Here is a 230,686-nt window from a genome sequence, read left to right on the forward strand (position 1 = left end):
ATTCATCTTTCAGCAGATAGACAGATCAGCCAAAGTGCGGGCGATAGCATCAATATCAGCAGTCAAAAATCTTTAATTGCCCATGCACAAAGCAAGATCAGTCTATTTGCAGCACAAGAAGGTTTACGCGCGTATGCAGGCAAAGGCAAAGTTGAAATCCAAGCGCAAGGTGATGGGGCAGATCTGATTGCCCGAAAAGGTATTCAAATTATTTCCACGGAAGAAAAAGTTGAAATCAAAGCGAGCAAAAAAATCGTGCTAACTGCTGGTGGTAGTCAGATTGAAATTAGTAGTGCGGGTGTATTGCCTACTACTAGCGGTAAGTTTGAGGTGAAGGCGGGGCAGCATAAGTTTGTGGGAGGGAACAAGATTCCCACTTTGAATGTAAATTTACCTGCACTGAAAATCAAAGAAAATTCAGTGAGCGAATGTCCTATAAGGTTAAAACAATCAAATTCAAATACCGAATATATATCTAATGCTGAGTCATCCACGGCGTTGAATGATTCAGCATTACATGGAAATAGTTGTTCATCTTTATTAAAACCAATTAGTATAGTTGATTATCTACCAGAAGCTCTTTCTGGGAAAATTGTAGATACGGATGAAAACGGAAATTTAATATCAATAGGTATAGAAAAAAATGAAACTTTAGAAGATGGTTATGTTGACTATTATGAAAATTCAAAGAGGTATAAAGTCAAATTTTATGATTATTCAGAGATAAGCCAACCATTTGATATTAAGTTTGATCCACTTAAAAACCTCTTAACAGTAACAACAAAGATATCTTTTAAAGGAAAAAAGCGTGTCTTAGTTGATAATAATAACCAGATAGTTACTAATAAAAGTGGTATAGAAGTAGAATTACCATATGATTCTAGCTTAGATTTGCAAAATTCCATGTTTTCTTTTGAGGATATAGAAATTCCATATAAAGATTGGTTTGACTTTAATAAAGCTAAATCTGAAATTGAGAAAATTTTAAATAAAAATAATTTTTATTTATATCCGAAAAACTGTGGTCAATCAAAATGTACGTGTAAAGTTCCAGTTTGGTTGGAAGTTGTAGAAGCACAAGATGGTCATGAGGTTAATATATACAAATTAAGTACACGTGCGGATTCAAGTAATTGGTCTATAAATGCTACAGCAGAATACGAAGCATCGAAAAAACAGGTAACTGATTACTATCAAATTTATGAATTTATTGAAAACTCAACTTCATTAACTGATTTTCAACAATATGACTTCGGATGTTGGAAATTTGAGCCAAGTTGGATGTCGAATAATATACATGCGCATGAATCTGGTCATTTATTTAATTGGCCAGATGAGTATTTTGCTTATGGGGGAGCAGTAAATCAAAGATATACTTTAGCTACAAGTAATCCACCATATCAAATAGATCTTAAGATTGCAGAGCCTGCAGATTTTTGGAAAAGAAATTCAAAAAATAATTTAATGGGTGAAGGAACTTTAATTAAAAATCCACAAATGCATGAATATTATCTGCATCAAATTCGAGATTGGTTTGAAAAAGAAACAGGGATTAATTGGGATGTTAAATCTTAAATTTATAATGGTTTCAATTTTATTTATGAGTACTGTATCAATGGCGAAAAATAATCAAGAGTTTTACACGAGTACATATCCAAATTATTGGGGTAATCCTCTTATAGAAAAATTTTGGGCTAATAATGGTAAAGAATTTTATTTGAAAAATTCTACAGTAGATAGAATAGGTAGTAAAAATAATAAAATAAACGGAGTCGGTTTGATTGTTAAAAGCTTAACCGAAAAAGAGGCTGAAGATTATGACAAATATGGAAAAAAAATTTTCTTGCTTAATAAAAAATATGATGTCAAAAGTAGTAAAGATAAGAAGTTAAATTTTAGATTTTTTGAAATTTCAGGTGAGAATACTGTTTCTTCAATACTTTTTAATTCAAAAGACAGTAATGGGCAGGATATTTTAAAATGGTTTAATGAAAAAAAAATAAATTTTATTAATTCCAGTGAAAGTAAAATGGAAATAGGATTTAAAATTATTACTAAAATAAAAAAAAGTGAATCTGATTATGTTTTAGAATTGATATTTGAGAATTTATCTGGGCAAGATATATTAATCACTGGGGTTAATGATTGGGAGGTGAGTAATGAAAATAGAAGAAGTAAAATAATATCAAATTTAGTGATTAGGGATGGTTTGAATGCATCTTTTAAATTTAGTTTGAATAAATATAATTTGATAGAGAAAAATGAGGATTTATTAAACAATCTAATATTACCTGGGAAAATGAAAAAAAGTATCCATTTCAAGTTAGATAAAAATGAAATGGATAAGCTAGAAGAATATCAAAAAATTATAGATGATGCAGAGCTAAAATATTATGTTGTTATGGATCTTAGAGTGCTATCGCCAAGTATTATTGCAGGTGATTTTCATTATTTAACTAGTTTGAATGAATTTATTTATTCTAAATGAATTGCATGTCGTATATTTGTTTTTTTCACATTTTTTTGTGCAAGGGAATTGTATTTTTAATTTTTGAAGTAATAATTTTGTAGGCGGAATTTTATTCTGATTTTTTAGTTATTTAAACTTTCTTACAATGGTTTTTGTTGATATTGATTTTTTAATTTTATTTAGTGGGTTTGATTTTAAAAGATTATTTCTTTTATTTTTAATAAATAAATTGAGCTATGGTAAATTTTGTTGGTGTTTTTAGGTTGTTATTTATAGTGTTCATTAGCTCGCATGTATATGCTGATGACGAAAAAATAGCATATTTATACGAGAAAAATAAACAAGCGCTTTTTTTAGGTGGGTGTAATAGGGGAGTTTTTCCATTTAATAGTACTGATTTTTCTAACATAAAAGATCTAACCTTAAAATATAAGTTGGAAAAAATTCATCGAAATTATGAAGAGCCTACATCGTTTAATTTTCTGATCGAAAATAAGGAAATTACAATGTACGGTGGAGGAGATGAAGTTATAAATAAGCTTTGTAATATGGAAAGTTCTAGAGAAATTAAAATTAATTATTATAAAATTGAAGGATCTAAAAGAATATATTACTACATAGATGAAATTTAAATTTTTATTTTAGGCTTAGTGAAATTATTTCTTTTAATTATTTATAAAATATCTAAATCTAATGGATATAAAATGACACATTGATAATTATTTAAAATAAACTAATTATGAAATTAATTTTTTATAGGAATTAGTTTTTTTGTAATAATATTTATTTAAAGAGTGTGATTGTATATTAAAAAATAAACCCGCATTAAGCGGGTTTATTTCAATCTCAAAAGAGATTACATATTAGGATAATTAGGACCACCACCACCCTCAGGTGTTACCCAAGTAATGTTTTGAGATGGATCTTTAATGTCACACGTTTTACAGTGTACACAGTTCGCTGCATTGATTTGGAAACGCTTATCACCGTCATCATTTTCCATAATTTCATAAACACCAGCAGGGCAGTAGCGCTGAGCAGGCTCATCCCATTTTGGTAAGTTCACATTTACAGGAATAGACGCATCTGTCAGTTTTAAATGCGCAGGCTGGTTCTCTTCGTGAACGGTATTCGATACGAATACTGAAGACAAACGGTCAAAAGTCAGCTTGCCATCTGGCTTTGGATAATTCGGTTTGAAGTTCGCAGCATCGACAGTTTTTAAAGCACTGAAGTCTGGCTGTAAGTCATGCAGTGTGAATGGCACTTTAAAGATGTTTTGATCAACAAAGTTGAACGCACCACCCATCCATTGACCAAACTTATGCATAGCAGGGCCGAAGTTACGAGAGTTATATAACTCTTCTTTCAACCAGCTGTTGTTGAACTTGTCTGTGTACGCAGTTAACTCTTTAGCGAAGAAGTCTTCACCTTCAGTCACACGTGCAATGGCAAGGTCACCACCTTTTTCCACACCCGCAGCAATCGCTTCAAATACAGCTTCACCGCACAGCATGCCTGATTTCATTGCTGTATGAGAGCCTTTGATTTTCGCAAAGTTCAGGAAACCTGCGTCATCACCAATTAAGCTACCACCCGGGAAAGTGAATTTAGGTAGTGAGTTGAAACCACCTTTCACAACCGCACGTGCGCCATAAGAAATACGTTTACCACCTTCAAGATATTGCTTGATCAGTGGATGTGTTTTCCAACGCTGCATTTCCATAAATGGATACATGTGTGGATTGGTGTATGACAAGTCAACGATCATACCCAACGTCACTTGGTTGTTTTCAGCGTGGTATAACCACCAACCGCCTGAAGAACCTGTTTCACTTAAAGGCCAACCTGCACCGTGCATCACCAAACCTGGTTTGTGCTTAGCAGGATCGATTTCCCAAAGTTCTTTAATACCAATACCGTAATGTTGCGGATCAGCATCCTTATCTAAGTTGAACTGAGCAATCAGACGTTTACCTAAGTGACCACGACAGCCTTCAGCAAATAATGTGTATTTGGCATGAAGTTCATAGCCAGGAGTAAAGTTATGCGTTGGTTCGCCATCTTTACCAATGCCCATGTCACCAGTCTGAATACCTTTCACAGTACCATCTTCATGGTAAAGGATTTCAGATGCTGCAAAGCCTGGGAAAATAGACACTTCTAATTCTTCAGCTTTAGCGCCCAACCAACGAACCACATTACCTAACGAAATAACATAGTTGCCATCGTTATGCATGGTTTTTGGCACCATCCAATGCGGTGCTTCTTGTGATTTTTCATCAGACAATAAGAAGTAGGTTTTATCTTCAGTCACAGGCACATTTAACGGTGCGCCTTGTTCTTTCCAATCTGGGAACAATTCATTCATCGCGCGAGGTTCGAGCACAGCACCTGATAGAATATGCGCACCCACTTCGGAGCCCTTTTCCACGACACAAACGGACAGATCGTTTAGGTTATTTTCAATTGCAAGTTGACGAATTTTAATCGCAGCAGATAGGCCGGCAGGACCTGCACCGACGATAACTACGTCAAACTCCATCGATTCACGTTCGATGTGTTCCATGTAGGACTCCTCATATTTCGGAAGGTGGCATCCATTCAATTCATTTAAATGGTGCTGCCATGAGTGTTCTTAATGCCCAGACACAATTTTTCTATCGTGTCTTTGATATTGTGGGCTAGTATAGTTTTAAACCGAGTTCTAGCCAATTGGCTGAATCATATTATTTTTCCGTCACTAAGGTATTTATTAGGCGGATGAAGCAGCAATTGAACGAAAACCCGACGAAAAAATTCATTAATAGGGATGATAGAAATTTAATGAACATTGCACAATACTTAAAAGATGGACAGACCGGTCACAAAAGGTCAATCCCTCCATTAGATCAATGGCATCCAAAGCATTGTGGTGCAATGGATTTGAAGGTTTTAGCCAATGGAGAATGGTGGCACGATGGTCAATTGATCAAGCGGCAAGCACTCATTGATCTGTTCTCAACCGTGCTTTGGAAAGAAGATGGGAAATTCTATTTAAAAACTCCTGTGGAACAAATTGAAATACAGGTGGAAGATGAGCCTTTATTTGTTAATCGAGTCGATACGCTTGAGCTAGAAAACAAGCGCTATATCCAGTTTACGACTACAACACAAGACGTGATTGTTGTGGATGATGAACATCCTATTTTTATGCGTGAATATCAAGGTGAATTGCGCCCTTATGTACATGTGCGTTTTGGAATTAATGCACTGATCCAGCGTGCCGCATTCTTTCATTTAGTTGAGATGGGTGAACTGCTTGAAAATGAAAAAGGTGAATCCATTTTAGTGTTACAAAGTGGTGATTTGCGCTTGCAATTAGGCACCTGAGGTTTAAGCTTTCCACCTTGTCATTCTGAACAACATATAAGTGATCCTATGACCGCCATTCACCCCATTTACCCACTGGATGTACCCATGCCGAAAGCTGGCGCAGATGCACCGATCGGTTTATTTGATTCGGGGATTGGTGGCTTATCTGTGGCTTTAGAAATTGCGCGCTACTTGCCGAATGAACGCATTGTGTATTATGCCGATACTGCACATGTACCCTATGGGCCACGTGATGATCAAAATATACGTGAATTGACTGCACATGCCATAGAGTGGTTATACCGCCAAGGCTGTAAAGTCGCTGTCGTGGCATGTAACACGGCATCTGCTTTTAGTTTGGATTATTTGCGTGAACATTATGGGGAGAACTTCCCCATTATTGGTTTAGTTCCTGCGTTAAAGCCTGCCGTTCTGCAAACAAAAAGTAAAACAGTGGCTGTTCTTGCAACACCTGCGACATTTCGTGGAAAGTTGATTAAAGATGTGATGCATCGTTTTGCTGAGCCGGCAGGGGTCAATGTTCTGACTGTTACCAGTTTGGAATTAGTACCCTTTGTAGAAGCAGGTGCGCAGATGAGTGAGGCTTGTCTTAACACATTAACTGATGTTTTACAGCCAGTTGTAAATCAAGGTGCAGATTTTTTAGTGCTTGGATGTACACATTACCCCTTCCTAAAATCGGCAATTCAGTATATTTTTGGTCAGAAGCTGACATTAATTGACTCAGGTTTTGCAGTTGCACGACAAACAGCCCGAATTTTGATTAAAAATGAGTTATTATTTGATCAGAAACGAGAAAATTGTTTGCGTATAGAATGTTATGTCAGTGGCAATAATGCGAAAAATTTAAAACCGGTTGTGGCGCGCCTGATTCAAGATGATATTTCTTGGAACATTGCCAACATCGGACTTATAAGTTCAGAAGACTAAATCAGTCATTTTGGACAACGTTAAATGAAAAAATTAGTTTTTTATTGGGGTAGTCATGTCGCATTTTCCAGCTAAGATCAATTCGATGCTGAGTGCGTTATGCAGCGGGAGAGGATCACTAATGCTCGATAAGCGTTATCAAGTATTCATTTCCACATCTGGTAGCGAAATGCAGCCAGAACGGATTATTTTGGCTCAGACGCTTGTGGGAATGGGGTTTTTCTCATGGGGGCTAGAACAACGCACACCATTGAGCACTGCTTTTGCACGTCGTCAAATTGACGATTGTGACTATGTGATGATTTTATTGGGCAGTCAATACGGTGAGCAGTCTGTGTCTGGTGTGGGCTATATGCACCTTGAATACATCTATGCGGTGACCAAGCAAAAACCTGTCATTGTGTTTATGCATGATGATCCAAATTCACGTGATGATGCGTTACATGATGCTAAACCTGAACTTCGTGAAAAATTTAAAGAATTTAGAAAACTATTACAAAATGAAGTTGATCAAGTTTTTACATATCGTAGTTTGCGTGATTTAGAAATGGCAGTTCGATTGAACATGCCACAAATGCTAGAACGCTATCCTGTTACAGGTTGGGTGCGACCACAGAATACTCAAGCTTTACATGATGAAATTGATCGTTTAAAAGCCCAGTTAGTTCAACTCGAAACAGAGTCTGGAAAACGCGAAGTTGATCCGTTCTTATCTTTACCAAAAGTGTCGATGCATGAACTATTTTCATTTGAATACCGCATGCACGCTTATCAAGATGGTAATTTCAAAGAATTAAAAGTACAGAAGAAAATGACGTGGGCGCAGCTCTTGTCGATTTTAGGCGCAACCTTTGTTAATCCAACCCCTGAAGAATTCTTCTCTAAACGAATGAATGAGTTTTTGAATGAAACAGGTTTGGATGATGCACGTATTGAGATGCCACGTGCTCATGCGGTTGCGCGGGCACAAGTGAATATTCGTGCTTTACACAGCATTAAAAGCCAGATGCGGCAGAATGACTGGATTGTACCCAATGGCCGAGATGATCGTCAGCGGATGTTGTGGCAAGTGACCAGTAAAGGTCAAAAATTGTTAGAAAGTAATTTGCTTGATAATGATCGAGTTTTTCAATTTAAATCTGCATATTAATCTATTTTATTAAATGGATTAAAAGCTGCTACATTAGCGTCATTCAAATTGATGGAAAAAGCGTAATGTTGCCTGTCGAGAAAGCTAAAGTCACCATTATTCTGGCGAATCTAGGTACGCCTGATGCGCCAACTGTGCCCGCAGTGCGTCGGTTTCTGCAACAGTTTTTGTCAGATCAGCGGGTGATTGAAATCCCGAAACCGATTTGGCAAATCATTCTACGTTTGTTTATTTTGCCATTTCGCCCTAAACGTGTTGCACATGCTTATGACATGGTTTGGGGTAATGATTCGCCCATGCGTGAAATTTTATTTGAGCAAGTCGCCGCAGTAAAACAGCATCTCACAGCAAAATATCCAGAATTTGAACTGAATGTGATTCCTGCAATGACTTATGGTAATCCAGGGATTTCTGCCGCTTTAGCGCAATTGGCTGAGCAGCCTCAAGACCACATTCTATTATTTCCGTTGTTTCCACAGTATTCAGCAACATCTACGGCACCTTTATACGATGCGATTGCTAAATGGATTCCACAGCAGCGTAATTTACCGGGTCTGAGCATTATTCGTGACTATTACCAGCATCCTGTGTTTATACAGGCCTTGGCGCAAAGTGTGCGTGATTATCAAGCTAAACATGGTGTGCCAGATAAATTATTGATGTCATTCCACGGTATTCCACAGCCTTATGCCGATAAAGGTGATCCCTATGCAGATCGTTGCCGTGTGACTGGGCATTTGGTTGCAAAAGCCTTGGGTTTAACTGCTGAACAGTATGAAATTAGTTTCCAATCGCGTTTTGGTAAGCAAGAGTGGGTGAAGCCTTATACTGATGCCACCTTGGAAGCGTGGGGCAAACAAGGCGTGAAATCGGTACAGGTTATGAGCCCTGCATTTTCAGCGGATTGTTTGGAAACGCTAGAAGAGTTGGCGCTGCAAAATGCTGAAACTTTCCAAGCTGCAGGCGGTGGTGAATATGGCTATATTCCCGCATTAAACGCGCGGGATGATCATGTCGCATTGCTCAATTTATTACTTCAAGCTAATCTTGATGCCTTAAAGCAAACATTAGCCCATTCATCGCCTTGAGGTTTTCGCCCTATGTTGCAAGTTAAAATCGTGCCCGTTACGGCATTTCAACAAAACTGTTCCATTGTTTGGGACTCTGAGTCGAAAGAAGCGGTCTTGATTGATGCAGGGGGAGAGCCGGAAAAATTAAAAGCCGAAGTTGAAGCGCTCGGTTTAACGGTCAAAGCCTTGTGGTTAACGCATGGCCATTTAGATCATGCGGGTGCGGTTGGGGCATTAACCCAAGCATGGAATGTTCCGGTGATTGGCCCACACAAAGAAGATGCATTTTGGTTGGACATGATTCAGGAAGTTTCTGCGAAATATGGTTTCCCGATCCCTGAAAATGTCAATGTGACCCAATGGTTGGAAGGCGGCGAAACCTTGAAGCTGGGTGCAGAAGAGTTTGAAGTTCGTTTTGCACCGGGGCATACACCGGGTCATGTCATGTTCTATAACGCTAAATATGGGGTGTTATGGACGGGTGATGTGTTGTTTAAAGGCTCGATAGGCCGGACAGATTTCCCACGCGGTAACCATCAACAATTACTCGAATCTATTCAGCGTGAATGTTTTAGCTTGCCGGATGACACCCAGTTTATTTCAGGGCACGGTCCAATGAGTACCATTGGTTATGAAAAACAACATAACCCTTTCGTTGCTGGTAAAGCGGGTTAAGCAACAAGATTGAGAAAGCCAATAAAAAAAAGGAATCCACACGGATTCCTTTTTTATTTACCTAAATAACAGGTTTATGAACTTGAGTCCTTAGAATTGATCTTCTTCACGGCCACCATCAGCTTGAGGTGCATCTTGTGTCGGCAGACGATATTCATCATTGGCCCATGCACCGAGATCAATCAATTTACAACGATCTGAGCAAAACGGGCGATATTCATTATTTTCCCAAGTCGTCAATGCGCCGCAGCGTGGACAATTCATGGTGGTGGGCATGCTTAACTCCAGCAAAAACGGATGATTCAATTAGGCAAATACAGTCGCAGTTGTTAGACTTATGCCGTTCTGTTTAGTTTGATCTGTTTATGCCTATTCGTCAATTTCAAGCGCAGCGTATGCGAGCTCCCCGTGATTTTCAGCCGATTGATTCCACACCGATTTGTGTGGAAATTGGGGCTGGTAAAGGTAAACACGCATTATTATTTTCAGCCAATCACCCTGAATTTCAATTGATTGCTGTTGAGCGGACACGTGAAAAATTTGTGGCAATGCAAAAGCAGCATCAACTTGAAGGGCAAATCAATTTAACTCCAATTCATGCAGATGCGATTCCTTGGGTAGTACATGCCTTACATCCTGCGCAAGTACAGCAATTCTTTATTTTGTACCCAAACCCTGAACCGCATAATCCTGCACAGCGCTGGTTGAATATGCCGTTTTTTGAATTCCTATTGTCGCGCTTGCAGCCGGGTGGTCAGATTACCTTGGCCAGTAATATTCCTGAATATATTGAGGAAGCGCAGCAGCAGTTGATCAGTGTTTGGAAGCTACCTTTTGTCAAAGAACGCATTGCAGAGACTTCAGCACGTACACACTTTGAGATTAAATATCTAGAACGTGGTGAACTCTGTCAGCAGTTAATCATTACCAAGCCTGTAGATTACACCACACGTTTTGATGATTTTCAGCCTTTACAGGGACAAAATCCTGTCAAAGAACAGGCGGAATAATTGGGCATGACTCAGCGTATTGCAATCATTGGGGCAGGTCCTGCGGGATTGATGGCTGCGGAAGTGCTTAGCCAATTTGACTATGACATTCATGTTTATGAGCAAAAACCATCGGCAGCCCGTAAATTTTTAATGGCGGGCAAGACGGGGCTGAATATTTCGCATGCAGAACCCGTTGAACAATTTGTGCAGCGCTATGATCAAGTGGAATGGCTGAGTCCATGGGTTAAGCAGTGGGATGCAGCATGGATTCAACAATGGATGAAGGGGTTGGGCATTGAAACCTATATTGGTTCATCGGGTCGGGTCTTTCCTATTGAAATGAAAGCTGCGCCTTTGCTGCGTGCCTGGTTAAAACGTCTTAGTCTAGACGGGGTACAGTTTTATTATCGACATCAAGTTTTGGACTTACAGTCCAATCAGCTAAAGATTCAAAACCTTGTTGATGAATCAAGTCAAGTACTTGGTTTTGATGCAATTATTATGGCATGTGGCGCAGTGTCTTGGTCACGTTTAGGCAGTGATGGCGCATGGCAAAAATGGCTGCAGCCTGAGTGTATTGAAGCTTTTCAGGCCAGTAATGCCGGTGTGGAACGCGTTTGGTCGAAGTTCATGCAGCCCGTGTTTGGACAGCCTTTAAAGCGGGTCAATGCATGGGTCGAGCAAGCCGAGCCGACCCAAGGTGATATCATCATTTCACACTATGGACTGGAAAGTGGATTGATCTACAAACAAGGTCGAGCACTGCGTCAACAAGTGAACTCTGCTCAGCCCATGCAGCTGACTTTGGACTTATTGCCAGATCAAAGTGTTGAGCAATTGGCTAAGAAATTACAGCCTTCGAAAAAGCAATCTTTAACCAATGTTTGGCGTAAAGCCGGTTTAGATGTGGCGAAAGCTGCACTGGTCCGTGAACTGGTGGATAAATCTTTGTGGCATGAACCTGCCTTACTTGCTGCGAAAATTAAACACTTAGATATTCAACTTGATGGATTTCGCCCGATAGATGAGGCGATTAGCTGCGCGGGCGGTGTGAAGCGTTCAGTCCTAAATGATGGCTTACAATTGAAGAGCAATCCTGCAGTATTTGTCTGCGGAGAAATGTTGGATTGGGATGCGCCTACAGGAGGCTATTTGCTAACAGCATGCCTTGCAACCGGTCGAGCAGCGGGTGAAGGGGTTCAAAACTATCTGGTTTCTTTGCAGAGCTAAGCGCTTCAAATTGTCACAATCTTGCTGAGGAGTTATGATATTTTGAGATGAAATTCTTCTAAGAAAGACCACTATGCGCGTACAAGAACAATATACCGGAAGCTGCTTGTGTGGAGCGGTCTGCTATGAAATTAATGGTCCGATCGGTGAGATCGTGCAATGTCATTGTTCTCGGTGCAGAAAAGCCAATGGTACGGCATTTGCGACCAATGCTCCAATAGCCAAAGCAGATTTCAAAATTGTGTCGGGTGAACAGGTATTGAAAAAGTTTCAATCTTCACCAACCACACAGCGTTGTTTTTGTGGGGAATGTGGTTCACCAATTATGAGTATTAAAACCGATACCCCGGATTACTATCGCTTACGTATAGGAACACTGAATACACCTATACAGCAAGTACCAGTCTGCCATATATTCGTCAGCTCAAAAGCAGAATGGGAAAGCATTCATGATGATTTACCGCAATATGCAGAGCGTCCTTAATTTTTTGCGTTGTATTTCTAAATAAAAAAGGGTTCACGTGGAACCCTTTTTGTTTAAGTCATTTTTCGACTTTTAATTTATTGAGCTTGAGCAGGATGTTTAAGCTCGGGATATTGTTCCTGCCAATGACCTAATTGTTCTTGTGCATGAATAAACTGACCGAGACCTTTGACACTATCACTAGGATTTTTTAACTCACCATCGGCTGCTTGATTTTTCTCACGATAAATTTGTGATTGATTGTCCCAGTACTGGTACATCAAGCCTTGAATGTAACGGCCTTGTTCAGTTTTCATTTCGAGTTCTTTGAGCATATTTAATGCCGACTGGATGTTGTCACGCTTACGCTGTGTAGAAAATTCATCGGTGAGTTTGCCTTCCTCACGCAGTTTCATCAGCTCATCTTCCATCTCATCGCTAATTTGACTAAAGCTCTCGTCATATTGCGTCAGAAGCGTTAAGTCGTGTAGATCATCTGGGGTCTTGGCAAAGTTTTTAATAGGATCACTACTCAGCTCTTTCATGATTTGATCATCGGAACTGATTTCACTATTTTGTTCCACCGTTTTTGATGATTTTTCACATGCAGTGAGTCCTAAGACTGTACCCATGAGGAAGATGACACTAAGTTTTTTTAAAGAGATTGGCAAGAGCATAATCGTGTCCTAATGTGTTTTTCTAAAGATATAGACATGCGTGATATACGGAAAATCAATGAAATCCTGTGCAGTCTTTTGGGTTGATTCAGCCACGATATTTTCAAATTGTTGTTTCAGTTTTTGTTGTTCATCCGTGCTTAACGCTGCAATAAAACTGGTGGACAATAATCGTTTGGAAACCACGTGTTCCACTGTACCATGATGCAATTGTTGAAAGGTCGTTTCGGCAATTAATTTAAATGTTTGCTGCTGTTCAAACACTTTTTGCCATTGCCCACTATGATAACGTGGTGTGTCACCTTCGAGTTCACTCAAGACATCAGCGAGTTGTTTGACCCAATTGACTTGAATATCACGCTGGTTCCAAATCAAAACAAGATCACCATTCGGAACTAAGATACGACTGATTTCATTGAGGGTTTCAGGGGTGGCAAACCAATGAAATGATTGGGCACAAAATACCGCTGCTACAGAATGATCATGCAGTGGAATCTGATCACTTTGGGCGGCTAAAGTTGCAATATGCGGATGTTTTTTCTGCAATTGTTGCAGCATTTCATGCACAGGTTCGATCGCGGTGATATTTTCACTGAGTGGGCGAATATACTCGAGAAATTTGCCTGTACCTGAGCCTAAGTCCACCAGATGGGCTTGAGGGGCTAAAGCTAAATGTTGTTGTAGCCACGCACTGATTTCAATCGGGTAGTCAGGGCGGGCTTGTTGATAGAGTTCAGCTGCTGAGCTGAAGCCTTGTTGTGCGGCAGGATGTATTGAATGTGTCATATTCTGCACTTTTTAATCTGTATGGCCTCTATAAAATAGCATATTCGGAACAAGATAAACTTTGAATGCAACAAGGAAGGAAAAGTGTGACGCAACAAGGACTGGAGCAAAGTACAATGGAAAAGCACATCATTTTTGAAGATGATCAAATTCGTGTCATTTTTCAGCCTGGCAGTTCTCGTGAGCTTATTTTTTCCTTCGGTGATTTGATTACCCGTGCCAAGGGATTGAGCATCAATGCCGAGAAGTCTTTGCAAAAATATAATTTTAATGTGATCGGTGTGATGCCGAAACAAAAATCGTGGTTTCCAGCATCGTCAATGCAACCGATGTATCAAGCCATCAAGCCGATCCTAGAGCAATTTGAGCTGCGAATTGCCTATGGTGGTTCCATGGGTGGCTATGCAGCCATTAAGTATGCCAATTTATTAGGATTCCAGCGCGTGGTGAGTATGGTGCCACAGTTCTCCATAGACCCTGAAGACATTGTCGATACACGCTATGGCATGTTCTTTCAACCTAATCTGCATGCCAATATGCGAGTACTTGCTGAAGATGTATCGACTACACGCGAATATATCGTGGTGTATGATCCTTATTGTCCAGAAGATCGCGCTCACTTTGAAAAACTACAGGCTTTAATTCCGCATGTGCATGTGTTGCATCTGCCGTTTACAGGGCATGATGCCATTGCGGTATTGGCGAGTTCAGAACTGTTAAATGATTTCTTGAGACATCCATTTGATGCGCCGTATTTTTATCAAAAAATGCGTCGGGTTAAGAAAAACAGTAAATTCTACTATCGAAAAGTCATCGAAAATTTACTGACACGTCATCGTGATGCCTTGGGTGAAATTTTAAAAAGCAATTCGTTTCAGCTTGACCCTCAGTTTTTTGATGCCAAACAAAAACAAACCTTATTACGGGTATTGTTTAATAACAAACAAGTCAGTGAGCAAGATCTGCAAAAGTTGGGGATCACGACCTTTTTGCCACAGGAAAATCGTAGCCTACTACTCGACCAGTTTGAACATGGTTTAGTGTTTAATGTGATTAGCCAAAAAATTGAAAGCTATGCAGCCGGTGTGATTGCGCTGAACCATAAGTTTTTGATTCCTTTACAGCCAAAAGGCACAGGTCTAGTTTACGTCCAAGTCCAAGATGAGCGTTACATGGTGGTGATGAATGACCGTCAGGTAATGAAATTGGTCTTAGCTCAAGATGAACTGGCGGCAGGTATGCATCCGATTTTAATGCAAAAATATGTGGGCTATTACACACTGAACTATAAAGAATTGCGTTTGAGTAGCGATGAATTTGGTCAAGTCTTCTTTGTGGAAAATGCCGATGCATCTTGCCAGTTTGTGGTGCAACCCGAACAAATTTAAGCTCGACATTGGGTTGAAAATCCAAAGCTTGCTAATTTGTAGGAAGAGATTATGATGAGAGAAAGGTAGTATAAAAAACAATCATACTACCCAAAACATCATAAGGAATATGAGGGTTATCAGTATGCATTCAACACAGATGCTTGCTGTATTATTCATCTTAGTGCTGACCATGGGTTCAGCCTATGCACAGGGGGTTAGTTCAAGCATACTGATTTTTAGCAGCAGTATGTTGTTACTTACGATACTGACCATTTATGTCATACTCAAAATTCGAAATTCACTGCAACATCATCTCGATAAACCCGCGAAATAGCGGGTTTTTTTATATGCTGTTCGATTGCACTTTGGTGCATCACAGGTTTTAATCATTCACAATCAAATCTTTATAATCGGCCAGAAGGGAAGCAGCCATGAAAGCGGTATTTCTAGATTATCAGTCTCTAGATAAACAGGACTTAGATTTTAGCGGACTAGAAGCACAGTTTGATGAATTGACACTCTATCCCGCAACAACGGCTGCAGAGGTTGCTCAGCGCATACAAGGGGCTGATGTGATTATCAGCAATAAAGTACACATCAATGCTGAGCACATGCAGCTCAATCCGCAATTAAAACTGATCTTAATTTCTGCCACTGGCACCAATAATGTTGACCTTGTACACGCACAGCAACAAGGCATCGTGGTGTGTAATTGCCAAGCTTATGGCACCGCTGCAGTCGCACAGCATACCTTGATGTTAATGTTGAACTTGGCGACATCATTTCGACAGTATGATCGGGCAGTCCAACAGGGGGATTGGCAAAAAGCAGATCAGTTCTGCTTACTAGATTTTCCAATTATTGAGCTGGCTGGTAAGACTTTGGGTATTGTTGGCTATGGCGAATTGGGGCAAGCCGTGGCACATTTAGCTAAAGCTTTTGGCATGAAAATTATGATTGGTGCGCTACCGAATCGACCTATGTTGGCTGAGCGTGTGGCATTTTCTGAGATGCTAGCGCAGGTCGATTTTCTGAGTTTGCATTGTCCTTTAACTGATGAAACCCGTGATTTACTCAATCATGAAAGCTTGGCTCAAATGAAAGCATCGGCCTTTGTGATCAATTGCGCACGAGGTGGTGTTGTCAATGAATCGGCATTAGCCGAGGCATTAAAATTAGGGACGATCGCAGGCGCAGCAACCGATGTCTTGACGGTTGAGCCACCTAAGCAGGGTAATGTGCTGCTCGACCCGAGTATTCCAAATTTAATCATTACCCCACATAGTGCATGGGGAAGCGTCGATGCGCGACAACGCATTGTGCAGCAATTGGTGGAAAATGTAGAAGCCTTTAAAGCGGGGATAGTCATTCGACAGGTGAATTAAAATCGTGTTTAAGGAAAATTATTTATTCCAGAACCCTGATTTTGAAGTTGATAAATTCATGCCGACCTTACAAGTTGTGCTGGTTTCGGTATTTTTTATTGCGCATTTTATCTTAGCGCTTATTGATTTTTTAAATCGCTATTGGTATTGGGGACTATGGCTGGTTGTGGTACCTATTATTGTGGGACAGGTCTATTTTTCCGTCTTTGGAGAGGTTGCGCATATTGATCGTTTATCAGTCTGGGTTGACTATCCATTTTGCCTGTTGATGCTTATTCAAATCTGTACTGCATCGTTTGTACGTTGGCGATATCTCAAGCCTAATGCTTAATGCTTAATGCTTAATGCTTAATGCTTAATTTAATAGTTAAATTTCAGCATTTTTTCAAAAATTTAGCATTGAAATGATTTTTGATCCGCTCAAATTCAAGTTCAGTCTTGATACTGTTTGGCATCATGATTCGTAAATAACTTTTTTCGAGTTTAAAAGGCTCTTTGGTATTGGGTACAGGATTAAAGCCACCATTTGGGTAGATCAAATTTGTCTCATAAGCACGTAAAATCTGATCATTGTGAAAATAATAACTTGTTAGGGATTGATTGGATTCTCCAAAAACATAGAGGTTTATTTTGCATTGATCATCGAGTTGATACAGTGTCGCTTCATTGCCTTCAGTCGATTTGTATTCTTCGTCATCTAGCATCTCTAAGGTTTGTAATAATTTACCTTCGGCATCATGATTATATTGGTATGAATCGTACAATTGGGGAAAAATAGTTTGCAACTGTGGATAACTTTTCAACAATTGTGGAAAACGTTGTAAGCCAATCACAGAGCCAACACAGAGCAGAATGCCAAGCAAGATACCAAATAAAATTCGCATTTTTTTCTCATTAATTCATTGTTTTTATAGGCATAGGCCAAAGACCAAAAGTATTTAATTTTGGTTTTAAAAAAGCCCAACCAAAGTTGAGCTTTTAAATGTAGTGTTAAATTATAAATCAGTCACTGGATACGTCGTAGACGTTGAACTCGATGGATAACTACTTTGTGGATATTGATTGTTATTTTGCCCCGCATTATTGCTTGGAGCCGTATTGATTGTATTGCCTGAAGACGGTTCACTCAACGACTGTTGGCTAATGGGCGCAGGTTGGCTAGTTTTACCTGTAATATTTTCACGGGTTTGTTTCAATTTTTCATTGACGTTTTGAGTGGCTTGCTGTGCGCCCTGATCAACCTGTTGCACTGTATTTTGAGTAGCAGTTTTCGTATTGTCCCAAGCTTGGTCAACCGAAGGCTTAATTTTAGAAATTCCGCGTTCAGTCATTTCACCAATATTTTTAGCAGCACCGACCACGCCTTCTTGGGCTTTATAGGCCCACACATGCAATAAATTTGGATTATCACCATAAGGGCTCACAGGTTTTTTCGCTTGTTGCTCAGTACTTTGCGCTGCTGCGTTTTCTTGTGCCCAAAGCATGGGTGTCGTGAATATTAAGCTTAGGCATAACGTTGCTTTTAATGAAATCTTCACAGCTTCACCTCTGAATTTTATAGATTTTCTATCTGATGAATGGATTTAACGCATTATAGGAAAAATTGCAGCGAAAAAAACTTGCCGTAGCAAAATCAATACAGCAAATGACAGCTTTGTACACGTTTGTATTTGGCTTAAGGCAAAAAAAGGCCCACCGAAGGGTGAGCCAACTCTCTGGAGGAGAGGGTATAAAAGCCAGTTTATTTATTTGTGAGCACCTAAGCTGGCTTCATGTGAGCTATGGACTTCAGCTTGTGCGACAGGCGTTTGCAACTGTACATTGCTACTGCCACTCACATTGGCTTCTTGACCTTTTTGGAAATTCGCTTTGGTTTGTTGCCATTTTTCACTGGCAAATTGGCGACCTTCCTGAGCTTTTTCACCTAAATAGCTCTTGGTTTGATCAACTTTGTTGTCGACATTGCTTTTACGTTCATCGAGTTTTGCTTTGTCTTTTGCAGCTTTTTCGTCGAGCTGTGCTTTGCGCTCATCAAGCTTAGCTTTATTTTGCTCAGCCTTGGCATCGATCTTGGCTTTCGCTGCGTCTGACTTTTCATCTTTAGACTGTTTTAGGTCAGCCCATTTATTTTTAGCATCTTGCTTTTTGTCTGCACTGAATTCTTTGGTGTCTTGCCATTTTTCTTGGGTGAAGGTTTTGGTCTTATCGACGCCTTTCTCAATTTTGTCACCGGCTGCATGCGCAGACTGATTAATGTCTTGTTTTAGATTTTGCAGTACAGACGGTTGCTGTGTTTCAACTTTCGCATTGGCTTCTACTGCGGTGTTCGCAAATAGTGGGGTGGTTGTGAATAATGCTGCGGTGATCAGTGTTGTTTTAAATAAAGGTTTCATCTTTGCATTTGTCCTCTTTTATTGAACGCTGCTGTTGCACTCAGCATTTGCGCTTTTGGAGCAGAGGACATCTTAAGAGTAAAAAAAAGCAAAAAGTGATTTTGTGCGATAAGTCACACAATGCGATAACAGCTCAGATACGCGGAAGTTTGAAGTGTGGAAACTTGGTTAAGTTAATGTATTATTGTAATTTTATGAAAATACAGTGGCTTATATGTGTTTTGCGCGTTGCTGTGGTGTGGTGCTAGTTACGATTTTCATGATTAAAAATTATGGGTTTGAACGAATTATTGTGCAAGATTCAAGGAAAAATGAAACCATACCTCCATTTTGGAGATATGGTTTTTATTATTTATTCACATTGTGTAAGCGCATCTTTTGCAAAATGACCGCGTAATGCAAGGAAGTTTTTCTGTACATCCGCTGCATTTAAATCAAAATTGTGCGCTGAACTTGTACCATCTTTAGCAAAGGTTGCTGTACCACCTGAAATTAGGGTTAAGCCTTTAAATGACCATTGTTCAACCGATTTTGCTTCTTCTAAATTGCCTGTAAATTCAATCACGCATTTATCTACAAATTTAGTCAGTTTTGCTTTGTTATCCTTGGTATCTGGGTAGACATCAATGTTTTGAACTTCTTGTAATACACCTGTTTCAAGTTGTGGAATCGTTGGTGCAGATGTACATGCAGAAAGTGTTATACCCGCAAGACCAGTCAAAAGGAATGCTTTCAATTTCATAAGGTTCATTCTTGTTGAGTGTTGTTTAGTCGAGTATAGGGAAATGGAAGTGAGTTGGCTAGATGGGCTATCTATTCCAATCGTGTTTTCGAATACGGCCCGTTTGGTAATAAATTGAGACTAATTCGATAAAGTTTTTAAAATCTGAATTTTCACTTAATATGCGATTTATAGACTGCCAATCTACTTCTTGTCTTCGTCGAGCAGGAAGAAAAATTTCACTTTCAGTTGGATTTTCAGGAATTAAAATGATTACACCAATTCCGTGAAGTGCAGAAAGCATGCGAAGTTCCTCTTCGACTTCATTTGTAGAAATTGCAGTTGCTACCAAATAACCTTCATTTGCCCAACTAGAATTACTGACGGCTTGGAAAAAACTACTTCTAACATTTGAGCTATTTAGCTCTTTTTTAACTTCAAAAGACCATAATTTTACATTTTGCCCTGAGCTATTTTTTACGCAAGTCTTTATAAGATCATGCCAATGGTCATCTAGTGCTTGCATTGCAACAATATCAGGGTGTAACCATTGATTACCATTTTGCCCTCGAGAGTTCTTAGAGCGTTTTTCATCTATTCTAAGACAATATAAATCAAGTTCAGAATTTAAAAACTCTATTAAAATAGGGTAGAGATCATGTTCAGATAGTCGATCATCTTTAATTGGTAATTCTTTTTCAATATCTATAGCATGCGAATCCATCACATTATTAAGCTGGAGCTGTGATTCATAGACTTCAGAGGGGTTAAACCAAAAAACTCTAGGTCTTGGTTGATCCCGTATATGGATATTTGGTGAAATTTTTTGAATATTAGTTTTTGCTGTACTGCTAATTTCACGGACGATTTGTTGAATAAAATCAGCTTCTGAATAAAATCTATCATTAGATCGTTTTACTTCATAATCTTCTGGATATATTTTTATAATAGCTTCTGCTATTTCACGAGAATTAAATTTTTGATTTGGGTGTGCTTTTAAAAATTCTGCGACTTTTTGTGGTTGTGATAACTTCATTATATTTTCAAAAATAAATACCCCACTAATTTATAACGAGGTTTTATTTGTTTTACAAGCAATTAAGTCTTACATGCTGCAATATCGAAATATCATAAAAAAGTCATGACCTTGAACCACTCAATATTTTCATCAAATCTTCGGCAAAAAGAACAACAACACTAGTCCACCTAATACGCCACCCATAATCAGCCAATCTTTTTTACGAATATCTGCAACACGAATTATTGAAAAATACAGACTGCTAAAAAATAGAAAAACAAAGACAAATAGCACGAGGGGATTATTGAATATAAATTTAGTACTGCCAAATAAAACGAAAATGGTTGTGCTCGACAACCAATACACCAAACTTAAAACAAATTTTGAAAGCGTTAAGTAACGCACAGTGCGGTCTAATCTTGGTAAACTGACCGCAACGATGATGATTCCAATAAATCCACCCAAAACAGAAATAATCAAAAAGAATAAAGCACCCATATCTGGCTTGTTTGGAATGTATGGATGAAACTTCCAAAGGTAGAAGCTGCATGCCATCAATACTGCATGTAATATAAAAAGATAGAGATCTGGGCGGTAAGGATGATTGACTGTAATACTTTTCATATATTGTTCTTATCAAAAAATCCCGCTATTTCTAACAGGATTCTACCTAGATTTCAAACGGCATAAAAAAACCCGCTCTAAAGCGGGTTTTTAATGAATACTTAAACTTAGTGCTGTAACACTGAAATATCAGCCACTTTCGTAAACAAGTCACGAAGCTGTGCAAGCATACGTAAACGGTTTGCTTTTAGGTCAGCATCATCGGCCATCACCATCACACCGTCAAAGAACGCATCGACTGGCGCACGAAGTGCAGCAAGTGCAGAAAGGGCAGCGGTGTAGTCCTTCGCAGCAAATAATGGCTCAACTACAGGTGTGATTTTTGCAAGTTCAGCGAACAATGCTTTTTCAGCATCTTCAACCAAGTTCGCTTCAACCACAGCGCCTTCAGGTGCAGCTTCTTTCGCAAGAATGTTCGCAACACGCTTGTTGGCAGCAGCAAGTGCAGCAGCTTCAGGCAAGTCACGGAAATGATTTACCGCATTTACACGCTTATCAAAATCAAGTGGAGATTTTGGAGACAACGCTTGAACTGCTTGAATCACATCAACTGCTACGCCTTGGTCTTCATATTTCGCACGGTAACGACCTTCAAGGAATGCAACAGCATCCGCTAAAGTTTTATCGTGATCTTTCAATACATCGCCATAAGCAGCAAGTGCAAGTTTGATTAGATCTTCAATCGAAACATCTAAATCATTTTCAGTCACAAGACGCAAGATACCAATGGCAGAACGACGTAATGCAAACGGGTCTTTAGAACCTGTAGGCGCTTGACCAATACCAAAAATACCTGTCAATGTATCTAAACGGTCAGCAAGCGCAAGCGTTGTACCGGTCTTGGTTTTTGGTAAAACGTCACCTGCAAATTTAGGTAAGTATTGTTCACCTAAAGATTCAGCGACTTCATCATTTTCGCCTTCAATACGTGCGTAGTAAGTACCCGCAATACCTTGAAGCTCAGGGAATTCACCCACCAACTCAGAGGTTAAGTCGCATTTTGCAAGGAGTGCAGCTTTCTCAGCATCTGCTGGGTTTGCACCAGTGATTGCAGAAAGTGCAACAGCCAAAGTCGCGATACGTTCAGACTTGTTCCATAGGGTGCCAAGTTCAGCTTGGAACACCATGTTTGCAAGTTTCTCTTTACGAGATGCAAGCGGTTGCTTTTGGTCTTGTAAGAAGAAGAATTCAGCATCTGACAAACGTGGACGAACGACTTTTTCGTTACCTTCAATAATTTGAGACGGATCTTTCGACTCAATGTTTGACACGGTAATGAAGTAAGGTTGAAGCTTATTGTCGGCATTTACTAAGCAGAAGTACTTTTGGTTGTCCTGCATCGTTGTAATCAACGCTTCTTGCGGCACAGCAAGGAAACGTTCTTCAAAGCTTGCACGAAGCGCAACTGGCCATTCAACCAATGCTGTTACTTCGTCACGTAAGTCCGCAGGGACAATCGCAATGGCATTTACTTCATCAGCCAAAGCTTTGACTTGTTGGTCGATGATGGCTTGGCGCTCTTCAAAGTTTGCAATCACTTTTGCAGTACGCAGGGCATCAAGATAAGCATCGGCATTTGCAAGTGTAATTGCTTCAGGAGCATGGAAACGGTGACCATAAGTCACGTTACCTGCTTGGTGATCCTGAATGGTTGCTTCAATTACATCACTGTCTTTCAACAAAACAACCCATTTTACAGGACGTACAAACTCAGTACGGCTTGCAGCAGAACGCATGCGTTTTGCGATAGGTAGGTTATCTAAAGCGTGTTGTAAAATTTGAGGAAGTAAAACATCAAGGCTTTGACCTTTTACATCTTTTAAGTAGCACACTTTTTCAACTTTACCTGCTTGGAAAGTTGAAACTTGATCAACCGTAATGCCTTGACCGCGCATAAAGCCTTCAAGTGCTTTAGTCGGTTTGCCATCGGCATCAAACGCTGCTTGCTTCGCAGGGCCGTCGAAACGTTTTTGAGTGTCGGCTTGCGCAGCATCGACATTCACAATTTTAAGTGCAAGGCGGCGTGGTGCTGCATATGCTTCGATTGAATCGAATGCTAGACCTGCGTCTTTTAAGCCTTTTACCGTTTCTGCATGTAGCGCGTCACGTAATTTTTTTAAACTTTTTGGTGGAAGTTCTTCGCAGCCTAATTCGAACAATACTGTATGTTTAGACATTATTTGCTCTCCTTAGATTCTACTTTTGCTTCAGCTTCAACTTGTGCTTTTAACTGAGCTAATACTTCGTCACGTAAAGCAGGTTCTGCCATCGGGAAGCCAAGCTTCGCACGCGCAGCGACATAACTTTGGGCAATCGCACGAGCCAATGTACGTACACGTAAAATGTAACGTTGACGTTCAGTTACTGAAATTGCGCCACGTGCATCAAGCAAGTTAAAGCTATGCGATGCTTTAATTACTTGTTCATAGGCAGGCAGTGGAAGTTCAGCTTCCATTAAACGAGTCGCTTCAGCTTCATAGAAGTCGAATAATTCAAACATTTTTTCAACGTTGGCATATTCAAAGTTATAGGTCGATTGTTCAACTTCGTTTTGGTGGAACACGTCGCCATAAGTCACTGTACCAAACTGACCTTTAGTCCAAACCAAGTCGTAAACTGAGTCTACACCTTGGAGGTACATCGCTAGACGTTCTAGACCGTAAGTGATTTCGCCAGTTACAGGGTAGCATTCAACGCCACCGACTTGTTGGAAGTAAGTGAACTGAGTCACTTCCATACCGTTTAACCAAACTTCCCAACCTAAGCCCCATGCGCCAAGTGTTGGAGATTCCCAGTTGTCTTCCACGAAACGAATGTCGTGAACAAGGGTATCAATACCAATGGCTTTTAATGAATCTAAGTACAACTGTTGGATGTTGTCTGGGTTTGGCTTCAACACGACTTGGAACTGGTAGTAGTGTTGTAGACGATTCGGGTTCTCACCATAACGGCCATCTTTAGGACGACGAGAAGGCTGAACATAAGCCGCGTTCCAAGTTTCAGGGCCTAAAGCACGTAGGAAAGTTGCAGTGTGGAAAGTACCTGCACCCATTTCCATATCGTAAGGTTGTAACACTACACAACCTTGTTCAGCCCAGTAGTTTTGTAAGGCAAGAATTAAGCCTTGGAAGGTATCAATATGCGATATGGCGCGACTCATGGTCATCCACTTAAAATTAGATAAAAATTGTGCTCAATTATAAGGATTTTGGGGGTGTGTGGCAAAGGGTTAATCATTCTTGAATCAAGCTTTGATGTTTTAATGATGCGCAGAATTTTATATTTTCCTATTGTACAGAATAAAAACGAAGTTACTTGTGGCATAAAGTGGATGAATAAATTGAATGATGAGCGATAACAATGTTTAAGAAGTCTTTTATTGTGATAAGTATGGTGCTATCTGCCTGTAGTACGACGCCTGTAGCTTTGTATTCAGATTCATCACTTCACGCTTCAAAAATTGCGACTATTACAAATTCTTGCAACGCGGAATGTAAGAATTTGATTAAACAGCAGTTAGTGGTCAGCTCAAAGTATCAAATGAGCGAAGGTCTTTTGCTTGAGGTCAATGGTCAGCAGGGGACGCGAAAAGTCACACGAGGAATGGCTTTTGACTCACCTATTCACGGACGGTTTACCACCGCTGTAGAACAGGGAAAAACTGAGCTCGTCATTGATCATAATTCACAGCTAGTTATCGCTCGTCCAGCTCGATTCACTGTTGATTTATTGGGTGGGCATAATTATGTGATTGGACGTATTCGAGTTGAACGAATCCCTTCGGCTTATTATGAATGGTTTCCTATTGTGTATGATGAAACAGCTCAGAAAATTATTTATGGCAGTGAAGATTTAATTGATCAAGATGAATAAGCTGACCGCCTAAATGTTCCTTTGTTTTAGTGAGTACAGATGTGAGCGCTGATAGATTTTTTATTTTAATTATCAGTAACATATAATGAGAATTTTAGGCTCATTTCTTGGGATAAAACTACGCAAGTAAGCGGCGTATACATCATTCAAAAGAATCAAAAGTAAAATTTATAAGATAAAGATGTAAGTTGAATGCATCTTATTGCTTGCATGGCTTTATAATTGCCACATCTCGCAAAACAACAAACAAGGTATCTCGTGTTTCACGCAAAATCAGCTTGGCTCAATACGCTTAAACCCAACTTTAAAGTTCTGCCTTTAAAAGACCGCATCCTGTGTGGGGTAGGTGCTTTGCTGGGCCTGAGTATTTCTTCGCTGATCAGTTGGCTGGCGCTAGGTGACTTAAATGCATGGTACATCGCACCGATGGGTGCATCATCTGTGCTGCTCTTTGCGGTACCTGCCAGCCCTTTGGCACAGCCATGGAATATGGTGGTTGGTAATAGTCTTGCGGCCTTGATTGGCGTGACGTGTGCGATGTTTATTCCTAATTTAACCGAAGCATTTAGTATCGCGGTTGCATTAGCGATTATCTTAATGATGACCACAGACTCATTGCATCCACCAAGTGGAGCCGTGGCGATTACAGCGGTATTGGGCGGAGAGGCAGTCCATGATTTAGGCTATGCCTTTCTTTTTTATCCAGTCCTTTTAAATTCGGTCCTCTTGATGGTGGTTGCTATCATTTATAACCGATTACTAGGCAAGCAGTATCCACAAAAAGCACAAGTCAATACTCGGACGACAGATCCAACACCGACACAAAAAGTGTCGATTCAGCCAGCGGATATTCAGCAAGTCTTAGAACAGCAAAGTCAGTTGCTTGATATTAGTGAATATGACTTACAAAAAATTATTTTAGAAGCACAGCAATTAGCCAGTCGTCGTGGCCTAAGCCAGTTTCATTGTCGTGACATCATGAGTCAGCAAGTGATTACCCTGCGTGCAGAAGATGATATTCAGTCAGCATTGGAAAAGTTTAAACAAGTCAATTTGATGAGTTTGCCTGTGGTGAGTGATTTGGATCGCTTGGTGGGAAATTTGGCTTTATATGATGTAGTGGAATGGTTTAAACGTGCCGCAGACCCCAAAGCCAGTTGGGAAAATCACGTTTATCAAATTATGAATCCCAAAGTGGTGACCGTGCAGCCTGATCAACCGATTGAAGACTTGGTACCATATTTTGTGGAAAGATCTTTTAATTATATTCCAGTCGTCGAACAAAAACGGTTGGTGGGAATGATTAGCCGTGCCGATATGATTGCCGCCTTATATCAACAGCTAAATCAGCAAACAAAATCTTAAGCCTTAAACTTTGATTTAAATTCATCAGACTTAAATATGGCTTTGCCAATATATAGGCAAAAAAAAGCTACGGAATCTTGGGGGAGAAACCGTAGCGACCAAACTGGGTCAAAGGATTTTAACGTCTGTCATCATTCACAGTACGAATAGGGTCTGAATAGCCATTGGTACGGAAAAAGTTATCTTGTGCTTTAGGCATGACTAACCATAAAACCAAGTACACCAAAATACCGGGAAAGGCTGCGCTTAAGCATGATACAAAGATAAAAATAATACGCAGTAAATTTGCGTTCCAACCAAAACGTTCAGCAATACCCCCCATCACACCAGCAATCATGTTAGAGCGGTTTGAGCGGTATAAACCAACATTGGCCATTCAGGTCTCCTTAAAAAAATAGAATAAATTTGAATATTTCCAAATTCATATTATAGAAATGGTGACAAGCTTTACGATTTAAAGGGTGCAGAAAAAAAATTAAGTAAAGTTATGTAATTTGAAGAATTAGTTTGATTAGTTTGCCTTTAAAATAGCTTGAGTATTAATTAAATATGAACGATAACAATGAGATATGATTAACATATATCGTAAATATATGTATAAAGCGTTGATTATTTGATTACAATATTAAGTCAGCAAGAACTGAAAAAACCAATGAATGATTGGTCTTGGCACATTATATGAAAACATCGGCTTCACCTTTTTTGATGAAATTTGCATATCTTTCAGTGTTTGCAGGAGTGTTCAGCCTCTCTTTTATTGGTTGTAGTCCAACGCCTCAACCCGCAGCGGATAAGGGTGAAATTTCGGCATCAACTGTCGCATCGGAAGTTCAAGCGAAGCAAGATCATGGAAAAAAATTAACCCAAGTGGCAGGGCAGGCGACATTGCCGAATGACGATGAAATAAAGTCAGCTCCTGTTCCTGAGCATGCCAAAATTTTTATTGGACGTTTTCATGCCAAAGTAAAATGCGATGACAGTTTTATTCCATGCCCAGAAGGCGATGCGGAGTTCATTCTTAACTTATTGCCAGATGGCACGGTACACCGCAGTATTATTCAAATTGGTAAAGTGTTTGCTGAAAAAACCAATACGCCAGGCATTAATGTGAAATACCGTAAGGATACGTGGAGTGTTAATAAAGCACATACCGAGCTGGTGGTTCATCGAAAAGAAGGCGTGAATTTCTATTATCATGTGATTAATGAAAATAAAATCACCATGGATTTAGACAAAATTCGTCAAGGTGAAGTCGACCGAAATCAGGAATTATTTTCTAAAGGCTATCCTCAGCCTCAACATGCCTATACCTTGGTGAAAGACCCAAATTAAATACTGCGAATGAAGTAAATAAAATTATAAATTGCGTTTGAGTGTCGGCGTGAAATTCGCAGACATTGGCTAATCGAATGCAACTAGCTTATAAAAAATTGAATTATTAATACGATATAGTTAAGACAAAACAGAATTGGTGGGTTGTGTGGGGTTCGAACCCACGACCAATAGATTAAGAGTCTACTGCTCTACCAACTGAGCTAACAACCCTGAGAAAATTTTAAAAGAGCATTTTAAAATTTTAGCAAGATAAACGAAGCGCGTAGTTTTGAATACTAGGGAATATTTGTTATCTAAAATTTTTCAGGTCAAATACTTCATCTAGCAAGACAAGAATGATACTTCGCAACATCGCTATAGCAAAATTTCGAGAATGGCGAATCAAAACCAATAATGGTGATGGTTTGTCTTGGTCGGAACCTGCAGGTTTCTTTTTCTTCAACTGCCGGAAGAAAGAAGCCCTAAGAAAGAATGGTGGGTCGTCCGCGACTCGAACGCGGGACCAATAGATTAAAAGTCTACTGCTCTACCAACTGAGCTAACGACCCTTAGGGGGTATGCACAAGATTGTAATCTAAAACTGGCATTTTAGAAAGATGGTGGGTCGTCCGCGACTCGAACGCGGGACCAATAGATTAAAAGTCTACTGCTCTACCAACTGAGCTAACGACCCATCTTGTGGTATCGAAGGAAATGGTGGGTCGTCCGCGACTCGAACGCGGGACCAATAGATTAAAAGTCTACTGCTCTACCAACTGAGCTAACGACCCATTTCGCTTGATGGTGCGTATTGTAGCAAGATCTGCTTCAAGCGCAAGTAAAAATTCATAAACTTGCTTGTGTTTGATTATAAATACAACAAAGTAGCTCATTTTAGCGGATATCTGTCGCTAAAATGAGCGCTATTTGCTTAAAAACGGTATTTATATGCCTGAATATTGGCATAAATTTCAGGAGTTAAATCACAGTAAGCAGTTGCATTTGGCAGCAATACCAATAAACGTTCATCAGTTTGCTTAGGATCAAAAGCTTGTTCTTTCAGCTTGTTTTTTTGGTATTTAAATGTGCCTGTGGTTTCGACTTTTTTCTGTACACGTAAAAATACTGGCACGGCATAAGCTGGTAAGCATTTTTTAAATTGCAGAACCATTTCACTACAATCTTGTTCGTTGAGTTCGGCACCATCGGTGAGCGTGATGGCAGCCATACCTGCACGGCCATTGGTATCTGGAATTTCTACGCCATAAACCACAGCTTCAGCAATTTTATCGTACTCACTCACCATGTTTTCAACTTCAGTGGTTGAAACGTTTTCACCTTTCCAGCGGAAAGTATCACCTAGACGGTCGACAAATTGTGCATGGCGGAAGCCAATGTCACGAACCAAGTCACCAGTGTTGAAGTATGAATCACCATGCTTAAATACATCTTTCATAATAACGGATTTGTTTTTTTCCGTGTCGGTATAGCCATCAAAAGGTGAGCGACGGGTAATTTTACCGATGAGTAAGCCGACTTCACCTTTTTTGACTTTAATGCAGCGACCTTTAGCATCATGTACAGCTTCATTTTTTTCTTTATCAAACTGAATAATCGCATAAGGCGTTGGTGAAAAACCAACGGTATTGTCGAAGTTAAACACATTACTAAAGCCGACGTTGCCTTCACTTGAAGCATAGAGTTCAAGGACTTCTTCGACCCCAAAGCGTTCTTTAAACTTATCCCAAATGTTTGGTCGCATGCCATTACCAATCATTTTTTTCACACGATGGCCTTTTTCAAGGTCTGAATGTGGAGCATCCATCAAATAGCGGCAAAGCTCGCCCACATAGCCAATGGCTGATGCATCAAATTTTTGTACATCTTTCCAAAACGATGAGGTTGAAAACTTGCGACGCAGGGCAAGGGTGGCGCTACCTGCAATCACCCCACACCAACAAACTACAGTGCCTGTAGCGTGATAGAGCGGTAAAGTTACGTACATCACATCATCTTTATTCAGATTAAGGACGTGACCATATGTTCCATAAGCCAAAGTCCAACGGCTGTTGGTGAAAATCACCGCTTTAGGTAAGCCTGTTGTCCCAGAAGTGTAGATATAAAATAGGCCGTCTTTGCCTTTTACACTTGCAGTGGTGGGTGTGTTGAATTTTGGAAATTCATCAATCGCTTCTGCAAGGTTTAAGAAGCCTTTCGGTGCTTGACCGGCATCTACACGAGTGGCTTGATCTGCGAACCAATGTAAACGATCTGCAGCTACACTGAGATCACCACGAATCTCTTCTACGGCTTGGCGGCATTCTTCGCCCACAATTACCGCAATTGGGTTCACTAAGTTGATGCTGTGTGTCAGGACTTTGCCGACTTGTGAGGTGTTTACCAAGGCACTGGTGACGCCAATTTTGGCTAAAGCCACGATGGTTGCAACGAGTTCAGATCGGTTTTCGATCATCACCGCAATCACATCACCTTTTTTTGCACCGAGTGCAAGGTAATAGTGACCAATTTGATTGGCCCATTCATTGAGTTCGTTATAGGTATATTTTTGCTCTTCAAAATAAAGCGCATAACCTTTAGGATTACGCTTTACGGCTTTTTCAAATGCAATTCCCAAGCCTGCGGAAGTATTTGGGGTACGTAAATAGGCTTGCTTTAGACCACTCAACAGGTTGGGTACTTTGCTAATGAACGCGGGAATTTTTGCTGCAACATCAGCAATCCCAATAAGGTCGTGTTGTGTAGTTTGGCTCATGTGAATCCTATTTATTTTTCGTAATCCGATACGGTCTATTTCTTTGCAATGAAATTTGCAGCAAATTCTACAATTGTCTTTTAATCGTTTCGATCTAGTGCAATCAACCTAATTTGACAAAAGTATCAAAAAAAAACCAGTCACCGAAATGACTGGATTTTTTTATTCACCTGCAAAATAGCAAATTACTGCTCAGTTGCGGTGTTTGCTTTTTTCGGTGGACGACCGCGAGGACGACGAGGGCGTGCAGGTTTTTCACCTTCAGCGGCCGAGTTTTCGTCTACAGGAACCTCAACTTTCTTTTCCGCTTCAACGGCTTGAGCTTTTTCTTCTACTGGTTTAGTAGGAGCTTCAGACACTTCTTCCGTCTTTTCAGGCTGCGCACTCACATCCAGTTCAGCTTGAACGGGTGTCAGTACTTCAGCTTGAACGGGTTCAGGTGCTTCAGTTTGACCTGCAACGTCGGATACATTGGCTTCAACTGTAGCAGCTTTAGCTTCTGCAACTACAGGCGCCTCAATAGCAGTGTCTGCGACAGGCGTAGCTTCCACCTCAGCATGTGCTTTTTTCGCTTGTTCAGCGGCAAGTTTAGCAAGGCGACGACGCTCACGTGGGTCATTAGCAACACGTTTATCTGACACAGGCTTTGGTGGTGTCAAATCCAACATTGGCGCTGGTTCAGCTTCAGGTGCAGCTTTTGTAACTTGAACATCACGAGTGACAGGCTTTTTCTCTACAGCTGCTTCAGCTGCAGGTGCAGTCAAAGTCGCGGCATATTCTTCCGTGAATTTTTGCAATGCACGGTTGAATGTTGGAATTAAGCCAAATTGCTCAATCAGTACTGAGCAGTCTTCACCGTATACATGCTTAATCAAGCTGCTTACAGTGTATTGACCCAGTGTCGGCACTTGAGATGGCGAAATTTTCGGAGCCTGTGCTTGTTGAGCGCGAGCTGCACGTTGTTCGCGGCGGCGTTGACGTGGGTCATTGCTTGCACGAGACGGTTTTTGCTGAGCATGCTGTGGTTTATGTCCTACTTCTTTTGTTTCAGTCGCAGGTTTTTCCACTTTTTCTGCTTCAACGACAGCGGCTTTTTGGACTACTGGGGTTTCTACAGGTTTTTCAACTGCTGGGGCAGTATTTAGCGCTACGATTTCGCTTTGAGCTTGATCAACATTTACTACAAGTGCTGTTGGTATCACGTCTTGACGTGGTGCATCAACAACTTCAACTTTAGGTTGACGTTGATTGCGGTTTTCAGATTGTTGCTCAGTTGCAACTTCCTGAGCAATCACTTGCTCGTTCAATACGCTTTGATCGCGGTGGCGATTTGGGCGATTTGGACGTTGTTGGTTGTTGCGGTCACGACGTGGAACAGACTGCGGTTGCTCATTATTTTGAACATCTTGCTGTACTTGTTCGTTGTTGTGTTGACGGCGTGAGTTACGGCGGTTTTCACGTTGGTCTTGACGGTTGTCTTGGCGCGGTTCTTGACGTTCAGAACGTTGCTCTTGGCGTTCGTTTTGACGTGCTTCGTTATTGCGCTGCTCTTGACGATCTTGACGTGAAGGTTGTAACACTTCTTCATGAACTTGATGCGGTTGAGCTTCTTGTTCACGTGGTTCTTTATGCTTAGTACGCTTTTTGTTGTGACGTTTTTCTTCACGGTCAGCTTTTTCTGAATGGCTGTCACGTTCTTGTTTGTGCACAACAGAAGAAGGCGCAAGGTAAGCATTATTGTCTACGACAACAACAGGCGCTGCCGATGCAGGGGTAATTTGACCAAACTGGCCACGGCTTGCAGCACCGCTATTTACCATTTGTTCAATTGCAGCAGCGGCATTGTTTGCAGTACGCGACTGGTCAACGGTTGCAGCTTGTTTTTGAACAAATAAGTTTTCTAACCATGCACATGGACTAGATGATGCTGCAGGAGCGGCAACTTGTGCAGGTGCTTGTTGAGCAGCAACGGGTTGTTGCTTATTCTTTTTGTGGCCTTTTTCTTGTTGTTGCACAGGTGCTTGTTGCTGAGCAGCAGCGGCCTGTTCTTCACCTAAATGCCATTCAGATGCTTCGTAACCCAATTCTTTTTCGCTAGAACGTGTTGCTTCAGTACGTTCATAGCTTGTCGGTGCAAAGCCTTCAGGGTTATACGAAATTTCGTAATGTGGTGTTTCTAGGTGAGGGTGTGGAAGTACAGTCACACGTACATTTGAAGTTTGCTCAAGATATACAAGGCTGTGACGCTTTTCATTCAATAAGAATGCAGCAATTTCAACAGGCACTTCAACTTGAACTTCACCATGACGTTCGCGTAGCGCAATTTCTTCCACTTTACGCATAATTGAAAGTGATAAAGAACGTAGGTCACGTACCATACCTGTACCATGACAGCGTGGGCACACATAACCTGTGGCTTCTTCAAGCGATGGACGTAAGCGTTGACGGCTCATTTCCATCAAACCAAAGCGTGACAATTGACCGAATTGGATACGCGCACGGTCACTTTGTGTTGCTTCACGAAGTTTAGCTTCAACCATACGTTGGTTACGGTCTTTGGTCATGTCGATGAAATCGATCACAACTAAACCACCGATATCACGTAAACGTAATTGGCGAGCAATTTCTTCTGCAGCTTCAAGGTTGGTATTGAGCGCTGTATCTTCTACGTCGCTACCACGTGTTGATTTTGCAGAGTTAATATCAATTGAAACCAATGCTTCAGTTTGGTCAATCACAATTGAACCACCAGAAGGAAGTTTTACTTCACGTTCATAGGCAGTTTGGATTTGACTTTCAATACCAAAATGAGCGAATAACGGTTCATTTAAAGTATAGGTTTTTAATTTGTCGATTTGACGTGGCATCACTGCTTTAACAAAGTTATACGCTTCGTTATACGCTTGCTCAGAGTCAATTAAAATTTCAGCAACATCATCACGTAAATAGTCACGGATCGCACGTGTAACCACACCGGCTTCTTGGTGAACCAACATTGGTGATGGACCTGAACTTGATGTACTTTGGATTTGTGCCCAAAGGTCCAGCAAGTGTTGCAGGTCAAGTTGCAGTTCTTCTTGAGAACGACCAATACCTGCAGTACGTACAATCACGCTCATACCACGAGGGACATTTAAAGACGCCAACATTTCTTTCAATTCTTCACGAACTGAACCTGAAATTTGACGGCTAATACCGCCACCTTTCGGGTTGTTTGGCATCAAGACCAAATAACGACCAGCAAGAGAGATAAATGTAGAAAGGGCAGCACCTTTATTACCACGCTCTTCTTTTTCCACTTGAACCAAAAGCTCAGTGCCTTCAGTGATCAATTCGCGGATGTTTGAAGTTTGGCGAGGATCGGCTTTGTAATAAGAATTAGCTATTTCGCGCATCGACAAGAAACCTTGACGACCTGCACCGTATTCAACAAATACAGCTTCTAAAGACGGCTCTACGCGAGTCACATGACCTTTATAGATATTCGATTTTTTTTGTTCACGGGTACGATTCTCTAAGTCAAAATCGTAAAGACGCTGACCAGTGACAAGTGCAACGCGAATTTCTTCGGCATGTGTTGCATTAATCAACATACGTTTCATGGGTGTAACACCTAATAGTGATACACAGAAGAACATCGCCTGACTCGTAGCGAGCATCAGATAGCATGGATCAAGTTGCACAGATCGAAAAACATCATCTGTGCATGTGTACCGACCTTCTTTGGGTGGGCAACGGTTTTTGATTCACGTATTGATGATGGCAATACGGCTTCAATCTTTTAAACGATTAAAGTCACCTGAACGCGTTTCACTGGCGGACAAACGGTGCATTGGATGTGAGTAACTTTCACTGTCACATTGCTCGAAGAGCATCCATTCATATCTGATAGAGCGTCTTGATACGGAATTATCATCGTACCTTTACAAACTGTGCAGATCCAATGCATCAAACGTTGTGGCCTGAACACGATTTCCAGGGAGCGACTGGTCTGATGTGTATCAGTTTACGTTTAAAAACCAACCTTGGTTGGCACATATTTTTTTGGGGCAAACTGTTTTATGTACCTACGGCACAATTAAACGCAACAGTTTGCAGTTTTGCCGATATAATAAGCCTTCGGCGTCGGCATAATTCTTTTGGGACCTTTCCGAGCTAAATGAGTAATTGCTTGAAAGTTCAATGACAGTAAATACTGAAATGAATCAACTTTTACTCAGTTACGGTGGTTTCCGTGCGCTGACTATATCAAACCTTGCATCATCTGCCTATGGGCTAAGCTTATGTTTCTTGCGAAAAGTATAGCTTAAATGATCAATTTTTAATCAATTTTAGTATTTTTTTAGGTCACAGTAACTGTATGAATTCTACGCAAGAATGGCAAAGCGTCACCTGGTTTGAAGTGGACGAGCATCAGGCGGGTCAACGTATTGATAATTTCCTGTTTAGTCGTCTGAAAGGTGTGCCTAAAAGTCGCATTTATCGTCTGATTCGTGAAAGCCAAGTCCGCGTCAATAAAAAACGCGTCAAAGCGGAAACCAAACTCAATATTGGTGACCAAGTTCGAGTTGCTCCAATTCGTTATGAACAAAAAAATGAGTCTGCGGTTCCCGTATCGGACAAAGTGGCACAAAGTTTACTGAGCCGTGTGGTGTACGAAGATGAAGGCTTAATGGTGGTAAACAAACCTTCTGGTATTGCTGTTCACGGCGGTAGTGGTGTGGCGTATGGCTTGATCGAAGGCTTACGTGCCGCAACAGGGAAGAAATACCTTGAGCTGATTCACCGAATTGACCGCGACACTTCTGGGTTGGTAATGATTTCGAAAAAACGTAGTGTGTTAAAAAGCCTGCAAGACATGTTACGTGAGCACAAAATCCAAAAAACTTATGCTGCTGTGGTGAAAGGTGTGGTGAGTTTGGATAAGCAGCTCATTGATCAGCCTTTGCATCGTTACGAACTGGCAAATGGCGAGCGTCGTGTTCGTGTATCACCTAAAGAAGGTAAAGAGTCGAAGACGCTGTGGAACGTGAAAGAGCGTTTTATGCATGCCACATTGGTGTATGCGTCTCCACTTTCGGGCCGTACCCATCAGATCCGTGTACATGGTTTAAGTATTGGTCATCCATTGGTGGGCGATGAAAAATACGGTCATGAAACTGAATACCGTGGTCCAAAGCCACGTCGTTTATGTCTGCATGCTATGCGTTTAGAAATTCCGGGTTACCAAACCATTGAAGCGCCATTGCCAGAAGATATGCAAAGCCTTGTGGCGCAGCTACGCGCACAAAAAGCCGACAAAGTGGTGAAGTCTTCAGAAGATGACGAGTAAGTTTTAAATACGAGACTTCTCTCCCTGAGCAGTACTGCTTCGCATGTTTTCTTTCGCCCTCTCCTTTAAGGAGAGGGCCGGGGTGAGCTAAATAAATTGATGCACTCCAGAATCTGAATTACCAAACACTGAATCAAATCTAGGAAAACGTATGAACTCAGCTGTAAAACTAGTCATTTTCGATTGGGATGGCACTTTATTTGATTCTGTGGGTCAAATTGTAGCGAGTTTAAAATTTGCAGCAGATCAATATTCACAGCCGCTGACCGATGCTGATGCGAAAAGTATTATTGGTTTAGGTCTGCCGGAAGTCGCACAGCGGTTATTTCCGACGGTTCCTGAATTGCACAGCGACATTTTGCAAAGTTATGCCGATCACTATGTGGCCCATTCCAAAGGGGATATGTGGTTTGATGGTGTCGCGGATATGTTGCAGGAATTACGCGATGCCGGTCTACAATTGGCTGTTGCAACAGGAAAAAGTCGTAAAGGTCTAGACCGTGTCTTGGCTCAAACGCAAAGTCATGAGTTGTTTCGTGCGACACGTGCAGCCAGTGAAACCAAATCTAAGCCAGATCCGTTGATGTTGGCAGAAATTTTGGCGGAAACAGGACTACGTGCCGATCAAGCCATTATGGTTGGTGATACGTCGTATGATTTAGAAATGGCCCTCAATATTCAGATGCCACGTGTAGGCGTGAGCTATGGAGTGCATACTGTAGAAACACTCCAGTGTTTTCAACCCTTACATATTGCACATAGCGTAGGTGATTTGACTGAATTTCTACTAGAACACGTGAAATTACGTCTAGCTGTATAGTTTTAGATACAAACGAGTAAAAAGGGTGAAATTTGTTTTCACCTTTTTTGTTACCAAATGAATAGTAACGCAAGCTCTACTTGATGAAATGAGTAAATTCAATTATTTAAAAAAGTAATAACACTAGATTTTTCTACAATAACAAGCAGTCTTCTAGCAAATTTACCTTAAAAAGTTGAGCGCAACTATTTGGCCTTTTACCACAAGCTGGAATAGATTTTTTGTTTGAATTTTTGGTTTTATCTTATTGTTGTTTATTGATTTATTTTTAAATTTCCAATTTATTAAACTAAATCATATGAAATTGAACACCTATGTGTAAAAGCTGGCCTGACGCTAAAATAATCTTTTAATCTTATCTTTTAGTCGTATAAGCCAAGTTTTTTAGTAGAGATTCAGATTTAAGGGCGAAAAAAATAGTGAATTTTATTTAATTATTTTGACTTAAGTTTTTGAATATTAATAATAAATAATGATTAATTTATAGCTAATAGCTATAGTCATAAATAAAATAAGTATTGGTATTCACTTTCTAAAATCTCGATGCTAAATGCATCTAAACATAACGTGTAGTATGTCAAGTGAAATGCTTTAGGCGAATCCTGACATGACTTTCATCACTTTGATTTTGATGGTGATCGGGATGAAACACGTTGTGCATCCAATTTTTGCAGTTTAAGGAAACATTGATGTCGAATTCTGCTGTTGTTGAATCAGTTGCGCAAGCATTACGCGATGCGGAAGTAAATCAGGCTGCGATTGCACCGATCCGTCCACAACTTGGTGGTGAAAGTGCTGATGTAGATATTGCTTATGCCGTTCAAGAAGTGAATACCAAACGTGCGGTGGCAGAAGGTCGTCGCCTTGTAGGTCGTAAAATTGGCTTAACATCAAAAGTTGTACAAGCGCAGTTAGGCGTTGATCAACCTGACTTCGGTATGTTGTTTGCTGACATGGCGTATGGCGATGGTGAAGAAATCCCTGCTGGTTTATTGATTCAGCCAAAAGTTGAAGCAGAAATTGCTTTGGTGATTAACCAAGATTTGACCAAAGAAAAACACACCTATGCAGACATTATTAGTGCAACAGAATATGCACTGCCTGCCATTGAAGTGGTCGATAGCCGTATCGAAAACTGGAAAATCTCGTTGATTGATACTGTGGCAGATAACGCATCTTCAGCAGGTTTTGTACTGGGTTCTAAGCCGGTAAAACTTGCAGATCTTGACCTTGTAAATTGCAAAATGGTCATGACGCGTGGTGAAGAAGTGGTTTCACAAGGTGTGGGTAAAGCGTGTCTTTCTAACCCATTAAATGCAGCAGTGTGGTTGGCTGACGAAATGGTTCGTCGTGGTCGTCCATTGCTTGCAGGTGACATCGTATTGACCGGTGCCTTAGGCCCAATGGTTGTGGCAAATCCTGGTGATGAATTCAAAGTTGAAATTGAAGGCTTTGGTTCTGTGACTGCAGCATTTGCAGCGAAATAAGCTTGGGTTTTACGGAATTTTTAAGAGTACACATTCATGAAAAAGATTAAATGTGCATTGATCGGTCCAGGGAACATTGGTACTGACTTGCTTTACAAACTTCAACGCAGCGAATTTTTAGAACCAGTATGGATGGTTGGTATTGACCCGACGTCTGAAGGTTTGGCTCGCGCTGCTAAAATGGGTTTAAAAACCACTGCTGAAGGCGTAGATGGTTTACTTGCACACGTAATTGAAGACGACATTAAAATCGCATTTGATGCAACTTCTGCCTATGTTCATGCTGAAAACAGCCGTAAATTGAATGAACTTGGCGTGTTAATGATTGACTTAACACCTGCTGCAATCGGTCCATTCTGCGTACCACCAGTAAACTTAGAAGCGTTATTGGATGCCGGTGAAGTTCCGAACGTCAATATGGTGACATGTGGTGGTCAGGCAACGATTCCTATGGTTGCTGCGATTTCACGAGTTCAGCCTGTTGAATATGGCGAAATCATTGCAACAGTATCAACAAAATCTGTGGGTCCAGGTACACGTAAAAACATTGATGAATTTACTCGTACGACTGCTGGCGCTATTGAAAAAGTGGGCGGTGCGAAACAAGGTAAAGCGATCATCATCATTAACCCTGCTGAGCCACCACTGATGATGCGTGATACTGTTCACTGTCTTGTTGAAGGTGAACCAGATCAAGCAGCAATCACTGAATCTGTACATGCGATGATTCTTGAAGTTCAAAAATATGTACCAGGTTACAAACTTGTAAATGGTCCTGTATTTGACGGTAACCGTGTTTCAATCTTCTTAGAAGTTGAAGGTTTAGGTGATTATCTTCCTAAATATGCAGGTAACCTCGACATTATGACTGCGGCAGCTGCACGTACTGCAGAAATGTTTGCAGAACGCGTATTAAACACTGCTGAAGCTTAAGGAATACCAAAATGTCTAAGATTATTATTAATGATATGACTTTACGTGATGGTATGCATCCTATGCGCCATCAAACTACACCTGAACAAATGGTTGCCATTGCAACTGCTTTGGATGATGCAGGTGTACCTTTAATCGAAGTTACGCATGGTGACGGCTTAGGCGGTAACTCTGTGAACTATGGTTTTGCAGCAGCAACCGATGAAGAATACCTAAAAGCGGTGATTCCAAACCTAAAACAGGCGAAAGTATCTGCACTTTTACTTCCTGGTATTGGTACGGTTGACCATTTGAAAATGGCACATGATGTTGGTGTAGCAACCATTCGTGTTGCAACGCACTCAACTGAAGCTGACGTTTCTGAACAGCACATTACTGCTGCACGTAAACTTGGCATGGACACTGTGGGCTTCTTGATGATGGCGCACATGGCAACTCCTGAAAAACTTTTGGAAGAAGCCAGCAAAATGGTGTCATACGGTGCAAACTGTATTTATGTGACTGACTCTGCTGGTTATATGTTGCCTCAAGACGTGACTGACCGCGTGGGTATTTTACGTGCCAACCTGGCTTCAGAGATCGAAATCGGTTTCCACGGTCACCATAACTTAGGTATGGGTGTTGCGAACTCTGTTTCAGCGGTTCAAGCTGGTGCAACGCGTGTCGATTTAGCTTCTGCAGGTTTAGGTGCAGGTGCAGGTAATACTCCACTTGAATTGTTTGTTGCGGTTGCCAACCGTATGCAAATGGAGACAGGTGTGGACTTGTTTAAAGTTCAAGATGTTGCGGAAGATTTAATCATTCCAATGATGACACATCAGATCCGTGCTGACCGTGATGCAGCAACTTTAGGTTATGCCGGTGTTTACTCATCATTCTTGTTATTCGCGAAACGTGCTGAAGCGAAATATGGCGTTTCTGCGCGTGAAATTCTTCTTGAGCTTGGTCGTCGTGGTACTGTTGGTGGTCAAGAAGATATGATCGAAGATTTGGCATTGACCATGTCTAAAGCAAAAGAAGCCAATGCTTAATTTGCTTTAAATCAAAAAGCGCCCGAAATGGGCGCTTTTTTTATGTCTCAACTGACTATATGGGCTTGGTTTTTAGTTGAGATTGAATTGATGCATAGAAAGCGGATTGAAATAAGAAAAGTTCTGCGAACCAATGGCTGATTTCGAGCAGCCATAGTATTAAAATTTAACTTTAAGTTGTTGATGATTATATAAATTAAATATTATGTGATAGCTAAATTTTATAACTCAAATAAGGATAAATCTCAGTAAAAAACTTTCATTAAACTTAAAAGCAATTAATACAGCGTATGTAATTGCGAAAAATAAAAAACTTTCTATTTTACGTTAATAAAACATGGGGTTAATTTAATCAGTCGTTCTAAATGATAAAAAAGAGTTATTGTTTTAATCTCTAAGGAAAATAAGCAGAAATAGCTTCCAAAGTTCAAGTTGTACAAAAGCCTGATAAACCTTAATACTGTAGTCGGATTTTTTTCCAAGGTATTGTTGAGCATGATGGTGCCATAGCTTAATTTGATTACTGGGAAATAAGCCATGCGTCGTCAAAATTTATGGATAGCAATTCTTGCTGCGACAGCAACATTAGGAACATCTGCAACTTATGCGGACTTTGTTGACGACAGCCAAGTACAATTGAAATTTAAAAACTTCTACTTAGACCGTCAAATTAAAGAAAATCCGGCGGGTAACTGGGGTTCATGGTCACAGGGTGTGACTTTGGATGCCAAGTCAGGGTATCAAGATATTGGTGCAGGTATTCAAGTGGGTGCTGACCTTTTGGTTCAACATGCATTTAAACTTAATGCACGTGATAAAAACCCAGACTGGATCTTGCCGCACGATGGTAAAGAATCAAAAGATAACTTTGGTAAAGTGGGCGTGACCCTTAAAGCCAAAGTATCTGAAACTGAGTTGAAAGTGGGTGAGTTATTACCAGTGTCTCCAGTGTTGGTTTTCGATCCATCTCGTCAGCTAATGACGACTTATAGCGGTGCATGGTTAGAATCGAAAGAGATTAAAGATACCAAGTTAACTTTGGCATACATTGACGGGATCAATAACCGTTATGACAACCAATTCCGTGATTTAACTTTATTTTCACCAGGTAAAGAGCTGCCGAATGGAAAAATAGGTCATTTTGACAACGGTCCAGCATCTGACGGGATGTATATTGCGGGGATTGACCATCAATTTACACCTGAAATTGGTGGTAGCTATTGGTATGCCGATGTTCAAGACATTTACACACAGCAATATGTCGGCGCGAACTATAAAACTAAGTTAGGTGACAAAGCCAAACTGGATAGCCATATCCGTTATTTTGACAACTCAGATTCGGGTGACAAACTGTATGGCGAAATTGATAACCAAGCGTTATCGGTAGGTGCGAAAGTGAATTACGGTTCGCATACCTTTGGTTTGGGTTATCAACAAATGTTTGGTGATAATGCATTCCCAACACTGGGTGGATGGGTGCCGCAGCCGTACTTAGTCAACTGGGGTATAGCAACATTTACTGCAAAAAATGAAAAATCATGGGGCTTTACTTATGGCTATGATTTCTCAGAAATGGGTGTGAAAGGCTTAAATACAACTGCTGTGTATTTCACAGGTTCAGATGCAGAAATTGCTGGTCTTAAAGATCAGAAGTCAGATGAATTGAACTTAATTGTGAACTACACCGTGCCTGAAGGTAAGTTGAAGGGCTTAGGCTTCCAGGCAATGTATATCGATGCCGATTTCGATTACAAATCTGACTTGCAAGAGTACCGTGTCGCGACAACTTATACCTATAAGTTCTAATTTCTCAGGATAAAAAAGAGGGAAGTGGATTCATTGCTTCCCTTTTTATTTGCTGGGTTATTTAAAAAAGAAATACCTCAAAGATTTTATGGATATATTTTTGAGTTATATATTTAAAAAACAATAACTTAAATTATAGTCTATTTGTTGTTTATGATCGTAAATATGTATCAGTTAGCAGTGGCTGAACAGGTAATATGAGACTGTAAAAACCACAAAATCCAAAAGAGTCCCCCTTGTGTTTAAATCCGTTATGGATTGAAACATAAGCTCTACGCAATACGAGGAGCATGTATGAGCACTGTTCAGATTCCTGACTATACAACTGATTCATTCTTTGGTTTAGAAGATAAATGGATTGAAACTGCTGAAGGCGAATTAACGCATTACCACGAAGTGGGTGAAGGTACACCAATTCTATTTTTACACGGTTCAGGTACAGGTGTATCTGCTGCTGCAAACTGGTGGTTAAACCTTCCACAAATTGGTGAACAAGCACGTTGTATCGCTATCGATACGATTGGTTATGGTCAAACTGTTGTTGCACCGAATACTGCTTATGGTATCCGTGCTTGGGTTGATCACGCTGTACGTACGTTAGATGCCCTAGGTATTGAAAAAACTTGGTTAGTGGGTAACTCACTCGGTGGCTGGTTAGCATTCCAAATGGCTTTGGACTATCCAGAACGTGTATTGGGTATCGTGTCTATGGGTACAGGCGGCGCGAAACAAACTGCAGCACTTAAAGCACATGCGAACCCTGTATTAACCGAAGAAGGCATCAAGAAAACCTTGTCTATGTTTGTTGTAAACAAAGACTTGATCACAGACGAATTGGTAAAAGTACGTTTTGCATCTGCTGCAAATGACTATGCATCAAATCGTTTGATGGATGTTGTTGGCGCACGCGACCGTGACCGTTTCGAATTCCCACTCGACTTTGAAAAAATGAAAGACATTACTGTGCCAGTATTGCTTATTCATGGTGTACAAGACGTGGTGATTCCTGTATCTCGTACGTGGGATATTTTGAATACCGTTCCTCATGCTGATGCGCATATTTTCAGCCAATGTGGCCACTGGTCTCAAGTTGAAAAAGCAGAAGAATTCAACACCGTGATTAAAGATTATTTAAAAGCGCGTGGTGTGTAATTTCTTGTCACTGACATGAAATTCAAAAAAAGGATGGTTTTGCCATCCTTTTTTTTATATAAATCTTTTGACAGAAATACTTTAAATGAGTATTATTCTCATTAAAAGGTCGACAGTGTACGGCCTAAATCAGTAAAAAGGCATAAAATAAGCTCATCTAAATGGTTGGGGAAGGGGAATTATTTATTAGACTTAAGTTGTAAATCGGCTATTCTTAGCAATTTTTATCAATATCTAAACTAAAATTTATAAGTTATTTTCCATCAAGTCGATATGCATGATAGATAAAATGCGTCGATTAAAAAATTTAAACGATTAAAAAAGCGACTTTTTAGCCATAAAAAAAGCACCATTATTTATTTCAAAAATAATGGTGCTATATCTATAAATTATGACTTGGCGAAAATTAACGCTGTTCGCGATTGATATCGAGATAAAAAACTTTGGTTAGCAGTTCAAGGAATTTATCTACAGCCACAGAACTCGCCGTTTTTCGGTAACTTACGTACAGGTCTAGATACGGTAATTCGACATCTAAAGGACGAATGACAGTATTGTTCATGGTCAATGGCGCGATGTATCCCGGTAGGATCGTGCAGCCTAAACCCATGCCGATGGAGTTAATGTTAAACAGGATATTGTCGGCTTTTTGCACGATATTAAATTGAACGCCATGGTTAGAAGCAAAGTCTAAAATGGCTTCATGCAATGTGCCTGATTGTTCGCGTGCAGGAATGATAAAATCAATACCATTCAATGCTTTAACTGGAATACGTTCGTACTTCGCTAAAGGGTGATCTTTGGGTAAAATAAAGATCAATGGTTCACGTAGTACAAACTGACTTTCAATTTCGTCGCTATGAAAGTTATTGCGAGTAAAAGTGATATCTAGTTCACCTTTTTGCAGCAATTTCATCTGATCGCGATTATTTAAACTAAGTAATTCAATTTTGAGTTCTGGGTTTTGAACACGCAGATTTGGCAAGACGTATGGGAAGATTTTCATCTCTGCGACAGGCACAAAACCAATGCGCAGCATCTGTTGTTTGGCTTGTGAAACCTGACGTGCCATCGCTACGGCCTTGTCTGCTTGAGCTAGTGTCAAACGTGCTTGTTCTAGAAATACGGCACCTTCTTCTGTGAGCTCAACTTTGCGTTTAGTCCGGTGCAACAATTTTACGCCGACATCTTCTTCAAGATCTTTAATTTGTTGGCTTAAAGAAGGTTGAGCAGTATAAAGTTTTAACGCAGCTTTACTGAAATTGAGTTCTTCAGCAACAGTAATGAAGTAGCGTAAGTGTCGTAATTCCATATAATCAACCCGTGGAGTAATCCAAAAAATGTCTTACTTAGAAGTTCGTTCAGTATAATCTATAAACAACTATTGCGTGAGGATTATTTTGCCATTCACGAAATAAATGGTGTTCTCGGTAATTTAAAAAAAATACTATAAAAAAAATCTACCGTAATAATCCATAAAATCTCTTAATTAAAACAAAATAAATATTTCCCGAATATCGCTCTAAAATCCATCATCGTTGAAAAGTTGAGTCTATTACTTTGTGCCTTATGGTCACAGGAGAGCTTTTCATGAGTGGAAAAATTGATGTGCGCGAAATCGATGCTTTAGTCGATGCACAAAATGGACGTATCACGCCATCTATCTATACAGATCCAGACATCTACGAACTTGAATTAGAACGTGTGTTCGGTCGTACATGGTTATTCCTATGCCATGAGAGCCAAATTCCTAAAGCTGGCGATTTCTTCAATACTTATATGGGTGAAGATCCAATCATCGTGGCACGTCAAAAAGATGGCTCAATCAAAGCATTCTTAAACCAATGTCGTCACCGCTCTATGCGTGTGAGCTTCGCGGACTGTGGTAATACACGTGCGTTCACTTGCCCATACCACGGCTGGTCATACGGTATTGACGGTTCTCTAAAAGATATCCCGCTTGAAGATCGTGCTTACCCACATGGTGCATGTAAAGAGCAATGGGGTCTGGTAGAAGTTAACCGCGTTAAATCATACAAAGGCTTAGTATTCGGCTGCTGGGATGAAACAACTCCAGATCTAGAAGAATACATGGGCGATATCGCTTGGTACCTGGACGGCGTTGTAGACCGTCGTGAAGGTGGTACTGTGATCGTTGGTGGTGTACACAAATGGGAAATCGACTGTAACTGGAAATTTGCAGCTGAACAGTTCGCTTCTGACCAATACCACGCGTTGTTCTCTCATGCATCTGCGATTCAGGTGCTTGGTGCTAAACCAGATGATGAATCTTCTAAGAAATTAGGTGCTGCACAAACTGCCCGTCCAGTTTGGGAAACTGCGAAAGACGCGATCCAATACGGTTCACGTGGTCACGGTTCAGGCTTCTTCTTCACTGAGAAACCAGACGCAAACGTATGGGTGGATGGTGAAGTAGCAAACTACTTCCGTGAAACGTATGAAGAAGTGAAAGAACGCCTAGGGGAAACTCGTGCACTGCGTCTTGCTGGTCACAACACCATGTTCCCAACACTATCTTGGTTGAACGGTACTGCAACGCTTCGTGTATGGCACCCACGTGGTCCAAACAAGACTGAAGTATGGGCATTCTGTATCTGTGATGCGGACGCGCCAGAAGATGTACAAGCAGCATTTGAACGTTCTGCAACACGTGCCTTCGGTCCTGCTGGTTTTCTAGAGCAAGATGACTCTGAAAACTGGATCGAAATCCAAAAAGTATTACGTGGTTATAAAGCACGTCAAAACAAACTCATTATGGAAATGGGTAAAGGCAACGAGAAAGTACGTGAAGATGGTATCCCGGGTATCACTAACTATATTTTCTCTGAGACTGCAGCACGTGGTATGTACCGCCGTTGGGCAGATTTATTGATTCATGAAAAATGGGAAGACGTTGAAGCTGCGGCTGACGAATATGAGAAGGAGCTTATGAAATGAGTCAAATCAGTTTAGAACTTCATCACCAAATTAGTCAGTTCCTCTATCGTGAAGCAAAATTGCTTGACGACTGGAAATTCCGCGAATGGTTAGACGTATTGGCAGAAGATATTTCTTATACCTTGCGTACTACACCGAACGCTCAAACTCGTGACCGTCGCCGTTCGATCGAGCCACCTACAACTTGGGTATTTAACGATACCAAAGATTTGTTGGAACGCCGTGTTGCCCGTCTTGAGACAGGTATGGCATGGGCCGAAGAACCTCCTTCACGTACAACACACATGGTTTCAAATGTAATTGTTGAAGCGACTGAAGTTGAAGGCGAATACGACGTTTACGTAACGTACTTGTTGTACCGTACTCAGAAAGAGAAAGATGTAACAATCTACTGTGGTAAGCGTCACGACAAGATCCGCAAAGTCGACACTGAGCAAGGTTTCGAAATCTTCAACCGTAAGATTACCCTTGATCAGGTGACTTACAACTCACATAACCTGAGCGTGTTCTTCTAATGAATAAGATTTTTGTTTGCCAAGTTGACGAATTAGACGAAGGCGAAGCATTGAAAGTAGATTGCGGCGTTAACGGTATCGATGCGCTTGCAGTATTCAACAACAATGGCGAATTTTTCGCGATGAACGACCGTTGTTCACATGGTAATGCTTCAATGTCTGAAGGTTACCTAGAAGATGATGGCACTGTTGAATGTCCACTTCATTCGGCTCGATTCTGTTTGAAAACTGGTCAAGCATTATGCTTACCAGCAACAGATCCTATCAAAACATTCCCTGTGATTGTTGAAGATGGTGCTTTATACGTAGAGATGGCAGGAGAGTAATCATGGGTTGGCTACAAGGCGAAGTTGCACTTATTACCGGTGGTGGTTCAGGCTTAGGCTGGGCATTGGTTGAACGTTTCTTAGAAGAAGGTGCACAAGTTGCTGTTCTTCAACGTTCTCAATCGAAAGTTGATGCATTGAAAGAACATTTTGGTGACCGCGTGCTTGCGATCGCAGGAGATGTAGCCAGCTATGAGGATAATGTTCGTGCAGTTCAAGCAACTGTAGAACATTATGGCAAACTTGACTGTTTCGTTGGAAACGCAGGTATCTGGGATCATTACGCAGATATCGTCAATACATCGGGTGAACAGCTGGAAAAAGCTTTTGATGAGATTATGGGTATTAACACCAAATCTCTCATCTTAGGTGCCAAAGCTGCACTTGATGCATTGATAGCTTCGGAAGGTTCTATCATATTTACTTTGTCTAACTCAGCACTGTATTCGGCAGGCGGAGGCCCTGTATACACAGCGTCTAAGCATGCTGGCGTTGGGATTATGAAAGAATTAGCCTATGAGCTTGCGCCTAAAGTACGAGTGAACGCTGTTGCTCCGTCGGGTATGAATGTAAACATCAAAGGTGCTGCTTCTTTAGGCCAAGAAAACCTCGGTCTACTCGATGCACGTGATCCTGAGAAGATTGCACGCGGCATGCCGCTCAATTTCTTACCCGAACCTGAAGATATGACTGGTTCATACGTGTTATTGGCTTCTCGTCAAAACAACCGCCCATTAACTGGTGTTTTAATTAATGCTGAATGTGGTCTGGGTATCCGTGGTTTACGTCAACCACGTGCTGGCTTCTTTGACGAGATTTAATTCGCCAAATACGTAAAGGACTTACTCGGCAGCCGTCTTGGCTGCCTTCCGTTTAGGAGTCACCCATGGCCGTTAAACTTATTTGTGCATCGCACAGTCCCCTAATGGAATTCGCTTCTCCGCAAGAGAAATACAAAGAGGAAAAAGTTCGCGAAACTTTTGCCAAACTTGCTAAAGAAGTTGAAGACTATAATCCAACATTGATCATTACTTTTGGTCCAGACCATTTCAATGGTTTCTTCTATGACCTCATGCCATCTTTCTGCGTCGGTATTCGTGCCAAAGCAGCAGGTGATTGGGATTATGGTAAAGACAATGACCACATCAATGTGCCTGAAGAAACAGCAATCAGTCTGGTTCGTCGCGTATTGGATGAAGGTGTCGATGTTGCATACTCTTATCGTATGCAGGCAGACCACGGTGTGACTCAACCATTACATTTCCTTTGTGGTGGCAAGCTTGATCGTTATCCAACGATTCCAATTTTTATCAATGGTGCAGCTGCACCGATGCCAACAACCAAGCGTACAGTCGCTTTGGGTCGTGCAGTCGGTCAGTTCATTAAATCATTGAACTTAGAGAATGAACGTGTACTTGTTTTGGGTACAGGTGGTTTGTCTCATGATCCACCAACGCCGCAAATGGGTTCAGTTCCACCAGAAGTGGAAGAGTTCCTGATTGCAGGTCGTAATCCAACTGAAGAGGCACGTAATACACGTCAAGGCAAAATTATTGCTGTCGGTCAAAAACTCGCAGCGGGTGATACTTCTGTCGCAGTGCCTTTAAACCCAGAATGGGATCGTGCATTGCTTGATACTTTCGCCAAAGCTGACTTTGCTGCCATTGAAGCGATGACTGAAGCTGAAATTCGTGTTGAAGGCGGTCGTGGCGGTCAAGAAGTTCGTTCTTGGATGGCTGCTTTTGCTGCACTACATGAAGTGGGCGAATACGACATGACAACACATTGCTACGAAGATATTAGTGAGTGGATTGCGGGCTTCGGCATCGTATCTGCAGAATTGAAATAAGGAACAAACCCATGAGCCAAAATGGTATCGAAACCATCGTTATTGTTGGAGCTGGTCAAGCTGGTGCTAGCGCCATTTTAGAACTCCGTGCGAACAAGTATGAAGGCAAAATCATTTTGGTGGGTGATGAAACACATCTTCCTTATGAACGTCCGCCTTTGTCTAAAGACGTAATTCTAAAACCTGAAGAGACCAAAATCGAAATTCTGTCAGAAGAAAAATTGGCAGAACTCGGTGTTGAACATATTCGTGGCAATGGCGTTGTGAAAATCCATAGCGATGCAAAAACAGTTGAACTGAAAAATGGCGAAATTGTTGCATTTGACAAGTTGCTTCTAGCAACCGGTGGTGCAGCACGCCGTTTACCGAATTTCGATGCTTTGGGTAAACACGTTTATACCTTACGTAACCTTGAAGATTCACAAGCATTGGTGCCTGTATTACAAGCGGGTCGCCGTATTGTATTGATCGGCGGTGGTGTGATTGGTCTTGAGCTTGCATCTTCAGCACGTTCTAAAGACTGTATCGTGACCGTGATTGAAATGGGTCCAATGGTGATGGGGCGTTCATCTCCACGCGTATTGAGCGAATTCTTATTGGCTCAACAACGTCTTGCAGGTGTAGATGTTCGTCTTTCGACTTCTATTGCTGACTGTAAGCTTGATGGTGAAGAAGTGGTGATCACGCTTGAAGGCGGTGAAGAACTTCGTGCCGATGCAGTGATCTATGGTATTGGCATTGTGCCAAATGCTCAACTTGCGGTTGATGCAGGTTTAGACGTTGATTTTGCTATTAAAGTGAATGATAACTGCCAAACTTCACATCCAGATATTTATGCAGCGGGTGATGTTGCGACTCAGCTTCGTGACTGTGGTAACCACCGTCGTGTCGAAACTTGGGAAAATGCCAATCTTCAAGCAGGTATCTTTGCTCGTCATGTAATGGGTGTTGAACATCCAACCCCAAATCCAGCGTGGTTCTGGACAGATCAATTGAATATCAACTATCAATTTGTGGGTGATATGGCTGCAAGCGAATGGATTGCACGTGGCGAAGTTAATCCTGAATTGGCGGCTGAGTCTTCATTTGTATTGTTTGGTGTAACTGACGGTGTCATTGTTGGTGGTATTACGGTGAATGCTGCAAAAGAGATGCGTCATTTGAAAAAATTGATTAGCAAGAATGCGGCGTTTGAAGCGGATAAATATTTAGATTTAAGCCAAGATTTACGTAAACTTGTAAAGTAAGCTGAATGTCTAAGAGGAGCAGACTTGCGGTAACGTAGGTCTGTTTTTTTATGTCTTTAGTTTTAGCGTCGCACTTATAAAGCTATTTTGTAGTCCATGTATATAGTTTTAGCTTATGTAGATCTATTCAACGGTTTTAATCCTCCCCAGCCCTCCTTTTTCAAAGGAGGGAGTAGTCTTTGTGAAGAATGGATTTCGTTTGGATGATTCCCCCTCTTTTTTTAAAGAGGGGTTAGGGGAGATTATTGATCGTTTGAAGAGAAGTCCTTATACCCCAAACGATCGGGTGGCATTCATAACTCCTCCAATTTAGTTGATAAAGGGGAGAACAATAATTGGTCTTAAACTTTATTAGTTAATGGTCTTACGAGTAGTTCCAGATCTGAATAGTGGGTTTCAGGTTAAGTCGTTAGAACAATCAAATTTGAGAATGAAATGAAATCTTCACTGCCGCTGACGGCAAGTATATATGCTCTTTTGGTACTGATTTGGGCGACGACGCCGCTCGCGATTGTGTGGAGTGTGCAGGAAATCCATCCGATGTGGGTGTTGATTATCCGTTACTTCGGCGCATCTATTATTGCGCTGTTTCTGTTGAAATTGATGCGTGATCCTTTGCCGTTTGATGAAACCTCATTAAAAAGTTATGTGGCAGGGAGTTTGAATTTGATTGGCGCACAGTTATTTATTTATCTCGCAGCCAATTATCTCACCTCTGGTTTAATGGCACTGATTTTTGGTTTTTCACCCTTAATTGCCGGTTTGATTGGGCATGTAATTTTAAAAACACATAAATTGGTCGCTTTGCAGTGGTTGGGCATGGCGGTTGCAGTGGGTGGTCTAACTTTTGTCTTTGCAGATTCTGCTGATAGCAAAGTCAATCCAATTGGCGTTGTACTGATGCTAATCAGTATGGTGTCGTATATTAGTTCGATTTTTTGGGTGAAGCAGATTAATGCACCGTTAAAGCCGATGTCACAGGCAACCGGTTCCCTGATTGTTTCTGCTTTAGGATCGATGCTCATTATTCCATTTATTTGGCAGCATTTTCCAACCGAATTGCCAAGCGGCCGTGCAATGATTGGATTTGTCTTTACCATGATCATGTCATCTATTGTGGCAATGCTGTGTTACTTCTGGCTTATAAGACGTTTGGCCGCATCAACGGTGTCACTCAGTAATGTGATGACACCTGTCATAGCATTGGTTTTGGGAGCGACGTTGAACAGTGAACATATTAGCTCCAATGCCTTTGTTGGAATCGTGGTCGTGATGTTTGGTATTGTGATGTACTTTTGGAAAGAGTGGCGCGAGCAATATTTTAATAAAGTACGTTGAACCGTGTACATCTAGAGAATTATACGGAAGCTGCGGCTTCCTTTTTTGTTCTATACCTTTTCGCTAAAGAGCGTGTTTCACATGGAACATGATGTCATTGTCGAAACAATCGACAGTTGGTGTAAAAACAACAAAATAACAAACAACAGCTACAGTCAGTTTGAGTACTATGGAATGAGCTATAAAATCAAATAGATCTGTTTGATAAAAATAAATTTAGGACAATTTTAAATGTCTGAATCTAACAAAATCGTGGTATATGCAGCGCTCTTCGGCAATTTAGCGATTGCACTGGTGAAGTTTGTCGCTGCCTATATCACGAATAGTTCGGCCATGTTGAGTGAAGCTATTCACTCTGTGGTTGATACTTTAAATGAAATCTTACTGCTCTACGGTATGAAAAAATCGCAGCAGCCAGCAAATGCACGCCATCCGTTTGGCTATGGGCGAGAGCTGTATTTTTGGGCTTTTATTGTGGCGTTGATGGTCTTTGCTTTGGGTGCGATCGTGTCGATTTATCAAGGGATTAGTCATATTTATCACCCCGAAGAAATGCAAAATCCGATGATTAACTATATCGTGTTAGGTATTGCGATTTTGTGTGAAGGGACCTCTTGGTTTGTGGCATTGAAAGCATTTCGTAAAATCAAAGGGAAACAGGGCTATTTTGAAGCATTTCGACGCAGTAAAGATCCGACGACATTTACCGTGTTATTTGAAGACTCAGCAGCGCTGATTGGTCTGTTTATTGCCCTGATCGGTATCTATTTATCACACGCGCTGAATATGCCAATGCTTGATGGTCTGGCATCAATTCTAATTGGGGTTGTACTCGCTATTTCAGCAATTTTACTTGCACGTGAGACTAAAGGATTGCTCATGGGAGAAACTGCTGATCCACAATTGAGGCATAATGTCTTGATGGTTGCAGAGCAAGATCCAGCAGTGCATTCTGCCAATGGGGTGTTAACAGAGCAGATGGGTGCACATCAAGTTTTGGCATCTTTGAGTCTTGAATTTAAAGATAATTTAACGTCAGATGATATAGAAGCTTGTGTCAACAGAATTGAAGCACAAATTAAACAGCTTCATCCTGAAATTGTGGCACTCTTTGTCAAGCCTCAATCTCGGAAGGTTTGGCTTGAGCGCATGAAAGGTCGTCTTGATCAATAGGTCTGCGAGGTTAAATACTTTGCAAGGTTTGTCAGCATAGTGAATGAATTTTAAATACACATGAATCAAAAAACTCAATCAGCACAGTTTCAAATCAGTACTAAAAGCTGTATGAAACATACGTGGACGAAGCCTGTATTTGATTATCTGGCAACTGACCATTTTAATGGGGAAAAATTCTTTAATACCCTTCGAAATCCCGATGCGTTTACGCGTAAAGATATGCTGAAATGGATCATGACGCGTAAAAGCGATACATGGAAAGTAGATCGTGAGCAAGAATACCAACAGTTTTTTGCTTCTTCGCGTAGCATTCCGCACAATCGGCCATTGGCTAAAATGGATGATTGGTTGGTTTGGTTTGTCGGACATGCGACGGTTTTGATTCAAATTGGGCCATATAATTTTTTGACCGATCCTGTATGGGCGGAGTATGCAGGCCCACGTCAAGGGACTGGACCACGACGTGCTTGTCCTGCAGGAATTGCCTTAGAAGAATTACCTACAATTCATGGGGTTTTACTGAGCCATAATCATTATGATCATATGGATTTAGCAACCTTGAATTGGTTACATGAACAATTTGCTATGCCGATTTATACTGGTTTAGGCAATGCTTATTATTTACCCACACATTTCAATGTCATTGAACTTGATTGGTGGCAATCGGAAATGTTTGAAGATTTGCGTATCGTTTATACGCCTGCACAGCATGGTTCAGGTCGTGGTTGGCGAGATCAAAATCATGCCTTATGGGGAGGTTTTTCCATCGTGCATAGTACAGGACATTTCTTCTTTGCTGGAGATACGGGCTATGCCGCACATTTCAAACAAATCCATACACGCTTAGGTGCACCCCGAGTAGCGTTATTACCGATTGGAGCTTATGAGCCACGTCGTTTAATGAAATATTTGCACATGAATCCCGAAGAAGCTTTTCAGGCGCATAAAGATTTACAGTCAAAATGTTCATTGGCAATGCATTATCGGACTTTTCAGTTGACTGATGAAGCTAGAGACCAACCTGAACATGACTTACATCATGCAATGCGAAAAACATCAAAGTTAATGAATCCATTTTTAACCATGCATGAAGGCAAAAAATTGATTGTTTAAGGATTAATTAGAAGTTAATTGGAATATTTAATGCCAAGAAAAAACCACCTTAAAAGGTGGTTTTTTTATTCAAAGATAAAACTTAAAGCAAGCCAGGATTACCTTGAGCTGGATCAGTTGCACGAGCAGCTTGCGCATCCGCTACAGTTAAGCCTAATGCTTTTGCAACACCTTCACCATAAGCTGGATCACATGCGTAACAGTTACGGATATGACGGTATTTGATGAAGTCGAGTGCATCGCCCATTGCGCCAGCAGTGTTATTAAACAATGCTTGTTTTTGTTCATCATTCATTAAGTTGAATAATGCACGTGGTTGACTGAAATAGTCGCTGTCATCTTCACGATAATCCCACAAGTCAGCATCACCAGTAATTTTCAATGGTGGTTCTTTGTATTGTGGTTGCTCTTGCCATTGGCTGAAGCTGTTTGGTTCATAATGCGGTGTTGCACCATAGTTACCATCCATACGGCCTTGACCATCACGACGGTTGGAATGAACAGGGCAACGTGGTGCATTTACAGGAATTTGGTAATGGTTTACACCTACGCGATAACGTGCAGCATCAGCATAGTTGAATAAACGCGCTTGCAGCATACGGTCAGGTGAGAAGCTAATGCCCGGCACCAAGTTACTTGGTGCAAAAGCGGCTTGTTCAACATCTTGGAAATAGTTTTCAGGGTTACGGTTGAGTTCGAATTCACCCACTTCAATCAACGGATAGTCGCCTTTAGGCCATACTTTGGTTAAATCAAATGGGTGATAAGGTACTTTTTCTGCATCAAGTTCAGGCATAATTTGAACGTACATTTTCCATTTTGGAAAATCGCCGCGTTCAATTGCATTGAACAGATCGGTTTGTGAGCTTTCACGGTCTTTGGCAATAATCGCTTCAGCTTCAGCATCGGTTAAGTTTTTAATGCCTTGTTGAGTGCGCATGTGGAATTTAACCCAGAAGCGTTCATTATTGGCATTAATAAAACTGAAAGTATGACTGCCAAAACCATGCATATGACGGTAACCATCTGGAATACCGCGGTCAGACATCACAATCGTAACTTGGTGTAGAGCTTCAGGTAGTAAAGTCCAAAAATCCCAGTTATTAGTTGCACTACGCTTATTGGTTTTAGGATCGCGTTTTACTGCTTTGTTTAAGTCAGGGAATTTACGAGCATCACGTAGGAAGAAGACAGGGGTGTTATTACCAACTAAATCCCAGTTACCTTCTTCAGTATAGAATTTAAGGGCAAAACCACGAATATCGCGTTCTGCATCTGCAGCACCACGCTCACCCGCTACGGTAGAGAAACGAGCAAAAAGTTCAGTTTTTTTGCCAACTTCTGAGAAAATTTTAGCGCGGGTATATTGGGTAATATCGTTAGTCACGGTAAACGTACCGAAAGCACCAGAACCTTTGGCATGCATACGACGCTCTGGAATTACTTCACGAACGAAATTACCGAGTTTTTCATTAAGCCATAGGTCTTGGGCAAGTAAAGGACCACGTGCACCTGCCGTCATACTGTTCTGGTTGTCTACAACAGGAGCACCAGCATCAGTTGTTAGGTGGGTGACAGGACATTTTTTAACGTCGTCGCTCATTGAGTATCTCCATTATTATAATCATGTATTAAAGTTGGGAGTTATAACATTTCAATTGATAACACGCTCAACAGCACATGACCTTAACCGTTTTGTTAATTCATTTTAAAGTGACAATGTGACAACAGTTTTTCTCTCATTCTAAAATTTTTCAAGCAGCAATCAATCGAAGATAAGTCATAAAACTGTAGCCGTTAAAAGCTTAAAAATCTTTATATACTTATTGACTCTAAAGCTTTCTGTGGCTTTTGACAAATGGAAAAATAGTTTTGAATAAATGGTTAATTCGATGAATCAAGTTATTGAATTTATATTATTTATTTATATATTTTGTTTTAATATTTTATCGATGAATTAAACTCAAATATATAGCTATGATAGGTAGAAGAGGACGAAATATCTAAATCCATATTTTTATTATGGATTTTGGCCTTAATATAGGTTTTCTTAGCTGATTCTAGTTAATGAAAGACATTTTTGAGCTATTAATATTGGAGAGTTTTTCAACATTAAAGACATTATTTAATACTTAAAATAAGCTAAAAATACAGCTGAAGAAATATTGGCAAGTGGTCTAAGTTGTTTTAGAAAATTGTAAATAAATTCTTTATGGGGTGATGGTTGGCACACCTATCTTTATTGTTGTCAGGTCAGGTGTTGTCACTCCAACTTGAATCGATTCCTGCATCATATCAACATACTAGGCAACCTTACGTGATCGCATATCGTAGTTGAGGGGGTTAATGGCGAACCCATTTTGACCTCGGGATATATTTTACGCCCAAAAGGATAAGCACTTAAACAAGACTGGACCGTATTGGCATGAGCACATGGCACGACTCGTGTGGCTGATACAAGTGCTCCTTCAAGTGATTATACAATGGGCCTGTATATAGTTTGCAACTAGTCATAGATGGTGCAATCGACAGTTGTTTGAGGCATGGCTATGTAGTGGTTGCAACAGATTATAAGGACTGGGTAAGCCAAAACTGCGCCCTCATATGAATGTAGTCAGTTAAGTTTATAATTTGGTGCATTCTGTGCGTGCATTGCATTCTTGGAAGCCGAGGCAATTTAGTAAAGACTGGATGGTGATGGGGCATAGTCAAGGTGGTGCAGCTGTGATTGCGGTTGCAGCTCAGGGACAAAAAGATGCGTTTGAATTAAATTTTAAAGCTGCAATACCCTTGGCACCGGGTGGTTATCAATATGAATGTATTGCTGAATACGTAGAAACCAATCCAAATCCAGATACCAATGTAGCGGCATTTTTCCCCAGCGTGTTGTTGGAAGCAGCCGAAGCAGATCGATCAATGTAGTTCAACAGGTTAGTCCAGATATGCAGTCTTTACTAAATCAGGCCCGTAAACGCTGTTTATCAGAAATAAAAAATTAGTTAAAACAAGCACCTCAGCCAATCTTTTAAAAAATTCAGACTTAAGGCCATCCCTAAGCTATTTAAAACGGCAGTCGATTGAATATAAGACCCTAACCGTAACACTGATGTTTGTTTAAGGCGCCGCAGACCATTTAGTCGATCACCTTGGTACTCAAAGTTATTACCAGAAAGTGTGCAAATAAAAATTGCCAGTAGTTATCAGGCGATCCCAAATGGCTATCCTCGGGGTGCATTAGGCCATAGTCCAAAATATACGGCTGAATTTTTAAAGAGCTTACAACTGGCCAGCATTGCAAAGGCGTATAAATGAGATAAGTAAGCTGGCAATAAAAGCTTAACTTCTAAAGCACTTTTATTGAAGGATGAACCAAGTGATGAATGATTTTCTTCTACCGAAAAATGAATTTCCTAAATATCTAAAATAACTGGTTTAAGAGCCGGTTTTTTTGTAAATAACATGACTTTATTTTATTCACTGATGCATTTGAAACGTCATTAGACTTGTCCGCGAAGTCTAATCGCGCAACATATGAATTATATCTCGCTTTAATTCATCCCATTCAGTAAAGTTGGGTACGATCAACAAGCTTTGCGACACAAAGCCATAACACACTCTTTGTATATTTAAAGCCATTGGCTTGAGCTTTTCCTCGTTATTTATAAAAGGCTTAAGCATGTGTTGCCACATTTGCACCATCATGACATAACTTTTACGGTAACTTTCAATATCTGAAATCCGCCGTTCCAATAAAAACACCTGTGACCATAAAAACTGCTGCGCTTGAATTTGCTCAATTTGAAAGTGGATGATTTGCTGTAAATACTCTTGAAAATCCAAATCTGTGGATAACTTCATCAGCGATTGTGCATAAGTTTTCATCTGTTCAGCATTGTGTTTCACATGTAAATGAATGGTCAGCGCAATCAAATCTTCCTTTTTAGAAAAATATTCATAGAAGGTGCCTAAACCGACACCAGCAAGGTCGGTAATTTCACGAATGGTAATTTTGTCGGCAGGGCGCTCATGCAAAAGCCGAACAAAACTTTCCTGCAATGCCTCTTGCGTGAGCTTTGCACGTGATTGACGCGGCTTACGCCGTATTTGAATGGCTGAATTCTTCATATTGTTAAGCGCTGAAAACCGAACGTCTATGCTTTAAATTTTCTCTATACTGAAATGAAAAGCCAACAGGAACAAGTGGAAAATATAGACGATGAATACATTAGAACTGCCATGGATGACGCATCAAATCAGCAACCAATTTGATGAACTAGAAAACTACAATCTATTTTCAAGCGATACGGTTTTACATGAAATCTTAAAACGCTGCAGCAGTCATGATCAGCCGACTTTATGCGAAATGGGCAAAGTGGCAGGTTCGAGTGAATACTTTAAGCATGGGGCTTTAGCCAACAAACATACCCCAATTTTACATGCCTTCGATGCGCGAGGCCGCCGTACTGACTTTATCGAGTTTCATCCTTCATGGCATAAATGGATGGGACTCAACCGCCAGTTTGATACCCATGCACATCCATTTAATCAGCCAAATTCCAAGGCAAAATGGGTGGAATGGGCAGCACGTTTTTATTTAGCAGGTCAGGTCGAGTGCGGCAATTTATGTCCAAATTCAATGACGCTCGGCAGTATTCCACTCATTCAGCGCGAACCTGAACTGTGGGCCAAAATTGGCGAGAAACTACTATCGACTGAATATGATGAACGCGATGTACCGATTGCGCAGAAAAAGTCGATTTGGCTCGGTATGGGCATGACCGAAAAGCAGGGCGGTTCAGATGTACGTGCTAATGAAACTATAGCTGTGCCTGTAGCAGAAACAGGACGAGGCAAAGCTTATTTACTCACGGGGCATAAATGGTTTTTCTCTGCACCGATGTGTGATGCGCATTTGGTGGTGGCAAAAACCGAACAAGATGGCTTGGCTTGTTTCTTTGTGCCGCGTTGGTTGGAAGATGGCACGAAGAATAATATTCAGGTGCAACGCCTAAAAGAAAAAGTCGGTAACCGCAGTAATTCAAGCTCGGAAGTCGAATTCAAAAATGCGTGGGGCATTATGATTGGTGAGGCAGGGCGTGGCATTCCAACCATTATTGAAATGGCGAATTATACCCGTCTGACCTGTTCGGTCGGTTCGAGCGCCATGCTGCGTCAAGCTTTGGTGCAATGCATTGCCTATACCCGTCAGCGTCAGGCTTTTGGTAAACATTTGATTGAACAACCCTTAATGCGTGCAGTTTTGGCAGATTTGGCTTTAGAGAGTGAAGCAGCGACGCAGCTCAGTTTCCATTTGGCGCAGTGCTATGAATCAGATGATGCCTTGTCTGTGGCATGGAAACGCATTATGACCCCAGCAGCTAAGTTTTGGATTTGTAAACGTGCAGTCGAACTAACTGGTGAGATGATGGAAGTTTTTGGCGGCAATGGCTATGTTGATAACGGCATCATGGCGCGCATTTTTAAAGAAGCACCTGTGAATACCATTTGGGAAGGTTCAGGCAATGTCATGTGTTTGGATGTACTGCGTGCGATTGGGCGTGATCCTGAGTCCATCGAAGTATTATTTAAAGATTTAGCCGCTACAGCAAATACAGATGCAACCCTGCAAACCGAGTTACAAGACTTGTTTAAATCATTTCATCAATCACCTGAAGATTTACAATTTATGGGGCGTAGCCTAGTCAGTCGCTTAACAGTTTTGGCACAAGCAGTTTTACTGAAACGCTATGCGCCTGACTATGTAGCGAATGGTTTTATTCAAAGCCGTTATAGCGCTAAACACGGGCAAGTGGTGGGGATGTTGGATGCCAAAATGGTCGATGTAGAGCGTTTGTTGGAACGGGCTTTCGCAAGTTAAATACAATGTATTTCCCTCTCTTAATGGGAGAGGGTTTTGGAGATGGGAATAATGTGGGAAAACAATTTTTTATGGACATGGGACTAACGACGCTGTATCAAAAAGCCATAGGAAAGTGCTTGAAAAAATCTAAAAATAGACCAATATATGCACTACAGCACGAGGGTGCTGTATAGGCAAAAGGTGAATGCAAATGGCAAAGAAAAAAGTCCTGCCAGAAGTTGAAGTTCGCAACTTCGTGGCAAAACACATGAATGATTTTAACAAAAGCCAAACTTTTGTAGATCGAAAGAAAAATGCAAAACGTGGCTATGCAAAGCACAAAAAAGGGGGATATTCGAATGATTATCTCCCTTTTTATTGGTCTGTATTTTTATAATTTAACTGACTATTCGTGTCGCTGATTTCACCATATCACCTAGACCATGAGTCTTAAAGTAATACTCCATTAAGCTTTTCACCATCAGTGGATTATTCATGCTTAAGGCACGATTCAAGAGCTCTTTTGCATCTGGCATCGGCACATGGCAGATGGCTTTACGAACTTTCAGGATATTACTCGAACTCATCGATAGGGTATTAAAGCCCATTGCCATCAATAAAATAGCGGTGAGTGGATCACCAGCCATTTCCCCACAAATACTAATCGGCTTGTCGTATTTATGACATTCTTGCACCAAACGAGTCAGCGCACGAAGTACGGCTGGGTGTGAGTGTGAATAGACATTGGCAACACGTGGGTTATTACGGTCAACCGCAAGTAAATATTGGGTTAAATCGTTTGATCCCACTGAGAAGAAGTCAACCAATTCAGCAAATTCATCGATCTGTAATAGCACACTCGGCACTTCGACCATGATGCCGATTTTGGGTTTAGTAATTTTCACCTGTTCTTCTTCTTGCACCGCTTGCCAGTCACGATCGAGCAAATACAACGCTTCTTCGACTTCGCTGACACTGGTCACCATCGGCAGCAAAATATGCAAGTTGTTCAGGCCAATACTGGCTTTGAGCATGGCACGAATTTGGGCTGAAAAAATCTCAGGATGATCAAGGGTAAAGCGAATCCCACGCCAACCCAGTGCAGAGTTTTCTTCTTCAATTGAGAAATAAGGCAGGTCTTTATCTGCACCAATATCGAGGGTACGCATCACTACGGGTTTATTGGCAAAATGACTGAGCTGTTGACGGTAAATCGCCCGTTGTTCTTCTTCACCTGGGAAGCGATCACGCAGCATAAATGGAATTTCAGAACGATATAGGCCGACACCTTTGGCGCCACGTTGTACACCGCGAACTACATCGATCATCAAGCCGGTATTTACAAACAATCGAACCGCGACGCCATCAGGGGTGATGGCATCTTTGGTTTCGTATTGTTTTAGGTCTTTGGCAATTTGCTCTTCTTCTTTTTGAATTTCTTTATAACGTGTGCGTAAACGACGAGGTGGATTGATGAATACACGACCTTGATGTGCATCGACAATCATTTCGACATCATCAAGGGTGTTAATCGGAAGTTCAGTCACACCAACCACAGTTGGAATGCCGAGAGCACGCGCTACAATCACCATGTGTGAGTTCATGGCACCTTCAGTGGTCACAATCGCTGCGATTTTATCGACAGGGAGTTCAACCAAGGCAGCCGTAGAAATTTCCTCACCAATTAAAATGCTTTCATCGGTGATTTCACGGTGACTGGCATCTGCTTCTTGTAAAAAAGCCAGGATACGACGCCCCAGATCTTTTAAGTCTGAAACACGCTCACGGAGATAGTCATCTTCCATCTGTGCAAAGAGCGCAATGTGTTTATCAATGACAATGCGAACAGCACCTTGTGCCCAGTTACCGTCGCGAATTTCACTTTTGATTTCCGCGGGGAGGGCATTGGCATCGAGCATCCGTAAGAACACGCTAAATAATGCCCGTTCTTCAGCCATGAGGGCATCTTGCATTTTTTCATCAAGCGACTGAATTTCTTGGCGAACTGCGTCTATGGCATTGTCGAGTAATTCGAGCTCCTCACTAATGTCATCGGCTTCACGATCGGGGACTGAAGCCAAGTCAGCAGGTGGATATAAGATAACTGCCCGACCTAGGGCAATACCGCCTGAACCTGAAATGCCTTGGAAGGTTTTGTACGCTGGCAGATTATTCGGCTTACGAAAGACTTCGATATTGCCGACGGCATGTGCATGGGCAATCACCCCTGAAAGCTGAGCGCATAGGGTCACGAGGAAGGATTCGGCAGCTTCGCTAAAGTCTTGAGGTTCTTTGTTTTGAACCACCAAGACGCCCATAACTTTACGGCGATACATCACCGGAACACCGAGGAAGGAATTGTAAATTTCTTCCCCTGTTTCTGGCAGATACATAAAGCGTTCGTGTTTGGGAGCATTGTCTAAGTTGACGATTTCTTCACGTTGTCCCACTAAGCCAACCAAACCTTCACTGGTATGCAAAGAGACATGCCCAACGGCTTCAGGGTTTAAACCCTTAGAAGCCATCAGTAAATAACGATGGTTTCGTTCATCAAGCAAGTAGATTGAGCAGACATCCACATGCATGGCTTCTGCCACTTGATTGACCATTATGTCTAAAGATTCATGCAAACTGGCTGACGCATTAATCTCTTGGACTATGCGTCTTAATGTATCCAGCTGCATGTTCGACATCGTGTCTGCTCCAAAATTTATTCTGCTTTATTTATAACAACACTCATCCTAAAAATCTGCATCCATTCAGCAAATTTTTACGGCTTTTGTGGAAGCTGACTGCAAAGTTCCACCATGGCTTTACGATATACATCGCGTTTAAAATTCACCACTTGTCCTAGTGGATACCAATAGCTGACCCATTGCCATTGATCAAACTCAGGTGGATCTGACAAATCAAGCTGAATATGCTGTGCTGAAGCTGTCAGTTTCAATAAAAACCACTTTTGCTTTTGACCAATACAAACGGGGGCTGAATCAGTACGTATATACCGATGTGGCAAACGATAGCGCAACCACCCTTGGGTTTGTGCTATCACCTGGACGTGTTCGGGCAGTAAGCCAACTTCTTCTCTCAGCTCACGGTAAAGTGCCTGTTCGGGGGTTTCTCCATGTTGGATACCTCCTTGTGGAAATTGCCAGGCATTGTGACCAATGCGCTTTGCCCATAAAACTTGTCCAATGTCGTTTGCCAAAATGATCCCGACGTTGGGTCGGAAACCTTCTGAATCGATCATTTGGCTACCTAAATATTGTGTAATTTATGACTTTGCTCACGGGGACGTTTATTTCTGTGTCCATCTCGAAAAAGCAAAGTGTAAAAATGTTAAAATTGTTATGATCTTAACGAATTTCTATCGACTAGCGGAGATAGATTTACAATTTTTTTCTTAAATTTCAGCTTTTACGAGTATTTTCATGAAATTGGCACTGTTTGACCTTGATCACACCTTATTAAATACCGACTCAGACCATTCTTGGGGGGAGTTTTTGGTCAATGAAGGCTTGGTTGATCCAATTCGTCATCGTGCCATGAATGACAAATTTTATGATGATTATAAAAAAGGCCAGCTTGACCCGATTGCCTATAACGAATTTGTATTTGGGTTTTTAACCCAACATGACAATGCCTACTTAACTGAGTTACATCAGTTGTTTATGAAAAAAGTTATTCGTGCGCAAATGCGTCCAGAGGGCTATGCTGCCATTCATCGCCATCAAGATGCAGGGCATCAATTGGTCGGGATCACCGCAACGTCTGATTTTATTACCGCACCGATTTTTCGTGAATTCGGCATTACTGAAATCATTGCGACCAATGCCGAAGTTGTGAATGGTAAATATACAGGTAAAGTAATTAATACTCCGTGCTACCAAAAAGGCAAATTAGTCCGTTTGAATCAATGGTTAGAAGGTCGTGATGTGACAGAGTCTTGGGCCTATTCAGATTCAATCAATGATCGATTCTTATTGGAATATGCGGATCATGCAATTGCAGTCAATCCAGATGATCGTTTAGAGGTCCTAGCAAAAGAACAAGGTTGGGACATTCAAGACTGGTCAATTCAAGCCTAAAGATGAACATGAAAAAAAGCATCTTGAGATGCTTTTTTTTTGATGTTCTTTTGATTAACCCTCGACTCACTTATTTGAACTATCGCTCCGTATGCAGACAGAAGCTTCTTTTAAACATTTAATTCAAATCTTTATTGGGCCACGTGCTCAATCTTATTTAAATTTCATTGAACAACAAGTTGGACAGAACAATGGTCTGAGTTGGGCAGGGCTAATTTTTGGACCCTATTGGTTACTCTATCGAAAGATGTACCGCTATTTCTTCTTATTCTTTGCGGTTGGTTTTTTGATTAGCATGTTGGCACTCATCATCGGTGTGCCTGAACAAGTCTTGATGGGGCTGTCATTGATTCCTAACCTCATACTCGCTGGGATCGGAAAGCGGCTTTATAGCGATTTTGCTGTGCAAAAGACCAAAGCCTATATGCAGCAGCCGAAATATAGTGAACAGGTGTTTGCTGAAGAAGGAGGAGTGAACTGGGGGCTGCCTTTATTGTTGGTATTTATTCAATCTGTCGTGATGATTATGCTCAGTTTGCCTTTTATTCAATTTTCACCGCTATAGAATTCTGTAATTGAGTGCGTGTTCGTTCCGTGTTATATCCTTAAAACAGAATAATTTTGTATCCATAAACAATAAGTTTTAACACGGAGAATGACAATGAGTGTACGTCCACGCATGACTCATCTATTTGAACAACTGGGTTTAGATTCGAGTGAAGACGCGATTGCTTTATTTATCGTGACGCATCAACTCAGTGCCCAAACTAAAATTACCGAAGCAGATTATTGGACAGATGCTCAGCGCCAGTTCTTGGCCGAAAAAATTAAGTCAGATGGTGAGTGGGCGATTATTGTCGATCAATTGAATGAATCATTACATGAAGATTCATTGACGAAGTAAAACTGACAGGTCTTCCTTGGTTTTTTAATGGGATCGGCTGAAATAGGCGATCCCATTTTTAATGCAAAAGAAATTTAAGCGACTATTCAACATATAGAAAATTATTCGCTTTTTCTAAATGCTTAAACAGATCAATAAAAAAGCCACCATAGCGGTGGCTTGATTAATAATTGAATTTTGTAGGCAAAAAAATGAATTAGATGTGTTTCATCAATTCAACCAGCTTTTGTGCAGCAAGTGACTGAGTACGGCCTGGGTGCCATACCATGCCCAATTGACGATTCATATTTGAAGGTAAATTCAGTTGTTTTAAATCTTGGTTCAATAAGGTTTTAGGAAGGACTGACCAACCGAGACCAATGGAAACCAACATACGAATCGACTCAAGTGAGTTATTGCTCATGGTGACTTTTGGTTTTAGTCCATACTTTTCAAATTCAGCCAAAGTAATTTGACTGGTATAGGTTTGCGCCGCAGGCAAAAGACTTGGGTACTGGATCAAATCTTCTAAAGTTAAATGCTCAACTTGCGCCAAAGGATGGAAAGGCGCAACCACGAATACCAGTGGATCATTCCATGTCGTAATGTATTTTAAACGGCTGTCACCTTGTGGTGGTAAAGTCAAAAATGCCAACTCTAAGTCGCCAGCCAAAACTTGCTCATGGGCTTGTTCAGAATCAACAAAGTGTACATCTAAGGTCACTTCTGGAAATTGCTGTACGTATTGACGCAAATGCGCTGGTAAATGGTGTAAGCCGATATGATGGCTGGTACCAATTTTCAGTTTACCTTGAACCTGACCTTGCTCATGGCTGAGCGTATGGTGAATATCGCCCAACTCATTCAGCCAGCTTTTTACTTTTGGCAAGAGAGAGTTTGCTGCATGCGTCGCTTGAACACCACGACCCGCGGATTCAAAAAGTTTGACACCGAAGTATTCTTCTAAACTATGAATACGCTTGGTTACAGCAGGTTGCGTAATGAAGAGCTGATCTGCTGCCAAAGAGATCGAACCAGTTTCCATAACTTTTACAAAGGCTTCAAAGGCTGCGAGATTCATCTTCATTCCTATAAAGAATTTTTATGCTTAGTCTCATTGTTATAATATTTTAAGAATAAATCAAAGGGAAAGTTGTATCTTTTGATTTAAAACTAGGCGTTCAAGCCATACTACGCGTTAAATCTGAGGGGATTTTCCGAGTTCTATAGCGTTATTCGAGTGCTTGATTGTTGCATGATTCGAGATGAAGCTGTGACGTTTTCAGCTCAAATGCGCTGTTACAAAGTTGTTTTTTAAACAGAAACCACAGTTATGCATAATATAAAAAATATAGGGCTGAAAAGTATTTTTAACCGTTTGAATTAAAGAGGAGAGATGGCTTTTCTTTTTAACTCAGCTTTAAACTAGAACAAAAAAATGAGTTCAAGTTTTGATGGCTTGGGGAACATAGTTTTCAGTGAATAATTAAAGCAACAGGTACAGTCAGGGCGGCATCTTTTAGCTATGTTTTATCTCACAGGGAGAAGGCGATGGATATGAAACACATTAAAAATTTATTGGATATTTTTGAAGGGACAGTCGAAAAGCGCTGTGCGATATATGAAATCGCAGACGATGAAGACGACGAAAACCGTGCAGCTGCCGAGTGTAATGCGGCAAAAAACAAACTGATTCTTGCGATAGAACAATTGATCGAGGCGCATGAACAGCTGGCCTTACAGCAAAAAACCAAGCTTTGATGAGCTGTCTACATTTGAATCTATAGGATGAAATCGATAAAAAGTTAAAGTAGATGGAGTAAAAAACGTTTAAAGGTCATAAAAAAAACCACCGTGATGGTGGTTTTTTTACAAGGAGCAGGGTTGGATTAAGCGGGGATATTTTCCTCTACAGCTTTATCTTTCTTTTCCCATGCTTTTTCGTGGAAGAAAAAGGCAACCGCTTGAACAGTTGGTTCAAGTAAACTTAAGGTAATAGCCATTGCAATACTGCCTGTCACGTAATAACCAACCAACATCGCAACCGTGATATGCATGATGTAATAGCTCAAGGTTTTTTTGAACATGCGCTCATTATTTTCGACGAACTTGTTAATGTGTGCCATGAGAATGCTCCTTGTTAAATTGATAAATCTTGGCAATGAGTTAATAATAATGATTCTTATTTGCAATGTAAAAGAGAAAATTCAATTTATGATCATTGAATTTCTAAATCACTGCCTAAAAATGGCAGAAAGTGAACAAAAAGTCGGAGAAAATTCTAAAGTTCCATCGGCTGAAAGTATTGAAGTGAGCGTGTTTTAAACGCATTAATGGTCTTTAAAATGCAGCGGAAATCAGCAGTTAAATATCATTCCTATAAGTTTTTAAACTAATAAAAATGATAAATTAGATTTATGTGAATACGTGGTTATAATCGATTTAACGAAAGAATTTACCCAGTCCAGTGGAGCAAATCGACATGGCAGGCGAAACCCAAAAAGCGGAAACCCAAATAAAAAAAACCTTGTATGACAAATTGTGGGATGACCATCTAGTAAAACAACGAGATGATGGCTCTTCATTATTGTATATCGACCGTCATTTATTGCATGAAGTGACTTCTCCACAAGCCTTTGAAGGGCTACAACTTGCAGGTCGTAAACCGTGGCGTTTAAGCGCTAACGTTGCAACGCCAGACCATAACGTACCTACGTCTACTAAGGAGCGTGCTGAAGGTATTGCAGGTATTGAAGATGATACCTCACGTATCCAAGTGCAAACTTTAGATGACAACTGTAAAACTTTTAATGTTGCCCAGTTTGACATCAACGATGTACGTCAAGGGATCGCGCACGTGGTTGGGCCTGAACAAGGTTTAACGTTGCCGGGTATGACCGTAGTGTGTGGTGACTCACATACAGCAACACATGGTGCTTTTGGTTGCTTGGCTCATGGTATCGGCACATCGGAAGTTGAACACGTGTTGGCGACTCAATGCTTAGTTCAAAAGAAAATGAAGAACATGTTGGTGCGTGTTGACGGTCACTTGGGTCAAGGCGTAACTCCTAAAGACGTGGTTTTAGCAATTATCGGTAAAATCGGTACGGCAGGTGGTACAGGTCACGCAATTGAGTTTGGTGGTCAAGTATTCCGTGATATGTCGATCGAAGGTCGTATGACGGTGTGTAACATGGCGATCGAAGGTGGCGCGCGCGTGGGTATGGTGGCTGTCGATGACAAAACCATTGCCTATGTAAAAGACCGTCCATATGCACCGAAGGGCGAACAGTGGGATGCTGCAGTAGAATATTGGAAGACTTTAGTGTCTGATGAAGGCGCGCATTTTGATACTGTTGTGGTGTTGCAAGGTGAAGAGATTGAGCCACAAGTGTCTTGGGGGACTTCTCCTGAGATGGTGATTCCTGTATCTCAAGCAGTGCCAACTTTAGAACAAGCTAAAGATGACGTACAGCGTAATGACTGGACACGTGCATACAACTACATGGGCTTAGAAGCGGGTCAGGCATTGGCTGATATTCAATTAGACCGTGTATTTATTGGTTCATGTACCAACTCACGCATCGAAGATATTCGTGCAGCGGCTGAAGTGGCCAAAGGTAAAAAAGTGGCGGCATCGATTAAGCAAGCCATGGTGGTGCCGGGTTCAGGTTTGGTGAAAGCACAAGCAGAAGCAGAAGGCTTAGATAAAATCTTAATTGAAGCAGGCTTTGAATGGCGTGAGCCGGGTTGCTCAATGTGTTTGGCAATGAATGCCGACAAATTGCAACCAGGTGAGCACTGTGCATCGACGTCTAACCGTAATTTTGAAGGTCGTCAAGGCAATGGTGGTCGCACGCATTTGGTGAGTCCAGCAATGGCGGCAGCTGCGGCAATCGCTGGTCACTTCGTTGACGTTCGTACCTTCTAATCAGGGCTAATAGGAGCAAATCGCATGAAAAAATATACCGTTGAACAAGGTATCGTTGCACCATTAGACCGTGCCAATGTGGATACAGATTTAATTATTCCAAAACAGTTTTTGAAATCTATTAAGCGTACAGGCTTTGGTGCCAACTTATTTGATGAGTTGCGCTATTTGGATGAAGGCTATTTAGGTCAGGACATTTCAAAACGTCCAATTAACCCAGATTTCGAATTGAATAAACCGCGTTATCAAGGTGCGTCGATTTTGATCTCTCGTGCAAACTTTGGTTGTGGTTCGAGCCGTGAGCATGCGCCTTGGGCATTAGAAGAATATGGTTTCCGTACCGTCATTGCACCAAGCTATGCGGACATTTTCTTTAATAACAGCTTTAAAAATGGCATGTTGCCAGTGATCTTGTCTGAAGAGATCGTCGATCAGTTGTTTAAAGAATGTGCTGCATCTGAAGGCTATCAATTAACCATTGATTTGGCTGCGCAAGAAGTGCGTACACCGAGTGGTGAAGCATTTACATTTGAAGTCGATCCATTCCGTAAACACTGCTTATTGAATGGCTTGGATGATATCGGTTTAACTTTACAAGCAGCCGATGAGATCCGTGCTTATGAAGAAAAAACCAAAGCATCTCGCCCTTGGGTATTTGCAGACATTAAAGCTTAAGTCAGTGTCACTGTAGAACTTCTTAGTAGTCAGTCGGCTTAAGTCTTGTTAATATCAGGCGAAACAAAATTTATACGTTAGCCAGAATTTATCAGGTTGGGTTCGAAAAATGAAAAAGTTCTTCGGTCAGCTGGTTGTAACGGGAGCGCTGTTTGCAACGCTCTCTGCCTGTCAAAGCTTTGACACGGCACGCATTAAAAATGTGAAGGAAACTGAAAGTACAAAAAATAATGCTTTGATTTACTGTGCAGGTACAGCGCACTGTGAATTTGAGCGTTTTGATCAAATACAAGTGGTTGATCCAAATAATCAACATGTACAACGTGCTGCGATTAAAGCAGGTATTGTACGGTTGAATGGTCGTTCATTGTCTGAGCCTAATCCTTTGTATTTGTCCGTACCTTCAGGTCAGCATGAAGTCGTGATTCGCTATTATCCTATTTCTCAGGAAAAAGCAGAGCGCTTGCATGTCATTCACAACTTTAGGTCCAAACACGAGTACACCTTTAAAATGTACCGTGAGCGTTCAAAAAACAGAGGCAGTTTACTAGATAAATCTGCGCCTGATCCGCTCTGTGTAGACTTAAAGCAAGGTGCAAAAACGATTCGACGTTTCTGCCGACCGTACAATGTCCTCACAGGACTTGGTGAGTTTGTAGAAAAGAAACTTTAAATCTGACTGGTAATCAAGCCAGCGTATAAATGGAAAGACTCATGTCAAAACATATTTTGATTTTACCAGGTGATGGTATTGGTCCTGAAATCGTGAAAGCGGCTGAACAAGTGCTGACACGTGTAAACGAGAAATTCAACTTAGGTTTGACTTGGGAACAAGGTCTTTTAGGTGGTGCAGCGATCGATGCGCACGGTTCACCTTATCCAGAAGTAACAGCGGCACAAGCGAAGACTGCTGATGCGATTTTATTGGGTGCGGTGGGTGGTCCTAAGTGGGATACTATTGAGCGTTCAATTCGTCCAGAACGTGGCCTATTAAAAATTCGTTCAGAATTAAATTTATTTGCCAATTTACGTCCAGCAATTCTTTATCCGCAGCTTGCAGATGCGTCGAGCTTAAAACCTGAAATCGTAGCAGGTTTGGATATTTTGATCGTACGTGAGTTAACTGGCGGGATCTATTTCGGTCAACCACGTGGTATTCGTGAACTCGAAAACGGTGAAAAACAAGGTTTCAATACTGACGTATATGCAGAATCTGAAATCAAGCGTATTGCCAAAGTTGCTTTTGAAATGGCGAACTTACGTGGTGGTAAAGTATGTTCAGTTGATAAAGCCAACGTGCTAGAAGTGACTGAGCTTTGGAAACAAACCGTAACTGCGTTAAAAGAAGAGCAGTATCCTGAAATTAACTTGTCTCATATGTATGTTGACAATGCTGCCATGCAATTGGTCCGTGCGCCAAAACAGTTTGATGTAATCGTGACAGGTAACTTGTTCGGCGATATCTTGTCTGATGAAGCGGCGATGTTAACCGGTTCTATCGGCATGTTGCCATCGGCTTCTTTAGATGAAAATGGTAAAGGTATGTATGAGCCTTGCCACGGTTCAGCGCCAGACATCGCAGGTCAAAACATTGCGAACCCATTAGCAACGATTCTGTCTGTTGCTATGATGCTGCGCTATACCTTCCGTGAAGAAGCGGCGGCAAAAGCGATTGAAGATGCAGTAGGTAACGTCTTAGATCAAGGCTTACGTACAGGTGACATCATGTCAGAAGGCAGTACTCAAGTCGGTACTGTTGAAATGGGTCAAGCTGTAGTTTCTGCATTGAACTAATGGCGAATCAAAAAACGCAGCGTTTATGCTGCGTTTTTTTGTGCCTAGAAATTATCAATCCTAGAATTGATGCGCTAACAGGTGCGACCAGTTAATCGGACATCAGTTGCAATATTATGCTTTAAGCGAAATTGAATAAGGCAGTTTAACTCAACCTCATAGCGTGTATTTCCACTGGGAATCGGCACAGCAGCGCCGCTCCCCATGCCCATTGCGGGATTTTCAGCCATCGGTAAAGGAATACTGATCGGGCGTGCGACACGATAACGGAGGTAGTCAGAACTGACCTCTACGGGAGAGGTTCTTTGATAGCCGAGTTTGCTGAGATTAAGTTCTGCTTGAATCGCTTGGCTCGATTGACCAATAAATGAGGCTAAATAGCGTTCACGCTCAACGGAGGATATCGTTGATGTCGTGGTACAGCCAGCCAACCATACAATGCTTAGAACGCATCCCATGCTCAGTATCGGGCGAATGAAACGCTGATCTTCGTAAACCTGATGTTCTAAAATAAATTTCATGGGTCAGTTTCTCACGAAATAAATTCAGTTTAGTCAGATCGGTCTGTATAACACTGTAGTCATTTGATACACGGTCAGCTGAGCAAGATTAGCCTCTAGGATTCTCATACAGGATCAACAAGCTCTGCCAACATAGTCAATGGATTCAACTATTTGATTGCGTAATTTGAACTCGATTTTACATTCCATATCGACAGTGACACCACCTTTAGACGGCGTTGGGATAGGGGCGCCCATGGCTATACTGGTGCCGATATTCGGTGTACCTATCGGAATTGGCATTGAGCGTAAAATGGTATAACTGAGTTTTTCATTGCTTTGTACAGGTGCTCCCATCACTTTGTAGCCCAATTGACTCAAGTTGAGCTCTTTACGAACTTGATCAGCTGGCTGTCCAATATAGTGTTGTAGGGATTGATTGAGTTGCTTTTGGCCTGTCGTGGCGCAAGCAACACAAAAGATAGCACCGACTAATCCTAGATGTTTCATATGATTTTATGTCCTTATATTTTGAATTTTATAATCGAATTTTTATGTTTTTAGACTGTAAAGGAAAGCAATTTTGCAGTCAATTTTTATCATTGCATTGAAATAAATACAAAAAAAGCCACTGATAAAGTGGCTTTTTCGCTTCGCTAAAACTTAGCGCGCACGGTAAGTGATACGACCCTTAGTCAAATCATAAGGTGTCATTTCTACTTTAACACTGTCGCCAGTCAAAATACGGATATAGTGTTTACGCATTTTGCCAGAGATGTGAGCAATCACTTCATGACCGTTTTCTAAACGTACACGGAACATAGTATTAGGAAGCGTCTCGGTGACAACGCCTTCGAACTCGATGAGTTCCTCTTTATTGGCCATAGCCTACCTGAATGAATAAATTAGCAAGGCGCAAATTATAGTCAATTTTTTTTCAGAATACAAGCCGTAAAAGGCTTTGAACTGATCGACTGTCAGTAAAATAAGCGAACAATTCAGTTAAATATTTTCAACAAAAAATGTGCAGTAACAGTTGTCAGTTTGGTCAATCGCAGTTAATCTAAAATCAATCTTTTTAGGTATAAATGAAGTACATACAAGGAAGGTTCTGGAGTGGGTCAGCTAACTGATGCATCTGTTGTGTTGCGTTTAGGGTATCAAGCGATTCGTCGTGCCGGATTGCCAACAGAAGAAATTTTAACAAAAGCGGGTGTGGCATTAAATCAGGTTGAAACCAATGACCGTACCCCATTGAATGCGCAATTTGCGTTCTGGGTGGCTGCAGAAGAAGTCAGTAAGGATCCTGATATTGGTTTGCATCTGGGAGAGCATTTGCCTTTATATCGAGGGCAAGTGATTGAACACTTATTTATTTCATCTGAGAATTTTGGTGAAGGTTTAAAGCGAGCTTTGGCGTATCAACGCCTAATTAGCGATGCCTTTCATGCACAATTGGTGATTGAAGATGACCGCTGCTATTTGACCAATGGTCATCAGCCTTGGGCAGAAAATATCGTGAATCGTCATTTTTCTGAATGCGCGATGTCCGGTGTTTTGCGTTTCTTTAAGTTTATTACTGAAGGGCGTTTTCAGCCGATTTATATCGACTTTAACTTTAGTCAGGGCGCGCCAGATGATGAGTATTTCCGTGTTTATGAATGCCCTGTGAGCTTAGGGCAGAAAGAAACCCGATTGTATTTTGATCCGGCTATTTTAGAGTATCAATTGTGGCAGGCAGAACCTGAGTTATTACAATTGCATGAGCAGTTGGCGATTGAAAAGCTTCAGGAGTTGGCGCGTTATGATTTGGTCGGTGAAGTTCGCCGTGCTATTGGTTCAACGCTTGAAAGCGGTGAAACCACACTCGAAACGGTTGCTGCGCAGCTCAACATTACTCCGCGTCGTTTACGGACTCAGTTGTCAGAAGCCAATACCAGTTTTCAGCAAATTTTGTCAGACTATCGCTGTCGTTTGGCTAAAAAATTATTGGCCAATACCAATGAAAGTGTGGAGCGCATTGTGTACTTAACGGGTTTTTCTGAACCAAGTACGTTCTATCGCGCATTTAAACGCTGGACCAATGAAACGCCCGTGGAATATCGTAAGCGGAAGCAGCGTTAAGGTTGATCTTCGATAAAATCCTTCCCTAAACAGAATCCCCCTTTTTCAAAGAGGGATTTTCATCTTTAGAATCTGGCAATGGCGGAAATGAAACACCCTCTCTGTGAAAGTGAGGTTGGGAGGGATTGTTTATTCAGGCATATTTAGCCAATGTGGTCCTAACGGAACTTGAGGAAGTTCAAACTGAGCTGGATAGTCTGCATGGATAAAATATAGTCCATCGGGTGGTGCGGTGACACCTGCTGCTTTACGATCTTCAGCAGCAAAAATATCGTCAATATGGTCAACGTCATACATACCTTGCCCAATTTCCAACAAACAGCCCATGATGTTACGCACCATGTGATGTAAAAAACCATCGGCCTGAATATCTAGGACCAAGTAACATCCGTGTTGGATCAGACGGCAATGGCTGACATGACGAACAGGCTGATTGGACTGACAGGCTGCGGCACGGAAGCTTTCGAAATTATGAGTGCCTTCAAATTTGGCCGCGGCACGTTGCATTTTTAGCACATCTAATTTTGCATAAACATGGGTCACTTGCTTGTGCAGTAAAGCTGGTCGCTGTGGATTGTTATAGACCACATAGCGATAACGACGTGCTTGCGCTTTAAAGCGGGCATGGAAGTCCTGATCCATTTCCTTAATCCATTGGATGGAAATATCACGGGGTAATTGGCTATTGCTGCCCATTAACCATCCACGAATGGGACGAATCGCCTGAGTATCGAAATGTGCCACCATATTGGTTGCATGGACGCCCGCATCTGTTCGGCCAGCGCCGTGCAACATGATTGGCTCATTGGCCACTTTACTGAGGACGGTTTCAATGGTTTCTTGCACGCTTGGTACGCCCGGTTGCTGAGTTTGCCAGCCCTTGTATTGCATGCCACAAAACTCAATCCCAATCGCAAAACGTTGCATAGTTACCTCAAATGACTTAATCGTTCCAATGCGCAGTCCAGTCTGCGGCACTGCCGTATTGTAAATACATTTTCAAGCATTTGGCATAAAGATCTGCATGACCCAAACAATTGCTCAGTAATATTCCACTGTCTTTGACCCAGTCACTCACAGCATAGCGTTGATCTATACCGCCATGAACAACCTGTGTACTTAAGATAATTTTGCAATTTTTTTGTTGTATGGCTTTCAATACATTGAGTAATTCAGCATCAACGGCAATATTCCCTGTGCCAAAACCTTGCAGAATTAAAACATCTGGCGTGTGTGTAAGCAGGGCGGCTAAATTTTGAATGTGTAGATCAGTTGTTATCGGTTGCCACATCCAATTCAGGCAATTGAAATGAGCCGCTTTGTCTAAATCATTGACTTGAACAATATAAGGCGATGTCAGTATTGAAAGTGGCTGTGTGGCTGGCAGCCCATCAAAGGCTTTCAGATCGGTTGTATGTACTTTTAGTGCGGATTGAGCATGCATCAGTTGATGATGAAAGGCCAAATAAACCCCAACACTGGATTGGTGTACCGATTCCAATGCAAAATTTAAATTGTCGATGGCATCGGTAAATTCACGCGTGTTGTCACCAGCCACATTAAACAGCGGATATTGGCTGCCTGTAAGCACGATATGAGCAGAATGTGCCATAAAGTGTGCAAGTACTGCGCTGGCATAGCTAAGCGTGTCTGTGCCATGAATAATTACGAAATGCTGAAATTGTTGTAATTGTAAACTTTGAATTTGTTGGATCAGTGCTAGCCAGTCGGGTGCAGTACAAGCACTACTGTCACGAATGACAGGTGCAACAAAACATTCAATGTTTAGGTGTAGTGGCAGCACATGCTGTAATTTAGGTAAAAACGCATTCGCTGGCATGGGGCTTAATGGTTCACCGATACAACCGAAGGTACCACCCATATAAATAAGAGCAATTTTTTTCATCATAAAAAAAGCAGCCTTGAAAGACTGCTTTAGTTTAAATCGCTTTTGCTTAAGATGCGATTTGATTCAGTAACTGATCTGCTTGTTGACGTTGAGATGAAGAAAACTCAGCCTCTTTTTCAGTTAAAATTTCACGTGCAGCGTCATAAGCACCCAGTTTGATGTATTGCGCTGCCAATTCAAGATTCAATTCAATTTCATTGACTTCAACCAGTTCAGGGAATGATTGAACCAATGGATCATTTTGGTCTGTAGCAGATGGGGTTGACGGTGTGCCTAAACCGCTAATGTCAAAACTCACACCACTTGAAGCAGGTGCGGCAGGTTTATCTTCAGGCGTAGACTCAAGGTTAATCTCTGTTGCAGGAGCGACAACCGCGTCTTCTGTTTTTGCTGTTTCAAAAGCACCTAAGTCAAAGTTTAAGGTTGGAGCTTCAACTTTGTTTTCTTCTACAACCGATGTTTCTGTTGTAAATGAAAAATCTAAAGGCTCGATTTTTTCTTCTACAGTTTCTGTTTTGGTTTCAGCCGCAGCTTCAGTGCTTGGGGCAAAGTCCATTACAAAATCAATCGGTTTGATTTCTTCAACGGCAGGAGATGGCTGAGCAATCTCTTCAGTTGTCGGTGTTGCTTCAAGTGCAGGTTCTGGTGAAATTGAAAGCGTGTCAAATTCAAGCGTCTGTATTTTTTCAGCAGGCGCACTTTCAACTGGGGTTGAAATGTCTGCTTTTGCTGGCGTTTCAGTGGTGAAATTAAAATCTAGAGGTTTAATTTCTGCTGCTTTGGGTTCAACAGGTGCAGCAGTTGAACTTTGCATTAAAGCATCAAAATCAGAGGTATTTTGAGCTTTTGATGGAACCTCTTCAGTGATTGGTGATACAAAGTTAATGGCATCATCTTTCACATTTTGAGAATTTTCAAACTCTACTTTTTTTGCTTCAGCTTGTTCTAAAATTTCATCGAGTTCAAGTGAACGAATATGGCTCAGCAATTGGCTGATGGCAAATTCGTCTTTTTGTAAAATGTGAATATCTAAGAGATATAGATACAACTCATGTTGTGAGTTATCACGTTTTAATGATTGATTGATTTGCGCTTCAGCAGAAAAGAAATTACGTTCCGCAATTAATTTTTCAATTTTGCCACGAGCATCGGTCGTTAATGGCGTCATTGATTTTTTTTCAATGACACTGCTTTCAACCACTTGAGTTTTCTTCGGAGTCGCTTTGGCCGAAACACCCGTTTTCTTGGTTTTAGTGGATGTCGGTTTGGCTTTATCTGATTCTTGACCTTTTTGGCGTTTGTTTAAAAAAACCAATACGATCACTAAGATCACTAATGGAATCACATAAATCAGCATGTTTTAACCCCTTGGAGATAGAGCGATATAAAGTTGCACTCATCCCTATAAAATCTTGATTGGTAACGTTTTAGTTTATTGGCTTCTTTTATCTGCTTGTTGAGCTTTCAACTGTTGTTGCAGTTGAGCAAGACGAGCATTTAATAATTGAATTCTGTGATCCTTTTGATTTAGCGCCAATTCTAATTGAGTTACGTTTCTCTGTAATTTAACGGTTTTTTCACGAGATGTCATAACTTTTAATGACAACTCTTTCGAAGTTTTATTCTTTTCTGCTGCACTGTTGGCAGAAGATTGTGTTGAATCTTGCGCTTTCTCTGCCACCAGACTCATTTCAGCTTGATTCAGGCGGTATTTGGTTTTGCCTGACTGCTTCGAAGGCACTTTGGCAAGTTCTGCAGCAGAGACTTTTACAGGCTGTTTTGCTTGCTGCATACCATGCAGATTTAAGGCCGCACCACGGCGCAGACGGTTTACATCGCCTTGAATGAATGCATGTTCGTTGCTGTTTTTAATCTGTTGCATGACCTCAGAAACAGGGCGGTTTTGTTCTGTCGCAATACGTGAAGCAATCCCCCAAAGGCTTTCATTCGAGCGAACCACATATTTTGCCGCTGGTGTTGCTGTCGATGAAGCCGCGGTACTTGTAGGGTTTGGTGTAGATGCTGTTGGAGCTGTCGTTGTTGGATTTTCACGTTTTTGTGCTGCCTGTTCCGCAGCAAATTTTTGTGCCAATGGGTCTTGAGATCTTGCAGTTGATGCTGTTGCAGCTTGCATTTCTGAACTGACAGAGCCGGTCGAATTGGTTTTTGTAACTTGCGAAATTGATGTTTCAGAACTAGATGAAGTACTTGTGCTATTTTGCTCCGCAGGTGCAACGCTATAATTTTGCACATGCGTGACTGGTTCAATCGCAACAGGCGTTGACGTTGCTAATTTGGGCGGTGCTTTGGTACTGAGTAATAAGGGTTGTTCTGCAGCTACAGGTGCTTGTGCGGTGTAGAGTGTGCTAACAGGTAAATTTAGGGCAATTTCTTTTTCATTTACAATAACGACAGGTGCTAAAGCACGCTCATTGGCGGTTTGATTCGCATTCGATGTGGTTGGATTGCGTTTTAATGGGGTACGAATTTGTTGCAGGCGTGAAGCATTACCTTCTTTAATATTAACAATAAAATTAAGCTCAGCATCGGTCACTGGACGCGAAGAGGTAATGGTAATTACCCCATTGCCCGCACCATCACGACGCGTAAAGAAGTTTAAATGCCCCGGTGGTTGATGCCCTGTACCCATACTCAACAAATCTTCTGCCGTGGCTAAACTTGCATCGAGCGGCACAGATGTATTTGAGTGGCGAAAATGAATCTCAGCGTACAGCAATTCCCCAGGTGCTGACTGGACTTGTACAGGATCAATGCTGATCGCTTGAATGTTTTGAGATGCAATAACGGCTAAAATGGCGATCTTTAATTTGTTATATACGGTCATCTTAATCTTTAGCTCGAATATATGTCGCATGGCGAAAATTATAGATTAGCGAGTTGTCAAAGAATTGTAAAATATTTACACGACAGTTACATAAAAAAGCCGATCAATTGTGATCGGCTTCCTGTTCAGAGACTTAAAAATGCTTAAGTATTTTTATAATCAATGAGAATTCTTAGCATACGACGTAAAGGTTCAGCAGCACCCCAAAGCAATTGGTCACCTACAGTGAATGCACCTAGGTATTCTTTACCCATGTTGAGCTTACGGAGACGACCAACTGGAACAGACAAGGTGCCTGTTACAGCAACAGGAGTCAAATCAGTCATTGACGCTTCACGGGTATTTGGAACCACTTTAGACCAATCGTTGGCACTTGCGATAATATCTTCGATTTCATCCAGTGGAACATCTTTACGAAGTTTTAAAGTCAATGCTTGTGAGTGACAACGCATTGCACCAATACGGACACAGTGTCCATCGATTGGAACGATTTGCTGGTTGCCTAAGATCTTGTTGGTTTCAACTTGACCTTTCCATTCTTCTTTCGACTGACCGCTTTCAAGCTGTTTGTCGATATAAGGAATGAGAGAACCTGCTAAAGGCACACCGAAGTTCGCAGATGGGAAACCTTCGCCACGTTGTAACTGTGCAATTTTAGAGTCGATATCTAAAATTGGAGAACGTGGGTCATCTAGCAAATCTTTGGTATTGTTGTACAAGTAGCCCATACCTGAAATCAGTTCACGCATGTTTTGCGCGCCTGCACCAGATGCCGCTTGATATGTCATAGACGTTGCCCATTCCACTAAATTATTTTGGAATAGACCGCCTAAACCCATTAACATTAATGAAACGGTACAGTTACCGCCCACGAATGTTTTTGTACCTTTTACTAAGCCGTCTTTGATTACGTTCATGTTTACTGGGTCAAGTACGATGATTGCTTCATCGTCCATACGTAAAGTCGATGCAGCATCGATCCAGTAACCATTCCAGTTTTCAGCTTTAAGCTTAGGGAAAACTTCAGTCGTATAATCGCCACCTTGGCAGGTGATAATGACATCCATTTGCTTCAGACTATCAATGTCCGTTGCATCCATAAGTGCTGGGGCAGTCTTACCACCAAACGCAGGGGCTTCACCACCTGCATTACTGGTAGAAAAGTAAAACGGTTCGAAATGAGCGAAATCGTTTTCTTCAACCATACGTTGCATAAGGACGGAACCAACCATCCCGCGCCAACCGACCAGACCTACTTTCATGTCACTTTGCCTCGGTGCGTTAAAAAAATAAAAAGGGGGTTCGAGTGTACCAAAAGGGCGCATAACTGCAAGCGCTACATAATGAAAACACCAATAATATTGTGCAATATATCTTGTTTATGTTACATGCAAAACTGATATAAATTTATGAATCAATAAAAAATAAAGAATATAAGGGAGGCGTAATGATTTGGATTGAAATACTGGCGGGCTTCGTCATTTGGTTGACATTTTGGTCACTCATACCACGAGATGAATGGTGGTTTCGTGGTGCAGATTTTCCGCGTCTGCAAATCTTGGCTTTGGGCATATTTGCCTTCATAGCCTTAATTTTATGGAATGCTGAATGGGACTTGGCGCGTGAAATCATTTTAATTGGGTTGATTGCTGCCTTGGCATATCAATTAAAAATGGTTTTGCCTTATACCTTTATTTGGAAAAAACAAGTCAAAAAAGTTCGATCAGACCAGTTAGATAAACAGAAACAAATTTCAATCATTGTCTCAAATGTACTTACGCCGAATACTCAATATCACTTATTATTGGCACAAATACAAAAGCATCAACCTGACTTGGTACTCACGCTAGAAACAGATCAAACTTGGCAAAATGAATTGGCAGTGATTGAAGCTGATTATCCTTATCGCGTACCCGTACCTTTGGATAATTTGTATGGGATGCATTTGTATAGCAAGTTAGAACTTAGTGAAACTGAAGTCAAATTTATTCTCAGTGATGAAATTCCTTCGATCCATACCCGAGTCACCTTAGCATCAGGAAATCAGGTTCAACTGTATTGTTTACATCCCAAACCGCCAAGTCCAACAGAAGCCAAAGATTCAACTTTACGCGATGCAGAATTGCTGATTGTGGGCGATCAGATTAAAGATTTAGATGAAAGTTGCATCGTTATGGGGGACCTGAATGATGTGGCATGGTCACGTACTACACGACTCTTTCAACGAATCAGTGGGCTTTTAGACCCACGTGTTGGACGGCATTTCGTAAATACCTTTCATGCCAATTATCCACTGCTGCGTTGGTCGCTCGACCATATTTTTCATAGTACAGATTTTGCATTGGTACATATGGAACGCTTGCCCAATATCGGTTCAGACCATTTTCCAGTCTATGTGGTGCTGCAAACAGGCAGGGTATTTGAGCAAATCCAAGAAGAATTAGAGCAAACAGATGAAGATGAACAAGAAGCGCAAGAGGCAATTCAGGAGGGTATAGAAAAAGCTGAGAAAGAGGAGAAGATTGTGACTGATGAAATCGCCCATGATTATAAGGATGGTACGAAGGCACCTTGATTTTGTGTTTGATTTAAGAGAAAAGTGTAAGAAATAGCTTACACAGCTTTCGGCTTCTGACGAATGGTCAGGTCAAGTGTATTGACTTATTCTTTGTTCATCGGCACATGGAACTGGGAAAGGAACATCCCACTAAGGAAGACGAAGCCGATGGAAGCATCACGGAACGGATGCAGGAAAGGAAAGCCAATAAAAAATAAAAAGAATACTTGTGAAAGCACAACCTCATAGACCCGAGTTTTGCAGGATGCAGAACTCGGGTTTTGCTTTTGTGATATAGATTTTTTGCTTTTCTTTTGATCAATTTCTTTATACAGTGTGCCAAGAAAAAAACGATGAATTTCCAATAAAAATATAGGTATGAGACGTTCTATGCTGTCCGAATGGCACCAAAAAATATTGCAGATTACACACTTATCCACCGATGCACTTTCCATTTACCTTGGCTTAATACTGTTCTTTTTTGTGGCCTTTTGCCATCACCGCCAATTGAAATCACATTATGCGATTTGGACGGTTGTGGTCGTCGCAGTGGGATTGGAATTGTTTAATGCACGCCATGATATTTTAGATAGAGGCTTTTGGCGTATAGGGCAAAGTTTGAAACATATTCTAAATGTCATGTTGTTGCCGCTAATCCTTTGGTTGATGTCCCGATACCGTGTATGGAAGGGCTAAGTGGAAGCCCGAAATTGAAGGGCTAAATGAAAGGATTAAATCGCCAGTTAAAAAATCCTAATAGAAAAAAAGATATTGTGAAATGCACAATATCCTTTCTAGATGTTGATCGAGTTGCCGAATTAAAAAGATTTCCAGAGCGTTATCCTGCACAGCAAAGATCTATGGCGTGTGTTCAATCAAGCTGAATGCTGAGAGACCACTTGCGTATACAACTCCAAAGTCTGATCACACATCTCTTTTAAACTAAACATGCTGATAGGCTGCACGTGTTGTGGTTGGTCTAAATGCAACTTTAAGGTGTCGAGTAATTGTGTTTCATCATCGACAGTGACTAAACCTTGCGGATAGACATTCGATAAAATTTCAGCTACGCCACCACGGTTCCAACCGATTACAGGTGTACCTACAGACAGTGCTTCAAGTACTGTCCGTCCAAAGGTTTCCGCTTGGCTCGACAAAGACAAAACCAAATCGCTAAAAGCTAACCATTCACGGATATCTGAACGATGACCGACAAAAGTAATCCGATCACTCAGCCCTTTAGCCGCAATACTGTCTTGCATTTCTTGTAAATAAGCCGCTTTTTTCGGATCTGCACCACCGACCACCACCGCATGTACGTCGGGATACTGTGTTTGTAGCTGTTCCATTAAATGGATCAGGGTTTCATGACCTTTCAAACGGGTGATACGGCCTGGTAAGCAAATCAGACGCTTATTTTCTAGTTCAGGGAAATCTTTTAGGGTTTGATTGAGCCAGTGTGCTGAGGGTTGATAACCATGTGGAAAAGCAGCGGGGTCTATGCCACGATAAATACGCACAATGTCCTTGGTAGGACAGTTTTTGTAGTTGTCCGTGATGTATTTGACAACACTATCTGAGACCGCAATGACTTTTTCAGCCTGCGTCATGATTTGACTATAGCGATTAATCGAATAAAAACCATGTACAGTTGAAATCAGGTGAGGTCGCTTGTTTGCAGGAATCCCTTTGAGGGCAAAATGCGTGAGCCATGCAGGGACACGTGAGCGCACATGCACGATGTCTGGTTGATGTTCCTCAATCAGTTTACGTAGAGGACGAATTTGCCATAAGCTTGATAAGGCTTTTTTATGGATTGCGAGCGTGAGGTGAGTTGAGCCTTCGGCTTCCAATTGAGTCACCATACGGCCGCCATTTGAAACCACTAAGGACTCATGGCCAGCGGTCACTAAAGCACGAGCTATTTCTAAGGTTCCTCGCTCGACACCGCCACTGTTCAATTCAGGTAAAAGCTGCATCACTTTCATAGCATTTCTCTTTTTTATGTGCTGAGTTGAACTCAATAGATTTTGTCATAGCCTTGTGGGCGGGTTTTAAAACGGCGATGGAACCACATGTATTGCGTCGGTGCGATTCGTAGCTGATTTTCAATAATTTTATTGGTTCGAACAGCATCCGAAACTTCATCTTCACTCGGAAAATTGTCTAAAGCAGGTTCAATCAACACATGATATTGAGGGTTGCTGATGTCGCCATCGCGATAAAAATACAACGGGATCGCCACGGCTTTAGCAATTTTTAATAAGCGACGATGCGCAGTAACAGTGGCTGCTGGAGTACCAAAAAATGGTGCCATGACCCCTTGTTTTAAACCAAAGTCTTGATCGGGACTGTACCAAATGGCATGGGCATTTTTCAGATTGCGAATCAAGCCACGCATATCATCATGGTCGATTTGGTTGGCATAGATGGTGGCACGGCAACGCACAATCAACATATCCAACAGCGGATTATTTTGCGGACGATAAACCACATCCGGCTCAAAGAACTGTGCGCATAAATAGCCACCAGCATCGAGCAGGGTAGAATGTGTGCCGAGGAGTAAAATACCTTTGCCTTCAGCTTGTGCATTTTGAATATGTTCTAAGCCTTCAATTTGCACCCGATTTTTGAACCACTGCGGGCTGTACCATGCATTTAAGGTTTCAAAAATACCAATCATTTGGTCGATAAAAACCTGTCTTGCATTAGCTTCAATCTGTTCTGCCGTCCATTCAGGAAAGCAAACTTCCAAGTTGCGAATCGTGGTTTTACGACGTGATTTGAGATTATTAAATGCGACAGAACCGAGGAATTGCCCAAGTCGATACTGAATTGCCCACGGAAGAATCGCCAAAATCATAAGAAATACAATCCCTATCCATATTCCCCAATACTGCGGAAGTAAGAAAGACCATTGGAATTTTCCGGGTTGATATGTTGGCTTTTGACTCATAGGGCTAAATCAAAGATTAAAAAATAGGGTTCAGTTTAGCATGAAGCTGAATTGAAAGAGAAAGTTCAACCTCATGCTGCATCAGACTTAACCTTTGACTAAACCGCCATCGACAATCAAATTCTGCCCTGTGACCGCACGTGAGTAAGGGGACAAGAACATCATGATGGCCGCAGCAAATTCTTCAGGCGTGGTCACTGTGCGTAAAGGTGTTGATGCCGCAATTAAATCAAACACGGCATCGGGTGTGGCTTTACTGGCATCGGTGCTTTGTAATAAGCCGCCTGAAAGCATATTGACGTTAATCCCAAACTCACCTAGCTCATGCGCCGCTGTGCGAGTGAAGGCCAAAAGTGCCGCTTTTGCTGCAGTGTAGTCGTGGTAAGGCACGACGGGGTTTTGTACTAGGTTGGTACCAATATTGACAATGCGACCAAAACCCTGTGCTTTCATATTGGGAAGCGCCGCTTGAGTGGTGTTGAGAGCAGCAACGACTGCTCCATCAAATTGTTGCTGTAAGTGCTGTGCAGTCAGTTCTTCCATTTTAGGACGGGCATCGCCATTAAATTGAAAATGGATGAGGGCATTATTTACGACAGAGGTGATCGCGGTACCAAAATGTGCTTCTGCTGCGGCAAAAAGCTGTTCTACTTGAGCTTTATCTGTGACATCTGCTTGATAGGCAAACACTTGCTGAGGAAATGCGGTCGCCAACTGTTCTGCCGCAGTTTGACTGGATAGATAGTTCACGACCACGCGTGCGCCTTCAGCTATTAAAGTTTGGCTAATTGCCAAACCGAGGCCACGTGCGCCTCCTGTAACCAAGACAATTTGATCTGAAATTTGCATGCTCGTGACTCAATCTTATATTGAACGTCACCATAGCAAGCTTTTCACATTAGCGGAATCGTCTTTACAAACGCTGTATGCTCCAATTTGAAACAGCGTCATCAGGGTTAGCCATTCAGCCGAGTCATAGTACATAAAAAAGCCGTATCGAAATACGGCTTTTTCTGTGTGGAATATTTGTGGACTTAGCCTTTAGCAAGCGTTTCTAGCTCATCTAGACGTTCCATTTTTTCCAGCATTTCGTCATCAATTTCAGCAAGACGCTGTGATGCTTTGGTCGCAGCATCAGCGTCAGTCATGAACCAAGAACCGTCGGCTAATTTTTCAGACAATTCAGCTTGCTCTTGTTCCAATGCTTCAATTTCAGTCGGCAGTTGTTCTAGGGCACGTTGGTCTTTATAGCTGAGCTTCACTTTTTTAGGCACCGCAGCGGCAGCCGCTGCTTCGGCTTTAGCCATGGCTTTTTTCACATCGCTTTTTTGATCCACAACAGTTTGGTCAGGACGCTGTTCCAAATAGTCTTGGTAACCGCCGATGTATTCATCGATTTGACCTTTACCATCAAATACCCAAGTCGACGTCACCACGTTGTCCATAAATGCACGGTCATGCGAAATCAGTAACAGTGTGCCTTTGTACGCGCTGAGCATTTCTTCTAATAGTTCAAGAGTCACCATATCCAAGTCGTTGGTCGGTTCGTCCATCACGATAAGGTTCGATGGTTTTAGTAGCAGTTTAGCCAACAGAATACGGTTACGCTCACCCCCAGACAGTGCTTTAACAGGTGTACGTGCGCGTTCTGGAGAGAATAAGAAGTCTTGTAAATAACTGTAGATGTGACGACGGCTACCGTTTACATCGACATGGTCTGAGCCTTCAGAGACGTTATCTTTCACTGATTTTTCAAGATCAAGTGCATTTCGAAGCTGATCAAAGTAAGCAACTTCAAGCTGTGTACCTGTTTTTACTGTACCAGTATGTTCTTGCTCACCCAAAATAGCTTTGATAAGAGTGGTTTTACCCACACCGTTGTCACCGACTAAGCCGATACGGTCACCACGTAATACCAGTGCCGAGAAGTCTTTGATGATTGGTGCGCTGTTGCCAAATTGCACAGCTAAGTTTTCAATTTCAAAGACCACTTTACCTGAGCGCTGCGCATCTTGCGTTGCCATGCTCACTTTGCCTTGTTGTGAACGACGTGCTTTAGACTCTTCACGCAACGCTTTTAAGGCACGAACACGACCTTCGTTACGGGTACGACGCGCTTTAATGCCCTGACGAATCCACACTTCTTCTTCAGCGAGTTTTTTATCAAATAGCGCATTTTGCTTTTCTTCCGCTTCCATTTGCTGAGCTTTGAGTTCGAGGTAACGTGAATAGTTGCCTTCATAGCTACGCAAAATGCCGCGGTCAAGTTCCACAATACGAGTCGCAATATTGTCGACAAATGAGCGGTCATGCGAAATAAACAACAGGGTTAAGTTGTTTTGATCGAGTAAGAATTTTTCGAGCCATTCAATACTTTCAACGTCCAAATGGTTGGTTGGTTCGTCGAGTAGCAATACATCGGGCTGCGTTAAGAGAGCACGTGCCAATAGAACACGACGCTTACGACCACCAGACAAATCTGCAAGGTCAGCTTCTGGGTCTAGGCCCATTTTGCTGAGGATGGCATTCACTTTGGTTTCAAGTGACCAGCCATCCATTTGATCCATCTGATGTTGTAGGTTACCCATGCGCTCACAGGCGTCCATATCGCCGAGTACGCAGGCTTCGCTGGCTTCATGATAAGCACGTAATACAGTTGCAGCTTCACCTGCACCATCGGCAACAATATCAGCAACTTTGCCCGAATCCATGGGTACATCTTGAGCAAGCATTGAAATCGTAATGCCATTTTGCAATGAAACTTCACCGCCATCTGGCAATAAAGTTCCCTCAATCAGTTTAAGTAAAGTAGACTTACCTTCACCATTACGACCGATTAGACACACTCGCTCGCCACGTTCTAAACTGAAGTTCGCGCCGTCGAGTAGGGAAGGTCCGCCAAATGCAAGCTGGACGTCCCTTAAAGTAATATAGGCCATAATGTTTCCTGAAATCTTATATGAGGAGTGTAAATTGACTACACAACAAAATCTTGATGAACAGGCGTCATTTTCCGCACCCATTGAAGATTTGCAAGTCCGAATTGCATTTTTAGATGATTTAGTTGATCAATTGAATGATCAAGTTGCGCGTCAAAACGCCGAAATCGCTGATTTAAAGAAACAAATGCAGATGTTGTATCGTCGTATTGAATCGGCAGATTTATCTGAAGGTATTGCGGCATTTGACCCAATGACCAACCGCCCACCGCATTATTAATGTCACTATTGAATGACAGGCAGATGACGAATCAGCGCCAAAGCTCTGGATTGGTGTAAATTTATTTGACCTTTTGCAGCGTGACAGGTCTAATGCACCGCATCTGCTGATCGAAACCCATTATTTCATCTCATGAGTCAAAAAGTTGTCCTGCTAGATTTGGAAAATAACCCGCCTACAGCAAATCTATTGCGCAATATCATTGAACATTACAGTACTTTGTATGTGTTTAGCTGCAATGGAAAATTTGAGTATGCACTTGAAGATTTGACTGAAATTGCAGGGTGGATCGCGAGTGGCCAATTGGTGGTTTTGGATATTCCAGAAACGCCGCAAAAAGAATTTGAATATGCGGTGATTGTGGGGCAACTGATGGCCTTGATGGATCCAGATGCGCATATTGAAGTCATTTCAGCAATGCCTGATATTGAATTACTGATGGAACAATTGGATGGCTCTGGACTCAGTGCACATCTTATTCAAATTCAATCAGAACAAGAAGTTTCACATAAAGTGAAGTATAAAATTCCTGACCTAGAAACCATTCGGAATAAACCTGATTTATTACTGATTAAACACTATTGTGATGGTCTGGAAAAACTCAGTGGCAAACCCAACAGTTTGGATAAACTGAAAAACTCATTGATGAATATTTTGCAAGTCTCTAGCGAAAAAGCTCAGCATTTGGTCGGTATGTTGATCAATCTAAAAATCGTCAAACGCTTTGATGAGCAAATTTCGATTCGAAAAAAAGTACTCAAACAATGGGTACAGCTAGATTTAAATGCGACGGCTGAAACAGCATTGCCCATAAAAACAGACCTGAATGCATTTACTGCTTCACTCGAAGATCAAACCTCAAATACTGATGATACGGCGTCGATGATTCAGGCTGCACAGCAAGGCTTATTTAAAAATTTCAATAAGATTGATCCTGTGCAAATGGAAGTGATCCGAAAATTGCATGAATTAAAGTCAGATAAACCAAAAGATATCTACGCCTTACGTGATTTATTGGAGCAAATGTTCCCACAATCTGACGTTCGATTACTACTTAAAGAGTTGATCGAAAAAGGATATATCTATTGGAATGGTCACGAAGTGCTATATAGCCACGAGATGTTCCTGAATTAATTTTATCGAGTGAACTTGCGTTTTATATTGCGCTTATGCAACTCTAATAAAGGAATATAAAGGTTGTGCTATGGAAAATACTGGAATCTGGGTTACCGTTTTTATTGTGGTCTTTGTACTTGGGTCGATTTTTGGACTTCGAGTAAATCCTAGAGAAAAAGCCTTGGGCATTATGCGCGAGAAGGCGCGTAAGATGGGGCTGCACCCACGTTTAGTGGCTGCACCTGCTTGGACCAAGATTCCAATGGCATCTGAAAAGCGTGCCAGTATGGTGGCGTATTACAGTGTGCTGATTCCAGATGCGCGTTTGCCTTTAATGCGTGCTTTAGTGGTCGATGACAAACTTGAACTGGTGCATGGTGATGACAAGTTCAAGGATTTAGCCATTACATTAAAGGGCATTTATGCTATTGATATGCAGGCAAACTGTGTAGGACTCTATTGGAACGAAGAATCTGACTTAAGAGCCACACAGCTTGATGATATGAAAGCATTTTTACATTCATTGGCTGAACTTTAAATTTTAAAAAACCTATTAAACAGGAATGATGGTTAACTATGGCGAACGCTCCTCGGTCCACATCTAAAAGTACCACAGCAAAATCTGCCGATGCTGGGAAAAAGCGTGCGTTAGTGATTGTGGAATCGCCTGCAAAAGCGAAAACAATCAATAAATATTTGGGCTCTGATTACATCGTGAAATCATCGGTGGGTCATGTCCGTGATTTACCTACAGGCGGCTCGAGTAAAACAGCAGAGAAAAAGCCAGTAACTCGTGCAAAATTAACTGAAGCTGAAAAAGCCAAAAAAGCACAAAAAGCTTTGGTTAATCGTATGGGTGTAGACCCTGAAAATGACTGGAAGGCACAGTACGAAGTCCTACCGGGTAAAGAACATGTTGTTGCGGAACTGAAAAAGCTTGCATCGCAAGTTGACGAGGTCTATCTCGCAACGGATATGGATAGGGAAGGAGAAGCAATTGCTTGGCATTTAAAAGAAGTAATTGGCGGTGACGACTCACGTTATCAACGTGTGGTGTTCAACGAAATTACCAAAAATGCCATCCAAGAAGCGTTTAAACATCCTTCTCGCCTCGATACAGATAAAGTAAATGCTCAACAAGCCCGTCGTTTCCTTGACCGTATTGTGGGCTTTATGATCTCGCCACTCTTATGGGAAAAAATCGCCCGTGGTTTATCGGCAGGTCGTGTGCAATCTGTGGCTGTTAAACTTGTGGTTGAGCGTGAACGTGAAATTCGTGCCTTCGTTCCAGAAGAATTTTGGCAAGTTTTTGCAGATACCAAGTCGAAGAAAGACGATATCCGTTTAGAAGCGGTGAAGCAAAATGGCAAGACTTTAAAACTGCACAACAAAGCTGAAACGGATGCTTTACTGAACCTGATTAAAGATGCAGATTACACAGTTTCAGCACGTGAAGACAAACCAACCAAGGTCAATCCAAGTGCGCCATACATCACGTCTACACTGCAACAAGCAGCAAGTACACGTTTAGGTTTTTCTGTGAAGAAAACCATGATGTTGGCACAGCGTTTATATGAAGCCGGCTTTATTACCTACATGCGTACAGACTCAACATTCTTGAGTGATGACGCTGTAAATATGGTTCGTGGTCATATCGAAACTGAGTTTGGTCAAAAATATTTACCAGCTAAACCAAATCGTTATGGCAATAAAGCTGGTGCGCAAGAAGCCCATGAAGCGATTCGTCCATCAAATGTCGCGCTAAAAGGCGATAGTTTGGTGGGTGTAGAGCGTGATGCGCAGCGTCTTTATGACCTGATCTGGCGTCAGTTTGTGGCATGTCAGATGACACCAGCGGAATATTTATCATCGACTATTTTAGTCAATGCCAATGGTGTAGAACTCAAAGCCAAAGGTCGTACCTTGGTATTCGATGGTTTCACCAAAGTTCGTGGTCAAAACAAATCGGATGATGATGTACTGTTACCTGCTGTAAAAGTCGGTGAAGTACTGAAACTTGAAAAATTAGATCCATCGCAACACTTTACTAAACCACCTGCGCGCTTCACTGAAGCATCTTTGGTCAAAGAGCTTGAGAAAAAAGGGATTGGTCGTCCATCGACGTATGCTGCGATTATCTCAACTATTCAAGACCGTGGTTATGTGAAGCTTGATAACCGTCGTTTGTTCGCTGAGAAAATGGGTGAAATCGTGACAGATCGTCTCGATGAAAACTTCAATAACTTGATGAACTATGCATTCACGGCAGATCTTGAAGGTCAGCTAGATAAAGTCGCGGATGGTGATCGTAACTGGAAAGAGTTACTCAATAGCTTCTACGGTGATTTTAAAACACGCTTAACCACAGCTCAGGGTGAAAATGGCATGCGCCGTAATTTACCTGTAGAAGTGGATGCGGTGCACTGTAAAGAATGTGACCGTCCAATGCAGATTCGTACAGGTACAACAGGCGTATTCTTAGGTTGTTCGGGTTATAACTTACCACCTAAAGAGCGTTGTAAGGGAACTTTAAACCTGACACCTGTAGAATCATTGGCTGCACTGTCTGACGATGACTCGGCAGAAACAGCAGATTTAATGTCGAAAAAACGCTGTCCAATCTGTGAAACAGCCATGGACAGCTATGTGATTGATGGCGGCCGTAAGTTGCATATCTGTGGTAATAACCCAGACTGTGCTGGTTTTGAGCTTGAAGAAGGTGAGTTCAAAATCAAAGGGTATGATGGCCCAACCATTCCGTGCGACAAATGTGATGGCGAAATGCAATTGAAGACAGGCCGTTTCGGTCCTTACTTTGCATGTAATAGCTGTGACAATACACGTAAAGTGTTGAAGAGTGGTCAGCCTGCACCTCCACGTGTAGATCCAATTAAAATGGAGCACTTACGTTCAACAAAACATGATGACTTCTTTGTCCTTCGTGATGGCGCAGCAGGTTTATTCTTAGCTGCAAGTAAGTTCCCGAAAGTACGTGAAACTCGTGCACCGAAAGTGGCTGAACTACGTTCTGTCGCAGATCAGTTGGATGCAAAATATCAGTTCATCTTGCAAGCGCCGGATGTCGATCCTGAAGGAAACCCAACATTGGTGAAATTCAGCCGTAAGAACCAAGCGCAATATATTGGTTCTGAAAATGCTGAAGGAAAACAAACCAAATGGTCTTTGGTGTACCAAGACGGTAAGTGGGTTGAGGCTTAAGCTTTAAAATCAATAAAATGCTGACTTCGGTCGGCATTTTTTATGTCAGAATTAATCAAAATTTAAATGATAAAAATGATTGGGGGGAATAGTGGAAATTCAAACGAAAAAGTTTGCTGTACTCATAGATGCGGATAACTCATCGATCAATGCTATTCCATATGTGTTGGAAGAAGTTGCAAAATATGGAATCGCAAGTGTTAAACGAGTTTATGGAGATTGGAGCAGCGAAACCTTAAAAAATTGGCGTGAAGTCTTACTTCCTCATGCAATCACACCTGTTCAGCAGTTTGCTTACACAAAGGGCAAAGATGCAACGGATATGATTTTGATCATTGATGCGATGGATTTGCTGTACGCAGGTGCATTGGATGGCTTTTGTATTGTTTCAAGCGACAGTGATTTTACCCCTTTAGCATCTAGAGTTCGTGAAAATGGGCTAAGTGTTTATGGTTTTGGAAAAAAGTCGACGCCAGAGGCATTTAAAAAAGCATGTGATAAATTTATTTATGTTGAAAACTTACTACAAGATAATGAGCTAAAAAATACTGAAGAAGATCTTATTGTTTCACCAATTAAAGAAGTCATTGAAAATACAAAAGTAAGTGAACCAAAGCCATCTGTGCAGATTAAAGAGAATACAATCACTGAAATCATTGATAAACCCACTTTAAATTTGATTTATAAAGCTGTGAAAGATAATGCGGATGACAGTGGTTGGGCATATTTAGGTCTAGTTGGAGGGTATATCAATGCGGTAAAGTCGGATTTTGATACTAGAAATTATGGACATGAAAAACTATCAGGTCTGGTTAAGGCTTTAGGTGTATTTGAAACGAAATTAGTTGGGAGCCAAATGTTTCTAAGAAAAAGAAGCTTTAGTACCTTCATACGATTAGTGCAAAAAGCGATTAATCAAAATTCTAATGAAAGTGAATGGGTTGAATTAAGCATAATCATTCAAAATTTAGAAAATTCAGATTTAAATATTAGAAATTACGAAGAAGCAATAGAGTCAATAAATAGTGAATGGTTGGATTTAAAAATAGAAAAATCCAAAAAATTTTTAAAAATTAAAAGACTAATAGCTTGATTAAATAGATTGGATATACCATCAATGTGGAAAAAAATTCGGGTACTGTGTTTACTGCTGATTCTACTAGTGGTCGCAGTCAATGCCTATAAAGACAAAAACCAAGACTGGAGTAAACCGATCTTTGTATTGTTACATCCAATTAATGCCGATGGTCGAGAGAGCACTCAAGCTTATATACAGCAGCTCTCTGGCAATGATTTAAATGATGTTCAACAATATTTACAAGCGACAGCACAGAAATACCGAGGGCAACCGACTTATGTGTATTTTAAGTTAGGTCGTGAGCTGAAAGTTTTACCTCCCAAAGTACCCAATGACGCCGGTATGTTGGACGTTATCTTATGGAGTTTGAAATTCCGCTACTATGCTTGGCAACAGCATGAAAATGTAGACGGGGTTTCGAGTGTTACGCTCTTTCTAAATTATTACGATCCGAACCAAACCAAAGAACTTAAACATTCCACAGCCTTGGAAAATGGTCGAATTGGATCGGTGAATTTATTTGCATCGAATAAACAGACAGCGCAGAATAAAATCGTTTTAGCCCATGAGTTATTACACGCTTTTGGTGCAACTGATAAATATGATTTGGCCACAGGTCAGCCGATTTTTCCTGTCGGTTATGCAGAACCTGAGCGGCAGCCTTTGTTTCCACAAAGCAAAGCTGAACTGATGGCAGGGCATATTCCTACCTCACAGACGCAAAGTAAAATGCCTGAAGATTTAGCTGATACTGTGGTGAATGACGTCACAGCGATTGAAGTGGGATGGAAAAAATAATGTGGATAAAACCTATCTTATCCACAGACTAAGTCGTCAATGTGGATAAGATTTGGACTTTTCTTTCATTTTTCTTCATCATGAAGTTGCATAATCCATTGAATAACGAATAACTTGAGAAAAAACATGAGAACAGTAGGCAACGATTTAATTCGCAGTCAGCTCCATGAAAACCGTAAGTGGTATCTCGGTTTAGGTGCTTTATTGGTGGTCTTCGGATTGGTCCTTTTGGCAGCCTTGCCATTTGCGACACTTACGGTGATTTATATTTTTGGTGTGCTGATGATGTTAGGTGGCGTAATTCACTTCATCGCAGCATTTAAAATTTTTGAAGGCGGTTACCGCTGGTTCTGGGCACTATTTGGTGTGTTGTATTTGGTCGCAGGCTATTATGCATTTACAACGCCTGTCAAAACGGCCATTGTCCTGACCAATTTGTTGGCGATTATTTTGATCATTGCAGGGGTTATTCGTATCTTTAATGCTGTGCTATTTCGAGCATTTCAAGGTTGGGGATGGACACTATTTTCAGGTCTATTGACCTTGATTACGGGTGTGATCATTTTGATGTCGCCTGATGCGCCATTTTGGGTATTAGGATTATTCTTGGCGGTTGATATTTTATTCCAAGGGGTCAACTACCTTACTTTGGCTTCCTATATTCGACGTGAAGTGCCGAAAAGCTCGGCAGAGCAGTAAGCTGCTTGCGGATCTGATAAATAAAAAAAGAGTGCTGAGGCACTCTTTTTTTATTCACTCTTAATGTGTACTACCCGTTAAGGTTTAACGCTATAGCGGCTACTAATGGCGATACGATTCCATGTGTTAATGACAATCGCGAGCCATTCAATTGCACTGATTTGATCATCAGTTAAAAATGGTAGAGCATCTTCATAAACTGCATCGGGAACTTGGTCTTCGGCAATCAATGTAATTGCTTCGATCAAGCTTAAAGCCGCACGTTCTTTTTCATCGTAGTACGCAGTTTCACGCCATGCATTGAGTAGGCTAATGCGTTCAATACTTTCACCTGTTTTAAGTGCATCTTGCGCATGCATGCGAATACAGAATGCACATTCGTTGATTTGGGATGCACGTAATTTCAGTAAATGGGCTAAACCTTCACTTAGGCCAGACTCATTTATTTTTTGCATAGCCAGTGCATCAAGTTCTGCAACTTTTTTATACAGTTCAGGTGCAGACTGACCTAGGTTGATTCGTGACATTTCGAACCTTTCTGATGTTTTTAGATATACCTGCTATTTTAAAACCGTTATGGTTGAGGACAAGTTTTATTTTGAGCATTTAGATGACCACTTTTGTTCTTGCGCCCGATTCATTTAAAGAAAGTATGAGTGCTCAACAAGCCTGTGACGCGATGCAGCGTGCAATTTTAAAGCTCATACCAGATGCAAATGTCATCGCTGTGCCAATGGCAGATGGTGGTGAGGGAACTGTAGATGCGTTACTCAGTGCTTGCGACGGCCAAAAAGTGACGATAGCGCTTACAGGTCCTTTGCCCAATCAAGGTGTGACGACATATTTCGGTTTGATCGACGGTGGGAAAACCGCAGTGATTGAAATGGCAAAAGCCAATGGAATTCATCTTGTCGATATGGCTCAGCGAAATCCATTACTGACGTCAACTTATGGTACGGGCGAAATGATCAAGGCTGCTCTAGACTTTGGAGTAAGTAAAATTATCATTGGCTTGGGCGGGAGTGTGACCAATGATGGCGGTGCAGGTATGGCGCAGGCCTTGGGGGCACAATTTTTAGATGAAAATGGCTTGGAAATAGCAGTTTGTGGTGGTTGTCTTGATCAAATTAACAGTATTGATTTGACGCAGCTCGACTCACGTTTAGCGCATACAGAAATTATCATTGCCAGCGACGTCATTAATCCACTATGTGGTGAAAATGGTGCATCCCATATCTTTGGCCCGCAAAAAGGCGCAACGCAGGAGATGGTGCGTCAGTTAGATCAGAACCTCAGTCATTATGCCGATGTCGTTGAAGCGACTCTGGGTTGTGCTTTACGTGATGTCGCAGGTGCAGGTGCTGCAGGTGGATTAGGTTTTGGGTTGATGGCTTTTGCAGGTGCATCGATGCAATCAGGTGTGGAATTGGTCATTGAACAAACTCAGTTGAAGGAAAAAATAGCACAGGCAGATTATGTGCTGACAGGTGAAGGGAAAATTGATCATCAAACCAAGTTAGGTAAAACACCATTTGGTGTGGCGCAGGTTGCAAAAAAGTTTAATAAACCCGTGATCGCCTTTACTGGTCTAGTGGGTGAGGGGATAGCAGAACTCTATGATTTAGGTTTCACACAGATTGTTGGGATTAATCCACCAGATTGTAAGTTGGAAGATGCATTAAAAAATGCGGAACTAAATTTGGAACATTGCTGTCGAAATGTGATGAGATGTTTGAAATAAAAATCAAGGTAAAATTTATGAATGCATCTAGCGAGTTTTAAGATAATCATAGTTAGAAAATATGATTAATTTGGTTGAGAATCTTTGCAATATTTTTCCATTGGTTTTTGATTTTTTGGAATTATATTTTCAATGTTTTTTATATTTTCTATTGCATTTTCTTTTGCCCGTTTCGCTTTTAATAATTCAGAATTCTCTGAAGCAATTTCATATTGTGCTTTACTCATTTTATAAGTTGCACATAAATTATCGGATATAAGCTTATGATTGCCAGAAATTAGAGCTACAGCTAGATCATCATGGAGTTGAATTCCTTTCTGATTATTTTTACTTATCAAGTGATCAAATTCAGTTTGAGTCAATTTTTTTTGCATAAGATGGATGATTTGTAAATATTAAAAGTAATAAAACTGGCTGAAGGAAATGGCTAATTAGCTTAAAATTTTTCATAAACTTATCTTTTTCTAGTTGTAATTTTGATCCTACATTAACATGTATTTTTTTTCAATCTGCTAAACTATACCTATCCATGAAATGATGAGTACATATGAGTTTAGCCAACCTGATTGATGAATTAAATCCTCAACAAAAACAAGCCGCAACAACAGAAGCACAGCATAGCTTGGTTTTGGCAGGAGCAGGTTGTGGTAAAACCAAAACCATCGTGGCGCGTGCAGCTTATTTAATTGATCAAGGCGTGCCTGCCAATCAAATTCAAATTCTGACTTTTACTCGCCGTGCAGCGAGTGAAATTGTTGCTCGTGTGGAGCTGGCTCTGGGGGAGCAAGCCAAAGGGTTACGTGCATCAACCTTTCATACCTTTTGTATGTACCTCTTGCGCCGTATTCCAAAAGCCTTTGGTCTAGAACAGTTTTCGATTATTGATCGTGATGATCAACTCATGATGTTCCGTCTGATTCGTGGCCGTGATGATAAGAAAAACCCCAATCACTTACCCAAGCCAAAAGAACTCTGTGACCTATATTCTTTTGCGCGGAATACGCGTCAAAAACTCAGCATTGCCATGGAAAAGCAAATGCCTGAGTACTTTGCTTTAAAAGATCAAATCGCGGATATCATGAAAGAATACGAAGCTCGTAAACGTGCGCGTAGTTTTTTAGATTATGACGATATCTTGGCGATTGTGGCGAAAGCCTTGGCGGAATCAGATGGACTGGTCGATTATGTGGCTTCGATTTGTCGCCACATGTTGGTTGACGAAATGCAGGATACCAATCCGCTGCAATGGGCGTTACTTGAGCCACTAAAGGAACGTGTCAGTTTGTTCTGTGTCGGCGATGATGCACAGTCCATTTACGGCTTCCGTGGTGCAGACTTTGAAAATATTCATCATTTCAAAGAGCGTGTACCCGACGCACAGATTTTCAAACTCGAAAAAAATTATCGTTCAACCCAAGAAATTTTAGATCTGTCGAATTGGTTGTTGGATGAAAGTGAAATTAAATATGACAAACGCCTAGATGCCTATCGTGGTGAAGGGATTAAGCCGAAAATGCATATTTTCCCGAATGAGTTTGATGAAGCCAAATGGATTGCCATCGACATTAAAGAGCGTCATTACCTCGAAGGCAGCAAATGGTCGGATCATATGGTGCTTGTGCGTTCAAGCTTTGCCGCCCGTCATATTGAAGCAGCCTGTATTGCCGCAAACGTACCGTATCGCTTTATTGGTGGAATGAAATTACTTGAAACAGCCCATGTCAAAGACTTACTCAGTGTGCTGCGTGTAGTGGCTAATCCTTTAGATGATATTGCGTGGATGCGCTTTTTAACCTTGTGGAATGGTGTGGGTGATGTCGGTGCGAGTAAGTTATCGCAGCAGATTTTACTCGAGCCAGAAATGCAAGCCATTGCAACCAAGTTGGAAAAGTTTGGCAAAGTACCTGACCAAGCGATTCTGATGATGAAGCAAATGTCGGTGTTGAAAGATCAGGTCAAAGAATGTGTAAGCTTGGCTGTTCAAGCGATTTCTGAGCAGCTGGAAGAAAACTATAAAAAAGATTGGAACCGCCGTGTCGGGGATTTTGATCTGGTGAAACAACTGGCATCAAAGCATACACAGCTCAGTGAATTTCTTGAAGAGTATGTGCTCGACCCTGTGTCCATTTCTGAAATTGAACGGCAATCAGATAGTGATGTCGTGACGTTAATTACCATTCATTCGGCAAAAGGAACGGAGCAAAAAGTCTGTTATGTGGCGAATGTCACGCCAGGGCAATACCCGCATGCACGTGCCCAAGGCAATTTCGATGAAGTGGAAGAAGAGCGTCGCGTGTTATATGTGGCGCTGACACGTGCGCAAAATGAATTAATTTTGACCAAGCAAAACTTGAACCACTGGGCACGTGAAACTGTCGATGAGCAAGGCCGTAAAGTAGAAAGTTACTTTATGAATGATTTAACTCGAAATTTATGTAGTTTGGAAACACACTATAAAACCCGTCAGCAAACCGTAAAAAGTGCCTTAATCGAAAGAAAATCGATTAATTTAGATTTTGGTATCGATCTCGATTAAAATAGATTTTTGACGTGATTTACACGCAAGTTAAAAAGCAAAATAGACAAATGCTTTTTGATGATGCTGTCTATTTGGAAGATTGAATGAAAATTTTAGTACGTAACTTAGAGCGTTCAGTTACTGAAGCAGAATTGGTTGAACTGTTTAAACCATTTGGCGCAGTAGAGTCTGCTGTTGTTGTTATGGATGCAAGCACAGGTAAATCGAAAGGGTTTGGTTTTGTCGAAATGCCAAATGGTCGTGAAGCTGTAAAAGCGATTAAAGGCCTGAATACTTTGAAAGTCAAAGGTGCAGGTATTCGCGTAAAAGCGGCTGAAGATAAGCCTAAAGCATAAATTTAAAAAGGAGCGTTACGCTCCTTTTTTTATCGGTGATCTATGAAAAAATGCTACTCGGCTTTGTCTATTGTTGCGCCATCTGGTTCGAACATTGCGTGCGGGCTTAAAACGCTTGAAGTCCGCTCATGGCGGCCTGAGCATTTGCCTTTAAAAGATTTAGTGATCGTGGAAAATCAACGCTACTTACATGAAAGCGGAGATGAAGATATTGGACGTGCAGTGGCGATGGTCGATGTATATGACGTTCATGCATGGACTGAAACAGAGGTAGAGCAAGCGCAGGCGACATATTGGGCAGCAGGGTACTGGGCTTGGCGTCTGGAAAATATCAGGATGATTGATTGGGATATGCCTGTTCCTGCCAAGCATGACATTTATTTAATTGAAATCGATCATCCATAATATTTATTGTGAATTTCCTAAAAATCCGTTTAAGCTTGTTCCTGTAGAAAAACGCCAAAATTTAGGGAATTGTTCATGTCTCGTGTTGCTCGCTTTCATGCTGATCGTACCAATCAAAAGTTATATTTTACCCGTCTTGCATGTCAGCAAGCTGAGCAGACCGATCATGTTCAACAAGCTCAGGCTTATCGCGAAGCAGCGGTTTTTCATTTACACGGTGCAGTACTTGCGTTTTTACAAGAGTTGGTGCGTTACTATCGTTTAAATGATCCTGCGCCCACGTTAAAGTCGATTGAAACGCTGATGGCTGAAAAAGGTCAGGTATCACCTGAAGTGACTGTTATGCAGCAATTGGCAAAGCAGGGCTTTATTGCAGAGCTGAAACGCGCACATCGTATGTGTCAATATGCACCTGAACCGTCTGCACCAGAGCCAGAAGATGAAACGTCTTCAAATTTAATTATTAAAGTTACCCAAACACCGCAAGCATGGTTGCCAGATACCGCTATTTTGCGTGAATGGCATCGTGATCTAACTCAATTAATTGATGGATTTCGTAACGAGATGGTGGAGTTCTAATTGGACTATTGCTACTTGAAATAAATTTATTTAACCCGATATAAGATTATCTAAGTAATACAAAGTGCAGATGCCTTTATCACCATGTTGCGCATGGAGGGATATATGTCTATAGAACAGTTGAAAGAACTCTTTGGGAACCAGGAAGCAATTTTAGAGCTGGTTCAATTGGAAGGTGGTGAGTTGGCATTGCGTAATGCAGGCTCAGAAAAAGAGCCTTTGGTGACTATCCAATTCAATGAAGAATTACGCAATATTTTGGGCGATCAAATGAGTGTGATCGCTCAGCAAATGATTCAGGCTGCATTGTTTGGTTTGTTAGAAAAACAAGTGGATGAATGGCATGCCGAAGTGGTCGATGAAAAGCCTAAATATATGAGCTAATCATATAGGTACTGATTTTTAGATCATGATGAAAACGCACCTTTCGGTGCGTTTTTTTATGCCCAAAATGACACTTAGACTGTGCCCAGTTTAGTAGGTGAGATCAGCATCGAACCTAAAAATACAATAAAGACCCCGATGAGCTGTAAGAAAAAAAGGATTTTTGGCATCTTGCCAATACAGAATCAGAAAGACGATGGAAATGGGGTAAAACAATAGACAGCCCAGTCCCCATAAAATACTGGTTTTAAATGCAGCGATGAGAAAGCCCAGACCGCCAATCAAAATAATGGCAAGGCCTAAATAGAGTATGTACATGTTTTTCTCGTTTCTTGTTTGAAGTTTTTAAAATGATGCTTCGTTTGATGCTTATTTTATCAATATGTTTTTTAAATTCAATTATTTGTAATTTTAAAATTACTGAATTTTATCAGTTTAAAAAAAAGGCGATGCTTTAACACATCGCCTTTTGGGTTTTGCTCATAAGAACTTAATTAGAGACTTAGTTTAGTGTGTCGGAGTTTGGTGATGCGCAATTTGGATTTGATTTAAAATATGATTGCTCATATTTTTCGCCATTTCCTCTTTGGCATAATAAACCTCACCGATATTGTCACGACGAATGACTTCAGCTTCTTCTTTACTTTCCGCACACACCAATACTTGGATAGAAGGATTCAGCATTTTTGCAATGTCGACAATTTTATGAATATCTAAAATATCCATAGGTGAAATGACCAAAAGGCGTGCGTGTTGAATATGGGCTTGAATTAAAACCCCAGGTTCTGTTGCTACACCGGATACCGCAGCGATGCCTTTTTCCCGCAAGTTTTCCACGATTTCACGGTTTTCTTCAGCAATAACCACTTTAATGTTTTCATTCATTAATTCGCGGGTAATACGACGACCGACTTCACCATGACCAATCAGCACCACCTGATCACGCAGATAATCCTGTGAGACCTCATCCGGCAACATGGCTAATGGGTCACTACTACGTTCCAGTAAACGGGCCAAATTCGAGCGCTCACGGATGAGTCGCTGCATAGGCTCGATGGCAGAAAATACAAATGAATTTAGCGTAATCGAAATTAATGCACCTGCCAATATCAGGTTTTGTCCTTCCATGGAAAGGAGGTTTAGAGATACACCTAAGGTCGCCAAAATAAACGAGAACTCACCAATCTGCGCCAAACTCGCCCCAACGGTTAATGCGGTATTGATGGGGTAACGGAAGAACAACACCAACGCCATTGCAGCGATGGTCTTACCAATCATGATAATGCCGACCACAGCTAAGACGTGAAGCGGTTGTTCAATCAAGATCCGTGGATCAAACAGCATGCCGACGGAGACGAAAAACAAAATCGAAAAAATTTCACGAAGCGGAAGGGTTTCTTCTTCTGCACGGTGACTAAAGTCAGACTCTTTGACCACCATACCGGCAAAAAATGCGCCCAGTGCCATGGATACACCAAATACCTTGTAGGCACCAAAGGCAATAGACACGGCTGCTGCAACCACGGTGAGCGTGAATAATTCACGTGAGCCTAAGCGCGCAACCACTTGCATAATCATTGGCACTAAGCGTTTACCAATGATTAGCATAAAGGCAATAAAACCTGCCACTTTGAGTAAGGTAATACCAAGGGTGAGCCAGATATTTTCATCTGCACTACTTTCTGTGAGTGGCTGTCCACCAAGCAATACTGCTGTGGCAGGGAGTAAGACCAGAACCAAGACCATGACCAGATCTTCAACCAAGAGCCAGCCTACAGCAATTTTACCATTCACGGAATTAAGTAAGCCTCGGTCACCGAGAGCCTTGAGGAGAACCACCGTACTTGCACACGACAAACTTAAGCCAAACACTAAGGCTGAGCCCATGCTCCAGCCCCAAAGCATGGAAATTCCCATACCCAGTAAGGTCGCCACTGCAATTTGTAAAATGGCACCGGGCAAAGCAATACGACGGACTTGCATCAAATCATTGAGTGAAAAGTGCATACCCACGCCAAACATCAGGAACATGACACCGAGTTCGGCCAACTGGTTAGCGAGATGGATGTCACCAACTACTCCAGGCGTATTTGGGCTAATAATAATACCGGCAATCAGATAGCCGATGAGGGGAGGAAGTCGCAGGCGCGCAGCTATATAGCCAAAAATTAAGGCAAAACCAAAGCCAACAGCAAGTAATATTATGAGTTCTACATCATGAGGCACTAAAAACTCCTTAAGCCTAAGTTAAGGGTAAAAAAAGACAAGCACAAAAAGTGCCAAAAGCATTTTGAAAGTTTAGCAATTCGAATAAAAAAAATGCAAAAAAAAACGACCTAAGCAGGTCGTTTTTTTCAAAAAACTAAAATTATTTGATTTTAGCTTCTTTGAAAATTACGTGTTGACGGATTTTTGGATCAAATTTTTTGATTTCCATTTTTTCCGGCATAGTACGTTTGTTCTTAGTGGTAGTGTAGAAATAACCTGTACCAGCAGAAGAAACTAGGCGAATTTTATCACGCATGTTCGTAGCTCCTTAGATCTTTTGACCTTGAGCACGTAGGTCAGCAACAACCTTTTCGATGCCCAATTTGTCGATAATACGCATACCTTTAGTAGTTAGACGAAGACGTACGAAACGTTTTTCGCTTTCTAACCAAAAACGGTGGTGATGCAGGTTCGGCTCGAACCGGCGTTTAGTTTTGTTGTTGGCGTGTGAGACGTTGTTACCAACGACTGGACGCTTGCCGGTAACTTGGCAAACCTTAGACATGGTGTAACTCCATTGATTTAGCCAACAGCAAATCTGTATGGCCAGTCAAAAAAAACATTGAATTCATTCAAGGGGCGTTTTATATCAAAAATGCGCTTAAAAGACAAGCGATTTTGCATAAAACGAACGATCACCTAGTGTGATCGTTCATGCCTTGATCGTTTATCGAAGAAGTGTCTTCGAAATCAGTTTGTGGATCGGCTTATTGAACGGTGGAAGAATGAATTTCAAACTATAGAGTTTTGGATTCGACATCACCGAGCGTTCATGCGACAAACTGAAGAAACCTTCTGGACCATGATATTTCCCCATACCCGAAGCCCCCACACCGCCAAAAGGCAGGTCATCTTGAGCCACATGGGTTAATACCGTGTTTTGTCCGAAATGTCCTGAATGGGTACGTGTCGCGACATAGTCGGCACGTGCCTGATCAAAGTCGAAATAGTATAAAGCAAGTGGACGAGGACGGCTATTAATAAAAGCAATAACCTCGTCAATTTGATCATATTCCATGATCGGAAGGATCGGACCGAAGATTTCATGCTGCATAATTTGCATGTCTGGAGTGACACCCGTTAAAACAGTCGGTGCAATTTTACGTACAGCGTCCACATTTTCATTTTGTGGGTTAAAACTGATGATTTGTGCGCCTTGATCACGTGCATCTTCTAAATAACCTTGTAGGCGCTTGTACTGCTTGTCATTAATAATCGAGGTGTAGTCCTGATTATGAGCAATACTTGGGTACATAGCTTCAACGCACACTTTATAGTGATCTAAAAATTCAGCAGTTTTACCACGAGGTAAGAACACATAGTCAGGTGCAACACAAGTTTGACCTGCATTCCAAAGTTTACCAACAGCAAGACGCTGTGCGACATCTGCTAGGTCAATAGACGGATGAACCAATACAGGTGACTTTCCGCCTAATTCTAAAATCACCGGAACTAAGTTTTCAGACGCTGCCGCCATGACAGTTTTACCGACATTGGTCGAGCCAGTAAAAATCATTTTGTCGAAGGCAAGGTGACTAAAAGCATCTGAAATTGGGCCACCACCATTGACGACTGCGACCAATTCTTGAGGAAATGCTTCTGCGAGAGCTTTTTCGAGCACATCACCGAATACCGCAGAGGCACTCGAAATTTTGATCATGGCATGGTTGCCCGCAGCCAAAGCACAAATCAGTGGGCCTATAGAAAGAAGCAGTGGGTAGTTCCATGGCGTAATAATGCCGACGACACCAAGTGGTTGATATTGCACCCATGCTTTTGCAGGTTGGTGAATAATTCCGACATGGCGTTTGGATGGTTTCATCCAGTCTGTCAAATGCTTGCTATAATATTTAATGTGTTCAAGACATGTGAGTAACTCACCAATCTTGGTTTCACCAATAGAACGGTTACCATAGTCTTGATTAATTGCATCAGCAAATTGATCTTGATACTTAACTAAGATACGCTTAAGCCGAGCCAAACGGTCTATACGTTCCTTCGCTGTAGGCAATGGGTAACGTAAATACGCTTGTTTCTGCTGTTCCAACATATTGTTGAGATGCTGGTGATCAAAAGAATGTGGTGTCATTGAAGTTGTTTTTGTTTGACTATTCATGTCGCACGACCATATCCAAATTAGCGATTAATTAATTTTTAGAGCAAATACTCTAAATAGTCAAGTTACTTTATGTGTTAGTGTTCTAATGCTTTGAAATAAATGGTTGTTTTAGGATGTCTCACACCAAAACCTTAAAAACGAAAGAACGTATTTTGCAGCTGAGTTTGCAGTTGTTTAATGAGCGTGGCGAGCGTTCAGTGACAACCAATCATATTGCTGCTGAACTGGGAATGAGCCCAGGTAACTTGTATTACCATTTCCGAAATAAAAGTGAAATTATTAAGGAATTAATGGAGCAATATCAGCATGAAACGCTAGAAATGTTAGCGCTTCCTGATGATCGTCAGCTTGATGCCAATGATAAAATTCGCTATTTCCAAGTGTTAAGTAGCCAATTATGGGCTTATCGCTTTTTACATCGTGATGTTTATCACTTGGTCGAAAATAATGAAGATTTCCGCAAAATGTATCCACGTTTTGCCGGTCAAGTTATGCAACAAGGGCAGAAAATTTATCGTGCTTTTGTCGATGCAGGCTTAATGCAGATGACCGATTCTGAAATTGAGGCCTTAACCATTAACTTGTGGATCGTGCTGACCAACTGGACCAACTTCCTTTATATGTCGGGCCATATTACTGACTCCAACACTTTGGAAGAAAAGTGGGTGTGGCAAGCACTGCGACAAATGGTGTTCTTAGAAGGCGCATATCTACGTGGTGAAAGCCGTGAAACCTATGAGCGACTGCTCGAAACTTTAGGGCCGTCGGACTTATTTGCAAGTCTTTCAAACGTAAAGCATCAGGTTACTGAATAAGACTATTTAGTCTGGCTTTAAAAAGCGTTAGAATACTCGGCTCTTTTTTCAATTTAACTGATTAGTGATATAAACCAACATGAATATGTCGACCGCTAACACAGCACGCTTACTCATTACCTGTGAAGATAAACCAGGGATTGTGCAAGCTGTATCGAGCTTTTTGTATCATCAGGGAGCAAATATTACCGCACTTGATCAATACGCGACTGAAGCTCAAGGGGGGCGATACTTCATGCGTGTTGAGTTTGAATTGGACAATTTACAAAGCCGTAAAGAAAGTCTAACTCAAACATTTGCAAGCAATGTTGCTGAGCGTTACAACATGCACTGGCGTTTAGCTTTAGTCAGTGATGTGAAGAAAGTCGGTATCTTGGTGTCAAAAGTTGACCATGCTTTGCTTGAGCTGTTGTGGCGTCATGCACGTGGTGGTTTGCCATGTGAAATCACCAAAGTCGTGTCTAACCACGATGCTTTACGTGAATCTGTAGAAAATTTCGGTATTCCGTTTGAAGTTGTTCCTGTAAACAAAGAAAACAAACGTGAAGCTTATGAGCAAATTGATCAATTGATGCAAGGCAATGATTTATTGGTTCTTGCTCGTTATATGCAAATTTTAGACGAAGAATTTGTTCAAAAGTGGGAAATGAAAGTGATCAACATTCACCATTCATTCCTCCCAGCCTTTGTTGGTGCGAACCCATATAAGCAAGCGCATGAAAAAGGCGTGAAACTGATTGGTGCAACAGCGCACTATGTGACTGCTGATCTTGACCAAGGTCCGATTATTGAGCAAGACGTAGAGCGTGTCAGTCACGACTTTACCGTTGAACAATTGCGTGAGTTAGGTCAGGACGTAGAGCGTAATGTACTCGCACGTGCAGTCAAATGGCATCTTGAAGATCGTATTATTGTCGATGGTAATAAAACTGTTGTATTTCAATAAAACGAGATAAATTTTTGAATAAAAGGGCATACTTTAGGTATGCCTTTTTTATATTATGATTAAAAAAAGTCATTAAAACTGACGAATTAATAGTTGCAAATGAAAACACTTCTCATTTATTATTGCCGTACTTTAATTGTGCTAACCGATGAGCATGATTGTATTTTTGACAAAATAAATGCAATCGCTTCTTCAAGGTAACTGAGTTTAATGAGTCAATCTCCCGCTCCAATGATGCAATCACCTAACCCGATGAAAAAGAAAATCATTACTGCGCTTCTCGCTGTTGTGGTAGGGCATATGGGAGTATTATGGGCGGTCAGCAATATGAAAGCACCAGAACTTAAACCGATCGAAAAAGATCCGATTAAAGTTCGCTTTGTGAAGATTGTTGAAGAGAAAAAACCAGAACCTCCGAAGCCAAAACCAGAACCAAAGAAAGAGCCACCAAAGCCAAAAGAAGTTAAAATTGTAGATAAGCCTTTACCACCTCCACCGAAGAAAGTGGAAAAAGTGGAACAGGTGAAAAAGAAAGATGCGCCGAAACCAACTGTTGAAGCGGTCAAAAACGTACCACCAACACCTGTTGTTTCAACTGTGGTTTCTGAAACGAAAGTCGTTCGTGTTGAACCAACACCTCCGGCACCTGTTGCACCACCACCTGCGCCTCCAGCACCACCTGCGCCACCGACACCTAAAACTGTGAGCATTGGTAATGGTGTCAGTTGGATTAAGAAACCGAATGTTCAATTTGAAGATGGTGAATTAAAAGCGTCGTGTACAGTTGAAGTTGCGATTTCTGCAAGTGCTGAAGGTAAAGTCGAATCAGCAACGATTAAAAACTCGACTTGTGGCGCTGCTGTAAACCGTAAAGTGACTGCTGCAGTGAAGCGTGCACGTTTATCCAAATATATTGATAATGGTGTGGCAACTCCGACGCGGGTTGATCAACCATTCAACTTTAAACTTAATTAAGATTCCGGCTAACCCATTAGGAGTTCGAATATGAACTTTTCAGTTTATTGGCAACATGCAGATGCAGTCAGCAAAACACTGTATTTCGTGTTACTTGCAATGTCGATTGCGACTTGGACGATCTTCGTTCTTCGTATTATGGGCACACGTCAGCTCAAACAAGTGGCGTATAACCACCTTGCAGATGCACTAAGCAAACTGAAAGCGAAATTTGCTCCTTTGGCTTTTGAACAACGTAAGGCTGTGGCTGAACAAGCATTACTACGTCAAATTTCGGTAGAAAAAGCTAATGCTGAAAAAGGCGTATCTGTATTGGGTACGATTGCTTCAATTGCACCGTTCGTAGGTTTGTTCGGTACAGTATGGGGTATTTTCCATGCCCTTGTAGCAGTGGGTAAAAGCGGTCAAGCGGGTTTAGCGCAAGTGGCAACTCCAGTCGGTGAAGCCTTGATCATGACCGGTCTTGGTTTGGCTGTGGCGATTCCTGCGGTATTGGCTTATAACATTTGTGTTCGTTTTAACCGTACACTGTCGAATGAATTGCAAGATCAAGCGCATGGTTTATTGATTGATACTATGTTGCAACAAGAATCTGCAGCGAAGAAAGAAGACGTGAAAACTGCACAGCAAAGTTTAGCTGGAGGTCAAGCTTAATGGCTTTTCAATTGGGTGAAGACAACGATGCTGGCATGAATGAGATGAACCTCATTCCGCTCATCGATATTATGTTGGTATTGATGATCATCTTCTTGGTGACTGCGACTGTTGCCAACCCATCAATTCCATTAACCTTGCCACAAACGACTGCAGAAGTGATTGATCTGCCAACTGAAAGCGTAACCATCAGCATTAACTCAGCGGGTGATATCGCTTGGAATGGTGATATTGTCACGCTCGAAGATTTAGAAAGTCGTCTAAATACAGCTGGTCAGCAAGAACGTAAGCCTGCATTGGTATTAAAAGCCGATAAAGAATCACGTTATGACACAGTTGCACAAGTGATGTCGCGTGCGAGTGGAGCCGGACTCAGCGATATCGCCTTTGCCAGTGATAACTAAGCACTGAGCAAAGATAACTAAAAAAAGCGACTGAAATGTCGCTTTTTTTATGTCTCTATTTTGAAAATAGATGCCGTTTAATTAGATCACTCAGATTTGAGTAGGTCTTGAAATTTGCTACGTAATTTCATGAGTTTAGGTGGTATTGAAAAATTACAATAACCTTGGTTTGGGTTACGTGCAAAGAAGTTTTGATGATATTCTTCGGCAGGGTAGAAGGTTGGCATTGGACTCAGTTCAGTCACGATATTGATGCCTTCAGCTTTTAATTCTTCAATACGTTGTTCAGCAAGCTGCTTTTGTGATTCGTCCTGATAGAAAATCACTGAGCGATACTGTGTACCGACATCATTGCCTTGACGGTTCAGCGTGGTTGGATCGTGAGTTGCGAAAAATACATCTAGCAATTGGCTAAAACTGATTTGGCTGTCATCAAAATTGATCTGAATGACTTCTGCATGTTGGGTATTCCCCTCACAAATTTGCTCATAGCTCGGATGCTGAGTAACTCCCCCTGCATAACCACTGACGACTGTTTGCACGCCCTTTAGTTGTAGAAAAACTGCTTCTACACACCAAAAGCACCCACCACCAAATACCGCTTGTTGCATAGTGAAATCCTATTTTGTTCCCTGATGTTTAATATGGGGTTATAGCTAAAAACTGCAATGTACGTCTGTATACTAATCACTAGTTTATGTGCATTAAATGTCTCTGGCATGACTGAACAGTGAATAAAAAAGTCTGCCGAAGCAGACTTTTTTAATGATTTAACGCGGTTGAACAGCGCTTTCATATTGAATTAATAAATTGCCGTGACGGTCTAGCAATTTCAAGGTTTTTCCAAAAACTTGATAATGCGTTACCTTTTCGAGTGCTGCATGGTATTGTCGCTCTAGCCCATTGTTATTGAGACAAGCCATTTGTGTCGCAGCAATCGGGCCAAACGTTATGGTGTCTTTGCCAGCATTATAGCCACCCATTATACGATTACAGCCGTCTGCACCTGAGACACGTTTTGAAGCCGCATCGAATTGAATGCTTGGAATATTATGCGCATTGGGTGCTGTTTTGATTGGAGTGTTGCCAATCTGAGTGGCAATCCAAGTACGATTCTGTAATAGGTTTAAATTTTCAGTTATGGTGTTGTCTTGTGCAGGCATGCTTTCACAGCCTGTCACCACTAAAGTTGAAACCAAAGTTGCAGCAACAAATATTTGTTTTAGCATCGGAATTTCCCCGTGGAAGCATTTCAACTATCTAAGCAAATATCGCACAGATAAGCTAGCCATATTTGTATCATTATTTAAGAATTACAATTGATTGGCGCTTGGATTTGAATGTGAATGCGGCAAACCTTGTCGAATTAATTTGGAATATTGTTCACTGCTCAGTTGCTTGATTTGAGAGACACGAGGGTTAACATGGGCTTTTTGATACCATGTTTTCATATCCCAATTTTGGTCTATGGCATGAAGGTCATACAAATAATTCGGCAAATAACCCGATGCAAATAAGCGGTAATCGGTTGGAAGCTGATGTTTGGAAACCGCTTGAATCATATCAAACACCAGTGTTGTACAATTACTAGTGAGCGTGTTGTACCATTTAGGTTGAGTCCGCAGTTCATCGGCCTTATGTAGATATTCAATAAACAGCGCCTGCATTTCAGATTTTGGCATGTTTACGGGGAAGAAATAGACCTGTTCTCCGCGTGTATTGCTGCGGGTATAGATGATATCTTTTTCATCTGATGCAATGAGGCTCAGTTCATATTTACGGAAAAATCCACCAATCGCAGAGAATTCTTCATTTTTCTCTTTGCGAATTTCAATCGAAAACGTCAGCGGTGGTCGGTCAGCAAAATCAAAACTGACCAGTGTATGGGCAATTTGCGGTCCCATCCAATACGAGGTAATGATGTTGACGCCATTGATTTGACTCAGGTCATATTGGCGGGTTTCCCAACGCGGGGTATAGCTGCCATCGGCATGCCAGTCGAAATTACGCACATTGTGCAAGGTGACAAGATTGCCTTGCTTTTCATAATGTAGAATTTCTGCTACTTCAGGATTCCATTCACGATCTTGGCGTGCCTCCATGCCAAAATACCAAAATAGACCACAGATAAAGCCCGCAATATAAATCAAGACATCTTTACGACGGCTAAAAAAGTGTTGGGTAATATAGATGCCTAAAATGCTCAGGGCGAAAGCAATCCAGATCCCAATGATAATGCGGCTGCTTAACCAGCCTGCCGGTTGCTGTATCCACAGGGCGGCACAGAGCCAAATCGAAGAACAGAGGACAAACACACTAAATAGAGCATGAAGAATACTTCGCCCTATTTTTTTGAACATTACTTGTTGGTCACTCTGTTGCATATTTTTCTTTTAGCTTAAGATTTTTCTTTATTTTCGGTAAGTTGCGAACTCAAAAGCAATCCCAGTTTTGTCGTCGATATGTTGTTCTGACGCCACTTTTTGAAAGTCCGCAGGAATTTCAGGATAATGCGCATCACCTTGAACATCGAGTTCAACATGCGTGAGTTCTAAACGGTCTGCGATGCCGATGGTTTGCTTAAAAATTTCACCACCACCAATAATAAACAAACTTGTTGGTTTTTCTGAACTTGCGACATCAGCAACAGCTTGCGTTAACGCCTCGTCGATACTATATGCAACTTTGGTGCCTTCAAATGACCAATTGCTATCTCGTGTAATGACCCAATTGACACGCTTCGGTAGGGTACGTCCCATAGACTCTAAGGTTTTGCGTCCCATAACTACCACACCACCTTGGGTGATGGCTTTAAAGTGCTGTAAATCGGCAGAAATATGCCACGGCAAATCATTACCTTTACCAATGCAGCGCTGCTGATCCATAGCGACAACGTGCACGATTTCTAAATTTTGAAATGCCATAGTTTGAACTCAAATAGCCGAATTATTTGCCGTCTATTAGAATGCAAAATCCCGCTTGAGGTAAAGCGGGATTTTGCTTTTCACTTGGAATTTCTAAAAATTAAACCGCAACAGGGGCTTTAATCGCAGGATGTGATTCATAACCTACGATTTCAATATCTTCAAATTTAAAATCGAAAAGATCGGTAATTTCAGGATTGAGTTTTAATTGGCACAGACCCATTGGTTCACGTGTCAGTTGCAACTGCGCTTGTTCGAAATGGTTGGCATATAAATGTGTATCCCCACCGGTCCAAACGAAGTCACCTACACCTAGACCACAAACTTGCGCAATCATGTGTGTTAACAGGGCATAGCTGGCAATGTTAAACGGCACACCTAAAAAAACGTCAGCACTACGTTGATATAATTGGCAGGATAATTTTCCGTTTTGGACAAAAAATTGGAATAAGGTATGGCATGGTGGCAATGCAACATTACCTGCCTCATTTGGGTTCCAACCCGACACGATTAGACGACGAGAGTTAGGATTAGTTTTGATTTCATTGACTAACCATTTAATTTGGTCAAAACCATCTTGTTCATATAGGCCATCGGCTTTTTTGGTTGCACCGAAATTACGCCATTGATGACCATAAACAGGACCTAATTCACCGGCAGGACGACCAAAACGAGCAGTTTGTTCTGCTGTAGACCATTCATCCCAAATCGACACTTTATTGTCTTGCAAATATTGAACATTGGTATCGCCTTTAAGGAACCACAACAGTTCAATCACGATAGAGCGGAAATGAACTTTCTTGGTGGTCAGTAAAGGGAAACCTTGAGAAAGATCGAAGCGCATTTGATGACCAAATACAGAACGTGTTCCCGTACCCGTACGGTCGCCCTTGTCGCCGCCGTTGTCGAGAATGTGTTGTAAAAGGTCTAAATACTGGCGCATGTCTCTCTCATAATTTGCTAAATTTCTTGTGGCACATATTAGCTTGTTTTGCGTGTGGAAGAAACTGTGATGGGCGCTTGAATATAGTCAGGTTTAAAAAATCCAAAACATACGGTGTTTATTGGGTGATGACCAAATTTTGCAGGCAACAAGAGCTGAGTTGCCTGAGCTGAAGACGTCTATTTATAACAACTACATCAAGTGTTAACGAGACAATATGTCTGTTAAATCAAGCATGAGCTTAGAAAATGAAGCTCTATTTTTTACATATTGAGAGATGCTTCTTTCGCAGTGTTGAAAAAAGTACAGATAAGTTTGATTAAAAAATAAACGTGATTTTTCTCATTATGAAGAGGTGATATTGAACAGCTATTTTTGATTAAGAGTTTGATATCAAAAATAAATATATTTGAATTAAAAATAGACGGTCGTATTTAAATGTGAAGATTTGTTTAAGAAATCTTACATTTTTTACATGAAAAAACATGATTTACGCGGTACTATCACCCTCGTTAAAATTTTTGAATGCCTAAATATAGGCGGGAGTGTGGGTTAAAGAATGGCTTATGATCACAATGTAAACTTGAGTGAAGTGCATGCTCCAGTTCAGGCAAATATCATAATTCGTTCTCAGGCGAGTAAAAATACGGGCAAGTCCAATACCACTCAAAAAGCAGCGACTAAAAATGTGGTATCCCGAAATGGTCAGCGTATCGATATCGATCGTTTGACTGGATTTTTACAAGGCATTACCCGCCAAAGCAGTACTCAGAAATGTGCCCGCAGTGTTCGTCTAGCACTTGAGTCCGCAGGGGCACGTTTTAACGGTCACCCCGTTGCCGCAGCAGACTGGGGCAGCACATTACAAAAAATTGGTTATCAAAAAATTAATTTAGCGTTTGATCGACCAAAGAAAGGCGATATTTATATTATCGACCGCAATCAAAGTAGCCGTTATGGTCATATCGCAGCATATTCAGGTAAGGATTGGGTGTCTGATTATCGTCAAGCGGGTTATGCGGTCTATCGAACTCCAAATGTGAAATATAGCTATTATCGCTTAGCAGATTGATAATCCTTCAGTGAAAAAAGGTTAGTCTTCAAACCTTTTTGCACGCTGACTGTAGATCGAGACGATAAATAATCCAATTGCAGCAAAGCCCACACATTGCAGCGCTAAAATCCAGCGTTGCTCATTGGGTAGAAAATAAATTAAGCACACTAAACATAAAATTGGCAAACCAGCCAAACCGCATTTTAATGACTGAGACAGTGTTTTTAGTTTGTCTTGTCTGAGCTTATAAAGCAGATCAATCATCAAACCAATGGCTAAACTTATGCCCGCAAAGCGGGGATCTAGTTGTTTTTGTTCAGCGCATAGAAAAATAAGCACGCAGGTACTAATACAAATGATGAGCTTGATTTGTCGGTTACAGCGCTCAGAGTACCAAAACGTCAGCATTTAAATTTTACCTTGGGGTGAAGTTTTCTCGTTTTTATTCAGTAGAGAAATCGGGGAGAGTAGGCAGATCGCCAAAGCCATAAAGCCAATGCCTTGAGCACCCGGAATCAAAATTTCACCCTTATTCATGTTGATAAAAACCAATGCTAACAGCAGTGCAATCGGTATCCAGGTCAATAAACGATAGAGCAAACCTGTTGGATTTTTTGCTGCAAAATGAATCTTGCAATAACGACAAATCAGGAAAATGACGCCTGTACCCATGAACATTAGAATGGCTTGAAGTGTTAGGGGTTCCATCCAATACAGAACACCGGTCAGTACGGCCATCGCAATAAAAAACAAGATTTTTTTAAGTACAGAAACGCTGGGGTTAAACCAAAATTCAAGCATGGATCGATAGTTTAAAAATAAGCTGAATAAACTTTAGCACAGATCAGTTGTCTAATTCAGTCACTTCATGTGGAGTAAATGCGTATGAAGGAATAAATTTCAGCGCATAAAAAAGCGAGGCTTGGACCTCGCTTGCTTAAAGATATTTAGAAAATATTAATGATTCTTTTGTGGACCCCAGTCATAGATTTTTTTCTGGTAGGCATACCACATCATCCATAGGCCAATCAGAATCATCGGAACCGTCAGGAATTGACCTTTACTCATCCATCCAATGAACAGTTGACCATTGTCCGGCTCACGGAAGAATTCAACGGTGAAGCGTGCGATACCATATCCGATGAGGAACAAGGCTGAAACGGCATAACGTGGACGAGGTTTTGAACTAAACCACCACAGCACGATAAACAGAATTAAACCTTCACAGAGGGCTTGATAGAGCTGCGACGGATGGCGCACCAACTGAAGTGGATCGGTCGGGAAGATCATGCCGAAAGCAAAATTTGGGTCAGTCACTGCACGACCATATAGCTCGCCACCAATAAAGTTCCCAATACGACCAAACATTAAGCCTGTTGGAACGCAGGGTGCGATAAAGTCGAGGGTCTGGAACCAAGTCATTTTATATTTCTTGCACCACAGTAACATGGCAATCATGACCCCAAGGAAACCGCCATGGAAGCTCATACCGCCTGTCCAAACTTGGAATAGCCACAATGGGTTGGCAAGGAACTGATCGAAACCATAAAAGAAGACATAGCCAAAGCGTCCACCAATCACGACACCCAATGCACCGTAGAAAATCAGGTCTGAGACCATTTCTGCGTTCCAGCCGTCACGTTGTTTTGCACGGTAGGTTGCCAAGCCCCATGCAAATAAAAAGGCCAATAAATACATCAGACCATACCAGTGAACTTGTAGTGGCCCCAGTGATATCGCCACAGGGTCGATATTTGGATATGTCAGCATTGCTGTTCCTTGTCATTATGTTTTGCACAGATTTTAGCTGAATGTGCTGAAAAATGTTGTACATTCAATGTGTAAAGATATTGAGAGTTGAATATGTGCATTGTGGCTTTTGCTTGGCAGGTCTTGGATGACATGCCACTCTGCCTGATTTCGAATCGTGATGAGTTTTATCATCGACCGACGGCAGGCCTAAAGCAATGGGTAGATAGTCCGATTATTGCAGGGCAGGACTTACAGTCTGGTGGAACATGGATGGGGATAACCGCTCAAGGGCGTTGGGCGATTGTGACCAATTTTCGTGATGGTCGTGATCAGACCACATATCCCACTTCACGTGGCGCTTTGATTCAGCAATTTTTAGAATCTGAGCAAACGCCCATTCGGTTTGCGCAAGCACTGGAACAAATCCAATGTAATTATGCTGGCTTTAATTTATTCGTTGGCGATGCCACTCAAGCCGTTTATATGAGTAATCGCGGTGAAGCGCCACAAGTCTTAGCCAAAGGGGTGTATGTCACATCTAATGGTTTAATGACTGAACATTGGGAAAAGACCCGACATTTACGCAAACGTTTCACGCAAGAATTTTTGCCGATGCTACAAAGCCAGCAACCACAGGCGGACATAGACGCCGCTGCGTGGGATATTTTGGAAGATGAACGTAAAATCATTCCAGCGCTGCTACCCAATACTGGGATTCAGGCGGAAATGGAACATTTGCTGTCTTCAACCTTTATTCAAAGTCCGGTGTATGGCACCCGCTGTTCAAATTTATTATGTATGCGGGATTCACAGTGGCATTGGCAGGAAAAACAGCAACAGGGTGAGCAACAAGGACAGATCACCCAGATAGAAGTGCATTTAAAGGTATAAAAAAAGCCGACGATTCGTCGGCTTTTTTTTTAAAGGTGTTTTATGCGGTTTTTTGCGTTGGCTGAGCTTGTTCTATCGCTTCGCCAGCAATCACACCACCATCTTTACGGGTGATGACTACGGTCGCTGAGCGAGGACGTGAAGTCGCTGCTGCATTGGTTTGTGATGCAGGCCAGTGGCTGGTCGGTTCAGAATAGGATGCTGAATCTTCACCGGGATGTTGCACATTGATAAAAATCGCTTTGTAGTCAGGTGTCATCGTCACACCTGTGATTTCACATTCTTTAGGTCCAGTCAGGAAGCGACGTAAGTTTTCGTCATTCAATTTTGCCCCCACAATGGTTTCTTGACCCGATGAGGTCGTGGCTTTCGTGCCGTCACCGACTTGACCCGGAAGTGCAGCAAGCATCATACAGTTGGTGGTATCGGTATAAGCACCGTCATCGGTTTGAATCCATAACACACCACGTGGGTCGAACCACATCCCATCGGGTGAAGACAAGTCGTTATTGTCATTTAGACCAGATAAGTTAATGTTGCTCGCCATTTTTGCTTCAGCACCAAACAGGTAAATATCCCAAGTAAAGCTGAGCGCTGTGGTTGTATCACCGTCTTCACGGAAACGGATAATATGACCGTTGACGTTGCCTTTACCACCTTCAGGGTCGGTGTAGTTACGTGGGTTGGCAGCATCTAGTGCATGCGTCGTACCACGGTTCGAGTTATTGGTGAGGGTCACATAGACTTCACCATTGTCTGGATGCACAGCGACCCATTCAGGGCGGTCCATTTTGGTAGCACCGACAGCATCTGCGGCAAGACGTGCGAAGGTCAGAACATCTGCTTGTGAGCTAAACGGATAAACGCTGTTGCTTTGGTTTAAACCATTGACGTTATAGCTCAATTCAATCCATTGACCTTTGCCGTCATTGTTAAATTTGGCAACGTATAACTTACCGTTGTTCATGTATTTGTCACCTGCAGCATAGCCACCGTTGACATCTTTTTTATTCCATTTTTGGTCGGATACAAATTTATAGATGTATTCACCGCGTGAGTCATCACCCATGTAAAATGCGAGGTTGTCATCTTCACGTAAGCGACTTGCACGGCAGTCTTCATGTGCAAAGCGACCCAGTGCTGTACGTTTTACGGGGTTTTCACGACGGTCAAATGGATCGATTTCGACAATCCAACCAAAGGTGTTTGGACCATTACGATAATCTTCTGCTGCCTGAGTACCGGTAACATTCGCCGACCAACGGTCATATAAATCTTGAGACTCATTACTTCCAATCGCTGTTTCCCAACCATAGCGCGAGTTTGCACCCGCTTTTAGACCATAACGGTTGAGTGCCACAATTTCAGCCGGACTACGTTTGGCATCATCGTCTTTTGCACGAGCGAAGTAACCAATGAAGTTTTCTTCTGTCGTCAGGTAAGTGCCCCACGGGGTATAGCCATTACCGCAGTTGTTGTGTGTACCACGGGTTTGCTGGCCATTGGTTGAAAATTTCGTGCAAACTAAGCTTGAGCCTGCAACTGGGCCTTTAAAGTCCATTATGGTCGATGCGGTAATACGACGGTTAAATGGAGAGTTTTGTACCAGTTTAACGGCTTGAGTCTTGCTGTCTTTTTCAATTTGAATGACAGAAACACCGTGTGCATTGACTTCACGGATAACTTCATCTTCAGGGCGACGACCTTCCACTTTGGTTGGGCCTTGCGGGTGCAAGAAGGTTGGATTGATGTATTCATGGTTCATCACCAACAAACCTTGGTCAGACTGTTTGGCATCATAACGTCCAGAGGTGGTATTTAAACCAAAGAAGCTCATACCGTCATGGCAGTCACCAGAGCGGAATTGGAAGCTCGGGCCAGAAGGAACATTGTTATCATCCCACGCTGGGTATGCAGGGTTAATCGAGTCACCCATCGCATATAGCACATGCGCTTGATAGCCTTCAGGAACAGTCACAATATCGTCTAAATTTTTTTTCACCGGTGTGAAATTGAACTTGGTCGGTTTTTGATTTGGATCGGTAACTGGTGGTTTGGTATTGCTATTTGAATCTGAGTCATTGTCATCATTACACCCCGTTAATGAAGATGCCAATGCAAGTGCGACTGCACCACTCGCAGTCTTGGTAATCAAGCTACGACGGCTGATGCGCTGTTCTAAAATGTCACGAAAATGAAGGTTATCCGAAGTGTTGTTATCAAGTTCTTGATCTTCGTTATATGGCATGTTTGTCATGAATTTAAATCCTGGCAAAGGTGTGCTGGGTAAAAGTTGATCACATAAAACTATCGATAAAATATGACAATGCTTTGAAGCTAATGTTGCAAACTGATGAAATAGGCGTTTAGATTTCGCTGCATGAAAATTGCAAAACATTAAATGGGCGCATAAAAAAAGAGGCTATCTCAGCCTCTTAGGTGTAAAACTCACCAAAATTGTCGAAACATCAGTTTGTTTAAGTTGCAGATGTACGTCGTTTTTCAATCAGCTTGCCAAAGAACAAACCCAGCTCAAAGAGCATCCACATGGGAATGGCCAGCATGATCATCGAAAGCGCATCGGGTGGCGTGGCAAACATGGCGACAAAAAAACAGCCGACGATAATAAAACGACGCTTCTCCACCAAGGTTTGAGTAGACACCACCCCGATCAAAATCAAAATTAGCGTGATGATGGGAATTTCAAAGGTCAGCCCAAACACCAAAAATAGCTTTAAACAGAAACTTAAATAACTATTGATGTCAGTCATAGGGGCGACTGTTTCAGGGGAAACACTCATAAAAAAATGTAGGATGGACGGCAGGGCAACCCAATAGGCAAAGGCAATACCGGCATAGAAGAGGACGATACTGCCGAATAATAAGGGCATCGCCAAATGCCGCTCTTTTTCATACAGTGCAGGTTTGATGAAGGCCCAAAGTTGATAAATCACGAAAGGCATCGCGAGCATAAGCGCGACAAAGAAATTTAGCTTAAACGGCGCCATAAAGGTGGCGGTCACATCCGTTGCGATCATGGATGAGTTCATCGGCAACTGCGCACGCAGAGGCTCTGACATCAATTGATAGCTTTGATTGGCAAAGGGCAATAAACAAAAGAACAGAATCAAAATGAGCCCTGTAATTTTGATCAAATGCCGACGCAAAATCACCAAATGTTTGGTGATCGGCATTTCTTCCAAATCAGGCACAGTGTTCTGTGAATTATTCAGTGAAAGATCTGTCATACGGCCACCTGATATTCTGCTAATGCTTCGGTCGAGCTTAATGCAGCAGATTGATCTGTTTTAATTTCGTGCTTTATTTTCATTTGGGGTGTAACCATGGCAAAGATCGTGCTCTGACCACGTTCGATGTATTGATAACGTGGGGATAAATTTTTATTGTCAGGTAGGACTGCTTCTTGTTGTTTTTGCGCAGTCTGTTCTATGGGGTGTTGCGTTTGTTGCAATTCATTCATCTGAGCCTGCATACGCGCTTCGAGGTGTTGAATACGTTGCATTTCTTTTTGCATTTCTTCACGAAGTTCGGACATGCGAAGTTCACGATCAATGTCAGTTTGCACGTTACTGATCAGTCGTTTAACTTTCCCGTACCATTTACCTGCAAAGCGGATACCTTCAGGCAGTTTTTCTGGGCCGAGTACGATCAGCGCAATAATGCTGAACACCAGTAATTCGCTAATACCAATATTAAGCATTATGACAACCCCTTAGCTTTGAACTGAGGAATTGGTTTTATTTTGAGCTTCATGCTCTAGCGTGCGAGGCTCATTAAGCTGTGTATTTGCTGCGTCTTCATCACGCATCGATTTTTTGAAATCTTTGACCGCGCCGCCGACATCTTTGCCCAAGTTTTTTAGTTTTGATGTACCAAAGAGTAAAATCACCACAATTGCAAAAATCAGTACATGCCAAATCGATAGTCCAGCCATCTTGTTATCCTCTTGTTGGTCTGCACAACATTTCAGCAGTTGTAGATGACAGTGAAGTGACCAAGATGTTGCAGTTTAAAGACAGCCGCGAAGCTTATGTTCAGTGTTACTATGCATGGATTGAGCAGTGAGGGTGGTGTAGTGGCGTTTCTTCTTCCGATATTGGGTTTTTTAAGTGGCCTCGGATTGGCATCTTTATCAGGAACCGCATCGCTCAAATCGATTTTCTCTAGCTTACTTGCACGCTGTTTTATTCCAGCCGTGATCATCTACAACATGGTGTTCTATCAAGCAGGCAGTTTAGCGCTCATGCTCTTTAGCTTTAGTGTTGCCGTGCTGATGTTTTATTTATTTCGCTGGCTGTTAAAAGATAGTTTACGTGCCTTGTGTGTCAGTTATTTGAACTTAGCTTGGCTGGGTTTTCCTTTTGCATTAGCACTGTTTGGCCCTGAAATTAGTGCAGCGATGGTGGCTCTGTATGTCGGTGGCTCTATCTTTGGCAATATGTGGGCCGTGACAGCCGTCAGTTCAGCCCAACTCCCATGGTCGAGCGTGATTCAAAAAGTGGCGATGTCACCGCCTGTATTTGCCTTGATGATTGCAGGTGTCTGTCGAATAGTTGGACTACAACATTTAGAAGAACATCAGATCTTAGATTGGCTCTATCAGGCTGCAAAAATTGGAATGAGTTTCACAGGGATGTGCGTCTTAGGCATGTGGCTGCGCCAAACTAAGGTAAAGTGGCATGATCTGATGAACAGTAGTCGTATTTATGCGATGAAACTCACCGTTGGCGCGGTGATCTGTAGTTTGAGTTATGCCTTTCTTCCGATTCCCCAGATCGAGAAATATATTGGGGTGATGTTCATGCTGTTCTGCTTACCCCCTGCAGCCAATATTGTGGCTTTAGAAACGCATTATCAAGGAACAGGCACTTCGGCACGTTATATTGCTTCAGGCACGATTATGAGCTGCATCGTCGTCAGTTTTTATGGGTTAATTTTGCATCTTTTTTCGCTTTAAGATGAAAAGTGAATTATAGATGCCCACAAAGGGTGACTACTTAAGCTGTTTGCGAATCTGCCAATCACGCACGAGGGCGTATATCATTGCGATACCTATCAGGCCTGGAAATCCAACCTGACCTTGCGACAGATTAAGCATGATCGACAGCACGATCACCACTGCAAAAATAACGTAAGTGGTACGAAAGCCTGAGGTGAGCGGGTAGGTTAGTTGCGCATGGCAATGAGGGCAGCTTATTTTTTGAAAACCAAGAAATGAGCGTGTTGGGATTTCAGTTGAAGTGTGATGGCAAGCGTTGCATATGATCTGTATCGGTTGAAGTGCCATAATTATTCTATTTTTATTCAGGGATTGGAGTTAATCTTTGGCATTAAGATTAACTCCAATTCAAATTATTTCAAACTTGCTTTAAATAATTTCATCGCCTGACCACGATGGCTGATTTTATTTTTTTCTTCTTTTGATAATTCAGCACTAGAAACGTTTAGTTCAGGCAGCCAAAACAGTGGGTCATAGCCAAAGCCATTTTCACCGCGTGCTGCTTCCATCACTTCACCGCGCCAAATCCCTTGGAAAATTTGTGGGAGTGGGTCTTCTGCATGTTGGACCAAAGCCAAGACACATACAAACATCCCTTCGATGGCTTCACCCTCTTTACGGAGCGGTTTGAGGTCAGCAAGCAACTTGGCATTGTTAGCGGCATCATTGCCATGTTCACCTGCATAGCGCGCAGAGTAAATCCCTGGTGCGCCACCGAGTACAGGAACGCAAATGCCAGAATCATCTGCAATGGCTGGTTTGCCTGAAATTTTCGATGCGTGACGCGCTTTGATAATGGCATTTTCAACAAAGCTTAGACCGTCTTCGATGGCATCTTCAATGTTCAACTGACCTTGTGGAATCACTTCAACAGGAAGATTAAGCTCGGCAAACATTTTTTCAAATTCTGCAATTTTGCCTTTGTTATTACTTGCAAGCACCAAAGTGCCTTGAGATAACCAATCAGTTGAAGCCATGTGAATATTCACCATAAAACAAGATTTGAGGCTATTTTAACAAGATGCTGTGGCTGACAGGCAATAAAAAAGCACCCGAAGGTGCTTTTTAAGATTCAAAACTTATTGTGCTTGAATCCATTTGTCTGCACGGTCACGTGCTTGACGAATTTGGTCTTGGCTTAAGTTGGCTGCCAATGCCGTTTTCTTACCTTCAGACAAGCTAATCACTTTGTTGTCGAGCATGCCATCACGGGTAGAAAGCTCATACCATTGGTATGCACCCATGTAGTTTTTCTTTTGCTCTTCCATCATGGCTAAGTTAAAGCTTGCGCGGTTATCACCACGGCTAGCTGCTTTTTCGAAATATTGACGAGCAAGCGCTTCATCTTTTTTAGTCCCAATGCCATCTGCAAGCATACGACCTACATTAAGCTGTGCTGCAGATAAACCTTGATCAGCAGCAGCCTTATACCATGCAAAAGCTTGACGTTCATCTTTGGCAACGTCTTTACCTTGTTGATATTTAGTGCCTAAGTAAAACTGAGCACCGGGCTGACCTGCTTTAGCAGCTTTACTTAAGCTGTGAATATCCATAATTGAATATTGAGCAGCTTGGCTAGAAACTGAAGATGATGGAGCAACATAATCCGCATGGGCTTGTATGCTAAAAAGTCCAATCAGTAGCGTCGTGCTTAATAATAATTTTTTCATAGAGCGCTCACTCGATAAATTGCGACTTCACCAAATAGATTTGGGAGACGTTTACTCAGTAAACTGTCTTGTTGATCCCCATTCACGGCAAGTCGGTTAATAATCCGGATGTTATTCTCAGCACACAGCGCTTCAAAATCACGGAAAGTACATAAATGAATATTGGGCGTGTTATACCACATATAGGGTAACGCGTCTGAAACGGGCATCATTCCTTTTAATGCAAGGAAAGAACGAGTCTTCCAATGTGCAAAGTTTGGAAAGGTAATAATAGCCTGTTTCCCCACACGCACCATGTCTCTTAAGAGAACGTCTGGTGCATCTACAGCTTGCAAGGCTTGTGCCATAACCACATAGTCAAAAGACTGGTCGGCAAAGCGACTTAAACCTAAGTTCAAGTCCTGTTGGATGATATTTAACCCGCGACTGACTGCAATTGCAATCTTTTCTTGATCAATTTCTAAGCCATATGCACGAATATTGTGCTTTTTGCTCATATGTGCAAGCAGTTCACCGTCACCACACCCTAAATCGAGTACGCTTGAATCTGGTTTAATCCAACGTTCAGCCAGTTGATGATCAATACGCATTAGTTGGTCTCCTTCGGTGTTTCTTGCAGGTGTTTTACACCGCCTAGGAATGCACGTAAGCTTTTCACATATAACGGAATCGGGAACAAGAAAGAGTCATGGCCTTGTTCAGCATCAATATCCACATAGCTCACAGGCTTATGATTGCTAATTAATGCATCTACAATTTCTTGCGAACGAGCAGGGGCAAAACGCCAGTCCGTTGTAAACGAAACAACTAAAAATTGACACTTGGTTTTAGACATCGCGGTTTTTAATGATTGCTCATATTCACGTGATGGATCGAAATAATCTAAAGCCTTGGTCATGATCAAATAGGTATTGGCATCAAAGTTACGGCTAAATTGCTCACCTTGATAACGCAAATAACTTTCGACTTGGAATTCGACGTCAAAGCCATACATAAATTTACCTGACTTTAAGTCACGGCCAAATTTTTGTTTCATGGCTTCTTCAGAGAGGTAAGTGATATGACCGACCATACGGGCCAAGATCAAACCTCGCTTAGGATAACTATCATTTTCTAAATAGCGACCATCATGGAAATCAGGGTCAGACAAAATCGACTGACGCGCCACTTCGTTAAAGGCAATGTTTTGCGCAGACAGTTTTGGTGTACTCGCAATAATCACGCACTTTTGTAAACGATCTGGATAGTCCACAGACCATTGTAGAGCTTGCATGCCCCCTAAAGAGCCGCCAATCACCGCATACCACTGCTGAATTTCTAAACGATCAGACAACATGGCTTGGGTTTTGACCCAGTCACGGACAGTCACTAATGGGAAATCAGGACCATAAGGACGATTGTCATTTTCAGGATTTGGAGAGGTCGGTCCAGTAGAACCGCTACAGCCGCCAATATTATTTAGTGCTACGACAAAGAATTTTGACGTATCAATGGCTTTGCCTGGTCCAATACATGCGTCCCACCAACCCGGCTTACGGTCATCTTCATGATGATAACCTGCTGCATGGTGATGGCCTGACAGAGCATGACAAATCAAAATGGCATTGGATTTGTCCGCATTCAGTTCGCCATAAGTTTCAACCATGAGCTCAAAACGTGGGAGTATGCGATCGCATTCGAGCTCTAACGGCTCTTCAAAAATAAACTTTTGTGGGGTAACTAAGCCCACTGAGTCAGCTGGAAAAGACACAGGAATAATTCGCCTTAAATCTTTAGTATGAATAATAAAAGGATACCACTTGAGGGTATCCTTCTAAAGTCATTTTATTGCTATTTGATATTTAAAGCATTGAATTAGACTGCAGCAGCAATCACTTGTTCAGTACTTAAAACACCTTGTTCAATTAAACGGTTCGTGCTAGCAATAATCGCTTCAATCGATGCAGTCACGATATTATCATGTACACCTGCACCGAATGCAGACTTACCTGTACCTTTCACTTGAAGTTCAATTAATGCCAATGCTTTGGCATGCGCGCCTGAACTGATGCTACGTTCTTCATAGTTCAAGACATCAATCGGTAACTGCAAGGCATTTAAGATGGCAGAGATTGGACCGTTGCCTTCACCGCGCAATTGCTGGATCTCACCGTTCACTTCGACATCAAGCTCAATGACTTGTTTGCCATTTTCATCATGTAAGCGGTAGTTTTTCGCCGCATAATGCGTATCTTTGGCAGCCACATAAGTGTCTTTAAACAATGACCAGATCGCTTGCGCAGAAATCTCAGTACCGTCTTCATCTGTTTTTTGCTGTACGATTTGCGAGAACTCAATTTGAATACGACGAGGCAACACCACGTTGTAATTTGATTCTAACAAGTACGCAATACCGCCTTTACCAGACTGTGAGTTGACACGAATCACGGCATCATAGTCGCGGCCCAAGTCTTTCGGGTCGATTGGCAAATAAGGCATATCCCACATTTCTTCGTTCTTTTGGAACTCGAAACCTTTTTTAATGGCATCTTGGTGTGAACCAGAGAACGCGGTGAAGACCAAATCACCAGCATACGGATGACGAGGGTGTACCGGCAAGCCTGTGCATTCTTCAATGATTGAAATGATTTCGTTAATGTTTGAGAAATCTAAGTTTGGCGCAACACCTTGGGTATACATGTTCAATGCAATCGCTGCAACGTCCACGTTACCTGTACGTTCACCATTACCAAACACACAACCTTCGACACGGTCAGCACCAGCCATAATCGCCAACTCAGAAGCGGCGATACCACAGCCACGGTCGTTATGACAGTGTACAGAAATAATCACACCGTCACGGCGTTGAATGTTGCGGTGCATCCATTCCACTTGGTCGGCATAGACGTTCGGACCTGAAACTTCAACCGTTGCAGGCAAGTTTAAAATCACTTTGTTCTCTGGAGATGCTTCCCAAATTTCAGTGACCGCATCACAGACATCTTTAGCAACTTCTAGTTCTGTTGCAGTAAAACACTCTGGACTGTATTGGAATACAAATTCAGTTTCAGGCTGTTTTGCAGCGTATTCTTTGACTTTCGTTGCGGCATTAATCGCTAATTGTTTTGCACCAGCAACATCAACATTCAACACTTTATTGCGGAAGGTTGGAGAGTTTGAGTTGTAGATATGCACGATGGCACGTTTTGCACCTTGTAAAGATTCAAATGTACGTTGAATCAAATGATCACGTGCTTGAACCAAAACTTCGATGTACACATCATCAGGAATATGACCGCCTTCGATCAACAGACGGGTGAAATCAAAGTCGATTTGTGATGCAGAAGGGAAGCCGATTTCAATGTGTTTGAAACCAATTTTCACAAGCATTTGGAACATTTTGAACTTTTGTTCAATGTTCATTGGCTCGAAGATCGCTTGGTTACCGTCACGAAGGTCGGTACTCATCCAGATCGGCGCTTTATTGATTTCGTTATTTGGCCATTGACGGTCTGGTAAGTCTACACGTTGGTACATGCGACGGTATTTTTTGCTTGGATCTGCCAACATCATGTGAAAACTCCTTATAGCACCGTGGATAAATGTCGTGGATAAACGGCAAGGTACTACTTATATAGATTGTGTCTATTCTAGCAATTTACAAGTTTAATATCGGAGTCTTTAGTCGAAAGTCGAAATAAATCTGTAAAGATTCACATGACTTAGCTTTACCGTAAGCTCGTAAATGTATAACTAAATATTAGTCCATATATTCCGGAAATAATTTCCTATTTTTGCGTCAAGATGCCATTACTGGAAAATATTTTTCTATAAAATTAGCTTTTTTGAAAAATATAATCTTTATTAATCTCATCGACGGTGGCTGTTCCCATCAATGCCATTGTAATCTCAAATTCTTCTTTCAGTATTTTGAGTACATGGGCAACACCTAAAGCGCCCGCTGTAGCTAAACCATAAATGCAGGGACGGCCGACTAATACGGCAGATGCACCCAAGGCTATCGCTTTAAACACATCTGAACCACGACGAATACCACCATCATATAAAACTGGAAAATCCTTAGGCACAACTTTTTTAATCAGTTCTAAGGCGGTGAGAGGGGAAATGCAACCGTCCAGTACGCGCCCACCATGATTCGACACAATAATGCCTTGTACACCGTGTTGCAGGGCAAGTTCAGCATCATGTGGACTGACAATGCCCTTTAAAATAATCGGTAATGAGGTGTTTTGACTGAGCCAAAGGATATCGGCCCATGTCGGTGCGATTTTCATCAGACCGTTAAATACGGGATGGTCGCCATCATTGAGCTCAGGCAATGGGATATGTGCAGGGGTATGCGGATGTTGCATGCCTTCAGGCAAATGGAAAAACACTCGACGTTCACGGTCACGAATCCCTGTATGCGGGGAATCAATGGTTACTACAATCGCTGTGTAAGCATGTTCTTCTGCCATCTTGACCAGTGATAATGACTTTTCGCGCTCACCTTGCCAATACAATTGGAACCATTTGTACGGATTGTCCTGCTTTAACTCACGCATATCTGTATTGGTAAACGTACTGAGGATCATATTGCTGCCAAGGACTTCGGCAGCGAGGGCTGTTGCAGCTTCGGCGTCAGGATGAAATTGTTGTTGATGACCTATCGGGGCTACAAAAATAGGATGTGGGAAACGTTGCCCTAAGATTTCGATTTGGGTATGACCTTGGGTTAGATCTTTCAGCATACGTGGTAGCAGTTGTATCTGTTCAAACTGAGACAAATTGCCAAGGACACTGTGTTCATCCATCGAGCCGCCTTGCAAGTACTGCCACACCATGTTGGAAAGGTGTTTTTCAGCCTCGACTTCATAATCTGCAATCGTTTGCAAATGAGCTGGAATCTGAGTGAGTGGCGCTAAAATGTTGTGATCAGTCATTGTCAGTTTGTCCATGTCTATTGACCTTGAGCTTTAAATTTCGGCCCATTTGCGGATGAGGTTGTGATACAGACTAGTCAACTTGACGACTTCACTATGTGCATCACCCAATTGCATACGCAAATTTTGAATGCTTTGATCGAGATTAAATAACATGTGACGCTCAGCATCTTCACGGATCATACTTTGCAACCAAAAAAATGACGCAATACGACAGCCTGCAGTCACAGGAGTAACTTCATGCACACTAGTAGATGGATACAAAATCAAATCTCCGGCAGGCAATTTCACTTCGTGGTAGCCATAGGTGTCTTCTACCACAAGTTCACCGCCTTCATATTCTTCGGGTTCACTTAGAAAAATCGTGCAGGACAAATCGGTACGAATTTTTTGATTGCTGTCGGGCATCCAGCGAATGGCATTGTCGACATGGAAACCAAACGTTTCACCATTTTCATAGCGGTTAAAATAGGGCGGCAAAATATTGAGGGGGAGAGCCGCTGATGTAAAAAGCGCGTGTTGTGACAATTCATGCAGAATAATGTCACCTAAATGCTGTGTTAATGGATGGTCTATATCTAGCTGTTGGTTGTTTTTTACATTTTTAGACAGTGAGCCCGTAGTTTTTTGACCATTAATCCATTCTACTTTTTGCATTTCTGTGCGGAAGTAGTTGACCTGTTCTTTACTCAATACATTTGGGATATGGTGAATCACGGCCTAACCCTTTGGAACTGTAATATTAATGTTTTGATCATATACAAAAATAGCCTCGAAGCGAGGCTATTTGAGTCAATACCATAAATTATTTATGGTATTTATTTTTTCTTAGTATTTGAAGTTAACAGATAGAACTGCGCTGCGACCTTCTGCTTCAGTGGCATAGTGAGATGCGTAGGCTTTAGTGAAATAACGTTTGTCAGAAAGGTTATTTACATTCAACTGTAAATCCACATTTTTGTTAACGGTATAACGCGCCATGGCATCGTAGCGTACGTAGCTTGGAACCCATTTCGTATTGGTAGCATTACCAAATACTTTATCCATGTAGGTAGCGCCACCACCAATTGTGAACTGTGGAAGGACTTGGTAAGTTGTCCAAAGTGTTGCTGAGTTTTTCGCAACGTTTTGAACTTGGTTACCATTGCTTGGATTTGCAACATAGTCGTCACCGACTTTCGTGAAACCACCGTCAACTAATTCGCTGTCTAAGTAGGTATAACCTGCCATTACAGCCCACTTATCAGTTACATTACCTGTAACACCAAGTTCGATACCATCAACACGTGTTTCACCAATGTTGCTTGTAGTACCCTCTGTTGTTGTTGCACGTGTATTGGTTTTTTCTGTACGGAAAATTGCAGCAGTTAAGTTTAAACGGTCGTTTAATACATCCCATTTCGTTCCTAACTCGTAAGTTTTAACCTCTTCGGGTTTAAGGTTTTCGATTGCTGCAGTAATACCTTCTGAGCCATCACCACCATCAACACCGACTGGATTTGAGGATGTCGCATAGCTTGCATAGATACTGCTATTTTCAGTTGGTTTAAATGTTAAACCTGCTTGCCAGTTAATAAAGTCTTTTTCATTTTTGATTGATACTTTATCGCCAGCTTGAGCTTTAGCAGGATTTGAGGTCACATTGCTGTTGAGCGCACCATAAGTCATCGTTTGCTCTGTTGAGTAATCATCCCAACGTACACCCAAATCTAAGATCCATTGTGGGTGTAATTCAATGCTATCAAGGAAATATACTGAAGTATTTTTAGTTTCGATATTATAAAGATCTGCGCCAGCAGTACTTAAAGAGCCTGTCCAATTACCACGGTCAGGGTTTTGCACTGATGTACACCAACCATTTGCGATCGAATCTGCCGGACAAGATTGATGTGCAGAGCCTGTCGAGTTTTTGCCGTCAATAATATACTGGGTACGATCTGTTTCTTGATCTGAATATTCTGCGCCCAAATTAAAACGATGTTTTAAAAAGCCTGTGTCAAATTTACCAGTTAAAGCCAGTTGATCAGTAAAGCCATCTGTATCCGCAATTCGTGAATTTGCACGTGCCCATACATTTCCCGTTAATTGACCGGTTGATTTATCAAAAAAATTACCTTTTGAGTCATCAGGGTTCGTCCAAAGGTAATCATTTTTAGATTTGCTATAAACTGCAGTATTGGTCAATGTCAAATCGTCAGTTAAGTCATGTTCTAGCTTGATAGTACCAATGTGATTTTCTTGTTTTTGGAAATCACGATCTTTCCAGCCGTAATACATACCTTGTTTTACATCTATTGGCTTACCATTACCATTTAGGCCAGCATTTGCATTTGTTGCTGCAAAAGGGTTGTTATAAGGAATGCCTGAATCAGGGATATCGTCCGATTTTAGATAGTAATAGCCAACAGTTGCACGAGTAGGGGTATCTAAACCAAAAGTAATGCTTGGTGCAATACCAGCACGTTTGTATTCAGCACCATCAGCTTGACCTGCTTTCTCATTCATGTGTCCCATAACGGCAACACGTGCAGCAATCCCATTGCCAAAATCTTTGTTGCCATCAAGCGTCACACGTGCATAAGCATCTGTTCCACCAGCAACTGAACCTTCTAAAAAGTCACCTTTTTTCGCAACTTTCGAAATCATGTTGATACTGCCGCCAGAAGTACCTGCACCACCCATAGCAGAAGCTGAACCTTTGGTAACTTCTACTTGCTCTACAGCAAACATCTCACGGTTTTGAGAAGTTGAGTTACGTACACCGTCAACATACATTGAGCTTTCAGAGTTATAACCACGAATAAATGGACGGTCGCCATTTGGATTGCCACCTTCACCAGCACCGAGGGTAATTCCAGGTACTGTACGTAAAGCATCACTTAAAGTTGTGACTTGCGTGTCTTCAATCAGTTGCTTAGAAATCACTGATACAGATTTTGGTGTATCAAGAAGGGGAGCAACAAATTTAGCATTCGCAGATTTATCAACTTTTAAGCTTGGTGCCTTTTCAGCAACAACTTCTTGGTTAATCGTTGGAAGTTGAGTAACTTGCTCTTGCGCGACTGCATTAACAGCAATGACAGAAAGAGAAGAAGCAATTGCTGAAGAAACAATTTTCTTACGTGTTTTAATGAAGGCCATTTCGAACCCGATTTGGAATAGTGAATTTGTATGCGAATAATAATGATTCTTATTTGTTCTTACATCTTTATGTAATTGTAAATCACGATAAATAATCATATTGTGATAGTAGTATTTAATGTAATGATATAACAAGTATTAATTAAGGCTATGTTTTTATTTAATATTGATAAAATATATTGTTTTTTTATATTTAATTGAGATTATAAATAAAGCTATGATTGTGAATTGAATAAGCATAAATCGTAATTGTTAATGCAAAAAAACCTGCCGAAGCAGGTTTTTTAGTTTTGTCTTTTATAAGTACTAAAAGTTAGAAATCATAAGAAATGGATAACCAGTAGTTACGACCAGCTAAGTAAGTTCCAGCCATTGAAGAACCTATAGTCATGTAGTCATAGTAAGATGTCTCTACACCTTGGCTATTGATATAAGTTCCATTGCTTGTGAAGTCTTTATCTAATAAGTTATTTACAGAACCATTAATACGAATATTGTCGTTAAGGCTATAACTTGTACCGAGGTTAAATAAATTATACCCCTTCAACTTATTGCCAGTTGCAGCATAAATGATGCCAGCATCACCAGCAGTTTGGACTGTACTATAACGTTTACGATCAGATTTATACTCATGCTGTAACCAAACATCGAGTGAAGGATTAATATGCCAAGTAGATGTCATATTAAAAGCATTTTTGGGTACGTTATTTAGGTACGAGCCTTTATTTTCACCTTTTGTGATCTCACTTTCCATATAGGTATATGCAGCTTTAATATCCCATTCAGGGATAATGCTGTATTTCAAGCTAACTTCAATGCCCTTAGTTTCTGCTTCATTGGCATTAATACTTTGTGAAAAACTATCTTGAGTAATATGGGAACCATAGCTGACACAACCTGCTTGGTTTGGATTTGTTTCAGAGTAACAGTTCCAAAGGTCAGCTCCATCAGTTATCAGATCTTCAATTTTATTAAAGAATGCCGTTGTGGTTAAGTCAAAGCTACCTTTGTTATAATTAAAGCCTAATTCATAGTTGGTGGATTCTTCAGGTTTAAGATTAGGAGAGCCGACACCAAAAGTTGCACCTTGACCACTAACACTAATCACGCCATTGTGTAATGCTTTTGCAGAAGGTGCTTTGTAACCCGTACTTACACCACCTTTCAGTGTTAGATTTTCATTAGTATTCCAAACTAAATATGCTCGTGGGCTGAAGTGACCACCAAAACCTGAATGATCTTCATAACGTCCACCTAAAGTTAAAGCAACTGAATCTAAAAGGCGCCATTCATCTTCAGCGTAGAAAGATAATGAGTCTTTTTTGAATTTTGAACCCACGCCCGCAATATCGTCAGCAATTTCTGCTTCTTTATATTCGGCACCTAATGTGATTTTATGATCTGCAATAGGCATGACGATATGTGTATCAGCAACAAAGTCAGTGTTTTCTAATGTACGATCTGTACCTGCAAATGCATTTAATGGGAATGTGTTTCGTGGAATAGTACGGCCTACGGTTTCAGTAGTTGTATGGCTTACGTAAGATGACCATTTACCAAAATCATAGTTACCCTCATGTCCAGCAGAAATTTGATCACGGTTAAATTCTAGTTCGTCTTTATAACCATTAGCACGGCTCGGTGTGTCTTGAGTGCCCAGTCGATTATCATCATTTTTATAGTTTTGACTTGAATGGAAGCCATCTAACCAGAAACTATTTTTATCATCTAAGTTAAAGGATAATTTACCACCAAAATCAAAATTATCTGCTTCACTTGGGCGTGGGTCACGGCCAGATGTACCTGGAATACGTTCAGATTTTTGACGGTCCAAATAAGAACCGCGTAGCTGCATCCCTAATCGTTCGCTTATAAGAGGGCCATTTAAAACAAAACTGGTTTTTGCTGAGTCGGCTTCCCCATTATGTTCCATGAGGTTACCACTCACAGTAACATTACCAGTCCATGTATCAGACACTTTTTTAGTAATAATGTTGATTACACCACCCATTGCCTCTGAGCCATAGCGAGTAGCCATAGGACCACGAATGACCTCAATACGCTCAATTGCAGCAAGGGGTGGTAAGTAACCATTTGATGATTCACCGAAACCATTTGGAGTTACGTCAGAAGATGTTGTTTGGCGACGTCCATCAATTAAAACCAAACTATAGTCATTACCTAGACCACGCATTTTTACGTTTAAGCCGGATGTTTTACCAATACCGTCACGAATATCAATGCCCGGAATGTCAGCTAGTAAATCTGCAATGCTAGAAGCATTTTTCTTTTCTATGTCTGCTTTTGTAACAACACTGATTGAAGCAGGAGCATTCTTGATCTTTTGTTCAAAGCCCGCTGCAGAAACAACAATGGTTTCCATCTGTTGAGCTTGAGATTCAGTCGTTTCAGCATGTGCGAAACTCGTAGTAGTTACAATTGCCCCAAATAAAGCAGCGGAAAGAGGGTTGAGATTAAATTTACTCATAAAAGAATACCAAATATGGACAAGATAAATATATGAAAATAAATTAAAAAAATATCATTAAGAATAATAGTGAGAAAGTTTCTCATTTTCAATGGTGAATTAAAAAATAATCAATATTTCTTCGAATTAAGCTGAAAAATTCTAAAAATAAGAAGGGCATCCATGCCTGAATTTATAGTGTTATAATCCATTTTTGTATATCTTTAATTGTTGTCATATAATGTGGCACTTTTTTTTAAAACTGTTTTAACTAACAAATTATCGAGGAAGCCATGCAAGTAACTTCTGAAGCGGTTTCGGGCGTTGCCCGTCGTTTAAATGTATCTGTACCGACGAGCCGTATTAACGAGCAGTTTGAAGCTCGCTTGAAACGCACTGCCAAAACTGTGAAGATCAACGGCTTCCGTCCAGGTAAAGTACCTGTAAACGTTGTTCGTCGTGAATACGGTGCTGGTATCTATCAAGAAGTTGTAAACGACATCATTCGTGACACAGTATTCGAAGCGATCCAACAAGAAAAAATCAATGCTGTTGGTATGCCAAACATTGAAAAAACTGAAATGAAAGATGATGCTTTAGTTTATGAAGCAACTGTAGAAGTTTATCCAGAAGTTGAAGTTAAGTTCGAAGGCCTAGAAGTTGAACGTAAAGCAACTTCAGTTGACGACAAAGACGTTGAGAAGATGATTGAAAATCTTCAAAAACAACGTGCTTCATGGGTTGAAACTAAAGGCATGGCTAAAAAAGACATGCAAGTAACTTTCGACTTTGAAGGTACTGTTGATGGCGAGAAGTTTGAAGGCGGCGCTGCTGAAGACTTTAAACTCGTTCTTGGTTCTGGTCGTATGATCCCTGGCTTCGAAGACGGTATCGTTGGTATGAAGAAAGGCGAAGAGAAAGTTATCGATGTAACTTTCCCTGAAGACTACCAAGCTGAAAACCTTGCTGGTAAAGCTGCTCAATTCAAAATCACTGTTAAGCTTGTTGAAAAACAAAAACTTCCAGAAGTTGATGCTGAATTCTTAAAAATCTTCGGTCTAACTGAAGAAGAAGGCGTTGAAAAACTGAAAGCTGACGTGCGTAAAAACATGGAACGTGAAGTGAAAAACGGTCTTCGTAACCAAGTGAAAGGTGCAACTTTTGATGCCCTTGTAGCTGCAAACGAAGTAGAACTTCCAGAAGCAATGGTTGCTCAAGAAATTGACCGTCAACGTCAACAAATGATCCAACAATTCACTCAACAGTTTGGTGCTCAAGGCGCTAAAGCGTTTGATTCAAGCATGCTTCCAGATGACCTATTCAAAGAGCAAGCTGAAAAATCAGTTAAACTTGGTGTATTAGTCAGCAAAGTATTAGCTGATGCTAAAATTGAAGTTGATGCTGCACGTGTTGATGCTTACATCGAAGACATGGCTTCTTCTTACGAAGATCCTAAAGAAGTAATCGAATACTTCAACAACGATAAACAGCAACGTGCTCAAATCGAAGCTGTTATACTAGAAGACCAAGTTGTAGATCACATCTTAGCTTCTGCTAAAGTAACTGATACAACTGTGAGCTATGAAGACTTACTGAAAGAGCAACAAGCTCGTCAACAAGGCTAATTTCTAGCTTTCAAAAAAAGGCGCATTAAGCGCCTTTTTTTATCGAAATTTGCCCCCAAATAAGTTGTCCTGATTTCACAATGCTTATGAAAAAAATATCTGTTATTTAATTGGGAATCTTTTGCAATTTCGACAAATATCCCTCATATTGTGAATTATGGGTTGAGTCAGAAAAATTTAGGAATAAATAACGTATGTATGTTCCAACAATTGAAAACGCACTAGTGCCGATGGTGGTAGAACAGTCATCTCGTGGCGAGCGTTCTTTTGATATTTATTCACGCCTTTTGCGTGAACGTGTGATTTTTTTAACCGGTGAAGTTGAAGACAACATGGCAAATTTGATTGTTGCCCAAATGTTGTTCTTAGAAGCAGAAAACCCAGATAAAGATATTCATTTATATATCAACTCACCAGGCGGTTCGGTTACTGCAGGTATGGCGATTTACGATACCATGCAATTTATTAAACCTGATGTTGTGACTTACTGCATGGGGCAAGCAGCATCCATGGGTGCATTCCTGCTTAATGCCGGTGCTAAAGGCAAACGTTACTGTCTTGAAAATGCCCGTGTCATGATTCACCAACCACTCGGTGGTTTCCGTGGTCAGGCATCTGACATTGAAATTCATGCACGTGAAATTCTATTCATCAAAGAACGTTTAAATCGTTTAATGGCAGAGCATAGTGGTCAAGACTACGAAACTGTTGCTCGAGATACTGACCGTGACAATTTTATGACAGCGCAAGCTGCGAAAGAATACGGTCTTGTGGACGAAGTTTTATCTAAACGCCCATAAGTTTTAAAGAATTAATTATTGGAGTGAATATGTCCGAACATCCTCAAGGACAAAAGCATTGTTCATTTTGCGGTAAAACGCAGTCTGAAGTCGGGAAACTGATTGCAGGTGAGGACGCGTACATCTGTAATGAGTGTGTGGACGTATGTCTTGACCTAGTTCAGACCAGTCAGCAAGTTGAATCAAATGACTGGGCAACTCGTCCTTTACCAAAACCGCATGAAATCCGTGCTGCGCTTGACCAATATGTGATTGGTCAAGATGTTGCGAAAAAGACCCTCTCTGTTGCGGTATACAACCACTATAAACGCCTAAAAGTTGGCACCAGTGGTAAAAAACCAGAAGACGGTGTAGAGATTTCGAAAAGTAACATCATGTTGGTTGGACCAACAGGTTCAGGTAAAACACTGCTTGCTCAGACACTTGCGCGTCTTTTAGATGTGCCATTTGCGATGGCAGATGCAACGACTTTAACTGAAGCCGGTTATGTGGGTGAAGACGTTGAGAACATTGTTCAAAAACTCCTTCAAAAAGCCGATTACGATGTAGAAAAAGCGCAAAAGGGCATTATCTATATCGATGAAATCGACAAAATTACCCGTAAGTCTGAAAACCCATCTATTACTCGTGATGTATCGGGTGAAGGTGTTCAGCAAGCGTTATTGAAAATGATCGAAGGTACGGTTGCGTCGATTCCGCCTCAAGGTGGTCGTAAGCATCCGCAGCAAGAATTTATTCAAATTGATACTTCAAATATCCTGTTTATCTGTGGTGGCGCATTCTCTGGTCTAGAGAAAATCGTACAGCAGCGTCAAGAAAAAGGTGGTATCGGCTTTACAGCTGAAGTGCGTAAGAAAGATGAAACTAAAAAATTATCTGACTTATTCCGCCAAGTTGAAGCGACAGATTTGGTTAAATTTGGTCTGATTCCTGAATTTATTGGTCGTTTACCTGTGATTGCCACCTTGGAAGAACTCGACGAAGAAGCATTGATGCAGATTCTGACAGAACCAAAAAATGCATTGACACGTCAGTACCAATATTTATTTGAAATGGAAAATGTTGACCTTGTATTTGAAGACTCAGCATTACGTGCCGTGGCTAAAAAAGCCCTTGACCGTAATACGGGTGCGCGTGGTCTACGTTCGATTTTAGAAAATTCATTGCTTGAAACGATGTATGACCTACCAAGTCGTTCAGATGTGGGTACGGTTGTCATCAATGAAGCGGTGATTAATGGTGAAGCGGAACCTGAATTTAAATCAGAACGTCAACCAAAGAAAACTGAAGAAGCTGCACCGAAGTCAGATTTAAAAGTTGTGAACTCTAAATCTGCTTAAGCGCTATTCGTCTGAAACGTGTGTAAATCCAAGATTTGCACACGTTTTTTATTTCCAAAAATAAAGGCAGAATGTTAATCTCAGCAGGATGGCGTGGATGCCTGAATGTAAAAAACTGAAAACAAAAGTGTAAAAATAAAAAAAGACGCAGTGAGGGATAATCATGCGTGGAGTTGCAATTCTACTTTTAAGCAGTGTAGCGCTGCTGGGTTGTCATGGAAAATCAGCCATTGAGCAAACGTCATTGGCTTCAACATTAAAGCCCGTGGATCCTGAAAGTAAACCGGATCATATTGAGCAATATCGATTGGGTATGTTTACCATTGGTGGTTGGATCAATCAGAAACAAGGTCGACATTTTCAAGAAGTGAAAGCTCAACATGATCAAGCAGCGATTGTGTATTTATATCGTCCAGACAGTAAATGGAATCGTCAAGAAATTGTGGCCAGCAGCTTATTTCTGAACAGTGAGCGTATTCCAAGTTTATTGAATAATCATTATTACTGGGTGGAGTTACCGGCAGGGAATTACCGCTTATCGTCCAGTCGCCCTTTGGGGGTGAATCATTTTCAAAAACCTAAATATTTAGACTTTGATGTTGAAGCAGGTCAAACTTACTTCATTAAATATGATGAAGAGAATTTATCCAGTAAAAGAACGGTTTCAGGGCCATTGCTGCTCATGCCTGAAAAAATTGGTCGAAATGAAATCGCATTTACAGAGTTGAAATCCAACAGTTTTAACTTTGTGGCAGAAGATCAAAACACTGGAAAAGTGCGGAAAAGTGCGCAGAAGTTGAAAGCACCTCATTATGATCCTGCGGAAGATGTGCAGTTGACCAAGCCTTTTAAACTGTGGAATCCATTAACTTGGTAATGTAATTAGCTCGTGTTTTTGAGTGTGTGAAAATATTAAATAGCGAATGTCATTCGACAAACAGCCTAAATATTGACATTAAAAAAAGCACCCGATGGGGTGCTTTTTTTAGATCTTGAATGTGGCGAAATTAGTTCGCAGCAGCATCAACTACTGGGATTTTACCAATTTTTGCTTGCCAGATTTTTGGTGCAGTCGCGTGTACAGAAGTACCATTTACGTCAACAGCTACAGATACTGGCATGTCTTTTACAACAAATTTGTAGATCGCTTCCATACCTAAGTCAGCGAAAGCAACCACTTCAGCTTCACGAATCGCTTTCGATACTAAGTACGCAGCACCACCGACAGCCATGAGGTAAGTTGCTTTGTTGTCTTTGATTGCTTCAACAGCAGCAGGACCACGATCAGCTTTACCAATCATACCGAACATGCCAGTTGCTTCAAGTACTTGACGTGTGAACTTATCCATACGTGTTGCAGTTGTTGGGCCAGCAGGACCAACGACTTCGTCACCGACTGGATCAACAGGGCCAACGTAGTAAATAAATTTACCTTTTAGGTCAACTGGAAGTTCTTCACCTTTGTTTAACATGTCAACCATACGTTTGTGCGCAGCGTCACGACCCGTATAGATTGTACCGTTAAGAAGTAGTGTGTCACCTGGTTGCCAAGAGTTCATTTCTTCTTGAGTGATGTTATCTAAGTCAACACGTTTAGACGTTGATGAATCCCAAGTTACTGCAGGATAGTCTTCAAGGCTAGGCGCTTGAATATGCGCTACACCTGAACCGTCTAATTGGAAATGCGCATGACGAGTTGCAGCGCAGTTAGGAATCATACCCACTGGTTTACCTGCAGCGTGACATGGGTAGTCTTTGATTTTGATATCAAGAACAGTCGTTAAACCGCCAAGACCTTGAGCACCAATACCTAAAGCATTTACTTTTTCGAAGATTTCGATACGAAGTTCTTCGATTTGGTTTTGTGGGCCACGACGAAGGAGTTCGTCCATGTTGATTTCTTCCATCAATGCTTCTTTTGCAAGCATCATGGCTTTTTCAGCAGTACCACCAATACCGATACCGAGCATACCAGGAGGACACCAACCTGCACCCATTGTTGGAACAGTTTTAAGTACCCAATCTACGATAGAGTCAGAAGGATTAAGCATTGCAAGCTTAGATTTATTTTCTGAACCGCCACCTTTAGCAGCAACAGTAATATCAACTTTATTACCCGGAACGAGTTTGTAATGAATTACAGCAGGGGTGTTGTCTCTGGTATTTTTACGACCAAAAGCAGGATCAGCTAATACTGATGCACGAAGAATGTTTGAGTTTTCAAGATAACCTTGACGTACACCTTCGTTGATTGCATCGTCTAGGCTCATGGTTAAATCAAATTTAACGTCTAAGCCCACTTCAAGAAATACGTTCACAATACCCGTATCTTGACAGATAGGACGATGGCCTTCTGCACACATACGAGAGTTAATTAAAATTTGTGCAATCGCGTCTTTTGCGGCTTTGTTTTCTTCACGGTCATACGCACGGCTCATCGCTTGGATGAAGTCCTGTGGGTGATAGTAAGAAATGAACTGAAGCGCATCTTTTACCGATGTGATCAAGTCATCTTGCTTGATAATAGTTGTCATACAAATATCTCTTGAGCGGGCTGATAGCTAGCGGGCTAAATTATAAGACAAAAACACAGTTGTGTGGGTATTTCGCTTAATCTTTGGCCGAAAGTTTAATAGGGTTTAACAGTGCCGTGTTTCGCTGTCATCAATAGCCTGAAATGACGTTTTCACTGTCATATTTCATGAAATATTTGTCACATAACTAGAGGATAAGATTTGTTTTTGTTTCTAAGATTTTGAAATTAAATAATATTTATTATTTTTGAATATTTCATATTTGTCATATAACTGTCATAAAACTTTTACATAATGACGTCATCAAAGTTAGAGTGTGAAATATATGGTTACTCCAGTGTTGTCAGTTATTGGTTTTTCTCTGTTTATCGCAGCAACTTGGTTCTACGGTCAACAAGAAGATCAAGCCTAAAGCTTTATCTTCTTTTTTTTGCTTTAAATTTTATAAAAAATAATATTCTTCTTCAAATCTTCAAATCTTCAAATCTTCAAATCTTCAAATCTTCAAATCTTCAAATCTTCAAATCTTCAAATCTTCAAATCTAATCATGAGTAATAGCTAATTTTTAGTCTTTGCGTCAATGTGTGTGATAATCATCGATGATCTTTGTTGCTTTCAAATTTTTTACAAGACTTCAATTCTAAACGTTATGATTTGAAGCAAATAGATGACAGGTAAAATTAAAAATGGGCACTGTTACTGTTCGACCAACTGTTGAATCAGATTGGGAGATACTGAAAAATTTACGGCTAGAAGCATTACAAGACAGTCCCGATGCATTTACAGCAACTTATGAAAAAACCAAAACTCATAGTGAGTCTGAATGGCGTGATAGAGCTGCGCAAAAAATACCATGTCAGTTTCTATTGGCATTTGACGGAATAAGAGCAGTCGGCATGGCTGGAGGTATTATTGATGAACAGCATGAATTTAATGTGGTTGCAATGTGGTTGTATGAGAATTATCGGGGAAACAGTGTTGCTGATCTTTTAATATCTAGTCTACAAAATATGCAGCAAACCAAGGTTATACAAAAATTGTACTTCGTGTTGAATTAACTAATTTACGAGCTACTCAATTTTATTCTAAACAAGGTTTTATAAAAGTTCTTGAGCAATCTTCTTTAAAATCAGGCTTAGAGCTTAGCAGTCAAAAAATGGAGTGCTTGCAGTTCTTTTAATGGTCAACTTTTTTCGTATATAAGTGCTTAAAAAAATAACTCTAATTTTTATATTATCAAATATTTATATTAAACATTTGTTTTATTTTTCATGTAATTGTCATGGGATTGCAAGTGTATTGTCATACAGAGTCTTTAGGTTATTGCAGTATTTCTCAAGGACCAAAGAGGTTAGACGTTGAATTACAAAGCACTCATCTGCTGTATGGTTTTCACCCCCATGCTGACAATGCAGGCAGCACAAGCAGAATTTATTAAAGATAGTAAAGCAGAAATAGATTTTAAAAATTATTATTTTGATCAAGATCAAGAGCCTAACGATAAAGATTCGACAGTTTGGGGACAAGGTATTGAATTGAGTTATCAATCTGGTTTTACCGAAGGTCAAGTCGGTTTTGGTTTAGATGCTACTGCGGCAGCAGGTATACGTTTAGACGGCAGTAAAGATAAAGCCAAAAATTCGTTGATGTTTCCTTTAGAGGGTGATGGTAGTCCAACAAATTATTGGACACGTGCATATCCCACTTTAAAAGCGCGCTATCAGAAAACTGATGTAAAAGTCGGGGAGTTACGCCCTAATTTACCCATTTTAAGTCGAAGCTTTGCTCGCTTGCTCGAATCTGCCTATTTAGGTGGTCAAGTCACTTCTAAAGATGTAAAGGGATTGACTTTAACGGGTGGTTACGTCACTAAAGCAATTCCACGTGCATCACGAGATGCTTCAAAGCTTTCTATTAAAGGCGCAACCGAAACCAGTGATGGGTTTATGTTTGGCGGTGCGGATTGGAAGCCCAATAAAAATTTAACGCTACAGTACTATGCTGGTGAGCTGGATGATTTTTATGTACAGCAATTTATCGGTGTGAAACACAAATTTCCGTTCAGTGAAAACCAGAGTTTTAATACGGACTTACGTTTATTTGATACTCAAGCGACTGGAGCTAATGAGCGTGGTGAAAAAGGCTATGGCGCTAAAGTAGATAACCAGACAGCCAGTGTAGACTTCAAATACAAATTTAAAAATCATCAGCTGCAATTTGGCGCGCAAAAAATTGGTGATGATGGCGATTTTCTGCATATGAATCAGGGCAGTTTAGATAATGGTGCGGATGGTACGTTCATTTATTTGCCAACAAATCGTTTGTTGCAGAACTTTACTAATGCAGGCGAAAAGTCCACATGGTATGGCTATCGATATGACTTCAATAATCAATACTTAAAAGGCTTAAATGTATCGTTCCTGAAAGTACAAGGACGTGACTTTGGTAAATGTGGTTGTGCAACTGAGTCCGAAATTGACTATACCTTGCGTTATAAAGTTCCAGAAGGGAAATTCAAAAATTTAGGTTTTACCGCTCAGTACGGAAAATTCAAAAAAAGTACAGGAACTAAGCAAGAACAAAGCCGTATCTACTTGACCTACACCCTGCCAATTTTCTAATCCAAAACCGATCAGGTTAATTTATTAATAAGTTTATAGAGAAATAAAATGAATCATTTTAATTCGAATCGTCGTCAATTCTTAAAGGGTTTGATGGGAGTCGGGTCTTTAGCGTTATTTTCTGGACTGAGTCCAGTAAGCACGTGGGCAAATGCCAAATTTCCGATTAGCCCGTTTCAATTAGGCGTTGCTTCAGGTGAACCTTGGCCAGATGGTTTTGTGATTTGGACCCGAGTTGCACCATATCCACTTTCAGTGGATGGTGGGATGCCGAAAGAAGCAGTTGAAGTAGATTGGGATATTGCTACAGATATTGAATTTAAGAAAATTGTGCAAACTGGGAAGGCGCAGGCACATCCTGACTTACATCACACAGTACATGTAGAGATAAGTGGTTTAGCACCGATGACACGCTATTATTATCGATTTAGATTGGCTGGTTATGAAAGTTCTGTAGGTACAGCAAAATCGGCGCCAGCAGCACATCAAATGCCAGAACGAGTTCGAGTCGCTGTAGTGGGCTGTCAGCATTATGAAACGGGTTATTACACGGCTTATGACTACTTGAGCAAAGAAAAAGAGATAGATTTAGTTTTCCACTATGGTGACTATATTTATGAAGGACCAGAGGGTAAAGGTGGGGGGCGTGCAATTGGAGATCTAAGAATTTCAATTCCTGCACGTCAACATATTGGTCCGGAAATTCAAACTTTACTGCAATATCGTATTCGTTATGCACAGTACCGTGCGGATCCCGATTTACAAGCTGCACATGCATCTGCACCTTTTGCGATGACGTTTGATGATCATGAAGTAGATAACAACTGGGCTGCAGATATTGAAGAAAAAGGCGAGAAGAAAGACATATTTTTACTGCGCCGCGCAGCAGCGTTTCAAGCATGGTATGAATATATGCCTGTGCGTTTAAAACAGAAGCCGAACGGCCCAGATATCCTTGCTTACCGCACTTTAGATTATGGCAAAATGCTACGGATGAATATTTTGGATACACGCCAGTACCGTTCTCCAATTTTATGCACCAAAGCTCAGTTAGAAGATGGGTTTGATAAAATAGATTACTGCCGTACTGAGAATAGCCGAAATGAGCAGGTTCTTGGTAAAGCACAAGAGCAATGGTTGGCGAAGCAAATGCGCCATGATAAGCGTTGGAATGTCTTGGCACAGCAAATTCAGGTTATGCCTTGGGTACGTTATAACAAATCAGGCAAAGCTTATTTTGGGAAAGATACGTGGAATGGCTATCCATACGCACGCGAGCGCTTGATTGAATCTATCAAAAAAAATGCACCTCATGGTAATACAGTAATTTTATCAGGAGATTTGCATCAATATTTTGCAGCGAATATTCCAAGTGATTTGAATGATTTTAAGAGTCCATCGATTGCAACCGAATTTTTAACTACATCGATAACCTCTACCGGCAATGGTCAACCAATCCGTCCAGGGCAGGAAGATGTGCTGAAGTTAAATCCACATATCAAATTTATCAATGATCAACGCGGTTATCAGACTTTAGACTTTTTTAAAGACTATATGTGTACAGACTTAAAGGTTCTAGACTTTGTTGAAAAACCAGGTGGAAAAATGACGACCGTAGCAAGTTTTGAAGTGGCTTACGGCAAGCCAGAACTGAAGCAGATTGAATCTTAATAAAACGGTATCAAAATACTTCTGCTAAATTAAATAAAGCGCTTAGATGGTTCTAAGCGCTTTATTTTTATATTGGACATTCACATCTATTAAAAACCACTGCCCATGCATGTGATCTACTATCTATGCAATGAGACAAGATGCTGATTTTTTTAATCAGATTTTTTGTGTGTGGCAGAAATAAGATGGTTAATTTCAGTTTTGGCTTTAATCATATCGGCTTGGAATTGTGGATCTGCCTGCAAGCGTGAAAATTGCGCAGCTCCCATAATACGGCCAGCATCGACATCACTTTGCCAATGCATATTGCACACGACTCGGCTTTGCCCAAATTCAATACCACGTTTAAGAATTTGACTTTGACGCTCAGGACGTAACTCTGCTAAGACTAATGCATATGTCCAACCGATAGTTGTATGTCCAGAAGGATAGGAAACATATTGATTTTTTTCATTTTCTTCTTCAGGGGTACAAGTGCTGACATTAAAATAGCTATATGGACGTTCACGGCTATATTTCTTTTTTGCAGTTTGAGTAGAGTATCTACTATCAAGTTTAATCTTTCTTAAAATTTCAAATAAAATAGGTGTATTTTTCTCATTAATTTCTACGCCAAATGCAGATGAAAAAGGTCGCCCTAAGTGTGCATTTGAAACATCAGCATCAATTTGTGCTTGCTGCCAGCGAGCCGTATTTTTCAAATATTGAGATTGTTTAAAAATACTTTGATCACGAATAAAATCTCCACTATAGGCTTGTGGAGGAGTAGATAATATTTCAAGACTATTTGGAGCTGAGTCAGGTGTTAGATATGAATCTGCGGCCATGGAGTGTGCGCTTAAGCAAACCCATATTAATGTAGAGATGGCACATGGAGTATAAAATTTTAAGTTTGTCATGATATAGCTAAGTTTTGAATAATTAAAAAAGCGCTCATACCATAAGCAATAATATTGACTCTAAGATGACAAGAATTAATAAATGAAAATTATTGCAATATAAATAAGATTGAAATGCGGGAAAATCGGAATGAATAAAAAAACCACCCAATCTTTCGAAAGGGTGGTTTAGAACTCGAAACTAAAATTAAGCTTCTTGCTGTTCGGATTGGATTGCTGTTAATGCAATGGTAAACACGATGTCATCGACCAAAGCGCCACGAGACAAGTCATTTACAGGCTTGTTTAAACCTTGCAGCATCGGACCAACACTGACAACATTTGCAGAACGTTGAACTGCTTTATAGGTTGTGTTACCTGTATTTAAGTCCGGGAAAATAAACACATTGGCACGACCAGCCACTTTAGAGTCAGGTGCTTTAGAGCGTCCCACACTTTCCACCGATGCAGCATCGTATTGAAGCGGGCCATCAATGAGTAAATCTGGACGGCGTTCTTTGGCAATGCGTGTTGCTTCAGCCACTTTCTCGACATCTGCACCTGCACCAGAAGTACCTGTTGAATACGAAATCATCGCAATGCGTGGGTCAATACCAAAGGCTTTCGCTGAATCTGCAGATTGAATCGCAATCTCTGCAAGCTGTTCTGCATTTGGATCTGGATTAATTGCACAGTCACCATATACATAGACTTCATCTGGTAACAGCATAAAGAACACAGATGAAACCAATGAATATTCAGGTGCGGTCTTAATCAATTGGAATGCAGGACGTACAGTATTTGCCGTAGTATGTACTGCGCCTGAGACTAAGCCATCCACCTGATCGAGTGCAAGCATCATGGTGCCTAAAACCACAGTATCTTGTAGCTGTTCACGTGCTTGTAGATCATTGAGTTTACCTTTACGCAGCTCAACCATTTTAGGCACATAGTTTTCACGAATCAGATCTGGATCAATAATTTCCAAATCATGTGGAAGTTCGATATTACGTGCTTTTGCAACTTCAATCACGGCTTCAGGTTTTGCCAATAAAATACAGTGTGCAATGCCACGTGATTGACAAATGGCAGCCGCCTGAATGGTGCGTGGTTCATCACCTTCAGGTAGAACAATTCGTTTTTTCGCAGCAATAGATTTTTGTACCAATTCATGACGGAATGCAGAAGGGGACAAACGGGGTTGATACGAACCATTCAATACTTCAGTAATCCATTCAGTATTGATGTGGCTTGAAACAAAGCGGGTCACTTGTTCTGCACGTTCTACGTCATCGACAGGAATTTCATTGCCTAAATTTGAAAGTTGTTGTGCCGTTTCAAAAGTGCTTAAAGGCGTATGTAAAATCGGTAAGCCTTGCTTAATCGCAGTTTGGCAGAAATCCAAAACTTGTGGGTTCGGTTGATGGTGTTCAGTCAAAACCAAACCGGCAAGTGGAATACCATTGCTACTTGCAAGGCTAGAAGCCAACAACACATCAATACGGTCAGAGGCGCTGATAATGAGTTCACCTGCCACAAATTTGTGAAGTTCATGTTCAATATTAGAGGCAACTAAGCTGCTATGTAGTACGCGTCGATGAGCAGCATCGCCTTGGTTAATCCATTCCGCTTGAATATGTGTCGCCAAGTCAGACATGCGCGGTACGCTGAGCGTATTACTAAATGGAACGAGGCCAATGACAGGTAGCTGTGTAGAACCAATTTGCGGATTACTTTGTTGTAATTCGAGTACAAATTTATTGGTATCACTGATTAAACGCAGATTTGGATCAAGCGTGACAGGAATTTGCGCAGATTCTTCTGGCAAGCCACGTGTGCGCATAAACAAAACGCCCGCAGTACGTTCAGATACCGCACCACCAAATTGGCGTAGAGAACTGTCAATTTTCTCAGCCGTTTTTGTGGCATTTTGAATATCTGCTGTGCTGACAATAATCACTTTAGCATCGAGTGCTTTTGCTAATGTTGCGTTGAGTTCTGAGGCAAAGTTATCTCGGCTGTTTGGAACCAAGCCTTCAACAATAATCAGATCATGCTTTTTTGCAATTTCACGGTGCAAACGAACCGCTTCTTCGAGCAGTTCATCACTTTCATCATGACTGAGTTGCTTCACGATGGTGGCATGATGAATAGGTTCTACCGTTTCATTATTAAATAAATGACGATAAAGAGCCGTTGTACGGTCTACAGTATCTGCGACATTTTCCTGTGAAAATGGTTTCAGAAAACCTGCTTTGACCCCTTGGCATTCCAAAGCATAAATTAAACCTAAGCATGCAGATGTTAAACCTACACCTTCCCCAGTTGGCACGAGTAAAATTGTTTTCATACGGTGTCTAAATTAAAGCTAAAAATTAATATTGAAGGCGAAGGGGCTGATGCGATTGCTTATGCAATCGCAGCTTCAGCATCAGACTTTTTTGTAACAGACGCTGTCACCTCGTCTACAACATGCTCAGTTTCTTTGGCAATACGGCCTTCTTCATCGGTTGGAACAACCCAAATTTGTGGGCCAGTACCGTGGTCAATACGACCTTCAGTACCGCGTTTTAAGTTGTCATTTAATTCTTTACTAAGGTTGAAACCAAAGTGCGGTAAGTATGAAACTGTTTTTTCACGAATGTAGGCAGAATTTTCACCAATACCACCGGTAAAGAATAAACCGTCAATACGTGGTAGACCACAGCTGAGACCTGCCAAAGATTTTGCTAAACGGTAGCAGAATACTTCAATGGCAAGTGCTGCATCTTCGTTGCCTTGTTCCGATGCTTCGATCAACGTACGCATGTCATTTGAAAGATCAGACAAACCGAGTAGGCCTGATTGGCTGTTCAGCATCTTGTCGATTTTGTAGATATCCCAACCTAAGTTGCTCGCAAGGAAGCTGTGAATACTTGGGTCAACATCACCACTACGTGTGCCCATGACCACACCTTCAAGTGGAGTCAGACCCATTGACGTATCTACAGATTGACCATTCCAAATCGCACAAGTCGAGCTACCATTGCCTAAGTGAGCAGTTAACCAGCCACCTTGTTTAAAGCTGCCTGCCAACATTGAGCCACGCTCAGATACGTAGGCATGGCTAGTACCATGGAATCCATAACGACGTACGTTATGTTGTGTGTACAAGAATTTTGGTAATGCATAACGGTATGCATGAGACGGCATGGTTTGGTGGAATGCTGTATCAAATACGGCTACTTGCGGAAGTTCAGGGAACAAGCGCATGGTTGCTTCGATCCCTACCAAGTGAGCCGGGTTATGCAATGGAGCAAGCGGTGTAGCTTCACGAATACGTTCAATAATTTCTGGTGTTAATAGCTCAGCTTTGGTTAATGTACCGCCGTGAACAACACGGTGACCAATCGCTTGAGGATTATGGTGAGCCAAACGCTCTAAAATAGTTTCGAGGGCTTTTTCATGGTCAGCATGTGGAATGGACAGCTCAAGCGCATCACCACCTGTAGTGACCCCTTTAATACGTGCATCAGCAGAACCTAGGTTCTCGGCTAGACCAAAAATACGATCTTCACGGCGCTCAGAAACTAACGCATATTTGATAGAAGAAGATCCGCAGTTAATTACTAATACTGATGTAGACACGTTTAAATACCCGAATTCTAATTGAAATACTTATCCATAATATTGATCTGATTGCAGTTGTATTGATTGATACAATTTAGATCTGTGATGATGTTTTATCATGGGTTTTTTTATAGTCCTAGATAGACTTTAGGAGATTAGACTTAAGCACTATCGACCCTGAGCACAATAATAATTAAAATTTATCAGTTCATAGTTTTCATTTATTAATAAAATAGTCCTCAAAATTTATACGATTTAAGGGATATACATAGAACATAACATGCGTTCGCTGCGCTGTAATCCTCAAATTGTTGCAAAAAAGCAGGTAAATTTAACTTTTCTCATTCTTCTTAAGTATTTAATTGTCAAAAAATCTGTTTTCGATTCTATATCCTGTGTGTTTGCAGGCTTATATTTCAATATGTGAACCCTGGGTCTAATTTTTTAAATCACCATAAAAAAAGCTGTGCCTTTAATCAGAAAAGCACAGCTTTCGTTGTCTTATTGGGTGTTATTGGCGAATTTGACCATCACCAAACACAATCCATTTTTGAGAAGTCAGACCTTCAAGACCGACTGGACCACGTGCATGGATTTTATCGGTTGAAATACCGATCTCAGCACCAAGACCATATTCAAAACCATCCGCAAAGCGCGTTGAGGCATTGATCATCACTGAACTCGAATCTACACGCGCCAAAAACTGACGAGCCAAACTAAAGTTTTCGGTAATGATTGAGTCGGTATGGTGTGAGCCATATTTGTTGATGTGTTCAATCGCTTCATCTAGGCCAGTAACGACTTTCACTGCCAAAATCGGGCCTAAGTATTCGGTGTACCAATCTTCCTCAGTTGCAGGAACAATCGACTCACCCAAAATGCGCTGCGTTTCAGCACAGCCACGCAGTTCAACTTTTTTCTCAGCATAAAGTTCAGCAATGCGTGGTAAAAACTCTTCAGCGACATTTTCATCGACAAGTAAGGTTTCCATGGCATTACATACGCCATAACGGTGTGTTTTGGCATTAAGCGCAATAGGTAATGCTTTTTGCAAATCAGCCTGAGCTTCCACAAAAACATGGCAGTTACCATCAAGATGTTTGATAACAGGCACACGTGCTTCATTGGTAATACGTTCAATTAAGCTTTTGCCACCACGAGGTACGATCACATCGACATATTCAGGCATAGTAATTAATTGGCCAACCGCAGCACGGTCTGGGGTATTAATGACTTGAACGGCATGTTCAGGTACACCTGCGGCAGTTAAGCCATGTTGAATCGCTGCCGCAATTGCTTGGTTAGATTCCAAAGCTTCAGAACCACCACGTAAAATAATCGCGTTACCTGATTTAAGCGCTAAAGATGCGGCTTCAAGGGTTACATTTGGGCGAGATTCGTAAATCATGCCGACAACACCTAATGGCACACGCATTTTGCCCAGCTGAATACCTGTCGGACGGAAGGCCATATCGGTAATTTCGCCAATCGGGTCAGTCAGTGCGATTACATCTTTTAGACCTTGAAGCATGCCTTTAAAGCGTGTGGGGGTAAGTTCTAAGCGATCAAGCAGAGCACTATCCAAGTTGTTGTTATGCGCTTTGGTCATATCCACTTGGTTAGCTGCCAAAATTGCAGTTTCACTGTTTTGTAAAGCAGTATAAATTGCTGATAAGGCATTATTTTTAGTCTGGGTAGAAGCCCCTGCGAGCACACGTGATGCTGTGCGTGCTTGCTGTCCTACCGTTTGCATGTATTGTTCAATAGACTCTTGCATAGCGGTTTGATCACTTAGAAATTTCAACTCGATATTAACAGCCTGTGACTGAACAATGAAGCACTTAAGTGCACATTCGATTGCACTTACTGACCAGTATTAACATTTTGAAATTGTTTTTAGAGCAAAAGTAGATAAGCGGCGGGGATATCAGTTGCTTGTAAAATGAACCTCTGTATAGAATGAAACAATAGCGACATTGAAGTCGTACAAATAACGATTAAAGAGCAGGACGCTAAGTCGAGCAGAGTCTCTAAATGAATTCCTGACAATAAAAATAAGGCAGGAATGGAGGAAAGGAATATGAATTCCATTATCCAAATGGATCCCACCGTACAGGAAAGTACGCATTACAGTTTTTTCGATCTATATGACAAGCAAAGCTTTAAACAGCCTGCCAGAACGACATGGATTGATGGCTGGAAGGTCGAATATATGGCCATTGCACAACCTGAAACGATTCATCGCACCCCGATTGTTATTATTGGTGGGGCATTTCAAAACTTTAATTCCTACAAATATTGTGTCGAACAACTATTTGCGGCAGGCCCTATTATTTTAATTGATTTACCATCCATGGGCTCAAACCAGCAAATTACCAATGTAGATACAGCAGTGTCAGCAGGGACTTTAGAGTTGGGTGATCTGGCGCAGATGTTGGGCGTTTGGCTGGATATCGTCGGGCTAGAAAAAGTATCCGTGATGGGGATGTCACTAGGTTCAGTGGTGGCAGCAGGTCTGGCAGATCAACGTCCTGAATTGATTGATCGCATGATTTTAATGGGCGTGATGCAAAAAACGCGCAAGAGTTGGCGCATGTTGCTTGAAGAATCCTTGCATTTGATGAAAGAACAGCGCATGGATGAATTTGGTCAAGCGGTGATTTTGTATTTGGTCAATCATGCCAAACTGGATGTGACGCGGATGTCACCGACAGCGAAGCGTTTGTTCTTTAGACAAATGGCTGAATTCACCAATACCGAACAAGAGCGTTATGACATTAACTGTAATCGTTTGCTGCGTTTGCAAGACGTGCCGATTCCACAGTGTGATGTATTGGTGTCATGCGGGCAGTACGACAGTTTTACTTTGCCACATGAAAATGCAGGTTTTGCCTTGCAATGTCCGAATATGCAATTTGCCATGATTGCCAATGCGGATCATTTACCTCAGTTGCAGCGTCGTAAGGAAACTATGAATTTGTTTGCAACTTATCTACGCGGTGAGTCTATTCAGCAGTTGGAAGGGATCATTCCAATGAGCCGAGAGCAAATGCAAAATATCGAACGCCGTGGCGAAGCGCGGGTGAGTGTACAACAGCCATTCACGCATTTATCTCATCGCCATTCAGACCTTGTGGTTGACACTCAAATTATAGATTTAAATTATTTTGGCGTGTTGTTGAATGTGCAGGCTGAAATGTTGGACTTCATGCATGCATATCCACGGGATTTGGCATTACATCTAGAAGATGAAGAAGGTGAGTTTAAAATTGAATGTCTCATCTTTGACGTTGTGGATACACAGGTTCGCGCTTTGTTTAAGCATGGTAGTTTTGAGTTGGCAGAACGCTTATTGCGCTTTGTACAACGCCAAAAAGAAGATGTGTTGTTATTAGAAGCCGTCAGTTAAAACATGAACAAGTAAAAAAAACAGCGCTTTAGCGCTGTTTTTTTGTTTTGGCATGGACCATCCAAACCAAATCTCCACAGTGCTGCTCTGCATCGTGAAAAGGAATCACTTGTTCTTGCTGCTGTTGCGGAAAGTATAAGGCTGGCTGAACGACGTCTACTTCTTCAAATCCTGTATGGGTGAAAAACTGCTGTAATTCAGCAGGGGATTGAAAATGAAAAGTAAAAGCGCTGCGTGACATAACTTTGAGTAATTTACTACTGGCCCAAATAAAGCGTGCTAAACGGTTCTTGACGGGTTCTGGATAGATGTCGGTCAGATAATGCAATTCCTGAAACGAGGCGCCATATTCGGTGATCCCTTGCAATAACTTATTCAGTAGGGTTTGATCAAAATAATTAATCAGACCTTCGCTAATCACCACCAAAGGACGTTTAGGGGCAAAACTCTGAAAAATACGTTCAAAATCTTGAGTGAAAATGTCCCCAGTTAAGACCTCCGGGGCATGCGGGTCAATCTGTTTGAGTGCCTGTGTTTTAATTTTTGCCATATCTGGCAAGTCGAGTTCACGATAATCAATTTCAGGATGCTTGGTGCGAAAATTCCAACCGCGCGGGGAGAGGCCACAGGCAATTTCAAGGACTTGTAGCTGTGGATATTGGGTAATGAGTTGATCTAAATGTTGATCGATCATGGCATGGCGCTGTTTAAGCGTCGAACGCATGCTACCGCCCACATTCTTTTCTGCCCAGCTTTCTAAAGGATGGACTAAACGTGCTAAAAATTTGCCTTTACGTGTGGCAAAAACGGGATGCGAAATCCCCATGCTGTACCAAATATAGCCGGTGTAATGTGCAGTAAAGGAAATGTGTCGATGTTCCGATAAACTTTGTGTCATGTCGTCCTGACCTAATGTTGTTTTTATTGGCAATTTTTGTATAGCGCCGAAGCACTTATTTTGTCTTCATCATAAATCAAAAAGGAGCACCTTGTCGTGCTCCATTTTCTAGAATTTTGAAAGTCTTGGATTAGCAATATTGATTTTTAAAATCCACAATACGGTTACGCACGTTTTGCCAGTCCGCCCCGAGTTCAATGCTTTGTCCAATCTCAATTTGTGGGATTTTACCGCGCATACGTTCTAGGCGTTCTTGATTTGGGAGAGCCAAGTTTTGAATGCCATCCAGCGCAATGCATGCAGATTCACGGTTATTACATACAAGGCCCATATCACAACCTGCATTTAATGCTGCTTGGATACGAGCATCTGCGCCGCCAGCGACACAAGCGGCTTGCATGCTTAAATCATCGGAGAATAAAACGCCATCAAATTGGAGCTCTTGACGTAAGACTTTCTGAATCCAATACGGTGAAAATCCAGCAGGATTAGGATCAATATTTTCATAAATCACATGCGCAGGCATTAAGGCATCAAGCTGTGGTTGCAGTTGAATAAAGCTTTGCATGTCTTTTTGGTAGATCTCTTCATAACTACGATGGTCAATAGCAGCAGCGACGTGTGAGTCTGCTTTCACTGAACCGTGGCCTGGGAAATGCTTACCTGTAGATGCCATTCCTGCACGTTTCATACCTTTTAAGAAAGCACTTGCCAGTGGAATGATATCTTGCATATTTTTGGCAAAACCACGGTCACCAATCACATCACTAACATCATTTAAATCCAGCACAGGTGCAAAACTAAAATCGATGCCGACCGCAAGGACTTCAGCTGCCATCAACCAGCCACATTGTTCAGCCAGTTCAACAGCTTTTTCAGGTTCAGTTAAGTAAAGTTCTCCAAACTTACCCATAGCTGGTAGGAGTGTGAAGCCTTGTTTTAAGCGTTGTACACGACCACCTTCCTGATCGACGGCAATTAAAATATCAGGACGGATTTGACGCATATGGTCGGTCAGGGCACGAACTTGTTCAGGAGATTCAATGTTGCGACCAAATAAAATCATGCCGCCAACTTGTGGTGCCTGTAATAGTTCAATATCTTCTTGGGTAAGTTCTGTGCCAGCAATGTCGAGCATTAATGCGCCAATCATATTCGGTGTCCGTGTTGGAATTTTTAAGGAAAAACAATACCTGAATTCTGCAATGATTTGCTACACTTTGTCAGCAGAGAATATGATAAAACTACACGACATAAACATATTAAGTTGTTTAAGATTTTGAATCTATTCAATTCAGGTCGAAAACCAACACGGTAATATTGGTCTTAATACCAAGGAAGTACAAATTATTTATGAAACTTCAAACATTAGCTTGTGCCGTTGCGATTGCGACAGGTGGATTCTTTTTCACTCATGTGGTGAATGACGCAATTGCTGCCAATAATACAGAAGCAGTGAGCGCGGGTACTATTCAACCCACTCAAGAACAAGCCTTGGTCTCACGTCAGCTTGCAACATTGGTAGACCGTCAACACTATTTAAATCAGCGTTTAGATGCCAATACCTCTAATCGTATTTTAGATTTTTATATTGATAGTTTAGATGCTGAACATACGTTGTTCTTGGCATCAGATATTGAAAATTATAAAAAACGTTATGGCTCAACTTTTGGTGCAAATCTCAAAGCGGGCAATTTAACAGGGCCGTATGCGATTCATGCGCAATATCGTGAGCGCTTAAAACAGTTCTACACCTATATGTTGGAAGAGCTGAAAAAGCCACAGAATTTAAATCAACCGAATAACTACATCGAAACCGATCGTGAAAAAGCGCCATTCTTTAAATCGACAGAAGAACAGCGTGCGCATTGGAATAAAATGTTGGTCTCTCAGCTGATCAACTTAACCATCAGCAAAGAAGAAGAGAAAGCCAAACAAAAAGCGTTGAAAGATGACCCAACACTGGCAAATGGTCAAGACTTAACAGGTCCTGAAGACTTAACACCTGTACAGACTTTAACCAAGCGTTATACGCGTCAGTTAGAGCGGATTAGTCGTTTAAAAAGCGATGATGTGCTTGACAAAACTCTGAATGCCATGATGCTGACGTATGATCCGCACAGTAATTACTTTCCACCTGTAGATGCGATGGAATTGAACCGTCAAACCACGCTGCAATTGGAAGGGATTGGGGTATCGATCCGTCCTGAACGTGGTAATGAAGACTACACCAAAATCGAGACGATTGTGGAAGGTGGTCCAGCCAGCAAATCAGGACAAGTCAAGTCAGGTGATCGCATTGTTGGTGTTGCCCAAGATGGCGACAAAATGGTGGATGTGATCGGTTGGCCGAGCAATGAAATTGTCGGACTGATTCGTGGTAAACGTGGCACCAAAGTGACTCTACGTTTATTGGGTGCTGGTGCGTCCATGAATCAAGCGCGAAATGTCACAATTGTACGTGATGTGATTCAAGAAGAAGATGCAGGCGTGCGTTCACGTACCGTTGAAATTGAGCGTGATGGAAAAAAACATAAGTTCGGTGTAATTGAAATTCCATCGTTTTACTTGAACTATCGTGCACGTCGTGCAGGTACAGACTACCGTTCTGTGTCAGAAGATACCAATAAAGCCTTAAAAACTTTAGATGCTCAAAATGTTGAAGGTATCATTATTGACTTGCGTAACAACCCTGGTGGCTCACTTGAAGAAGTGGCACGTATGCTTGGTCAAGTGATTAAATCAGGTCCAGTGGTGCAAATCCGTGATGGCAATGGCAATGTCAGCGTGTTTGAAGATGATGATGGTGGCGCGCAAACTTATGCAGGTCCATTGGCAGTATTGATTAACTTGGCTTCGGCGTCTGCGAGTGAAATTTATTCTGCTGCGATTCAAGACTATGAACGTGGTGTGGTGATTGGTAGCACCACAACGGGTAAAGGAACAGCGCAGGTACAACTTGACTCTTTAGCCTATGGTCAAGCAACCTTAACGCAACGTAAATTTTACCGCGTGACTGGCGGCAGTACCCAAAATAAAGGGGTCGTGCCTGATATTAAGTTGGTTGATATTTACAATGAAGAGTTTGGTGAACGTAAAGCGAAAAATGCTTTACAGTGGGATACCATTCCTACAGCACCGTTTAAACGTGAAGGCTCGATCCAAGCCTATGTTCCCGATTTGATTAAGTCATCTCAGCAACGTGTCAGCATTGATCCGCAATTTAAATATTTAGAGCAACGTACTGCGATTGCGAAAAAGACAGAAGAGCAAAAGCGTGTGGTGCTTGACTTAGCGAAGCGTAAAGCCGAGCTGTTGGCACTAGAGCAAAAGTCTTTGGATGCTGAAAATCAGCGTCGTAAAGTGGTGGGTCAAAAACCTTATGCCAACTGGGAAAGCTACCAAGCGTCTATGGATGCATTGGTGGAGGCACGTGCAAAAATGAAGGCAAACCAACGTCCAGCACTGCCTGAAGAAGAAGTCTTTGTGACGGAAGCGGCAAACGTGCTAATGGACTATGCCAAATTACAAGGCAAAACGCATACAACAACAGCCAAAAAGTAAGTAATTCATCCATAAATAACATTGAGATGATTGCTTGAGTTTTTGACAGAAAAGATGAATTTATCCATTGAGAAATAGCGAGCTACGGCTCGCTATTTTTTTGTGAGTAGGGCGGTGTTCGATTTAAATCTAGAAAGCAATCTATAAATGATTCTAACGTATTCATTTTATTATGATTAGAAACTGTTCTAAAATAATAAACACCTGATGCAATTTTTATCAAAAGTTTAAGTTTTAGTGAACTTCATCAAGCTTTATTTTTTTAAATTAATCAGTTGTTTAAAATCTTGAAAGAAAGACTTGACCATTACCGTAGACTAATAGATTCTAAGAGAAAATAAGTAAGTAATTGAAAATGTAACAAGTTAAAGGGAAGAGATAGATTGGGTAATTCGGTTAAAGAAAGTGCCACGATAACCTAAGCGGAACGCTTGATATGACCCATATTCATTATGATTACAATCTGGTCGTTGGTTCAATCGTAGTTGCATTATTAAGTTGTTACTTAGCTGTTTCACTCGAACAAATGTTGTTTCGTGGAACACGACCAAGATATGAAAATGTCATATTATTATTCAGCGGTGCAATTTTAGGTGCTGCGATTTGGTGCATGCATTTTGTAGGTATGATGGCCAGCCATTTGCCTTCAAATTATAGTTTTGATACCAGTCTGACCCTAACTTCCTATTTTATCGCCTTTGTTGCGTCCACTTTTGCAGTGTGGTTAACCACACGACTGACGCTACCATTTCCTCGTTTAATTTTAGGCTCAGTTTTAATGGGGCTAGGCATTTCCGGAATGCATTACACGGGGATGCTGAGTTTAGACGTTCAGGGTTATGAGCAACGATACGAACCTTTAATTGTTATCTGTTCAATTTTAGTTGCGATCTGTGGTTCGTGTTTGGCATTTTGGCTGACATTTAAAAATAAGTATTCGTCTAAACGTAACATCATGAATGCCTTTGTTGCGGTCATGCTGACTTTTAGCATTGTCGCTATGCATTATATTGGTATGGCAGCTGTTGATTTTGTACCGCTAAACTCGATGGATGTATTGGTTGCGGCTCAAATTAACCATAATTTATTGCTATTTATTGTCTTATTTGTCACCAGTTTATTGTTGATGGCGGCCTTTAGCGTTGCAGTACTTGAGCAACGTTTAGAACATCGCAGTTTGCAATTGATGCGCGCAAATCGAGAACTGGCTAATCAAGCGGTACAGGACAATTTGACCCGTTTACCTAATCGACTATTTTTGGCTGAATATGCACATTTTCTATTTACAGAGCATCGCTTAAGACAAGATAAAATTGCTTTTATTTATATTGATATCGACCGTTTTAAAGCGGTCAATGATGTGTTTGGACACCATGTGGGTGATCAACTACTGATTCAAATTGCTACGCGTATTCACCGTTTAATTAATGATAAAGCCAAATTGCTACGAATCGGTGGGGACGAGTTTCTGATTGTGCTTGAGTCGGCAAGCAATGACTCTGCCACAGCAATGTCTGAAAAAATATTGGAATTGATGCAAGAAAGCTTTTTGATTGCAGGTAAGGAAATTAACATTTCAGGCAGTATTGGTATTGCGATGTACCCTGAACATGGTGCGAACTTACAAGACCTACTGATCAATGCAGACACCGCAATGCTGAGTTCGAAGTATCAGGGGCGTAATACCTATTCATTTTTTAATTATACTGCCGACCAATTTGAAGAAAAAAGTCAGACGAAACTGATCAATGATTTATATAAAGCGGTAGAAGAACAGCAATTTATTTTATTTTATCAGCCAAAATTTAATGCCGTTGATCGTGAAATTTGTGGGGTTGAGGCCTTAATTCGTTGGAATCATCCAACTCTAGATATGCTGACGCCAAATAAGTTCATTAATGGCGCGGAAAAAACTGGACTAATTATTGCCATGGGCTATTGGGCGCTTGAAGAAGCCTGTAAGCAAATTCAGCACTGGGAAAAGCTGAATATGCCGTTGTATCCTATTGCGGTCAATTTATCAGCGATTCAGTTTGAACATAAACACTTATTTAGTACTTTAGAGTCACTTTTTGCACGGTATGAAATTAACCCGTCACATTTAATTATTGAAATTACCGAGTCAACTGCGATGCATCATATCGATGCCAGTATTGTAACTTTTGAACATTTGAGAAAGATGGGGATTAAGGTTGCGATTGATGACTTTGGAACGGGACATTCAAGTTTCTTGTATTTAAAAGAACTGCCTGTAGATGAGTTGAAAATTGACCGTGAATTTATCCGCAATTTGAGCGTCGGTTCTAAAGAAGAAATTATTTTAGAAAGTATTATTCACTTGGCAATTCGACTGGGTTTAACGGTTACTGCAGAAGGTGTAGAGACAGAACAACAAGCAGAAATTTTAAAACGTTTAGGTTGCCAACAGTTGCAGGGATATTTGTTAGGAATGCCGATGCCAGTGGCACAGCTTGAAGAAAGCATGAAAATGAAAGTTGAATAAAGTCCTCGTAGTCTGATCGCATTGCCAATGAGTGAGAAAAAAAGACAGAGAAATGCGTTATATCGTCGATAAAAACAGGTCGTCATCCAATGTAAAACATCAAGACACACCACGCTAAGATTTTGACTCAACCCGATGTGGTTGATTATTTTTAATGGTCAATCTGATACAATATCGCCAATTTTCCATATTGATCAGATCTGATCTTTTGCACTGCGAGTTTTGCAGTAGGTGTCTTTCATGAGTTTTAAAGAAGAATTAGCGACACAGGTCGCTCAGCGACGTACTTTCGCTATTATTTCCCACCCCGATGCCGGTAAAACCACAATGACAGAAAAACTGTTGTTATGGGGACAGGCGATTCAGGTTGCAGGTATGGTAAAAAGCCGTAAATCTGATCGTGCGGCAACGTCTGACTGGATGGAAATGGAAAAAGAACGTGGTATTTCGATCACCACTTCTGTTATGCAGTTCCCGTTTAAAGACAAGATGATTAACTTGCTCGACACCCCAGGGCATGAAGACTTTTCTGAAGATACCTACCGTACATTAACCGCTGTTGACTCTGCGCTTATGGTGATTGATGGTGCAAAAGGTGTCGAAGACCGTACGATCAAATTGATGGAAGTGTGTCGTATGCGCGACACGCCGATTATTTCATTCGTCAACAAAATGGACCGTGAAATTCGTGAGCCATTAGAACTGCTTGATGAAATCGAAAACGTTTTAAAAATTAAATGTGTTCCGATTACTTGGCCACTGGGCACAGGTCGTGACTTTGCCGGTGTATTTAACCTACTCGAAGAAAAATTCTACGTTTATAAGGCAGGTTTCGGTTCAACAATTACGGATATTGAAGTCCGTGATGGCTATGACTATGCAGATTTGCGTGAAAAAGTCGGTGATCTCGCTTGGGCTGCATTTGAAGAGTCGTTGGAATTGGTTCAAATGGCCAACGAGCCCTTAGATCGTGATGAATTTTTGGCAGGTCGCCAAACGCCAGTCTTGTTTGGAACGGCACTCGGTAACTTTGGTGTGGACCATGTTTTGGATGCATTTAGTCAATATGCGCCTGAACCTAAAGCACATCCAACTCAAGACCGTAAAGTTGAAGCGACTGAAGAAGGCTTCACTGGTTTCGTCTTTAAAATTCAAGCCAATATGGATCCAAAACACCGTGACCGTATTGCATTCATGCGTATCTGTTCAGGTAAGTATGAAAAAGGCTTAAAAATGAAACATGTGCGTCTAGGTAAAGATGTGCGTATTAGTGATGCCTTAACGTTCCTTGCCGGTGACCGTCAACACCTTGAAGAAGCATGGCCGGGCGACATTATCGGTTTGCATAACCATGGTACGATTCAAATCGGTGATACCTTCACTTCGGGTGAAGATTTACATTTTACCGGTATTCCTCACTTCGCCCCTGAAATGTTCCGTCGCGTGCGTTTAAAAGATCCTTTGAAGTCAAAACAGCTACAAAAAGGCTTAAAAGAACTTTCAGAAGAAGGGGCTACTCAGGTCTTTATGCCTCAAAACAGTAACGACTTAATCGTGGGTGCTGTGGGTGTGCTTCAGTTTGAAGTTGTGGCTTATCGTCTGAAAGAAGAATACAAAGTGGATTGTATTTATGAGCCTGTAAGTATCAATACCGTACGTTGGGTATCGTGTGATGACGAGAAAAAATTCAACGAATTTAAGAAAAAAGCACACGACCAATTGTCTGTCGATGGCGGTGGTCATTTAACTTATCTTGCACCAAGTCGTGTGAATTTACAGTTAATGCAAGAACGTTATCCGGATATCGTGTTCAGCAATACACGTGAACACTAAGTTGTTCTTTTACAGAAATAAAACAGCTTCTTCGTGAAGCTGTTTTATTTTGTGGTAGAGTTTTTAAATCCATACATTACGCAATCATTTGGTCGTTTAGGACATCATGAAAATATTCAAGGATGCTACAGTTTTTGCACTTTTGGGGAGTGTTTTGCTGCTCAGTGCATGTGATTCAGGAAAAGAAAACAAAGCGACAAAGCCGGCCGATGATGGCGCTTCTGAAGCGGTCGTGATCAATCCAGATGTTTTGCCCTATTTAAATATTCGAGAGCAAGCAGCAAAAATTGCCAAACCGTTTTGTGAAAATAAAAGTTGTATTGATTTAGAGATACAAACCATTCAGACCGTAGATACGTGGTTGAATGGTTGGATTGAAAAAAATCAGGCCAGCGTCGTACAAGATCAGATTGCATTAAAGCAAAATATGAATCTCCAACAAGCCGTCGATGCGTATGTGAAAAAATCAGATGCTTGGCAGGCAGAGTTTAAAACCAATAAAGCCTATGAATTGGCCATGTACACACGAGTTCCTTATCAAAGAAATCAATATGTGTTGCTGCAAATCGGTGTTGATACCAAACAGGAAAATATCACGGTCAAAGAGCGTTATTATTTTTTTGTGGCAGACCGCCGTGCGAAAAAGAATCTTAAACCTTTAGATATTATTGAAGCAAAGCAACAGCAAAATATGGATGCTATTGTGCAACAAGCCTATAGCAAATGGTTAGATGAACAAGAGATAGATGTCAAAAAAACGGCACCGAAAAAACTCTATTGGGGCCAAGCAGATTGGTTCTTTGATCAAGAAGGTATCGGTTTGCATTACCGTACAGATGAAATTGTCAAAGATGGTAAACAATTGGATATTTATCTCAGCAAAGCGCAAACACAACAAGTATTGAAAGCTGACGTTTATCAGCATATGTTCTAATCAACGAAAGTATTTAATTTGATAAGATATTTACCAAAATAAATATCAATTATTCAAAATGAAAGGTTGAAGCAATGGTGCAAAAAAATAAAATTTGGGCAAGCTCAATATTGGCAGTTTCTGTTGCATTCACGGCGTGTCAGCCACAACAAGCTGAACCTGAAAAAAAGCCGGATCAAGCCAAAACTGAACAGCCAGATTTGAGTGCAAAACTGATTGGTGATGCGGAAAAATTACAACTGAATTTACCTGAATGTGATGGCGGGGTCTGTCCTGAAATTTCAGTTGAACGCTTAAACAGTAATCAAGCCTTTATTGATGACTTTATTGATGCGGAAATTCTAAAACAGTTAGGCGAAATTTTATCTGTTTCGCCTTTAGAAGATAAGACGCTGAGCACTGATGCTCCCGCTGCAAGTGGAGTTCCTGCAGCGTCTGAAGCAAAATCTGCTTTGGCAAATGTTGAAACGCCCAAATTAAAATTGGAAAAAGCCACGCAGCCTTATATGCAAGCGTTCTTAAAGTTAGATAAAGAATTGAAATCTTTAAGTGCCAATCAGCAAATCAGTTTGATGATTAAACCTAAAATATTAAATGCTGAAAAACCCTTGGCAACAGTGGTTTTAAATACCAGTTCATATTTAGGTGGAGCGCATGGTTCTTCTGCACAGCAATATTATAACTTCGATTTAAGCACTCAAAAATTGGTGCAGCTCAACGACATATTATTGCCAAATCAACGTGCTGAGCTTGAAAAGCGGGGCTATGAAGTATTTAAAACTTGGGTGAAAGATGCCAAGTTGGCAGACAATATTCAAGAATACGAACAGATTTGGAAATTTAAACTGTCTGATAATTTTTATCTGAGTCAGCAAGGTTTAATTTTGCAATATGCCGAATATGAAATTGGGCCGTATGTGGTGGGTTTACCACGTTTGACCATTCCGTATGATCAATTGCAAAGTGTATTGAAAAAGCAATATCTACCTCCAGTTGAAGCTGTTGAAGCCTCAGCCGCAAAAGCAAATTAATTAGTTCAATGACTTACTCACTGTTTGATACGCATACGCATTTTGATGTTCCCGATTTTGACGCTGATCGGGAACAGTTGGCGTATGCTGCCAAACAAGCGGGTGTCGATGCGTTAGTATTGATTGGTTTTGTACAGTCACGTTTTCACAATTTGCTGCAAACCCAAGAGTTTTTAGCTCGTTTATCCAATGCTCCCAAAAGCTATTTAGCCCCCGGCTTACATCCGTTTTATATTGAGCAACATCGTACAGAACATTTGTTCGATGTGGAACAGCTGCTAAAACAGCATGATTGTGTCGCTATCGGTGAAATAGGTTTAGATACCTTTTTGAAACAGCATAAACAGCCTGAACTTTTTCAAAAGCAGCAGCAGTATTTTTCCGCACAACTTGAGTTAGCACAGCAGTTTGATAAACCAATATTGCTGCATATTCGTAAATCCCATGCGGAGGTGCTTTCGATGTTGAAAAAGCATCAATTTAAGCTCGGTGGTATTGCACATGCATTTAGTGGTGGTGTTGAAGAAGCGAAGGCATTTACCAAGCTAGGTTTTAAAATTGGTGTAACGGGGCAAATCACCAATCCCAATGCAAAAAAATTACATCAAGTGGTTCAGACTTTAGGGGCGGCACATTTGGTCTTAGAAACCGACTGTCCCGATATGACACCCTTATGTTGTCAGCATTCGACGGAAGGGCGTACCCGTAATACGCCGGTCAATTTGCCCTATGTCTTGCAGGGGTTAGCTCAGAGTTTAAATCGTACCGAATCTGAGATTGCAGATATATTATGGACTAATTCATTACAAGCATTGCATCTGGACGCTTAAGCGGCAACAAATATTGACGCCGCTTGATTGAATCTGATTTTATTCGCATCGTGCATGCAATGATGGTTTTCTAAAAAAAGGCGCATTATGCAATTTCTAAAATGCTTTAGACTTGGCATTATGCTGTTAAATTATTTTGAGTGAGTTTCACATGGCACAAGGACTATTGGCTGGCAAACGCTTTTTAATCGCGGGTATTGCAAGTAAGTTATCAATCGCATTTGGTATTGCGCAAGCTTTACATCGCGAAGGTGCAGAACTGGCTTTTACTTATCCAAACGAAAAATTAAAAAAACGTGTAGATGATTTTGCTGAACAATTTGGTTCAACTTTAGTTTTCCCATGTGATGTAGCAGTGGACGCTGAAATTGATACCGCTTTTGCTGAACTTGCTAAACATTGGGATGGTCTAGATGGTGTTGTGCATTCAATTGGTTTTGCACCGGCACATACTTTAGATGGCGATTTCACTGATATTACCGACCGTGAAGGTTTTAAAATTGCTCACGACATCAGCGCATATAGTTTTATTGCGATGGCTCGTGCGGCAAAACCTTTATTGGCTGCACGTCAAGGTTGCTTATTGACGCTGACTTACCAAGGTTCTGAACGCGTAATGCCAAACTATAACGTTATGGGTATGGCAAAAGCGTCACTAGAAGCAGGCGTACGTTATTTGGCAACAAGTCTTGGCGCTGAAGGTATTCGTGTAAATGCGATTTCAGCAGGTCCGATTCGTACCTTAGCGGCTTCAGGGATTAAATCTTTCCGTAAAATGTTAGACCTAAATGAAAAAGTCGCACCGCTTAAACGCAATGTCACCATTGAAGATGTCGGTAATGCAGCATTGTTCCTTTGCTCACCTTGGGCAAATGGTATTACAGGTGAAATTCTGTATGTTGATGCTGGCTTTAATACTGTAGGTATGAGCGCTGATCTAATGGCAGATGCCGAGTAATTTGCTCCTCCCTTTTTAAAAGGGAGGGTGGGAGGGATTTTGTTAAGTAGAAGTAAATCCCCCTCATTCCCCCTTTTAGTAAAGGGGGAAGCTAAAAGGCAATAAAAAAGACCGCTAAAAGCGGTCTTTTTTATATCTGAGATCAAGTAATTAAGCTTGGCCTTCAGCAGCAGTTTGCGCACGTTGCAAATTCGCTTCGAATTCAGCATCGAAGTTAATTGGTGTAAGCAATAATTGTGGGAAGCTGCCTTTAGTAACCATATCGTTCACAGCTTCACGTAGGAATGGGAACAAGATATTTGGGCAGTAAGCACCAAGAATGTAAGGAAGACGTTCTTCTTCAACGCTATCGATTAGGAAGATACCTGCTTGAGTAACGTCAACGATAAATGCAGTGTCACCCGCATTGTTCGCTTGAACGACAACTTTCAGTGAAACTTCGAAGTGTGTTGGATCAACTTTTTCTGCAGAAGAAGAAAGGTTGATATTTAGTTCAGGCTGCCATTCTTTAGTAAATACTTGAGCCCCAGGTACTTCGAAAGAAATATCTTTAGTATAAATACGCTCTAATGCCAATTGTGGTTGAGCTTGTTGTTCTTCACTCATTGTTTATTCCTTAATATGAGGTGACGATTTATGTTTAAAATTAAGATAGCATGCCGTCGAGTTTGCCTTCACGCTCTAAAGCATAAAGTTGGTCAAAACCGCCAATAAACTGATCATTAATAAAAATTTGAGGAACGGTACGGTGGTTGGTGCGTTGCATCAATTCAACACGTACTTCAGGCGCTTCATTTGATAAATTAATTTCTTTATAAGCCACGCCTTTACGCTCTAGGAGCTGTTTTGCACGAATGCAGTAAGGACATACAGTTGTTGAATAAATCGTAACTTCAGCCATGTTAATCTCCTAAGAAGCGCTTATTTGCTTTTAACTAGAGGTAAGCCTTGAGCTTTCCAGTTGCTAATGCCGCCGTCTAAACGGTATGCATCTGCATGACCGACTTGTTGCAATGCAGAACCTGCCACTTGACCAAGGTTACATACAAAAACCAACGGGCGATCAGAAGTTTTTAACTCTTCAATGTGTTTTGTAATTTGGCTATATGGAATATTACGGCTACCGCTAATATGACCTTCGCGGAAGTCTTTCGCATCACGTAAGTCAATCAATTGAGCATTTTTAGCTTTAACTAAAATCCCTAAAGATTGAGGTGAAATTTTGCGACCATTACGCTGGCCTTCAAGAATAAAGAACAGCACGACCAATACAGCCAGCGTTCCAAATAAGAAGGGGTGATTCCCCATAAATTCGAACCAACGTTCCACAATTCACCTAACTACAATTTTAAATTGCCAAGAGTATAGCCCATAAATATGGTGATCAAAATCACCCCTTCAAGGGCATGAACAGAATAAAAATTAATTTTTTTGCTGCGCTTCCGTGATTTCGTCGATCAGACGTAAATAACTGTCTAATCGGCGCGGTAAAATTTCGCCATTTTGAGCCGCCATTCTAAGCGCACATTGCTTTTCATGTTTATGCGTACAGTTACGGAACTGGCAATAGCCCAAATGTGACTCGATCTCAGGGAAACCTTGCTGAACTTTTTCCAATTCTAAGTGCCATAAACCAAATTCACGGATTCCTGGTGAATCAATCAATGCAGAACCTTCACCAAACGCAATTAAGCGCGTAGAGGTGGTGGTGTGCTGACCGAGCGCGGAGTTTTCCGAAATAATATTGGTTTTTTGTGCAGCATCCGGAACAATGGCATTAATTAAAGTGCTCTTACCAACCCCAGACTGACCTACAAATGCGACAGTTTCACCAGAAAGTCGAGCAGAAAGTGCGCTTAAGTCACCATCGGATTGGGTTTGCATGACCTCATAGCCCAAGTCACGATATTCTTGTAATAGCGTTAAGATCGGATCGTTGTCTTTAAGTAAGTCTGATTTATTTAAGACCAATAAGGCTGGAATATCAGCATCTGCACAGGCCACCAAATAGCGGTCAATCAGGCCAGGTGCTGGCTCAGGAAGCGGTGCAAATACAATCACAATCAGGCTGACATTGGCTGCGACAGGTTTCACTTTGTGATAACGGTCAGGGCGTGTCAGTAAAGATTGGCGTGGATGAATCGCGGTAATAATCCCTAAACCTGTGATCGGGTCAGCTTGCCATTTGACACGGTCACCCGTCACCAATAATTCGAGATTGGTACGGGTATGGCAGCGCCAAACACTGCCTAATTCGATGGGTTTCCAATGTGGTTCAGGTTCACCAGCTTGCACAATAGGTTTTTCAGGATGTTGGTCGGGTGTAGACAGCGCTTGAACTTCAAGTTGACGACCATAATGTTGGACGACCAAGCCTTCCAAATCTGCAGAAGTATCGATTTCTTCCTGACGAGATTTATGTTGCTTCTGAATGCGACGTTGCTGCTGTTCAGTCAGTCGGCGCTTACGAATTAAAGCCATTCATATCCTAAAAAACCGTGAAAACTAGATGGCAAAAATAGCATGAAAGCAGGGTCTATTTACAGCGCAAGCCCAATAAATTTGCTACTATGTTCATTTTTACAGCCTAATAAGATTGCACATTTATGAGCAGCACACCTGATACACGCCTGATTTGGATTGACCTTGAAATGACAGGTCTAGATACAGATAACGACCAGATTATTGAAGTTGCAACAATTGTGACGGATGATAATTTAAATATTCTGGCGGAAGGGCCTGTGCTTGCGGTACATCAGTCTGATCGTGTGCTCAATGCAATGGATGAGTGGAACACTCGCCAACATGGTCAATCAGGTCTGATCGAACGTGTACGTCGTAGTAAATTGACAGCACAAGATGCTGAACAGCAAACTTTAGAATTTTTGAAAAAATGGGTGAATCCAAAATCATCACCGATGTGCGGTAACTCAATTTGCCAAGATCGTCGTTTCTTGCATCGTTTGATGCCTGAAATGGAACAATACTTCCACTACCGTAATCTCGATGTATCATCAGTGAAAGAATTGGCGAAACGCTGGCGCCCAGAGATTATGGGTGGCTTGAAGAAAAATGCCTCGCATTTAGCAATGGATGATATCCGTGACTCGATTGCAGAGCTTAAATACTACCGTGAATATTTCTTTATTATGAATAAAGACTAAGGTTGTAAGATCGAAAAAGAGGCGAAAGCCTCTTTTTTTATCCGAGATATTTTCTCTATCGTTGATAGATGTTGGCTTGATGAATTTCGAGAAAACTTGCAGGCTGAGCCAAATCAGTAAAGCCAAATTGACGATATAGGCCATGTGCATCCGCCGTTGCAAGCAACATGCGTCTTAGATCTGCAGCGCCACATTTTTCAAATAAAGCACTCACAATTAATTTTGAATAGCCTTTGCCTCGATGCTCATCGGCGACATAAATATCGGCTAAATAAGCAAAAGTTGCATAATCCGTAATAGCACGACCAAAACCGATGAGTTCATCATCGAGAAGTAAGGCCACGGCCAAAGAGTTTTCAATCGCTTTTTTCACCACATGTTTTGGAATATCTTTTGACCAATAGGTATGGCTTAAAAAGCGATGCACGGTGTCTAAATCTATTTCATTTTTGTCATCGGTAATTTTTAAATTATTTGGCAGAGGATGGATGTTCATGGCAATACACACTTGATTTTTTGATCTATGGTTATATTTTTAAAGCAGACCTCCGTTCGCTGTAAATGTTTATTTTGATGGATTTAGACCTGATGCGAATGCCGCTCTGTTGCGCTGACTGCTGAATTGCGTTTTATCAAAGAAAATAAGTAGCGAATTTGCTAAAATGGCGGCTCATTTAACACAGCCTCCAAACCTATGACTGAACTGCTCCAAGATGATGAATATGACCGCCGTTTTGCTGGCGTAGCCAAAATATATAGTGATGAAAGTTTTCATCATTATGAAAAAAGTCATGTCATGGTGATTGGGATTGGTGGTGTAGGCTCATGGGCGGTCGAAGCTTTAGCGCGTACTGGTATTGGTGAGCTGACCTTGGTCGATATGGATGTCGTTGCTGCATCGAATATTAATCGACAATTGCCTGCCATGAGCACGACACTGGGACATGAAAAAATTGAAGTGATGGCAGAGCGCTGCCGTGCGATTAATCCCCGAATCAAAATAAATTTAATTGATGATTATCTCACACCTGAAAATGTGAAAGAAATATTAGCCGGCAATCCCGATTTAATTTTAGATTGTATTGATGACGTGAAAGCGAAATTCGCCCTCATGTTACATTGTCGTTTTAATAAAATTCCGTTGATTGTCTCGGGTGGTGCAGGCGGTAAACTCGATCCATTAAAAATTCGTGTGGCGGATTTATCTAAAACTGAGCAAGACCCGATGTTAGCGAAATTGCGTACACAATTACGCGGCAAAGGCATTTGTAAAAAGCCGAAAGAAAAGTTTGGGATTACCTGTGTTTATTCGATTGATAATCCATTTTCCAGTGCTGATGTTTGTCCAAGTGCAGGTTTACGTTGTGGTGGATATGGTTCAGCAGTAGTGGTGACGTCCAGCTTTGCGATGGTGGCTGTGTCAGAGGTGCTCAAAAAACTTGATGCAAAACGAGCAAAAGCATGACAGCTATCTCATTTTGAAAAAAATAAAGCACCGAATTCGGTGCTTTTTTTGTATATAGAATTAAAATCAGACACAATGTTGGAATAATTAAAATATTGATTTTTTTGGGGCGAGTATGTGGTTTTTACTGATACTAATTTTGGGGATGGGAGCACTTGCGTTTTGGATGTGGAAAAGACCCGATCCAGTGAAACGCGATCAGGCTAAAGCGGTTGGGCATGACTTGTGGATAGACCAATTAGATGCGCAGCTGAAATTCGCAGAACGTTTAATGCTTGATGCACCAACCGACTATGCGCGTGCCTATGAGTTGTATCAAAATTTGGCCAAACAGCATGAAATTCCACAGGCCTATGTCGCTATGGGACAGATGCATTTACAAGGCTTAGGCAGAGAAGTCAGTGTGGAAAATGCGCTGGCTCTATTGGAAAAAGCCAATAGTTTAGGCAGCGATGATGCTGCATATGTGTTGGGACAAGTTGAAGAAGGTATCTATGGCGGTGTACCCAATCTTGAAAAAGCGCAGTATTGGTATCGACATGCGATTTCACGCGGTCATTTGGATGCGCAATATCGACTCGCCGAATTAAACCCAGAAGATCAGACACATGCCGAGCAGCAACATTTAGATTTGTTGCAAAAAAATGCGGACAATGGACATGCCAATTCACAGTATCAATTGGCACAGTTCTATTTAAACCAAGCCACGCCAAATATTGCTCTGGGATTGGAATATTTACTGAAAGCTGCCCAACAAGACCATATGGCGGCTATTCAGCAATTGCAGCAGTTCTATGCGCAAGGAAAGTATCTTGCGCAAAATGATGAAAAGTCATTGCAATATTTAAAGCGAGGATTGCTACTCGGGCACCAGCAGCAGTTGTATGAATATTATCAAGCAGTATTGATGGGTAAAATCGACGTCGATCAGCGTCAGCGGGTTTATCATGATCTTTTGCAGCAGGCCAAAGAGCACAAAGTTGCTGCAGCCAGCCGATTATTAGGCATTGCACATTTTCATGGTTGGTACTTGGAGAAGCAGGAAACTTTAGGTTTTCGCTTTCTAACCGAAGCTGCTCAACTTAAAGATGCTGAAGCGATTAGTCTTATTGCAGCACTGTATTTTGAAAAGTATTTGGTTCGTGATGATCCGCAAAAAGCATTTGAGTTATATCAAACAGCGTATCAATTCAAACCATTATTCATTAACCAAGTCGGTTTGGCACTATGCTACCTACATGGGGTCGGTGTTGAGCGAAATATCAAGCAAGCACAGCAACTTTTAATTGAAGCTGCTAGGCATTTAAATGATATGTCCATTACTTGTGTCGCAGATCAAAACTATGTGATTGGACGGTTTTATGCATTGCCAGAATATCCTTTAGCACATCGTGATCACTGTTTGAGTTATCTGGAAAAAGCTGCAGAACAAGGTTCGCAGGATGCTGCTTGGTATCTCTATCGTTTAGCTGTGGAAAATATCTTGCCTGATCTACAATTTGATGATGCTCAAAGCCAGCGAGTATTGTTGAAGGCGGCAAAATTAGGCCATCCTGATGCACTCACGCAACTGGGTCTGGTTAATTTAAAAGGACAATGGGGAACACAAGATTTCCAACAAGCGTTGCAGTATTTCTCGCAAGCGGCAGCATTGGGAAATGTGACTGCCTTGTACCAGCTTGGTGAAATGTCAGAACATGGTTTAGGTGTACAGCAAGATTTAACCCTAGCGCATAGCTATTATGCACAAGCGGCTCAGGGGATGAATGCTGCGGCGTTAACGCGATTGGGCTATTTATATATTCATGGCATGGGCGTAGAGCGTGATCTTAAAATTGCACAGCAATATTTGGAAAAAGCGGCCTCGCAAGGCTATGTCGAAGCACAAGAACAATTGGAGAATATTCACGCATTTTTAAATACCAATTAATCGTGATGCAAGGCAGTAAGGTGGTATGAAGAGACCTGAAGTTTAGTTTGATGGTCTCTATATTTTTTTAATGCAGAAATAAATAGAGTAAAAATAACATAAAGAATTGATGTGGAAATTTGAATTTTTACTTACATAAAACCCAACAAAGCAGGCAGTTTATGCCTAGAAAAATATGAGTTTTTTTGATTAAATACCCCGCATATTTTATAAAAATCTGATTTTAGATAATAACGATGCTGAACAATATTTATTCTGCACTTGAGAAATTGGGCATTAGTCCACAAAAACGTGCCTTGCATATTCAATTTTCCAATACCACGCTGAATGAACAAGTATTCTTGCAACGTATTGATGGGGAACATGCCTTAAGTGAAGGTTTGAATGTTCAGCTCATCTGTCTCTCAACTTCTGCCACCTTAGAACTCAAACAATTTATTGGTACACAAGTCGCAATCGATCAGGTAACCGATGCGGGTCAACTTTTTCGTATTACCGGGATCATTACAGAAGCATTTCAAGGCCAAAGTGATGGTGCATTAACGCTATATAAGTTGACCTTAGAAGATGCAACGGCATTGTGGCATAAGCGTCGTAATAGCCGTGTGTTTATGAATAAATCGGTCAAAGATGTGGTCGAGATTATTTTTAAAGAATGGCAAAAAAAGAGCCCACTTTTTGCAGCGAGCTTAAGTTTGGACTTAAGTGGCTTAAAAAAAGAGTATGACGTTCGACCATTCATGATGCAAAGTAATGAAACCGACTATGATTTTATTACTCGCTTACTACGCAGTGAAGGCATTCATTGGTTGGTTGATGAAGCTCAATCTTTTGTAACATCGTCTGCGGCACCCATCGCAGCCCAAAAGCTACGTTTGATTGATGATAATAGTCAATATCAAGCTTTGGAGCGACGTAATATCCGTTTTCATCGCAGTAGTGCGACTGAAAAAAATGACAGTATGACCAGTTTTATCGGTCAGCGCAGTCTGCAGCCGACGTCGGTACATGTGCAGCGGTGGCAGGCAGATGTGCTTGAACAGGACGAGGGGGGTGGTGCAGTACAAAGCAAGCACCTACATAGTCAAAATCAAGATAATGCGAGCTTAAGCTTAGAGCAGGCATGGCATGTGAGCCCTGCATGGATACAAGATCTGAATGGTGAAGATGCTGCAACTGCCTCTAATAGTGCTCAAGTTGAACGTCTCAATCAAAATTTTAGTGATTATTATGCGGCTCAAGCCAAACAATTTATTGCTAAAAGTACCGTGCGTGATACACAAGTTGGTTATTGGTTCAAATTGGATGAGCATCCAGAGATTGACCAGCATCGTGGTGCCGATCAAGAGTTTTTGATTTTATCTAAGTCTTTTTATAACCAAAATAATTTACCCAAAGACTTAACCGATCAAGTTACACAACTGATCCATCAAAGTCAGTGGCAAGTCAAACAAAGCGATGCGGATGAACGCCAAGCCAATACCTTGGCTTTGCAACGTCGAAATATTACGACCGTTCCTGAATTTAATCCACTTACACATCGACCAGTAACACATCCACAGCGTGCCAAAGTTGTGGGGCCTGCCGGTGAAGAAATCCATGTTGATGAATGGGGAAGGATAAAAGTCCGTTTCCTATTTACCCGTTCAGATGATCATGGTCATGATGGCGGTGCAGGTGCGAACAATAATGACACAGACTCGGCTTGGGTTGATGTGGTGACCCCGTGGGCCGGCGAAGGTTATGGCGCACGCTTCTTACCTCGAATTGGTGAAATAGTTGTCGTTGATTTCTTTGATGGCAACATTGACCGACCTTTTGTCGTGGGTCGTATTCATGAAGCGCAGCGTAGTCCCACTAAATTTGACAATAAAGGACAATTACCCGATACCAAAAAACTTGCGGGAATTCGTTCTAAAGAAGTGGCGGGAGAGGGTTTTGGTCAATTACGCTTTGATGACACCACGGGGCAAATTAGTACACAGCTGCAAAGTAGTCATGGTGCGAGCCAACTGAACCTCGGTAAGCTCAGTCATCCAAAAGATAAAGCAGAAAGTGAAGATCGGGGTGAAGGTTTTGAGCTTCGGACCGATCAATGGGGGGCGATTCGGGCTGGACAAGGCTTATTGGTGTCGACTTATAAACAAGATGAGGCGAAAGGTGAGCACTTAAATGCAAATGAAGCCAAAAGCCAAATTGAAAGTTCCTTAAAGAGCTCTAAGGCCTTAAGTGAAGTTGCCAAGAATCAGCAGACAGACCTACTGGAAGTTTTGGAAGGGCTTCAAGCGTTTATCGAAGTTTTAAGTCAAAAAGATGAGAAAAAAGCAGCAGAATTTAAGTCTGCGATCATGGTGTTGGCTTCCCCCAATTCGATTGCTTTAAGCAGTAATGAAGACATCCATGTGTCAGCAGATGGTCAGATTAGTCATACAGCAAGCGATAGCATTAACATCTCCACACAAAAGTCTTTAATTGGGCATGCAAGCTCTAAGATCAGTCTATTTGCAGCGCAGGAAGGCGCACGGATGTATGCAGGTAAGGGTAAAATAGAAATTCAAGCACAAATTGATGGAATTGATCTGATTGCTCGGAAAGGCATTCAGATTATTTCAACAGAAGATACTGTTTATATTACCAGTCCGAAAGAGATTAATTTAACTGCGGGTGGTTCACAAGTGAAAATTAATGGTTCAGGCATATTTCCAACCACAGGTGCGAAGTTTGAAAGTAAGGCAGGACAGCATAAATTTATTCCTGGAAAAAAGGTGAATAATGAAGTACCGCAACTTCCGATATGCGAGATGCGTATTGCTAGTGCTGCTGCGAAAGGAGATGCTTTGGTGGAGTTAGCATAATGTATTTTTATCATAATAAAGTTCATGAAACTATAGAATATGATTATGCGATCGTAGATCCTAATTTAAATGCAGATTATTTCTATGAAATAGAAGATAAGCTTATTTCTTTAGCCCCAAATTATGCAAATAAGAATATGAAAGTTTTTCCTTACTTGTTGAGATTAAATCGCGTAGATCAATCTTTAATATCAGAGATATTTAAACAAGATAAGAAAAACTTACGACAAGGAAAGAATACATTTTTACCTTTTATATTTAAAAGTATACCAACGAGGGAGCCAGATATAGTCGAGCACCTTAAAAAAAAATTAGTTTATGAGTTGAATGGCCGATTTTTTTTATATCGTTTTTTTGATCCGAAAATTTGGATTCAATTAAATTATTTTAAATCGTCAGACTTTATTGAGCTAAATAAATATTTTAAAAATATAAGATTGAATATTTATGATTCATATTGTTTTTTTAATGAGTATTTAGGTGAAAAGGATGAGTATGATTGTTCAATTGATTATGAACTTTTGATTAAAATAAATATTTGTAATAATTTCTTGAGTTTGATTCAGTTTAAACCTTATAGTATTTCTGATTATTATAAAAAAATTGTAGAGGTTTATAACTCTATTAATTTAATAGAGCATATGGAAATTGAAAAAACAAATGATAAAGTAGCTATTTTGTATCATATGGAACTTCTTGGAAAAAACTATATATATTCTGATTTTTTTGAAAAATTGCTAATTAGTAAAAAAGGCTATGAACAAGCAAGTAAATTAATTGAAAATTTAATGTGGCAAGATTTTTTTATAAAAAATAATATTTTCGATGAAGAGTTGAAAAATAAGGTGATGTATGGCTATTAATGATCTAAATTGTAACTTTTGCAAGAGAGATGAAGGTTTAAGAGTATTTCTAACGAGACCTCTTTTAATTAAAGGTAAATCAGATATATCTTCATTTGGAAGTAACGAAGATGATCCAGCTTATATCAAAATTGAAAAATATTATCATAATATAGTTGAACGCTATTCAGGAGGAAGTGTATTAGAAAATCTAAAAAATGATGTTCAAAGAGATACTGAGACTAGTAGTTTAGAAGGTTTAGAGGAAACAGAAAGAGATTATAATAATTTTAGAAATTTTGAGTACGACAAATATTCAATTTCTGAAAATTTTTGTTTTACACAAACTTTGTTGCGAACGGGTTTTATTTATGTGTATTATCCTAAAAACAAGATGTTAGAAGAGTATTATATTTCTAAAAATGGTTTTATTAAAAAAATTAATAAAAATGAAAGTCTGTCTGCTACAGAAGAGCCTTGTACTCAATGGCATCACAGATTAAATGCTTTAACAATTACGATACTTAAACCACAAGATCATCCAATCGTTTATTTAACTTTTTCAGATGTAAGATGGACTAATGATATAAAAGAACGTAAAGTTCATAATTCTAATTTTTATGAAAAATTGCAAAGTTTTTCTCCTCAGAAATGGGTAACAGGAGAAGATATGCAAAAATTATTACCAATATCAGCAGATACTATTAATGTGATAGAAGATGCACTACTAGAGAATATAAGTAGAGAGGACAAAAAAAGTTTTAGTATTAGGCCTTCGATATTAGGAACTGCAAAAATACCTTCAAATAAGCCTAAAAATTTAATACCGAAATATTTAGCAGATTCTTTAACTTTTAAAGATAATTTGAACTCAGTAAATAATGGTTTTATTCAAGCATTAGATCGATTAGGTACAGTTACATTAACAACTTCTAATGATAGTTATGTAAATTTAGAAGATCCTCGAGTTTTTCATAAATTAAATGAAGATGAGCGAAATTTTTTACTTGAGAACCCTTCTGATTTAAGAGCTTATAATGGTTTAATATTTTGCTTAGATGACCCTATTGGTAATGCAATGGATGCCGGTAAATATGTTACAGACTTTTATGCTGAAGCAGTTGAAAGCTCAGAATTTTTTTCTGATATAGAAAGAACAGCTATACAAGTTAATAATTTAAGAAAACAGATTCAGCATATTAACTTAATTGAAGAGCAGTATAAAAGGCAAGCAGATTTAGATAACTCAAAAGCTTGGGGAATATTTGGAAGGGGGGTAGCTGGTGCTACGAATCCGCAAGCTTTAGAATATTATGATAATGAGATGGAGAATATTAGTCCTGAAAAGCTAAAAGAACTAAATAAAAAAGCTTTCAAAAAATTTGACGATTGTATTGATCATCACTTATTAGATAGTGCTCTACTTTCTGCTCAGACAAAAGATATATTGATTTATACATCAGCAAAAGAATTTGAACAAAATTATATCAATATTTTAACTTCAGATATATTTAAAAAAGTTTTTAAAAATTTTTTTGATGAAAGTGATTTAGAAAGTAATATTGATTATGTTAATATCGTTTCGTTAGTTGTGAATGGAATTTCTGTAAGTTCAAATCTTGTGAATTTTGTGGAGGAAAATTATTTAAATAAAGAAATTTCTGATGAAAATTTTATTTTAAATGGTTTGGTAGCAAACAATAATGAAATCAAGAAAATAATATCTAATCCTGTAGGGTTTGCTACACTCTATTTACCAGCCTTAACAGACTCAATTAATAAATTTATTGGTGAACTCAATACTCCAAGACTTAATATTTTATATGATTCATTGGGACAATCTTTTGTTTCACTACAAGCTGCCATTACAAAAATTAAACCGGGAAATTCGATTGCAGTGGATAAATATAGAAGAGAAATTATTTTATTAAACAGTTGGGGAACTAAATTAGGGGATGGGGGAAAAAAGATATATACCTATAGAGGTTCAGCTGAAAATCTACAAAGAGGAATTGCACATTTGGTGCATGAGATGGCATTACAAAGTGGCAATAAGCGTGCTATAGAGAATATCGAGCAAGCACTTAATAATAATGCTTCAGGAATTTCTAAAAAAATATCGGAATTTTCTGATTTAAAAGGGACTATTTCAGTTGATTTTGTACTGAACTCTAACTCAAATATTCCTTTTAATATCACTACAAATAAAGACTTAAGTCGTGCATTGGTAGAACAATTCGAAGTAGCTTTGAATAATGATGCACTCAATTTTTCACAAAATCATTTTCAAGCTTTTTTAGGGATTACAAGTGGTATATTTCAAACATTATTTATTAAATCTAGTTATGAAGGATTTATAAAAGATCCAAAAAGCGCAGAATATATATCGAAATTCTTTGGTGGAGTCGCATCAATTGGTTATGCAGTAACTGATGGTGTTTATAAAATTTCAAGTACACTTGCGTCGGCTAATGCATTACGTACAGGAAGCGCTTATACGCAAAACGAAGTGATGAAAAGGCTTTTTAGCGCAAAAGGAAATAAATATGCAGTTTTAATAACCACATATATGACTACAGGAGTTGATGCTTTTAAGGGGATAAAAAGCATTATAGTTGATAGAGAGCGAAATTTAGATACTTTTACAAGTACTGGTGGAAATGCGCTGATGCTAGTTGCGACTCATATCATGTTCAGGGGTACCAATCAGATGAAAGCTTTGGCAATTGTAATGTTTTCTATTGGTCTCGGTGTTTTATATTGGAATGCTAAAATCAAAGAAAGTAGCCTCCAGCAGTGGCTTCGATTATCTTTTGTTGGTAATAGAGAAGGATTAAAAGGCGTTCCTTATACATCTTATGCACAGCAACAGAAAGATTTCTCTAAAGTATTTTCATAAGGATTGATGAGTTATGCCAACTTCAGTAGGTCAATGGCCTAAATATCGTAAAAATATAGCTATCGAAAAATTAAAACCCAATAAAAAACTATTGGCCAAACCTATGATTAATGCTGAAAACTGTAATCATTTGTTTGCAATTACTCAAATGAACAGTACTTTTTTAGATACTGAAAATAAATTTTATACACACAAAGGGCATTTTAATGCCCAAAATCTTTATTTTTTTTCATTCGCATTTGCTGCATTAGTTCTTATGCCTATTTATTATTTTGTTTTTAGAGGGTATGAGTTTGATTTATTTTCTTATGTTATCGGCTTTATGTTTGTTTTCCCATTTTTTATAGCTTACCCTTTATTTTTTAATTACAAACCTGATAATAATAACTTTACACATTTTCCTATTCGCTTTAATCGTAAAAATCAACGTGTTTATTTTTTAGATATGCAGGGAAAATTTCAATCTGGAAATTGGCAAGATATGAAATTTTGTATTGTTCAACCAAATTCATTCCAAGGTGATTATGAAATTTGGGGTTTTATATTAAATAAAGAATCTCAACTTATTGAACATACTGTAGCGATTGGTCCACCTGTACCTTCAATAGAATTGTTAGAGTCTTTCTGGGGGATGATTTGTATATATATGGCAGAGGGGCCAGAAAAGCTTTATCCCAAAGATATAAAATCACTAGAAAATGATGAATATAAGATTTTTTCTAAAGTCACATTTTGTAATGACATTGTCGGAAAAAAAGAATCTCGTGAATTTAGTTATTACCGTGTGGATATTAATAGTTTTGGTTCGAAGTTCTTTTACTATTTACGTTTCCTTATCTTAGAGTCTGTATTCTGGAAGTGGGGAAGAGTGTATGCTATGTGGAATTGCAAAGTGCCAATGTGGCCAGAATCAATTTTAAAAGATTGTACGATTGATAAGGATGATCCTTATATCGTTAATGCTGACATCAATAGGCATTTTCATTACGATGCGAAGTCAAGAAAAGTGTATATAAAAGATCCAGATATTGAAAATTAAAAAACATATCTTTGGTTATGATATTTTTGAACAGAACATTCCCTTTTCCAAGTTGGAAGAAGGTGATGTTTTACTCAAACCTGACGATACGACCAAATATAAACGTAATCATAATTGGTCATTCTTAAAAATGAATGATGATTATATTGAATTAATCGATCAATCTTATGCGAGGTTGGGAAAAGGAGTAAGTATTTTAATTTTACTTCTTCCTATTTTTTTAATCTCTTTTTATTTTATATATTTTATTTTTACTACAGGAGAGGGTGATTTAGGATTTTCCATTTTTTTTATGTTCTTAATTTTGGGAATTCTTGCTTTTCCACTTATAGGATTTTTAAATCCTTACTTTAAATATGATCATAAACAGCCTATTTGTAAACCTATTCTTTTTAACCGAAAAACAGGCAAGGTATTTTTCTATATCAATGATCAAGAATATATAGAAAAGAAATGGACAGATGTAGTTTATATTATGGGCAGTAGTTTTGGGTTGTCTGGCATTCCATTACGAGAGCTTCGGGCACATATCATCGAAGACGGCATCCTAAAACATACCTTTGTGATTGGCTTTCCAATGATTGGAATATTTCGTACTCAAGGTTTATGGACTTTTATTTGTCATTTTATGATGAAAGGACCAGAGGAGCTTTACCCCAAACCGCATCCTATGTACGGTACCATCGATCCGTTTACCCAACTAACTTATTGTCAAAAGGTCGTGGGTGCAAAAGAAAGTTGGAGAGATACATGGAAATCATTTCGAATCATTTATCATTATAATTGGGTTCCAGCTTTATTTGCTTATCCATTTGATGTGTGTAACTTTGTTGCACGAAGAATTTTACTGCATATCAAACCATTGCCCGTTTGGCATGAAGATGTAGTACGAAAAAACAAAATGGATTTAGAGCGCCCAGAGGAAGTCAGCGCAAAAGATAATTTTGAATTTACGATGTTTAAAATGATGGATAAATAAAAAGCCCTTCAGGGCTTTTTATCTATAACTTAAGGTAATTGCTTAATCGGACTACCACCCAACGCCTGCATCAAAGTTACATAAGCATTGTATTGACTCTGCTTAGTTTGAACCAAAGACAGTCGCGCATTACGTGTGGTCTCCTGTGCATCAAGCAAGTTTTTCAACGCAATTGCACCATTACGATAACGAACTTCTGTTAAGCGTTCAGTCTTTTCTGCAAGCTGTACATTACGCTCTTGCAAAGCAACTTGCTGACTTAACTCAGTACGATTGGATAGCGCATTTTCCACATCGGCAAAAGCCTGATACAAGGTCTGACGATATTGAATAATAGATTTTTCATAATCTAAATCACTAATCGCAAGGTCTTTCTTCATATCATTATATTGCAAGAACGGTAAACTTAAACTTGCACCCAAAGCCAAAGCTGGGTTTTGTAATAAATTACTCAAAGACGTACTGCTCGAACCTAAACTGCCAGTCAAACTAATCGAAGGGTAGTAACTCGCTTTCGTTGCATCTTTATTTGCCAAAGCTTTACGCAATCTTAATTCGCTCGCTTGTAAATCTGGACGGCGAGACAACAACTCGGCAGGTAAACCTGCTGCAATCGTCGGTAATGCAATTCGAGGTAAACGCTGCGGCTCTGAAATATTCAGTTGTTGCACAGGTTGATGCAATAACACAGCCAATGCAGTCCGAGTTTCTACTTTTTGTTGGGCAATTTGGCTTAAGGTCGCTTTTTGACTTTGCACCGATTGCTCGGCTTGCGTTAGATCTAAACCTGACACAGCACCGGCTTTATATTGCACCTTGACCAAGTCATAGGTTTTTTGCGTACTGGCCAAATTTTGCTGCGCAATACTATAGCGCTCATTTAAATAGCCAAGTTGCCAATATAGGTTTGCTGTTGTTGCAATCAAACTTTGGGCAGTGGCTTGCAGGTCTTGTTCAGTTGCTAAAGCTTCCCATTTTGCGGCCTCAGTCTGGCTAGCCAAACGACCAAATAAATCTACTTCATAACTGACGCCACCACTGAGTGATACACCTTTTGATGAGTCATCACCTGAGTTAAGGTTAAAGTTATGCCCAGTTGAAACACTTGAACTCACGCGTGGCCCTTGCTGATTCTCAGCCAAACCAGCTTTTAGTCGAGCTTGCTGTAAATTAATACCTGCAACAGCAAGGTCTGTATTGGCAGCTAAAACTTTATTCACCAACTGGTTCAATTCAGCATCATTAAACAATGTCCACCATTGGTCAGCATAAGTATCTGCATGAACTTGCTGACTCATGGCTTTCGCATTTTGAAATTGCGTCGGGATTTGTGTTGCAGGGGCTTCATACGGCGTCTTAACCACAGCGGCACAGCCGACTAAGCTACTTCCGAGAATGAAGGCACTTGCAAGTTTAGTTAAGGTCATTTGCATCATTATTTCCTTATTCGCGAGAAAGCGCATCGACAGGGTTCAGCTGTGCGGCATTACGTGCAGGAATAAAGCCAAACACAATACCAATCATACTAGAGCAGACAAAAGCAGCAACGATAGACGTCGTTGAATAGGCCATTTGGAATGTTCCACCGGCAAAATGACTAATCAATTGTCCAATACCTAAAGATAATAAAACCCCAAGCACACCGCCTAAGATACACACCAACACCGCCTCAATCAGGAACTGCTGTAAAATATCACTTTGACGGGCACCCACGGCCATACGTACACCAATTTCTTGAGTACGCTCAGTCACAGAAACCAACATAATGTTCATGACCCCAATACCACCGACGATCAATGAAATCACCGCAATCGCAGACACCAATAAGGTCATTGTTGCAGTGGTTTGTTGAATGGTTTCACGGATACTATCGGAGTTTTGTGTAAAGACATCTTGCGCGCCATGACGTTGCACCAATAAGTTCAATATGGCGTTCTCAGCCGCAGCACTTGGGTATTCATCTTTCACTCGGACAATGATGCTACGTACGTTCGACTGCCCCAGCATACGACTCATAACCGTTGAATACGGCAAATACACATTCAGGCTATCTGAGTTGCCCATCATGCTTTTTTGTTCTTCGATCACGCCAATGATACGGCTCGGCACACTGCCTAATAAAATCACTTGACCCACAGGGTTGGTGCCATCTGCAAAGAAGGTATTTTTAGTATTACTATCAATCACCACATCTTGCGCTTGCTCAGTCACGCTTTCTTTATCAAAAGGCTGACCCGAAGCGAAGTTCATTCCTTTGACATAGAAGAAATCTTCACTCACGCCATTTACTGTGGTTGACGCTTCTGTGTCTTTAAAACGTGCTGTGACAGATGAGTTGACTGATGGACTGACACCGTCAACATAAGGTTGTTCCGCAAGGGCCGTCGCATCGGCTGGAACCAATGTTTTTACTTGCGATGATCTTGAGTTATCACCAAATCCACGACCTTGATACACCGTGATGGTATTGGTACCTAAACTACTGATATTTTCTAAAATCTGCTTTTGCGAACCATTCCCAAGAGCCACAACAGAAACCACAGAAGCGATACCAATAATGATCCCGAGCATGGTTAAAAATGTTCGCATACGGTGAGCATTCATGGCTAAAATCGCCATACGGAAGGCTTCACCTAAACGGTCAACGGCAGAGCGCCAGCTTGAGGTTTTTTTCTGTGTGTTTGGAACGAGTTGTTGTTTTTCTAAAGGTTCATCATCTGTTTCAGGTACATTGGGCTGATCTGAAATGATGTTACCATCTGAAATTTCAATAATTCTAGTCGCATTTTTTGCAACATTATGGTCGTGCGTGACCAAAATAATGGTATGACCTTTGGCATTGAGTTCGCGCAAAATCCGCATTACTTCAATACCACTATTCTTATCTAGTGCACCGGTCGGTTCATCGGCAAGAATAACATCACCACCATTCATGAGGGCACGCGCAATAGACACACGTTGTTGCTGACCACCCGAAAGTTGACTCGGGCGGTTTTGAGTTTTTTCACCCAGTCCTAAGTCAGTCAGCAGTTGCTTGGCACGTGCATTGCGTTCGGTTGCATCTGCACCGGCATAGATTGCGGGAACTTCAACGTTACCTGCAGCATTCAAATCACCGAGTAAGTGATAACGCTGGAAAATAAAGCCAAAATATTCACGGCGTAACTGTGCCAGTTCATCAGGTTCAAGTTCACGGGTTTCACGCCCCTTGACCTTGTAACTGCCATTGGTTGGCTTATCAAGGCACCCCAAAATGTTCATGAGGGTGGATTTACCAGAACCGGACTGACCTACAATCGCCACCAGTTCACCTGGGTAAATCTCAAGATTGACCCCTTTTAGAATCTGGACTGTGCTTTCACCAGCAGGGAATTCACGAGTCAGATTCTTGACCTCAAGTAGAGGCGTCTGATTTTGACTCATCATTACATTCTCATTGGGCCGCCAGCACCACCACGGTTGCTGCGTTTCGCTGAATCATTAGAGGTATCTGAACCGTCGGCAATCACGACTTTGTCACCTTGTTTTAAGCCACGGATCACTTGTGCGGTCACACGGTTATTTAAACCGAGTAATACCTGTTGTGGTTGAGCTGAACCATCGGCTTGTAGTACACGAACCATCGCAACGCTGGCCTTACCTTGTTTGACCAATGCTTTTTCAGCTTCAGTCAGTTCTAAACGTTTAGGACGGTTTGGATTGTCTTTGTTCGATCTAGCTTCTGCGATGGCATTTTTATCAGCAGATTGACCATTTGCAGATGCATTATTACGGCTACGTTGTGGGCGGTTCGAGGTTTGAACGGCTGCGGCAGGTACAGTCAAGACATTCTTGGCTTCATCTAGAATGATATACACCTGAGCAGTCATATCAATACGCAATTTACCGTCTTCATTTGGGACATCAAATAACGCATTGTAGTAAACCGCAGTACTTGAAGACGAAGAGGTGTTGTTGTTACTTTCGGTGTTAATTGAGTTTGGCGCAGGTTCAACTTGGCGCAGGGTAGCATAGTGTTTTGTTTCACTGTCGCCCAAGGTTGTAAAATAGACGTTTTGACCTTCTTGGACTTTCATCACATCGGCTTCAGAAATTTCCGCCTTAATGGTCATGGTGTCGAGTTTTGCCAATTTCACAATGGTTGGCGCACTTTGGTTGGCATTTACGGTTTGACCTTCTTCAGTCACAATCGCCACGATGGTTCCATCCATAGGTGCAACAATTTGTGTATAGCCTAAGTCTTCTTTTGCAGTCGCTAAAGTTAAACGTGATTGTTCGATTTGTGCATTAATGGCTGCAATATCAGCTTGCGCAGTTTTATAACTTGCTAGCGCAGATTCAAGTTCTGCACGACTAGTCGCGTCTTGAGCGTACATTGCTTGTTGACGATTATATTCAGCTTGGACTTTTGCAAGATTTGCTTGTTTAACTGCCAATTGCGCTTGTTGGTTTTTGATGCTGGCTTCTGCAGTTTTTAAATCATTTTCCTGACGTACCGAGTCAATACGGGCAATCAGCTGACCTTGTTTCACTTCATCACCGAGTTGCACATACATCTTTTTCACCTGACCAGAAACCTGTGCACCAACACTCACCATTTTGGTTGCTTCAAGTACACCTGTTGCAAGCACAGAGTTTTCAATGTCACCACGACTCACTTCAGCAGTAATATATTGCGGCTGAGTTTCTTTAGGTTTTAGGAAATGCCATGCAGTGACAGCGATTGCCAAAGCAACGATGATGGCTACGATCAATTTTGCTGGTTTTATTTTTGGCATGATTGGCAGTTAAAAGTTTATAAAGATGATTGAATTATAAGATTTAAATACGGATAAATTGTGAACTTTTTGAACAACCAGTAATGATAATTATTCTTTTATACTGGAATGCAAGTTATTACAGCCTTTTATTAGACTAGAAGAGTCTGCGCCCACACAAGCTGGCAATAGCTTGTTGTACCAAGTGCTCAGGATTTTCATGACCTAAACCTTTTATTGACGCGTCTAAACGAAGTAATAGGGCAGGCCAAGTCAAAAAATCGTTCGCATTTAAACGGCGTAACGCTTGTTGATACAGCCCGACTTTGGTTTTCCAAATACCAATTTGCAAAGCATTTTGTGGCTGCTCAAACAGTTGCATCAGCAAACGCATTTCCTTACTGATACTCCATAAAATCAGCGACATCGGCTCGCCAGAGGCAATCAAATATTGAAAAATTTTAATTGATTGCGCCAAATTGCCTTGCAGCATTGCATCATTTAAATCATAGGTGGTGTAGCGTGACTGATCTTGTAAGCAAGAGTACAGATGATCAATCTGAATCATTTCAGCTTCAGGAAAAGTATCTGCGACACGCATTAAACTATTTTTTGCAGCCAGTAAGTTGTGCTCATGATGCTGTTCTAGCCATTGCCAAGCATCATTGGCGAGTTTAATGCCGAGCTTTTGTGCTTCAACGGCCAAAATTTGCTGACGATCTTTAGGGTAGTTTGCAGTCAGTGCAACATTGACTCCATTGGCATCAATGGTTTGGAAAAAACTGGTCTTTAAACTCGCACTGTCTTGCTTCGGCATGACCACGAGCAGCAAGTTACTTTCATTTTGCTGCAAATAGCTTTTTAACAGTTTTAGTCCATTGGCATCGGGTTTAATGCTGCCATGTGCCTCAATTGCCAGTTGACTGGAAAATAATGACAAGCTATTTAAAGCATTAAAGACATTTTTCCAATCAGCAGCAGAGCTAATGTCATAACGTTGACGCTCGACTTCTCGAGCGTTCCAACTCTTACGAAATGCATCAAGGAGATTTTGTTCAAGTAATGGCTCTTGACCATGCAGCACCCAGGCACCTTGCGCTTCATCTACACGTTTTAATGCCTGAAGATAGTCAAGTTTCATAAATCAAAATTACTCAGCTTTGGTCGGTGCAGTTAGTGGATTCGCTTTCGGTAAGCGGTTTGATGAAATTTGGCGCACGATCTGTTGTGCAATGTCATCAATAATCACTTGTTTTAAATATTTTTCTTCTTGGTCATCGGTGTTCACGGTTGCTACGTCGTATTGGTAGCTACGTGTTGCCATCAATGTACGTGGTTCTGTCACAGGGTTACCTTGAGCATCTTCAATTTGGAACGTCACATTCAAGCGCAGTAAAGTTTCAACCAATTTACCATTGAGTTCTAAACGTCGTGGAGTGTAATCCAACACATGTAAGACATAGGCATTTTGATTATTGCTCAATTGCACGCCTGCAGAACCTAAATAAATCGCTAACTTTTCATGTAAATCATCCGTATCTTCAGGAAGTGCCAATCGCATATTGGAATAGGCTACAGGTACAGCAGCAGGGTTGGTGCCTTTTAAATGAAAACCACAACCGACCATGCCTGCGCTCAGGCCCATAGTTAATACAATTGCAGCAACACGTTGAACCAAGTGCATAAAGTGTCCTCTGTTTCCCGAAGGGATAATGTTGAAATCCTGTGTGGATTGTAAAGTCAAAGCCCGTTGACTCGCAACGGGCTTTGTTTGGGAATTGTGAAATCCTTTTGTTCCCTCTCCTTATAGGAGAGGGTTAGGGAGAGGTTAATTACCCTCATCCCAACCTTCTCCCAAAGGGAGAAGGAAATATAAGGAATTTAAACCACCAAATTCACTAATTTATTCGGCACCACAATTTCTTTCTTGGTTGGACCAGTCAAGAATTGTTGAACTTCAGGTAATGCTTTTGCTTGTGCCAAAATGTCATCTTTAGAGGCATCGACAGACACTTCTAATTTGCCACGAAGTTTACCGTTCACTTGCACTACAATCGTTTGTGTATTGCGAGTCAGCGCAGATTCATCTACAGCAGGGAAGCGTGCTGATGTTAATTCGATACCAAACTCAGCCAATAAGGTTTGGCTTAAATGTGGTGCAAACGGAGCAAGTAAAGTTAGAAGGGTAATGATTGATTCACGTGCAACGGCAACGTCATTGTCATCTTTGGCTTCAAATTTATTGTTTGCATTCAAAAGTTCCATCATCGCAGCAATCGCGGTGTTGAAGGCGTGACGACGTGCAATGTCATCACCCACTTTTTGAATGGTTTCGTGTGTTTTACGACGCAAGTCTTGTGCAGCGGTAGATAGTGTCGCTTTGTCGATATTTGCAGCAGAGTTACCTTGTTCAAGGAAACCAGATGCTAGGCGCCATACACGTTTTAAGAAACGGTTTGCACCTTCAACACCTGCGTCAGACCATTCAAGTGATTGATCTGGTGGAGCTGCGAACATCATGAATACACGTGCAGTATCTGCACCGTATTGGTCAATAATCGCTTGCGGGTCGATACCGTTGTTTTTCGATTTCGACATTTTTTCTTGACCGCCAACCACGACGTCTTGACCATCACCTTGATATTTCGCAGAAATGATACGGCCTTTTTCATCACGTTCTAAGTCGATGTCGGCAGGGTTAAACCATGTTTTCTTGCCTGACTCAGATTCACGGTAGTAAGTATCCGCAAGCACCATACCTTGAGTAAGCAAGTTAGTGAATGGTTCGTTGCCTTGTACCACACCTTCATCACGCATCAATTTGTGGAAGAAGCGTGCATAGAGTAAGTGCAGAATCGCATGTTCAACACCACCGATGTATTGGTTCACAGGAAGCCAAGTTTGACCCGCTTCAGGTTTCACCATGCCATCCGTAAAGTCTGGAGATGCGTAACGCGCATAGTACCAAGACGATTCTACAAAGGTATCTAGCGTATCTGTTTCACGACGAGCGTCGCCACCACAGCATGGACAAGTTGTTTCGTAGAATTCAGGCATTTTGTTTAGTGGGTTGCCTGAACCATCCGGCACCACGTCCGTTGGCAATACAACTGGAAGCTGTTCTTCAGGTACTGGAACCTGACCACATTTTTCACAGTTGATCATAGGAATTGGACAACCCCAATAACGCTGACGAGAAACACCCCAGTCACGTAAACGGAATTGAACTTTTACATTTGCAAGCTTTTGAGGCTCAAGTTTTGCAAGGAATGCATCGAATGCGCCTTGGAAATCTAAACCGTCAAATTCGCCTGAATTCACCAGTTTGCCTTCTTTAGAACCGTACCATTCTTGCCAAGTGGTTGCGTCAAAGTCTGCATCGTTTGCACCTTTGGCATCAATCACTTGCTTAATGGTTAAGCCATATTTGTTGGCAAATTCGAAGTCACGTTCATCGTGTGAAGGCACTGCCATCACCGCACCTGAACCGTAAGACATCAAGACGTAGTTTGCGATCCAAACAGGAACTTCTTCACCTGTAACTGGGTGCTTCACAGAAAGACCAGTTGCCATGCCTTTCTTTTCAGCAGTCGCAAGATCAGCTTCTGCAACAGAACCCATACGGCATTCTTCAATAAATGCAGCAAGCTCTGGGTTGTTTTCCGCAGCTTTAAGTGCCATTGGATGCTCTGCTGCAACTGCAACATAAGTCACACCCATTAAGGTGTCAGCACGAGTGGTAAATACAGTTAAGCCATCTGCATAAACGTCTGGATTCGCTGAAGGGAAGGTAATTTCCATACCCTGTGAGCGACCAATCCAGTTACGTTGCATGGTTAAAACTTGCTGTGGCCAGCCGTCTTTTAATGTTTCTAAATCGTCAAGTAATTCTTGCGCATAGTCAGTGATGCGGAAGTAGTACATTGGAATATCACGTTTTTCGACCAATGCACCAGAACGCCAGCCACGACCATTTTCAACTTGTTCGTTTGCTAAAACAGTTTGGTCTACTGGGTCCCAGTTCACTGTTGAAAGCTTACGGTAAATTAAACCTTTTTTATAAAGCTGTACGAATAACCATTGTTCCCAGCGATAGTATTCAGGTGTGCAAGTTGCAAATTCACGATCCCAATCTACAGAAAGACCTAACTTTTTAAGCTGATTACGCATGTAATCAATGTTTTCAAAAGTCCATTTTGCAGGAGCGACTTGATGGGCAATCGCCGCATTTTCAGCAGGTAGGCCGAAAGCATCCCAACCCATGGGTTGTAGCACAGTTTCACCTTGTAAGCGGTGGAAACGGCTGATCACGTCACCAATCGTATAGTTACGCACATGACCCATATGCAGTTTGCCACTTGGATAAGGGAACATAGAGAGGATATAACGACGTGGTCCTTCTACTTGGTCGGCAACTTTAAAGGCTTTGCGATTTTCCCAGTCTTGTTGGACTGTAGGTTCAATCGCACTGGCTTGATATTCAGGGTCAATGTGAGTAGTCATAAACGTAAATAGAAATAACGGTTAAAAAGTTTGTGCTACAGCATAGCGCAAAATACGCCTAGAGTGAATTTTGCGATGCTGTGTAGATGTAAATAATTTAAGTCAAAATTGAAGGCTTTGGCGTAAATTATTGTGGTGCGGAGGCTACGGCTTGACCTTGGCGGAGCGCTGCATTGGCTTCGCGTTGTTGTTCCGCTAGCTGCTCATTTTGTTCATTCGACTGTTCGGCTTCACGTGAAACCTCTTCTTGGTTTTTTGCTGGAGTTGATTGCGTAGTCGTTGTTGCACCATAGGTATTCACTTTACCTTTACGCTGCGCATTTTTTGGCGGTGGCGTAGTGGTGTAATGCGTTGAACCTTTTGCATCCACCCATTTGTAATATTCTTTCGCTGAAAGGTCCAAACTGGTCAGGCAAAATGCCATGCTAGATAAAATACAGGCAGTGCGAGCAATCGTCGTCTTCATCATAAATTTAGTCCCAAAGTTAGAGTGATCATGCAAAATTATGCTGAAAATTTTGCGCTTTTTTGACAGCAGAATCTATGCATTTTTTAGCACAAAGGATAAAAGGGGCATCGTGTGGGATGAATAACTTTGTGAATGATGAATTGTGGAATTAATAAGCAATCAAAATATTGTGTTTTTATCATTTAATCCATGCCTTAAGTTGAAAGTGAGGCAATTGAATTAAAAACCTACAGCAATTCATTTAATTTATTTATTAGATTTATAAAAGTATTTTATTAAATACATGCTAACTGGTTATAAATAAACAAACTACAAAGAATGCAAAGAACGGGAGTGTGCTTAAAAAACAAACGGTCTGTAAGTAATCAGAAAAAAGCCCATTTTTAAACTTGACTTTAATGGTTGAAACTACAAAAATGCTGTCTTTAGTTTTATATGCCTTAGATCGATCACCCTTCGAATGAGTGCATTTTAGCAATGGACTTCTTCTCTAGCCGAGAGGTTGAACAAAGCCAACAAAATATGTTTATCCCAACATGTTTTAGACCCCATATTGCTCAAACAGCAAGCAGGTCAGATTTTTTTCTTATTGCTATGAAAACTATGAAATTTGTGTGCTATAACAGAGCACACAGTTAATGAATTAACCACGACAAATGCCCTCCATTTGTGCGTGAAAAAAGATTAGGGTGAATCACGTTGGAACTTTTATCTGGTGGTGAAATGCTTGTTCGCGCTTTAGCGGACGAAGGCGTTGAACATGTTTTTGGATACCCAGGCGGCGCAGTACTGCATATTTATGACGCGCTATTTCAACAAGAAAAAATCAATCATTACCTAGTGCGCCACGAGCAAGCTGCTGGTCATATGGCTGATGCTTACTCACGTGTCACAGGTAAAACAGGTGTCGTATTGGTGACATCTGGTCCTGGTGCAACAAATACCGTAACTCCAATTGCAACTGCCTATATGGACTCAATCCCAATGGTGATTTTGTCAGGTCAGGTTGCAAGCCATCTTATCGGTGAGGATGCGTTCCAAGAAACGGATATGGTCGGTATTTCGCGCCCAATCGTAAAACACAGCTTCCAAGTACGTCATGCAAGCGAAATCCCTTCGATTATTAAGAAGGCATTTTATATCGCTTCAAGTGGCCGTCCGGGTCCTGTTGTTGTTGATATTCCAAAGGATGCGACGAATCCTGCAGAGAAATTTGCTTACGAATATCCTGAAAAAGTGAAAATGCGTTCGTATCAACCGCCGCATCGTGGTCACTCAGGTCAAATTCGTAAAGCAATTGATGAATTGATTCATGCTAAACGCCCAATTATTTATTCAGGCGGTGGTGTGGTTCAAGGCAACGCTTCTGCACAGTTGACAGAACTTGCACATTTATTGGGTTATCCAGTAACCAGTACCTTAATGGGCCTTGGTGCGTATCCGGGCAATGATGAACAGTTCATTGGTATGTTGGGTATGCATGGTACTTATGAAGCCAATATGACCATGCACAATGCAGATGTGATTCTGTGTGTAGGCGCGCGCTTCGATGACCGTGTAACCAATAATCCAGCGAAATTCTGTCCAAATGCAAAAGTCATTCATATTGATATTGACCCAGCAACGATTTCAAAAACAATTATGGCGCACATCCCAATTGTGGGTGCAGTAGAGCCTGTATTGACTGAAATGTTGGCTCAATTAAAGCAATTGAATGTGTCTAAACCAAATCCAGAAGATATCGCGGCTTGGTGGAAACAAATCAATGAATGGCGCCAAGTTCATGGTTTGAACTATGACAAACCAACTGATGGTTCGATGAAGCCACAGCAAGTTGTTGAAGCATTGGATAAAATTACCAATAGTCAAGCCATCATTACTTCAGACGTTGGTCAACACCAAATGTTTGGTGCGCTTTACTACAAATACACACGTCCACGTCAATGGATCAACTCAGGTGGTCTAGGAACCATGGGTGTAGGTTTGCCATATGCTATGGCAGCTAAACTTGCCTTCCCAGATCAACAAGTAGTGTGTATTACTGGCGAAGCATCGATTCAGATGTGTATCCAAGAACTATCTACATGTAAGCAATATGGCTTGAATGTAAAAATTCTATGCTTGAATAACCGTGCATTAGGTATGGTTAAGCAATGGCAAGACATGAACTACGAAGGTCGTCACTCAAGCTCGTATGTTGAGTCACTTCCAGACTTCCCTAAATTAATGGAGGCGTATGGTCATGTAGGTATTCAAATTGACCATGCAGATGAACTCGAGTCGAAGCTTGCTGAAGCGATGGCGATCAATGACAAGTGTGTGTTTATTAACGTGATGGTTGACCGTTCAGAGCATGTATATCCAATGTTGGTTGCTGGCCAGTCAATGAAAGATATGTGGTTAGGCAAAGGAGAGCGCACACAATGAGACATATTATCTCTGTACTTGTAGAAAACGAAGCAGGTGCGCTTTCACGTTTGGTAGGTTTATTCTCTCAGCGTGGTTATAACATTGAGACATTAAACGTAGCGCCAACAGAAGATCCGACGCTTTCGCGTTTGACTTTAACCACGTATGGCGATGAGCATAAAATTGAACAAATCACCAAACAACTCAACAAGCTTGTCGAAGTTGTTAAAGTTGTTGATTTGTCTGAAGGTGCTCATATTGAACGTGAATTGATGTTAATTAAAGTCAAAGCACTTGGTTCAGCGCGCGCAGAAATTAAACGTACTGCGGATATTTTCCGTGGACAAATCGTAGACGTAACACCAACGACATATACCATTCAAATCGCAGGTACAACTGAAAAGATAGATGGTTTTATTGATGCCTTAGCTGAAAATACAATTCTAGAAGTTGTACGTTCAGGTGTTTCAGGTATCGCACGTGGCGAAAAAGTTTTAACTATCTAATTTTATATATTCACCTCACTCCTATGGCTGAGGTACTTGAAACGTGAATAATCAAACAGAATCACGGTATCAAGTTAAAGGAAACAAAAGCATTTTAGCGGAGACAGCAATGCAAATTTTTTACGATAAAGACACAGACTTATCTATCATCCAAGGCAAAAAAGTAGCAATCATTGGTTATGGTTCACAAGGCCATGCTCATGCGCTTAACCTTAAAGATTCAGGCGTTGACGTAACTGTAGGTCTACGTGCTGGTTCTACTTCTTGGAAAAAAGCTGAAAATGCTGGTCTTAAAGTTTCAGAAGTTCCTGCTGCTGTAGCTCAAGCTGACTTAGTTATGATTTTGACTCCAGATGAGTTCCAATCACAACTTTACCGTGACGTAATTGAGCCAAACATCAAGCAAGGTGCAACACTAGCATTTGCTCATGGTTTCTCTGTTCTTTATAACCAAGTTGTTCCACGTGCTGACCTTGACGTAATCATGGTTGCTCCAAAAGCACCTGGTCATACTGTACGTTCAGAATTCCAACGTGGTTCAGGTGTACCTGATCTTATCGCTGTTCACCAAGATGCTTCTGGTAATGCACGTAACGTTGCGCTTTCTTACGCTTCAGGTGTTGGTGGCGGCCGTACAGGTATTATCGAAACTTCATTCCGTGAAGAAACTGAAACTGACCTTTTCGGTGAGCAAGCAGTTCTTTGTGGTGGTGCTGTTGAATTGGTTAAAATGGGCTTCGAAACTCTTGTTGAAGCTGGTTATGCACCAGAAATGGCTTACTTCGAATGTCTACACGAACTTAAATTGATCGTTGACTTAATGTTCGAAGGCGGTATTGCGGACATGAACTACTCAGTATCAAACAATGCTGAATATGGCGAATACGTAACTGGCGTTGAAGTAATCAACGAACAGTCTCGTGAAGCAATGCGTAATGCACTTAAACGTATTCAATCTGGCGAATACGCGAAGATGTTCATCCAAGAAGGTGCGTTGAACTATCCTTCTATGACTGCTCGTCGTCGTCAAAACGCGGCGCATGGTATCGAAGTAACTGGTAACAAGTTACGTGCGATGATGCCTTGGATCCAAGCAAACAAAATCGTTGATAAAGAGAAAAACTAATTTCTTGAATCAATTGATTTGAATATGAAGACCCACTCATTTTGAGTGGGTTTTTTAATATCTAAAGTTACGTGCCTTAAAAATAGAAAAGCATGCTTTTCTATTTTTACGTACCTTGGATTCAAGCAAACAAAATCGTTGATAAAGAAAAGAACTAAGTTCTGATTTCTAAGTCAAAAAGCCCCAGAATTTAACAGGGGCTTTTTTATGCCTTAGTGAAATCAGTATCAAGGCTGCGTGCCTCAAATGATGTAAGCGATGCTTACATCATTTTCGTACCTTGGATCCAAGCGAACAAAATCGTTGATAAAGAGAAAAACTAATTTCTTGAATCAATTGATTTGAATACGAAGACCCACTCATTTTGAGTGGGTTTTTTAATATCTAAAGTTACTTGCCTAAAAAATAGAAAAGTAGTGCTCTCATTCCTTCTGCGTCACTCAAAACAGTGTGCTGCCTCGTTGTACTTCGTACAAAACAATGTTTTGTACTCGTTCATACTTTGGATCCAAGCGAACAAAATCGTAAGCAAAGAAAAGAATTTATTTAATTATCTTTTGAGTTTTATGCTACAAGGAACCCAATATTAGCGTGGGTTAGAATAATGATTTTATATAAATATGTGAGTTTTGAAGCTGCTTTAACGATTTTAAAAACAAAATCTCTAGGTTTTCACATTTAGAAGATTTTAATGACCCATTTGAATGCACTGGTTTTGGTTTTTATGATTTGGATGTACCGACATCGGTAGCAGTAGGGCATTCCGAAATCAGTTTTCTAGAAAATATGTGATTTTAAGTTTGACTAGAACTGCTTTAAATCTACTCATCTGGCCACATTATGGGGATAGTTAAAAAAGGTGTCGTGATCGGAATAGACACATGCAAAGCAGGCCTTGAAGATGGTGATCAATTTATTATTCCTTCAACAAAAGGGGAGTTGAGATATTTAAAAACAGCGCCGAAGCAGGCCAATGTGGCAAGTGTTGAAAAATTAATGTCGGTAGGAAATTCAAATATTTTAAATTGGGATAATGAAGAAGTTTTAATAAAGCATGGTTTGCTTTATAAAATGCAGGAATGGGCATACAAAGAGGAAGTACGTATTGTAAAAAATATTAGCGATGCTCAATTCGGGTATCACTTTTCTACAAAAACACATGCATATATCAATGACCAACTTTGGCAAAGAGTCCAATTGCAAACGCGTCCAATTTATACGTTAAAATTGCCTGAAGAAGCCTTTGTTGAAGTATATGTTGGGAAAAATGCATATATTGATCGTAGAAGAAAGCAAGAGCTTGTGAAGCTAGTAATTGATCATAAGGTAGATCAGTTTGAATTGCTGAAAGATCTATGTATTCAATTTAATATTGGTTTGAAATGTATTTCATTAGATTTGGAAACTTGGGCTTTAAAAGCGACTCCAATTTAATCTGATGATTTGAGTTGTAGGTGGTTTCAAAACTCCTATATTTGTGTCAGCTGTGTTGAATTTAGGTTGTGATAGAGTAGGCATTATTCATGCCGTATGGAGTGTGTAATTGCAATGAAAATATCAAAACTCCCTCTTTTACTCGCTCTTTGTCTACCAGTGGTGAGTTTTGCACAAGAGGCAGATATAACACTGCCTGAGTTAAAGCCTTTACCTGAGGTTCGGATATCCATGCAGCGGATGCTTCGCTCGACTGAAGGGCGCTATTTCTTAGATTTGTATGCTGGTATATGGAATCCGCACGGGACTTTGACTGATCTGCAAGAGCCCAAACAAATTAACTTTAAAGGGACTCAAAAAGCTGATTTTATTGACTTGAATTCAGTTAATGTTGGGACCGAACAAAGTGCGGCAACTGCTTATCGATTGGCAGGAACCTTGAATGCAAATACAGGCTCGTTTAAAGCTGAACTGATGGAAAAGACGGTACCACCATCTACAAGTTATTTACAGTTTGAACCTGCGTTTAAAGCTGCAGATAAACCTATCCTGCTGTTTAAGTTTTATGGGGTGCAATCTGCAGACCAACCTTATGGGAAGTCACTAAAACGCGTAGATGTGATTAATAAATCAAATGGCAAAGTACTACAGTCATTACAAGGCTTTAATGCCTTTGGGAATAGTATGGGATTCTTAGATGTAAACTTTGATGGATACTATGATGTTGTACTTTCAGACACTTCTGATGGTCGAAAAATAGAAGATAAGCGATTTATTTATTGGATGTACAATCCTAAAACGAAGAATTTTCAACGCTCACCGCAATTGGAGAAAATTGCTGGCTTCCCAAAATTAAAAGGAGAGCTGCAGCAGATCGACTTTGGATCAGGTCAAATCTTTCGAGTCGATCAAGGATTGCTTTATCCAGTCAGTGAGTAAGTTAAATTTTTTAAAAAGCCCCATAATTTGGGGCTTTTTTTTATTTATAGAATTTTCTAAAGAAGAATCCAGGCAGTTTTAAAAGAGGTGGTCCGTATTTTGAATAAAAAAACAAAGTAAAATGAGTGTTGAAAGAGAGGGGGTGAATTTCTATATATGTGATAATTCACGTAATAAATGAGATTCTAAAAATTTGAAAAACAAAAAAACTGAAATTTCAAGAAAGAAAATATGATTTACAAAAGCTTAACATTGGAAACTAAGACGTGTTTCAAAACCTGTAATTTAATACAAAGGCTCAGTATTTGGTGACGTAATTCTTGTATTGCGTTTCAAAAGACATACCTGAAAGTAGTGATTATATATTTAAGATTCTATTTAAAATTTAAATTTAATCGGTCTTTACTATTAATATAGTTGAATATTCATGTAATATTGTTTTGTTTGAAAATTATTTTGAACTATTTCACAAATATTTGGTGAAATATGTAACAGCCTATATTATTTTTAATGTTACTAAATTTAATAAAAACAATAAGATATAATATACCAAAAAATAGGGATATGAAAAAAATCCCCAAAATTTGGGATAAAGAGGAAAATTAAATGAAAATATAAAAATTAAAAATATTTAATATATTACAAACACATAATTTAAATATTTGTAAAAAATAATATTACATGAATATTCGTGTGAAATTTCCATATTAGGTTCTTTTTTTCTCAACATGATTAAGAATGAATCAGCACCTAGGGAAAGTAAGATTAATTAGTTTTTCTTAATAAATATCCTTTGATGCACATACTAATAAATCTCATATGAGAATGGAGAAGTGAAATGTCTACATCTAAAATTTTAACCGCAGTACTATCTGCAACATTGTTCGTAGCACTTCCAGCAACATCTGCAATCGCTGGTGGTAAAAAAGAATCTAAACAATGTGGCGGTGCGCCGTGTGAAGGCGAAATCGACATCGAGTTACAGATTCTGAAAGCATGTGAGCTTTTGGTAGGTAAAGACATCAAACTCGTTGAAGACAGTTATACGGGTGCTAGTGGCTTTACAGTTACAACGAACACTCCATATACATTAAATCTATCTACGCTAAACGCGGGTTCAAGTGCAGATACTTTTGTAAAACATGAAACCACTAGTGATAAAGTATTTACAAAAATCACGACTTCAAAAGGTGGTGTGAATTATCCAATCGGTTCTACACCTGTAGCTGGTATGAGTGTTGATAACTTCACAGTATCTGTTGCTCCAAAATCTGCAATTTCAGCGACTCAACGTGCTGGTACATACAAAGATACTTTATATATCAAAGTAGCTTACTAATCCAAATTTAGGGAGTTGATTCTACACAGTTAGGGTCAACTTCTTTTTATTTTGAATTGATAATAATATTTAAATGTACTGGGGTGGGTATATGAAAAGTTTATTCAAAGTCGTTTCATTAAGTTTAATGACTTGCTTATTGAGTCCTCAAATATTTGCAGGAATTTCAATTAGCCCTGTGCAGTTATATTTAACCGATAAATCTAAACAACGCAGTGCGACATTTACTTTGGAATCGAAAGGGGATGATGAGACACCACGTATTTTTGAAGCTAAAGCATTTAAATGGACTCAAAATGCTGCAGGTGAAGATATTCTTTCACCTGAATCCAATATTATTATCAATCCGAAAAATTTCATTCTAAAACCAAACTCAAAACAAATGGTTCGTGTGGGTTTTACTCAATCTGTAGAGAGTATGAATCTACAACAAGAAGAAGCATGGCGTATTATTTATACTGAGCTACCTCAAGTGACGAACTCTGAATCGAAAATTGCACTGTTATTAAGTATTAATGTGCCATTTTTTGTCGGCAAACAAGAATCCGCTTATTTAAAATTTATTGCCAAAAAAATGAATGGTCGTACCATTATTCAGGTTGAAAATTTAGCAAAATCACACATTCAAATCCAAAAACTTTATGTCATCGATAAAAGCAAGAAAACAGTCGCTGAATCTTCCGATATGAAATATTTATTGGCATTAGGTAAAAACCAATACGACATCGGGAATGTTTCTTTACAAGGCGCTAGTAATTATAAAGTCGTTGTGGAAACAGATAAAGGTGACACTCCTTTGGAGTTTAATTTAGTTGAGTAGTGGCTATGAACAGAATTACATTGCTTCTATATTGTATTTTATGTGCTAATTCTGCTCATGCAGAAGCCGTTGATATGCCTGATGATTTATTTCCAACCAGTATTTGGGTAAACGAAGTAGACCGCAAGAGCGAAGTATTATTACTGACTGAAAATAACAAGTTTTATATAGAGTGCGCAGATCTTGATAAGCTGCAAATTAAAGTAGAAATTCTGAAACGACATGCAACTAAAAATTCATTTTGTTTGGTAACGGATCAAGATATTCAGTCTGGATTTGATCCTCAATTGCAAGCCGTCAAAATTAATCTTCCATCAAAATATTTCTTTGGGCTAGAAACTGATACCTTAATCAGCCAGCCGATGCCTGCAAATTTTGGTGCATTTCTTAATTATGAAATGCATTTTGAAAATAATACTCAACATAATAATTTTGGTGTGCTACCTGAACTGGGCGTGTTTAAAGACAATTGGATTTTAAGAAATAATGCCTTTTATCGAAATAATAAAGGAGATGATTATCGTGAAGAAAAATTCGTCAGGTTAAATAGTAGTCTTGAGTTTGATTTTTCTAAAAGTGCGACCAAACTGATTATTGGTGATACGACCTCTGCATATAGTGCATTAATTCATGGTGTGCGATTTGGTGGTTTGAGTTTTGGTACAGACTATACGTCACGCCCAGATTTCGTGTATTGGAATATTCCAAGTCTAAAAGGTAGTGCGGTTTTACCTTCGACTGTTGATTTATATATTGATGGCGTAAATATTTATCAGAAAAAGATTTCACCTGGAGATTATAACTTACAAACAGGTGCCAATATTGAAAGTGCCGGTACAGCGCAAATGGTTGTACAAGATGTATTGGGGAATACTACTGTTAGAAGCTTCCCGGTATTAATTAGTAGTAAATTGCTTAAAGAAGATTTAAATGATTACAACATATCATTAGGGAAACTACGCTTCAGTTATGACGAAGAAAATAGCGATTATCGCGATTTTTTTAGTTCAGCCTATTGGCGTAGAGGTGTCACCAGTCGTACCACGTTGGGTGCAAGTGCAACCTATAGTGACAAAGTAAAAAATGCAGGACTGCTATGGACGCAAGCGGTCAATCGATGGTTTGTTTTAGACAGTATTTTTTTAGGCAGTAAAACCGATAATGACGATGGTTATTCTGCAGGTTTGGCTATCAGTCGTAATTTCGGGAAACTCAATTTTGGTGTGAGTTCACGCTACGCTACAAATGATTATCGGGCGTTGGGCTATGAAGATAATCATATTTTTCCAAAATTTGAAAATATGGCGTATTTAAGTTTTGCTAATTTTCCATTCTTTCAAAATTTAAACCTGAACTATATCGAACAAACCCAGTATGAATCTAATGATCCTTTATTTGAATTAGAGGATCGCAAAATGCTCACAGTGGGTGTGAGTCGCGAAATTACACAAAATTTAATGTATACCGCCAATTATTTTAAAGAATTTGGTGATAGCGATGACTCAGGTGCCTTTATCACATTTTCTTATAATTTTGGTGGTGGTAAACGTATTCAGGCTGATGCAGGTACCAATAAATCCGGCGGTGTACGTTTCATTCAAAATGCATTCGGTGAATATGGTGCAAATTATGCGCTTGGTGTGGATTATCGTAATGATGAAACGGTATTAAATGCCTATGGCGGTTTGTCCACTGATGTTGGTGATTTAACCTTAAGTCATCTCTATAGTGAAAATGATTCAACAACCCAGGTTGGCTACCGTGGTGCTATGGTGTGGTTGGGCGGTCAATACGCATTGACCAGTTTTGTCGATAATGCCTTTGCTTTAGTGAATGTTGGTGGCCGTGAAGATATTGATGTCATGCGATCAATGTCTCCGGTCGCAAAAACCAATAAAAGAGGCTATGCCTTTGTACACGATATCGTTCCTTATATTAATTACGATATTTCATTCGATGAAAACCAATTGCCGATCGAAAGTAAAGTTCCGAATGCTGCACATCGTTTAGTTGCGTTAAGACAGCGTGGTTATAACATTAATTTTTCAGTATTTGATACACAACAAATATTGGTCAAAATATTGGATGAACAAGGTCATCAATTTGTTGCAGGAAGTGAAGTTGCAATTGATACCCCAGAAGCTGATGTTTATCCAGTGGGTTCAGATGGCACGGTGATGTTATATGGTTTGGTTGAAGGCTACTACAAGTTGACGGTGAGGACCAGTGGTGGTCGATCTTGCCAAACAGCATTAACAGTGCCGAAAAAGGTAGAAAACCAAACTCCTGAATTAATTACATTGCAGTGTAAATAAAGGAGTATTTCCAATGAAAAGTATTTTATTCATCTCAGCAGCGTTATTTAGTTCAATGACATTTGCAGCACCGAGTCGTTGTGAAATGGGACGAATCAGTGAAACCAATATGCGCTTGGCGAATTACTATAATAGTCAAGCGGCAAGTTCATTTAGTGTCGATTGTTCCGGTAAATACCGCATACGCTTTAATAGCCCTAATTTGCAGGATACTTCGGGCAGTAGTTTTGTAACGAATGGCCCGATTAAGCTCAAAACACGAATGACTGTTTCAGGTGCGATGGAAAATCTGTGGAATGTTTCTACCGAGCAAGGCGCTGGCAAAAATAACTATGTGATTGCAGTGCGTTTGGTGGAGCGAGTGAATGCAACGACACCTGCAGGAATCTACCGCGATACAGTCTTTGTAAATATGGTGTTTTGAGTTGCTTAGCGACAGATTTTCTTCATGGCTAAGGTGAATAATGCAGAGTGCTGATTTCGTTCATACTGCTAGATTGAAGCTTGATGATAGATATTTAGGTGAATCTTGTGCTTCAATCTAAGTAGCTTAATTTTCTGCTATGCGTATAAAGTCAGAAATGAAGGAAATTTGATTTCAGCATATGCTTCCCCGATAACAACTTTGGGTGTGGCGATTATTTTTGCACTACGCTTGACTAAAAGTGTAAGACGAATTGAAAAGTTTAATCAAACGTTGGCAACAACGGTCACTCAAGTAAAGGAAGAGTTAACGCTACCTTACAAAATCATTATCAGCTAGAAATGGAAAATACTCGCTTGCAAGAGCGTATTCAAATAGCACATGACCTACATGATGGTTCAGCTCCATCATTGGTTCGATTAATGGCATAGGTTGAGCAGAGCGCTAAAGATCTGACCAATTCACAATTTTTATCGATGTTGAAAATTTTAAGAGATGATTTACGACATATCATAGATAGCGGTTGTAGTTTAGGCACCAGACTGCCTGAAACCCCTTTGTTATGGATGGCATCCTTTGTGCACTGTTTTATCAGTTATTTGATGAGCTCAATATACACGCTAAATGGTCAATTCCTGCGAAATGGGAAGTGGATGTTACCCCATTGGAATGTCTAAGCTTACAGCGTGTAGCCGAAGAAGCATTAACCAATATTGTGAAGCATAGTCATGCGACCGTGGTGCAGATTCGGATTTATTATGAAAACACGGCAGTGATAATGGAAGTAGAAGACAATGGCGTGGGGGTTGATGTGGATCTGGTCAATCAAGCCGGTTTGAGTGTGGGGCTTCGTAGTATGAGTGGGTGTTTAGAACGGATGAACGCAGATATGCAAATCACTTCTCGTGCGGGTCAGACGATTTTAAAACTGATTAAAAATTACGGATAAATCATGATTTTGTAGAAGAAATAAGACAATTTCTTTCAATAAACTGTCATCAAATAATCATCAAAATGCAAAAAACTGCTGCTTAAACTGTGACTATACATTTATAAGAAGCATGTAAGATCATGACAGAATCGGCTATCAATTTAGGGCGTATGCAGGATGAGCCTACGCGATTTCAGTTCCAGTTTAAGCATATGCAATCACGAATGGATGTGCAAACGGTCTCAACCTTAATCCGTCCAGGTCTAAAAATCGCCATTGTTACGGATACGTGGGCGCCAGAAATTAATGGTGTTGCACATTCTTTATTGCAACTGTGTAAGGGCTTGCAGCAACAAGGCAACTCCATTTTTTTAATACGCCCAGAACAGTCCGAAAGTTGTCAGGATTTTCGACCTGATCAAGAGTGTTTGGTTCGAGCGCAGTCGATTCCTAAATATTCAGGTTTACAATTTGGCTGGCCGCAACTGATCAAACTCAGTAAAGCTTTAAAAAAAGCCCAAGTCGACATTGTGCATATAGTCACTGAAGGGCCTTTGGGTTTTGCTATGCTCCAACTGGCGCGTTCATTACAGATTCCTGTGTCCAGTGGCTTTCACTCGGCCTTTCATGATTTTAGTCGATTCTTTGATTTAGCGTTTTTAATGAAGCCTGTACAACATTATTTACGATGGTTTCATAACAATACTCAACTCACCTGTGTCCCGAGCCAAGATACTGCAGATGCCCTGCATCGATTAGGTTTTAGTTGTCCATTGGTGGTGGTGGGACGTGGTGTGGACCATAGTCGATTTTCTCCCTCACATTATCGAGCAGATCTGAGACAACAGTGGCGAGCAGATGAACATACCCGCGTGATGCTGTATGTCGGTCGGCTATCTCCTGAAAAAGAGGTAGATGTTTTAATTTCAGCCTATCGTTCGATGTTGGCCATGGATGCACGAACGAAATTGGTCATTGTGGGTGATGGGCCTGATCGTGAACGACTAATGCAACTGGCAAAATCCCTAGATGTTATTTTTATGGGAAGTTTAAGTGGTCAGGCTTTATCGGAAGCCTATGCTAGTGCGGATGTTTTTGTTTTCGCAAGTCAGGTTGAGACCTTTGGTAATGTGGTTTTGGAGGCAATGGCCAGTGGATTGCCGGTGATTGCATATAATGCCGCATGTGCCCAATTGCACGTGAGAAATCAGCAAACGGGATGGTTATGTCATTTATCTCGAACCGATGAATTTATTCGTCTTATGCAACAATTGCCGCAACGCGCTAAATTAAAAACCATGGGCATCGAAGCGGCAAAAGACGCAGCTAAAATTGGTTGGCAATATCCCGTACAACAATTTGAGCAAGCGCTATATCGCGTGGTGGATCAAGCCATGATGAGCCAATGGAGCTAGCGCTATTGGTTGTATAGAAAAGTTGAGCATCTTCAAAAATTAATATTCATCGAACTGTCATCAAAGCATCATTACATTGTCAAAAAGAGAACCTAAGCTGAGTCAAACAAAGATCTAAACTTGTAAAAATAACAACACAAATCTAGCTCAACCCCAACACAGTCAGGCTTTGACTGTAGATAGGAGATTAGCGATGAATTTAAAAAATGCAAAAACAAGAATGCTGCACCTCGATTTAAAAGGCTGTATTTATCTCAATCATTTTTCACATCAACAAGTTGTTGCTGACATATTTAAAATGGTGAGTCGACTTGGTGATGGTGTGTTTTGGTATGTCATGTTGGCGACGGTTTGGATCGTGCAGGGCATGTCTTACAGTGTACAAATCCTCTATGTGTTGCTGGGTGGTTCCGTCGGCACCACGATCTATAAACTCCTCAAAAAGAAAACTGTGCGCCCAAGACCGTACCAAGTGCATCAAGTGATTCGCTTAGGTGAACGCCCTCTAGATCATTTTAGTTTCCCATCGGGACATACTCTACATGCAGTCATGGCAACAACTGTGCTAGGCTATATTCAACCCATGCTGTTGGTCCTAATGTTGCCCTTTAGCTTATTGGTGGCATTATCTCGCATGATCTTAGGTTTGCATTACCCAAGTGATGTCGCTGTCGGTGCTGCTATAGGCGCTGCAGTGGGTGCCGCAATGATTCTCTGTGCACCTCTTTTCGGTTTGGTTTTATAGTTTGATGTGGACATCACAATTGCAAAATCTGGTAATAAAAAAATTAAAAGGGTTTATCACGTCCAATTGCTGAAATTTGTTAAAGTAAGCCATCATTCTATAGACGATGTTAGGAAGACCCATGGGTTTACGCTGGACAGATACCATTGATATCGCAATTGAGCTGTATGAAGCTCACCCTGATGTTGATCCGCAATGGATTCGCTTTACTGACCTACATGCATGGGTATGTGCATTGCCAAATTTCACTGATGACCCTGAAAAGTCGACTGAAGGTCTGCTTGAGGGAATTCAGATGGCCTGGATTGATGAGGCAAGTTAATCCCTACATCGAAAAAAGCAATTTTTTTGTATAGCAAAAGCAGAAAATAGCGCATTATTCGGTATAATGCGGCAAATTTTTCACGTCAAATTGACTTAAGGAGCCTCTCATGGCTATTGAACGTACTTTATCTATCGTTAAACCAGACGCAGTTGCTAAAAACCACATCGGCGACATCTTTGCTCGTTTCGAAAAAGCTGGTCTTCAAATCGTTGCAACTAAAATGAAACACTTGACTCAAGCTGAAGCTGAAGGCTTCTACGCTGAGCACAAAGAACGTGGTTTCTTTGGTGACCTAGTTGCATTCATGACTTCTGGTCCAGTTGTAGTTTCAGTTCTTGAAGGCGAAAACGCAGTTCTTGCTCACCGTGAAATCCTTGGCGCAACTAACCCTAAAGAAGCTGCTCCTGGTACTATCCGTGCAGACTTCGCTGTAAGCATCGACGAAAACGCTGCTCACGGTTCTGACTCTGTAGCATCTGCTGATCGTGAAGTTAACTACTTCTTCGCTCAAACTGAGATCGCTCCACGTACTCGTTAATTCGAAGTATTCAAACCAGATAAGTGGTATACTGCTTGTCTGGTTTTTTTATTCTCTGAATAATTCTTTGCTCAATAACTGAGCTTCTCCTTTGATCTTTAGACATGGTTTAGGTAATTACACATGAGTACTGAAGTAGTCGCTACATCAGCTGTTTCTGATGCACAGCAACAATCTCCATCCGCTCCGACGCAGCAAAATACTGTAGAGAAAGTGAATTTACTGGGCATGTCACGTCCGCAAATGGAAAAATTCTTTGAAGATATGGGGGAGAAAAAGTTCCGTGCTGGGCAGGTGATGAAATGGATTCATCAGTTCTTCGTGACTGATTTTGCTGAAATGACCAATATTTCTGGCAAATTGCGTGAAAAACTAGAAAAGATTTGTGAAATTAAAGCGCCTGAAGTGGTGCATAAAAATTACTCAAAAGACGGTACTCGTAAATGGGTGTTCCGTGTAGGTGAAGGTGCAGGTTCATTGGTTGAAACTGTGCTGATTCCTGCGGAAGATAAAACCGGCGCACGTAAGACCTTGTGTATTTCATCACAAGTGGGCTGTGCTCTGGACTGTTCATTCTGTTCAACCGGGAAACAAGGTTTCCAACGTGATTTGAGCCAAGCTGAAATTATTGGACAGCTTTGGATGGCGAACTTCTCTTATATGGAAGATGTGCCAGTTGCGGATCGTGAACGTTCAGTGACCAACGTGGTGATGATGGGCATGGGTGAGCCGCTGTTGAACTATGATGCTGTATTGAATTCAATGCGTATCATGTTGGATGACTTTGCGTATGGTATGTCCAAGCGTCGTGTGACTTTATCAACCTCAGGTGTGGTGCCTAAAATTGACCAATTGGCACAAGACATTGATGTAGCCTTGGCAATTTCACTCCATGCGCCAAATGATGAACTACGTAACGAACTTGTTCCGATCAATAAAAAATATCCATTGGAACAGTTGATTGCAGCGTGTCAGCGTTATATCGCCAAAGATGGTAATGAAAGTTCGCGTAAACACGTGACCATCGAATACGTAATGTTAGATGGTGTAAATGACCATCCTGAACATGCACAGCAAATGTTAAAGCTGTTGAAAAACTTACCAAGCAAAATTAATTTAATTCCGTTTAACCCGTTCCCGCATGCGCCATACGGTCGTTCAAGCCGTAACCGTATTATTTCTTTCCAAAAAACTTTGTCTGATGCCGGTTTTGTGTGTACGATTCGTCAGACACGTGGTGATGATATCGACGCTGCGTGTGGACAACTCGTGGGGCAAGTTGCTGACCGTACTCGTCGTGCGGAGCAATGGAAAAAGAAAGTTGCGCAGCAAAATGAGATACTGCGCTCACAAGGATAATAAAGAGGCAGCCAATTGAAAAAGTTAACGTATAAGTTCACTTTCGTTTCAGCTTTATGTGCATCGGTTTTGGCATTAACAGCATGTCAAACGCCTGAGATTGGGAAAAAAGACCCAGAGAAAGCCGTAAAAATCAGAACGCAATTGGCTGTTGAACACCTGAAAGCAGGGGATTTGGACTCTGCTAAACGTGCATTAGATCAGGCTTTAGAGGTGGATTCTCGCGATTCTCAGGCCAATATGATGATGGGTGTCTTACTACAACGAGAAGGCAGTCCAGCCAACTTAGAAAAAGCAGATAGTTATTTTAAGCGTGCAATTTCAGCAGACTCAAAAAATTCTCAAGCACGTAACAACTACGGTACGTATTTATACCAAGTTGAGCGTTATAATGATGCGATTGAACAGTTCAGCATCGCAGGTTCAACTTTAGGTTATGATCAACGTTTCAAAGCATTGGAAAATTTAGGTCGAATTTACCTGAAAGTGGGTGATGTGGCGAATGCTGAAAAATCATTCAAACAAGCTTTGCAGGCTAATCGTGATTCCTATGTTTCAATGTTAGAGTTGTCTGAAATCTTTTATTTGAATCAGCAGTTCCCTGCTGCCACACAAATGTATGAACAATTTGTACGTGCAGTAGGACAAAAAAATCAGGGTGCGCGTGCACTCTGGATTGGCATTCGAACAGCGCGTGCCAATGGCGACAATTTGGGTATGCAAGTACTGGTTAACCAGTTACGTGCTTTGTTCCCAGAAAGTCCTGAATACCAACGCTATTTGCAATTACAGTACAGTACTGAGGCCGTATGGAAGTAAATCCTAATTCACCGCAATCGAATGGTTCGAGCGTAGCTCCAAATGCATTAGGAAATGTACAACGCCCAGGTGAGTATTTACGTCAAGTACGTATTACGCAAAAACTGGAACTTGAAGCTGTCGCATCAGAACTCAATATTCCATTAAAAACACTGACTGCACTTGAGCAAGATGATTATAAGTCATTGCCTGAAGCGACCTTTATTAAAGGTTACTACCGCACTTATGCCAAATATTTAAAAGTTGATGCAACCAATATCATTCAACGTTTTGATGATATTTATGCCAACGATACGGGATTGTTGCCAAATCACGCGTTAAACAATTCACCGATTAAAATAATGGGTAAATTACCCGGTTCTAACCGTGACCGTAATCGTAAATGGATCAAACGTGGTCTGATTGCATTGGCGGTGTTGTTGGTCATTGGTGCGATCGTGGCAGCGATTCAGGGCATGACCTCGGGCAGCGATAATGAAGACGCTGTGACCAATGATGTCGCTTCAGAAGTTCAAGTCCTCGACATGAATGGCGGAAATACAGCGGTCAGTGGCGATCAATTGACATTGACCTTTAGTAGCCCGACTTCAGTACATATTGTTGATTCGACGGGTAAGGTGTTGGCGACTGGTCGTCAAGCATCGACGCTCAACTTAAACGGTGAAACACCATTCCAAATTCGTTTGGATGATGCAACAGTAGTGTCATTAAGCTTAAATAATGAAAATATTTCATTGTCACCATATACCGTAAACGGCAAAGCAGATTTCCGTTTATCACGTTAAGGGACAACAGAGCAGACTGAACAATGATTGAAAATCCAATTAAGCGCCGTCCAACGCGTAAAATTAAAGTAGGTTCGGTGTATGTCGGTGGTGATGCGCCGATCAGCATCCAAAGTATGACCAATACTGAAACCTGTGATGTCGAAGCGACCGTTGCACAGATTCAGCGCTGTGTAGACGTCGGTGCGGACATCATGCGTGTTTCTGTACCGAGTATGGAAGCTGCTGAAGCTTTTGGTGAAATTCGCAAACGTGTGCAAGTGCCACTGGTTGCTGATATTCACTTTGATTATAAAATTGCTTTACGTGTTGCAGACCTTGGTGCAGATTGTTTGCGTATTAACCCGGGTAATATTGGCTCAGAAGCTAAAATTCGTGAAGTGGTAGCTGCTGCACAACATAATGACATCTCTATGCGTATTGGTGTCAATGCAGGCTCATTGGAAAAAGATATTCAAAAGAAATATGGTGAGCCTACAGGTCAGGCCTTGCTTGAATCTGCAATGCGCCATATTGATATTTTAGATCGCTTAAATTTCCATGAATTTAAAGTGTCAGTTAAAGCATCCAATGTCTTTCTGACGATGGATGCTTACCGTTTGTTATCTAAACAAATTGATAACCCATTACACTTGGGTGTGACTGAAGCTGGTGTATACCGCACGGGTTCAGTCAAATCTGCTATCGCTTTAGGTGGTTTGTTGATGGAAGGTATTGGTGACACCATGCGTATTTCATTGGCAGCAGAGCCTGAAGAAGAAATCAAAATTGGCTTTGATATTTTAAAATCATTGGGCTTACGTTCGAACGGCATTAACTTTATTGCATGCCCAAGTTGTTCACGCCAAGAGTTCAATGTCATCAAAGTCATGCAAACATTGGAAGAGCGTTTAGAAGATATTCGTACCCCAATGGATGTATCGGTGATTGGTTGTAAAGTGAATGGTCCGGGTGAAGCCAAAGAAGCCGATATTGGTGTGGTAGGTGCAAGTCCGCGTTCACTGGTGTATCGTAATGGTGAAAAGAGCCATTTAATTGACACAAATCAGTTGGTTGACGAAATCGAAGCGATGGTTCGTCAACGTGTTAGCGATCTTGAAGACGCTAAAGCTAAAGAGATTATTCGCACAAGTTTTTCTGAGTAGATCATGAGTTCAATCGTCGCAATCAAAGGTTTTAATGACATTCTCCCTACGCAAAGTCCTGCATGGAGACGTCTAGAACAGCATTTATCTAGCTTGATGGATGCTTATGGTTATCAGCAAATTCGCTTGCCGATTGTGGAGCAGACTCATCTGTTCAAACGTTCTATTGGTGATGCAACGGATATCGTTGAAAAGGAAATGTACACATTCTTAGACAAAGGTAATCCGCCTGAGTCTTTGACTTTGCGTCCAGAAGGAACAGCAGGGTGTGTGCGTGCAATGCTTGAACATAACTTACTTCGTGGTGCTACACCGCGTGTATGGTATGTTGGCCCAATGTTTCGCTATGAAAAACCACAAAAAGGTCGCTACCGTCAGTTCCATCAATTTGGCGTAGAAACTTTTGGTGTTGCAACACCAGATCAAGATGCAGAATTGATTTTAATGACTGCGCGTTTGTGGAAACGCATGGGCGTTGCAGATAAAGTTCAATTAGAACTTAATACTTTAGGTGAGTCTGATGAACGTGCTGCCTATCGTGCGGCATTGGTTGAATTTTTAGAGTCACATAAAAATGACTTAGATGAAGATTCACAGCGTCGTCTAACTACGAATCCACTGCGTATTTTGGATTCTAAAGATGCAAAAACACAAAGCATTTTGGAAAATGCGCCAAAACTTCACGACTTTATGGGTGAAGAAACGTTGGCTCACTTTGCTCAATTGCAGCAGTATTTGACTGACGCAGGTATTGGCTTTGTGATCAATCAAAAATTGGTTCGTGGTCTCGACTATTACAACAAAACGGTCTTTGAATGGACAACCACACACTTAGGTTCTCAAGGAACGGTATGTGCTGGTGGTCGTTATGATGGTTTAGTGGGTCAGCTAAAAGGTAAAGCAGACCAGTCGGTGCCTGCTGTTGGTTTTGCAATGGGTATGGAGCGTTTGCTTCTTCTACTTGAACAAGTGGAAGACAATACCCCAGTGCGTGACTGTGAGCTATTCTTGGTTTCAGATCCTGCAACTCAAGGTAAGGCATTGGTACTTGCTGAACAAATTCGTGATCAACTTGAAGCAGCGGGTAGCAACATTCGCTTAAAAGTTGGTTCACAAGGTTCAATGAAATCGCAAATGAAAAAAGCCGACCAATCGGGTGCTTTATTTGCTGTGATTTACGGTGAACGTGAGCAAGCAGCTGGGCAAGTGCTGGTAAAAGAGCTAGCCATTGCAGAACAACACGAAGTGAATGTGGCAGACTTTGTTGCCTTCATTATCGAAAAAATTTCTTCAAAATAATCCCTATAACATAAGGAAAAAGGTAATTTCATGAGCGCATTGAGTGAAGAAGAACAACTTGATAATTTAAAATCGTTTGCTAAAAAATATGGCTCTGCCATTGTTAGCGGCATTTTAATTGCGTTGATTGCCTTTTTCGGATGGGAATACTGGCAGAAGAAAACTTTGGCTGAATCGCAAATGCAAACAGCCAAAGTCCAGCAGTTAATGGATGATGCTCAGTCGGCGACGGGTGACGCTTTTACACAACTTTCTGCGACTGCAGATAAAATTGTAAAAGAAGCGCCAGATTCGCCACAAGCCATCCAAACTCAGTTGCTTATGGCAAAATTGGCGTATGATAAAGCCGATTATGCCAATGCTGAGAAAGCTTTGAAAAAAGTTGAAAATTCAAAAGTTGATGATGCAGGCTTAATTCAATTGGTGAAATTACGTTTGGCGTATGCACAATTGGCGCAAAAGAAATTTGATGAAGCATTAAAAACCTTAGAAGCGGTTAAAGAACCTGCTTTTCAAGCAACTGCAGATGAAGCCCGTGGCGACGTCTATGTTGCGAAAAATGATATCGAAAATGCAAAGAAAGTCTATCAAAGTGCATGGGATGCTTTGGTTGAGCGACAAGAAGAACGTCAAATTTTACAAATTAAACTCGAAAGTGTAGGCGTTTTAGTTGATGATCCTGAAATTGAACGTCCGATTATAGATACACAAGTGGAAGCAACTGAATGAATAGAAAATACAAAATTACCTGTGCGCTGACAGTTTTAACACTTGCTTTGGCTGGTTGTGCAAATAAAGGAAAAGTAGAAAAAGTAAAACCAAATCCTTTACCAAAATTGGAACAGGCAAAAACTTTAGCACCTGTATTTTCAAACAGTGTGGCTTCAACTGAAGAAGCAGATCCACTACGTTTACGTATGGATGCAGATAATGGCGTTGTTTTTAGCGTAAATCCTAATGGTGAAGTTCAAGCCTACAAAGGCAAAGAGCGTTTATGGCAGAAGAAAATCTCTAAACAAGGTTTGACTGCAGGTGTGGAAGCAGCTGACGGAATTGTGGTTGTTGGTAATGCAAAAGGTCAATTATTTGCATTAGATCAGGCAACAGGTGAACAAAAGTGGACGGCGCAATTAACCGGCGCGTTACTTTCACCGTCGTTGATTCAAGCAGGTCGCGTTATTTCAGTTACCAATGATGGTACGGTATACGCAAACGATGTGGCAACGGGCCAACAAACTTGGACCTATAACTTGCCAAATGTGCAGTTTAGTTTACGTGGTATGGCAGCACCGGTATCACTCGATGCGCGTCATGTTCTCATCGCTTCTTCAAATGCCTATATCTATGTGATTGATGCATTGAGCGGTATTCCGAAAATGCAGCGTCGTGTTGCAGTGTCAGACGGTCGTTCAGATGTACAACGTCTCATTGATATTGACGGTGAACCGACTGTAGCAGGTCAATTTTTAATTACCACCAGTTACCAAGGCCAAGTGACAGCGCTTGATCTTGCCTCACAACAAGTGATCTGGAGCAATGATGCGAGCAGCATTCAGCGTCCTGAAGTTGCGGGCAATGGTGTCTTTGTGACACAAACTGATGGTAAAATTGTGGCTTACGAAATTACCACTGGTCAAACATTGTGGGAAAATGACCAATTGCTTAATCGTAATTTGAGTAACCCAGTGATGTTAGGTCAAGACCTTGTGGTTGGTGATCTGGATGGTGTACTTCACTTAATCAACCCAGCGACAGGTGAATTGGTTGGTCGTTCTAAAACCAGTGGTGAAGTACGTTCACTACGTGTGATTGACAACCAATTATATGTGTCGACACGTAAGGGTGCATTAAGCATTTGGCAGAACCGTTAATTTTTCTGCGGCTTATGTTAAAATAAGCCAAACCGTATTTTTAACGCGGGGGATTGAATCATCAATGCCCCGTGTTTTTATTTATTTTAGGCATTTATCCTATTTCCATTCTTCCTAAGCTTTCTGATGTTCAGACCAGACCAAACTGGCTGATCTGGAATAAAGGTTAATCTATGAAACCCGTAATTGCGCTCATTGGTCGTCCGAACGTCGGAAAATCAACGTTGTTTAACCAGATAACCAAGAGCCGTGATGCTCTCGTTGCTGACTTTGCCGGTCTGACTCGTGACCGTAAGTATGGTGACGCGACTTATCAAAATAAATCTTTCATCGTCGTTGATACTGGGGGTATTGGCGAAACTGAAGGTGGTATCGACTCGTACATGGCAGAACAGTCAAAAACTGCCATTAATGAAGCAGATATTATTGTCTTCGTGGTCGATGCGCGCGCAGGCCTATTGGCATCTGATGAGCAAATTGCACGTGACTTACGTACGCTAGGTAAAAAAGTTTATCTTGTTGCCAACAAAGTTGATGGTGTACATGCCGAAGCAGCTTTAGTTGAATTCTTCAAATTGGGTATGGGTGAACCACTTCAAGTGGCTGCCAGCCATGGTCGTGGTGTTCAGCAAATGCTTGAAGAAGTGTTAGCTGAAGTGCCTGAAGATGAAAGTGAAGAACAACACGATAAAGACACAGGCTTACGTTTAGCGATTATTGGTCGTCCAAACGTGGGTAAATCGACTTTAGTGAATCGTTTGTTGGGTGAAGACCGTGTGGTTGCATTTGACCAACCGGGTACTACACGTGACTCGATTTATATTCCATTTGAACGTGATGGCCGTAAATATACGTTAATCGATACTGCGGGTGTACGTCGTAAAGGTAAAGTGGACGAAATGATCGAGAAATTCTCGATTGTGAAAACTTTACAAGCGATGAAAGATGCGCATGTTGTGGTTATTGTTGTCGATGCACGTGAAGGGATCGTTGAGCAAGACTTGCATTTGATTGGTTATGCGCTTGAAGCAGGCCGTGCGATGGTGATTGCCATCAACAAATGGGACAACATGTCTGACTACGACCGTAAACAATGTAAATTAGATGTTGAACGTCGTTTTGACTTTATTCCATGGGCAAAAATTCACTTAATTTCTGCACTTCACGGTACAGGTGTTGGTGATCTTTATCCATCGATCCACCGTGCTTATGATTCTTCGCATTTGAAAGTATCACCTGCGAAAATCACTCAGATCTTGAATGATGCAACTGATGCGCACCAACCACCAATGGTTCAAGGTCGTCGTATCAAAATGCGTTATGCGCATATGGGCGGACAAAATCCACCGACGATTGTGATTCATGGTAACAAGGTCGATAAAACGCCAAATGACTATCGTCGTTACCTAGAAAACGTGTTCCGTAAAGTTTATAAACTTGAAGGTACGCCAGTCAAAATTGAATTTAAAACCTCTGATAACCCATTTGAAGGTCGTAAGTCGCAAATCGATGAGCGTACGGCGGCACGTAAACGTCGTTATGTTCAGAAGTTCAAAAAAGCGGAAAAGAAATTCAAACGCTAAGTTTAGATGAACAAAAAAAGCCTGCAGATATGCAGGCTTTTTTATTTCACTTTATTTATCTAAAAAGATGTAGAAATTAGTTTTTACACTTTTTAGCTTGGCGGTAAATATCAATATTATCCAGGTTAGCTTGAGCAATTTCCATGGCTTGCTGTGCGCTGCTGCTATCCTGTTGTGTATTTTTATTGCCAGAAAAAGCTGTCGCAAATTGTCCCATACGCGCGGCTGTTTCAGATTGACCTGAAAATGCGGATAGCGCGTTGCCAGCAAGACCAGCCCATTTTGAAACTTGATTATTTTGCTGTGCTGACGCTTGGCTTAATGCCAGTTGAGATGCTTCCAATGTACGTTCAAAGGTCTTACGCTCAACGCTTAGGTCAGTGCAATCTAAGGTTTTTAAATAACTGGTCCTATAAACACTATTGTTGGTTTGACTAGCTTGATTGAAATTTGAGGCATAGCCACGGTCTGCTTGAGCCACGGCATTGGCAGCTTCTTGACGGCTTTGATTCATACGAGCTTCAGCTTGGTCCATGATCGCGCCATTTTTGGCACCCATTACTGCAACAGCTGCATCCAATAAGCCTGCTTGAGTGAAACATGGTAGGACACAAAGTGAACTGATTAACGTGATTTTTCTTAGCATCTGATTTACCCCGAGTTTTAAATTAAAGTTATAAGAATCTAGAGTATTTTATCTAATTGAAGATGTATTTAAAATATTTATTATACTTAAGTATTTGAATGTATTTATAATATTAAGTATTTCTTAAGTGGGTTAAAATATTTTTAAACTGAGTTTTAAAATCTCGACGAGTCAAAGGACCGATGCGCTCATCTGTATTGTGGTGTATTTTGTGTCGGAGAGTCGCATAAAATATAGCGTCATGGACGTAGTGTAAAAGATATTGGATCAATAACTTATGGCGAAAATTCAGCTTGAATATAGTGCAATTACTGACTTCTTTGTGGAGCCGCATGGCTTGAGTCGTCAAGAGGTAATTGCCGTGCGTAAACAAGCCATTTACCAATATCGCAATCAATTACTTGGCCAGCGGCTAAATAGGTCAGTTGAAAATTCAGATTTTTCAAAGTCTGCATTTGGTAAGCCTTTTCTTCCTGATTTTCCACACTTTCATTTTAATCATAGTCATAGCCAGCAGCATTATGTTTTGGCCAGCAGTGAAAAAATCGTCAATATTGGTGTTGATATTGAGGATTTAAATCGAAAAGTTCGTTTTGATGCGATGGCTCAACACAGTTTTCATCCCGAAGAATTGCTTCATTGGGAGAGCTGTGAGCATGATCCTGATTTTTGGTTTAAAGTTTGGACCACCAAAGAGGCGGTACTTAAAGCATCAGGTTTAGGGATTCGAGTGAACCTGAATGAACTGAATACCCAGTGTCATCCTGAGCAGAATGGTGGGATGTGTAGTCATCCCGCAATTGGCACTTTTGCTTATCAGAATATTCAACTACCGCATGTGATGTTGACGGTAGCATGGCAAAGTGAACAATCTTGCCGAGGCTTTCATTTGCCTAATATTGAGTTGAATGTCTTATAAATCGGTATGAAATAAAATCATCATGAAAAAAGCCCTGTTCTGGCTGAACAGGGCTTTTTTTGAAAATCAATCTAAACTGGCATTAGATTAGATTTTGCATTTTTTAGAACCTTGGTAGATACCAATGTTGTCGATGTTTGCTTGAGCAGCAGATTTGTTCGCTTGTTGAAGTTCAAGGTTGCTTGCATCAGAAGTATCTTGCTCACCAGCCAAGCTGTTTGCAATGTTGCCTGCACGAGCAGCTTTTTCAGAGTTACCACCGAAAGCAGCAAGAGCGCCACCCGCTAAACCAGCAAATTTGCTCAATGATTTGCCTGGCGCTTGAGCAGATGCTTGGATGTTTGCAATGTTTTTGTCAGCAGCTTCTAAAGAGCGCTTAGCATTCGCTTTTTCAACAGCAAGAGTTGCACAATCCATCGCTTTTAATTCTGAAGATGCGAATTGAGTTGTAGCAAAAGCAGAAATTGAAATAGAAGTAACAGTTGCAAGAACAAGTAATTTTTTCATGAAATAATTCACTTTTATTGTTAGAAAATAAACGCCCGAAAGTAATGGGCGGGTGAATATTATTCAAAAAAAGGAATTTTGTCCTGTTAAAATGTGACAATTGTGTAACTTTGTGTAATTTGCGTACAAATATGATTGCAAAATTAAATGATTAGTAACACGTTGCTATTTGGGTTTTTGTGCAATCCAAATATTACTTAAGCGGTTGACAAATTGCGGGCTAAACTTCGATAAATTAAATAAAAATTTAGCTTTCATCCCCACAGGTGTATGTGTGGCCATTAAGACCGTATCTTTTTTTTGTACCAAGGTATAAATTTGCTGAGCGACATCGCTCGGTTGAAGATTGACGCCCATTTTCTTAATGCTTTGGGCATCCATGTCTTGCACCATCGCGGTTTGAACAAATAAAGGCATCACATCTAAAACGCGAATATTGTATTTTTGCCATTCAATATCCAAACTTTCAGTGAACCCGCGGACAGCAAATTTAGATGTGGCATAACTGGCTAAATCGGCTTGTCCATAAATTGCTGAAGCCGAAGAGAGGTTAATCACACGAGCAAAATTGCTTTGTTGTAAATAGGGGAATGCCGCATAGCAACCGTTTATCACCCCTTTGACATTGATATCAATCGTTCGGTGGTGTGCAGACAGTTCCGTATGTTCAAAGCTGCCTGAATACAGAATTCCGGCATTATTGACTAAGATATTCAGCTGACCTGCCCAAGCAACAAATTCAGCTAAAGCGCTTTGCCATTGCTCTGGTTGTGTCACATCTAAAAGCCCAGCTTTGGCATGGCTACCGAGTTCAGCAGCTAATGAGGTGACTTGAGATTGGTTAATGTCGTAGAGCCCAACTTTATAGCCTTGTTGTATGAACAGTCGTGCAATTGCTGCGCCAATCCCTTGTCCTGCACCGCTAATAAAAATACTTTGCATGTTATGCTTCCCTGAATTGAGTTGCTCATTCCCTGAGTGAATTTTGAGCATATCAAATTCTGTAATCGAAACAATGTACTGATGAGTAAATAGCTGGAGTTCACATGGAACAATTATTAGCAGTGATGAAAGAATTACGTGAAAAATGTCCATGGGATCAAAAGCAAACCCCAGAAAGTTTGACTCGTTATGCCATCGAAGAAGCCTATGAAGTTGAAGCGGCAGTTCGTTCAGGTCAGAGTGATGATGTACGAGATGAACTGGGGGATTTGTTGCTGCAAGTGGTTTTTCAGTCGCAGATGTATAGCGAACAAGGCGCATTTGATTTTCAAGATGTGGTGCAAGCCATTACAGATAAATTAATTCGCCGTCATCCCCATGTGTTTCAGGCAGAGCAATTCTCAGCACTCAATGCGGATGATGTGGCAACACTATGGAAACAGATTAAACAACAAGAAAAAGCAGGGAAATCAGTATCTAGATTAGATGAGGTTAAACATGCTCCTGCATTAAGCCAAGCAGATGAAATCCAAAAAAATGTGGCGAAAATTGGCTTTGATTTTCCAGATATTGAAGGGGCTTATGGCAAGCTTGAGGAAGAGCTAGGGGAGTTAAAAGAGGCCTTAGCAGGCAAAAAATCCGACGAAATATTTGATGAATTTGGTGATTGCTTATTTTCTCTAGTGAATGTTGGACGTAAGATTGGCATCTCAAGTGAGATGGCACTGTTAAGTACCATTCATAAATTTAGAAGCCGTTTTGCTTATATTGAAGCACAGGCCACATTACAACAAAAACATGTAGAAGACTTGTCCCTGACTGAAATGGATCAGTTATGGGAACAGGCAAAACAACAATTAAAACAACAGGCTGAATATGTACCACATCCTAAAGAATAAATACTCTACACAATTACTTGTCTTGGTTTTGGGTTTAATGGCAGATTTAACTTTTGCTCAAAGCCCTTCGGGTTACGCGGAATGGAAAGCCATGCAGCAAGCTCAAGATCAGCAATTAAAAAAGCAATCTGAGGCCTCGAAGTCCAAAGTGGCAACTGCACCGAGCAATGCCAACTATTATTTGTCACGACCCAGCACCCAACAAAATAGTCGAACAGATCAAGTACGCTTAAATACAGCCTCAGTTGATGAACTGCAAACATTACATGGGATTGGTCAGAAAAAAGCAGAAGCCATTGTGCAATATCGCAAAAGTAATGGCTTATTTAAAACGATTGATGATATTCAACAGGTTAAGGGAATCGGTCCTGCGCTGTTTGCTAAAAATAAAGCAAAATTGGCACTTTAAGTGAAGTGTAAAAAAAAGAATTAGGTTAAGCTCAGCTTGAGCATCGAGATAATCAAATTGCCCTTTGATTGTGTTAGAGATATCATTAGCGACATCTTAAGAATTTTACGTTCAGACGTAGGAGACAGCGTCTTTTGCAAACTTTGCGCGCGTCCAAATGTGGTTTATCAACCACACAATTACCTTCTTCCATTTTAGATGTGATTGATGCCTTAACTAAGGCAGGCTATGAAGCTTATATCGTGGGTGGCAGTGTCCGCGACCTAATGTTGGGTCATGCACCTAAAGATTTTGATGCCGTAACTAATGCGACACCAGCTCAGGTGAAAGAAGTCTTCGGGCGACGTTGCCGAATTATTGGTCGTCGTTTTGAGCTGGCGCATGTCTACTCAGGACGTGAACTGATCGAAGTTGCGACCTTCCGTGCGCCGCCTAAAAAAGCCGTGACTTCTGCTGCGGGCATGATTTTACGTGATAATAATTGGGGTACGATTGAGCAAGACTTTGCACGTCGTGACTTCTCGATCAATGCAATGTATTACCAACCACGCAAAGGTGAAGTGCTAGATTTTTGTCATGCAGTAGATGACATTAAGCATAAAACCTTGCGTTTATTGGGTGATCCACAATTACGTTTTGAAGAAGATCCTGTGCGGATGCTTCGGACTTTACGTTTTGCAGCCAAATTAAACTTTAATATTGATCAAAAAATTCTGGATGTCTTTACTCCAGAACTTACTCAATTGCTGCGTGATGTCTCTCCACATCGTTTATACGACGAGTCACAAAAACTCTTTACTATGGGGCATCTCAATCGCGTCTTACCGATGCTGATCGATTTTGGTATTTGGTATCAGTTATTTGCAGATATCAAACCGGTTGTAACGCCATTTATTGAGTTGGCTGCAAAAAATACCGATCAACGTATTTCGATTGGGAAAACCATTAACCCTGCATTTTTCTATGCCGTGTTATTGTGGATTCCGTTCCAAGAGCGTTGTACGTTCTATCTAAATAAAGGTGTTGTTCCTGCTGAAGCACGTGCTCAAGCAGGCTTGGATGTATTGAAACGTCAGGCTACACGAACCATTATTCCACGCTTTGCCGAAACATTTATTCGTGAAGTTTGGGAAATGCAAACCCGTTTACTAAGTCCAAAACCACAGCAAATTGAAGCACTTTCAGGTCATGCACGTTTCCGTGCAGGCTTTGACTTTCTGCTGCTGCGTGAAAAATCGGGCGATACAAGCACGCAAGGCATGGGGCAGTGGTGGGATGCTTATCAGCAGATGAGCACTGACGAAAAAGAACGAGCAATTAGCCAATACAATCGTCAACGTGCCAAGAGTCGTCGTAAAGCGGCGCATGAAGATGTGGAAGCCAAAACTTCTACTCATCAGCAAGTTGAAATTGAACCGCTGGTGAATGAACCAGAAAGCAGAAGTCGCCGTCAACGTAAGCCTAAATCACATGTCAATAGTCTAGAGACAGTGTCAATCGTTGCAGCGTCAGCCAGTGGTGAAATTGGTGCAGATCATCCGATTTTAAAACGTAAACGTGTGAAACGAGATTTGACTCAGGTTATTTTTGGGCCAACACAATGACGCTGACATATATTGGTTTAGGCAGTAATTTAGGTGATTCTCAGCAGATTCTCAGTGAAGCGGTGCATAAACTTGCAACACTCGGAACAGTGAAAGTCTCAAAACTGTATCAAAGCCCGCCAATGGGGCCACAAGATCAGCCGAATTATTTAAATGCAGCGGTTGCATTAGAAACGGATCTAGCGCCTTTGGCCTTGTTGGATGAATTGCAACGCTTTGAACAAGAGTCGGGGCGTGTACGCCTACGTCATTGGGGGGAGCGTACACTGGATTTAGATTTACTGATTTATGGTGAACAGCACATTCAAAATGAACGTTTGACTGTGCCTCATGTTGGTGTTTTAGAACGTGATTTTGTGTTGAAACCTTTGTTGGATTTAGATGAGAATCTACAGATTAAAGGACAAACATTAAAAGATTTACCTATTTTGAATAATCCAAATTTAACTGTATTGGATGCAGGAAACTGGGCCCATCTTTAATTTTTGTATGACCACTTGAGAAAGCCGTCATCTGAGGAATATTGAAATGATTAGTCTAAGTGACTTGAAAAAATTTAAAGCGGAAGGCCGCAAATTCTCCTGCTTGACTTGCTATGATGCGAGCATGGCAAAAGCAATGGAAGTTGCTGAAGTCGATAGTATTCTGATTGGTGATTCATTGGGGATGACCATTCAAGGGAATGACTCGACTTTACCTGTCACTGTTGAAGATATGGTATATCACACTGCTGCAGTGCGTCGTGGCAATAAACATGCGTTTATTTTGACTGATTTGCCATTTATGACCTATGCCACTTTGAATGACGCTTTGGTGAATTCAAAGACCGTGATGCAAGCAGGCGCACAGATGGTCAAATTGGAAGGTGGTGCATGGTTGTCAGAAACAGTTGAAGTATTGACCCGTAATGGTATTCCAGTGTGTGTGCATTTAGGGTTAACTCCGCAATCGGTTCATGTGTTTGGCGGTTATAAAGTGCAAGCACGTACACGCGAAACCGCGGATCAACTCATTGCAGATTGTAAAGCTGTGGTTGATGCAGGTGCAGCAATTTTACTTTTGGAATGTGTTCCTGCCCAAGTGGGTAAAGAAATTAGTGAGTTATTCCCAAATACACCTGTGATTGGGATCGGTGCCGGTGCAGAAACGGATGCTCAAGTCTTGGTTCAACAAGATATGTTGGGACTGACGTTTAGTCACGTGGCGAAATTTGTTCGCAATTTTATGAAAGAGCAAGCAGGGGAAACAGCAATTGTGGATGCGTTTAAGGCGTATCATGCTGCCGTACTTGATGGTAGTTTCCCTGCCAAAGAACATACATTCCAAATTGAGCTGTAAGACATGAAAACTGAAACAACGATTCAAGGTTTAAGTGCATCGCTAAATCCAGCACGTGCTGCGCGCAAAATCATTGGTTTTGTACCAACGATGGGGAACTTGCATGAAGGTCACCTTAATTTAGTTCGTGAAGCACGTAAACTGTGTGATGTCGTGGTGGTGAGTATTTTCGTTAACCCAATTCAGTTTGGTCCAAATGAAGACTTTGACAACTATCCACGTACTTTGGAACAAGATCAGCACTTATTGGCTGAAGTGGGTTGTGACATCGTGTTTGCACCGACCGTTGAACAAATGTATGGCAACAAGCCGCGCTTAACCAATATTAGCGTGGGCGGTATTACTAATGATTTGTGTGGCGAACAGCGTCCGGGTCATTTTGACGGTGTTGCTGTTGTTGTGACAAAACTCTTTAATATTGTTCAACCGAATTTTGCATTCTTTGGGCAAAAAGATTACCAGCAACTTGCAGTGATTCGTCAGTTTGTACGTGACTTAAATATTCCACTAGAAGTGATTGGTGTGCCGATTACTCGTGCTGAAGATGGTTTGGCATTGAGCTCACGTAATGGTTATTTAAGTGCGGAAAATCGTGCGATTGCACCAACGATTTACCAAAGCTTGAAAACGGCTGAGGCAGAATTACATGCTGGAACTCGACTGGCAGATGTGTTAGCGAATATTAAAGCAACATTGACAGCAGCGGGTTTTGTTGTGGACTATGTTGAAGCACGTACACCTGAATTACAGAAAATTGAAGAATTTGATCAAGACGTGGTGTTGTTTATTGCGGCTAAATTAGGCGCAACACGTCTTATTGATAATATGCAGGTTAAATATACTGCAGTTTAAAACGGCTATGGGGTAGCAAGCGATGAAGCGCATTTTAATTGTTACAGGACAATCTGGATCTGGAAAGTCATCTGCATTACAGATACTTGAGGATTTGGGCTATTACTGTATCGATAATTTGCCATTGGCCTTACTCCCCGAAATTGTTGAAAAACTCGATTCAGAAAATAATCTTGAACAATTGGCACTGGGTGTGGATGTCCGCAGTACACGTGCAGATTTACAAGAGTTCGATTTGGTTTTTCAACAGCTACAACGCCATGGCTCAGTCGATATTATTTATTTGACCACGCGTGATCAGGAATTGATTGCGCGATTCAGTTCATCTCGACGTCCCCATCCGTTGGCAAGTCGTTTCAAAAGTTTAAATGAGTGCATACAGGAAGAAAAATCTTTACTGTTGCCGATTCAATTACGCTCGACAGTACATATTGATACTACAGATAAGAGTGTACATGATTTAAAACATACCTTGCTGTCTAAACTTGGACAGGCAGATAATTTAATTTTGATCTTACAGTCTTTTGGCTATAAGCATGGTATTCCACTCGATGCAGATTATGTTTTTGACGTCCGTCATTTGCCCAATCCACACTGGGATATGGAATTGCGTAAGTATTCAGGATTAGATGAGCCAGTTCGTCAGTTTTTACAACAAAGTGAACAAACCAATGAAATGTTCCAAGATATTTATAATTTTTTGGATAAATGGCTGCCGGCATTTGCCGAAGGGCATCGTCATTACATGACGGTGTCGATCGGTTGTACAGGTGGGCAACACCGTTCGGTATATATCGTAGATAGACTAAAAAAAGCACTTGAGGCAAAATGGTCTATTCAGGTTCTACATAGAGAAATGAAGCACTGGTCATGATCGACACAACTGTTGACGTAATTAATAAACTGGGTTTACATGCGCGTGCATCTGGCAAGCTAATCGAAGTCACGACCAAATTTCGCTCGTCGATTCAAATTGGTAAGGGTGGAAAATTAGTAGATGCCAAAAATATTATGTCTTTGCTGATGCTTGGCGCAGGCAAGGGCACAACTTTACGCTTAGTGATTGAAGGTGCAGATGAAGAAAAAGCTTTATCTGAAATTCAAGCACTGTTTGCGGCAAAATTTTACGAGGCAGATTAAACGTGGCACGTCGACCGAACCGCTATACCGAAGAAGACTTTGAATCCATAGAAGGACGTGCAAGTAAAACTGAGCAAAAGAAAGCTGTACAACGTATGGCTGCTTTGGGCGAGGAACTTGCAAAACTGAATCCTAAACAGATTAAAAATCTTCCTGTTGAAGAGCGTCTGATCGAAGCACTACTTGATGCACAAACCATTACTTCACATGAAGCGCGACGTCGTCAGTTTCAACGTGTAGGTAAATTGCTGCGTAATGAAGATGAAACCATGATTTTATCTTACCTAACCCCGCAGCAAGGTGCGAAAAAAACAGCGCAGCTTCAACGCTGGACTGAACGTATGATTGCCCAAGGTGATCCCGTCATTAAAGAGTTCATGAAAGCGCATAATGCTGCTGAACATCATCCTATTCGTCAGCATATTTTGCGTATTCAACGTGATATAGCAAAAAATGTAAGCGAAGAAGAACTGACTGCGTCAAAGTTGAAATTGTTTAACTACATTCAACAAGTGGCTTTATTATCTGATAACTAATGCATGATTAGATAGCCAAGTACTTAGATAGCTCAATGATCAGAGAATTCAACATGATCTGATCATTGAAGTAAAACGTGAAGTTATAGACTTCACATCAAAAAAGCGACCTGATTAGGTCGCTTTTTTTGCTTAAATGATTGAAAAAATCATGCTTGGCTTTTGAGTTTTAACATTAACCAAATTCGCCAACAGCGCGCTCTTTAGCCCATTCACGGAGAACGAACTTCTGAAGTTTACCTGTCGAGGTTTTTGGAATTTCGGTAATCACCACATCTTTTGGCACTTTGAAACGTGCAAGATGTTGTTTACAGAATTCAATCAGTTCTTCAGGCGTTGCTTCTTTACCTGCTTTTAATTCTATAAAGGCACAAGGCACCTCTTGCCAACGAGGGTCGGGTTTTGCAACCACTGCAGCGGTTAGTACAGCAGGGTGTTGATATAGAATTTCTTCCACTTCGAGCGATGAAATGTTTTCACCCCCTGAAATGATCACATCTTTAGAGCGGTCAGTAATTTTGGCATAACCGTCAGGTTGGCAGACGGCTAAGTCGCCGGTATGGAACCAGCCACCGGCAAAGGCTTCAGCCGTTGCTTCTGGGTTTTTCAAATAACCTTTCATTACGATGTTGCCACGGAACATGATTTCACCCATGGTCTGGCCATCATGCGGAACAGGTAACATGGTTTCAGGATCAATGACTTTCATGCCATCTTGAAGCGGGTATGGCACACCTTGGCGAGAATGCAACTGTGCTTGTTCTTGAATGGAAAGATCAGACCAACCAGCTTGCGATGCGCAAAGTGCTGATGGACCATAGGTTTCAGTCAAACCGTAAACATGTGTGACATTGATACCAATATTACGCATCCCTTCAATAATCGCAGCAGGTGGCGCTGCACCAGCAACCATCACTTCAACGCGATGGTCAAATTGCGCTTTTTTCTCTTCAGGCGTATTGATCATCATTGAAAGTACGATTGGCGCACCGCAGAAATAATCTACTTTGTGCTCTGCGATCAGTTTGAAAATCAGTTCAGGGTCGATTTTACGTAGACAAATATTGGTTCCGCCATTGGCTGCCATCGTCCAAGCAAAGCACCAGCCATTACAGTGGAATAGAGGAAGCGTCCACAGATACGTTGCACGTGGCGTCATGCCGCAAGCAATGATGTTACTCGCTGCATTGATATATGCGCCGCGGTGATGATACACCACGCCTTTTGGATTCCCTGTGGTACCCGAGGTATAGCTTAAACTAATCGCATCCCATTCATCTTGAGGTAAGTGCCACTCAAAGTTGGCATCGCCTTGCGCCAACCAGTCTTCAAATTCAATTTGTCCAATCGGTTGTGCTGTGCCTTCAAATTCAGCATCTGCAACATCAATGACATAAATGTCTTGATCGATCAAAGCCAAAGCTTCGGTGGCAACTTGAGCAAATTCAGGGTCAACCAACAGGACTTTGGTTTCTGCATGTTCCAGCATGAAGGCAATGGTTTTCGCATCAAGGCGTGTATTTAGCGTATTTAGTACAGCACCCGCCATCGGTACGGCAAAGTGTGCTTCAACCATAGCCGGAACGTTCGGTAATAACACAGACACGGTGTCGTTTTTGCCAATGCCTAATTGTTGCAACTGATGTGCAAATTGACGACAGCGGTTATATGTTTGGCGCCATGAAATATGACGATTGCCATGGATAATGGCATCCTGATCAGGATAAATATAAGCTGCACGCTCTAAATAACGTAGAGGCGAAAGTGCCACAAAATTTGCCGGGGTCCGTGGCAATTCATCGTATGCGCTAACCATCGTGGTACTCCAAGTCCATGTCTATTTGTTTTAAATCTGACTTAACAATAATTCAGTCCGTAGCTTCTCTGCATTTATGCTTTAGTCGAGTATTTACACTAAATTTTTAAGTGGTTGAAATTTAACATAATAAAAACAATAAGGTGACGAAAATGAACCCTGTGGTTCTCAAAATTGATTTTTTAGCATAAATAATTTAGTTGAAAAATATACAGGGTTTGTTGGTTTTTTATACTAATTTGGCAGATATTTCCGTGTGTGATCTTTTTTATTGATTCGGTTTGAATGATGCTTAACGAATAATGTAGAGCGCCTTGAATAGTCTTTGTGGGGATATAAACGAATGATATTTTCTTTAATTGATCGTGGCTTATTTGCTGTTTTTTAACAATAAACTTAAATTTGAGAAGATGCGAAACTTCGTATAATCTAAGTAAAAAATCAAGATGGCTTGTGCATTAACATTGCAAAAGCGGAAATCAAAAATAAAACAATACGGCTAAATACAATAAAAAGTATGGCGACAAGGATGAATATGACAATTCAACACGACATTGCATGGGAAAATTGGTCAGGTGCTCAGAAGTCGATCCCGAAGTCATTTATACAACCGCAAAATCTTGAGCAATTAATGGATGTGGTGCAATCCCATCCTAAGATTCGCTTGGTTGGCGCAGGGCACTCATTTAGCCCTTTGGTAAAAACCACAGATACCTTAGTAAGTTTAGATCATCTCAAAGGCATTCTAGATATCGATGCTGAACGCTGCCAAAGTACCGTCCAAGCTGGCACACGATTATTTGATTTGGGGGAGAAGCTCGCCTCTTTTGATCAGGCACTGATCAATCAAGGTGATATTGATCGTCAAAGTTTGGCTGGGGCTATTGCAACAGGGACGCATGGTACCGGACTCGAATTACCGTGTTTATCGGCACTGGTTACGGGGTTTAAATTATTAACCGCGCAGGGCGAATTACTACAATGCAGTGCTGAACAGAACAGTGAAATTTTCCAAGCAGGGCGTGTTTCACTCGGGAGTTTAGGCGTGCTGACGCATGTACAGCTGCAAAATCGGCCGATGTATAAACTCAAAGAACAAACGCGATTATGTCCGCTGAAAGATGTCATGCAGAATATGCAGCAATGGCAATATGCACATCGACATATTGAGTTCTGGGTATTTAGTCATGCCGATCAGGTTATTTTAAAAACCTTAGATGAGACGGAAGATGACCTTCAACCGCGGAAAGAACAGTGGTTAGATGATGACGTATTACTCAAATTTTGTGCAGAATTGACGCGAATTTTTCCACCACTGAATCCATGGCTACAAAACTTATTGGGTGTTTTTGTCAAACCTTCGATGAACGTAGATTGGTCAAGTCGAATTTTTCCTTCTGCTCGAAATACCAAATTTAATGAGATGGAATACCAGATTCCGCTGCAACACGGGATGAATTGTTTAGAAGAAATTTTGCATACCCTTCGACGACATAAGGTTCCGATGTTTTTCCCGCTAGAATATCGACTTGTACGTGGGGATGATATTTGGCTCAGTCCGTTTTATCAGCAAGATTCGGCCTCAATTTCGGTGCATCAGTTCTATAAGCAAGATTATCAAGTCATCTTTAAGCTCGTGGAGCCGATTTTTTTAAAATATGGCGGGCGTCCGCATTGGGGGAAATTGCATAGCCTAAATGCGCGGCAGCTTCAAAATGTGTACCCCAAGTGGCAGGATTTTTTAAATATTCGACAAGAATTAGATCCGAAGCAAAAGTGGCTCAGTCCAGAGCTACAGCAAATACTGATTGAATAAGCATCGTGGAACGTTAAACGTTGAAGACCAATTGAACGATATGAACAAGGGGATGGCATGGATGCATATTTTCAAAAGTTGAATACGCTGTTAAAGCAAAACGGGACGGGGATGCCGCAGTTAATCGTGGATATTGACGCATTAAATCACAACTTTGGGGTCACTCAGCAGCAAATACCACACAGTCTGCATCCTCGCTTGGTGGTGAAATCCTTGGCGTGCATGGCATTGCTTCAACACTGTGCTACACAGCTCAAGACACAGCGTTTCATGCTATTTCATTTTGCACATCTGAAAACACTTTTCGAATCGATACCGCAAGCCGATGTGTTGTTTGGAAAACCGATGCCGATTCAGGCCTTGAACCATGCAGACAAGGTGTTTTTGCAGGCAACGCAATCGCAAGTGCAATGGCTTATTGATAGTGAACAGCGTTTAGCTCAATACCTCAAATTTGCTGAGCAGCATCAACTGTGTCTACGTATCAATATTGAAATCGATGTTGGGCTACATCGTGGTGGTCTGAAAACGATCGATGAGCTAAAGGCTATTTTGGATGTAATTGTTCGACATCCTCAACATTTAAAATTTTCAGGATTGATGGGCTATGACGCACATGTGGCGAAGATCCCACGGCTGATCCAATCTCCTGAACAGACTTATCAACAATCCCAGCAAAGTTATCAACAATTCAAAGCTTATGTACAACAGCATTATCCAACTTTATGTGATGAACACATCTGTTGGAATGGTGGTGGTAGTCCTAGTTTTAGTTTTCATTGTCAGCAGAGCGTCTGTAACGAAGTCTCGTTTGGTTCGATGCTGTTAAAACCTGCAGATTTTGAACTGAAAAATTTACACGCTTTCCAAAGTGCCTTGTGGATCGCCACGCCTGTGTTAAAAGTGTTGCCGCGGACTGAATTACCACAGTTAGAATGGCTCAGTCGTTGGGCAAAATATCAGGCTGTATTTATTTATGGAGGCTATTGGCGAGGGGACTATGTTTATCCTCAAGGCAGTCAGCCCCATGCGTTATATGGTCGCAGTAGTAATCAGGAGCTTGTGCAAATTCCACAGACAAGCAGCATAAACGTAGATGATTATATTTTTTTACGCCCTACCCAGAGTGAAATGATCATCCCTCAATTTGCCCAGCTTTGGTTGTACCAATCCGATCAATTCATGGCCTTTGAGACCTTCAGAGAATAAAAAAAGAGCCCGTATGGACTCTTTTTAGGTTCAATTGTTTTGAAAAAAGCTCATGATTTGAAGCTTACTCAAATCCACTGTAGTGAATACCCGTGAGGTTCGACATTTCTTTTTTCCATGTGGTCAGGTCATCTTTGCAGAATTGATTCAGATGATGATGTCCGCAGGCACGAGCCATGATTTGCATTAGTTCAACGGATGCATTTAGAAAATTCGCCAGTTGTTGTGCCGATTTGTCTATTTCTAAACGACGACGTAAATGATCTTGTTGTGTGGCGATGCCGACAGAACAATCATTGGTCTGACAGGCACGCATAGCTAAACAGCCAATGGCTTGCATGGCAGAGTTTGAAATCGCGATGGCATCTGCACCTAAAGCGAGTGCCTTAATAAAGTCAGCGGGTACACGAAGTCCACCTGTGATCACTAAACTAATATCTGACCTTCCTAAACGGTCTAAATGACGACGTGCTCGTGCAAGTGCAGGAATGGTCGGTACAGAGATATTGTCACGGAATAAGGTTGGGGCTGCACCTGTTCCACCGCCACGACCATCTAAAATAATATAGTCCACACCGATGCTGAGTGCTGCGTCAATATCACGTTCAATATGCTGTGCGGAGAGTTTATAGCCGATCGGGATGCCGCCGGTTTCTGCTCGGACATATTCTGCAAATTCACGATATTGTGAAAGATGAGTCCAGTCGGGGAAAGTTGCAGGAGAAATGGCTGCGGTGCCTTCTGGTAATTTGCGCACTTCTGCAATCTTGCCAACCACTTTATGGCCTGGCAGATGTCCTCCCGTACCTGTTTTTGCAGCTTGACCGCCTTTAAAATGAAAGGCCTGACACTGTTTAACTTTTTCAATGTCATAGCCAAAACGGCCCGAAGCCAATTCATAAAAATAGCGTGAGTTGGCGGCTTGTTCCTCAGCAAGCATTCCGCCTTCACCTGAGCAAATCCCTGTACCCGCAATTTCAGCACCTGTTGCAAGGGCAACTTTGGCTTCTTGAGATAACGCACCAAAACTCATATCTGACACAAACAGGGGGATTTTGAGTTTTAAGGGTTTTTTAGCATTTGGGCCAATCACTACTTCGGTTGCTACGGGTGCATCATCTAATAATGGAATTTTCCACAGTTGTGCGGTGATCAGTTGAATGTCCTCCCATTTCGGGAGTTGATTGAAAGGCACGCCCATCGCCGCTGTCGGACCATGATGTCCAAATTTACTTAAGCCATTTCGTGCGAGTTCCAAGATCAATTTATTATGTGGTTCTTCTGGTGCGGGCGCGGAGTCAGCATATAGGCCTTGGTATTGATCACGCTTATATTGTTGAGGATTTCTTTTCTCCCACGCTTGAATTTCTTCAAGATCGACGTACACCTGATCGCCTTCCACCCATGCTTTAAACTTTTGCAAATTTTTATTCAGATAACGTGGGTTGATACCAGTTTTATAAATATAGTGCGAGCCATGCAGCCCACAGACGATTTTATCCCCTTGAATATGGGCATCAGCCATGAGGGCGCCGCGATGCTGACAGCGACCATACATGACCACGACTTGTTCTACATCATCATCTTCGAGCCGTAAGACCACAAGATCGACATTGGCTGCAAGAGCATAAGCGGGTTGGAGCGGTTTTAAACTAGACCAAGATATAAGTGAATGTGCTTGCATGATACCTGCCTACATAAAGATTTCAGTGGGTATAGGTGTTCGAAATTCGGAATAATTTTATGAATTAGAACGTGATTATTATGTTGACAGCATAAAGCGTATTTCGGCTGAAATCTGCTTGAATTATCAGGAGTCTTGTAAAAGGCAGCAGAAAAATCAACTTCCATGGGATTAGAGGTTTATTAAAGTTGGCAGGGCGTGTAAAATTTAGGTCGAATTTTATTTATCCACCGTTTTTATCTTTTGAGGGTCTCCCTCGATCATAATCTCGCGGTGACATGCTCCATTGTACGGGGCATCACTCCTTAAGGATTTTTATATGCCAATTATCACTTTGCCAAATGGCGATCAAAAAGAATTTGATCATGCCGTGTCTGTGATGGAAGTTGCTCAAAGCATCGGTCCTGGTCTAGCAAAAAATACAGTTGCGGGTCGTGTAAACGATCGTTTAGTTGATGCGTCTGATTTAATTACAGAAGATGCTAGCCTACAAATTATCACGCCTAAAGATGAAGATGGTATTCACATCATTCGTCACTCTTGTGCGCACTTGGTGGGTCATGCAGTTAAGCAATTGTTCCCAGAAGCAAAGATGGTCATTGGTCCTGTCATTGAAGAAGGTTTCTACTATGACATCTGGATGCCACGTCCGTTTACTTTAGATGACATGGCAGCAATCGAAGAGCGCATGAAAAAGCTCATCGACCAAGACTATGATGTCATCAAAAAAATGACTCCACGTGATGAAGTGATCAAAGAGTTCACTGCACGCGGCGAAGAATACAAATTGCGTCTGATCGAAGACATGCCTGAAGAAACTGAAATGGGCTTGTACTACCATCAAGACTACTTGGACATGTGCCGTGGTCCGCACGTTCCAAATACTAAATTCTTAAAATCGTTCAAGTTGACTAAAATCTCTGGTGCTTACTGGCGCGGTGATGCGAAAAACGAACAGCTGCAACGTATTTACGGTACAGCTTGGGCTGACAAAAAACAGTTAGCTGCGTATATCAAACGTATTGAAGAAGCTGAAAAACGCGATCACCGTAAAATTGGTAAAGCGTTAGACTTGTTCCATATGCAAGAAGAAGCGCCGGGTATGGTGTTCTGGCATCCAAACGGCTGGACGATTTACCAAGTGCTTGAACAATACATGCGTAAAGTTCAACAAGCCAATGGTTACCAAGAAATCCGTACACCGCAAGTGGTTGATTTCACGCTTTGGGAAAAATCAGGTCACGCAGCTAACTATGCTGAAAACATGTTTACGACTCACTCAGAGAACCGTAACTATGCAGTAAAACCAATGAACTGCCCATGTCACGTGCAAGTCTTCAACCAAGGTTTGAAATCTTACCGTGA

The 230,686-nt window shown here is 41.0% G+C and carries 214 protein-coding genes, 4 tRNA genes and 1 pseudogene (1 of these 219 cut by a window edge); 128 read left to right on the forward strand and 91 right to left on the reverse strand.

What is annotated here, in order from left to right; all coding sequences use genetic code 11:
• The 3 genes from M5F03_RS16705 to M5F03_RS08635 form a co-directional block, all read left to right on the forward strand.
• Positions 1-1,575 (forward strand): DUF2345 domain-containing protein (locus M5F03_RS16705; RefSeq protein ID WP_249708010.1); only part of this gene is annotated, 1,575 nt, incomplete at its 5' end.
• Positions 1,576-1,615: 40 nt separating this feature from the next.
• Positions 1,616-2,488, forward strand: a complete 873-nt coding sequence (locus M5F03_RS08630; RefSeq protein WP_249708011.1) for a hypothetical protein — start codon at positions 1,616-1,618, stop codon at positions 2,486-2,488.
• Positions 2,489-2,706: 218 nt separating this feature from the next.
• Positions 2,707-3,102 (forward strand): hypothetical protein, encoded by a 396-nt coding sequence (locus M5F03_RS08635; RefSeq protein WP_249708012.1) that lies wholly within the window; start codon positions 2,707-2,709, stop codon positions 3,100-3,102.
• Positions 3,103-3,326: 224 nt separating this feature from the next.
• Here M5F03_RS08635 and M5F03_RS08640 read toward each other — a convergent pair whose 3' ends face one another.
• Positions 3,327-5,039 carry an electron transfer flavoprotein-ubiquinone oxidoreductase gene (locus M5F03_RS08640; RefSeq protein ID WP_249708014.1) on the reverse strand — a complete coding sequence of 571 codons (1,713 nt, stop codon included), beginning with the start codon at positions 5,037-5,039 and terminating at the stop codon, positions 3,327-3,329.
• Positions 5,040-5,233: 194 nt separating this feature from the next.
• On the opposite strand from M5F03_RS08640, the gene M5F03_RS08645 reads away from it, so the two are divergent.
• From M5F03_RS08645 to M5F03_RS08665, 5 genes are all read left to right on the forward strand, one after another.
• A complete protein-coding gene (locus M5F03_RS08645) occupies positions 5,234-5,842 on the forward strand; it encodes a DUF1285 domain-containing protein (RefSeq protein ID WP_249708016.1) in 609 nt (202 codons plus the stop codon).
• 48 nt (positions 5,843-5,890) lie between these two features.
• Positions 5,891-6,775, forward strand: a complete 885-nt coding sequence (murI, locus tag M5F03_RS08650; RefSeq protein WP_249708017.1) for a glutamate racemase — start codon at positions 5,891-5,893, stop codon at positions 6,773-6,775.
• Between the two features lie 121 nt (positions 6,776-6,896).
• On the forward strand, positions 6,897-7,925 hold the full coding sequence (locus M5F03_RS08655) for a DUF4062 domain-containing protein (RefSeq protein WP_180089038.1): 1,029 nt from the start codon (positions 6,897-6,899) through the stop codon (positions 7,923-7,925).
• A 65-nt stretch (positions 7,926-7,990) separates the two neighbouring features.
• Entirely contained in the window at positions 7,991-9,013 is a 1,023-nt protein-coding gene (hemH, locus tag M5F03_RS08660) for a ferrochelatase (protein WP_249708019.1), read from the forward strand.
• Positions 9,014-9,025: 12 nt separating this feature from the next.
• Positions 9,026-9,670: an MBL fold metallo-hydrolase gene (locus tag M5F03_RS08665; protein ID WP_249708021.1), complete on the forward strand. Its 645-nt coding sequence runs from the start codon at positions 9,026-9,028 to the stop codon at positions 9,668-9,670.
• 90 nt (positions 9,671-9,760) lie between these two features.
• Here M5F03_RS08665 and M5F03_RS08670 read toward each other — a convergent pair whose 3' ends face one another.
• Complete coding sequence (locus M5F03_RS08670) at positions 9,761-9,946, reverse strand: DNA gyrase inhibitor YacG (RefSeq protein ID WP_078189771.1); 186 nt, start codon at positions 9,944-9,946, stop codon at positions 9,761-9,763.
• A gap of 83 nt (positions 9,947-10,029) precedes the next feature.
• Between M5F03_RS08670 and M5F03_RS08675 the strand changes: the two genes are divergently transcribed.
• The 3 genes from M5F03_RS08675 to M5F03_RS08685 all read left to right on the forward strand — a co-directional run bounded on the left by M5F03_RS08675 (position 10,030) and on the right by M5F03_RS08685 (position 12,376).
• Positions 10,030-10,680, forward strand: coding sequence for a class I SAM-dependent methyltransferase (locus M5F03_RS08675; protein WP_249708206.1), 651 nt, complete (start codon positions 10,030-10,032; stop codon positions 10,678-10,680).
• A 6-nt stretch (positions 10,681-10,686) separates the two neighbouring features.
• Positions 10,687-11,892 (forward strand): TIGR03862 family flavoprotein, encoded by a 1,206-nt coding sequence (locus tag M5F03_RS08680; protein ID WP_249708023.1) that lies wholly within the window; start codon positions 10,687-10,689, stop codon positions 11,890-11,892.
• Between the two features lie 73 nt (positions 11,893-11,965).
• Positions 11,966-12,376 (forward strand): GFA family protein, encoded by a 411-nt coding sequence (locus tag M5F03_RS08685; RefSeq protein WP_111885922.1) that lies wholly within the window; start codon positions 11,966-11,968, stop codon positions 12,374-12,376.
• A 77-nt stretch (positions 12,377-12,453) separates the two neighbouring features.
• Here the strand turns inward: M5F03_RS08685 and M5F03_RS08690 are convergent, their stop codons facing one another.
• Together M5F03_RS08690 and M5F03_RS08695 are read right to left on the reverse strand one after the other, a co-directional pair.
• Positions 12,454-13,032 carry a hypothetical protein gene (locus M5F03_RS08690; protein ID WP_111885921.1) on the reverse strand — a complete coding sequence of 193 codons (579 nt, stop codon included), beginning with the start codon at positions 13,030-13,032 and terminating at the stop codon, positions 12,454-12,456.
• Positions 13,033-13,041: 9 nt separating this feature from the next.
• Positions 13,042-13,818 carry a class I SAM-dependent methyltransferase gene (locus M5F03_RS08695; RefSeq protein ID WP_180105938.1) on the reverse strand — a complete coding sequence of 259 codons (777 nt, stop codon included), beginning with the start codon at positions 13,816-13,818 and terminating at the stop codon, positions 13,042-13,044.
• Between the two features lie 116 nt (positions 13,819-13,934).
• Here M5F03_RS08695 and M5F03_RS08700 point away from each other — a divergent pair, with 116 nt between their 5' ends.
• The 4 genes from M5F03_RS08700 (at position 13,935) to M5F03_RS08715 (ending at position 16,904) form a co-directional block, all read left to right on the forward strand.
• On the forward strand, positions 13,935-15,206 hold the full coding sequence (locus M5F03_RS08700) for an alpha/beta fold hydrolase (RefSeq protein ID WP_249708207.1): 1,272 nt from the start codon (positions 13,935-13,937) through the stop codon (positions 15,204-15,206).
• A gap of 124 nt (positions 15,207-15,330) precedes the next feature.
• Positions 15,331-15,522: a hypothetical protein gene (locus M5F03_RS08705; protein ID WP_078189765.1), complete on the forward strand. Its 192-nt coding sequence runs from the start codon at positions 15,331-15,333 to the stop codon at positions 15,520-15,522.
• A gap of 97 nt (positions 15,523-15,619) precedes the next feature.
• Positions 15,620-16,573 (forward strand): 2-hydroxyacid dehydrogenase, encoded by a 954-nt coding sequence (locus M5F03_RS08710; RefSeq protein ID WP_249708034.1) that lies wholly within the window; start codon positions 15,620-15,622, stop codon positions 16,571-16,573.
• 4 nt (positions 16,574-16,577) lie between these two features.
• The gene (locus M5F03_RS08715; protein ID WP_249708036.1) at positions 16,578-16,904 is read left to right on the forward strand and encodes a hypothetical protein; all 327 of its coding nucleotides are present in this window, start codon (positions 16,578-16,580) and stop codon (positions 16,902-16,904) included.
• 43 nt (positions 16,905-16,947) lie between these two features.
• Here M5F03_RS08715 and M5F03_RS08720 read toward each other — a convergent pair whose 3' ends face one another.
• From M5F03_RS08720 to glyQ, 8 genes are all read right to left on the reverse strand, one after another.
• Complete coding sequence (locus tag M5F03_RS08720; protein WP_249708038.1) at positions 16,948-17,457, reverse strand: hypothetical protein; 510 nt, start codon at positions 17,455-17,457, stop codon at positions 16,948-16,950.
• A gap of 111 nt (positions 17,458-17,568) precedes the next feature.
• Positions 17,569-18,057 (reverse strand): hypothetical protein, encoded by a 489-nt coding sequence (locus tag M5F03_RS08725; RefSeq protein WP_249708208.1) that lies wholly within the window; start codon positions 18,055-18,057, stop codon positions 17,569-17,571.
• A 261-nt stretch (positions 18,058-18,318) separates the two neighbouring features.
• The gene (locus M5F03_RS08730; protein ID WP_249708040.1) at positions 18,319-18,966 is read right to left on the reverse strand and encodes a hypothetical protein; all 648 of its coding nucleotides are present in this window, start codon (positions 18,964-18,966) and stop codon (positions 18,319-18,321) included.
• A gap of 352 nt (positions 18,967-19,318) precedes the next feature.
• On the reverse strand, positions 19,319-19,708 hold the full coding sequence (locus tag M5F03_RS08735) for a hypothetical protein (protein ID WP_249708042.1): 390 nt from the start codon (positions 19,706-19,708) through the stop codon (positions 19,319-19,321).
• Positions 19,709-19,775: 67 nt separating this feature from the next.
• Positions 19,776-20,726 carry a COG2958 family protein gene (locus M5F03_RS08740; protein ID WP_180024512.1) on the reverse strand — a complete coding sequence of 317 codons (951 nt, stop codon included), beginning with the start codon at positions 20,724-20,726 and terminating at the stop codon, positions 19,776-19,778.
• A gap of 129 nt (positions 20,727-20,855) precedes the next feature.
• Positions 20,856-21,329, reverse strand: coding sequence for a hypothetical protein (locus tag M5F03_RS08745; protein ID WP_249708044.1), 474 nt, complete (start codon positions 21,327-21,329; stop codon positions 20,856-20,858).
• A gap of 107 nt (positions 21,330-21,436) precedes the next feature.
• Entirely contained in the window at positions 21,437-23,506 is a 2,070-nt protein-coding gene (glyS, locus tag M5F03_RS08750; RefSeq protein WP_249708052.1) for a glycine--tRNA ligase subunit beta, read from the reverse strand.
• The gene (glyQ, locus tag M5F03_RS08755) at positions 23,506-24,489 is read right to left on the reverse strand and encodes a glycine--tRNA ligase subunit alpha (RefSeq protein ID WP_078192785.1); all 984 of its coding nucleotides are present in this window, start codon (positions 24,487-24,489) and stop codon (positions 23,506-23,508) included. Before glyQ ends, glyS begins: the two co-directional genes overlap by 1 nt.
• 200 nt (positions 24,490-24,689) lie before the next feature.
• Here glyQ and M5F03_RS08760 point away from each other — a divergent pair, with 200 nt between their 5' ends.
• Positions 24,690-25,202 carry a hypothetical protein gene (locus tag M5F03_RS08760; RefSeq protein WP_078192784.1) on the forward strand — a complete coding sequence of 171 codons (513 nt, stop codon included), beginning with the start codon at positions 24,690-24,692 and terminating at the stop codon, positions 25,200-25,202.
• Positions 25,203-25,460: 258 nt separating this feature from the next.
• Positions 25,461-26,567, forward strand: a complete 1,107-nt coding sequence (locus M5F03_RS08765) for an HPP family protein (RefSeq protein WP_180054320.1) — start codon at positions 25,461-25,463, stop codon at positions 26,565-26,567.
• Between the two features lie 118 nt (positions 26,568-26,685).
• Here M5F03_RS08765 and M5F03_RS08770 read toward each other — a convergent pair whose 3' ends face one another.
• Entirely contained in the window at positions 26,686-26,943 is a 258-nt protein-coding gene (locus tag M5F03_RS08770) for a PspC domain-containing protein (protein WP_078189754.1), read from the reverse strand.
• Between the two features lie 302 nt (positions 26,944-27,245).
• On the opposite strand from M5F03_RS08770, the gene M5F03_RS08775 reads away from it, so the two are divergent.
• Positions 27,246-27,899, forward strand: coding sequence for a hypothetical protein (locus tag M5F03_RS08775; protein WP_249708057.1), 654 nt, complete (start codon positions 27,246-27,248; stop codon positions 27,897-27,899).
• Between the two features lie 137 nt (positions 27,900-28,036).
• Here M5F03_RS08775 and M5F03_RS08780 read toward each other — a convergent pair.
• The 6 genes from M5F03_RS08780 to M5F03_RS08805 form a co-directional block, all read right to left on the reverse strand.
• Positions 28,037-28,112 (reverse strand) — tRNA-Lys (locus M5F03_RS08780).
• A gap of 262 nt (positions 28,113-28,374) precedes the next feature.
• Positions 28,375-28,450: transfer RNA gene (locus tag M5F03_RS08785), tRNA-Lys, on the reverse strand.
• 49 nt (positions 28,451-28,499) lie between these two features.
• Positions 28,500-28,575: transfer RNA gene (locus tag M5F03_RS08790), tRNA-Lys, on the reverse strand.
• Positions 28,576-28,596: 21 nt separating this feature from the next.
• A tRNA-Lys gene (locus M5F03_RS08795) sits at positions 28,597-28,672 on the reverse strand.
• Positions 28,673-28,812: 140 nt separating this feature from the next.
• Positions 28,813-30,654, reverse strand: a complete 1,842-nt coding sequence (locus tag M5F03_RS08800; RefSeq protein ID WP_078192782.1) for a long-chain-acyl-CoA synthetase — start codon at positions 30,652-30,654, stop codon at positions 28,813-28,815.
• Positions 30,655-30,839: 185 nt separating this feature from the next.
• Entirely contained in the window at positions 30,840-34,256 is a 3,417-nt protein-coding gene (locus M5F03_RS08805; protein ID WP_249708059.1) for an Rne/Rng family ribonuclease, read from the reverse strand.
• Positions 34,257-34,650: 394 nt separating this feature from the next.
• On the opposite strand from M5F03_RS08805, the pseudogene M5F03_RS16710 reads away from it, so the two are divergent.
• The 8 genes and pseudogenes from M5F03_RS16710 to M5F03_RS08840 all read left to right on the forward strand — a co-directional run bounded on the left by M5F03_RS16710 (position 34,651) and on the right by M5F03_RS08840 (position 43,215).
• Positions 34,651-34,959 (forward strand): annotated as a pseudogene (locus M5F03_RS16710) (hypothetical protein).
• A 55-nt stretch (positions 34,960-35,014) separates the two neighbouring features.
• Positions 35,015-35,986, forward strand: coding sequence for an RluA family pseudouridine synthase (locus M5F03_RS08810; RefSeq protein WP_180024491.1), 972 nt, complete (start codon positions 35,015-35,017; stop codon positions 35,984-35,986).
• Positions 35,987-36,137: 151 nt separating this feature from the next.
• Positions 36,138-36,806, forward strand: a complete 669-nt coding sequence (locus tag M5F03_RS08815; protein WP_111884106.1) for an HAD-IA family hydrolase — start codon at positions 36,138-36,140, stop codon at positions 36,804-36,806.
• Between the two features lie 689 nt (positions 36,807-37,495).
• Positions 37,496-38,293, forward strand: a complete 798-nt coding sequence (mhpD, locus tag M5F03_RS08820; RefSeq protein ID WP_078189749.1) for a 2-keto-4-pentenoate hydratase — start codon at positions 37,496-37,498, stop codon at positions 38,291-38,293.
• 36 nt (positions 38,294-38,329) lie between these two features.
• The gene (locus M5F03_RS08825; RefSeq protein ID WP_078192779.1) at positions 38,330-39,226 is read left to right on the forward strand and encodes an acetaldehyde dehydrogenase (acetylating); all 897 of its coding nucleotides are present in this window, start codon (positions 38,330-38,332) and stop codon (positions 39,224-39,226) included.
• A gap of 11 nt (positions 39,227-39,237) precedes the next feature.
• Positions 39,238-40,257 carry a 4-hydroxy-2-oxovalerate aldolase gene (gene dmpG, locus M5F03_RS08830; RefSeq protein WP_111884105.1) on the forward strand — a complete coding sequence of 340 codons (1,020 nt, stop codon included), beginning with the start codon at positions 39,238-39,240 and terminating at the stop codon, positions 40,255-40,257.
• 537 nt (positions 40,258-40,794) lie between these two features.
• Positions 40,795-42,063 carry an OprD family outer membrane porin gene (locus tag M5F03_RS08835; protein WP_249708061.1) on the forward strand — a complete coding sequence of 423 codons (1,269 nt, stop codon included), beginning with the start codon at positions 40,795-40,797 and terminating at the stop codon, positions 42,061-42,063.
• A gap of 294 nt (positions 42,064-42,357) precedes the next feature.
• Complete coding sequence (locus M5F03_RS08840; RefSeq protein WP_078192776.1) at positions 42,358-43,215, forward strand: alpha/beta fold hydrolase; 858 nt, start codon at positions 42,358-42,360, stop codon at positions 43,213-43,215.
• 406 nt (positions 43,216-43,621) lie between these two features.
• On the opposite strand, the gene hcaR is transcribed toward M5F03_RS08840, so the two are convergent.
• The gene (gene hcaR, locus M5F03_RS08845) at positions 43,622-44,527 is read right to left on the reverse strand and encodes a DNA-binding transcriptional regulator HcaR (RefSeq protein ID WP_078192775.1); all 906 of its coding nucleotides are present in this window, start codon (positions 44,525-44,527) and stop codon (positions 43,622-43,624) included.
• A gap of 278 nt (positions 44,528-44,805) precedes the next feature.
• On the opposite strand from hcaR, the gene hcaE reads away from it, so the two are divergent.
• From hcaE to M5F03_RS08890, 9 genes are all read left to right on the forward strand, one after another.
• Positions 44,806-46,173, forward strand: coding sequence for a 3-phenylpropionate/cinnamic acid dioxygenase subunit alpha (gene hcaE / locus M5F03_RS08850; protein WP_078192774.1), 1,368 nt, complete (start codon positions 44,806-44,808; stop codon positions 46,171-46,173).
• The gene (gene hcaF, locus M5F03_RS08855; protein ID WP_078192773.1) at positions 46,170-46,688 is read left to right on the forward strand and encodes a 3-phenylpropionate/cinnamic acid dioxygenase subunit beta; all 519 of its coding nucleotides are present in this window, start codon (positions 46,170-46,172) and stop codon (positions 46,686-46,688) included. Before hcaE ends, hcaF begins: the two co-directional genes overlap by 4 nt.
• The gene (gene hcaC, locus M5F03_RS08860; RefSeq protein ID WP_067763933.1) at positions 46,688-47,014 is read left to right on the forward strand and encodes a 3-phenylpropionate/cinnamic acid dioxygenase ferredoxin subunit; all 327 of its coding nucleotides are present in this window, start codon (positions 46,688-46,690) and stop codon (positions 47,012-47,014) included. Before hcaF ends, hcaC begins: the two co-directional genes overlap by 1 nt.
• Before the next feature lie 2 nt (positions 47,015-47,016).
• Positions 47,017-47,835, forward strand: a complete 819-nt coding sequence (gene hcaB / locus M5F03_RS08865) for a 3-phenylpropionate-dihydrodiol/cinnamic acid-dihydrodiol dehydrogenase (RefSeq protein ID WP_078192772.1) — start codon at positions 47,017-47,019, stop codon at positions 47,833-47,835.
• A gap of 65 nt (positions 47,836-47,900) precedes the next feature.
• Positions 47,901-48,863 carry a 3-carboxyethylcatechol 2,3-dioxygenase gene (locus M5F03_RS08870; RefSeq protein WP_180007135.1) on the forward strand — a complete coding sequence of 321 codons (963 nt, stop codon included), beginning with the start codon at positions 47,901-47,903 and terminating at the stop codon, positions 48,861-48,863.
• 11 nt (positions 48,864-48,874) lie between these two features.
• Positions 48,875-50,110 carry a 3-phenylpropionate/cinnamic acid dioxygenase ferredoxin--NAD(+) reductase subunit gene (gene hcaD, locus M5F03_RS08875; protein ID WP_180024487.1) on the forward strand — a complete coding sequence of 412 codons (1,236 nt, stop codon included), beginning with the start codon at positions 48,875-48,877 and terminating at the stop codon, positions 50,108-50,110.
• A 435-nt stretch (positions 50,111-50,545) separates the two neighbouring features.
• Entirely contained in the window at positions 50,546-51,448 is a 903-nt protein-coding gene (locus M5F03_RS08880) for a DMT family transporter (RefSeq protein ID WP_168377924.1), read from the forward strand.
• A gap of 231 nt (positions 51,449-51,679) precedes the next feature.
• A complete protein-coding gene (locus M5F03_RS08885) occupies positions 51,680-52,621 on the forward strand; it encodes a cation diffusion facilitator family transporter (RefSeq protein WP_078192768.1) in 942 nt (313 codons plus the stop codon).
• 60 nt (positions 52,622-52,681) lie between these two features.
• On the forward strand, positions 52,682-53,737 hold the full coding sequence (locus M5F03_RS08890; protein ID WP_078192767.1) for an MBL fold metallo-hydrolase: 1,056 nt from the start codon (positions 52,682-52,684) through the stop codon (positions 53,735-53,737).
• A gap of 82 nt (positions 53,738-53,819) precedes the next feature.
• Here M5F03_RS08890 and M5F03_RS08895 read toward each other — a convergent pair whose 3' ends face one another.
• Positions 53,820-55,340, reverse strand: coding sequence for a catalase (locus tag M5F03_RS08895; protein ID WP_111884100.1), 1,521 nt, complete (start codon positions 55,338-55,340; stop codon positions 53,820-53,822).
• A gap of 1,040 nt (positions 55,341-56,380) precedes the next feature.
• Here M5F03_RS08895 and M5F03_RS08900 point away from each other — a divergent pair.
• Entirely contained in the window at positions 56,381-56,659 is a 279-nt protein-coding gene (locus tag M5F03_RS08900) for a hypothetical protein (RefSeq protein WP_249708064.1), read from the forward strand.
• Positions 56,660-57,253: 594 nt separating this feature from the next.
• Here M5F03_RS08900 and M5F03_RS08905 read toward each other — a convergent pair.
• The gene (locus M5F03_RS08905) at positions 57,254-57,862 is read right to left on the reverse strand and encodes a TetR/AcrR family transcriptional regulator (protein ID WP_111884098.1); all 609 of its coding nucleotides are present in this window, start codon (positions 57,860-57,862) and stop codon (positions 57,254-57,256) included.
• A 91-nt stretch (positions 57,863-57,953) separates the two neighbouring features.
• On the opposite strand from M5F03_RS08905, the gene M5F03_RS08910 reads away from it, so the two are divergent.
• The gene (locus M5F03_RS08910; RefSeq protein ID WP_249708073.1) at positions 57,954-59,615 is read left to right on the forward strand and encodes an acyl-CoA dehydrogenase family protein; all 1,662 of its coding nucleotides are present in this window, start codon (positions 57,954-57,956) and stop codon (positions 59,613-59,615) included.
• A 193-nt stretch (positions 59,616-59,808) separates the two neighbouring features.
• Complete coding sequence (locus tag M5F03_RS08915) at positions 59,809-59,994, forward strand: DUF7230 family protein (RefSeq protein WP_180024481.1); 186 nt, start codon at positions 59,809-59,811, stop codon at positions 59,992-59,994.
• A 1-nt stretch (position 59,995) separates the two neighbouring features.
• On the opposite strand, the gene ptsP is transcribed toward M5F03_RS08915, so the two are convergent.
• The gene (gene ptsP, locus M5F03_RS08920) at positions 59,996-62,290 is read right to left on the reverse strand and encodes a phosphoenolpyruvate--protein phosphotransferase (protein ID WP_180101444.1); all 2,295 of its coding nucleotides are present in this window, start codon (positions 62,288-62,290) and stop codon (positions 59,996-59,998) included.
• Positions 62,291-62,367: 77 nt separating this feature from the next.
• Positions 62,368-62,847, reverse strand: a complete 480-nt coding sequence (locus tag M5F03_RS08925; protein WP_078192761.1) for an RNA pyrophosphohydrolase — start codon at positions 62,845-62,847, stop codon at positions 62,368-62,370.
• 181 nt (positions 62,848-63,028) lie between these two features.
• Here M5F03_RS08925 and M5F03_RS08930 point away from each other — a divergent pair, with 181 nt between their 5' ends.
• From M5F03_RS08930 to M5F03_RS08940, 3 genes are all read left to right on the forward strand, one after another.
• Positions 63,029-63,685: an HAD family hydrolase gene (locus tag M5F03_RS08930; RefSeq protein WP_249708075.1), complete on the forward strand. Its 657-nt coding sequence runs from the start codon at positions 63,029-63,031 to the stop codon at positions 63,683-63,685.
• A gap of 91 nt (positions 63,686-63,776) precedes the next feature.
• Positions 63,777-64,250, forward strand: coding sequence for a DUF2628 domain-containing protein (locus tag M5F03_RS08935; RefSeq protein WP_180062911.1), 474 nt, complete (start codon positions 63,777-63,779; stop codon positions 64,248-64,250).
• A 96-nt stretch (positions 64,251-64,346) separates the two neighbouring features.
• Complete coding sequence (locus tag M5F03_RS08940) at positions 64,347-64,589, forward strand: DUF2789 family protein (protein ID WP_078189726.1); 243 nt, start codon at positions 64,347-64,349, stop codon at positions 64,587-64,589.
• A 196-nt stretch (positions 64,590-64,785) separates the two neighbouring features.
• On the opposite strand, the gene M5F03_RS08945 is transcribed toward M5F03_RS08940, so the two are convergent.
• Entirely contained in the window at positions 64,786-65,649 is an 864-nt protein-coding gene (locus M5F03_RS08945) for a LysR family transcriptional regulator (RefSeq protein ID WP_078189725.1), read from the reverse strand.
• Between the two features lie 476 nt (positions 65,650-66,125).
• On the opposite strand from M5F03_RS08945, the gene M5F03_RS08950 reads away from it, so the two are divergent.
• Positions 66,126-66,329, forward strand: coding sequence for a hypothetical protein (locus M5F03_RS08950; RefSeq protein WP_249708076.1), 204 nt, complete (start codon positions 66,126-66,128; stop codon positions 66,327-66,329).
• A gap of 128 nt (positions 66,330-66,457) precedes the next feature.
• Here M5F03_RS08950 and M5F03_RS08955 read toward each other — a convergent pair whose 3' ends face one another.
• Positions 66,458-66,694 carry a DUF2061 domain-containing protein gene (locus tag M5F03_RS08955; protein ID WP_249708078.1) on the reverse strand — a complete coding sequence of 79 codons (237 nt, stop codon included), beginning with the start codon at positions 66,692-66,694 and terminating at the stop codon, positions 66,458-66,460.
• A 356-nt stretch (positions 66,695-67,050) separates the two neighbouring features.
• On the opposite strand from M5F03_RS08955, the gene leuC reads away from it, so the two are divergent.
• From leuC to leuB, 4 genes are all read left to right on the forward strand, one after another.
• Positions 67,051-68,499, forward strand: coding sequence for a 3-isopropylmalate dehydratase large subunit (leuC, locus tag M5F03_RS08960; RefSeq protein WP_249708080.1), 1,449 nt, complete (start codon positions 67,051-67,053; stop codon positions 68,497-68,499).
• Positions 68,500-68,523: 24 nt separating this feature from the next.
• Positions 68,524-69,174: a 3-isopropylmalate dehydratase small subunit gene (leuD, locus tag M5F03_RS08965; RefSeq protein WP_249708087.1), complete on the forward strand. Its 651-nt coding sequence runs from the start codon at positions 68,524-68,526 to the stop codon at positions 69,172-69,174.
• A gap of 109 nt (positions 69,175-69,283) precedes the next feature.
• The gene (locus M5F03_RS08970; RefSeq protein WP_078189720.1) at positions 69,284-69,847 is read left to right on the forward strand and encodes a hypothetical protein; all 564 of its coding nucleotides are present in this window, start codon (positions 69,284-69,286) and stop codon (positions 69,845-69,847) included.
• A gap of 41 nt (positions 69,848-69,888) precedes the next feature.
• Positions 69,889-70,968, forward strand: coding sequence for a 3-isopropylmalate dehydrogenase (leuB, locus tag M5F03_RS08975; RefSeq protein ID WP_078192754.1), 1,080 nt, complete (start codon positions 69,889-69,891; stop codon positions 70,966-70,968).
• Positions 70,969-71,042: 74 nt separating this feature from the next.
• Here the strand turns inward: leuB and M5F03_RS08980 are convergent, their stop codons facing one another.
• The 3 genes from M5F03_RS08980 to infA all read right to left on the reverse strand — a co-directional run bounded on the left by M5F03_RS08980 (position 71,043) and on the right by infA (position 72,353).
• Entirely contained in the window at positions 71,043-71,489 is a 447-nt protein-coding gene (locus M5F03_RS08980) for a hypothetical protein (RefSeq protein WP_372491136.1), read from the reverse strand.
• A gap of 114 nt (positions 71,490-71,603) precedes the next feature.
• Entirely contained in the window at positions 71,604-71,978 is a 375-nt protein-coding gene (locus tag M5F03_RS08985) for a hypothetical protein (protein WP_078189718.1), read from the reverse strand.
• Between the two features lie 153 nt (positions 71,979-72,131).
• Positions 72,132-72,353: a translation initiation factor IF-1 gene (infA, locus tag M5F03_RS08990; RefSeq protein WP_001284370.1), complete on the reverse strand. Its 222-nt coding sequence runs from the start codon at positions 72,351-72,353 to the stop codon at positions 72,132-72,134.
• Between the two features lie 231 nt (positions 72,354-72,584).
• On the opposite strand from infA, the gene M5F03_RS08995 reads away from it, so the two are divergent.
• Positions 72,585-73,592: an AraC family transcriptional regulator gene (locus tag M5F03_RS08995; RefSeq protein WP_078189717.1), complete on the forward strand. Its 1,008-nt coding sequence runs from the start codon at positions 72,585-72,587 to the stop codon at positions 73,590-73,592.
• 129 nt (positions 73,593-73,721) lie between these two features.
• Here the strand turns inward: M5F03_RS08995 and truA are convergent, their stop codons facing one another.
• The 5 genes from truA to asd all read right to left on the reverse strand — a co-directional run bounded on the left by truA (position 73,722) and on the right by asd (position 79,608).
• Positions 73,722-74,519, reverse strand: coding sequence for a tRNA pseudouridine(38-40) synthase TruA (gene truA / locus M5F03_RS09000; RefSeq protein ID WP_078189716.1), 798 nt, complete (start codon positions 74,517-74,519; stop codon positions 73,722-73,724).
• A 16-nt stretch (positions 74,520-74,535) separates the two neighbouring features.
• A complete protein-coding gene (locus M5F03_RS09005; RefSeq protein ID WP_249708211.1) occupies positions 74,536-75,498 on the reverse strand; it encodes an asparaginase domain-containing protein in 963 nt (320 codons plus the stop codon).
• A 49-nt stretch (positions 75,499-75,547) separates the two neighbouring features.
• A complete protein-coding gene (gene fimV / locus M5F03_RS09010; protein WP_249708089.1) occupies positions 75,548-76,858 on the reverse strand; it encodes a T4P machinery localization factor FimV in 1,311 nt (436 codons plus the stop codon).
• A 75-nt stretch (positions 76,859-76,933) separates the two neighbouring features.
• Positions 76,934-78,346, reverse strand: coding sequence for a FimV/HubP-related protein (locus tag M5F03_RS09015; RefSeq protein ID WP_249708091.1), 1,413 nt, complete (start codon positions 78,344-78,346; stop codon positions 76,934-76,936).
• A gap of 143 nt (positions 78,347-78,489) precedes the next feature.
• Positions 78,490-79,608 (reverse strand): aspartate-semialdehyde dehydrogenase, encoded by a 1,119-nt coding sequence (gene asd, locus M5F03_RS09020; protein ID WP_249708093.1) that lies wholly within the window; start codon positions 79,606-79,608, stop codon positions 78,490-78,492.
• A 185-nt stretch (positions 79,609-79,793) separates the two neighbouring features.
• Between asd and M5F03_RS09025 the strand changes: the two genes are divergently transcribed.
• Together M5F03_RS09025 and M5F03_RS09030 are read left to right on the forward strand one after the other, a co-directional pair.
• Entirely contained in the window at positions 79,794-80,921 is a 1,128-nt protein-coding gene (locus M5F03_RS09025; protein ID WP_249708094.1) for an endonuclease/exonuclease/phosphatase family protein, read from the forward strand.
• 372 nt (positions 80,922-81,293) lie between these two features.
• On the forward strand, positions 81,294-81,599 hold the full coding sequence (locus tag M5F03_RS09030; protein WP_249708095.1) for a hypothetical protein: 306 nt from the start codon (positions 81,294-81,296) through the stop codon (positions 81,597-81,599).
• Between the two features lie 179 nt (positions 81,600-81,778).
• Here M5F03_RS09030 and M5F03_RS09035 read toward each other — a convergent pair whose 3' ends face one another.
• The 4 genes from M5F03_RS09035 to M5F03_RS09050 form a co-directional block, all read right to left on the reverse strand.
• Positions 81,779-82,891, reverse strand: a complete 1,113-nt coding sequence (locus M5F03_RS09035; RefSeq protein WP_249708099.1) for a glycosyltransferase family 4 protein — start codon at positions 82,889-82,891, stop codon at positions 81,779-81,781.
• 32 nt (positions 82,892-82,923) lie between these two features.
• Positions 82,924-83,859, reverse strand: coding sequence for an LpxL/LpxP family acyltransferase (locus M5F03_RS09040; protein ID WP_249708100.1), 936 nt, complete (start codon positions 83,857-83,859; stop codon positions 82,924-82,926).
• Positions 83,860-83,946: 87 nt separating this feature from the next.
• Entirely contained in the window at positions 83,947-84,708 is a 762-nt protein-coding gene (locus M5F03_RS09045) for a 3-oxoacyl-ACP reductase (protein WP_249708103.1), read from the reverse strand.
• A 185-nt stretch (positions 84,709-84,893) separates the two neighbouring features.
• Complete coding sequence (locus tag M5F03_RS09050) at positions 84,894-86,798, reverse strand: ATP-binding cassette domain-containing protein (protein ID WP_168377902.1); 1,905 nt, start codon at positions 86,796-86,798, stop codon at positions 84,894-84,896.
• Between the two features lie 34 nt (positions 86,799-86,832).
• Between M5F03_RS09050 and M5F03_RS09055 the strand changes: the two genes are divergently transcribed.
• The 7 genes from M5F03_RS09055 (at position 86,833) to M5F03_RS09085 (ending at position 93,988) form a co-directional block, all read left to right on the forward strand.
• A complete protein-coding gene (locus M5F03_RS09055; protein WP_078189840.1) occupies positions 86,833-87,078 on the forward strand; it encodes a SlyX family protein in 246 nt (81 codons plus the stop codon).
• A gap of 132 nt (positions 87,079-87,210) precedes the next feature.
• Positions 87,211-88,212, forward strand: a complete 1,002-nt coding sequence (locus M5F03_RS09060; RefSeq protein ID WP_249708105.1) for a hypothetical protein — start codon at positions 87,211-87,213, stop codon at positions 88,210-88,212.
• 70 nt (positions 88,213-88,282) lie between these two features.
• Entirely contained in the window at positions 88,283-88,732 is a 450-nt protein-coding gene (locus tag M5F03_RS09065) for a hypothetical protein (protein WP_078189705.1), read from the forward strand.
• Positions 88,733-88,770: 38 nt separating this feature from the next.
• Positions 88,771-91,413 (forward strand): type I DNA topoisomerase, encoded by a 2,643-nt coding sequence (gene topA / locus M5F03_RS09070; RefSeq protein WP_078192741.1) that lies wholly within the window; start codon positions 88,771-88,773, stop codon positions 91,411-91,413.
• A gap of 91 nt (positions 91,414-91,504) precedes the next feature.
• Positions 91,505-92,506: an NYN domain-containing protein gene (locus M5F03_RS09075; RefSeq protein ID WP_180034947.1), complete on the forward strand. Its 1,002-nt coding sequence runs from the start codon at positions 91,505-91,507 to the stop codon at positions 92,504-92,506.
• Between the two features lie 24 nt (positions 92,507-92,530).
• Entirely contained in the window at positions 92,531-93,289 is a 759-nt protein-coding gene (locus M5F03_RS09080; protein ID WP_249708111.1) for a hypothetical protein, read from the forward strand.
• Between the two features lie 126 nt (positions 93,290-93,415).
• The gene (locus M5F03_RS09085; RefSeq protein ID WP_078189701.1) at positions 93,416-93,988 is read left to right on the forward strand and encodes an HdeD family acid-resistance protein; all 573 of its coding nucleotides are present in this window, start codon (positions 93,416-93,418) and stop codon (positions 93,986-93,988) included.
• Positions 93,989-94,065: 77 nt separating this feature from the next.
• Here the strand turns inward: M5F03_RS09085 and M5F03_RS09090 are convergent, their stop codons facing one another.
• Positions 94,066-94,515 carry a carboxymuconolactone decarboxylase family protein gene (locus M5F03_RS09090; RefSeq protein WP_249708112.1) on the reverse strand — a complete coding sequence of 150 codons (450 nt, stop codon included), beginning with the start codon at positions 94,513-94,515 and terminating at the stop codon, positions 94,066-94,068.
• Positions 94,516-94,598: 83 nt separating this feature from the next.
• Here M5F03_RS09090 and M5F03_RS09095 point away from each other — a divergent pair, with 83 nt between their 5' ends.
• Positions 94,599-95,729 carry a glycerate kinase family protein gene (locus M5F03_RS09095; RefSeq protein ID WP_249708114.1) on the forward strand — a complete coding sequence of 377 codons (1,131 nt, stop codon included), beginning with the start codon at positions 94,599-94,601 and terminating at the stop codon, positions 95,727-95,729.
• A 65-nt stretch (positions 95,730-95,794) separates the two neighbouring features.
• Here M5F03_RS09095 and M5F03_RS09100 read toward each other — a convergent pair whose 3' ends face one another.
• Entirely contained in the window at positions 95,795-96,103 is a 309-nt protein-coding gene (locus M5F03_RS09100; RefSeq protein WP_180101413.1) for a hypothetical protein, read from the reverse strand.
• 173 nt (positions 96,104-96,276) lie between these two features.
• On the opposite strand from M5F03_RS09100, the gene M5F03_RS09105 reads away from it, so the two are divergent.
• The 5 genes from M5F03_RS09105 to M5F03_RS09125 all read left to right on the forward strand — a co-directional run bounded on the left by M5F03_RS09105 (position 96,277) and on the right by M5F03_RS09125 (position 99,971).
• A complete protein-coding gene (locus tag M5F03_RS09105; RefSeq protein ID WP_168377891.1) occupies positions 96,277-98,265 on the forward strand; it encodes an ATP-dependent helicase in 1,989 nt (662 codons plus the stop codon).
• An 86-nt stretch (positions 98,266-98,351) separates the two neighbouring features.
• Positions 98,352-98,603, forward strand: a complete 252-nt coding sequence (locus tag M5F03_RS09110; protein WP_078189697.1) for an RNA recognition motif domain-containing protein — start codon at positions 98,352-98,354, stop codon at positions 98,601-98,603.
• 42 nt (positions 98,604-98,645) lie between these two features.
• Positions 98,646-99,008: an ASCH domain-containing protein gene (locus M5F03_RS09115; protein WP_249708116.1), complete on the forward strand. Its 363-nt coding sequence runs from the start codon at positions 98,646-98,648 to the stop codon at positions 99,006-99,008.
• A gap of 75 nt (positions 99,009-99,083) precedes the next feature.
• Positions 99,084-99,587 carry a DUF6586 family protein gene (locus M5F03_RS09120; protein ID WP_078189695.1) on the forward strand — a complete coding sequence of 168 codons (504 nt, stop codon included), beginning with the start codon at positions 99,084-99,086 and terminating at the stop codon, positions 99,585-99,587.
• 105 nt (positions 99,588-99,692) lie between these two features.
• Positions 99,693-99,971, forward strand: a complete 279-nt coding sequence (locus M5F03_RS09125; RefSeq protein WP_078192732.1) for a hypothetical protein — start codon at positions 99,693-99,695, stop codon at positions 99,969-99,971.
• Positions 99,972-100,061: 90 nt separating this feature from the next.
• On the opposite strand, the gene M5F03_RS09130 is transcribed toward M5F03_RS09125, so the two are convergent.
• The 5 genes from M5F03_RS09130 to M5F03_RS09150 form a co-directional block, all read right to left on the reverse strand.
• Positions 100,062-100,289 carry a hypothetical protein gene (locus tag M5F03_RS09130; RefSeq protein ID WP_249708118.1) on the reverse strand — a complete coding sequence of 76 codons (228 nt, stop codon included), beginning with the start codon at positions 100,287-100,289 and terminating at the stop codon, positions 100,062-100,064.
• A 189-nt stretch (positions 100,290-100,478) separates the two neighbouring features.
• The gene (locus M5F03_RS09135) at positions 100,479-102,197 is read right to left on the reverse strand and encodes a cation:proton antiporter (protein WP_249708119.1); all 1,719 of its coding nucleotides are present in this window, start codon (positions 102,195-102,197) and stop codon (positions 100,479-100,481) included.
• A 142-nt stretch (positions 102,198-102,339) separates the two neighbouring features.
• Positions 102,340-102,495 carry a 50S ribosomal protein L33 gene (rpmG, locus tag M5F03_RS09140; protein WP_001205031.1) on the reverse strand — a complete coding sequence of 52 codons (156 nt, stop codon included), beginning with the start codon at positions 102,493-102,495 and terminating at the stop codon, positions 102,340-102,342.
• Between the two features lie 12 nt (positions 102,496-102,507).
• Complete coding sequence (gene rpmB, locus M5F03_RS09145) at positions 102,508-102,744, reverse strand: 50S ribosomal protein L28 (RefSeq protein ID WP_000048256.1); 237 nt, start codon at positions 102,742-102,744, stop codon at positions 102,508-102,510.
• 162 nt (positions 102,745-102,906) lie between these two features.
• A complete protein-coding gene (locus M5F03_RS09150) occupies positions 102,907-104,355 on the reverse strand; it encodes a coniferyl aldehyde dehydrogenase (protein ID WP_078192729.1) in 1,449 nt (482 codons plus the stop codon).
• Between the two features lie 116 nt (positions 104,356-104,471).
• Here M5F03_RS09150 and M5F03_RS09155 point away from each other — a divergent pair, with 116 nt between their 5' ends.
• The 5 genes from M5F03_RS09155 to M5F03_RS09175 all read left to right on the forward strand — a co-directional run bounded on the left by M5F03_RS09155 (position 104,472) and on the right by M5F03_RS09175 (position 108,152).
• Positions 104,472-105,173 (forward strand): TetR/AcrR family transcriptional regulator, encoded by a 702-nt coding sequence (locus tag M5F03_RS09155; protein WP_078192728.1) that lies wholly within the window; start codon positions 104,472-104,474, stop codon positions 105,171-105,173.
• A 79-nt stretch (positions 105,174-105,252) separates the two neighbouring features.
• Positions 105,253-106,119: a formyltetrahydrofolate deformylase gene (gene purU, locus M5F03_RS09160; RefSeq protein ID WP_078192727.1), complete on the forward strand. Its 867-nt coding sequence runs from the start codon at positions 105,253-105,255 to the stop codon at positions 106,117-106,119.
• Positions 106,120-106,329: 210 nt separating this feature from the next.
• The gene (locus M5F03_RS09165; protein WP_249708121.1) at positions 106,330-107,094 is read left to right on the forward strand and encodes a TonB family protein; all 765 of its coding nucleotides are present in this window, start codon (positions 106,330-106,332) and stop codon (positions 107,092-107,094) included.
• Between the two features lie 30 nt (positions 107,095-107,124).
• Positions 107,125-107,748, forward strand: coding sequence for a MotA/TolQ/ExbB proton channel family protein (locus M5F03_RS09170; protein ID WP_078192725.1), 624 nt, complete (start codon positions 107,125-107,127; stop codon positions 107,746-107,748).
• Positions 107,748-108,152 (forward strand): ExbD/TolR family protein, encoded by a 405-nt coding sequence (locus M5F03_RS09175; RefSeq protein ID WP_078192724.1) that lies wholly within the window; start codon positions 107,748-107,750, stop codon positions 108,150-108,152. The genes M5F03_RS09170 and M5F03_RS09175 overlap by 1 nt, the downstream gene beginning before the upstream one ends.
• A gap of 86 nt (positions 108,153-108,238) precedes the next feature.
• Here M5F03_RS09175 and msrA read toward each other — a convergent pair whose 3' ends face one another.
• The 5 genes from msrA to thyA all read right to left on the reverse strand — a co-directional run bounded on the left by msrA (position 108,239) and on the right by thyA (position 112,019).
• Positions 108,239-108,763 (reverse strand): peptide-methionine (S)-S-oxide reductase MsrA, encoded by a 525-nt coding sequence (gene msrA / locus M5F03_RS09180; RefSeq protein ID WP_180024449.1) that lies wholly within the window; start codon positions 108,761-108,763, stop codon positions 108,239-108,241.
• A gap of 159 nt (positions 108,764-108,922) precedes the next feature.
• Positions 108,923-109,381: an META domain-containing protein gene (locus M5F03_RS09185; protein WP_111884063.1), complete on the reverse strand. Its 459-nt coding sequence runs from the start codon at positions 109,379-109,381 to the stop codon at positions 108,923-108,925.
• Positions 109,382-109,465: 84 nt separating this feature from the next.
• Positions 109,466-110,536, reverse strand: a complete 1,071-nt coding sequence (locus tag M5F03_RS09190; protein WP_249708123.1) for an Lnb N-terminal periplasmic domain-containing protein — start codon at positions 110,534-110,536, stop codon at positions 109,466-109,468.
• Between the two features lie 27 nt (positions 110,537-110,563).
• A complete protein-coding gene (locus M5F03_RS09195) occupies positions 110,564-111,076 on the reverse strand; it encodes a dihydrofolate reductase (protein ID WP_168377882.1) in 513 nt (170 codons plus the stop codon).
• A 100-nt stretch (positions 111,077-111,176) separates the two neighbouring features.
• Positions 111,177-112,019: a thymidylate synthase gene (thyA, locus tag M5F03_RS09200; RefSeq protein ID WP_078189681.1), complete on the reverse strand. Its 843-nt coding sequence runs from the start codon at positions 112,017-112,019 to the stop codon at positions 111,177-111,179.
• Between the two features lie 559 nt (positions 112,020-112,578).
• Between thyA and M5F03_RS09205 the strand changes: the two genes are divergently transcribed.
• Complete coding sequence (locus tag M5F03_RS09205; RefSeq protein ID WP_078189680.1) at positions 112,579-113,091, forward strand: peptidoglycan amidohydrolase family protein; 513 nt, start codon at positions 112,579-112,581, stop codon at positions 113,089-113,091.
• 21 nt (positions 113,092-113,112) lie between these two features.
• Here the strand turns inward: M5F03_RS09205 and M5F03_RS09210 are convergent, their stop codons facing one another.
• The 3 genes from M5F03_RS09210 to lgt all read right to left on the reverse strand — a co-directional run bounded on the left by M5F03_RS09210 (position 113,113) and on the right by lgt (position 114,843).
• A complete protein-coding gene (locus M5F03_RS09210; protein WP_078192719.1) occupies positions 113,113-113,481 on the reverse strand; it encodes a hypothetical protein in 369 nt (122 codons plus the stop codon).
• Complete coding sequence (locus M5F03_RS09215; RefSeq protein ID WP_078192718.1) at positions 113,482-113,874, reverse strand: hypothetical protein; 393 nt, start codon at positions 113,872-113,874, stop codon at positions 113,482-113,484.
• Positions 113,875-114,030: 156 nt separating this feature from the next.
• Positions 114,031-114,843, reverse strand: coding sequence for a prolipoprotein diacylglyceryl transferase (gene lgt, locus M5F03_RS09220; protein ID WP_078189677.1), 813 nt, complete (start codon positions 114,841-114,843; stop codon positions 114,031-114,033).
• A gap of 93 nt (positions 114,844-114,936) precedes the next feature.
• Between lgt and M5F03_RS09225 the strand changes: the two genes are divergently transcribed.
• Positions 114,937-115,716 (forward strand): NRDE family protein, encoded by a 780-nt coding sequence (locus M5F03_RS09225; RefSeq protein WP_249708124.1) that lies wholly within the window; start codon positions 114,937-114,939, stop codon positions 115,714-115,716.
• Positions 115,717-115,756: 40 nt separating this feature from the next.
• Here the strand turns inward: M5F03_RS09225 and M5F03_RS09230 are convergent, their stop codons facing one another.
• From M5F03_RS09230 to tatA, 4 genes are all read right to left on the reverse strand, one after another.
• The gene (locus tag M5F03_RS09230) at positions 115,757-117,973 is read right to left on the reverse strand and encodes a PhoX family protein (RefSeq protein WP_249708125.1); all 2,217 of its coding nucleotides are present in this window, start codon (positions 117,971-117,973) and stop codon (positions 115,757-115,759) included.
• 220 nt (positions 117,974-118,193) lie between these two features.
• Complete coding sequence (tatC, locus tag M5F03_RS09235) at positions 118,194-118,964, reverse strand: twin-arginine translocase subunit TatC (protein WP_111884054.1); 771 nt, start codon at positions 118,962-118,964, stop codon at positions 118,194-118,196.
• Positions 118,961-119,437: a Sec-independent protein translocase protein TatB gene (gene tatB, locus M5F03_RS16675; RefSeq protein ID WP_308199815.1), complete on the reverse strand. Its 477-nt coding sequence runs from the start codon at positions 119,435-119,437 to the stop codon at positions 118,961-118,963. The genes tatC and tatB overlap by 4 nt, the downstream gene beginning before the upstream one ends.
• Positions 119,438-119,449: 12 nt before the next feature.
• Positions 119,450-119,671, reverse strand: coding sequence for a Sec-independent protein translocase subunit TatA (gene tatA, locus M5F03_RS09245; protein WP_078189673.1), 222 nt, complete (start codon positions 119,669-119,671; stop codon positions 119,450-119,452).
• 141 nt (positions 119,672-119,812) lie between these two features.
• Here tatA and M5F03_RS09250 point away from each other — a divergent pair, with 141 nt between their 5' ends.
• Complete coding sequence (locus M5F03_RS09250; RefSeq protein ID WP_249708212.1) at positions 119,813-120,694, forward strand: AEC family transporter; 882 nt, start codon at positions 119,813-119,815, stop codon at positions 120,692-120,694.
• Between the two features lie 36 nt (positions 120,695-120,730).
• On the opposite strand, the gene M5F03_RS09255 is transcribed toward M5F03_RS09250, so the two are convergent.
• From M5F03_RS09255 to M5F03_RS09300, 10 genes are all read right to left on the reverse strand, one after another.
• Positions 120,731-121,024, reverse strand: coding sequence for a hypothetical protein (locus tag M5F03_RS09255; protein WP_078192714.1), 294 nt, complete (start codon positions 121,022-121,024; stop codon positions 120,731-120,733).
• A gap of 65 nt (positions 121,025-121,089) precedes the next feature.
• The gene (gene rdgB / locus M5F03_RS09260) at positions 121,090-121,713 is read right to left on the reverse strand and encodes an RdgB/HAM1 family non-canonical purine NTP pyrophosphatase (RefSeq protein WP_078192870.1); all 624 of its coding nucleotides are present in this window, start codon (positions 121,711-121,713) and stop codon (positions 121,090-121,092) included.
• 102 nt (positions 121,714-121,815) lie between these two features.
• On the reverse strand, positions 121,816-122,406 hold the full coding sequence (locus M5F03_RS09265) for a tetratricopeptide repeat protein (protein WP_078189669.1): 591 nt from the start codon (positions 122,404-122,406) through the stop codon (positions 121,816-121,818).
• Positions 122,403-122,996 carry a methionine biosynthesis protein MetW gene (gene metW / locus M5F03_RS09270; RefSeq protein WP_067763682.1) on the reverse strand — a complete coding sequence of 198 codons (594 nt, stop codon included), beginning with the start codon at positions 122,994-122,996 and terminating at the stop codon, positions 122,403-122,405. Before metW ends, M5F03_RS09265 begins: the two co-directional genes overlap by 4 nt.
• Positions 122,996-124,156, reverse strand: coding sequence for a homoserine O-succinyltransferase MetX (gene metX, locus M5F03_RS09275; protein WP_078192713.1), 1,161 nt, complete (start codon positions 124,154-124,156; stop codon positions 122,996-122,998). The genes metW and metX overlap by 1 nt, the downstream gene beginning before the upstream one ends.
• A 104-nt stretch (positions 124,157-124,260) precedes the next feature.
• Positions 124,261-125,958 carry a 2-isopropylmalate synthase gene (gene leuA / locus M5F03_RS09280; protein WP_111884051.1) on the reverse strand — a complete coding sequence of 566 codons (1,698 nt, stop codon included), beginning with the start codon at positions 125,956-125,958 and terminating at the stop codon, positions 124,261-124,263.
• A 263-nt stretch (positions 125,959-126,221) separates the two neighbouring features.
• Positions 126,222-127,328: an alpha-hydroxy acid oxidase gene (locus M5F03_RS09285; RefSeq protein WP_249708213.1), complete on the reverse strand. Its 1,107-nt coding sequence runs from the start codon at positions 127,326-127,328 to the stop codon at positions 126,222-126,224.
• A gap of 33 nt (positions 127,329-127,361) precedes the next feature.
• Positions 127,362-128,045, reverse strand: coding sequence for a Fe2+-dependent dioxygenase (locus M5F03_RS09290; protein WP_078192711.1), 684 nt, complete (start codon positions 128,043-128,045; stop codon positions 127,362-127,364).
• Between the two features lie 111 nt (positions 128,046-128,156).
• Positions 128,157-130,469, reverse strand: a complete 2,313-nt coding sequence (locus tag M5F03_RS09295) for a TonB-dependent receptor (RefSeq protein ID WP_249708126.1) — start codon at positions 130,467-130,469, stop codon at positions 128,157-128,159.
• Positions 130,470-130,782: 313 nt separating this feature from the next.
• Positions 130,783-132,957 (reverse strand): TonB-dependent receptor domain-containing protein, encoded by a 2,175-nt coding sequence (locus M5F03_RS09300; RefSeq protein WP_249708127.1) that lies wholly within the window; start codon positions 132,955-132,957, stop codon positions 130,783-130,785.
• A 272-nt stretch (positions 132,958-133,229) separates the two neighbouring features.
• Here M5F03_RS09300 and tig point away from each other — a divergent pair, with 272 nt between their 5' ends.
• The 4 genes from tig (at position 133,230) to M5F03_RS09320 (ending at position 137,578) form a co-directional block, all read left to right on the forward strand.
• Positions 133,230-134,561, forward strand: a complete 1,332-nt coding sequence (gene tig / locus M5F03_RS09305) for a trigger factor (protein WP_180084696.1) — start codon at positions 133,230-133,232, stop codon at positions 134,559-134,561.
• 194 nt (positions 134,562-134,755) lie between these two features.
• Complete coding sequence (clpP, locus tag M5F03_RS09310; RefSeq protein ID WP_078192707.1) at positions 134,756-135,361, forward strand: ATP-dependent Clp endopeptidase proteolytic subunit ClpP; 606 nt, start codon at positions 134,756-134,758, stop codon at positions 135,359-135,361.
• Positions 135,362-135,390: 29 nt separating this feature from the next.
• A complete protein-coding gene (clpX, locus tag M5F03_RS09315) occupies positions 135,391-136,701 on the forward strand; it encodes an ATP-dependent protease ATP-binding subunit ClpX (protein WP_111884049.1) in 1,311 nt (436 codons plus the stop codon).
• Between the two features lie 163 nt (positions 136,702-136,864).
• The gene (locus M5F03_RS09320) at positions 136,865-137,578 is read left to right on the forward strand and encodes a DUF2846 domain-containing protein (RefSeq protein WP_180177784.1); all 714 of its coding nucleotides are present in this window, start codon (positions 136,865-136,867) and stop codon (positions 137,576-137,578) included.
• A 130-nt stretch (positions 137,579-137,708) separates the two neighbouring features.
• Here M5F03_RS09320 and M5F03_RS09325 read toward each other — a convergent pair whose 3' ends face one another.
• On the reverse strand, positions 137,709-139,235 hold the full coding sequence (locus tag M5F03_RS09325; RefSeq protein WP_180121538.1) for a fumarate hydratase: 1,527 nt from the start codon (positions 139,233-139,235) through the stop codon (positions 137,709-137,711).
• 687 nt (positions 139,236-139,922) lie between these two features.
• Between M5F03_RS09325 and M5F03_RS09330 the strand changes: the two genes are divergently transcribed.
• The 3 genes from M5F03_RS09330 (at position 139,923) to M5F03_RS09340 (ending at position 143,528) form a co-directional block, all read left to right on the forward strand.
• Positions 139,923-140,294 (forward strand): hypothetical protein, encoded by a 372-nt coding sequence (locus tag M5F03_RS09330; RefSeq protein WP_249708128.1) that lies wholly within the window; start codon positions 139,923-139,925, stop codon positions 140,292-140,294.
• A gap of 342 nt (positions 140,295-140,636) precedes the next feature.
• Entirely contained in the window at positions 140,637-141,857 is a 1,221-nt protein-coding gene (locus tag M5F03_RS09335; protein WP_249708129.1) for an OprD family outer membrane porin, read from the forward strand.
• A 48-nt stretch (positions 141,858-141,905) separates the two neighbouring features.
• On the forward strand, positions 141,906-143,528 hold the full coding sequence (locus M5F03_RS09340; protein ID WP_249708130.1) for an alkaline phosphatase D family protein: 1,623 nt from the start codon (positions 141,906-141,908) through the stop codon (positions 143,526-143,528).
• Positions 143,529-143,680: 152 nt separating this feature from the next.
• Here the strand turns inward: M5F03_RS09340 and M5F03_RS09345 are convergent, their stop codons facing one another.
• The 4 genes from M5F03_RS09345 to M5F03_RS09360 form a co-directional block, all read right to left on the reverse strand.
• Complete coding sequence (locus M5F03_RS09345; RefSeq protein WP_249708133.1) at positions 143,681-144,355, reverse strand: acid phosphatase; 675 nt, start codon at positions 144,353-144,355, stop codon at positions 143,681-143,683.
• Between the two features lie 259 nt (positions 144,356-144,614).
• Entirely contained in the window at positions 144,615-146,756 is a 2,142-nt protein-coding gene (gene pta / locus M5F03_RS09350) for a phosphate acetyltransferase (RefSeq protein WP_249708134.1), read from the reverse strand.
• A gap of 59 nt (positions 146,757-146,815) precedes the next feature.
• Complete coding sequence (locus M5F03_RS09355) at positions 146,816-148,033, reverse strand: acetate/propionate family kinase (protein WP_078192700.1); 1,218 nt, start codon at positions 148,031-148,033, stop codon at positions 146,816-146,818.
• A 493-nt stretch (positions 148,034-148,526) separates the two neighbouring features.
• Positions 148,527-149,792 (reverse strand): glutamate-5-semialdehyde dehydrogenase, encoded by a 1,266-nt coding sequence (locus M5F03_RS09360; RefSeq protein WP_111884042.1) that lies wholly within the window; start codon positions 149,790-149,792, stop codon positions 148,527-148,529.
• Between the two features lie 303 nt (positions 149,793-150,095).
• Here M5F03_RS09360 and M5F03_RS09365 point away from each other — a divergent pair, with 303 nt between their 5' ends.
• Positions 150,096-151,424 carry an alpha/beta fold hydrolase gene (locus M5F03_RS09365; protein WP_249708135.1) on the forward strand — a complete coding sequence of 443 codons (1,329 nt, stop codon included), beginning with the start codon at positions 150,096-150,098 and terminating at the stop codon, positions 151,422-151,424.
• Between the two features lie 28 nt (positions 151,425-151,452).
• On the opposite strand, the gene M5F03_RS09370 is transcribed toward M5F03_RS09365, so the two are convergent.
• Both M5F03_RS09370 and nagZ read right to left on the reverse strand, forming a co-directional pair.
• A complete protein-coding gene (locus M5F03_RS09370; RefSeq protein WP_249708136.1) occupies positions 151,453-152,322 on the reverse strand; it encodes a class I SAM-dependent methyltransferase in 870 nt (289 codons plus the stop codon).
• A 130-nt stretch (positions 152,323-152,452) separates the two neighbouring features.
• The gene (nagZ, locus tag M5F03_RS09375; RefSeq protein WP_180034909.1) at positions 152,453-153,475 is read right to left on the reverse strand and encodes a beta-N-acetylhexosaminidase; all 1,023 of its coding nucleotides are present in this window, start codon (positions 153,473-153,475) and stop codon (positions 152,453-152,455) included.
• 200 nt (positions 153,476-153,675) lie between these two features.
• Between nagZ and M5F03_RS09380 the strand changes: the two genes are divergently transcribed.
• From M5F03_RS09380 to M5F03_RS09410, 7 genes are all read left to right on the forward strand, one after another.
• Complete coding sequence (locus M5F03_RS09380) at positions 153,676-155,886, forward strand: carboxy terminal-processing peptidase (protein WP_180093328.1); 2,211 nt, start codon at positions 153,676-153,678, stop codon at positions 155,884-155,886.
• 436 nt (positions 155,887-156,322) lie between these two features.
• Positions 156,323-158,389 (forward strand): bifunctional diguanylate cyclase/phosphodiesterase, encoded by a 2,067-nt coding sequence (locus M5F03_RS09385; protein WP_249708137.1) that lies wholly within the window; start codon positions 156,323-156,325, stop codon positions 158,387-158,389.
• Positions 158,390-158,629: 240 nt separating this feature from the next.
• The gene (locus M5F03_RS09390; RefSeq protein WP_078192693.1) at positions 158,630-160,222 is read left to right on the forward strand and encodes a peptide chain release factor 3; all 1,593 of its coding nucleotides are present in this window, start codon (positions 158,630-158,632) and stop codon (positions 160,220-160,222) included.
• A 106-nt stretch (positions 160,223-160,328) separates the two neighbouring features.
• Entirely contained in the window at positions 160,329-161,156 is an 828-nt protein-coding gene (locus M5F03_RS09395) for a hypothetical protein (RefSeq protein ID WP_249708138.1), read from the forward strand.
• A gap of 74 nt (positions 161,157-161,230) precedes the next feature.
• Positions 161,231-162,187 (forward strand): RsiV family protein, encoded by a 957-nt coding sequence (locus M5F03_RS09400; protein WP_249708139.1) that lies wholly within the window; start codon positions 161,231-161,233, stop codon positions 162,185-162,187.
• 8 nt (positions 162,188-162,195) lie between these two features.
• Positions 162,196-163,017: a TatD family hydrolase gene (locus M5F03_RS09405; protein WP_249708140.1), complete on the forward strand. Its 822-nt coding sequence runs from the start codon at positions 162,196-162,198 to the stop codon at positions 163,015-163,017.
• A 151-nt stretch (positions 163,018-163,168) separates the two neighbouring features.
• The gene (locus tag M5F03_RS09410) at positions 163,169-163,975 is read left to right on the forward strand and encodes an enoyl-ACP reductase FabI (protein ID WP_078189642.1); all 807 of its coding nucleotides are present in this window, start codon (positions 163,169-163,171) and stop codon (positions 163,973-163,975) included.
• Positions 163,976-164,125: 150 nt separating this feature from the next.
• Here the strand turns inward: M5F03_RS09410 and secB are convergent, their stop codons facing one another.
• The 4 genes from secB to rsgA form a co-directional block, all read right to left on the reverse strand.
• Positions 164,126-164,581: a protein-export chaperone SecB gene (gene secB, locus M5F03_RS09415; RefSeq protein WP_078189641.1), complete on the reverse strand. Its 456-nt coding sequence runs from the start codon at positions 164,579-164,581 to the stop codon at positions 164,126-164,128.
• Between the two features lie 40 nt (positions 164,582-164,621).
• Positions 164,622-164,876, reverse strand: coding sequence for a glutaredoxin 3 (gene grxC / locus M5F03_RS09420; RefSeq protein WP_078189640.1), 255 nt, complete (start codon positions 164,874-164,876; stop codon positions 164,622-164,624).
• Positions 164,877-164,896: 20 nt separating this feature from the next.
• The gene (locus M5F03_RS09425) at positions 164,897-165,304 is read right to left on the reverse strand and encodes a rhodanese-like domain-containing protein (protein ID WP_078189639.1); all 408 of its coding nucleotides are present in this window, start codon (positions 165,302-165,304) and stop codon (positions 164,897-164,899) included.
• A gap of 93 nt (positions 165,305-165,397) precedes the next feature.
• The gene (gene rsgA, locus M5F03_RS09430) at positions 165,398-166,456 is read right to left on the reverse strand and encodes a ribosome small subunit-dependent GTPase A (protein ID WP_180004539.1); all 1,059 of its coding nucleotides are present in this window, start codon (positions 166,454-166,456) and stop codon (positions 165,398-165,400) included.
• 125 nt (positions 166,457-166,581) lie between these two features.
• On the opposite strand from rsgA, the gene orn reads away from it, so the two are divergent.
• Entirely contained in the window at positions 166,582-167,139 is a 558-nt protein-coding gene (gene orn, locus M5F03_RS09435) for an oligoribonuclease (protein ID WP_067763591.1), read from the forward strand.
• A gap of 55 nt (positions 167,140-167,194) precedes the next feature.
• Here orn and M5F03_RS09440 read toward each other — a convergent pair whose 3' ends face one another.
• Complete coding sequence (locus M5F03_RS09440; RefSeq protein WP_249708143.1) at positions 167,195-167,635, reverse strand: GNAT family N-acetyltransferase; 441 nt, start codon at positions 167,633-167,635, stop codon at positions 167,195-167,197.
• Between the two features lie 198 nt (positions 167,636-167,833).
• Between M5F03_RS09440 and M5F03_RS09445 the strand changes: the two genes are divergently transcribed.
• The 7 genes from M5F03_RS09445 (at position 167,834) to M5F03_RS09475 (ending at position 179,148) form a co-directional block, all read left to right on the forward strand.
• Positions 167,834-168,604: a tRNA threonylcarbamoyladenosine dehydratase gene (locus tag M5F03_RS09445; protein ID WP_078192686.1), complete on the forward strand. Its 771-nt coding sequence runs from the start codon at positions 167,834-167,836 to the stop codon at positions 168,602-168,604.
• Positions 168,605-168,719: 115 nt separating this feature from the next.
• Positions 168,720-170,534, forward strand: a complete 1,815-nt coding sequence (locus tag M5F03_RS09450) for a tetratricopeptide repeat protein (RefSeq protein ID WP_249708146.1) — start codon at positions 168,720-168,722, stop codon at positions 170,532-170,534.
• A gap of 236 nt (positions 170,535-170,770) precedes the next feature.
• Positions 170,771-173,389, forward strand: coding sequence for a type VI secretion system Vgr family protein (locus M5F03_RS09455; RefSeq protein WP_249708148.1), 2,619 nt, complete (start codon positions 170,771-170,773; stop codon positions 173,387-173,389).
• Positions 173,389-174,252 carry a hypothetical protein gene (locus M5F03_RS09460; protein ID WP_249708151.1) on the forward strand — a complete coding sequence of 288 codons (864 nt, stop codon included), beginning with the start codon at positions 173,389-173,391 and terminating at the stop codon, positions 174,250-174,252. Before M5F03_RS09455 ends, M5F03_RS09460 begins: the two co-directional genes overlap by 1 nt.
• Complete coding sequence (locus M5F03_RS09465) at positions 174,242-177,130, forward strand: toxin VasX (RefSeq protein ID WP_249708153.1); 2,889 nt, start codon at positions 174,242-174,244, stop codon at positions 177,128-177,130. Before M5F03_RS09460 ends, M5F03_RS09465 begins: the two co-directional genes overlap by 11 nt.
• Before the next feature lie 13 nt (positions 177,131-177,143).
• Positions 177,144-178,169 carry a DUF6708 domain-containing protein gene (locus tag M5F03_RS09470; RefSeq protein WP_249708155.1) on the forward strand — a complete coding sequence of 342 codons (1,026 nt, stop codon included), beginning with the start codon at positions 177,144-177,146 and terminating at the stop codon, positions 178,167-178,169.
• Positions 178,159-179,148, forward strand: coding sequence for a hypothetical protein (locus M5F03_RS09475; protein WP_249708157.1), 990 nt, complete (start codon positions 178,159-178,161; stop codon positions 179,146-179,148). The genes M5F03_RS09470 and M5F03_RS09475 overlap by 11 nt, the downstream gene beginning before the upstream one ends.
• A 29-nt stretch (positions 179,149-179,177) precedes the next feature.
• On the opposite strand, the gene M5F03_RS09480 is transcribed toward M5F03_RS09475, so the two are convergent.
• The 7 genes from M5F03_RS09480 to M5F03_RS09510 all read right to left on the reverse strand — a co-directional run bounded on the left by M5F03_RS09480 (position 179,178) and on the right by M5F03_RS09510 (position 188,877).
• On the reverse strand, positions 179,178-180,581 hold the full coding sequence (locus M5F03_RS09480) for an efflux transporter outer membrane subunit (RefSeq protein ID WP_249708215.1): 1,404 nt from the start codon (positions 180,579-180,581) through the stop codon (positions 179,178-179,180).
• A gap of 10 nt (positions 180,582-180,591) precedes the next feature.
• Positions 180,592-182,571: a MacB family efflux pump subunit gene (locus M5F03_RS09485; protein ID WP_249708217.1), complete on the reverse strand. Its 1,980-nt coding sequence runs from the start codon at positions 182,569-182,571 to the stop codon at positions 180,592-180,594.
• 2 nt (positions 182,572-182,573) lie between these two features.
• Positions 182,574-183,926 (reverse strand): MacA family efflux pump subunit, encoded by a 1,353-nt coding sequence (locus tag M5F03_RS09490; RefSeq protein ID WP_180132089.1) that lies wholly within the window; start codon positions 183,924-183,926, stop codon positions 182,574-182,576.
• 136 nt (positions 183,927-184,062) lie between these two features.
• The gene (holA, locus tag M5F03_RS09495) at positions 184,063-185,046 is read right to left on the reverse strand and encodes a DNA polymerase III subunit delta (protein WP_249708158.1); all 984 of its coding nucleotides are present in this window, start codon (positions 185,044-185,046) and stop codon (positions 184,063-184,065) included.
• Between the two features lie 9 nt (positions 185,047-185,055).
• Complete coding sequence (locus tag M5F03_RS09500; protein ID WP_078192675.1) at positions 185,056-185,589, reverse strand: LPS-assembly lipoprotein LptE; 534 nt, start codon at positions 185,587-185,589, stop codon at positions 185,056-185,058.
• A 197-nt stretch (positions 185,590-185,786) separates the two neighbouring features.
• Entirely contained in the window at positions 185,787-188,408 is a 2,622-nt protein-coding gene (leuS, locus tag M5F03_RS09505; protein ID WP_249708159.1) for a leucine--tRNA ligase, read from the reverse strand.
• A gap of 127 nt (positions 188,409-188,535) precedes the next feature.
• Positions 188,536-188,877 carry a DUF4124 domain-containing protein gene (locus tag M5F03_RS09510; protein ID WP_249708160.1) on the reverse strand — a complete coding sequence of 114 codons (342 nt, stop codon included), beginning with the start codon at positions 188,875-188,877 and terminating at the stop codon, positions 188,536-188,538.
• Positions 188,878-189,576: 699 nt separating this feature from the next.
• On the opposite strand from M5F03_RS09510, the gene M5F03_RS09515 reads away from it, so the two are divergent.
• The 22 genes from M5F03_RS09515 to der all read left to right on the forward strand — a co-directional run bounded on the left by M5F03_RS09515 (position 189,577) and on the right by der (position 213,004).
• Entirely contained in the window at positions 189,577-191,304 is a 1,728-nt protein-coding gene (locus M5F03_RS09515; RefSeq protein WP_168378448.1) for an acetolactate synthase 3 large subunit, read from the forward strand.
• On the forward strand, positions 191,301-191,792 hold the full coding sequence (gene ilvN / locus M5F03_RS09520) for an acetolactate synthase small subunit (RefSeq protein WP_078189625.1): 492 nt from the start codon (positions 191,301-191,303) through the stop codon (positions 191,790-191,792). The genes M5F03_RS09515 and ilvN overlap by 4 nt, the downstream gene beginning before the upstream one ends.
• Positions 191,793-191,901: 109 nt before the next feature.
• A complete protein-coding gene (gene ilvC, locus M5F03_RS09525; RefSeq protein ID WP_078192867.1) occupies positions 191,902-192,918 on the forward strand; it encodes a ketol-acid reductoisomerase in 1,017 nt (338 codons plus the stop codon).
• 840 nt (positions 192,919-193,758) lie between these two features.
• Entirely contained in the window at positions 193,759-194,352 is a 594-nt protein-coding gene (locus tag M5F03_RS09530; protein WP_249708161.1) for a hypothetical protein, read from the forward strand.
• Positions 194,353-194,466: 114 nt separating this feature from the next.
• Positions 194,467-195,291 (forward strand): XAC2610-related protein, encoded by an 825-nt coding sequence (locus M5F03_RS09535; RefSeq protein ID WP_249708162.1) that lies wholly within the window; start codon positions 194,467-194,469, stop codon positions 195,289-195,291.
• An 838-nt stretch (positions 195,292-196,129) separates the two neighbouring features.
• Positions 196,130-196,630: a hypothetical protein gene (locus M5F03_RS09540; protein WP_249708163.1), complete on the forward strand. Its 501-nt coding sequence runs from the start codon at positions 196,130-196,132 to the stop codon at positions 196,628-196,630.
• A 91-nt stretch (positions 196,631-196,721) separates the two neighbouring features.
• Positions 196,722-197,450 carry a fimbrial biogenesis chaperone gene (locus M5F03_RS09545; RefSeq protein WP_249708172.1) on the forward strand — a complete coding sequence of 243 codons (729 nt, stop codon included), beginning with the start codon at positions 196,722-196,724 and terminating at the stop codon, positions 197,448-197,450.
• A 5-nt stretch (positions 197,451-197,455) separates the two neighbouring features.
• On the forward strand, positions 197,456-199,765 hold the full coding sequence (locus tag M5F03_RS09550; protein ID WP_249708177.1) for a fimbria/pilus outer membrane usher protein: 2,310 nt from the start codon (positions 197,456-197,458) through the stop codon (positions 199,763-199,765).
• 13 nt (positions 199,766-199,778) lie between these two features.
• Entirely contained in the window at positions 199,779-200,189 is a 411-nt protein-coding gene (locus M5F03_RS09555; RefSeq protein ID WP_249708178.1) for a hypothetical protein, read from the forward strand.
• A gap of 562 nt (positions 200,190-200,751) precedes the next feature.
• Entirely contained in the window at positions 200,752-201,138 is a 387-nt protein-coding gene (locus M5F03_RS09560; protein ID WP_249708180.1) for a sensor histidine kinase, read from the forward strand.
• A gap of 119 nt (positions 201,139-201,257) precedes the next feature.
• A complete protein-coding gene (locus tag M5F03_RS09565; protein WP_372491138.1) occupies positions 201,258-202,535 on the forward strand; it encodes a glycosyltransferase family 4 protein in 1,278 nt (425 codons plus the stop codon).
• 193 nt (positions 202,536-202,728) lie between these two features.
• Positions 202,729-203,280 carry a phosphatase PAP2 family protein gene (locus M5F03_RS09570; RefSeq protein WP_249708182.1) on the forward strand — a complete coding sequence of 184 codons (552 nt, stop codon included), beginning with the start codon at positions 202,729-202,731 and terminating at the stop codon, positions 203,278-203,280.
• A gap of 121 nt (positions 203,281-203,401) precedes the next feature.
• Positions 203,402-203,602 (forward strand): Fe-S cluster assembly protein IscX, encoded by a 201-nt coding sequence (iscX, locus tag M5F03_RS09575; RefSeq protein ID WP_078189615.1) that lies wholly within the window; start codon positions 203,402-203,404, stop codon positions 203,600-203,602.
• 109 nt (positions 203,603-203,711) lie between these two features.
• Positions 203,712-204,143: a nucleoside-diphosphate kinase gene (gene ndk, locus M5F03_RS09580; RefSeq protein ID WP_078189614.1), complete on the forward strand. Its 432-nt coding sequence runs from the start codon at positions 203,712-203,714 to the stop codon at positions 204,141-204,143.
• A 123-nt stretch (positions 204,144-204,266) separates the two neighbouring features.
• Positions 204,267-205,502, forward strand: a complete 1,236-nt coding sequence (gene rlmN / locus M5F03_RS09585; RefSeq protein WP_180034883.1) for a dual-specificity RNA methyltransferase RlmN — start codon at positions 204,267-204,269, stop codon at positions 205,500-205,502.
• A 15-nt stretch (positions 205,503-205,517) separates the two neighbouring features.
• Positions 205,518-206,321 (forward strand): type IV pilus biogenesis/stability protein PilW, encoded by an 804-nt coding sequence (gene pilW / locus M5F03_RS09590; RefSeq protein WP_078189612.1) that lies wholly within the window; start codon positions 205,518-205,520, stop codon positions 206,319-206,321.
• A complete protein-coding gene (locus M5F03_RS09595) occupies positions 206,312-207,106 on the forward strand; it encodes a helix-turn-helix domain-containing protein (RefSeq protein WP_249708183.1) in 795 nt (264 codons plus the stop codon). Before pilW ends, M5F03_RS09595 begins: the two co-directional genes overlap by 10 nt.
• A 23-nt stretch (positions 207,107-207,129) precedes the next feature.
• Positions 207,130-208,251: a flavodoxin-dependent (E)-4-hydroxy-3-methylbut-2-enyl-diphosphate synthase gene (gene ispG / locus M5F03_RS09600; RefSeq protein ID WP_078192661.1), complete on the forward strand. Its 1,122-nt coding sequence runs from the start codon at positions 207,130-207,132 to the stop codon at positions 208,249-208,251.
• Positions 208,252-208,254: 3 nt separating this feature from the next.
• On the forward strand, positions 208,255-209,550 hold the full coding sequence (gene hisS / locus M5F03_RS09605) for a histidine--tRNA ligase (protein WP_078189609.1): 1,296 nt from the start codon (positions 208,255-208,257) through the stop codon (positions 209,548-209,550).
• Positions 209,551-209,580: 30 nt separating this feature from the next.
• The gene (locus M5F03_RS09610; RefSeq protein ID WP_078192660.1) at positions 209,581-210,279 is read left to right on the forward strand and encodes a YfgM family protein; all 699 of its coding nucleotides are present in this window, start codon (positions 209,581-209,583) and stop codon (positions 210,277-210,279) included.
• The gene (gene bamB / locus M5F03_RS09615; RefSeq protein ID WP_078189607.1) at positions 210,276-211,421 is read left to right on the forward strand and encodes an outer membrane protein assembly factor BamB; all 1,146 of its coding nucleotides are present in this window, start codon (positions 210,276-210,278) and stop codon (positions 211,419-211,421) included. Before M5F03_RS09610 ends, bamB begins: the two co-directional genes overlap by 4 nt.
• 173 nt (positions 211,422-211,594) lie before the next feature.
• A complete protein-coding gene (gene der, locus M5F03_RS09620; RefSeq protein WP_078189606.1) occupies positions 211,595-213,004 on the forward strand; it encodes a ribosome biogenesis GTPase Der in 1,410 nt (469 codons plus the stop codon).
• A gap of 76 nt (positions 213,005-213,080) precedes the next feature.
• Here the strand turns inward: der and M5F03_RS09625 are convergent, their stop codons facing one another.
• On the reverse strand, positions 213,081-213,650 hold the full coding sequence (locus tag M5F03_RS09625; protein ID WP_249708185.1) for a hypothetical protein: 570 nt from the start codon (positions 213,648-213,650) through the stop codon (positions 213,081-213,083).
• Between the two features lie 277 nt (positions 213,651-213,927).
• Here M5F03_RS09625 and M5F03_RS09630 point away from each other — a divergent pair, with 277 nt between their 5' ends.
• Positions 213,928-214,569: a 4'-phosphopantetheinyl transferase family protein gene (locus tag M5F03_RS09630; protein WP_249708186.1), complete on the forward strand. Its 642-nt coding sequence runs from the start codon at positions 213,928-213,930 to the stop codon at positions 214,567-214,569.
• An 87-nt stretch (positions 214,570-214,656) separates the two neighbouring features.
• Here M5F03_RS09630 and M5F03_RS09635 read toward each other — a convergent pair whose 3' ends face one another.
• Together M5F03_RS09635 and M5F03_RS09640 are read right to left on the reverse strand one after the other, a co-directional pair.
• Positions 214,657-215,076, reverse strand: a complete 420-nt coding sequence (locus tag M5F03_RS09635) for a hypothetical protein (protein WP_180102551.1) — start codon at positions 215,074-215,076, stop codon at positions 214,657-214,659.
• A gap of 165 nt (positions 215,077-215,241) precedes the next feature.
• Complete coding sequence (locus M5F03_RS09640; protein ID WP_180102552.1) at positions 215,242-216,018, reverse strand: SDR family oxidoreductase; 777 nt, start codon at positions 216,016-216,018, stop codon at positions 215,242-215,244.
• Between the two features lie 104 nt (positions 216,019-216,122).
• Between M5F03_RS09640 and mazG the strand changes: the two genes are divergently transcribed.
• From mazG to yjgA, 9 genes are all read left to right on the forward strand, one after another.
• Positions 216,123-216,917, forward strand: coding sequence for a nucleoside triphosphate pyrophosphohydrolase (mazG, locus tag M5F03_RS09645; RefSeq protein WP_180121612.1), 795 nt, complete (start codon positions 216,123-216,125; stop codon positions 216,915-216,917).
• Positions 216,895-217,326 carry a ComEA family DNA-binding protein gene (locus tag M5F03_RS09650; RefSeq protein ID WP_372491137.1) on the forward strand — a complete coding sequence of 144 codons (432 nt, stop codon included), beginning with the start codon at positions 216,895-216,897 and terminating at the stop codon, positions 217,324-217,326. Before mazG ends, M5F03_RS09650 begins: the two co-directional genes overlap by 23 nt.
• A 134-nt stretch (positions 217,327-217,460) precedes the next feature.
• Positions 217,461-218,930: a polynucleotide adenylyltransferase PcnB gene (gene pcnB / locus M5F03_RS09655; protein ID WP_249708188.1), complete on the forward strand. Its 1,470-nt coding sequence runs from the start codon at positions 217,461-217,463 to the stop codon at positions 218,928-218,930.
• A complete protein-coding gene (gene folK / locus M5F03_RS09660) occupies positions 218,927-219,412 on the forward strand; it encodes a 2-amino-4-hydroxy-6-hydroxymethyldihydropteridine diphosphokinase (protein ID WP_249708189.1) in 486 nt (161 codons plus the stop codon). The genes pcnB and folK overlap by 4 nt, the downstream gene beginning before the upstream one ends.
• Positions 219,413-219,458: 46 nt before the next feature.
• On the forward strand, positions 219,459-220,268 hold the full coding sequence (gene panB / locus M5F03_RS09665) for a 3-methyl-2-oxobutanoate hydroxymethyltransferase (RefSeq protein WP_111884734.1): 810 nt from the start codon (positions 219,459-219,461) through the stop codon (positions 220,266-220,268).
• 3 nt (positions 220,269-220,271) lie between these two features.
• Entirely contained in the window at positions 220,272-221,120 is an 849-nt protein-coding gene (gene panC, locus M5F03_RS09670; RefSeq protein ID WP_180093389.1) for a pantoate--beta-alanine ligase, read from the forward strand.
• Between the two features lie 22 nt (positions 221,121-221,142).
• Positions 221,143-221,994, forward strand: coding sequence for an RNase adapter RapZ (gene rapZ, locus M5F03_RS09675; protein ID WP_078189595.1), 852 nt, complete (start codon positions 221,143-221,145; stop codon positions 221,992-221,994).
• Positions 221,991-222,260 (forward strand): HPr family phosphocarrier protein, encoded by a 270-nt coding sequence (locus M5F03_RS09680; protein WP_067763492.1) that lies wholly within the window; start codon positions 221,991-221,993, stop codon positions 222,258-222,260. Before rapZ ends, M5F03_RS09680 begins: the two co-directional genes overlap by 4 nt.
• 2 nt (positions 222,261-222,262) lie before the next feature.
• Entirely contained in the window at positions 222,263-222,796 is a 534-nt protein-coding gene (yjgA, locus tag M5F03_RS09685) for a ribosome biogenesis factor YjgA (RefSeq protein WP_180025974.1), read from the forward strand.
• A 175-nt stretch (positions 222,797-222,971) separates the two neighbouring features.
• Here yjgA and M5F03_RS09690 read toward each other — a convergent pair whose 3' ends face one another.
• Entirely contained in the window at positions 222,972-224,612 is a 1,641-nt protein-coding gene (locus tag M5F03_RS09690) for an acyl-CoA synthetase (protein WP_111884733.1), read from the reverse strand.
• A gap of 535 nt (positions 224,613-225,147) precedes the next feature.
• Here M5F03_RS09690 and M5F03_RS09695 point away from each other — a divergent pair.
• Positions 225,148-226,428, forward strand: a complete 1,281-nt coding sequence (locus M5F03_RS09695) for a D-arabinono-1,4-lactone oxidase (RefSeq protein WP_249708219.1) — start codon at positions 225,148-225,150, stop codon at positions 226,426-226,428.
• A 57-nt stretch (positions 226,429-226,485) separates the two neighbouring features.
• Positions 226,486-227,637: an alanine racemase gene (locus tag M5F03_RS09700; RefSeq protein ID WP_249708190.1), complete on the forward strand. Its 1,152-nt coding sequence runs from the start codon at positions 226,486-226,488 to the stop codon at positions 227,635-227,637.
• Positions 227,638-227,701: 64 nt separating this feature from the next.
• Here M5F03_RS09700 and M5F03_RS09705 read toward each other — a convergent pair whose 3' ends face one another.
• Positions 227,702-229,321, reverse strand: a complete 1,620-nt coding sequence (locus tag M5F03_RS09705) for a glutamate synthase-related protein (RefSeq protein WP_249708191.1) — start codon at positions 229,319-229,321, stop codon at positions 227,702-227,704.
• A 319-nt stretch (positions 229,322-229,640) separates the two neighbouring features.
• Between M5F03_RS09705 and thrS the strand changes: the two genes are divergently transcribed.
• A protein-coding gene (thrS, locus tag M5F03_RS09710) for a threonine--tRNA ligase (protein WP_078189589.1) crosses the window boundary here: on the forward strand, positions 229,641-230,686 show its 5' portion. The gene runs 877 nt beyond the window's last position; the window shows 1,046 of its 1,923 coding nt (coding positions 1-1,046); its start codon is at positions 229,641-229,643; its stop codon lies off the right edge, out of view.

This window comes from Acinetobacter amyesii (assembly GCF_023499985.1).
In the GTDB taxonomy this organism is placed as follows: domain Bacteria; phylum Pseudomonadota; class Gammaproteobacteria; order Pseudomonadales; family Moraxellaceae; genus Acinetobacter; species Acinetobacter amyesii.

Excerpts from the sequence above, each read along its gene's own strand:
- M5F03_RS09465 (WP_249708153.1), top strand. The coding sequence starts at position 174,242 with ATGGCTATTAATGATCTAAATTGTAACTTTTGCAAGAGAGATGAAGGT.
- M5F03_RS08970 (WP_078189720.1), top strand. The coding sequence starts at position 69,284 with ATGAAAAAGTTCTTCGGTCAGCTGGTTGTAACGGGAGCGCTGTTTGCA.
- M5F03_RS09530 (WP_249708161.1), top strand. The coding sequence starts at position 193,759 with ATGGGGATAGTTAAAAAAGGTGTCGTGATCGGAATAGACACATGCAAA.
- ilvC (WP_078192867.1), top strand. The coding sequence starts at position 191,902 with ATGCAAATTTTTTACGATAAAGACACAGACTTATCTATCATCCAAGGC.
- M5F03_RS09085 (WP_078189701.1), top strand. The coding sequence starts at position 93,416 with ATGAGAACAGTAGGCAACGATTTAATTCGCAGTCAGCTCCATGAAAAC.
- M5F03_RS08885 (WP_078192768.1), top strand. The coding sequence starts at position 51,680 with ATGTCTGAATCTAACAAAATCGTGGTATATGCAGCGCTCTTCGGCAAT.
- M5F03_RS09050 (WP_168377902.1), bottom strand. The coding sequence starts at position 86,798 with ATGGCCTATATTACTTTAAGGGACGTCCAGCTTGCATTTGGCGGACCT.
- M5F03_RS08810 (WP_180024491.1), top strand. The coding sequence starts at position 35,015 with ATGAATTCTACGCAAGAATGGCAAAGCGTCACCTGGTTTGAAGTGGAC.
- tatA (WP_078189673.1), bottom strand. The coding sequence starts at position 119,671 with ATGGCTGGACTATCGATTTGGCATGTACTGATTTTTGCAATTGTGGTG.
- hemH (WP_249708019.1), top strand. The coding sequence starts at position 7,991 with ATGTTGCCTGTCGAGAAAGCTAAAGTCACCATTATTCTGGCGAATCTA.
- M5F03_RS09025 (WP_249708094.1), top strand. The coding sequence starts at position 79,794 with ATGATTTGGATTGAAATACTGGCGGGCTTCGTCATTTGGTTGACATTT.
- M5F03_RS09705 (WP_249708191.1), bottom strand. The coding sequence starts at position 229,321 with ATGCAAGCACATTCACTTATATCTTGGTCTAGTTTAAAACCGCTCCAA.
- iscX (WP_078189615.1), top strand. The coding sequence starts at position 203,402 with ATGGGTTTACGCTGGACAGATACCATTGATATCGCAATTGAGCTGTAT.
- M5F03_RS09060 (WP_249708105.1), top strand. The coding sequence starts at position 87,211 with ATGAGTCAAAAAGTTGTCCTGCTAGATTTGGAAAATAACCCGCCTACA.
- M5F03_RS09500 (WP_078192675.1), bottom strand. The coding sequence starts at position 185,589 with ATGCACTTGGTTCAACGTGTTGCTGCAATTGTATTAACTATGGGCCTG.
- asd (WP_249708093.1), bottom strand. The coding sequence starts at position 79,608 with ATGAAAGTAGGTCTGGTCGGTTGGCGCGGGATGGTTGGTTCCGTCCTT.
- M5F03_RS09175 (WP_078192724.1), top strand. The coding sequence starts at position 107,748 with ATGGCTTTTCAATTGGGTGAAGACAACGATGCTGGCATGAATGAGATG.
- msrA (WP_180024449.1), bottom strand. The coding sequence starts at position 108,763 with ATGCAACAAGCGGTATTTGGTGGTGGGTGCTTTTGGTGTGTAGAAGCA.
- ilvN (WP_078189625.1), top strand. The coding sequence starts at position 191,301 with ATGAGACATATTATCTCTGTACTTGTAGAAAACGAAGCAGGTGCGCTT.
- rpmB (WP_000048256.1), bottom strand. The coding sequence starts at position 102,744 with ATGTCTAAGGTTTGCCAAGTTACCGGCAAGCGTCCAGTCGTTGGTAAC.
- M5F03_RS08655 (WP_180089038.1), top strand. The coding sequence starts at position 6,897 with ATGCTCGATAAGCGTTATCAAGTATTCATTTCCACATCTGGTAGCGAA.
- M5F03_RS09095 (WP_249708114.1), top strand. The coding sequence starts at position 94,599 with ATGACCACTTTTGTTCTTGCGCCCGATTCATTTAAAGAAAGTATGAGT.
- M5F03_RS08805 (WP_249708059.1), bottom strand. The coding sequence starts at position 34,256 with ATGAAACGTATGTTGATTAATGCAACACATGCCGAAGAAATTCGCGTT.
- M5F03_RS09380 (WP_180093328.1), top strand. The coding sequence starts at position 153,676 with ATGAAACTTCAAACATTAGCTTGTGCCGTTGCGATTGCGACAGGTGGA.
- thyA (WP_078189681.1), bottom strand. The coding sequence starts at position 112,019 with ATGCGCCAGTATTTAGACCTTTTACAACACATTCTCGACAACGGCGGC.
- M5F03_RS09345 (WP_249708133.1), bottom strand. The coding sequence starts at position 144,355 with ATGGCCGCAGATTCATATCTAACACCTGACTCAGCTCCAAATAGTCTT.
- M5F03_RS08730 (WP_249708040.1), bottom strand. The coding sequence starts at position 18,966 with ATGAAACCTTTATTTAAAACAACACTGATCACCGCAGCATTATTCACA.
- glyS (WP_249708052.1), bottom strand. The coding sequence starts at position 23,506 with ATGTCTAAACATACAGTATTGTTCGAATTAGGCTGCGAAGAACTTCCA.
- M5F03_RS08940 (WP_078189726.1), top strand. The coding sequence starts at position 64,347 with ATGAGTGTACGTCCACGCATGACTCATCTATTTGAACAACTGGGTTTA.
- panC (WP_180093389.1), top strand. The coding sequence starts at position 220,272 with ATGAAAACTGAAACAACGATTCAAGGTTTAAGTGCATCGCTAAATCCA.
- M5F03_RS08705 (WP_078189765.1), top strand. The coding sequence starts at position 15,331 with ATGCATTCAACACAGATGCTTGCTGTATTATTCATCTTAGTGCTGACC.
- M5F03_RS09230 (WP_249708125.1), bottom strand. The coding sequence starts at position 117,973 with ATGACAAACATGCCATATAACGAAGATCAAGAACTTGATAACAACACT.
- M5F03_RS08925 (WP_078192761.1), bottom strand. The coding sequence starts at position 62,847 with ATGATCGATTCAGAAGGTTTCCGACCCAACGTCGGGATCATTTTGGCA.
- M5F03_RS09105 (WP_168377891.1), top strand. The coding sequence starts at position 96,277 with ATGAGTTTAGCCAACCTGATTGATGAATTAAATCCTCAACAAAAACAA.
- M5F03_RS08930 (WP_249708075.1), top strand. The coding sequence starts at position 63,029 with ATGAAATTGGCACTGTTTGACCTTGATCACACCTTATTAAATACCGAC.
- leuA (WP_111884051.1), bottom strand. The coding sequence starts at position 125,958 with ATGATGTTGGCAGATCCAAGCAAAAAATACCGTCGCATGTACCAACGT.
- M5F03_RS09340 (WP_249708130.1), top strand. The coding sequence starts at position 141,906 with ATGAATCATTTTAATTCGAATCGTCGTCAATTCTTAAAGGGTTTGATG.
- M5F03_RS09165 (WP_249708121.1), top strand. The coding sequence starts at position 106,330 with ATGAGTCAATCTCCCGCTCCAATGATGCAATCACCTAACCCGATGAAA.
- M5F03_RS09320 (WP_180177784.1), top strand. The coding sequence starts at position 136,865 with ATGCGTGGAGTTGCAATTCTACTTTTAAGCAGTGTAGCGCTGCTGGGT.
- M5F03_RS09650 (WP_372491137.1), top strand. The coding sequence starts at position 216,895 with ATGTACCACATCCTAAAGAATAAATACTCTACACAATTACTTGTCTTG.
- M5F03_RS09225 (WP_249708124.1), top strand. The coding sequence starts at position 114,937 with ATGTGCATTGTGGCTTTTGCTTGGCAGGTCTTGGATGACATGCCACTC.
- M5F03_RS09680 (WP_067763492.1), top strand. The coding sequence starts at position 221,991 with ATGATCGACACAACTGTTGACGTAATTAATAAACTGGGTTTACATGCG.
- hisS (WP_078189609.1), top strand. The coding sequence starts at position 208,255 with ATGAGTTCAATCGTCGCAATCAAAGGTTTTAATGACATTCTCCCTACG.
- murI (WP_249708017.1), top strand. The coding sequence starts at position 5,891 with ATGACCGCCATTCACCCCATTTACCCACTGGATGTACCCATGCCGAAA.
- metW (WP_067763682.1), bottom strand. The coding sequence starts at position 122,996 with ATGCGTATTGATCATCAACTGGCTGAACGTTGGATTAAACCAGATTCA.
- ispG (WP_078192661.1), top strand. The coding sequence starts at position 207,130 with ATGATTGAAAATCCAATTAAGCGCCGTCCAACGCGTAAAATTAAAGTA.
- hcaD (WP_180024487.1), top strand. The coding sequence starts at position 48,875 with ATGAGCCAAAATGGTATCGAAACCATCGTTATTGTTGGAGCTGGTCAA.
- holA (WP_249708158.1), bottom strand. The coding sequence starts at position 185,046 with ATGAAACTTGACTATCTTCAGGCATTAAAACGTGTAGATGAAGCGCAA.
- M5F03_RS09005 (WP_249708211.1), bottom strand. The coding sequence starts at position 75,498 with ATGAAAAAAATTGCTCTTATTTATATGGGTGGTACCTTCGGTTGTATC.
- rlmN (WP_180034883.1), top strand. The coding sequence starts at position 204,267 with ATGAGTACTGAAGTAGTCGCTACATCAGCTGTTTCTGATGCACAGCAA.
- M5F03_RS08635 (WP_249708012.1), top strand. The coding sequence starts at position 2,707 with ATGGTAAATTTTGTTGGTGTTTTTAGGTTGTTATTTATAGTGTTCATT.
- M5F03_RS09625 (WP_249708185.1), bottom strand. The coding sequence starts at position 213,650 with ATGCTAAGAAAAATCACGTTAATCAGTTCACTTTGTGTCCTACCATGT.
- M5F03_RS08685 (WP_111885922.1), top strand. The coding sequence starts at position 11,966 with ATGCGCGTACAAGAACAATATACCGGAAGCTGCTTGTGTGGAGCGGTC.
- M5F03_RS08840 (WP_078192776.1), top strand. The coding sequence starts at position 42,358 with ATGAGCACTGTTCAGATTCCTGACTATACAACTGATTCATTCTTTGGT.
- M5F03_RS09205 (WP_078189680.1), top strand. The coding sequence starts at position 112,579 with ATGGCTTATGATCACAATGTAAACTTGAGTGAAGTGCATGCTCCAGTT.
- dmpG (WP_111884105.1), top strand. The coding sequence starts at position 39,238 with ATGTCTAAGATTATTATTAATGATATGACTTTACGTGATGGTATGCAT.
- topA (WP_078192741.1), top strand. The coding sequence starts at position 88,771 with ATGGCGAACGCTCCTCGGTCCACATCTAAAAGTACCACAGCAAAATCT.
- M5F03_RS09065 (WP_078189705.1), top strand. The coding sequence starts at position 88,283 with ATGGAAAATACTGGAATCTGGGTTACCGTTTTTATTGTGGTCTTTGTA.
- M5F03_RS08905 (WP_111884098.1), bottom strand. The coding sequence starts at position 57,862 with ATGAAGAATTCAGCCATTCAAATACGGCGTAAGCCGCGTCAATCACGT.
- M5F03_RS09640 (WP_180102552.1), bottom strand. The coding sequence starts at position 216,018 with ATGCAAAGTATTTTTATTAGCGGTGCAGGACAAGGGATTGGCGCAGCA.
- M5F03_RS09635 (WP_180102551.1), bottom strand. The coding sequence starts at position 215,076 with ATGAAAAAATTACTTGTTCTTGCAACTGTTACTTCTATTTCAATTTCT.
- M5F03_RS09110 (WP_078189697.1), top strand. The coding sequence starts at position 98,352 with ATGAAAATTTTAGTACGTAACTTAGAGCGTTCAGTTACTGAAGCAGAA.
- M5F03_RS09080 (WP_249708111.1), top strand. The coding sequence starts at position 92,531 with ATGTGGAAAAAAATTCGGGTACTGTGTTTACTGCTGATTCTACTAGTG.
- M5F03_RS08950 (WP_249708076.1), top strand. The coding sequence starts at position 66,126 with ATGAAACACATTAAAAATTTATTGGATATTTTTGAAGGGACAGTCGAA.
- M5F03_RS09150 (WP_078192729.1), bottom strand. The coding sequence starts at position 104,355 with ATGAATAGTCAAACAAAAACAACTTCAATGACACCACATTCTTTTGAT.
- M5F03_RS09255 (WP_078192714.1), bottom strand. The coding sequence starts at position 121,024 with ATGGCACTTCAACCGATACAGATCATATGCAACGCTTGCCATCACACT.
- hcaB (WP_078192772.1), top strand. The coding sequence starts at position 47,017 with ATGGGTTGGCTACAAGGCGAAGTTGCACTTATTACCGGTGGTGGTTCA.
- M5F03_RS08645 (WP_249708016.1), top strand. The coding sequence starts at position 5,234 with ATGAAGCAGCAATTGAACGAAAACCCGACGAAAAAATTCATTAATAGG.
- secB (WP_078189641.1), bottom strand. The coding sequence starts at position 164,581 with ATGAGTGAAGAACAACAAGCTCAACCACAATTGGCATTAGAGCGTATT.
- M5F03_RS08670 (WP_078189771.1), bottom strand. The coding sequence starts at position 9,946 with ATGCCCACCACCATGAATTGTCCACGCTGCGGCGCATTGACGACTTGG.
- M5F03_RS09405 (WP_249708140.1), top strand. The coding sequence starts at position 162,196 with ATGACTTACTCACTGTTTGATACGCATACGCATTTTGATGTTCCCGAT.
- ptsP (WP_180101444.1), bottom strand. The coding sequence starts at position 62,290 with ATGTCGAACATGCAGCTGGATACATTAAGACGCATAGTCCAAGAGATT.
- M5F03_RS08720 (WP_249708038.1), bottom strand. The coding sequence starts at position 17,457 with ATGCGAATTTTATTTGGTATCTTGCTTGGCATTCTGCTCTGTGTTGGC.
- M5F03_RS08775 (WP_249708057.1), top strand. The coding sequence starts at position 27,246 with ATGAAAACATCGGCTTCACCTTTTTTGATGAAATTTGCATATCTTTCA.
- M5F03_RS09410 (WP_078189642.1), top strand. The coding sequence starts at position 163,169 with ATGGCACAAGGACTATTGGCTGGCAAACGCTTTTTAATCGCGGGTATT.
- clpP (WP_078192707.1), top strand. The coding sequence starts at position 134,756 with ATGTATGTTCCAACAATTGAAAACGCACTAGTGCCGATGGTGGTAGAA.
- M5F03_RS09450 (WP_249708146.1), top strand. The coding sequence starts at position 168,720 with ATGTGGTTTTTACTGATACTAATTTTGGGGATGGGAGCACTTGCGTTT.
- M5F03_RS08695 (WP_180105938.1), bottom strand. The coding sequence starts at position 13,818 with ATGACACATTCAATACATCCTGCCGCACAACAAGGCTTCAGCTCAGCA.
- fimV (WP_249708089.1), bottom strand. The coding sequence starts at position 76,858 with ATGCTGATTTATGTGATTCCATTAGTGATCTTAGTGATCGTATTGGTT.
- hcaR (WP_078192775.1), bottom strand. The coding sequence starts at position 44,527 with ATGGAATTACGACACTTACGCTACTTCATTACTGTTGCTGAAGAACTC.
- M5F03_RS08815 (WP_111884106.1), top strand. The coding sequence starts at position 36,138 with ATGAACTCAGCTGTAAAACTAGTCATTTTCGATTGGGATGGCACTTTA.
- tatB (WP_308199815.1), bottom strand. The coding sequence starts at position 119,437 with ATGCTTAATATTGGTATTAGCGAATTACTGGTGTTCAGCATTATTGCG.
- M5F03_RS09045 (WP_249708103.1), bottom strand. The coding sequence starts at position 84,708 with ATGCAAATTTCAGATCAAATTGTCTTGGTTACAGGAGGCGCACGTGGC.
- M5F03_RS09690 (WP_111884733.1), bottom strand. The coding sequence starts at position 224,612 with ATGGTTAGCGCATACGATGAATTGCCACGGACCCCGGCAAATTTTGTG.
- M5F03_RS09130 (WP_249708118.1), bottom strand. The coding sequence starts at position 100,289 with ATGTACATACTCTATTTAGGCCTTGCCATTATTTTGATTGGCGGTCTG.
- M5F03_RS09700 (WP_249708190.1), top strand. The coding sequence starts at position 226,486 with ATGGATGCATATTTTCAAAAGTTGAATACGCTGTTAAAGCAAAACGGG.
- M5F03_RS09325 (WP_180121538.1), bottom strand. The coding sequence starts at position 139,235 with ATGACAACTATTATCAAGCAAGATGACTTGATCACATCGGTAAAAGAT.
- M5F03_RS08985 (WP_078189718.1), bottom strand. The coding sequence starts at position 71,978 with ATGAAACATCTAGGATTAGTCGGTGCTATCTTTTGTGTTGCTTGCGCC.
- ndk (WP_078189614.1), top strand. The coding sequence starts at position 203,712 with ATGGCTATTGAACGTACTTTATCTATCGTTAAACCAGACGCAGTTGCT.
- orn (WP_067763591.1), top strand. The coding sequence starts at position 166,582 with ATGAGCAGCACACCTGATACACGCCTGATTTGGATTGACCTTGAAATG.
- M5F03_RS08735 (WP_249708042.1), bottom strand. The coding sequence starts at position 19,708 with ATGAAATTGAAAGCATTCCTTTTGACTGGTCTTGCGGGTATAACACTT.
- hcaC (WP_067763933.1), top strand. The coding sequence starts at position 46,688 with ATGAATAAGATTTTTGTTTGCCAAGTTGACGAATTAGACGAAGGCGAA.
- M5F03_RS09335 (WP_249708129.1), top strand. The coding sequence starts at position 140,637 with ATGCTGACAATGCAGGCAGCACAAGCAGAATTTATTAAAGATAGTAAA.
- M5F03_RS09370 (WP_249708136.1), bottom strand. The coding sequence starts at position 152,322 with ATGACACAAAGTTTATCGGAACATCGACACATTTCCTTTACTGCACAT.
- mhpD (WP_078189749.1), top strand. The coding sequence starts at position 37,496 with ATGTCGAATTCTGCTGTTGTTGAATCAGTTGCGCAAGCATTACGCGAT.
- M5F03_RS08895 (WP_111884100.1), bottom strand. The coding sequence starts at position 55,340 with ATGAGCGACGACGTTAAAAAATGTCCTGTCACCCACCTAACAACTGAT.
- tatC (WP_111884054.1), bottom strand. The coding sequence starts at position 118,964 with ATGACAGATCTTTCACTGAATAATTCACAGAACACTGTGCCTGATTTG.
- hcaF (WP_078192773.1), top strand. The coding sequence starts at position 46,170 with ATGAGTCAAATCAGTTTAGAACTTCATCACCAAATTAGTCAGTTCCTC.
- M5F03_RS09460 (WP_249708151.1), top strand. The coding sequence starts at position 173,389 with ATGTATTTTTATCATAATAAAGTTCATGAAACTATAGAATATGATTAT.
- M5F03_RS08980 (WP_372491136.1), bottom strand. The coding sequence starts at position 71,489 with ATGAAATTTATTTTAGAACATCAGGTTTACGAAGATCAGCGTTTCATT.
- M5F03_RS09455 (WP_249708148.1), top strand. The coding sequence starts at position 170,771 with ATGCTGAACAATATTTATTCTGCACTTGAGAAATTGGGCATTAGTCCA.
- glyQ (WP_078192785.1), bottom strand. The coding sequence starts at position 24,489 with ATGAGTCGCGCCATATCGCATATTGATACCTTCCAAGGCTTAATTCTT.
- panB (WP_111884734.1), top strand. The coding sequence starts at position 219,459 with ATGATTAGTCTAAGTGACTTGAAAAAATTTAAAGCGGAAGGCCGCAAA.
- M5F03_RS08760 (WP_078192784.1), top strand. The coding sequence starts at position 24,690 with ATGTTTAAGAAGTCTTTTATTGTGATAAGTATGGTGCTATCTGCCTGT.
- M5F03_RS09030 (WP_249708095.1), top strand. The coding sequence starts at position 81,294 with ATGCTGTCCGAATGGCACCAAAAAATATTGCAGATTACACACTTATCC.
- M5F03_RS09100 (WP_180101413.1), bottom strand. The coding sequence starts at position 96,103 with ATGCAAAAAAAATTGACTCAAACTGAATTTGATCACTTGATAAGTAAA.
- M5F03_RS09190 (WP_249708123.1), bottom strand. The coding sequence starts at position 110,536 with ATGCAACAGAGTGACCAACAAGTAATGTTCAAAAAAATAGGGCGAAGT.
- M5F03_RS09295 (WP_249708126.1), bottom strand. The coding sequence starts at position 130,469 with ATGGCCTTCATTAAAACACGTAAGAAAATTGTTTCTTCAGCAATTGCT.
- M5F03_RS08745 (WP_249708044.1), bottom strand. The coding sequence starts at position 21,329 with ATGAAAAGTATTACAGTCAATCATCCTTACCGCCCAGATCTCTATCTT.
- M5F03_RS09185 (WP_111884063.1), bottom strand. The coding sequence starts at position 109,381 with ATGCTAAAACAAATATTTGTTGCTGCAACTTTGGTTTCAACTTTAGTG.
- M5F03_RS08945 (WP_078189725.1), bottom strand. The coding sequence starts at position 65,649 with ATGAATCTCGCAGCCTTTGAAGCCTTTGTAAAAGTTATGGAAACTGGT.
- folK (WP_249708189.1), top strand. The coding sequence starts at position 218,927 with ATGACGCTGACATATATTGGTTTAGGCAGTAATTTAGGTGATTCTCAG.
- M5F03_RS08710 (WP_249708034.1), top strand. The coding sequence starts at position 15,620 with ATGAAAGCGGTATTTCTAGATTATCAGTCTCTAGATAAACAGGACTTA.
- purU (WP_078192727.1), top strand. The coding sequence starts at position 105,253 with ATGAATATGTCGACCGCTAACACAGCACGCTTACTCATTACCTGTGAA.
- M5F03_RS09545 (WP_249708172.1), top strand. The coding sequence starts at position 196,722 with ATGAAAAGTTTATTCAAAGTCGTTTCATTAAGTTTAATGACTTGCTTA.
- M5F03_RS08870 (WP_180007135.1), top strand. The coding sequence starts at position 47,901 with ATGGCCGTTAAACTTATTTGTGCATCGCACAGTCCCCTAATGGAATTC.
- M5F03_RS09285 (WP_249708213.1), bottom strand. The coding sequence starts at position 127,328 with ATGACTGATCACAACATTTTAGCGCCACTCACTCAGATTCCAGCTCAT.
- nagZ (WP_180034909.1), bottom strand. The coding sequence starts at position 153,475 with ATGATTGGCGCATTAATGCTCGACATTGCTGGCACAGAACTTACCCAA.
- M5F03_RS09265 (WP_078189669.1), bottom strand. The coding sequence starts at position 122,406 with ATGAAAAAATTATTATTAAGCACGACGCTACTGATTGGACTTTTTAGC.
- M5F03_RS09120 (WP_078189695.1), top strand. The coding sequence starts at position 99,084 with ATGTCTCGTGTTGCTCGCTTTCATGCTGATCGTACCAATCAAAAGTTA.
- M5F03_RS09480 (WP_249708215.1), bottom strand. The coding sequence starts at position 180,581 with ATGCAAATGACCTTAACTAAACTTGCAAGTGCCTTCATTCTCGGAAGT.
- M5F03_RS09555 (WP_249708178.1), top strand. The coding sequence starts at position 199,779 with ATGAAAAGTATTTTATTCATCTCAGCAGCGTTATTTAGTTCAATGACA.
- bamB (WP_078189607.1), top strand. The coding sequence starts at position 210,276 with ATGAATAGAAAATACAAAATTACCTGTGCGCTGACAGTTTTAACACTT.
- M5F03_RS08800 (WP_078192782.1), bottom strand. The coding sequence starts at position 30,654 with ATGAGCCAAACTACACAACACGACCTTATTGGGATTGCTGATGTTGCA.
- M5F03_RS09510 (WP_249708160.1), bottom strand. The coding sequence starts at position 188,877 with ATGATGAAGACGACGATTGCTCGCACTGCCTGTATTTTATCTAGCATG.
- M5F03_RS09485 (WP_249708217.1), bottom strand. The coding sequence starts at position 182,571 with ATGAGTCAAAATCAGACGCCTCTACTTGAGGTCAAGAATCTGACTCGT.
- M5F03_RS09385 (WP_249708137.1), top strand. The coding sequence starts at position 156,323 with ATGACCCATATTCATTATGATTACAATCTGGTCGTTGGTTCAATCGTA.
- M5F03_RS09610 (WP_078192660.1), top strand. The coding sequence starts at position 209,581 with ATGAGCGCATTGAGTGAAGAAGAACAACTTGATAATTTAAAATCGTTT.
- der (WP_078189606.1), top strand. The coding sequence starts at position 211,595 with ATGAAACCCGTAATTGCGCTCATTGGTCGTCCGAACGTCGGAAAATCA.
- M5F03_RS09210 (WP_078192719.1), bottom strand. The coding sequence starts at position 113,481 with ATGCTGACGTTTTGGTACTCTGAGCGCTGTAACCGACAAATCAAGCTC.
- mazG (WP_180121612.1), top strand. The coding sequence starts at position 216,123 with ATGGAACAATTATTAGCAGTGATGAAAGAATTACGTGAAAAATGTCCA.
- M5F03_RS09540 (WP_249708163.1), top strand. The coding sequence starts at position 196,130 with ATGTCTACATCTAAAATTTTAACCGCAGTACTATCTGCAACATTGTTC.
- hcaE (WP_078192774.1), top strand. The coding sequence starts at position 44,806 with ATGAGTGGAAAAATTGATGTGCGCGAAATCGATGCTTTAGTCGATGCA.
- M5F03_RS08825 (WP_078192779.1), top strand. The coding sequence starts at position 38,330 with ATGAAAAAGATTAAATGTGCATTGATCGGTCCAGGGAACATTGGTACT.
- rsgA (WP_180004539.1), bottom strand. The coding sequence starts at position 166,456 with ATGGCTTTAATTCGTAAGCGCCGACTGACTGAACAGCAGCAACGTCGC.
- truA (WP_078189716.1), bottom strand. The coding sequence starts at position 74,519 with ATGCAACGTTTTGCGATTGGGATTGAGTTTTGTGGCATGCAATACAAG.
- M5F03_RS09570 (WP_249708182.1), top strand. The coding sequence starts at position 202,729 with ATGAATTTAAAAAATGCAAAAACAAGAATGCTGCACCTCGATTTAAAA.
- M5F03_RS09125 (WP_078192732.1), top strand. The coding sequence starts at position 99,693 with ATGTCTATAGAACAGTTGAAAGAACTCTTTGGGAACCAGGAAGCAATT.
- M5F03_RS08630 (WP_249708011.1), top strand. The coding sequence starts at position 1,616 with ATGGCGAAAAATAATCAAGAGTTTTACACGAGTACATATCCAAATTAT.
- grxC (WP_078189640.1), bottom strand. The coding sequence starts at position 164,876 with ATGGCTGAAGTTACGATTTATTCAACAACTGTATGTCCTTACTGCATT.
- rpmG (WP_001205031.1), bottom strand. The coding sequence starts at position 102,495 with ATGCGTGATAAAATTCGCCTAGTTTCTTCTGCTGGTACAGGTTATTTC.
- M5F03_RS08690 (WP_111885921.1), bottom strand. The coding sequence starts at position 13,032 with ATGCTCTTGCCAATCTCTTTAAAAAAACTTAGTGTCATCTTCCTCATG.
- M5F03_RS09550 (WP_249708177.1), top strand. The coding sequence starts at position 197,456 with ATGAACAGAATTACATTGCTTCTATATTGTATTTTATGTGCTAATTCT.
- M5F03_RS09040 (WP_249708100.1), bottom strand. The coding sequence starts at position 83,859 with ATGAGTCAAAAGCCAACATATCAACCCGGAAAATTCCAATGGTCTTTC.
- leuD (WP_249708087.1), top strand. The coding sequence starts at position 68,524 with ATGAAAAAATATACCGTTGAACAAGGTATCGTTGCACCATTAGACCGT.
- tig (WP_180084696.1), top strand. The coding sequence starts at position 133,230 with ATGCAAGTAACTTCTGAAGCGGTTTCGGGCGTTGCCCGTCGTTTAAAT.
- M5F03_RS09440 (WP_249708143.1), bottom strand. The coding sequence starts at position 167,635 with ATGAACATCCATCCTCTGCCAAATAATTTAAAAATTACCGATGACAAA.
- M5F03_RS08680 (WP_249708023.1), top strand. The coding sequence starts at position 10,687 with ATGACTCAGCGTATTGCAATCATTGGGGCAGGTCCTGCGGGATTGATG.
- leuC (WP_249708080.1), top strand. The coding sequence starts at position 67,051 with ATGGCAGGCGAAACCCAAAAAGCGGAAACCCAAATAAAAAAAACCTTG.
- M5F03_RS09360 (WP_111884042.1), bottom strand. The coding sequence starts at position 149,792 with ATGCAAGAGTCTATTGAACAATACATGCAAACGGTAGGACAGCAAGCA.
- M5F03_RS08910 (WP_249708073.1), top strand. The coding sequence starts at position 57,954 with ATGAATACATTAGAACTGCCATGGATGACGCATCAAATCAGCAACCAA.
- M5F03_RS09400 (WP_249708139.1), top strand. The coding sequence starts at position 161,231 with ATGGTGCAAAAAAATAAAATTTGGGCAAGCTCAATATTGGCAGTTTCT.
- leuB (WP_078192754.1), top strand. The coding sequence starts at position 69,889 with ATGTCAAAACATATTTTGATTTTACCAGGTGATGGTATTGGTCCTGAA.
- M5F03_RS09395 (WP_249708138.1), top strand. The coding sequence starts at position 160,329 with ATGAAAATATTCAAGGATGCTACAGTTTTTGCACTTTTGGGGAGTGTT.
- M5F03_RS09365 (WP_249708135.1), top strand. The coding sequence starts at position 150,096 with ATGAATTCCATTATCCAAATGGATCCCACCGTACAGGAAAGTACGCAT.
- M5F03_RS09035 (WP_249708099.1), bottom strand. The coding sequence starts at position 82,891 with ATGAAAGTGATGCAGCTTTTACCTGAATTGAACAGTGGCGGTGTCGAG.
- rdgB (WP_078192870.1), bottom strand. The coding sequence starts at position 121,713 with ATGGCTTCAACTGATTGGTTATCTCAAGGCACTTTGGTGCTTGCAAGT.
- M5F03_RS08935 (WP_180062911.1), top strand. The coding sequence starts at position 63,777 with ATGCAGACAGAAGCTTCTTTTAAACATTTAATTCAAATCTTTATTGGG.
- M5F03_RS08770 (WP_078189754.1), bottom strand. The coding sequence starts at position 26,943 with ATGGCCAATGTTGGTTTATACCGCTCAAACCGCTCTAACATGATTGCT.
- rapZ (WP_078189595.1), top strand. The coding sequence starts at position 221,143 with ATGAAGCGCATTTTAATTGTTACAGGACAATCTGGATCTGGAAAGTCA.
- M5F03_RS08700 (WP_249708207.1), top strand. The coding sequence starts at position 13,935 with ATGGAAAAGCACATCATTTTTGAAGATGATCAAATTCGTGTCATTTTT.
- M5F03_RS09195 (WP_168377882.1), bottom strand. The coding sequence starts at position 111,076 with ATGGCATTTCAAAATTTAGAAATCGTGCACGTTGTCGCTATGGATCAG.
- clpX (WP_111884049.1), top strand. The coding sequence starts at position 135,391 with ATGTCCGAACATCCTCAAGGACAAAAGCATTGTTCATTTTGCGGTAAA.
- M5F03_RS08640 (WP_249708014.1), bottom strand. The coding sequence starts at position 5,039 with ATGGAACACATCGAACGTGAATCGATGGAGTTTGACGTAGTTATCGTC.
- M5F03_RS09170 (WP_078192725.1), top strand. The coding sequence starts at position 107,125 with ATGAACTTTTCAGTTTATTGGCAACATGCAGATGCAGTCAGCAAAACA.
- M5F03_RS09390 (WP_078192693.1), top strand. The coding sequence starts at position 158,630 with ATGAGTTTTAAAGAAGAATTAGCGACACAGGTCGCTCAGCGACGTACT.
- M5F03_RS09445 (WP_078192686.1), top strand. The coding sequence starts at position 167,834 with ATGACTGAACTGCTCCAAGATGATGAATATGACCGCCGTTTTGCTGGC.
- M5F03_RS08915 (WP_180024481.1), top strand. The coding sequence starts at position 59,809 with ATGGCAAAGAAAAAAGTCCTGCCAGAAGTTGAAGTTCGCAACTTCGTG.
- leuS (WP_249708159.1), bottom strand. The coding sequence starts at position 188,408 with ATGACTACTCACATTGACCCTGAATATCAAGCCAGTGCGATTGAACCT.
- M5F03_RS09090 (WP_249708112.1), bottom strand. The coding sequence starts at position 94,515 with ATGTCACGAATCAACCTAGGTCAGTCTGCACCTGAACTGTATAAAAAA.
- M5F03_RS09470 (WP_249708155.1), top strand. The coding sequence starts at position 177,144 with ATGCCAACTTCAGTAGGTCAATGGCCTAAATATCGTAAAAATATAGCT.
- pta (WP_249708134.1), bottom strand. The coding sequence starts at position 146,756 with ATGAAAACAATTTTACTCGTGCCAACTGGGGAAGGTGTAGGTTTAACA.
- lgt (WP_078189677.1), bottom strand. The coding sequence starts at position 114,843 with ATGCTGACATATCCAAATATCGACCCTGTGGCGATATCACTGGGGCCA.
- M5F03_RS08880 (WP_168377924.1), top strand. The coding sequence starts at position 50,546 with ATGAAATCTTCACTGCCGCTGACGGCAAGTATATATGCTCTTTTGGTA.
- M5F03_RS09215 (WP_078192718.1), bottom strand. The coding sequence starts at position 113,874 with ATGCTTGAATTTTGGTTTAACCCCAGCGTTTCTGTACTTAAAAAAATC.
- M5F03_RS09490 (WP_180132089.1), bottom strand. The coding sequence starts at position 183,926 with ATGCCAAAAATAAAACCAGCAAAATTGATCGTAGCCATCATCGTTGCT.
- M5F03_RS08890 (WP_078192767.1), top strand. The coding sequence starts at position 52,682 with ATGAATCAAAAAACTCAATCAGCACAGTTTCAAATCAGTACTAAAAGC.
- M5F03_RS08835 (WP_249708061.1), top strand. The coding sequence starts at position 40,795 with ATGCGTCGTCAAAATTTATGGATAGCAATTCTTGCTGCGACAGCAACA.
- M5F03_RS09695 (WP_249708219.1), top strand. The coding sequence starts at position 225,148 with ATGACAATTCAACACGACATTGCATGGGAAAATTGGTCAGGTGCTCAG.
- M5F03_RS09330 (WP_249708128.1), top strand. The coding sequence starts at position 139,923 with ATGGGCACTGTTACTGTTCGACCAACTGTTGAATCAGATTGGGAGATA.
- M5F03_RS09155 (WP_078192728.1), top strand. The coding sequence starts at position 104,472 with ATGTCTCACACCAAAACCTTAAAAACGAAAGAACGTATTTTGCAGCTG.
- M5F03_RS09115 (WP_249708116.1), top strand. The coding sequence starts at position 98,646 with ATGAAAAAATGCTACTCGGCTTTGTCTATTGTTGCGCCATCTGGTTCG.
- M5F03_RS08725 (WP_249708208.1), bottom strand. The coding sequence starts at position 18,057 with ATGCTTTGGGCACAAGAAAACGCAGCAGCGCAAAGTACTGAGCAACAA.
- M5F03_RS09535 (WP_249708162.1), top strand. The coding sequence starts at position 194,467 with ATGAAAATATCAAAACTCCCTCTTTTACTCGCTCTTTGTCTACCAGTG.
- M5F03_RS09630 (WP_249708186.1), top strand. The coding sequence starts at position 213,928 with ATGGCGAAAATTCAGCTTGAATATAGTGCAATTACTGACTTCTTTGTG.
- M5F03_RS09015 (WP_249708091.1), bottom strand. The coding sequence starts at position 78,346 with ATGACCGTATATAACAAATTAAAGATCGCCATTTTAGCCGTTATTGCA.
- M5F03_RS09595 (WP_249708183.1), top strand. The coding sequence starts at position 206,312 with ATGGAAGTAAATCCTAATTCACCGCAATCGAATGGTTCGAGCGTAGCT.
- M5F03_RS09300 (WP_249708127.1), bottom strand. The coding sequence starts at position 132,957 with ATGAGTAAATTTAATCTCAACCCTCTTTCCGCTGCTTTATTTGGGGCA.
- infA (WP_001284370.1), bottom strand. The coding sequence starts at position 72,353 with ATGGCCAATAAAGAGGAACTCATCGAGTTCGAAGGCGTTGTCACCGAG.
- M5F03_RS08955 (WP_249708078.1), bottom strand. The coding sequence starts at position 66,694 with ATGGCACACATTAACAAGTTCGTCGAAAATAATGAGCGCATGTTCAAA.
- M5F03_RS09560 (WP_249708180.1), top strand. The coding sequence starts at position 200,752 with ATGGATGGCATCCTTTGTGCACTGTTTTATCAGTTATTTGATGAGCTC.
- M5F03_RS08665 (WP_249708021.1), top strand. The coding sequence starts at position 9,026 with ATGTTGCAAGTTAAAATCGTGCCCGTTACGGCATTTCAACAAAACTGT.